Here is a 180,380-nt window from a genome sequence, read left to right on the forward strand (position 1 = left end):
CGCACCGAGCCGTCCGGCCGGGTCCGCCCCGGCAAGGCCGGCGCGGCGGGCGCCGGGCTCGGTGCGGTGACCGGATTCCTCGGCGTGGGCGGTGGCTTCCTCGCCGTGCCCGCGCTGGTGGGCGTGCTCGGACTGACCATGCGCCGGGCGGTCGGCACCAGCCTGCTGGTCATCACGGTCAACTCGCTCGCGGCCCTGGCCGCCCGGTCCGGCACCGGGACGCACCTGCACTGGGGGGTCGTCGCACCGTTCACCGCGGCGGCGATCCTGGGCGTCTGGGACGGCAAACGCCTGGCGAAGAGGATCCGGGGCAGAGCACTGCAGAGCGTCTTCGCCTACGTGCTGTTCGCGGTCGCCGCGTTCATGCTCACCGACGCGCTCACGTGATCACGATTCTTTCCTGTACGCCCCCTCTCCGACGCGACCCGCCCTACGCAGGGCACGGCATGTGTCTTGGGTCCACAGGACGGTGAAGGCATCAGACATGCCGTGATCCTATGAACGAGCACTGACATCGACCGTGGTGCGCTATAGATGCCCCATGGTGTGGTTGCTGGTGGCAGGAGTGCTCGTGGCATCGCTGGTCACCATGGCGCGGGAAATGCGGCGGAATGTGACGCTCCGCCAGATTCGGCCGACGGCGCTCGAGGTGTCGGCCGAAGTGGTCGGCGACCGGGCCACCCGGAGCGGGAAGCCGGGCGCGTACTTCCTCACGCCGGTCGTGCGCTACCACATCGACGGCAAGCGGTACGAGGCCGAGATCGCCAACGCGACCTACCGTCGCCCTGCCGACGTCGGCTCCTTCACGACCGTCCTCGTCTCGCCGGACTTCCCCTACAGCCCGATGGACCCCTACGGCGGCCTGGGCGCCACGCTCCGCGGCGCCCTCGTCACGGCCGTGCTCAGCACGCTGCTCCTGATCTGGCAGATCGCCCTGCTGTGAGGTGATCTGCCGTCAGTTCCCGGGTTCGCCCAGGACTTCGGTCGCGGAGATCAGTGAGCCGCGTGAGCGGCCGGTGGTCTTGTGCGATGGGGAGTTCCGTTCGATGCTGGCGGTTCTTGATGCCTTGCGTTCGGAGTCGCGAATGAGTGCAGAGAGAAACAGTGCGTACCGCCCGCGCCGCCGCACGGTGCTCGCCGCGGGCGCCCTGGCGGGATGGGCCGCCTTCGGCGCCCAGAAACGGGCGTTCGCCGCACAGGGCGATACGGCGGCCCAGGGCGACACGGCTGCCCAGGGTGATCCGTGGGACGCCGACCCGCGCACGTTCCAGGTCAACCGCGAGACGGCCCGGGCCCGCCTCGTGCCGTACGCGAGCCCGTCCGACGCGCTGCGCGGACGGTTCCAGGAGTCGCCGTACCACCGGTCGCTCAACGGAAGCTGGCGCTTTCAGTGGTCGCGGAACGCCGACCAGCGGCCCGTCGGGTTCCAGGAACCGGACTTCGACGACAGCGGATGGGACCACATCCCCGTGCCCTCCAACTGGGAGATCGAGGGCTACCCGGAGCCGATCTACCTCAACATCAAGTACCCGTGGATCGGCTACGAGACGCCGGTCCCGCCGCAGGTGCCCAAGGACTTCAACCCGGTCGGCTCCTACCGCCGTACCTTCACCGTGCCCGCCGACTGGTCGCGGCGCCGCACGCTGCTGTCGTTCCAGGGCGTGAAGTCGGCCTTCTTCGTGTGGGTCAACGGCGAGCAGGTGGGCTACAGCGAGGACAGCTACACACCCGCCGAGTTCGACGTCACGCCGTATCTGCGCCAGGGCACCAACACCCTCGCGGTGGAGGTGCACCGCTGGTCCGACGGCAGCTGGCTGGAGGACCAGGACATGATCGACCTGTCCGGGATCTTCCGCGACGTCTACCTGTACTCCATCCCACAGGTCCACGTACAGGACCTGTTCGTGCACACCGAACTGGACTCCGCCTACCGTGACGCCGTCCTGACGGTCGACGTCGCCGTACGGGACCGGGGTGGCGACCGCGCGGCCGGGCACCGGGTCACCGCCGAACTCTTCGATCCGCGCGGCCGCCGGCAGCTCCGCCTCTCCGGCGACGCGGGCGACGGCCCGGCGACCCTGAAGGGCGACGTCCGGGCACCCGCGCTGTGGTCCGCGGAGGACCCGAACCTGTACACGCTCGTCGTGACGCTCACCGACCCGAGCGGCCGGACGGCCGACGTCCACAGCACGCGGATCGGCTTCCGCCAAGTGGAGTACGGGCCGGGGCGGTTCACCGTCAACGGCAGGCCGGTGATGTTCCGCGGCACCAACCGCCACGAGACCGACCCCGAGCGCGGTCAGGCCGTCGACGAGGCACGGATGATCCAGGACATCCGCCTGATGAAGCAGCACAACATCAACGCCGTCCGCACCTCGCACTACCCCAACCACCCCCGCTGGCTGGAACTCTGCGACGAGTACGGGCTCTACGTCATCGACGAGACCGACCTGGAGACGCACGGCGTGCGGGCCACGGTGCCCGCATCCCTGCCGGAGTGGACCGACGCCTGCGTGGACCGGCTGCGGTCGATGGTCGAACGGGACAAGAACCATCCGTGCGTCGTCGTCTGGTCGCTCGGCAACGAGGCCGGGCAGGGCGCGAACTTCAAGGTCATGGCCGACTGGGTACACGCCCGCGACGCCTCGCGCCCGGTGCACTACGAGGGCATGAACGCCGTCGCCGACCTGCACAGCGAGATGTACACCAGCCCCGCGGGCGTGGAGGCCTACGGCAGGTCCGGCAACCGGACGCCGTTCATGCTGTGCGAGTACAACCACTCGATGGGCAACAGCGGCGGCAACCTGCAGGAGTACTGGGACGTCTTCGAGCGGTATCCGAACCTGCACGGCGCCTTCGTCTGGGACTGGGTCGACCAGGCCATCCGGCTGCCGGTCCCCGGCGACTCCCGGCACACGTACCTGTCCTTCGGCGGCGACTGGCACGCCGGCTATCCCACGGACGGCAACTTCTGCTGCAACGGCCTGACGGCCGCGGACCGGTCGGTCCACCCCGGGCTGATCGAGGTGAAGAAGTGCTACCAGCCGGTCGGCATCACGGCCGGCGACCTCTCCGTCGCCTCCGGGGGCACCGTCAAGGTCCGCAACAAGCATCTGTTCAGCGGTCTGGAGGCCTACGCGCTGCACTGGTCCGTGACCTGCGACGGCGAGACGGTGCAGCACGGCACGCTCCCGGCTCCGGCGGTGGCGCCCGGCGACGAGGGTGACGTGCGCATCCCGTACCGCAGACCCTCGTCCTCCATATCCGGTGGCGAGTACTTCCTGAACCTCTCCTTCGTGCTGCGCGAGCGGACCCGCTGGGCGGACGCCGGACACGAAGTGGCCGCCGAGCAACTGGCGTTGGACTGGCACGCTCCGGTCTCCGACGACGCCCCGGCGACCGGCCGGCTGACGCTGGCCGAGACCGCGACCGAGGTGAGGATCAGCGGACCGGACGTGGAGGTGGTGCTGTCCAAGTCCTCCGGAACCCTCGCCTCGTACACATGGAAGGGGCGGGCGCTGCTCGCCGAGGGCCCCGTGCCCAACTTCTGGCGCGGGCCCACGGACAACGACATCGGCCGCGGCTTCCAGAAGACGGCCGTGACATGGCGGGACGCGGGCGCCGAGCGCACGGTGACCTCCGTGCGGGCCGCACAGCCCGCGGACGGCGAGGTCGTCGTCGAGGTCGCCTGCACTCTGCCCACGTCCCCGAAGACCGCCACCTGGCACACGGTGTTCCGGGTCCGTGCCGACGGCGAGGTGCGGGTGCGGCACACCCTGGACGCCCCGTCCGGGCTGCCGGACCTGCCCATGGTCGGCGCGCTGCTCACCGTGCCGGACGGGCACGAACGGCTCGGCTGGTTCGGGCGGGGACCCCACGAGAACTACCAGGACCGCAAGACGGCCGCCTTTGTGGGCCGGTGGCACTCCACGGTCGACCAGCAGGTCGCGCCGTACGTACGGCCCCAGCAGACGGGCAACCAGACGGACGTCCGGTGGCTGTCGCTGACCGACCGCTCCGGCCAGGGCCTGGAGGTCGTCGCCGACCCCGCCGCGGGCGAGCCACTGCTGGAGACCAGCGCCCTGCACCACTCGCCCTCGGACCTGGACGGTCCGCGCCACCCGTATCAGCTGACGCGGCGTGACGAGACGATCCTGCTCGTCAACCACCGGCAGATGGGAGTCGGCGGCATCAACTCCTGGGGCGCGGCACCGCTGGAGAAGTACCTCCTGCACTCCGGGCGCACCTACAGCTACGCCTACCGGTTGCGTCCCGCCTCCGGCTGACCCGGATGGAGGGCGGTAGCGGCGGCACGACACTCCGCCGAAGCCCTCACCACACTCGCCCTCATGCTCCGAGGGCGAGTGTGGCGCCCAGCGCGAGCATGGTGAGGGCGACCAGGCCGTCCAGAACTCGCCAGGCGGTGGGCCGGGCCAGCAGGCGGCCCAGCAGCCGGGCGCCGAAGCCGAGCGCCGCGAACCAGCACAGGCTGGCGAGAGCGGCGCCGAGCCCGAAGGTCCAGCGCAGGGGGCCACGGTCGGCGGCGAGGGAGCCGAGGAGGAACACGGTGTCCAGGTAGACGTGCGGGTTGAGCCAGGTCATCGCCAGGCAGGTGAGCACCGCGCGCCTGCGGGACCCGGCGGCTTCGCCCTGCGCCCGCAGTCCGGTGCCGGGCCGGAGGACGCGACGGGCGGCGAGGACACCGTAGGAGCTCAGGAAGACCCCGCCGATGATCCCGACCGCACGGAGCGCGCCCGGCCACGCCACGACGGCCGCCCCGACCCCGCCGACGCCGAGCGCGATGAGCACCGCGTCGGACAGCGCGCAGATGCCGACGACGGCGAGGACGGCGTCCCGGCGCACCCCCTGGCGCAGGACGAACGCGTTCTGGGCGCCGATGGCGACGATCAGGGAGAGTCCGGTGCCGAATCCGGCGGCGGCGACGGCCAGGGCGTGATGGTTCATGGTGCGACGCTAAGGAAGCCGCCGAGGAAAAGTACAGCTAATGTTTCTTACGCAACCTTAGCTATTCTTAGCAGCGTGGCGACGGATCTCCCTGTGGAACAGGTACGGACTCTTCTCGCCGCGGTCGACGAGGGCACCTTCGACGCGGCGGCCGCGGCGCTGCATGTGACGCCGTCGGCGGTCAGCCAGCGGATCAAGGCACTGGAGCAGCGCACCGGCCGTGTGCTGCTCCAGCGCACCAAGCCGGTGCGGCCCACGGAGTCCGGCGCGGTGCTGGTGCGCTTCGCCCGGCAGCTCGCACGGCTGGAGCGCGACGCGTGGGGCGAGCTGGGGCTCAGCGGCGCCGGACAGCCGACGCGGGTGTCCGTCGCGGTGAACGCGGACTCGCTCGCGACCTGGTTCCTGCCGGCCCTGACCCGGGTGACCGGGCTCTGCTTCGAGCTGCACCGGGAGGACGAGGACCACACGGCGACCCTCTTGCGCGAGGGCCTGGTGATGGCCGCGGTGACCTCCTCGGCCGACCCGGTGCCCGGCTGCACGGTCCGCCCGCTCGGCCGGATGCGGTATCTGCCGGTGGCGGAGCCGGGTCTCGCGGCACGCCTGCTGACCGGGCCGCTGCCGGAGGTGCTGCCCGGGGCCCCCGTCGTGGTCTTCGACCGCAAGGACGACTTCCAGGACGGTTTCGTACGCCGGCTGGGCCGCACCTCCGCCGCCGCGGACCGGCACCACGTCCCCACCTCCGAGGGCTTCTGCGAGGCGGTCGCGGCCGGGCTCGGCTGGGGCATGGTCCCGGAGGTCCAGGCCGCGCCTCTGCTGGAAGCGGGCCGTCTGACCCTGCTCGCGCCCGGGGAGTGGATGGACGTCACCCTGCACTGGCAGCAGTGGAAGCTCGACTCCCCGGCACTGGCGGCACTGGCCGACGCGGTCACGGCCACCGCGGCCGAGGCTCTTCGGCAGTGAAGGCTCCTGCCTCGTCGCGGCAGATCCCCGTCTCGGCCGCGACGTGGCCATTGCGGTGCGGCACAGGTCTTTCCCACCGCCACGGATCCAGGGCGTGTTTGCCGCGGGTCAGGCCCGCTTCGAGTTGCTGAAGCACTGCCGGTCCTTCGGACAGGGGGTGAACGTGGGGAGTGCCCGGCCGGAGTACGCCGTGGGTGATGAGTGCCTCGATCTCGGCGAGCAACTCTCGGTGGACCGAAGGGACCGCCGTGACCAGGGCACCGACGCCCCGCGATCATGCACGGCTCCCTCGATGAGCAACTGCCGCCCGCACACGAGATCGTTAGGGTGGCCGCGTGACTGACGAGACCGTGGACAGACCGAACCGTTTCCGCGCCGAGGCGGAATCCCGCGACCTGCCGCCGGAGGAGGTGGAGGAGTGGATACGCGCCGCCCTGCCGGCGGTGTACATGGCAGAGGACGGTGACGGGCCCCTCGCGGCCCGGGTGGGTGGCGACCCGATGCTGCCGCACGGCGTACCGGACCCGTCCGATCCCTTCGTGGCCTCCGTGGACGTCGCGGCCCTTCCCCCGGGCGCCACCAACCTCCCGCTCCCCGCCGACGGTCACCTGCTGTTCTTCGCCGCTCCCGACGTGGGTGGCATCCAGGGACACGTGCCGGACGCCGTGATGTACATCCCCGCCGGGACACCGACCACCCGACGCCCCCTCGAACACAGCCGGCGCAAGCCGTACCAAGCGCGGGAACTGCGCACACTCTGGCACCAGTTGAGCCCTCAGATGCCGGAGAGCTTCGCCCTGGACACATGGGGCGACTTCCCCGACGACGAACAGTTCGAACGCGCTGAAGAGCTCGCCGACGCATGGTCCCACGTGGGCGGCCACCGGCCCTCCTGGACCCTCCAGATCGGCGGCCACCCGGTCTCTCCTCAGAACGACCCGGTCCACTACGCCCGCGACCCCGGCCAGGACGACACCGCCGGGCAGGGCAGCACGGACGGCGAAGCCGGCACCGACGACTGGACTCTCCTGGCCACCTGGAGATGCGGCGACGACGTCTCGGAACTGGACTCGGGCGTGGCCCACTGGGTGATCCGCCGCCGGGACCTGGCGGCCCTGCGCTTCGACCGAGCCCACCGCTACGTCGAAATGGCCTGAACCGTCGGCAGGGACGGGCTCCACGGCGGTGCCCGCTCCGGCCCTGTGTGCGAGTTCGGGCATGCCGGCCCGGCATCTCGGGGTTCTCGAGTCGAACCAGCGCAACCGGATGGGCGTGTCCGTCCTCGCCTGCCGGTTCTGGAACGCGGCGCGGCGCTCCTCGCTCAAGACCGGCGGCAGGCCACCGTACCGGCCGGCGTCCGTACCGCGTCGTGCGTAGAGGGCGAGGGTCCGCTCTCGCGCCTCGCGCCGGTCCACCGCCTGCATGCCCGGCACGACGACCCGTCGACCGAAGACCGGACCGGCCGTCAGGAGGACAAAAAACGAAGGCAAGGAGTTCGCGCACTCCTTGCCACTCTCAACTTATAGCGCACAGGGGGCCTTGCGGCAAGGCCCCCTGTGTGCCGCAGAATCTCCGGCCGGTGGCAGAACCTGAGGACATCAGGTGGCCGGAAGCTGATGACATGGGGGCTTGATGACTGACGTGATCATTGTCGGTGGTGGACCGACCGGGCTGATGCTGGCCGCGGAGTTGCGGCTGCACGGTGTGCGCGTGCTCGTGCTGGAGAAGGAGGCGGAGCCGACCAAGGTGGTCCGCGCGCTCGGACTGCACGTGCGCAGCATCGAGGTGATGGACCAGCGCGGCCTGCTGGAGAGGTTCCTCGCGCTCGGTAAGCAGTACCGCGTCGGCGGCTTCATCGCCGGCATCGACAAGCCCTGGCCCGACCGGCTGGACACCGCACACGGGTACGTCCTGGGCATCCCGCAGCCCGTAACGGCCCGGCTGCTGTCCGAGCACGCCACCGAGCTGGGCGCCGAGATCCGCTCCGGCTGCGAACTGGTCGGGCTCAGCCAGGACGAGGAGGGGGTGACCGCCGAGCTGGCCGACGGCACCCGGCTGCGCTCGCGCTGTCTCGTCGGCTGCGACGGCGGCCGCAGCACCGTGCGCAAGCTGCTCGGCGTCGGCTTCCCCGGGGAGCCCAGCAGGGTCGAGACGCTGCTCGGCGAGATGGAGATCGGCGTGGACCAGGAGACGCTGACCACCGTGATGACCGAGGTCCGCAAGACCCAGAAGCGGTTCGGCTTCGCGCCCCTCGGGGAGGGGGTGTACCGCGTCGTCGTGCCCGCCGAGGGAGTGGCCGAGGACCGTACGGTCCCGCCCACGCTGGAGGAGTTCAAGCAGCAGCTGCGGGCGACCGCCGGCACCGACTTCGGTGTGCACTCGCCGCGCTGGCTCTCCCGCTTCGGCGACGCCACCCGGCAGGCCGAGCGCTATCGCGTCGACCGGGTGCTGCTGGCCGGCGACGCGGCACACGTCCACCCGCCGACCGGCGGGCAGGGCCTCAACCTCGGTATCCAGGACGCGTTCAACCTCGGCTGGAAACTGGCCGCCGAGATCGCCGGCTGGGCGCCCGAGGGGCTCCTGGACAGCTACCAGGACGAACGTCACCCGGTGGCCGCGACCGTGCTGGACCACACCCGCGCGCAGATGCACCTGATGGCCACCGAGCCCGGTCCCCAGGCGGTGCGCCGGCTGGTGGCCGAACTGATGGACTTCGAGGAGGTGAACCGGTACCTCATCGAGAAGATCACCGCGATCGGCGTCCGCTACGACTTCGGTGAAGGGCACGAACTGCTGGGCCGGCGGATGCGGGACGTGGAGCTGAAGCGGGGGCGCCTGTACGAGCTGACGCACGGCGGCCGCGGACTGCTGCTCGACCAGACCGGCCGGCTCTCGGTGGCGGGCTGGGAGGATCGCGTCGACCATGTCGTCGACGTCAGCGCGGAGCTGGATGTGCCGGCGGTGCTGCTGCGGCCGGACGGCCATGTGGCATGGGTCGGTGAGGACCAGCGGGATCTGCTCGGCCGGCTGCCCACGTGGTTCGGCGCCGCCGCCGACTGAGCGCGCGGCCTCGGCCCGAGCCGAACCTTCGCGCCCGCCACGCCACGCCGCACCCGCCACGCCACGCCACGCCGCGCCCGCCACGCCACGCCACGCCGCACCTGCCACGCCGCACCCGCCATGCCTCGGGGTCGCGCCACGCCGCGCCACGCCGCGCCGCGCGGCGGGCGTGGCCGCCGCGACCCCGCCCCGTTCACTAGGCTTACGGGGCATCAGCAGGTCAGCGTGCGAGGGGGGTACGCCGAGCCACACCGCACGGGGCCCCCTCATACCGGTCACCGGCCGCGGTCAGGTCCCGCGGCAGAACGTCGCTGACCCGGTACGAGGTGGAGTCCGGTGGTGGAGAAGCGGATGACGGAGCTCAGCGAAAGCCACGACGATCCGTTCGCCCAGCACCTGGCCGCTGTGGCGGTGCTCGACGACCGTGGAGCCGTGGTCGGCTGGAGCCGGCGGGCCCGGGAACTGCTCGGCCACCCGGACACAGCCGTGATCGGTCGTCCGGCACTCGAGGTCCTCGTCGATCCCCGCGATCTGCCGGCCGTACGACAGGCCGCGGCCAGATGCAGGAGAGCGGGCGGCTGGTTCGGGGTGCTGAGGGTGCGGCACAGCGACGGGCGGCTCGTGGAGATGGGGCTCAGGGCCCATGCGCTCGCCCGCGGCGACGGGATCCGTGAGTGGTTTCTGGCCGGAGCCCTCGCGGTCGACGTCCTGGAGTGGCAGAGGGACCGCGCGGTGCTCGACGGGTTGTACCGCCGGTGCCCCATCGGCCTCGTCGTCCACGGCCCCGACCTGCGGCTGCTCCGGGTCAACCGGGCCATCGAACGCGTCACCGGCGTCCCGGCAGCGGAGTTCCGTGGGCTGCCCACCGGCTGTTTCCTCCTGCCCGACGACGCGCGCAGGGCCGTGGACCGGGTGCGCCGGGTGATCGAGACCGGAAGGCCGATGGTCTACTCCGAGCAGTTCGTCCGCATGGAGTGGGATCCGGCACGCGAGCGGGTCGCGATGGTCTCGTCCTTCCCCATGGAGGACCCCTCCGGCCGCATCCTGGGCGTGGCCGAGATGATCGAGGACATCACCGAACGCTATCGGGCCCAGCGTCGGCTCGCGCTCCTCGACCAGGCCGGCAGCCGTATCGGAACCACCCTCGACGCGGCGGAGACCGCCCGGGAACTGGCCGAGGTGATGGTGCCTCACCTCGCCGACCACGCCTCGGTGGACCTCCTTCAGCAGGTGACCCGCGGTGAGGAACCGGCGCAGGCACTGACAGGGCCCTTCGTGCGCGTCGGGACCAGCGGCGTCGGTGCCCGGCAACCCGGTCCGCCCCACCCCCAGGGCGAGCCGGTGGAGTTCGCACCCGACACACCCGAGGCCAGATGCCTGGCCGAAGGGCGGCCCATCCTGGAGCCCGTGCTCCCGCCCGACTGGTTCTCGTCCCCAAGCCGCCAGGGGCCCCACGCTCCGGAACTCGGCGCACACTCGCTGATCGTCGTACCCCTGGCCGCGCGTGGCCTGGTGCTGGGCGTGATGACCCTGTGGCGTTCGCGCCGGCCCGATCCCTTCGAGGCGGACGACCTCACCCTCGCCCAGGAACTCGCCGCGCGCGCCGCCGTCGCCATCGACAACGCCCGGCGCTTCACCCAGCAGCAGCACACCGCGTTCACCCTCCAGAGCAGCCTGCTGCCCCGTAAGGTCCCGGACCAGTCGGCCGTCGAGGTGGCCCTGCGGTACCTTCCGGCCAGCGCGGCGCCGGGGCTGGGCGGCGACTGGTTCGACGTCATCCCTCTGTCCGGTGCCCGGGTCGCCCTCGTCGTCGGCGACGTGGTGGGACGCGGCATCCACGCGGCCGCCACCATGGGCCGGCTGCGTACCGCCGTGCACACGCTCGCCAGCCTCGACCTGGAACCGGACGAGGTCCTCTCCCGCCTGGACGACCTGGTCCTGCTGCTGGCGGCCGAACAGGAGGCGGCGGGCGAGCGGCCCGTGGGCGAGCAGGCCGTCGGCGCCACCTGCCTGTATGCCGTGTACGACCCGGTCTCCGGGCGTTGCTCCGCGGCCCGCGCCGGCCACCCACCGCCGGTGGTGACGGCCCCGGACGGACAGGCGGCCCTGCTCGACCTGCCCGCCGGACCACCGCTCGGCCTGGGCGGCCTGCCGTTCGAGGCCCGGGACGTGGAACTGGCCGAGGGGAGTCTGTTGTGCCTCTACACCAACGGACTCATCGGCGAACGTCACATCGACGCCGACGCCGGCCTGGCCACCCTGCGCGCGGCGCTCACCCGCCCCGCGGACGCACTGGAACGCACATGCCAAGCAGTCGTCGACTCCCTCGTGCCCGCGCGCCCCAGCGACGACATCGCCCTGCTGATCGCCCGCACGCGCGTGCTGCCACCGGACGACGTCGCCTCCTGGCAGCTGCCACCGGAGCCCGGAAGCGCCGCCCGGGCCCGGGAGCTGACCTCGGCCCAGCTGGCCGAATGGGGCCTGGAGCACCTGGCGTTCACCACCGAGCTGATCGCCAGCGAACTCGTCACCAACGTCTACCGGTACGCCGGCGGCCCCGCCACCCTGCGGCTCATCCGTGAACGGTGTCTGGTGTGCGAGGTCAGCGACACCAGCCACACCTCACCCCACCTGCGCCGCGCCCGCACCACCGACGAGGGCGGGCGCGGGCTGTTCCTGGTGGCCCAGTTGGCCGAACGCTGGGGCACCCGCTACAGCCGCGACGGCAAGACGGTGTGGACCGAACAACCCCTGGGCGGCGCGTTCACCTGACGCCGGGGCGGGACCGCTACTCCTGCCCGGGGACCGCCATCTCCCCGAGCAGGGACCAGTCGTTCTGCTCGACGGTCACGTTGACGATGCGCGGCGTCTCGGCCAGATGGGGCGGCAGCGACTGCTGCGCGGCCTTGAAGTGCGCGGACTGCACATGCGCGGCCCCGGCCTCGTCGTCGCGGAACGCCTCGACCAGCACGTACTCCGTCGAGTCCTCGATGCTGCGCGACCAGTCGAACCACAGGCAGCCCGGCTCGGCGCGGGTGGCCCGGGTGAAGTCAGCGGTGATCTCGGGCCAGCGGTCGGCGTGCTCGGGTCGGACTCGGAACTTGGCGGTGATGAAGATCATGGGCAGCATCGTACGACCTCGTACTGCCGTCGCCGTTCCTGCCGTTGCCGCCGTTGCCGCCGTTGCGCAGGGAGCTCACGCGTGGGCCGGCCCACGCGTGCCGGGCGTCAGCGGGGTGCCATGCGAAGGGCTCCGTCCAGCCGGACGGTTTCGCCGTTGAGCACGGGGCTGGTGAGGATGTGCTCCACCAGAGCGGCGTATTCGTCCGGGGCGCCGAGGCGGGCGGGGCGCGGGACCTGTGCGCCGAGTGCCGCCCGGGCCGTGTCCGGCAGTCCCGCGAGCATGGGCGTCTCGAACAGGCCGGGCGCGATGCTCACCACCCGTATCAGACGACCCGCTGTGAAGCCTTCTTGGAGAGCTGCGTCATACGCCGGCCGTATCGCCTGCCGTGTCCGCCCGCCGGGCCGGCGGTGTCGGCCTGGTCCGGCGTCGCCCGGCGTTCGCGACGACGCTGGTGAGGGCGCCCGCGAGCAGCCCCCAGAAGGCGGATCCGATGCCCAGCAGCGTGACACCGGACGCGGTGGCGAGGAACGTGACGACCGCGGCCTCCCGCGCTGCCTTGTCGGACAGAGCCGTGGTCAGGGAGCTCTCGATCGTGGCCAGCAGACCGACGCCCGCCGTGGCGAGCACCAGGGCGTGCGGCATGGCGGTGAGCAGCGATGCGACCGTGGCACCGAACACGCCGACGCAGAGATAGAAGATCCCGGCCCACACGGCGGCGACGTAGCGCCTGTTCCGGTCCGGGTGCGCCTCCGGGCCGGTGCAGATCGCGGCGGTGATGGAGGAGAGGTTCAGCCCGAACGCACCGAACGGGGCGAGCAGGACGTTGACCGCTCCGGTCCACGTCATCAGCGGCGAGACGGGCACGTCGTAGCCCGAGGCGCGCAGCACGGCGACTCCGGGCAGGTTCTGCGAGGCCATCGTGACCACGAACAGCGGCACACCGACGCTGACGAGCACCTTCCAGTCGAAGTCCGGCGCGACGAAGACCGGCTCGGCGAGCGAGATCCGCAGCCTGTCCAGGCGCCACCCGCCGGTGACGACCGAGGCGAGGACACCACCGGCGAGGGCGAGGAGCACCGCGTACCGCGGCGCGAACCGGCGCGCCAGGAGATAGAGGACGAACACGGGGAAGGCGACCGCGAAGCTGTCGTGCATCGTGCTGAACAGGCCGGTGCCGAACCGCAGCAGCACCCCGGCGAGCAGCGCCGAGGCCAGCGGTACGGGGATGCGGTCCATGGCGCGGGCGAACCACCCGGTCACGCCGGTGACGAGGACGAGCAGTGCCGAGAAGACGAACGCGCCGACGGCCTGCCCCATCGGCACCCCGGCGAGGCTGGTCGAGAGCAGGGCCGCGCCCGGTGTCGACCACGCGGTGACGACGGGAGCGCGATGGCGCAGGGAAAGGCCGGCGCAAGTGATCGCGAGGCCGACGCCGAGCGCGAGCATCCAGGAGCCGATCTCCCTCGGGCCCGCCCCCGCGGCCTTCGCCGCGGTGAACACGAGCGCGGCCGAGCTGGTGACGCCCACGGTGACGGCGATCAGTCCGGCGGCCACGGCCGACGGAGGGGCGGCCGCGCGTATGCGGTCGGTGAAGGAGGACATGCGGGGCAACTTCCGGGGACGAGGGCGGCGGGATGCGGGGCGGAGCGGGGCGCCGGACAGGAGCCGGCGACAGGCTGTCCCGTACCAGCTGTTCCATAAACAGAACGTTTTGTTTGTGGAACACTAGAGAGGAGGGCGGAGACCCGTCAACCACGGCAACGACAGCGGGAGCGCGATCCGGCGATGGGGCTGAACGACGACGTGGGGCGCAGGCTCCGGGAGCTGCGCACGGCCCGGGGCCTGTCCCTCTCGGAGCTGGCGCGGCGCTCCGGCGTGGGCAAAGGCACGCTCTCGGAGCTGGAGAGCGGCACGCGCAATCCCACCCTTGAGACCCTCTACGCCCTGACCACCGCGCTCAACCGGCCGCTCAGCGCGGTACTCAGCGACGACCCGCTCCCGCGCGCCGAGCAGCACGAGGGTGCCGTCTCCGGCAGCGCCGTCACGGCGGTCCTGATCGAGCGGCACGAGGACAAGGACGCGGTCACCGACGTCTTCCGGATCACCATCGCCGCCGGCGCCACACAGGAGTCGGCCGCGCACGTCGCGGGTACGACGGAGAGCCTGATGATCCTGAGCGGCACAGCCGTCGTCGGAGTCCTGGACGCGCCGCGCAGCGCCGGGCCGGGCATGTCGGTGCGCTGGCCCGCCGACACCCCCCACCTCTACAGCGCCCCGCACGGCGATGTGCACGGCATACTCTTCGTACGCTACCCGGCGGCCGCCCTCTGACGCGGGTGAACGGCGGCCGGCAGAACACACAGCACACAACACCACTCAAGGCGCACCTCCACCGCTCTCCCGCACCCATGCCGACGAGTGACCGCAGACGAGTGGCAGCGGACGAGTGGCAGCGGACGCGAGCGGTCCGGCCCGCCGTGACGCCCGATCAGACCGCGTGCACAGCCACGGGTGAGCTGATATTGACCAGGCACGGCCGGACCGGGTGGCGCCTGCCGGGCCGGCACGCCGGCCGCACGGACGTTCCGTTGACCGAGGCGGGTGAGGCCCCGGCCAAGGCACTCGCCCCCCGGCCGGCCGGGGCTCCGCTGGACACCCACTGCTGCTGGGCTGCGGAAACACGGTCGCGGTGCCGCTGTCCTGCACAACCGATAGCATCGAACGACGAGGGAAGGACCGCTCGTCCGAGTACGCATGGTCCCCCCGGGCCACGGTCACCGGGCAAGGCGAGCGCGCGGTCAGAGAATGCACCAAGGTACTCACCATGGCAATCGAGAGCGTTCTGCATCCGGGTCTGATCGTCCCGATCGGGCACGTCGAGCCCGTACCGCGCCGGATCCGCGGGGTGGTCGGCGGCCGCGTCGTCTTCGACACGCGCCGTGCCCTGTATGTATGGGAGTGGCAGGCCTACCCTCAGTTCAGCATCCCGGTCGAGGACCTGGTCGACGGCCTGCTCCGCGATGACCACCGCACGGAGCAACGGGGTGCCGGCCCCGCACGCCGGCACACCCTGCAGGTCGGCTCCGAGGTCCGCGCGGGCGCGGCGTGGGTCTGGGACGAGGGCGCCCCGGAGCCCCTGCATGACACCGTGCGCTTCGAGTGGGACGCCCTGGACTCCTGGTTCGAGGAGGACGAGCCGGTCTTCGTCCATCCGAGGAGCCCGTATTCCCGCGTGGACGCCCTGCGTTCGGCCAGCGCCGTCCGTGTGGAGTCGGACGGGGTCCTGCTGGCGGAGGCACCCGATTGCGTGAAGCTGTTCGAGACCGGTCTGCCGACCCGTTACTACCTTGACCGCACGCACATCGACTGGACCCGGCTGCGGCGCTCCGACACGGTGACCGGGTGCCCGTACAAGGGGACGACGAGCAGCTACTGGTCGTTCGACGGCGACACCGCCTCCCATGAGGACATCGCCTGGACGTACGACTTCCCGACCGTCGAGGCCAGCCGCATCGCGGGTCTGACCGCGTTCTACAACGAGCACGTCGATCTGTACGTCGACGGCGCCTTGCTGCCGAGGCCCACCGACCCCGCCGGTGGAACTGCCGAATAGCACGGCGCCGGGCTGAAGGAGCACGCGGTGACCGACATCGTTCTCGAACCCGCCGCGCAGGACTTCGCCGACGCGACCGCCAGGCCGCCGCTGCTGTACGAACTCGGAGTCGAAGGTGCCCGCGAACTGCTGGACGACGTGCAGGCCCAGCCCGTCCCGAAGCTCGATGTGGACGAGATGTGGATCACTGTTCCCGCCCACGTCGGTGAGGTGAAGGTGCGGATCGTCAAGCCTGTCGGCAGCACCGGTGTCCTGCCTGTGATCCTCTACATGCACGGCGGCGGCTGGATTCTCGGCAACGCCGCCACCCACGACCGCCTTGTCCGCGAACTGGCCGTCGGAGCTCAGGCCGCTCTGGTCTTCGTCGAGTACGACCGCTCCCCGGAGGCCAAGTACCCCGTCGCCATCGAGCAGGCGTACGCCACCGCCCAGTGGATCACCACCAAGGGCGCCGAGGACGGCCTTGACGGCTCCCGGCTGGTCGTCGCCGGTGACTCCGTCGGCGGCAACATGGCCGCCGCGCTCACCCATATGGCCAAGCAGCGAGGTCACGTCACCTTCCTGCACCAGTCCCTTTACTACCCCGTGACCGACGCCGCCCAGAACACCGGGAGCTACCGGACCTTCGCTCACGGTCCGCACCTGACGGCGAAGGCGATGGAGTGGTTCTGGGACGCCTACACCACCGACCCGGCCGAGCGCGCCCAGATCACCGCCTCACCGCTGCGCGCGACACCGGAGGATCTCCGGGGGCTGCCGCCGGCCCTCGTCATCGTGGACGAGAACGACGTGCTGCGCGACGAGGGCGAGGCCTACGCCCGCAAACTCGTCCAGGCCGGAGTGCCGACCACGGGCATCCGCTACAACGCCACCCTGCACGACTTCATGATGCTGAACCCGGTCCGCGGCACCCAGGCCTCGAGCGCCGCGATCGAGCAGGCCGTCCAGGTGCTGCGCAGGGCCCTGGGAACCGGGTCAGTGGGGCACCGGCCGGCGGACCCGGACATCGCATGAACAGGCGATGCCCGTTCCGGCCGGGCAGGGCCTCGCCAGGAGCAGGCATGGTCCAAAGGGCCGAAGACATCGCTTGAACACGTCAAAGCCGTGGCGTGAAAAGACCAAGAATCGAGAACAGCGATAAATCGCCCGGCCTGGCCGTTGACCCACCAGGCAGGGCCGACAAGAATTCACGGGAATGCGAAGGCGGCCGGCACCGCAGATAATGGACCACTGCAATCCTGGAACGGTGCAGGATCATGACGCCCCTCGTACCTGAATTCAAATTCCGGCCGCAGCCGCAGCCCAGCCTGTGGATCTCACGGCCCCGCCTCCTTCGGAGGCTGGATGCCACCTCCGCACCGATCGTGGTCGTCTCGGCACCGGCCGGGTCGGGGAAGACGTCGCTGCTGGCGGAGTGGTCGCAGGAGGCTCGGGCCCGGGGCGAGTGCGCATGGCTCAACCTCGATGCCCGGGACAACGCGCCGGTCCGTCTGTGGGACGGCATCACACGGGCTCTGAGGGAGACCATTCCGACCGTACCCGGGACGTCCAGGGTCCCCGCCGGAGCAGAGGTGCCACGGTCCGAAACCCCTGTCCACGGCCTTCCGCGGGATGTCGCCGACGGCCTTTCCACATTGATTCTCGATGGTCTCGAGTTCCTCACGGACGGCGAGGCTCTGCAGACGCTGGCCGACTTCGTCACCTGGATTCCCGAGGGATTCCGTGTGGTGATCGCGACCCGGCGAGTGGCGGGCGGGCCGATCCCGGCGCTGCGCGCCCGGGGAAGCGTCGCCGAATTCGGGCCCGAGGATCTGCGTTTCACCCCGGAAGAGGCGGAGGAACTTTTCAGGAGCGGGGGAGCGGGCAGCAGAGCTGCCCTGCCGGCCGGGCGGTTCGCGGAACTCTACGCCGTCACCGAGGGCTGGGCGGCAGGCCTGGGCATGGCGGCGCACCTGATCGACAGGCCGGGAGAGATTCCCGCGGAGCCGGAGGACTTCACCCGTGTGGAACGGGCCATCTCGGACTATCTGCGAGCCGAGGTCCTCGACCGCCTGACCACGCGGCAGCGGGACTTCCTCGCGGATGTCAGCGTGCTCGACGAACTGGCTGCCGGACCGTGCTGGGCAGTGACCGGTGAGGCCCGCGCCGGTGCCCTGCTGCGGCAACTCGCTCAGGCGGTCCAGTTCCTCGTTCCCCTCGGGCCCGGGCGCGAGACCCATCGCCTGCACCCCGCCCTGCGCTCCGTCCTGGCCCGGACCGTGGACGCCGAACGGCCGCGTGGGTCGGTCCACCTGCACCAGGCTGCCGCACGATGGTTCGAGCAACGCGGAGAGACGTCGCGCGCGGTCCGGCACGCGGTTCTCGGCGCGGACCTCACGACCGCGGCCGCGGCGGTGCTGCAGGCGTGGGAAGGCGCGGTGGCCGCCGGGCGCCACGCGGATGTGGCCCCCTGGCTGGAGCAACTGCCCAGGGAGCTGGTCGCGGCGGATCCCAGGCTCTGCGTCGTCGGCGCCATGACCGCGCTCGCCGGGGGAGACATGGAGACGGCCTGCCGGTGGCTCGATCTGGCCGATGTGCGCCGCCCCGGGGCTGTCACGTTCGGCGAGCCGTCCGGTGCGATGGACACGACGGCCATCGTGCGGTCGGCGGTGTCCTGCTCGCGAGGGGAGATTCTGACGGCAGCTCGGCTCACCGAGCCCGCAGTGCCCCAGTTGCGTGGACCCGGTCCTCTGACGAGCTGGCGGGCGCTGGGATGCGTCACCCGTGGTCTGGCCCTGATGTGGCACGGAGACTACGAGCAGTCGCAGAGCTGGCTCGGTGAAGCGGCTCGCAGCGCACGGGCGTCGGGCCATGCGCTGGTGCTGGTGCGGGCACTTGGGGCCCAGGCCGCCTGCGCCGGCCTCTCCGGACGGCCGGGACGCGCCGGGACTCTCGGTGCGCAGGCCCTCGAGACGGCCCGCGCAGTGGGTCTGAGCGGCCACTTCGTGACCGCGTTGGCCCATGTCAGCCGCGGGGGTGTGTCGCTCGGCGCCCATGCCCTGGACGAGGCGGACCGATCGCTGGCCGATGCCGAACGGGCCCTGGCCGGCACCGTGTGCCCGGGCGGCGAACCGCACGTCCGCGCCCTGGGCGATCTGCTTCGATCGCAACTGGAAGACCGGCGCGGGAATCGCGATGCGGCGCGAGCGGCATTGCGGAGCGCGGTGGTCACCGCTGGGGCGTGTGAGTCCCCGGGGGTTCTCGGCAGCCTCCTGCCGACGACGCCGGACACGGTGGGCGCGGTGGCCACGGAGTCGGAGGTACGCCGAGACCAGGAACTGTCGGCCGCCGAACGCCGCGTGCTGCGGGCGCTGTGTGGTCCGCTGACCCTCCGTGAGATCGCGGCGGAGCTGTACCTCTCCCACAACACCGTGAAGACCCAGGTGAGGGCGATCTTCCGCAAGCTGGGCGCGCACAGTCGGGCCGGTGCCGTCGCACGGGCCCGTGAGCGAGGGCTTCTGTAGCGGCGAAGCACCGGCCGCGAGGTGGTGACCGTCGCGTATCACCCGGGTGATTGGCCGACGGGGCGCTCGGCTCACCCCATCAGCGTCCACCATCAGGCCGTTCTCTTCCCGACGACCTCCGAGGAGCCTGACGTGCTGCGAACCGGCAAGGACTATCTGGCAGCCCTCAACGACGGCCGCAAGGTGTGGGTGGGCGACGAGCTCATCGACAATGTGGCCACCCATCCGAAGACGCGGGCGTACGCGCAGCGCATCGCGGAGTTCTACGACCTGCACCACCGGCCCGACCTGGCGGACGTCATGACGTTCGTGGACGACGAGGGCCGGCGCCGGTCGATGATGTGGTTCCAGCACCGGTCCAAGGACGACCTGCGGCGCAAGCGCCGTTACATCGAGACGGTGCTGCGGGAGCTCGGCGGCGGATCCACTCCCCGTACGCCGGACGTCAACAACTACGTCCTCATCACCTACGTCGACGACCCCGAGCCCTGGAGCAGTCAGTCCGTCGGCACGGACGGCCGGGACCTGACCGAGGGCATCGCCGACTTCTGGAACCTCGTCCGGGACGGTGACCTGAACACCACGCCCGCCTTCGTGGACCCGCAGACGGACCGGTCCCGGGAGTCGGCACAGGCCGAGTCGCCGGCCCTTCGCGTCGTCGCCACGTCGGAGGAGGGCATCACGGTGCGGGGCGTGAAGGCCATCAGCACCGGAGCGGCCTTCGGCGACTGGATCCACATCGGTGTGTTCTTCCGGCCGGGAATCCAGCCGGAGCAGGTGATCTTCGGAGCCGTCCCCACGAACGCCCCGGGTGTGACGGTCATCTGCCGTGAGAGCAACGTCAGGGACGGCGAGGAGCAGGAGCATCCCCTCGCGTCGCAGGGAGACGAGCTCGACGCGGTCCTGTTGTTCGAGGACGTGCTCATTCCCTGGAACCGTGTGTTCCACATCGGCAACCCGCAGCACGCCTCGCTGTATCCGCAGCGCGTCTTCGACTGGCTGCACTACCAGGCGCTGGTCCGGCAGATGGTGCGTGCCGAGCTGATGCTGGGGCTCGCCCTGCTGATGACGGAGCACATCGGCACGTATCAACTGCCGCCGGTCCAGACCCGGCTGGCGAAGTTCGCCGAGTTCCACCAGACCCTCAAGGCCCATGTCGTCGCCTCCGAGGACGAGGGCTTCACGACTCCGGGCGGCCTCTACAAGCCGAACGTCCTGATGTTCGACTTCGGCCGTGCCTTCTACCTGGAGAACGTCGGCCACATGGTGAACGAGATCATCGACCTGGCAGGCCGTGCGTCGCTGATCTTCCCCACGGAAGGGCAGTGGCAGCGTCCCGAGCTCAGGCCGTGGCTGCAGGCGCTGCAGACGGGCCCGGTCGGGCGGCCGCATGACCGGATGAAGATCAGCCGGGTGATCCGGGACCTGTTCCTCTCCGACTGGGGCAACCGGATCGCCGTGTTCGAGAACTTCAACGGCACTCCACTGCTGGCCATTCGGACGCTCACCATGAAGCGGGCCGAGCTGTCCCCGAGCGGGCCGATCGCCGATCTGGCGCGCCGGGTGTGCGGGATAGAGCTCCCGCAGGAGGACACGCAGGACACCGAGTACATGGCGCAGGCCGACTACGCCCGCCGGCAGGACGCGTCCTGACCGGAACAGAGAGCCCGGGGCCGGAACCGACACAGTCGGTTCCGGCCCCGGGCGGTCACGGGCCTCGGTATTCGGCCCGAGGTGGTTCACATCAGGCCCTGTGCGACGGTCAGCTCGGCGTCGGTCCTGGCGATGATCTTCGTGGTGCTGACACCGGGTGCGCACTCGACGAGGTGCAGTCCGTGGCCGGTGATGTCCAGGACTCCGAGGTCGGTGATGACGCGGTTCACGCATGCCCTGCCGGTCAGCGGGAGCCCGCACTCCCGCAGGGTCTTGGGGGAGCCGTCCTTGGCGGTGTGGGTCATGACGACGATGACGGTGCGGGCGCCGTGGACCAGGTCCATCGCTCCGCCGATCCCTGTGACCATCCTGCCGGGTACGGCCCAGTTGGCGAGGTCGCCGTGTCGGGAGACCTGCATGGCGCCCAGGACGGCGACGTCGATGTGCCTGCCCGCGGATCATCGCGAAGGAGAGCCCGAAGCCTCTCACCGCCAGTGACGCCCCGTCCGGCACGTCGGCCACCCCCTCCCCGGCCGTGGCCACCACCTTGTCCGTCCCGCCCCGCGCTCGCGCGGGCGCGGGGGCGACAGGTCGCAGGGCGTGTGGTGCGGTCATGTCCGACTCCTCCGTATCGACGCATGGAACGGGGAGATGATGCGTCGAGCCGGGGTGAGTGCCGGACGGGCGGACCCGGATCACCCGGGTGATCGGCGCGTCAGGACTCCGGCGGGCCCGCGGCCTCGCGCTCGAGGAACAGCCGGGTCAGCTCGACTCTGGTGTTGATGCCCAGCTTGGTGAAGATGTGCCGCAGATGGGTGTTCACGGTGTGGACGGACAGATAGAGGCGTTCGGCGATGGCGCGGTTGGTGAGGCCCTCCGCGACCAGCGGGGCGACCCTCAGCTCCGACTCGGACAAGCTGTCCCAGCCGGACGTGGCCGCCGGCCGGTGGGGTCCGGGGGCGGCCCGCACACCCAGGTCGCCCAGACGCCGGCGTACCCGGTCGTGGTCGCGGGCGGCGCCGTACCGGCGCAGCAGGACCTGTGCCTCCCGGAGCTGCGGGACGGCCTCGTCGACGGCGCCCTCGCTGATGAGGACATTGCCCAGGTCCTCGTGGGCGGCCGCCAGCGCCAGGACCCGAGGTCCTCGCCGGTAGTCCCGGACGGCGGCTCGGAGCGGCTCCGGGCTGCCCTCGACGAGGCCCTGGACATGGGCGTCGACGGCCCGGGTGACGACGTGGCCGCCTCCCTCGCCCGCGATGCGCCGCAGCACCGCACGGATCGCCTCCGCCGCCTCCCGCCCGCCGCCCCGCAGCGCGATCCGCACCAGCCGCGGCCAGTGGCTGGGCGGTAGGGACGGCAGCCACGCCGGCCCTGTGCCGAACCCGCGGGTGAGGTCGGCCGCCTCCCGGGAGTGGTTCTCCGCGTCCAGCAGAGCCGCCCTGGCCAATGCCAGCCAGGGACCGTGGGGCGGGTTCCCGATGCCGGCCGTCGCCTCGGCGGTCCGCAGTTGCGTCCGTGCCTGGGACAGGTCTCCGCGGCGCACGGCGACATCGGCGAGCACCGCCCGCGCCAGCGGAACCGCACGGGTGATCTCCAGTTCGTCGGCGACCGCCAGGCACGCCTCCGCCTCGACGGCCGCGTCGTCCAGGGCGCCGCGTTCGAGCAGCACCCAGGCGCGGTGGACGTGCCAGTGCGGAAGGGACCAGCCGAGCCCCAGTGCCTCGGCCTGTCGCTGGCCCTCGCGCAGGGTCCGTTCGGCGTCGTCCAGGCGGTCCGTGGCGGTCAGGACCGTGGCCAGCCAGAGCGCGGGCACCCGCGGCGGGCGCAACCGTATGGTGTGCGGTTCGGCGTCCGACCGCTGCCTGGCCTCCTCGGCGAGTTCGACGGCGTCGGACAGCCGGCCGCGGTAGAACGCGATCTGGGACTGGAAGACCATCGCGCTCACCACCACCGCGGTGTCCCGGCTCCTGCGGGCGCCCTCGATCAGCATGCCCCCGATCGCCTCGGCCGACGCGAGCTCGCCCATCGACACCAGCCCGGTGCCCTGCGTCTTGAGCAGTTGGGTGCGCACGTCCTCGCGCAGGTCGGGCAGCGCGAGCGCGAGGCGCGTGTGGGCCATGGCAGTCGTGTCGTCTCCTGCCGCCTGGTGGATCTCGGCCGCGACCAGATGCAGGGCCGCCTGCTGTGCGGCGGCCAGGTCGTCGGAGAGCGTGCTGTTCACCAGGTGGAGTGCCTCCTGGATCCGGCGGGTTCCGGTGAGCTGGTACGCCGCCTCGGTCAGCAGCTCGATCCTGCGCGGGTCGCTCAAGGACAGCCGGTCCGCCGCTTCCAGCGCGAGGTCGGCGGCGGCTTCGGGCACCGTAGCGGCGATGTCGCGGACCGCCCTCAGCAGCGTCCGCATGGCCTCCTGGTCCAGTGGCCCCCCGCCCAGCACGACGTGCCGGATCACCTCGGCCGACGGTGCGCCCGCGGTGCCCAGGAGCTCCCCGGCCTCCCGGTGCAGAGCCGATCTCATGGGGCGGGGGAGTTCCTCGTACACGGCGCGGCGCACCAGCTCGTGCCGGAAGGCCAGACGGTCGCCGTCCTCCGCCAGCAGCTCGGCGCCCAGCGCGGCACTGACCGCGGGCAGGAGCGTTCCGACCCGGCGGTCCAGCATCCGGGCGGCCGTCACGAGGTCGAACCTCCTGCCGAGCACGGAACCGATCTGCAGCAGCCGCATGGCGTCCTCGGGCAGTTCCCCGAGGCGCCGGTGGACGGTGCGCCGGAAACCGGCAGGGACGGGCGGACCGCCGGCGATCGGGGCCTGGCCTCCGCTCCGCTCCAGGGCCCGCAGGAGCTCGACGACGAGGAAGGGGTTGCCGTGCACGTCCCGCAGGAGCGGCGCGAGGCCCGATTCCGGCGCGCGGCCGAGGAGGTCCGCGGCGATCCTCGTGATCGCCTCGGTGTCCAGGGGGCGCAGGACGAGCCGTGTGGCCCCGTTCTCCTCCAAGTAGTCGCGCGCGTGGCGGGCCAGGGCCCGCCCGCTCGCGGTCTGCATACCGAGGATCCACAGGATCCGCGAGTCGACCAGCCGTTTCGGCAGGGCGCGCAGGGCGGACAGCGTGGTGGGGTCCGCCCACTGCGCGTCGTCGACCACGACGGACACCGGCGCCCGCCGGACTCGGCGTTCGAGGATCTCGGCGATACGGTCGAGGACCCAGAAGGGCTGCTCGGCCACCCCTTGTCCAGGTTCTTCGCCGTCGCCCTCGCCGGCCTCCCGCAGCGCGGCCAGCAGCGTGGACCGAGAGGCGTACTGGTCGAGTTCGTCGGCCTCGACACGGACGACATCGAAGCCCTCCGTACGACCGATACGCACGGCTTCCTGCAGGAGCCTCGTCCGGCCCACGCCCGGGGCTCCTTCGACGAGCAGGCACATTCCGCCGCCGCTCCGCACGGCGGTGTGGGCCTCCCGCAGGATCGCGAGCTCGCTGTCCCGGCCGTGAAGAGGGAAGGTCGTCATCACCCTTGGTCCGTGCTCTCCGGTGACCGGTCGGTGATCCAGTCGTTCCGCATGGGTCCAGCATGCCGGATCCTCCGAGCCGGGGTGCCGCACACGTCCGGGCTTCACCCGGGTGACAACGCCTCGCCGGGGGGCCCGAGCGACGGTGTGGGCCCTCCCGGAGGCATGCGGAGAGCGGACGACGATGTCCCGCGAATCACCAGTTCATGCGATGCGGCGGGGGAGCCGTCCTGCGGAGACTGGCGACGTCGGGCCGTGTGCGTCGGTCCCCGTACGACACGGGCCCGTGCTGTTCCGTTTCCGACTTCCCCCAGAGGTGTCCATGTCTCTCGTACTCGACTCCGCGGCCCAACGTCTCCTGTTCCGCGACGCACGCACGGCGAACGCGTTCACGGACGAGGCGGTGACGGACGAGCAGGTGCGTGCCATCCACGACCTGGTGAAGTACGGCCCGACCTCCATGAACCAGCAGCCGCTGCGCGTCGTCCTCGTCCGGTCGGACGAGGCCCGTGAGCGCCTGCTCGGGCACATGGCCGAGGGCAACCGGGCCAAGACCGCGTCGGCTCCGCTGGTGGCCGTTCTCGCGGCGGACTACGAGTTCCACCGGGAACTGCCGAGCCAGTTCCCGCACTTCCCGCAGGCCAAGGACGTCTTCTTCGCCGAGAGGTCGGTGCGGGAGGAGTCAGCACGGCTCAACGCCGCGCTCCAGGTGGGCTACTTCATCGTGGGAGTGCGCGCCGCAGGCCTCGCGGCCGGACCCATGACGGGCTTCGATGCCGAGGGGATCAACAAGGAGTTCTTCCCCGACGGTGAACACGGGGTCCTCGCCGTGGTCAACATCGGCAAGCCCGGCGAGAACGCCTGGTCGCCGCGCCTGCCCCGACTCCACTACGACGAGGTCTTCACCACCGTCTGATCCGGAGCCGGTGCGCGCACGCACCGTGCCGGCGCAGGACACCACATGCGGCCGCCGCCTCCCACCCGGAGGCGGCGGCCGCATGTCGTATCAGGACGTGTGCTGCGCGTCCTGGGGCCGCGCGGGGGTGTCACCGCTGTGGCGGTCCACAGGGTCAGCGTTTGACGCCCTCTCCTGCCCGAGGGCAGGAGATTCTGGTCCGTACCGCTACGCGGTACCACCTCGGGTTCCTGTTTCACAGGCAACTGCCGACCGGTGAGGGTCGGTCTTGCACGGCCTCCGCAGGCCTGACTCCCCGCCCGTCCGGCGGTAGGTCCCACAACTTCGTTGTCAGACAAGGCGATCTTAACCATGCCTCTGCGCCCCTCCGGGCCGCTACGGACAGCATGTCCCACACCTCCACCCTGAGGGGTGGAGCACTGGGCAAGTGTTCGATAGCCGTAGGGAGTCGCGCTGCCGGAGACGACCGCCTGGAGCTGCCGGCGGTACCCGGGTCCCAGCATGTCGACGCACCTCTCTTTCGCCGCGCCGGACGCGGAGAGCTGGGGAACGCCTCGCGGACGGGTGGGCGGACGCTGTCGTCCGCCCACCCGCCCGCGAAGCCCACCGTGATGTGCGGCTTCCGCCCCACCCGTCAGCTTGTGCGCACGGGCACGGCGGCCGAGGGCGCACGTCGCATGCTGCGGAACCCGCCCGCGAAGTACAGGAGCGGCCGCGCCTGCTCCCGGTGCTCGAAGTGCCGTGCGTCGCCGACGAAGATGGTGTGGTCGCCACCGGGGAGCGCCGCGGCGACGTCGCACACGACGTAGGCGATGGCGTCCCTGAGAACCGGTACGCCGTGTTCCGCGTGGAAGTCCACTCCGGCGAACTTGTCGGGTTTGGAGACGGCGAAGTTCATGGCCAGCTCCTCGCTGCCCTCGCCGAGGATGTTCACGGCGAACCGCCCGGAGTTGGTGATCGCCTCACACGTGTACAGGTGGTTGCCGATGCAGACGATGAGCTGGAGCGGGTCCATCGACAGGGAGGCGACAGCACTCGCCGTCATGCCGATCGGGTCGCTCTCGTTGCGCGTCGTGATGACGCTCACGCCGGTGGCGAGCCGGCCCATGGTGGCTCGGAACGCGGCGGTCGGATCGAGGGGTGCAGGCATGGTTGCCTCCGTGGAAGGGTGCTCGGCTGGCTGCCGAGGGACGGGGAAGAGCGTGGGGATGTCCGTCGGCTGACGGACCGTCGGCCTCGACCGTGCCCGGGGCCGGGACCTGGCGGCCCGGGACACGGATGCGATGTCCCGCCCCGGGCCGCGCCGATCAGCGACGGGACAGCGGATCCAGGACGAAGGTGTGCCGCATGGCGGTGTAGGCCTCGTCGGTCGACTGCTGGTGGGGGCCGGTCCCCGCCGCGTAGGTGGCGAAGTCGGCGATGAGCGACTGCTTGACGCCGAAGACGGGGTCCTGGTCGAGGTAGAGGTCGTCCGAGGGGAACAGCATGGTCGTCACCCGCTGGTACCCGGCCGCCTCGATGACCAGGTGGATGTGGGCCGGGCGCATCAGCGGGCGTCCTGTCGCCTTCATCAGTTCACCCACGGTGCCGTCTCCGGGAATCGGATAGCTGGCGGGCCGGACGGAGCGGAAGGCGAAGCGTCCCTGGGCGTCCGTCCGGAACAGGCCGCGCATGGCGGGCTGGGTGAGCCCGGGAACATCGACGTCGTAGTGGCCCGAGCCGTCGCTGTGCCAGATGTCCACGGCCGCTCCGGCGACCGGGTCGCCGTGCTGGTCCAGCACCTGGCCGTCGAAGAAGAGCGGAGCTCCGGGAATGCCCCCGGAGATGTCGTCCCCCGCGTCCCGCGACGGCCGGTCATCCCGGAAGAACGGACCCTGCACGCTGTTCTCCGTGGCCTTGCCGTCCCGGCGGTGGTTGATCGCGTCGACGAGCATGGTGATGCCCAGGACGTCGGACAGGAGGATGAACTCCTGGCGCTGGGGTGAGCACAGCTGACCGGTCCGGGTCAGGAAGTCCACGCCCTCTGCCCATTCCTCCTCGGTCAGGCCGACCTCGCGGACGAAGTCGTGCGCATGACGGACGAGTGAGCCGAGGATCTGCGCCACCCGCGGATCCGCGGTTCCGGCCATGGCGGAGATCACTTCCTCGGTGATGCCCGTGCTGTCCAGGTCTCGCATGTATGTCTCCCTTGCTCTTGGTCGCCACCGCGGACGGCGGGCCGCGGCGGACGTGCATTCTTCGGGGTCATTCGGTCGGTGGGTCCCCGTGCCAGGCGCGGGTGAGGATCCCGGTGGCGGCGCGCCGGTCCACCGGGCGGGGGTTCCAGTAGGCGTCCTCCAGCACTCGGTCGGCGGCCGCCTCGATGCCCGACTCGGGCATGCCGAGTTCGCGCAGCGAGCGGGGGACCCCGAGCCGCCCGGTGAACTCGTACAGCCCCCTCGCCGGGTCGGCGCCGGACAGTGCGGTGCCGATCCGTGCCATCGCCCGCGGCGCGGACGGCGCGTTGAAGGCCACGACGTGCGGCAGCACGACCGCGTGGGTCTCGGCGTGCGGCAGTGCGAACATGCCCCCGAGGACGTGACAGATCTTGTGGTGCAGTGCCATGCCGACCGTGCCCAGACAGGCGCCGGCCAGCCAGGCTCCGTACAGTGCCCCGGAGCGGGCCTCGATGTCGTCCGGTCGTTCCACGACACCGGGGAGATGGGTCGTCAGCGCGGTGAAGGCCTCACCGGCCATCAGGAACGCGAGTGGATCACGGTCTCTGGAATAGAGTGCCTCCACCGCATGGGCGAGCGCGTTGAGCCCACTGGCCGCCGCCATGGCCGGCGGGAGCGTGACGGTGAGATCCACGTCGTAGACCACCGTCCTCAGCCGTACCTCGGGCAGGCGACGTGTCGTCTTCCGTTCGCCGTCGGTCTCGCCCAGGATCGGAGACATCTCCGACCCCGCGTACGTGGTGGGCAGCGCGATGTGCGGAAGTCCGGTGCGCAGCGACACCGCCTTGCCGAGCCCGATCGCCGACCCGCCTCCCACGCTGACCAGGCAGTCGGACTGCTGAGCCGCCACGAAACGCAAGGCCGCCCGGGTGACGTGCAACGGCGTGTGCATGGCCGCTTCGGCGAAAGCGCCCGTGGCCATGTCGCCGAGTGTCTCCTGCACCGCGGCCGCCTGCGCGGCCTGACCGGGTGTGGACAGCACCACGGCCCGCCCGCATCCCAGGGCGGCGACCTCCTGCCCGATGCGGAGCCGAGTGCCGCTGCCGAAGACCACCTTGGTGATCTGCCCCTGGTGCACGAACCCGTCCATTGCGCTGCTCCTCAGCTCGCTCCGCCCCATCGCCTGTCACCTCCCGCACAAAGCCGCGGCGGTGACGGATCCAGCCGCCGACGCACCTCGTCGGCGCCGTCCGGCCGACCGGCGCAACACCATCGGCCGACACCGGCAGTCTCGGCGCGACGGCGAGGGGCGCGCATCGCATGATCTGGTGATTGGCCCCGGGTACCGGGCCTCGCGTGGGCCCCATCCGCTCGTCGAGACACGCGGGTTTTCGGCGAGCTCGGCCATGCGGTGCTCGTGAGCTCGCCGGCTGCCCGTCGTCGGGGATCGCACAAGATCGACCCGCAGCGTGGGTTCCAGGTCCGGACAGTCGCTTGCGGATGGCGTGCTGCAGGGCGCGGACCTTCTCCCGTTCGTCGGCCGTGAGCAAGTCGTCGATATCCGCACGGGCCTGTGCCACCGCTGAGGCCGACCGCGGCCGCGGGGCCATGGACCGCGAACAGGCGGCGGCCGCTTGCCCTCGTCCCCCGCCCCTCCTTGGTCTCCCTGTAGGACGCCAGTGCCACACGGTCGCGGGCGGACAGCTCCGTACGGTCGGGGTCGATGGCCGCGCGCAGCCCAGCGCCTCCGGTGCCGATCACCAGCACCATGGTGGAAGGACGTTGCTCGACGAGAGCCGGGGTCTACTCCGATGGCCGGAGGTGTCAGTCACTACGGCCGGGTCGTCCGGGATCCGTGACACCTCCCGTCGGAGCAGCGGCGGAATCACTCGTTCATGCGATGCGCTTGCGTACCGCCCCGATCCACTGTGGTCAGGTGGCCGAAACGATGCACCGCATGTCCCCCAGGCCGAGTGACCTCGAAGAGGCCGCCTCTGTCTTCGTGCAGCACCGGGCACGTCTCTTCGGAATCGCCTATCGCGTGCTCGGCAGCGTGGTCGAGGCCGAGGATGTGGTTCAGGAGGTGTGGCTGCGCTGGCAGAAGGCCGACCGCCGCGCGGTGGTCAGCCCGGTGGCCTTCCTTTCGAGTGCCACGACCCGCTTGGCCGTCAACGTCGCACAATCGGCGCGTGTGCGCCGGGAGACCTACATCGGCCCGTGGTTGCCCGAGCCCGTCGACACGAGCTCGGACCCGGAGGTGGGCGCCCAGCGAGGAGAGGCCGTGGAGCTGGCCCTGCTGCTGGTGCTGGAGAGGCTGAACCCGACCGAGCGCGCCGCGTACGTACTGCGCGAGGCGTTCGACTACGCCTATCCCGAGATCGCCGAGATCCTTCGGCTCAGTCTCGTCAACGTGCGGAAGATCGTGAGCCGCGCTCGCAGGCGTCTGTCGGAAGAACGGCGGGAGAGCGTGGACAGGGCGGAGCACCGACGCCTCCTGGACGCCTTCGTCTCAGCGGCTCGAACGGGGGACATGGGCTCGCTGGAAGCCCTTCTCACCCCCGATGCCGTCAGCCTGTCCGACGGCAACGGCTTCCGGGGCGCCGCTCGGGTGCCCGTGCTGGGCCGCGCACGCGTGGCGAACCTGGCGACCGCCACCCGGCGGTCCTGGAGTGGCGCGGACCTCAGGCCCGTCGATGCCAACGGCCGTACCGGCCTCATGATCTACCGAGACGGCGAGCCCACCACGTTCCTGACGACAGCCGCATCGCAGGACGGGATCCACACGGTCATGTGGGTGTGGAACCCGAACAAGATCGCGGCCTTCCTGGGATCCCGCATCCGCATCGCAACGGCTCCCGGCAGCGAGTTCCGCGACCGCGGTGGCGCGGTGAGGGGCGCGGGGAGATCGACGGTGGGACCCGACAGACCTTCCGGCTTCCGCGCGGGCGTGCCGGGGCCGCCGGCGACTTCCTGTGAGGAGGCGGAGTGCGAGGTGGCGTGTGCGGACGAGGCGCAATGGCTCATGGCCCCGTTGGGTCCAGCCCCTGTGCTCCACCTCTCCAGGGCGGACAGCGATGGCTTTCCGTGCTGATGCCGGGGGCATGACCCCGCCGTTCGAGGCCGCGCCGGTGATGCTGAACGCGCTCGGTCTGATCACCGCCTGGTCGGACGAGGCCGAAGCGCTTCTGGGCTATACGGGTTCCGAGGTGCTGAGGAAGCCCGTCGACTCGCTCCTGGTCTCCGGTGGCCTCCTCGACGCGTTCGGCGGGGGCGGACTCCCGGCGCGGGGTGCGGTCCGCGAGCAGTACGTCGTGGCCCGGCACCGCGACGGACGCCGTCTGCGACTGATCGTGCGGGTGTCCGTCCTGACCGACGACGGCGGAGCCGGGTCACGACTGCTCCAGGCCTTCCCGGCCGAGCAGGTGACCTGGCACGGCGTGGACCGGTCGGCCGTCAGACGGCTGCTGGAGGACGCACCGGTCGGCGTGGCCGTGCTGGATCCGGACCTGCGCTGCGTGTGGCTCAACGACGCGCAGACCCGCGTCGGCGGAGTGCCCCGCGAGCAGCGCCTGGGCCAGGGACTGGACGCCGTGTTCCCTCCCTCCCGGGCCGCCGAACTGGGGGCGCGGATACGCCGGGTGCTGGACACCGGTGTGCCACTGATCGATCACGAGTACCAGGGCGGAACGATGGCCGATCCCGCCGGTCGCGCCTACTCGGCTTCCTTCGCCCGGCTCCAGGGACCGCACGACCGTGTTCTCGGTGTGGCGTGCCTCGTGCTGGACGTGACCGAGCGATGGCGCGCCCGGCAGCGCAGGCAGCTCATGAGTGAGCTCGGCGACCGCATCGAAGACAGCCGCGACATCACGCGGACGGCGCAGAGCATCGCGCACACCGCGGTTCCGCTGCTCGGGGACTATGCCGCCGTCGATCTGCTGGACACAGCCGTCCCCGGCGGGGCACTTCCGGACGGACGCGCCCGTCGACGGGTCCCGCTGCGCCGGGCCGGGCAGGAGTCCCTGCGGCCGCTCTCGACGTCGGGGCCGGCCGTGGGTGACGAGGTGCGGACGCAGCCGTCGTCAGTGACGGCGCGTGCGGTCTCCGAGGGCCGGGCACTGCTCGACCAGATCGAACGGCCGGTGAGTGAGGCCGCTTCGGCCGAGCAGCATGCGGACGGACACCTCGCCGCGCTGGTCAGGGACTTCGGGCCGCACTCGCTCATCGCCGCCCCCATCACTTCTCCGGACGGCGTGCTCGGAGTGATGTCCGTGGCACGGGCGCTGCGGTCCGGACCCTTCACGGAGGACGACCTCCTGTTCGTCCAGCAGTTCACCACTCGGGCCGCGGCCTCCCTCGCCCGCGCACATCGATACAGCAGGGAGCACGCCACGGCGCTGGCTCTGCAGCGGAGCCTGCTGCCGCACAGTCTGCCGCCGCACAGCCCGGCACGAGGGTCTCTGCCCGAGGTGGGCTGGCGCTACCGGCCCGCCGACACGCACGGAGGAGTCGGCGGAGACTGGTTCGACGTCATCCCACTGCCAGGTGCCCGTCTCGCGCTGGTGGTCGGCGACGTGGTCGGACACGGGGTGCATGCGGCCGCCACCATGGGTCAGCTGAGGACCGCCGTGCAGACCCTGGCTGCCATGGACCTGACGCCGGAGGAGCTGCTGGCGAACCTGGACGACCTGGTCGTCCGGCTCGCCGCGGAGGAGACGGCCGACGGGGAGCGGCTTCGCTTCGGGCCGGTGGGCACGACATGCCTGTACATCGTGTACGACCCCGTTCTCGGGGAGTGCACGGCGGCCGGTGCGGGCCACCCGCCGCTGGCCGTGCTGGCACCGGACGGCACGGTCACCTTCCTGGATCTGCCGTCGGCGCCGCCACTCGGTGTGGCGACGCTCTCGATCGAGTCGGTGCGGTGGAAGCTGCGCGAGGACAGCCTGCTGGTCCTCTTCACCGACGGGCTGATCACGTGCGGCGGCCGGGATCTCGGCACGGGGATGACGCGGCTGTCCGAGGCCCTGGCGAATGCCGGGTGCGGTTCGCAGTCTTCCTTGGACGAGTTGTGCGGCAGGGTGGCCGCCGACGTTCTCGACCAGCCGCTCTGGGACGACGCGGCGCTGCTCATGGCCCGCACCCACCTCCTGGCTGCCGACCGGGTGGCCCGCTGGGATCTTCCCACCGATCCGGCCGTCGTGACGTCGTGCCGGGAACTGGCCGTGCGTCAACTGGCCGAGTGGGGGCTGGAGGAGCTGGCGTTCACGACCGAACTGATCGTCAGCGAACTGGTCACCAACGCGGTCCGCTACGGCAAGGGCCCACTCACCCTCCGCTTGATCCACCACGATGTCCTCATCTGCGAAGTCTTCGACAGGAGCAACACCTCGCCCCGGCTCCGGAACGCGCGGTCGCTGGACGAGGGCGGCCGAGGTCTGTTCCTCGTCGCCCAGCTCAGCAAGCGGTGGGGCGTCCGGTACACCGAACCGGGCAAGGTCGTCTGGGCCGAGCAGGATCTCCCCTGACGCACCCGGTCGTAGCCTCGGCCCCGGCATGGCGAGGCCCGGCCGGGCCGACCCGGCGGAGCGCAGGCATGACGAGCAGGCCGGGTCGGGGACGGAGCGGACCGCCATGAGCACCATGGAGTCTGCTCAGTGGCTCAGCAGCCGCTGCACCAGGGGAAGCAGTTCCCGCGGGTCCGCCGCCGCCAACTCCTCGAACGCACCGGCGCTGCGTCCCATCAGCACCCCGATGAACGCGGCCGTCGCCACCTCGGCCCGCAGCTGCGGCCGGTCAAGTCCCTGCCCCGCGAAGACCTCCGTCAAGGGGGCGACCATCCGGACCCGAAGCTCCTCGCGTGTCGCGCTCTCGACCGCCGCATCATGAGGGCGCTGGACCGCGGCCTGGAAGACGGGGCCGGGCCCGCGCCGCCCGACGCGTTCGAAGAGCTCCCGCAGCCGCTCGGTGTGGAGCAGGTCCAACGGCACGTCGTCGCCCGTCTCGGCGCGCAGAACAGCGATGAAGAGCTGAGTCTTGCCGCCGAAGTAACGGGCGATCAGGGCCTGGTCCACTCCGGCGCGTTCGCCGATGTCGCGCACAGTGGTGCGTTCGAACCCGCGCTCGGCGAGCAACTCGCCCGCGGCCTTGACCAACAGCTGTCTGGTGCGCGCCGAATCCCTTCGGCGCGCGGGCCTTACGGCGCTCATCGACGCGACGTCCCTTCTTCTGCCGTCTGCCCACCCCTGCAGCCGACTCTGCCACGGCCTCGTGGCCTCCGGCGCGCCAGGGGCCACGCCCTTCGGATGCAGTCGTGCACCAGGCGTCCGGGTGACAGGTCGCTGGGAGGTGAGCCGCATCACGTGGACGGCTGCACCTACGGCACCGGGTAGTAGCCACGAGCCGTCCCACGCGGTGCGGCTGCCAGGTGTCCGGACTCCGGGCGACGGTTCCCCGGGCGGTTCAGTACTAGGCGGCCTCGTGACAACCGTCCGCCGCCAGGGCGCCGGATTCCCCTACAGTCGCTATGTCAGCAAGTGCTGACTTGGCGGGCCGGAGGGGGGCCCGCCACGTCCCCGGGAGCCTCACCAGGAGATGTGCTCGTGCAGCAAGACGCCATGACGCCCGACTTGAGTCCGGACAGGAGCCGGCCCCGGCACCGGGCGGGTACGCGCACCGACGCGGCGCCGGTCCGACGTGGCCTGACCGGCTCCCAGGCGGTGCTGGCCCCGGTCGTCACCGTGCTCACCATCGGACTGGTCTTCGTGGCTGTCTTTCTCGCCGCCTTCCACACGCCCAAGGCCCACCGACTGCCGGTGGCGGTGGCCGCTCCGGACCGGGCGGCGGCACTCTTCGACGTGAGGCTGCAGCGCGTGGCGCCCGACGCGTTCCAGGTCGAGCGCTACCGGGACGAGGACGCCGCCAGGTCGGCGGTCGAGCACCGCGCCGCGTACGCGGCCTACCTGGACACCTCCGGCCCGCCCCGGCTTCTGTACGCGGGTGCCAACGGCCTGGCGGTCAAGGCGATGATCACGCCGCTCGGCCACGCCGCCGCCCCCGAGGGCAGCAGGACGCGGGTGCTGGACATCCTTCCGCTGTCGAAGGGGGACAGCCGCGGCCTGTCGGTCTTCTACGCCTCCTTCGGACTCGTCCTGGCGGGCTTCCTGTTCGGTCAGATGACGTACCAGCTGGCGCCACGGCTGTCCTTCGCGCAACGCGTGCTCAGTCTCACGATCTTCGCGGTCGTGGGAGGACTGGCCACCGCGCTCATCGCGAGCACCGTCTTCGACGCGATCCCGGGGTCCTTCATCGCCCTGGCCGGCGTCATCGCGCTCATGGCGGGGGCCGTCGCGGCCGGAACCGTCCTGCTCATCCGGATCTTCGGGCCGCTCGGCGTCCCGCTGGGCTCGATCTTCATGCTGGTGATGGGCAACGCCACCAGCGGCGGAGTCCTGCCCCCGTCGTTCCTTCCCGGCTGGCTGCAGCCGCTGGCCTCGGTGATGCCCGCCGGTGTCGGGGTGCGGGCCATCAACGGGCTCGCCTACTTCCACAACGACGGGGTCGGGGACGGCGTGACCATCCTCTCCGTCTGGGTGGTGTTCTGCATCGGGGCCATCTTCAGCCTCGACCAGATCGCCGCGTCGACGGCCATCGTCCATGTCGCCCACCGCGGAAAGCCTTCCGGAGCGGGCGCCTGAGGTGTAGTACCTCGCCCGGAGTGCCCCACTCGTCGCCACCGAGCTCGGCGAACGCAGCAACTCGCCCTGCGCCGGCACGTGCTCCGCAGCCACCTCGGCACGGAACGCGAGAGCCGGCTCAGGCGTTCGCCCGCCTGTGCCCGGGGCCACGAGAAGCGCGTCCGCGGCCTCGACGGCCGCCTGTACGTGCTCGGGGCCAGGATGCTCCGGACTCGCAGCCGGCGTCCCCATGAGACCCGCATCACATGGGTTCGGGTGTCACACCTTGCCGGGCTGTCCGGTCAGTAGTGCGTAACCGCGACTCTGACAGAAGGGCCCAGACCCATGGATCCGCGTCTCGACTACTACGGCAACTCCCTCGGGGGCAAGGTGCTGAAGCACCTTGTCTCGGCCAGCAAGGTGCTGGCGGGCTCGACGCTGCCGGCCACTGTCCAGCACCTGGTGGAGATCCGCGCCAGCCAGATCAACGGCTGCGGCTTCTGCACCGACATGCACACCAAGGAGGCCACCCACGCAGGGGAGACCTCGGTGCGGCTCAACCTGATCGCCGCCTGGCGGGAGGCGACGGTCTTCACGGAGGCCGAGCGTGCCGTACTGGAACTGACCGAGCAGGGCACCCGTGTCGCGGACGCGGCAGGCGGGGTGACCGAAGAGGCCTGGGCGAACGCCGCGAAGCACTTCGACGAGGACCAGCTGACCGCCCTGGCCTCCCTCATCGCCATCATCAACGCCTACAACCGGATCAACATCATCACCCAGCAGCCGGCCGGCGGCTACAAGGTCGGCATGTTCGGCTGAGTCGGCGCGCTCCGTCCAGTGGGACGCGTCCGGTCCGTCACTCCGCCGCCCCGGCCTCCAGCGGACAGGTGGATCCCGGACACCGGCCGACCGCGGTGCGCCAGAACGAGTGCGGGCCGTTCCCGGCCGGCAGTGGCACCCCGCGTACCCGTCCTGCTGGACCGGTCCGCCCATGCCCGCCAGGCACGCACACCACACGATCCACGGCGGTGTCCGTGCGGCGGGCCCCGCATTGTGGAGGTCGCTGACGGAGGGCAGGGTGGTGTCAGGAACCCCCCTCCGAAGCAGAAGGCGCTCGGCGAGTCACGGATGCGGGCCGTGCTCCGTGTCGAGCGTGAAACGAGTTGTACGAGCCCTGAACCGGCGACGTGAGTTCGTCTGTCCGTCCGTTCCGGGCAGAGCCACGGAGGTGCAGCACCATGCAGGAAATGGATTCAGAGAACGGCTTCGGCCCCAAGATGCTGGCGGACGTCAAGCCTCCCTTCATCCCCGAGGGCGCGTCGGCGATGACCACCCTCGTCGAGTGGCCCTCCGGTCACCCCGGAATGCCCCCGCACCGCCATTCGGGGCCGGCTTTCGGCTATGTGCTCGAGGGTGCCATCCGCTTCGAACTCGAGGGTGAGCCGGAGCGCGTGATCAAGGCTGGTGAGACGTTGTGGGAGCCGGGCGGTGACAAGATCCACTACCAGAACGGCAACGCCCTGTCGGACGCGCCGTCCAAGTTCATCGTGGTCATGATGTGCGCCCCGGGCCAGCCCATGTACACCCTGGTCGAGGAGGAGGAACTGAAGGAGCGGGCCCATCTGCGCGCCCCGCGGCCCACCGACTGATCGGCGGCCCGTTCGCACAGGTCGCTTCCGGATGGAACCCGTCCGCTTCGTGGGAGGGCGCGATCAGGCATGAGCGCCGCCGATGTCGTGGACTGCATGCTGACGGCGCTGTTCGTGGCCGCGGCCCTCCGCTCGCTGCGGCAGGCGGTCCTGTTCCGGAGCCAACAACGGCGTGGCCGGGTCGACCATCTCCTGCACGCCGTCATGGCCCTCGCCATGGCGGTGATGCCGTGGAACGTCGGGCGCATGCCGTCGGGGATTCCGCAGACGGCCTTCTTCGCGGCCGCCGCATTGTGGTTCCCGCTGACCGCTGACCGCTGACCGCTGACCGCTGACCGCTGTCAGGGGCCGGCGGGGGGCGAGACCGATCGCGGTCGCACGGAGACTCAAGTCGGTCTTGGTTTGTCGTCCCGTCCTCGCGGGATGGTTCGGTCGATCATGAGGAGACAAATCGTGACAGTCCAGTCCAGGGAATTCGCCTTCGGTCTGCCGTGGGAAGCCCTCTACGGGTACAGCCAGGCCGTGCAGGCCGGCGACACGCTCTACATCTCCGGACAGCTGTCGCACGACAGTGCCGGGGCGTTCGTCGGGGCCGGCGACTTCGAGCTCCAGGTGAAGACGACTCTCGACAACCTCGACCGGGTGCTGGAACACTTCGGCGCCCGCCGCGACCAGATCGTCGAGACCACCGTCCTCGTCAAGGACCTGCGGGAACACTTCGACACGGTCGCCCGCCTGCATGCCGCTTACTGCGGCGACCACCGGCCCACCAGCACCGTCATGGGAGTGACCGACCTAGCGCTGCCCGACCAGCTCGTCGAGATAGGCGCGGTCGTCCGCCTGGACCTGACGCACTAGCTGGATGTTCGAGCGCTCGCCTCGCTCAACGCGGCGTACCTGATCGGGGGCCGTCGGCCTCACGGTGCTGCCTTCGCCAGGTCGACGGTGTCGTAGATCGGGAAGACGTGGTGCAGGCCGGTGATGGCGAAGATCCGCCGGATGTCGGGATGGCTGATGGCCAGTCTCAGCTCTCCGCCGTGGGGTGCGATGAGGTTCCGGATGCCGACGAGCGCGCCCAGGCCCGTGGAGTCCATGAACTGCACACCGAGCAGGTCGAGGATCAGACGGTGGTGGCCTGCCCGGATCCGGGCGAAGACGTGCTCACGGATCCGCGGTGCGGTGTACATGTCCGCCTCGCCGCGGATCTCCACGATGGTCCATTCGTTCTCTTCGCGGTGGCTGATCTCGAATTCGTGCCGCATGACCGGACAACCGGAATGCCTTGGGGAGAGGTTGCGGCCTACCGTCGCCGCACATTCGTTCCGCATATGCACGAACGAATGGCCAAAGGATCATCAGGGTGCGAACGCCTGGCCAACGGTTCACCCGTGGGGTGGAGAGACAGTGGCGCCCCATGAAGGTACGTTTCACCACCTCGATTCCTACGCCCCCCTCGGTCGGGAGTCGAGGCCCGCGGCTCCGCCCCCTTGTACGCAGCCCGTACAACCCCCAGGGCGGCGGAGCCGCACCCACCGCACGGCCGGAGACCGGTGTGTCGGCCGATGTGGCGAGCAGGGGCAGGCTGTCTGACACAGGGGGATGCGCGGCCTGCCCCTGCGCCCGGGGGAAAGCCGTGCGCGCCGACGAAAACTCCCTGTAGCAGCCCTGTAACGCGACTGGTGTTGTGTTCGGACGGGAGTGTTCCGGTCTGGCGGAGGTGGGCGGTGATCGTGGACCATCGGGGTCAGCTCCCCGGTCCGCTACGGGAGTTCACGACGTACCTGGACGGTCTGCTGGCGCGGCTCGACCCGGCCCGCGGATGGTGCGGGATCTTCTGGCAGCGCGATCCCGAGGGCATGCGGGCCTGCGTCGAGGGGCGTGAGGTGCCGCCCTGGGACGTGATGGAGGCGTTGCTGCACGACCTCACCGCGGACCATCGTCCCGCGGCCCTCGCCCTCGAGCGTGACCGGGCACGCGCCCTGTACGCGGCCGCGGTCACCGCGTACGACACTCGGCCCGGCGGGCGGGAGGCCCTCGGCGACCGGCTGGACGTGATGCTCCGCGAGCAGCGGTACGCGGCCGAACGCCAGGCCGAGCTGAGCCGTGACCTCGCCACGGCGACCACACCGGACCGGGCCGACGCCCTCCGTGCCGACCTGGCCTGGGCCCACGACGACTTCGAACGCGCGACCGCGCGCTGCGCGGAGATCCGCTCCCGCCTGGCGGACCTCGACCGGGCCACGACGCCCGTCGGCCGGCGTCCGGGGACCCCGAGTGCCATGGGCGTCCCGGGCGGCGAGGCGGGCCCGGCCCTGGCGCCCGGCACGGACGGCTACGGCGCCGCAGGCACTGTTCTTGGTTCCCAGGACGGACACGGCCCGCAGGCCGGAGCGCGACCCGGCCGGGAGGGAACGCCGGCCGGCCCGGAACTCGGGCAGGGCCGACTCGCGGAGGCTCCGGCGCCCGCGCCCCCGGTCGCCGAACCACCGCGGAAACGGCGGCGCGGCAGCGCGCGGTTCGCCGGGATGACGGAGGCCGAGGACGCGGCCCCGGAAGTCGTCCCCCTCCTTCCCCCGCAGACCGCCGCCCACCGCCCCACACCCCGCGGCGCGCGCTTCGCGGGAGCCGCCGCCGGCGCCGTCCCGGAGCGGACGGCGACGTCCGGAACTCCCGTCGACGACACGGCGCGACAGCTGATCGCCCGGACGGTCCGGACCCTGCTGCGGCTGCGCGGTGAAGGCCGCGGCGGCGAGGCGCACGCCCTGCTGATCGAGGCCGTCCACTGGCCCGCGCCCCATCTGCCGCCCCTCGCGGCGGAGTTGGAGCGCGCCGGGCTGGGCGCCGACTGGACCACGCTGCTCTGGGAGGCGGCCTCGCTGCCCGCGGAGCGGCTGGTGGAGGCCGCCGACGCGCTTCTTGCGGCGGGCCGGGGCGCCGACAGCGAGCAGATCGTACGGCAGGGGGTCGCGCGGCCCGCACCCGAGATCGGCGAGGCCGTGCTCGGCCTGGCCGCCAGGGGCCGCGACCGCGAGGTGCGCGTCCTGCTCGACGCGTACGTCCGCGTGCGCACTCCCGAGCAGGCGGCCCGCAGCGCCGAAGCCGATCCGTGGCGCCTGGTACCGCTTCTGCTGGACGCGGCCCGCTCCGTCTCCGACGAGCGCCACTGGGACCTGCTCCACGCCCTCAGAGTCGCCGGCCTCGCCACCTGACGGAGAGCGGCAGGTCGGCGGTCGTGAAGTCGCCGAAGTACGCCGCCCGTTGTCAGGACAGCGGCTTCTGGAACCAGGCGACGTCCCAGAAACTCCCGAACTTCCGACCGACTTGTTCGTAGACGCCCACCGGCCGGAACCCGAAGCGTTCGTGGAGCCGCTGCGACGCTTCGTTGGGCATGGTGACTCCGGCGAGCGCCATATGAAGGTCTTCGTGCTCCAGCACGTCGAAGAGCGCGGTGTACAGCAGGCTGCCGATGCCACGGCCCACGTGCTCGGGCGCCACATAGGCACTGGTTTCCACGGAGGTCGCGTACGCCTGCTTCGGGCGGAAGGCGCTGCTGGTCGCGTAGCCGAGGAGCTTTCCGCCCTCTTCGGCGACGAGGAGCCGGTGTGGACCAGAGTCGGGATGGGCCAGCAGCCACGGCCGGCGCTGGTCCACGGTGAACGGCTCGATGTCGAAGGTGATCGGTGTCTCGGTGACGTAGTGGTTGTAGATCCGGGTCAGCTCTTCGAGGTCGTCCTCGGTGCCGGGCCGGATCTGCGTCCCGGAGTCAGCCGCGTGTCCGTTCACGTTCGTGCTCACGGGTACGACGGTACGCGGCGTTGGTTACATCGTGGTTTCCTCCGGGCCGTGACCGGCTCGTCCGCGGCCGCCTCGGCCGGCTCATCGGCCGGCTTCCCGTCAGGCGGGATTGTCCCCGTGTGTGAGCGTCTCCCAGGCCACGAACAGGGCGTTGGTGCCGGCCGGCCGGTTCTGCTGGGTCAGGGCCTGGGTGTTGGTCATGGCGATGCCGAGCCGGTTGTGGAGGGCGTTGTAGCCGACCTCGGTGACCGGGCCGAGGCCCCGCTTGACCGAACCGCCGCACAGCCAGCTGGGCACGGAGGCGCCCAGCTCGTACTTGGACTGGAACCCCAGGGCCTGGCGCAGCCGCTCGCCGACGTCGGTGCCGTAGAGGTCCTGCCCTTGAATTCTGCTGGTCTCGGCGACGTGCGAGATGGCGGAGATGCCGTACCCGGTGTGGGTGAAGTCGCGGCACGTCTCCTGGGTGAGTCCGGTGACGAAGGTGGACTGGCCCTGCCAGTAGGAGACGATCTTGTCCCTGGTGTTCAGGTTCTGGCTCGGCACGGTCTTGGGCAGATCACCGTCGGAGGCCAGATAGACGTACGCCGCGGTGCGGGTGCGGAACTTGGCCATGGCCGTGTCGTAGGACGCCTTGTCCTCCAGGAAGACGGAGATGCCGACGGCGGCCTCCATCATCGAGAGCTCCCAGTTGCCGTTGGAGTTGGAGCCCTTGATGACCACCGGCAGATAGACGTTGCGCAGCATGGTGGCGAAGCGGCCGGCGTTCGGCCAGCCGCCGGTGTAGGTGTACTTGATGATCTCGGCGGCCTTGGGCCAGGAGGAGCCGGCCCAGCCGGTCTGCAGCGGCGCGTTGCTGTCGGTGTGGCTCTGGATCACGGCCGACCAGGCGTCCATGATCTCGATGGCCTTCTGGGCGTAGCGTGCGTCGCGGGTGATGTACCAGACGAGCGCGTCCGTGTACGCGGCGATGGCGTCCTGGCGTTCGTCGGTGCAGCCGTAGTTCGGGTTGGAGTACGACCCGCACTCCACGGTCGCCCAGGGCTTCGGCGTGCGGCTGAGGCCGGCGTAGGAGCTCGCCGCCATCTGGTCGTAGGCGCCCTTCCAGGGCTGGGCCCCTGCCAGCACCTGGCCCCGGGCGAAGTCCAGTTGGGCCCGGGAGACGGTCACGCCCGGGTGGACGAACGTGGTGGGTGCGGCCTCGGCGCGCTGGGCCCGCGGCAGGAGCAGGCCGCAGGTGAGGACGGCGACCAGCGCGAGCAGAAGTGCGGCTCGGGGTCTGCGGCGGGAGTGTGGGGGAGCGGCAGGCATACGACGACCATCCGTTCTTGTATGTGAACGACGTGTGAGGGGTTGAACGTATGTGCTCGCCGTGACCATAGGTACGAACTAATGGACCGTCAAGAGGTGGGCAGGCAAGGACGTCGAAGCGCTGGTCAGCAGGCGCCGTCACAGGGGAGGATGGTCGCCATGACGGACGAAGGCCTCTGCATCGACCCCACCAAGCCGAGCATCGCGCGCGTCTACGACTACCTGCTCGGCGGCAAGGACAACTACGCCGTGGACCGGGAGATCGGCGACGTGTTCAAACGCGACCTGCCTGGCTCGGTGGCCATCGCCTTCGCCAACCGCGCGGCCCTGATCCGGGCGGTCGGGGAGATCGTGACGACCACGGACGTACGGCAGTTCATCGACCTGGGCAGTGGTCTTCCGACGGCCGACAACGTCCACCAGGTCGCGCAACGGCACGCTCCGGAGTCGAGGGTCGTGTACGTCGACATCGACCCCCAGGTACTGGTCCACGGCCGTGCGCTGCTGGAGGAGAACGACCGGACCCGGGTCGTGGCGGCCGACGTACGCAAGCCCGACGACATCCGTAGCCATCCGGACACCCTGGAACTGATCGACTTCGATCGCCCCGTCGCCGTCATGTTCAGCGCCATCCTTCACCACGTCAACGACGAGGAGGACCCGACCGCGATCGTCCGCTACTGGCGTGAACAGGTGCCCTCCGGCAGCCACTTCTTCGTCAGCCACTTCCGTTCCGGCAACAACCCGGAAACCCTGGAGGCCGAGAGAATCCTCCAGCAGACCTTCGGCCGCGGCCGCTGGCGCACCGACGCGGAGATCGAATCCCTGCTGGACGGCCTGGAGATCCTCGACCCCGGAATCGTCCCCGCGTCCCTGTGGCGGCCCGACACCGTGGACAACCGGTGGAACACCGGCGGCGAACGAGAGCTCACCGTCTGGGAGCGCCTCATCGCCGCCGGACTGGCCCGGAAGGCGTAGTCGGTACGCCGGGGACCTCGCCCACGCGCACTGCCGCGCGTACTGCGCCTCGACCATGTGGAGTCGTCACACACGTCTGGCCTCACCTGCATGCGCCGTGCACATGTCGGATCCGGTCGTCGGGCCGTATCGTGCGCGGCACGCGGCCGGACGATCGCAGCTCGGTGCGCGACGAGATGAGGAGTCGCCGAACATGACGCGTCACGCCGAGGCCCCTCGCCACGAGGCCCCGCCGCAAACCGATCCGTACGAAGAACTGAGGGTGCCCGTCAGCGGCGGCGAACTCGCCGTGCTGCGCTGGCCGGCGGCCGAACCAGGCGCTCCCGTCGTGCTCGCGGTGCACGGCATCACCGCCAACGCGCTCTCCTGGGCCAGGATCGCCCACCACCTCGCGGGCCGGGCCACCGTGATCGCGCCCGATCTGCGGGGCCGGGGCGGCAGCGGGTCGCTGCCCGGGCCGTACGGCATCGCCGCACACGCCGAGGATGTGGCCGCCATCGCCGACGCGTTCGGGCTGCGGGAGGCGGTGCTCGCCGGTCACTCGATGGGCGCCTTCGTCAGCGCGTTCACCGGCGTGCACCATCCCTCGAGGTTCGGCTCGCTCGTCCTCGTCGACGGCGGGCTCGGCTTCCCCGCACCGACCCATCTCGACCCGGACGCCCTGCTGGACGCCGTCATCGGCCCGGCGATGCGCCGGCTGGCCATGACCTTCCCCGACCGGCAGGCCTACCGCGACTACTGGCGGGCTCATCCGGCCTTCGCCGACTCGTGGTCGCCGTGGGTGGACGCCTACATCCAACGCGACCTCGTCGGCGCGGAGCCGCGACTGCGCTCGTCCTGCGTCCGCGACGCCGTACGCGAAGACGGCACCCAGGTGCTGTGCGATCCGGAGGTCCTGGCCGCGCCGGGCCGACTGGAGCTTCCGGCCCGGCTGCTGTGGGCCGACCGGGGCCTGATGGACGAGCCCCAGGGGCTGTACGACGAGCGGCGACTGGCCGCCGCGGGCCTCGATCCCGCCCGGCTGGCCACCCACCGGGTGGCCGGCGTCAACCACTACACCGTGCTCGTCGGCGACGACGGTGCGCGCACGGTGGCCGGCCATCTGCTCGACGCGGCGGGCGTGAGCGGCGGCACGTCCGGTACACGTGGCTGACGGGTGGACGTGGGCCAGTACGCGGGGTTCCGTGGGGAGCAGTCGTTTCCGGATGCAGGGGAGTGAGCTATGCGGGTTCCGATGACGGTCGCGGACTTCCTCGAGCGGGCCGAGCTGGGTTTCGCCTCCGACACCGGTGTGGTGGACGAGCCGGATCAGCCCGGCGTGCCAGTACCGGAGTCGACGTACGGGCGGCTGGGCGAGCGCGTACGGGCCTGGCAGGCGGGGCTGGACGCGCTGGGCGTGGGTGAGGGCGAGCGGGTGGCGGTGGTCGGCCACAACTCAGCACGGCTGCTGGAGCTGCTGTTCGCCGTGCCGATGAGCGGGCGGATCTGCGTACCGGTCAACTTCCGCCTGGGACCCGATGAGGTCGAATACGTGGTGCGGCAGAGCGGCGCGTCGGTGCTGCTCGTCGACCCGGAGCTGGACGAGGCGCTGTCCGGGGTCAAGGCGCGCCACCGGTTCGTGCTCGGCGAGCAGACCGACTCCGAGGTGATGCGGTTCGGTGTCGCCCCCCGCCCGTGGTCCCAGCCGGACGAGGACGCCACCGCGACGATCAACTACACGTCAGGGACCACCGCCCGCCCGAAGGGCGTGCAGCTGACCCACCGCAACATCTGGGTGAACGGGATGACCTTCGGGCTGCACACCCGGGCGTGGGAGCGCGACGTCTACCTGCACACCCTGCCGATGTTCCACTGCAACGGCTGGGGCATGCCGTACGTGATGGCCGGCCTCGGCGTGAAGCAGGTGGTGCTGCGCAAGGTCGACGGCGCGGAGATCCTGCGCCGGGTCGACCGGCACGGTGTGACGCTCATGTGCGGCGCGCCGGCGGTGTGGAAGGCGGTCCTGGACGCGGCGGCGTCCTGGGAGGGAGAGATCCCCGGCCGTGACCGGGTGCGGATCGTGTGCGCGGGGGCTCCGCCGCCGAGCACGCTGATCCAGCGGGTGGGGGAGGAACTCGGCTGGGAGTTCACACAGATCTACGGCCTGACCGAGACGTCCCCGCTGCTCACGTTCAACCGGTCCAGGCCCGCCGACGCGTCACTTCCCGCGGAGGAGCGGGCGCGCAAGCTGTCCCGTGCGGGACTGCCCGCCCTGGGAGTCAGGCTGAAGGTCTCCGAGACGGGCGAGGTGCTGGCCCGGTCGAACGTCGTGCTCGACGGGTACTGGGACAAGCCGGAGGAGACCGCGGCGGCCCTGGAGGGCGGGTGGTTCCACACCGGTGACGGGGGCAGCGTCGACGCCTTGGACGGTCACCTGACGATCTCCGACCGGAAGAAGGACGTGATCATCACCGGCGGCGAGAACGTGTCCTCGATCGAGGTGGAGGACGTGATCTTCAGCCACCCGGCGGTCGCCGAGGTCGCCGTCATCGGGGTGCCGGACGAGAAGTGGGGCGAGACGATCAAGGCTCTCGTGGTGCTCGCCGAGGGAGCCACGGCGACCGAGTCCGACATCATCGCCCACTGCAAGCAGCGCATGGCCGGCTACAAGGCGCCGACGAGTGTCGAGTTCCGCGATGCCATCCCTCGTACGGCCACCGGCAAGATCCAGAAGTTCAAGCTGCGCCGGCCCTACTGGTCCGGACTGGACCGGAAGGTCAACTGACCGATGAGCGCGGCTCCCGGAAGCACGCGCCAACCGGCGCCCTCGTAGAACGTCCGCAGCGGGCGGGCCGGCTTCTGCTGTGTGGTCACGCGGCGGCGCACAGGTGTCAGTGCGAGGCCGGCGGAGACGCCGGTCGGCCCAGGGCGCCGTCGACGCAGCCTGACATCCAGTCCTCGGTGGTTTTCACGCCGTCCGTCTCAGCGTGCTCACCGCACTCCGACCTCGCCGCACCGTCGTAGGCGGAAGACGCGTTCACGGGATTGCCGAGATGCGTCGCCGGCAGCCCCCGGCCGAAGTGATAGCCCTTTTCGTACTGGTCACCAGGGCTGCCCGCGCATCCGGCCACAAGCACCAGGGGAGCTGCCAGGAGTGCCGGTATGTGCCTCTTCATCCCATGTCCTGACGGCGTGCTCGCAGTGCGCTCTCAGGTGCCACGTGCGGATCTTAATGCGTGTAACGGACGTGAAAACCCTGTGGAAACGGTGTCGGTGGGGCCGCTTATGCTGCACCGGACGATCACAGCGGACCAGGGGAGGGCGCGGCATGTTCGGCAAGCTGTTCGGCAAGGGCGGTGGGGAGAGACCCGCGGCGGATCCGCACGCTCTTCCCGCCCCGCGCAGGCAGCGGAACGGCATGTACACGCTGCAGGCGCTTGGGGACGCGCGGGTGCCGGCGCTGGTGGAGGCGGCCGGCGCGGGTGACTGGGAGGCGGTCAAGTCGGCGCTGGCCCCCTTCGATCTCGGCCGCGACCACCAGGTCCTGGGTGAGCTCGCCGACGTGGACGGTGTGCAGGACTGGATCGGCCGGGCCGTCGAGGAGGACAAGGAGCACCGGGCGACGGCCCTGCTGATATCCGGGGCGCGTCACGTCATGTGGGGCTGGGAGGCGCGTACTTCCGCCCGTGCCGTGGACGTCACGCCGGAGCAGTGGCGGATCTTCCACGAGCGGCTGCGCATCGCCGAGGAGCAGCTTTTGGAGGCCGCCGAGTTGCGGCCGGACTGGGTCACTCCGTGGCGTCGCCTCCTCACCTCCGGCCGTGGCATGTCGCTGGGCTCCGCCGTCAACGAGACCCGGCTCGACGCCGCCCTGCGCCGCGACCCACTGGACCTGGAAACCCATGTCGAGTGGGTCTCGCAGCTTCAGCCCCGCTGGGGCGGCGAGCCGGGCCAGGCCCTGGCGTTCGCCCGCGAGGCGTTCGCCGGCGCGCCCGAGGGCCATCGCCTCGGCTGTGTCATCGCCATGGCGCACATCGAGGAGTGGGTGGAGTCGGACAGCGAGGACTGCCTCGACACCCCTGAGACCCACGCGGAGTTGAGGGACGCGGCCAAGCGCAGCATCCTCCATCCCGACTACGAACGTCGCCCGGGCTGGCAGGAGGACTTCAATATTTTCGCCATGGCCCTGTCGCTGGCCGCCGAGAGCATCGTGTGCCCGCGTGTCTTTTACGAACTGGACGGTGCCTACACCCCGTGGCCCTGGAAGTACATGGCACGGCCGGAGAAGATGTACGCCCACTTCCGGCGCCGCGCCTGAGCCCGCCACCTCGCCCGTCCTTCTCCCTCACCCCACTCCGGACTGCCCGATGACTCTGCCCGACACCGCTGCGAACCAGGCCGGCGCCGACCGCACCTTCCAGGTGGATCTGCGCGGCCTCGTCGATCTCCTCTCCCACCACCTCTACTCCAGTCCCCGCGTCTATCTGCGCGAACTGATGCAGAACGCGGTGGACGCGCTCACCGCCCGGCAGCGCCTCGAACCGGCCGCCCCCGCCGACGCCTTCGGTGTCCGCCTGTACGCCGACGGTTCGGTCGTGCGCGTCGAGGACGACGGCATCGGCCTCACCGAGGCCGACGTGCACGGCTTCCTCGCCACGATCGGCCGCAGCAGCAAGCGCGCCGATAAGATCGCCGAGCAACGCGGCGACTTCATCGGCCAGTTCGGCATCGGCCTGCTCTCCTGCTTCCTGGTCGCGGACGAGATCCATGTCCTCAGCCGCACCGCCCGCACCCCCGACGCACCTGCCGTGGAATGGCGGGGACGCGGCGACGGCAGCTACGCCGTCCGTACGCTGCCCGCCTCCGCACGCCCCCGGCCCGGCACCACCGTCACCCTGACGCCGCGCGCCGACGCGGGCGAGTGGACCCGGCCGGCCCGGGTGCACGCGCTGGCCCGCCACTTCGGCTCCCTGCTGCGCCACCCGGTGACCTTCGACGACGGCGCAGGAGGCCCCGGTGGCCCTGGCGCGTCCGTCAACCCCGAGCCCGCCCCCTGGGCGCGCACGTACCCCACGCCCGGATCCCGTTCCCGCGCGCTGACCGCCTACGGCGAGGAGGTCTTCGGGTTCACGCCGCTGGACACCATCGAACTGGACCTGCCGGCCGTCGGATTGAAGGGCATCGCGTGCGTGCTGCCCGAGTCGGTGCCGGCCGGGCGCCGCCACGGCCACCGCGTGCACGTCAAGGGCATGCTGCTGTCCGAGCAGGCCGAGGAGATCCTGCCCGAATGGGCGTTCTTCGTCCGCTGCGTCGTCGACGCCGAGAGCCTGCGCCCGACCGCGTCCCGTGAGTCCCTGTACGAGGACGACACCCTCGCCGCCGTCCGCGACGCCCTCGCCGAGCGGCTGCGCGCCTGGATCGCCCGGGCCGCAGCCAGCGACCCGGACCTGCTGGGCCGCTTCCTCCAGGCCCACCACCTGGCCGTGAAGTCGCTCGCGGTGCACGACGACGAGATCCTGCGCATGCTGCTGCCCTGGCTGCCGTTCGAGACCACCGACGGGCACTGCACCCTCGACGAGTTCGCGCGCACCCACCGCACCGTCCTCGTGACATCCAGCGTGGAGGAGTTCCGGCAGGTCGCGGCGATCGCCTCGGCCGCCGGGCTCGGCGTCGTCAACGGCGGCTACACCTACGACCGCGAACTGGTCCACCGGCTCCCCGAGATCAGGCCCGAGGCCACGGTCGCCGACCTCGACCCGGCGACCCTCACCGCCCACCTCGACCCCGTCGACCGGGAGACGGAACTGGCCGCCGCGGCCTACCTCGCCCAGGCCCGGGACGCCCTCGCCGTCTTCGACTGCGACGTCGCGCTGCGCACCTTCCAGCCCGCCTCCGCCCCCGCCCTCCTCGTCGACAGCCGCGAGGCCCGGCACGAGCGCACCCGCTCCCAGCTCGCCCGTGAGCAGGAGGGCGGCGTGTGGGGCGACATCCTCGGCGCCCTGCGCCAGGAGGTCCCGCGGGCCCAGCTGATCCTCAACCAGCTCAACCCGCTGGTCCGCACCGCCGTCACCATCGACGAGCCCGAGCTGGCCCGCACCAGCGCCGAAGCCCTCTACGGGCAGGCCGCGATGCTGTCCCGGCGCCCGCTCAGGCCCGCCGAGTCGAGCCTCATCAACCGCTCCTTCCTCGACCTTCTCGCCCACGCCCTCCGCAAGGACAGCTGACGATGCCGACCGCACCCCAGACCACCGACGAGCTGTACCAGGCTCTCCAGCAGAACCAGCGGCGCCCCTACGGCCGCACCCGCACCGTCACCGCCGAGGAACTGGTCGACGCCGCCGAGCAGTTCGCCGAGCCGCTCCCGCTCGCCCGCGCCCTGCTCGAACTCCAGGAGGCCTACACCTACGGCTCCGAACCCCGGAAGTCGCCGGTCGTCTTCGCCCGTCTGCTCACCCTCTTCGACGAGCAGCCCGACGTCTTCGACGAACGCCTGCGCCACCTGCTGTTCTGGCGGTTCAAGTGGGTGGCGGGCGCCCTGCGCCAGCTGCCCGAGATACCGCTGGCCGGCCTGCGCCAGTGGCTGACGGAGATGCGCGACCGGTACGAGAAGGCAGGCCTCGGCCTCCAGCCGTACTACGGACAGGCCTACCAGCTCGCCGCCCACATCGGTGAGGACACCGCCCTCGCCTACGAGCTGTGGGCGGGCCGCACCCGCACCCGGCTCAGCGACTGCGAGGCCTGCGAGATCTGCGAGCGCGCCCGGTACCACCTCGCCGCGAACGACGACGAACGCGCACTGCGCGTCTGGGAGCCGGTCCTCGCCGGAAAGGAGTCCTGCCAGGAGGAACCCGCCCGATCCGTCTCGTACGCGCTGCTGCCCCTGCTGCGCACCGGCCGCACCGACCGTGCCCGCGAACTGCACCTCACCGGCTACCGCCTCGCCCGCCGCAACCCCTCGATGTCCGGCGAGGTCGGCCGGCACCTGGAGTTCTGCGCGCTGACCGGCAACGAGGCACGCGGCCTGGAACTGCTCGCCGAGAACCGGATCCTCTTCGACGAGGTGGACTCGCCGCTGGACCAGCTGGACTTCCTCACCGGCGTCGAAGTCCTCCTGAAGCGCGTCGAGCACCTCGGCCACGGCGAACTGCCCGCCGCCGGACACGCGGGCCGCACCTGGACGGTGGCCGGCCTGCGCGCCGAGGTGCGGAGCCGCGCCGACGACCTCGCCGCCCGCTTCGACGCCCGCAACGGAACCACCAGCCACACCGACCGCCGCAGGGCCCGCCTCGACCGCGCCCCGCTCCTGGACACGCTGGAACTGACCCTGCGCACCCGCAGCCTCGACGACGTGGCTCCCACCTCCCCGGCCGCCGCACCCACCGCCGCCTCCCCGGCCCCCGCCGTCCCCGATACGCTGCCCGAACTGATCGTCCGGGCACGGACGTCGGACGAGCAGGGGCACCCGGACGCACGCGCCTGCTGGGCGCGACTGCGTACGCTCGTCGCCGCCCCCGACTACACCCATCCCGATGACCCGGCCGTGGGCCCGCTCCTCCAGCTGCGCGCGGACCTGCTGGCCGAGGAGGCCAACCGGGCCGGCGAGAAGGACGAGTTCACCGACTCCGCCGCCCTCCACGAGCAGGCCGCGGCCCTGTACGACGACGCCGGCCTGCCGGGCCACGCGGCGCTCGCCCGCGCCGGCGCCCTGCTGGCCACCGCCGAGCTCCCCGCGCAGGGCCCGGACGGAGCCGAAGCGAAGGCCGCCGCACTGACCGCCGCCCACGCGTCCATGGTCCGTCTGCACGAGGAGACACCCGGCCTCGCGCCGTACCAGGAGGCCCGCGTGCTGCGGCTCCGGGCGACCGCGCTCGGCCTGCGCCTGCAGACGTCGAGGAGCGAGGAGCACGTCGCACCGGTCTTCGCCGAGGTGGACCTGCTGCTCGCGTTCGCCACCCGGCACGAGATCGTCGGGCAGATCTCCGGCGGCCTGCTGCTGCGCGCCAGCACCTACGCCATCTCCGGCGACCTGCCCGCCGCGGTCACCGAGATCGACGCCCTCCTCGACCGGCTGAAGGCGCACGGCCCCGCCTGGCATCTGCCCCGCACGCTCGGACTGCGCGGCCGGATCCAACTCGCCCTCCGCGACGCGCAGACCGCGTACACGAACCTGACCGAGGCCCTGCGACTGGCCGCCGACTGGCCGGCCGACGCGGTCGACGCCACCCGCCTCCACGGTGATCTGGCCGAGGCCTGCATGCACCTGGGCCGCCCCGACGAGGCACTGCGGCACCTGACGCGCTCGGCGGAGCTCGGCCTGCGCCACGGCAGCCGGACGGACGCGTTCTGCGCCTACGGCAACGCCGCCCAGCTCAGCCTCGACCTGGGCCGCGTCGAGGACTGCATCGCCCTGCTCGACTCCCTGCTGGCCGAACCCGACGTCGCCGCCGGAGAGCTGGACGACCGCCTCGTCGCCCAGCTGCGCCTGACCCGCGCCCGCGCGCTGCACGCGGGGGAGGACCTCAAGGCCGCCACGGCGGAGTTCGTCGCCCTCGCGGCCGAGTCGGCAGGCTGGGACGACGACCCGGGGAGCCACGCCATGATCGCCGCGGAGACGGCCGTACTCCTCGGCGAGTCCGGCGAGTTCGGCCGGGCCCGCGAGGCCGCGGACCAGGCACTCGCCGCCCACACCCGGGAGCCGCGCTACGAGCAGCTCAGCAGCTGCCTGCGCGAACTCGCCCGCCTCCAGGCCAAGCAGCAGGGCCCCGAGGGCCTGGCCGACGCCCGCGCCTTCCTCGACGACGCAGGCCGGGTAGCCGACGAGGCCCGCGCCGCCGAGTACCAGGCCCACGGCCGCTCCCTGGACACGGCGCTGGCCTACGAGCACGGGCGGGTCAACGCCTACGCCGGCGAGTACGAGGACGCCCTGGCCGCTCTGGAGAAGGCCCTCGCTCTGCTCGGCGAGCCGGGGCCGGAGGACGACCGCGCCGGCGAGTGGGCCGAGTGCGTCCGCCTCGCGGGCGCCGTGGAGGGCATCTACCTGGAGCGCCCCGCCCCCGCCCTCACCCGACTCGACGCCGCCGTCTCCCGCCTGACCGCGCTGGGCCACACCGAGGAGGCCGAACCCCTCGCCTCCTTGGCGGCCCGGCTGCGCGACGAGGAGTGACGCTTGGCACTCCGGTGCCGGGGCAACAGCCCACCCCGGCACCGGAGTGCGGATCCCGCAGGACGAGGTGCGGCACAGGCGGTCAGTCCTCGCGGACGGCCTCGCCCACGAGCCTGCGCAGTTCACGGTCGAGGGCGGGCAGATGGTGTGTCCTGCCCGTGACGGTGAACCATGTGCGGAGCTCGAGAGTGAGCGCGATGCGACAGAGCGGAAGACGCGGACGCCAGGCCTCGGACCACTCGCCGGGCCGCCGCCCGGGTGCACGGACGCCGAACCCGGACAGCCTGGGCTCGCCGTCCTGGCTCACAGCAGGGCGGCCAGTTTCTCCACGCTGCGGGCGCCCTCACGCCGTACGCCCAGGGGCACCAGCGCGGCACGGGACGGCAACCGGACACCTCCGGTGAACGCCACCCGCGTGCCCGGGCCTTCGGGGGTCGCCGCCATGCCGATCAGCAGGAACCGGCTCTGCAGCCAGCACCAGCCTGCCGCGTCCCGGGGCTCGGACTTCCGATCGCACGGGACATCGCGCGGGCGCACGGGGGGACGCTGCGCGTGGTAGCGGGGGACGCGGGGACGGGACGGGTGCACGCCTACGGGCGTGCGTCCCCCGGACGCGGGAAGGAGCCGTCGGGACGCAGCGGGGCGCGGGGCGCCGTTCAGATCCAGAAGGGCGCCGGGGGGACCTTGTAGGTCCCGGAGGCGGTGAGCCCCGTGCCGGGGGAGCGGCCGCTGAGCCAGGCGAGGAGATCGGCCTGCCGCCCGCTGACCGTGGGGCCGCCGGTCCCCAGGGCGTGGACGAGGCCGGTGTCGGTCGCTTCCAGACGCAGCGGCGGGGTGTCCTGCCGCCGGGCGAGTGCCCGGACGATGTCGTCGGTGATCCATCGGGCGGTGTCGGCGGGTATGTCGGAGAAGCCGTAGCCGGCGTCCAGGTCGGCGTGGTGGATCTCCAGTTCACGCAGCAGGGTGGGCACGAGGGTCGTGGGCGTCCGCGACTCGCCGGTGCGCATCCGGACCTCGGTGTGCCAGGCGGCCGGGGGCAGGGCTCGCACCGCCTCCTCGAAGCGGGCGACGGCGTCGCGGACGTCGGCGACCAGGTCGGCGACGGGCCGTCCGGCCCCGGCCTCGATCTCGGCGGCGCGGGCCTCCATGCTCGCGTACTGCGGTGTCTCGACAGCCGTACGCGCCCAGGTGAGCAGTCGGCACAGGCTGTCCATGGCGCGCGCGACATGGGTGATGACATGGCCGCGGGTCCAGGGCGGCACCAGCGTGTCCCCGGCGACCTGGGCGTCGGTGAGGGAGGTGACGGTGGCGGCGAACCGGTCCGTGGACGCGGCGATCGGCTCCAGAGCCCCGATGTCCTGCATGACGCCCCTGACGAGTATCCACGATGCGGAAGTATCTGGCCGGATTACGGAAATGCTGCTCGACTGTAAGTACGGCGCTTCCGCGGCGTCAACCAGCTCACCGCGCCCGCGTGTTCAACGGCGACGGACCTCGCCCCCAGGACCCGCACATCAAGACGCCGCCGCGGTCACCGTCCGTTCCGGGATGCCTCCATACCGATGAGTAACGTTAGGACGGAGGCGCAGAAGGCGGCACAGGGCCGAGGCGGGAGACGCATCCCTTCTGTCACACCGTGGTACGCGGGATGGTGACCGATGGCGGCGGGCGAGAGGCAGCGACACAGCGAGGCCGCGCGCCGCCGGAGACGGAAGGAGCGACGGTGGGTACAGCACCAGAGACCTTGCAGCATGCGGAACCGACGCGGGAAGAGGCCCGCGACAGCGAGCGCTCCTGGTTCCTCGACACCGACACCGGGGAGCTGAAGCCCGACGAGCCGGATCAGCGGTCCGGTCGCGACCCGCAGGCCGGGGCGCGCGCCGTCAGGGTGTCCCGCTGGACCTTCGATTGACCGAGCTGCCCGGGGACCGCGTCTGGGCCCGGCACCGGCGGCGCACTGGCTCCGTTCTGATCGTCGGTGCGGGAGCGGTGGGCGGATTCCTGGCCGAAGAGCTGGCACGGATCGGGTTCAGCCCGCTTCGGCTGATCGATCCCGACACGCTCGAGGTCGAGAACCTCGTTCGGCACCCGCTCGGTGCCACCGCCCTGGGACGGCCCAAAGCCCCCGCACTGGCCGAGAAGATCCGCCGCGACTTCCCGCCGTGCGACAGCACCGGTCTTCGCGCCGACTTCCTCGGGCTGCCGGCCGACCGGCAGCGGACGCTGGTGGGCGACGCCGACGTGGTGGTGGCCGCGACCGACTCTGCCGCGTGCCAACGTCACGTCAACCGGGTCGCGTTGGCGGTCGGCAGACCCGCGGTGTACCCGGCGCTCTGGGTGGACCCCAGAATCCGTGACGCCGAGGTCGGCGAGATCCTGTGGGTGCTTCCCGGCAGGCGTACGCCCTGCTATGAGTGCGCGGCGGCGTTCCGGGGCGCGGCGTCGGACACCGAGGCCGCCCGCGGCGCCCGGGTGGACATCCAGCTGGTCTCTCTGGTCACGGCGCACGTCGTGGCCGCGCTGGCTCACCCCGGTGACGACCTCTCGGCGATCCTCGACCGAGAGCGCACCGCCATCTACCTCCACGGGTTCACCCCCACCTCGGCCGGCGTGCGGCCCGTCTTCCCGGCCTCGGGGCTGAGCAGCCGCAGCGTCCGGGTCCCTTTCCCGGTCCGGCCGTGTGCCGCGTGCCGTGGCTGGCGTTACGTGGCCACGTCCGAGGGGTCGGCCACGCACGGAACGGGTGAGCGGGGCCTCGTCGGGCAGCCGCGACCCGGTCGCCCGACCGCCGTCGTCTTCGCCGCACTCCTTCTGATCACGATGGTGCTGTTCATCGTCGCGCTCGCCGAAGGCTCGCACACGTGAACCCCGTCCCTCCGTCGGTGAGCCACCCCACCAACCGGCCGGCGGCGCTCGGAGCGAGTTCAGTAGCGGTGGCCAGGCCAGTGCGGGTCCTCCCAGCGGGCGGGACCGGTGAGTCCTATGAGCCGTATCCGGTGGAGCAGTTCCTCGGGCGCGTCCCGGCCCCGCAGCCGTGCCGGGGCGTGACGGACCAGCCATCCCGCGAGCTCGGTGCGCAACGCATCGGCGTCGTGCCATGTGTCCCAGGGAAGTCGGTCTCCCAGCAGGTCGTACTCCCAGTGGGCGGCGGCTTCGGCCAGATGCCGGTCGGCGACCGGATGATCGAGCGCCTCCCAGGTACGGAGCCATGGGCCGAGCACGGAGGACGCCTCCGTGCACAGCGCGAGAACCTCGTACACGGGAACAGCGGGATCCGGTTCGGTGAGGCTGTGAGCCCACCAGGCATGCAGGAACTCCGACACCGCCGCGCTCTGGTGCGTGGGCCACTGCTGCCAGTGGCCACGCGTGAAGGAGAGCCCGACCTCGTCCATGCCGAACAGGGGCTCCACCAGCCCGCCGACCAGTGCTCTGGCGAACTGGGGGAGGATGCGGCGCAGTACAGCGCCGTGGTCCGTCCAGTCGGGGGCACGCCATGTGCGATGCAGAAGGTCCGGATCGAGCTCCACGTCCGGGACCTTCAACAGCGCGAGCTCTTCCTCGCTGCCCCAGTGGCAGTCGCACTGTGTCTCGTCATCGCGGGCGGTCATACCGCGGAAGGTGACGGCCAAGCGGTCCATGGCGCGGTCGAGTCGGAGTCGTGAGGGACCGTCGGGGAGGAGGGTCATCGTCGTCGGCACAGCCTTTTGGGACTCCAGCCGGCTTCCGCCAACCGAAGATCGCAGCCTAGCGTCCCTGTTCGTTCGACGCGAGCGAGTGCGGCTCGTGCTGCTCGCGGTCCTGGCTGTCGCGGGCGGGGCGGCGGCGGGGCGCCTGGAGATGACGGTCGTGACGGATCACGGGGAGCACACCTCGTTCGTCCTCGGCATGGTCGCCGGCTCCTCGGATCCCGGAACCGAGGACGTGGTCGACGCGATCCTCGCCGGCACCACCCTGACCTGAACCCGGTCCGCGCGTTCTCGCGAAGACCGGGTGCGGCCGCTCGCCCGGCCGTGGCCGCGCGCGCCGCAGTCACCGCTTCGCGCACCTCGGGTAGGAGGCGCCCTCGGAGCACGAGTTGTAGACCGAACTCGACACGTCGAACTCGACCTCGTCCCCCTTCGAGGTACGGACGGTCAGTTCGTACTCGGTGTGGCACGAACGGCGCTTCTTCTTGCCGGTCCCCTTGGACTTGCACTCGCGGTCGGTGTCCTTCGCTATCACCTTCCCGGCGGGACCAGGCTTGTGCTGACCGGCACAGCCGGTGAGGGCGAGTGCGGCGACCGCGGTGACGGCGAGGGCCAGACGGATACGCATGAGTCGGTGTTCTCCTGTCCTGGGCGACGTGACCATTCCGCGTCGTGCGGCGGAAAAGTCCGGTTCACGCTAGCGGGGTGGTGTCCAGGGCGGGACGGGGTCCGGCTGAGGTGTGCCGTCGGCGTGGGCGCCGGTGTGCGGCGGGGTGGCGGTGCGAGGTCTTGGCGCGGTCGGTGCCGTGAGCACGGCCAGGCAGCCGACCACCGACGCGATGCCGGCCCATCCCAGTGCGGACAGGCGTTCGCCGACGACCAGGACGGCCAGTACGGCGGCGACGGCGGGCTCCAGCAGGGAGAGGGTGGTCCCGGTGCTCGCCGGGACATGCGCGAGGCCCCAGCCGAAGAGGACGTAGCCGGCGGACATGGGCACCAGGGCCATGTAGGCGCCGACGGCCGTGTCGGGCCAGCTGTCGACGAGCGGGGCGCCGGTGGCCAGCAACACGGGCATCAGCAGTACGCCGCCGAGGCCGAAGACCGTGCCCATGGCCGCGGCGGAGCTGACACCACGGCTGATCAGGCGGTGCGCCGCCCAGGAGTACAGGGCGTAGGTGAGGCCGGCGACCAGGCCGAGCCCTACGCCGAGCACGATGGACCCGGCTGAGCGGGTGGCGGGGCCGGAGTGGGCTCCGGTGGATTCGGCCGCGCAGAGCAGCACCGTGCCGGTCAGGCCCAGGGCGGCGCCAGCCGTCCAGCGGCGGGTGAGGCGGCGTCCGTCCAAGACGCGTTCGACGAGGGCCGAGGCGAGCGGGGCCGAGCCGATCGACACCACCGTCCCCGCGGCGACTCCGGCCAGGTGCATGGAGCTGTAGAACGCCAGGGGGTAGGCGCCCACCGCCAGACCGCCGAGGAGGACCACTCCGCGCCGCGTGCGGAGCGCGGGTGCTTCCCGGCGGATGCGCGGGACGGCGACGAGCGCCTGCAGCAGCCCCCCGCATCCCATGGCGACGGCGCCGATCGCGAGAGGTCCCACGTCGGGAGCGAAGGTCGCCGCGGTGCCGGTGGTGCCCCAGAGCACCGACGCCAGCAGCACGCACAGCGAGCCCACGCCCGTCGAGCCGGTCAGGTGTCCGGCGGGCCGCGTCACAGCCGGTCCAGCAGGTCGGCCGCGATCGTCCGGGCGTGCTCGAGCCGGGTGCCCGCGCCCTCCAGACCGGCGCGGGCCATCGCGCCCTCCAGCAGGAACGCCAGATGCTCCGCCACCGCACGGGCCCGCTCGGGCTGATCGGGCAGGAGGTCCGCGACGTGCTCGGCGAGCAGGGACTCGACTTCCTCCTTGTGTCGGCGTACGACGAGGCGCCCCTCGTCCCCCGCGGGCAGCTCGGCGGCCGCGTTGAGCAGACCGCACCCCCGGAAGCCGTGCTCGTAGGCGAAGGCCGCGAGGTCCGCGTACGCGTCGAAGACGGCGAGGACGCCGCCGCGCGCGCCCTCCGCCTCGGCCAGCCGCTGCCGGTACAGGCCCAGCCACTCCTCGTGCCGCGCGTCGAGGTAGGCGATCACCAGGTCGGCTTTGGAGGAGAAGTTGTTGTACAGGCTCATCTTGGCCACGCCCGCTTCGGCGGTGATCGTGTCGATGCCCGTGGCGGCGACACCGTCGGCGTAGAAGCGGCGGGACGCGGCGGCGAGCAACCTCTCGCGCGCGGGTCTCCGCCGCCTGCTGGGCTCCGGTGCGGCGGCGTCGGTCCTGTTCATCGCGTCCCCTCCAGTCATTAGGTAGGTCAGTCTACCTATTGGGATGCGATGTGGCGGGCGTCAGCTTGTGGTCGGCTGACGCGAGCGCGCCGGAGCCTCGTGGGTGGCGGCCCAGGACGCGAGCAGGCGCAGGCCCTCTTCCGAGGGCGAGCCGGGCTCGGCGGTGTAGATGGTCAGGGTGAGGCCGGGTTCGGCGGCCATGTCGAGGCCTTCGAAGGCGAGGGTGAGTTCGCCGACGACCGAATGATGGAACCGCTTCGTTCCGGTGCCGTGGTGGCGGACGTTGTGGGCGCCCCAGCGGGTGCGGAACTCCTCGCTGCGGGTGGACAGCTCCCCGACGAGGTCGTGCAGATCCTTGTCCTAGGGTTACGGCCCGCCTCGGTGCGCAGGATGCCGACGGCCATGTCGGCGAAGAGGCCCCAGTCGGGGTAGAAGCGGCGGGAGGCGGGGTCGAGGAAGTTGAAGCGGGCGAGGTTCGCCTGGTTCGCGGGGCCGGCGTAGACGTCGTGGTAGAAGGCGCGGGCGAGCTGGTTGGCGGCGAGGAGGTCCATGCGGCCGTTGCGGACGAAGGCGGGTCCGGCGGTGATGGCGTCCAGGGTCCGCTGCAGGCTGCGGTGGGGCTTCGACTGGTCCTTGGACCGGCGCCGCCGGGGGCGGGTGAGGGCGTCGGAGCCGTCGGCGGCCTGCGCGAGGTGGAGGAGGTGGGCGCGTTCGGCGGCGTCCAGCTGGAGGGCGCGGGCAACGGCCTCCAGGACGGCCGGGGAAGGGCCCGCGAGGCTTCCGCGTTCCAGTTTGGCGTAGTACTCGACGCTCATGTCGGCCAGGGCGGCAACCTCGCTGCTGCGCAGGCCGGCACGCGGCGCCGGGGGCCTGCGGGCAGTCCGGCCTGCTCGGGGGTGATCTTGGCGCGCCGCGAGGTGAGGAACTCGCGGACCTCTTCACGGTTGTCCACCCCTCGACCGTACGTCGCGCAGGCCGGGGGGAGAAGTGTAGTGCCGGTACACCCCTCCCCCGGCCTCGCTGCCCGCGCGCAAGAGCGGTCGTCCGGGAGAGACGGCACTTCGACCACCCCGGACGTGCCCGGGCCCGCCGCGCGCGCCGTCGCGCCGCTGCCGGCGGTGACGGCCTGCGGGTGCGCCGGGCAGGGTCTAGCCCGTCGAGTCCGGCTTGAAGTCCTGGCCGAGGAGTCCGAGCAGCACCTCGTCCAGGAACTCGCCCATCACCCAGGCCGAGGAGCGCAGCACGCCTTCGCGTACGAAGCCGTTGCGCTCCGCGGCGCGCAGCATCGCGGCGTTGTCGGAGAGGGTCTCGATCTGCAGCCGGTGCAGGCCGCGCACCACGAAACCGTAGTGGCACAGCACCGCGACCACGTCGGTGCCGTAGCCCTTGCCGCGGCAGGACGGCAGCAGCCCCAACCCGATGTGCGCCGACCGGTTGTGAGTGTCTATGCCCCACAGCGTCGCGGTCCCGACCAGTGTGCCGCCGTCCAACTCCACCACGGAGAACGGGACGTGCCCCTGCTCCTTGTCGTCCACCACGAGCCGGGGATCCTTCGAACCGGGCGTGATCGGCCGCCATGGCCCGCCTTCGGCCCGCGAGGAGTTGACCACGTCGTCGTAGAGCTCGGTCCGCAGGATCGGGATGTCGTCCTCGTGCCGGGCCCTGAGCCCGACCTTGTCGCCCTTCAACATGCGGGCTTCCTATCCGACCGGGCCGGCCGGCGGCAATCCAATAAGGACCCCTAAAACCGCGTATGGACGGGGCTGCGGACGACCGGCACCATGGGAGCGCTTCCATGTCCTGTGTCCGAAAGCGTGCCTTATGCAGAGCCAGACCAAGCGCAGCGTGACCCCCGACGAACTCGACACCATGCTCCGTTCCTCCGCGGGTGTCGGGTGCCGGGTGGAGGCAGAACTGGCCGACGGCTGGTTCAACACCGCCTACCGTGTCGCGCTGGACGACGGCCGGCCCGCCGTGGTCAAGATCGCCCCGCCGGCCGATGTCGCGGTCCTGCGCTACGAGCTGGGCATTCTCGGAACGGAGGCCATGGTCTACCGGCGCATCGCCGGCCTCCCGGACGGCGGGGTGCCGGCCCCCTCCCTGCTGCACGCGGACAAGGAGTTCCTCATCCTCTCCCACCTGGTGGGCACCCCCTGGGACAAGGCGACCGACAGCCTGCCACCCACCGTCCACGCGGCGCTGCGCCGCGAGCTGGGCGCGATCACCGCACGGCTGCACACCCTGGCACCGGAGGACGGCCGGTTCGGGTACCCGGCCGCCGAGTCGGCGCTGTCCGCCACCGACTGGCGGACGGCGTTCACCGCCATGGTGGACGCGCTCCTGGACGACGCCGAGCGCTGGCAGTCCCCGCTCGGCGTGTCCCACGCCGACATACGCGAACTGGTCGCCGACGGCGGGTACGCCCTCGATGAGGTCGCCGAACCCCGACTGGTCCACTTCGACCTGTGGCCGGGCAACATCTTCGTCCACTCCACCGACGACGGGAAGCACGCCCGGATCACCGGACTCATCGACCATGAGCGGGCGTTCTGGGGCGATCCCGCCGCCGAACTCGTCTCCTTGGCCTTCGGCGGGGACGCCGGCCCGGACAGCGACCTCGTCGCGGGCTACACCGAGGCCGGAGGCAGCCTGGACTTCGGCCCCGCGTTCCGCCACCGGCTCGCCCTCTACCACCTCTATCTCGGCCTGCTGCTCGTCATCGAGTGCGGCCCCCGCGGCTTCGGCTCCGACCACCTCGCCCTCTGCCGTCGCACCCTCGCCGACAGCGTGGCCAGGCTCCGGACACCGGGGTAGGCGCCCAGGGAGGCCGGGCCGCGCGCGAAGGAGGTGGCCGCCCGGGGTGCCACGGCGGCGCAGCCGACCGGCTCGTCGCCGTCGCAGCCGCCGTGGCGTGCCGCCGTCAGGGCGTGGAGACGACGTCGCCGACCTCGTCGCGGGCCGCCGGCGCCGTGCCCTCGCGCCGGGCGCCGGCGGGTCCGGCGCCGCTCAGGCCGACGGCGCCGAACGACGCTTCCCCGAACGCCGGCTGACGGAACCGAACCGACGGACGCCGGCCCGGCGAGGCCTCCGGGACCGGGCGGGGATTTTACGGCGTCAGAGCATCAGCAGCAGCCGCGTGTTCGGCACGAGCTTCCGGTTCACGCTGGTGCTCTGCACGAAGATGGTGAAGTCGTCGTTGTGGTCCGGCTTGACGCGGACTTCCACGTCCGGCAGGCCGAGCAGGGCTCGGGCCTCCGGCCCCGTGTACACCCGGTCCGTGTTCTTCTCCAGCACCGCGATCTGCTTCCGCGCCTGGACCTTCTCCGACTTGCTCAGCTGGTAGAACGCGCCACCGGTACGGTAGGTGTGCCCGCGCTCGACGACCCAGTCCCGGATCGCCGCCTCACGATCCACCGGGAGCAACTGGTACTCCGACGGACTCACCGGGGTGAGGCCGGCCGCCTCGATGGTGTCCTTGTTGACCGCCTCCGCACCCGTGGAGAACACCGCCCGCGATCCCCGGATGCCCTTGGTGCGGCCCACCATGAACTTCTCGGTGGCCAGCTGGATGACATGCCCGGCCTCCTCCAGACCCTGTGTGCTCGTGGCGTCCCAGATGGCGACGTTGTCCTTCGGGAAACCGCACTGCATGGCCTCGCGCCTGCCCATCTGGTCCGGCACCAGGACGGCCAGCGTCCAGTTGTCCTCCTGCGTCTTGATCATCTCGGCCACGGCCTCGACCAGTTCACGCGGATCCCTGGCAGGGGCGTCCGGGCAGCGATGACTGGCGTTCTCCTGCCCGTCGGTGAGTATGAACGTCAGGAAGCTGTGGTCGCCGTACAGTTGCGCGGTCTGCGCCAGCTCCCGCTGCGACTTCAGCGCGGCCGCCAGCAGAGCGGTCATGCCACCGACCCGGTACAGCTGCTTCAGCGACGGCATCCGCAGCACGTCCTTGTCGTAGATGACGCACTCCACCTTGTCGGCGAAGACGTACACCGTGACGCGGGTTTCCTGGTCCAGCTCCCTCGATCGCCGGGCCAGGTACGCGATCTGCTGGTCGGCGACCTCGACGACCGTGCGGCTCAGGTGCGACATGGACGAACTGGCGTCCAGCACAAGAGCGACATGGTTGATGTAGTTCTGGGTTCCGGACATGACGGCTCCCCCCTCGTTCTTTCCGAGTCGATGCTCCTATCGTTCCACCCACCACTGACAATCGATCTTGGCTCCCGGGCGGCACCAGGTCGCCCGGTCGCTCCCGGTCGGCCACGATGACGTCCACGCCTTGTGCCTGGAGCGAGTCGAGGTCGGCCGGCGGGATGCCGGGGTCGGCGACGACAAGGTGGCCGGATCATTCCGCCCGGGTCGTCGTGCCCGTCCCGGCGACGTGGCACCGCACGCGGTCGGCGCCGCCCCCGACGGCGCCGACGCCCCGCGTCTGTACGGAGTCCACGACGGCGGGGCCGTGTACACCGTCGGCTCCGGGCACAGCGTCTTCACCCCGGCCCCCTGACGCACCGCCGCCACCAGCCGGGGACGTACGACGCCGGCGGCACGGGCCGGCGTGGGCGCTTCCGGCTCTCCCGCGACTACCCGCCCGAATTTGTCGGCTTGCCCGAGGCGTTACCTGGACGACCATGTGCGCCGCGCGGTGTCGGTATGGACCAGAGTCGGACCGGAGGCCGAGCAGCGGGCGGTGAACGGACTCCGGGACGACCTTTCCTCAGGCCGGTGGGCCAGAGCGCAACCGCGACCTGGTCATCCTCGACGCGGCAGCACTCGGCCTCCGTCTCCTCGTGCCCTGAACCCTCGTGTGCGAGAACGCCGCGACGTAACCGACCCGCCGGCGGACTCCGTAGACGTTGCCGCGGCGGCCATTGGCCCCGCAGACCGGCCGATCGTGCTGGTGCGACTGCCCTGCCTCGCGAACCGCACTATCGCGGACGCGTTCCGTCCAGGAGGTTGTTCACGAGCGCGTCGATGAAGTCGTCGGTGACGGGTTCGTCGGGGATGAGCAGTCGGTGGTAGACAGCGCCCCAGAGCTGGTCGACGAGGACCTGTACGTCGATGTCGGTGCGGATCTGGCCGCGTGCCTGTGCCCGCTGGAGACGTTCTCCCGCCAGCCGGCGCCGGTGCGACGAATACAGCTGCCGGTAGGCACTGGCCAGGTCCTCGTCCGTCTGTGACTCGCCGATCAGTTCGGCCAGCACCCGCCCGCCCGGAGTCCGGGTCATCACGTGAGCGAACGCGCGAAGCTGGGTGAGCAGGTCGGCCCGGATGTCTCCGGTGTCGGGAAAGGCGAGCGTTTCCTGGACGGCGTGGAAGTAGCCGTCCAGGGCGAGTGCTCCTTTGGAGGGCCACCATTTGTAGAGGGTGGTCTTGCTGACGCCCGACGCCCTGGCGACGCGTTCGAAGGTGAGCGCGGCAATGCCTTCGCCGAGCAGCAGGTCCCCGACGGTGTGCAGGACGTCTGCGCGGACCTCGTCCGCGGGACGGCGTCCCCGTCCGCGACCGGTGCCTTCCTTGCCCGCGGGGCCGTCCGCCTGGTTCGCCATGTGTGCTCCTGCTCGGTTGCCGGGGTCGTCAGTTTGCAGGTGGGCGCTGTCCGCGGTCGAGCCGGCGTGTCGCGTCACTGGACGGAGAGCAGGTCGGCGAGGTCGATGCGGGTGAGGAATTCCCGGCGGATGCGGTCGGCGATCTCGGAGACCTCCTCGGAGCCGTCGTCGGCGGGGTCGACGTGAACGCGGTAGGGGCGCTGTCCGGCGGGCAGGGCGACGATGCGGGCGATCTCTTCGGAGACCAGCGACGCGGTCGCGCCCTCTGGGGCGAGGGAGGCGAGCTTGGCCGCCACCTGGTCCATCAGGCCGGCGTACCTGGTCTCGTATTCGGCCTCGACGGTGGTGTCGTCGGGGTGGCCGGAGTGGGCGAAGTGGTTGGTCCCGCTGGTGAACGAGCCGGGGACGACGATCGTGGTCTCCACGCCCCAGCGGGCGAGTTCACCGGCGTAGGACACCGCGAGGGAGTCCATGGCGGCCTTGGCGGCGAAGTAGGGGGCGAGGTAAGGCGGGGTGCCGCCTTTGACGCTGGAGCTGGACACCCAGAGCACGAGGCCTTGTCCGCGCCGGCGCATGCCCGGCAGCGCGGCGCGGTTGACGCGCTGGGTGGACAGTACGTTCACGTCGTAGAGCTCGGCCAGCTGGGCGGGGGTGAACGCCTCGGCCGGTCCGGTCACCATGTGCCCGGCATTGTGGATGAGCACGTCGATGTGGCCGTGCTCGGCCTCGATCCGTGCGATGGCGGTGTCGACCGAGTCTTGGGAGTTCACGTCGAGTTCGATGGAGCGCAGGTCGACGTGGTGCTCCTTGGCGTAGTCGGCGGCGGCCTGGACCTGGGGCGCGTTGCGGCCCGTGGTCTGGCGCATGCCGGCGTAGACGGTGTGGCCGGCGTCGGCCAGCGCGCGGGCGGTGAGGGCCCCGAAACCGCTGGAGGCGCCGGTGATGACGACGATGTCGCCGGTGGTGGACATGGATGTGGTTCCTCTCGGTCGTGACGGCGCGGTGCGGGATCTCGGCGTGCGGCAGGCGTCAGGCAAGGCCGCCGTTGGCGTAGATGATCTGCCCGTTGACCCAGCGGGCGGGGCCGGCGAGGAACGAGACGACCTCGGCGATGTCCTCGGGGCGGCCGAGCCGCTCGAGCGGGGTCGCCCGGGCGAAGTTGGCGATGGCATCGTCGTCCTTGCCGTCCAGGAACAGCGGGGTGGCGGTGGGGCCGGGCGCGACGGCGTTGACGGTGATGTCCTGGCCCCTCAGCTCACGGGCCAAGGTGAGGGTCAGGCCCTCGACCGCGGCCTTGCTGGCGACGTAGGCGCCGTAGGTCGGCAGTTGGGTGCGGACGACCGAGGTCGAGAAGTTGACGAGCGCGCCGCCACGGCGGATCCTGCGCGCGGCCTGCTGGGAGACCACGAAGGTGCCGCGGATGTTCGTGCGGTGCATGCGATCCAGGTCGGCGAGGTCGAGCTTCGCGATCGGCGCGAGGATCATGATGCCTGCGGTGTTCACGACCACGTCGATGCCGCCGAAGGCCGACTCGACCGCGTCGAACGCCGTGCTCATCGCGGTCTCGTCGGCTACATCGCCTCCCACGGCGAGGGCCCGGCCGCCGGCCGCGGTGATCGCGGCCACGGTGTCCTCGGCCCGGGTCTGGTTTCCCGCGTACTGCACTGCGACGGCGAGGCCGTCCTCGGCGAGGCGCTCGGCCACGACACGGCCGATTCCGCCCGAGCCGCCGGTGACCAGTGCGACGCGGTCGGTGGTGGGGGTGCTCATGGGTTCTCCCTCTCAGTCCTTCAAATGAACGGCACGTTCATATAAGCATGAAATGAACGCGCTGTCCATATGTTGGTTCGGGAGCCTCGCGGGTCGGTCTGCGCGGCCCCGGTCGGGGTTCAAGTCCAAGCCCGGCCCGGCCGCCCCGAGCCGGGGTCCGGCAGTCGCATTCCGTACGGGCCGCTCGAGCGGCGCCGCCGGGCCGAGAAGCCCGCCGAGTCGCTCGGAGGTGGTCCCGTCGGCGAAGTGCCGGGTCTCGGTCATCGGCCGGCGCTTGGGCCGGACGGGTCGCGGCCCCCGTGACCTCCCCTCTCGGGAGCGCTCCCATGATGGCGGAAAATGCATCCCGCCCAAGGGATTACGTGCCCACGTCAAGCTGGCTAGGCTCAGCCCGGTTGCGCGGGAGCGCTCCCATGAATGCCCGCAGCATCCCACCCTCACCCCCTGGGGGCCCTTCCCCCGAGAGCACGGAGGACGACTGTGACACCCCTCATCCGCACCCCGCACCCGGCCGGGGCGGCTGATCCTGCGCGCGGGTCGCGGCTGCGCAGGGCGACCGCGCTCGGCCTGGCCGCAGGCCTCGCCGCCGCCGGTATCGCGCTGAGCACCATGGTCACCGCGGGCGCCGCGGTGCAGGGCAGCCTCCCCGCCGGCACCCAGTTCTACAAGGACCCCGACTCCCAGGTCGCCCGCTGGGTCGCCGCCAACCCCGGCGACTCCCGCCAGCCGGTCATCTCCCGGCGGATCGCCTCCCAGCCGCAGGCGATCTGGTTCGCCAACTACCGCCCCTCCACCGTCACCAACGACGTCAAGGCCGTCACGACGGCCGCGGCCGCCGCCGGACAGGTGCCGGTACTGGCCGTCTACGAGATCCCCAACCGCGACTGCGGCGGCGCCTCCGCGGGCGGCGCGCCGGACCTGGCCTCGTACGACACCTGGGTGCGCAACTTCGCCGCCGGGCTGGGCAGCGGTCAGTCGATCATCATCCTGGAGCCCGACTCCATCGCCCTGACCACCTGCCTCTCCGCCCAGCAGCAGGCCGACCGGTTCGCCTCGCTCTCCCGGGCGGCGGCCACCATCCACGCCGCCTCGCCCAACGCCAAGGTCTACCTGGACGGCGGCCATTCGGCCTGGAACAGCGCCTCGGAGCAGGCCAACCGGCTGCGCGGCGCCGGCATCCTGACCAACGCCGACGGCCTCTTCACCAACGTCTCCAACTTCAACACCACGGCGAACGAGGTCAACTTCGCCAAGAACGTGCTGGCCGCCCTGGGCAACCCGGCCCATCTGCACGCCGTGGTGGACACCAGCCGCAACGGCAACGGTCCGGCCCCCGGCGGGGCATGGTGCGACCCGTCCGGCCGGGCGATCGGCAACTACCCCACGGCCGACACCGGGGACCCGGCGATCGACGCCTTCCTCTGGGTGAAGCCCCCGGGTGAGGCGGACGGCTGCGCCGGCGCCGCGGGTACCTTCCTGCCGGACGTGGCCTATGAGCTGGCCTCCGCCGGATCGTCGGACCCGACCACGCCGCCCACGACGCCCCCGCCGACCACCACCCCGCCCACGACGCCCCCGCCCACGACGACGCCACCGGCCGGCGCCGCCTGCTCCGTCAGCTACAAGGTCGCCAACGCCTGGTCCGGCGGCTTCACCGCGGACGTGACCGTGCGCAACACCGGCAGCAGCTCCGTCAACGGCTGGTCGCTCAAATGGACCTTCCCCGCCGACCAGAAGATCACCAGCGCGTGGAACGCCAAGACCACCCAGTCCGGCGCGACGGTGACCGCCACCGACCTGGGCTACAACGGAACCATCCCGGCCGGCGGCTCCACCGGCTTCGGATTCCAGGGGACAGGCTCCGGCACCGCCTCACCCACCGCCTTCACCCTCAACGGCGCCACGTGCACCGTCTCCTGACACCGCACCGCCCGCTCCACCGCGGCCGCCGCCCCGTATCCACCGGGGCGGCCGCCGCGGCCTGTCTGCTGAGTGATCACCGGCCGGCGGTCAGGTCGTGGTGCCCGCGCCTCCCTGCGCAGGTCACGTACCCGGCCTCGCTGGGACGGTCATCTCCACCTCGACCGTCCGGCCTGCGGCGGAAGTGCCTCGGGGTCGAGCATGCCGGGCAGCAGCGAGGACCAGTTGCCCGGTGCGCGGCCGTCACCGCATGAGGGCGGTGAACAGGTCCGGGTCCCCTTCGAAGCGATCCGCGGCCAGCCCCTGCGTGGGGTAGTCCAGACGGCGGGCCCGGATCCGTTCGACGACCAGCGAGACCGCCTCGGCCGCGGCCATCTGCCCGTCCTCGGGTGTCGCGACGTGGTCGACGGGGTGGCGGCCGGTGGGGCCGCCGGCGGCGATGCCGGCCGACGACCGGCCCTGGTGGTGGTGCGTGAGGTCGAACCAGAGGCACACCTCCTCGGCCGTCTTGATATCGACATCGGCCGCGACCACCGACCAGCCGCCGCCGGTGTCCCGCGCGTGCAGCGTGACCACGTCGCTGTCGCTCCGGCCGGCTATGACGAGTTCGCCTTGTGGAGTTCGCCGAGTTCGGCGGCCTCGGTGAGCGTGGGCGCCGTGGAGCTGACGCGTTTCGCGATCGGCTCGCCGAGCTCTCCACGCAGCTGATCCGTGAAAACCAAACGGTCGTGGTGGAGGACCTGGCGGTGGGCGGCCTGGCGCGCACCCGGCCGGCCAGGAGTGTGCACGATGCGGGCTGGGCCCAGTTCGTGGGCATGCTCGCCTACAAGGCCGACCGGTACGGCCGCACCCTGGTCAAGGTCGGCCGGTTCGAGCCCACCAGCCAGGTGTGCTCGGCCTGCGGCCACCCAGGCGGTCGTAAACCCCTCAACGTGCGGGAGTGGACCTGCCCGGCCTGCGGCACGGTCCACGACCGGGACCACAACGCCGCGAAGAACATCAAGGCCGCCGGACTGGCGGTGACGGCCTGTGGAGCGAAGGTAAGACCGGGACCTGTTCCGGCACAGCGCGGAGAAGCAGGAAGCCACGGAATCCGGACCGGAGCCGGTGCCGCGTAGCGGCACAGCATCGGAGTGGAAGGCCAGAATCCCCGGGCTTCAGCCCGAGGAGCAAGTCAACGAGGGTGGGAGTACGGGTTGCCGCCGTCCCACTGGGTGGCACCGGGGCAAAACCTTGCCACAGGGGGCGAGTTGGCCGGTATGGGCGCGGTCGGCAAGGCTGGTGAAGACCAGGTGGAGAATCTGGCAGGGCGCAGGGGGGAGGGCATGACCGTGGCGTCCGGTCACTCACCCGGCTCCACATCCGCGGCCCGAAGGAGTCCGGCGGGAGTCGCATCACCCGTACGCCGGGCCTGACGTGCAGCGGATTGACGTGACCGCAAGCCTAGGATCCGTCACTGGACAACAGATGTCTGCCGTGCCTGGAACCGGCGGGTCGCGGGTCATGAGCGAAGGAGACAGGATGTCGCACCGTGCCGGCAGAACCCGGTGGCGACGGTTCGCGCTCATCCTGACGCCCAGTGTCGCAGCCTGCGCCGCCCTCGGCATCGCCATGGCCCAGGGAGCACTCGCCGCGTCGTTCCTCATCTCCGGTCAGAGGTTCCAGGTCAGAGTGGACACGCTGACCGTCCGCGGGTTCAGCATGTACGTCATGGTGGACGTGACCAAGAAGGGCGAGCGAGTGCCGGTCCTGGTCACCGGCGCCCGGCACGCGACGATCAGCGGGCTGTGCCAGTCGGTTCCGATCGACCTGCCGCTGCTGGGCCCGCACACCCTGAAGATCACCGGCGGAGAGGAACGCCCCGCCACGGCGTCGAACATGTTCCTCGACGCGACGACCGAGTCGGTCGGGCAGGCGGACTTCCGGGACATCGACATCGGCATCGCGCAGGGTGCGATCACCAAGGGACCGATCGACCCGGGCGACAGGAATTCCCGCTTCTTCGACCCCAGCGGCTTCGGGCAGCAGGCCCAGTCGGCCACATTGCACCATGTGGACGTGACCGTGGTCGCGATCTCCGCCGGCACGTTCGACATCCCCGGCCTGCGCCTGCGGATCGAGAAGGGCCACCACGAATGCTCCTGACCCCGGTGCTCCTGACCCCGGCGGGACCACTCGCGGTGGGCCCGGCGTCCACCCCACTCGGCTCTTCGCGTACGCGGCACCGCTGACCAGGACGGCACGTGATCACCCATCTCTCCGGCAAACGCCCCCGGCCGCGCGCCCTCACGGCGCACACCCGGCGCAGGTTCAGAACCTGGCGCGGCGAACGCCCCTTCTGGGCAGGGCTCTTCACCTCTGTGGCGGGCCTGCCCATCCTGTACTGGCCGTACGCCGACCTGGACCTGGGCGGAGTTCCGCTGGCCCTCTCGACCACATCCGGTGCCGGATCCCTGATCATCGGAGTTCTGCTCGTCGTCCTGGGACTCACCCTCTGGTACCGCCCCCACCTGCGCGTGTTCGCGGGGATCGCCACGCTGCTGCTCGCCCTCGTCTCATTCCCCGTCGCCAACCTCGGCGGACTGTTCCTCGGGCTGATCAGCGGCCTGATCGGCGGCAGCCTGGCCTGCTCCTGGATCCCGCCCGACGCCGCCGAACCGTCCACCGTCACCGCGCACCAGGAGTCCACGACCGTGCCGCCAGGAGACAGCCGACGTGGCACCTGACCACACCCACCGGAAGACGCACCTCTTCCGCCACCCCTTCGGCCTCCGCTTCGGCCCCGAGCCCCACCGTCCGGACCGCACCCGGCCGTCCGGTCACGTGCCCGGCCGGCCGCCACGGCCCATCGCCCGCGCGCTTGCCCTGATCAGCGTGCACTTGGCCCTGCACCTTCCCACCCCCTGGCCCTCGCCGACGGACCCGGTCTCCACCCCCGGCGGCACAGCCACGGCCACGGCACTGGTGAGCGCCCTTCCGGCACCCACGCCCACCGCACCACCGTCACCGGGCATCACACCGACCCCCGTGAGCGCCGTCCCAGAACCGGCCGGTACCCCGTCGGCGATCCCCGACGCCGGAGTGACCACCCCCGCGCACGGCGCACAGGCCTCCGGGAGTAGCGCACCGGCGGCAACGAGCACCACGCCGTCGTCCCCCGGCACACCACCACTCGACCCGCCGCCGGCCCGCCCCGCGGACGCCCCCTGGGTGCTCCGCGCCGACCGACTCGTACTGCGCGCCGCCGCTTTCCGCGGCGTGGTCACCGTGCGCAGCGGAGCCGGCACCGTCGAGGCGCTGAAGTTCACCGCACGATCGGTGGACGCCGTCAGCTTCGGCATGACCGCGGGCAAAGGCCGCGCGGTGATGCGGCTGGGGACGAGAGCCGGTACCACGTCCACGCTCAAGGGGCACGGCGGCGACAACACGGTGACGCTCTACCTCCGCGTGCTGTCCGGCACGCTCACAGACCTGGGCGGCGCCCCGCTCCCGGCCGACCGTACCGTCACCGTCACACCCGACTCCGTGCCTGACTGGCTGGCGGACCTGGCCAGCCCCGCCCGCGCGATCACCTTCGTGAACGTGACCGTCTCGCCCCTCACACAGTCCGGCGCACACCTGTCCATCCCAGGGCCGCTGTTCCAGGCCGGGGTCAGGTGACCGGCGGGCGCATCAGCAAGGAGCCGGTGCCGGTCGGGACGGTGGGCCGGTCCCTGCGCACACCTGTACCTCATCGCACCTCCCGCGCGAACGGTGCGAGGGTGATCCGGTCGATCGGCGGAGCGTAGCGGGAGCGGAGCAGGATGCCGGGGAAGGTGTCCGAGGCGTAGGTGGTGCCGTCGAAGTTCGGCTGCTCCTCGGAGCGGAAGGTGATCGTGTTCTGCCCCTTGGTGAGGTGGACGGGGACGGTCAGCTCCCAGAAATTGTTCGGGTGGAAGGCGTGGGGGAAGCCGACCCGTTGCACAGCGCCGCCGTTGACGGTGATGTCGGCGTGGCGGGCGAGCGGGTCGGGGTTGTAGTGGGTGGCTTCGGACTGTTCGGGGTTGGAGTACCGCACGCGGAGGGCGTAGAGGCCGGTGCGGTCGGTGGCGACGGTGAAGGTCGCGGTGTTGCCGTTGCCGGGATCGCCGCCGATGCCGGTGATCGCCGTGCCGTCGGTGGCCTGGGAGAGCGGCGTGAGCGTGGCCGAGCCGGCGAGCTCGGCGTCGTGCGCCTCGTACGTACGCGCCTTCAGGGCGCCCTGAGTGGGTGTGACGGTGAGGCGGTCGACGAGCGTGGCGGGTGAACCTCCGGTGAGCGTGACCTTGTTGATGCCGCCCGAGAGGGAGACCGCCACGCTGGCCCTGGCCCTGGCCCGGTGGAGGACGTCCCGTTGACGGAGAGCAGGGCGTTGCCGGCGCCGAGCATGTCGACCCGCAGGGTGGCCTCGCGGTCGGCGGGGGAGTAGACCCAGAACGTGGCCGTCGCGCCGTGCGAGAGTCGGGCGGCGCCCGAGCCCGTGGCGGGGGTTCCGGCGTGTTGCGGCAGGTCGTAGACCGGTTGTGCCCCGCCGCCCAGCCAGGCCAGTTCGCCCTCGTACACCTGGGTGGCGGCCGGAGGCTCGGGCAGGGAGAGGGTGAGGCGGTCGACGATGGCGTCGCCCTGGGTGGCGCGTTTGCCGTCGAGGCTCTTCGCGGCGAGCGTGAGGGTGTGCTTGCCCCTGGTGAGGTGGATCTTGGTGTCCGTGTGGTCCCAGACCACCCACTTGTAACCGAGCGGCAGGTACAGTTCCCGCTCGCTCTCCGCCGTGCCGTCCACGCGCAGGAAGACGTTGGTGGGGCCCTGCTCCTTCACCTTGTCGAAGGTGTTGAGGGAGTTGGCGAAGACGCTCAGGTCGTAGGTGCCGTCCTCGGGCACGTCCACCGTGAAGTCGAGTGCGACGTCGGAGCCGGTGCGCAGCCCGCCCACGTCGTAGCCGCCGGAGGTGCAGAACTTCGACACGTCACGTGGTGAGCCCTCAGGGCCGTTCTTCGAGTAGCCGGCCCCGGTGTGGGCGGCGTCCTCCGCCTCGTACGAACCCTGCCGGCGCACCGGCGGCGACTGGGTGCCCTTCGCCTTCCCGGCCGGGCTGAGGACGATCTCGTACGCCGAGGACTCCTTCAGCTTCGGCAGCGCGCCGTCGCCGAAGTCGACGACGGCCTTGCCGTCGTCACCGACCTTCAGGTTCGTCTCCGTGAGCAGCTTCGGGCCGGAGGAGTCGCCGATCTGTCCGCTCCACTCGATCTCCCGGACCCAGGCGTGGACGCGGTCCCCGAAGACCTTCTTCGGGATGTTGTCGAAGGTGATGTGGCCGTCGCCGGTGGAGCCGCCGAAGAGCAGCCGCGCCTGCCGCTTGTCCTTGTCGAGTGAGGCGACGCCTTGCAGGGTGTAGTTCTCGCCGGGGAACGGTGGTGTCACCTTCACGGTGTGTCCGCTCATCGAGGCGTACGAGTGCAGCAGCCACCACTGACCGTTCCCCCGGTTCGACTGGACTGCGGAGTCGGAGAGGTTGCCGTCGATGTTCCAGTACGCGATGTCGGCGTCCACCTTGGACTCCTCGATCGCGGCGACCCACTGGATCATCTGGCCCGGGACGGAGGTGTGGTAGTTGAAGGCGTACTCGTTGATGTTGATCGGGAGTTCGGTGCCCTCGTGGTCGGTGCCCTTGAACAACTCCTTCTCCCAGGCCCGGTACTTGGCGACGCTCTGGCGCACCGCTTCGGGGTGGCTCAGCTCGTGCCAGGTGATGACGTCGGGGAGGGTGCCGGCGGTCAGGGTGTGCGTGAGGAAGCCCCTCACCTGGTCGTGGAGAACGCTGGTGCTGGGACCGGCGATGCGGGCCTTCGGCATCTTGCCCCTGATGAGCCGGCAGACCTCGTTCCAGGCGGCGAAGTAGTCGTGCGGGTCGTTGAGCCAGCTGACCTTGTCGTAGCTCCACTCGCCGGTGCCGAACATGTTGCCCTCGGGCTCGTTGAACGGCACGAAGACGATGTTCTTCTGGTATTTCGCGGGCAGTTGCAGGACCTGGTCGACCTGCCGCGCGATCTTCTCCTTGTAGAGGTTGAGTTTCTCCTCGGGGGTGTCGCCCGGCCACTCGTACGGGAAGCCGCGGTGGATGTCGGTCATGTAGATGTACACGTCACCGTCGGTGGCGTCGGCCAGTGGCCTGACCACCTCCAGCGCGTCGGCGCCGGGTGCTGCGGGCCGTCCTGCGCCTTGGTGGACACGGTCCGCAGGCCCATCCCTTGGATGAGGTTGTCGGTGGGGACGTCCGGCCCGTACACACCGTAGAGGGTGCCGGAGGCGCCGCCGTGGAAGGCGCCGGTGTCCGAGCCGAGGTCGACCTCCAGTTGTCCCTCGCGGACGACGGTGACCGTCGCCCGCACCGCACGCCCGGCCGCGACTCCCGCCACCGTGAACGTCCCCGGCGCGGCGTACTTCTCCGGTGGCACGGCGCCCCAGGCGATCGGCGTGTCGCGGTCGAAGCCGTCGGAGAAGGAGGAGCGGACGGCTGCCGGGAGGGACGGGGCGGCCCCCGTCGTCGTGCGGACGTCGAACGACGTCCTCGAGAGCTGCTGGAGGGTGGGCACGCGCCCGACCGTACCGGCCACCTGCTCCGGGGTGAGCGCGGTGTGCCACACGGTGAAGTCGTCGATCGCTCCCTTGAACAGCGGATCCGGATGGAGCGACTTGCCGATGTAACCGGCGGCCGTGGCAGAACCGCCCAACAGGTCGCGGGCCTTGACGCCGGTCGCGGCGGAGGAGACGGGTACGCCGTCGAGGTAGGTCGTGATGCGCCGGGCGGAGCTGTCCAGGGTGACGGTGACGGTGCGCCACTGATCCGCGGGAAGCGCCGCGTAGCCGCTCACCTGAGCCTCCGCGCCGCCTCCGCCGGTGGTCACGGCGGTGCGCAGCACCCCGCCGTTGTCGGACGGGGTGGTGAAGAGGTACTTCGTGGTGTCGGTGCCCAGGTCGAAGATCCGTTGCCAGGACGAGCCGTCACCGCTCCACTTCATCCGGGCGGAGACCGTCAGGTCGGCCGCGTCCCCGAGCACTTCGCGGGGCAGACGGACGTACGCGCCGTCGGAGTCGGGCGCGCCGCCGGGCAAGGCCAGAGCGGTGCCCCCGTCCGCGCCCGTGACGGGGCGTGCGGTGGAGCCGTTCACCAGGCTCGCCGTGAGGGCGTTGCCGGAGCTGTCAGCGATCTTTCCGGAGGCGATGTCGTCCTGGTCGAAGGTGTAGTGGGCCGGGGCGGGTCCGCCGCCTGTGCGGGGGCGGACGGCGCGGTCAGCAGGCCCGCGCCGAGAGCGACGGCCAAGGCGGCCGGGACCCGGAGTCGTCGGGCAGGTCTGTCAGCGGATGGCATGGATCGCGTCCTCAATCCCTTGAGTGAGCAGCGCTGTCGAACCGGTTCGCACCAGATGCGCAAAGGTGCGAGTAACTGGGTGACGGAGCCGGGAGTGTCGGCCCGTGCTGCGGGGCCGTGGAGCAGGTGGACCCGCGGTCGGCGGGTGCGTCGCTTCATCGAACCGGTTCGGCGAAGCTAGCATCGGGACGCGCCGCCATCAATCCCTCCGACGCGGTGGGCCGCTGGAGCCGCGGTCGTACGGACCGTGTGCGTCAGGGGTGTTGACAGAGGGGCCCCGCTTTCCTACCTTCGCTTCACGCGAACCGGTTCGACGACCGGCCCTCGCCCCCCATCTCATTCCATCCCTGACGACCGGCGGTCGCTCATGTCGTCAAGAGCGTCGAACCGGTTCGAGCAAGGAGTCGTCGTGAACATCGGTGAGATCGCCCGGCGGGCCGGTGTCTCGCGGAGCACCGTGTCGTACGCGCTGAGCGGCAAGCGCCCGGTGTCGGAGGAGACGCGCCGGAAGATCCAGCGGGTCATCGACGAGCTGGGCTACCGGCCCAATGCCAGCGCGCGCGCCCTGGCCAATGGCCGGACCCGCACGATCGGCCTGGTCTTCCCGCCGGCCGGGAACCACTACACGGGGATGCAGCTGGATTTCATCGGCAGTGTGGTGGAGGCGGCCGCGGCCTACGACTACGACGTGCTGCTGTCACCCAGCGGCATGGACAGTGACCGCTCCTTTCAGCGGCTGCTGGGGGAGCGGCGGGTCGACGGCGCGATCCTGATGGAGATCAGGCTGGAGGACGACCGGGTCGATCACCTGGCCGCCCTGGACTTCCCCGCCGTCGCCATCGGCCGTACCGCCCGTCCGGAGGGCGGCTGGTGGGTCGGCCTGGACCACACCGCGCTGGCGGCAGCCTGCGTCCACCACCTCGCCGACCTCGGCCACCACCGGGTCGCCTTCGTCAACCGGCCCGAACAACTCCTGCGAGCGGGGTACGAGTCGGCGCACCGGGGACTGGAGGGGTTCACCAAGGCCGCGGCCGAGCGCGGGCTGTCCGTACGCACGTACTGCTGCGGGGACGACGCAGCGTCGGGCCAGAGCTGCGTGGAGCAGATACTGCACGACGAGCCGGCCACCACGGCGCTGGTCACACTGAACGAGGCCGCCCTGGGCGGGCTGTACCGGGGGCTCGCCCGGGCGGGCCGCCATGTGCCGCGCGACTTCTCCGTCACCGGGGTCGTGGCCGGCCGATGGGCGGAGACGGTGACACCGCAGCTCACCGCGGCCGACGTACCGGCGGAAGAGATGGGCCGCCGGGCCGTGGACCTGCTGGTCGAGCGGCTCGGCCGTCCTGACGGCCCCGCCCGGCACCACCTGCTCGTGCCGCCGATCTCGCTGCGGGCCAGCACCGGGCCCGCCACCGGCACATCCGCCGCCGAAGCCTGACCTGCACCAGTCGTCGATCATTCCCCCTCTGCGTCACTCCCCACGTCGCTCCCGGCACCCGACGCCCTCACCGTCGCCGTTCGGCGTGCCCGCCGTCGCCCGTCATCCCGCCCCCGTCACCCCGATCCCACGGCACCCGTGTGCCAAGAACGAAGGACCCGCCATGCACAGTTCCTCCCGGCGGCTGCTGACCGCCGCGGCTCTGTCGACAGCAGTCGCCCTCCTCGGCGCCGCCTGCTCCTCCGGCTCGGGCAGCAGCAGCAAGGGCGCGGACAGCCGCACCTACACCGTCTGGGACCCGTACCCGCAGTTCGACAAGGCCTCGGCCTGGGCGAAGCTGCTGAACCAGTGCGGCACCAAAGCCGGCGTGGAGATCAAGCGAACCGGCTTCGACACCAGCGACCTGGGCAACAAGACGCTGCTGGCGGCCCAGCAGGGCAACTCGCCGGACGTCCTGATCGTGGACAACCCGGTGGTGTCGACCCTGGCCGAGGCGGGCGTGCTCACCACGACCGCCGACAACAAGCTCGACACCTCGAAGGCGGACCCCAACCTCCTCGCGGCCGGACAGTCGGGCGGCAAGACGTACGGCATGCCGATCGGAGCCAACACACTCGCGCTCTACTACAACAAGAAGGTGCTCCAGGCGGCCGGGGTCGACACAGCCTCCGTCAAGGACTGGACGTCGCTGACGACGGCGCTCGCGAAGGTCAAGAAGGCGGGCAGGAAGGGCATCACCTTCTCGGCGATCGGCACGGAGGAGGGCAGCTTCCAGTTCCTGCCGTGGTTCTGGGGCGCGGGCGCCCAGCTGACCCGACTCGACTCCGCCCAGGGCGTGTCCGCGCTGTCGCTGTGGAAGGACTGGCTGAAGCAGGGCTACGCGCCCAACTCGGTGCTCAACAACACCCAGACGACCAGCTGGCAGGAGTTCGCCAGTGGCGACTACGCGTTCGCGGAGAACGGCACCTGGCAGCTCGCGAACGCCGAGAAGACCGGCTTCGACTACGGGGTGCTGCCCATCCCCGCCGCCTCGGGAGGTACCGCGGCGGCCCCGACCGGCGGTGAGTTCGTCACCATCCCGGTGCAGAGCGACACCGGCCGCTACGCCACCTCCGAGAAGCTGGCCACCTGCCTCACCAGCACCCAGAACCTGTACGACACCGACACCACACTGTCCTACGTGGCCCCCACCGGCGAGGTCCAGGACAAGCAGGTCGAGGCGAATCCCGGGCTGAAGCCCTGGGTCGACGCCGTCAAGTCGGCCAAGGGACGCACCAGTGACGACCTTGGCACCAAGTACCCGAAGATATCCGAACAGTTGTGGAAGGCCGTCCAGTCCGCTCTCAGCGGGTCCAAGTCGCCCAAGGACGCGCTCACCTCGGCACAGGCCGCGGTGAAGTGACGTGGGCCCGGTGAAGCAGACCGCACTTCCGCCGGACCACGGGCCCGTGCGGGCCCGGAACGAGGCGGTCACGGCAGCTCCACCGGCGGCCGGAGGCAGTACCCGGCGCCGGCCCGCCTCCACGCAGTGGGCCGCCTGGGGCTTCCTCGCCCCGGTGACCCTCTATCTCGCTCTCTTCTACGCCTATCCGCTCTATCGCAACATCGATCTCAGCCTGCGCAACTACACGGTCCGCTCCTTCGTGCAGGGCGATGCGCCCTTCACGGGCCTGAAGAACTACCGGACCGTCTTCGACGACCCGGTCTTCGTCCCGGCCCTGCTCCACACCGTGGTCTTCACCGCTGTGTGCCTGGCCTTCCAGTACGTCATCGGCCTGACCCTGGCGGTCTTCTTCAACCAGCACTTCCGGCTGTCGGCGACCCTGCGCGCCCTGTTCCTGGTGCCCTGGCTGTTGCCGCTGATCGTGTCCGCCTCCACCTGGTCGTGGATGCTCAACAGCGACTCCGGAATCGTCAACGCCGCCCTGCACATCATCGGCGTCGGGCCGGTGAACTGGCTGACCTCACCGTCGTGGTCGCTGACCTCCGTGATCATCGCCAACATCTGGATCGGCGTCCCCTTCAACCTGGTGGTCCTCTACAGCGGCCTGCAGTCGATCCCGGCCGGGCTGTACGAGGCCGCCGCCCTCGACGGGGCGGGCGCCTGGCGCCGGTTCTGGAGCATCACCTTCCCGCTGCTTCGCCCGGTCTCGGCGATCACGCTGCTGCTGGGGCTGGTCTACACGCTCAAGGTCTTCGACATCATCTGGATCACGACCAAGGGCGGCCCGGCGGACTCGTCCACCACCTTCGCCACCTGGTCCTACCAGCTCGGCTTCGGCAATCTGCTGCCTGCCTTCGGCCCCGGCGCGGCCGTGGGAAACCTGCTCGTCGTCGCCGCCCTGGTGTTCGGTCTGGTCTACGTCCGGGTCCAGCGAAAGCAGGCGCTGTCATGAACCGAGACCCCAGAGTCGCGTGGGCCAAGACGGCCGTCGGCCTGCTGCTGACCGCGGTCATGCTCTTCCCGGTCTACTGGATGCTCAACGTCTCCCTCACCCGCGACCAGGACATGCGCAAGAGCCCACCGGACGTGTTCCCCGTCCACGGCACACTGGCCGGCTACCGTACGGTCCTCGACGAGCAGTTGCCGTACCTCGGCACCAGCCTCGTCATCGGACTGGGCACCGTCGTCGTGACCGTGGCCCTTGCCGCACCGGCCGGCTACGCGCTGGCCAAGCTGCGCCCGCGCGGCGGCGGCATCCTGAGCTTCGTCCTGCTGGCCGCGCAGATGATCCCCGGCATCATCATGGCGATGGGCTTCTACGCCATCTATCTCCAGGTCGGCCTGCTCCAGACGGTCCCCGGACTGATCGTCGCCGATTCCACCCTGGCCGTGCCCTTCGCCGTGCTCATCTTCACCGCGTTCATCTCCGGCATACCCGGTGAACTGCTCCAGGCCGCGAAGACCGACGGCGCCGGATCCCTGCGCACCTTCTGGTCGATCGTCCTGCCGATGAGCCGCAACGCCCTCGTCACGGTGTCCCTGTTCGCCTTCCTGTGGTCCTGGTCGGACTTCGTCTTCGCCGGCACCCTCGTCAACGGCGGCGCCCACGAGCCGATCACCCTCGGCATCTACCACTACATCGGCAACAACAACCAGCAGTGGAACGCCATCATGGCCACCGCCGTCGTGGCCTCCTTGCCGGCCGCGGTCATCCTCGTCCTCGCCCAGCGCCATGTCGCCGCCGGCGTGACCGCCGGCGCCGTCAAGGACTGACCTCTTCCCCCTTCGTCACCGGCTCCACCGTCTGCCCGTCGGACGGTGGATGCCCCCTGCCCGAGAAACGAGTCACCCCTATGACCGCCGCCCGATCCGGTCCGGCCTTCTCCGTCCACGACATTCCGTTCAGCACGCAAGGGTCCTGGTTCGACATCTCGCCCGTGGTGGCGGAGAAGACGTACGCCGAGGACCTCCACCTCGTCTCCCACCAGAACGGCATGCACGCCGTTCTACGTCTGACCCCCCTGCGTCCGGGGACCGGCGACCGCGCCGACACCCGAGTCGAGGCCACACCTGGCCTGCTCAGCTGGATCGGTGGGAGCGGGCGCGTCGACCTCGCCTACGCATCGCCGGACACCGTTCGACTGCGCGGGAGCGGCCTGGACCTGAGGATCTCGGCAGCCGCGCAGGCCCTCACCCCGTTCAGCGGCACCTACTTCTTCCGCGACCCGGCAGCCGACGCGCACGTGTTCACGTCGTACGAGACCGGACGCCGCTACCGGGTCACCGTGCTCGCCGGCGCCGTCGCCCGCACAGCCGGAGGCCAGGCACTCGGCAACGGCGACCGCGGCCTCGTCACGACCGCCGGCGCGGACGGCAGCTGGGAGATAGCGCTCGAGGAACTCGACGCGTCCCGTCCGCCCTACAGGTCATCGGCGGCCTTCGGCGAGACCGTGGCGTCCGCGCGGAGAGCGTTCGCCGGCTTCCTCGAGGCGGTGGCGCCCTGGCGCTCCTCCACCACCCCGGCCGCCGAACTCGCCGCGTACGTCCTCTGGTCGGCGACGGTACGCCCGACAGGACTGGTCACCCGGCCTGCCGTACTCATGTCCAAACACTGGATGGACAAGGTGTGGAGCTGGGATCACTGCTTCAATGCCCTGGCCCTGGCTCCCGGATGCCCCGAACTCGCTCAGGACCAGTTCGCCCTGCCCTTCGACCACCAGGACCCCGGTGGCGCCCTGCCCGACTCGGTCACCCACTCCGAGGTCCTGTACAACTTCGTGAAACCGCCCATCCACGGCTGGGCCCACGGCCACCTGCGGCGCCGCCTGCCGACGCCTCCCAGCGCCGCCGAACTCGCCGAGACCTACGGCCGGTTGGAACGGTGGACGGACTTCTGGCTCACCGCACGGCGAGCCCCCGGCAGCGAACTGGCCCACTACCAGCACGGCAACGACAGCGGCTGGGACAACGCCACCACCTTCGACCCCGAGCGGGTGGTGGTCACCGCCGACCTGGCCGCCTTCCTCATCCTCCAGGTGCGCGAACTCGAGGACCTGGCAGTGGAATTGGGGCGAACGGACCAAGCGGGGCGATGGGCGCGAGTCGCGGAGGATCTCCGTGCGGCGCTGCTCGACCAACTCTGGACCGGCGAGAAGTTCGTGGCGCGCGGCGCCGGCACCGGGAACACCTGGAGCAGCGCCGGCCTCCTGGACCTGATGCCCATCGTGTTGGGTGCACATCTGCCCGGCGACGTCAGCAGCGCCCTGGCCGACCGCATCAAGGCGCACCTGACGCCGTACGGCCTGGCCACCGAACTGCCCACCTCACCGCACTACGACGCCGACGGCTACTGGCGCGGTCCCATCTGGGCCCCCGCCACCGTCCTCGTCGAGGACGGTCTGCGCAGGGCCGGCCACCACCGGCTGGCAGACGACATCGGTGCCCGCTTCCGCTCCCTGTGCGAGACCCACGGCTTCGCCGAGAACTTCGACGCCCTCACCGGAACGGGCCTGCGCGACCGCGCCTACACCTGGACCGCCAGCAGCTATCTCCTGCTCGCCGAGGCACACATCCGACGTGGCGGCAAGTGACCGGCCACCCCGGCTCCGGAGCCCAGGAGCCCCGGACCCGCCCCTCATCCCTCCAGCAGCCCCGCAGGAACCCCGGGACTGGACGATGAGACCGGACCTCACGCAGTACCTGGGCGGACGGTGAGGATCTGCTGTGCGTGGCCCACCGGACCGGTGATGTCGTGCAGGACGGTGCTGGTGAGACCCTGACCGGTGGGGCGAAGGTGGGCGGATTCCAGGGATCTTCGCAACACTCTGAGTGTTGCGACAATCCTGGCCAGTGCCGCATGAGGCAACGGTCGCCCAGGAGCGCGCGGTCGCGGCGCCCGGCGAGGGTGGCCGGGTCCACCGCGGTGACCATGGCGCGCAGCGGGTCGAGGGTCACCGGCGGCGCCTGCCGCCTGCCCTGGCCCTTCTCGGCACGCTCGCGGCGGTGGGTCCTGAGGACGCGGCGGGCGCCCTCGGTGTCGGGCAGGCCCGTGTATCCGCTGACGCGGTGTGCGGTGCGGATCGCGGCGATCGCCTGCTCGATGCTCGCCGGGGCCTGGTCGAGGTCGGCGAGATGGTTGACGTACTCGGTCAGGGTGGCGGCCTCGGCGGGCAGCGCCGCCACACCGTGCCCGTCGCACCACGCGGTGAAGCGGTCGAGCCGGCGTGCGTAGGCGCGGCGGGTGTTGTCCGGGACGGACTGCCGGATGCGCTCTTGGGCGCCGGCCGACAGCTCGATGCCCGGCCGTCCGTCGGCGGGGACGAGTTCGGCGCGTGGCGGGGTGGTCGTCATGCCGATCACTCTGACCCTCGATAACGCTTATCGAGGGTCAGACCGACGGGCTGTCGGAGCCGGGAAGGGCAGGGGACAGCGGACGACACGGACAGACACGGGAGACACCGGCCGGGAGGTGAGCGGGACCGAGAAGGATCAGCCGAACGGGAACCGACGGCTCGTCATGCGATTCTTGAGCTCGCGGCTGTGTGGCGGTGCACGCATGACAGAGACGCTCGGCCGGGAGATTCCTGGCCGAGCGTCTCTGTGTGCTGGCGGCGACCGCTCACTGATCACGCGCGGCCGACGTGGGGTTCAGTGAGCCCCTTCAGAGTGACCACGGATCAGGTGACGTCTCGGACGACGGAGCCGAGTGGCGTGGCGCCATTCATTCAGGCCCTGGCCCCGTCAATGGCCGAGACCGTTTCACTCACATGAGCTGAGGTTGAAAGAGCTCAGTGAGATGCCCTTGTGGTCCCTGGTCTGCTTAACGTCTGCAGTAGCGAGTGCGTGTCGCCTGCCCCGGCCGCTCGCTTTTCGGTTCTAGTACTGGGGGTGGGCCCACGTCGAGGTGCAGGTATCACCGAAGGCGCCGTTCCAACCGCACACTCGGAAGGCGGTGACATCCTTCCCCAAGTTCATCGAGGTCGCGCCGTACACCGGGCTGTAGTACTGGTGCATGGTCGAGTCTCCCTCCAGGTAGTAGTCGGCGTGGGCCTGGTAGCCACTATTTGAATACACCCAAATCCAGGACGCCGCACCGTTGCCGGGGTTGTTGTCGACCTGGGCCTCGTAGTATTTGCTCTCCGCTCCGGCGGACGCCGTGCAGCGGTACCCATCGCATGAGACGGATCCGCTGGCCGCTGCGGGCAGGGCGAGTCCCAGCCCGGCCACGGCGACCGTGGCGGCGACGAGACCTGCCTGGGTGAACCTTTTGAGCTTCATTTTGCCGTTCTCCCTCACTACGACTGAAGTATGCAGTGGACCGGCCTTGTCGGGGATGGCAGTGGCCGGTCGCTTTCGTGGGTCGCATCACGCATGCCCCGCCGGCGAAGCTGTCGCGTGAGCTGCGTCATGGTCCCCACTCGGGGTCTCCTGGAGCACTCCAAAAGACCCTTGCCTCACAACAGCGTCTGTACGGACTGCTCTCTTACCTGTGGTTCCGTGGTCTTTCGATCTCATGATCGGCCGACCAGTGGAGGTCTCCTGTCCGCCTGAGGGTCCCGCTTCCCTTCGAGGGGTGCTGACCAGGTCGGTGGGGCTTGAGGGGCCGACGTCTCTCGTGTCAGGAGGCGCAGGGCAGCGCGGTGGGATCGATGTGACAAATCCAACTTGCGACTCATACCGTGTAATTAATCGCTCGCCAGCTTCGGCTAGTGAACCGGTTCGACGCCCTGTGGGGCCTTAACGCCATCGCACGCTGTGTCGTGGCGTCGGGCAGGTGTGCTACGTCAACGTCAGGGAGGGGCGGCGGTTTTCGTTCCGATGTTCCTCGCCCCCCGGCTCTGAGGGGCCTGTCAGGTCCAAAGGGGGCCTGGCACCGAGGAACCGGTTCCAGCCCCTCACTACGCGCGCGAGGCGCTCCCTCCCGGCCCCAACGCCCGGCGCGCTGTACGGGCCGCTGAGACGCCCCTCAGACGCCTCTCGGACGGGAGCGCCGTCCGTCCCGGCTGCGGCCCGCTCAACGGCGAGCAGACGCTCACCAGGTGCCCCCTGCACTGGAGTTGAGGAGAGGGACGGACCGGAGCCCAGGGCGCGACGCGTGATCATCCCTGCATCATCCCTCTCGTCCAGCGCCGTCCCGCTCCCGGCACCGCCCGCACCCGCCGCCCCATAAGACAGGCCGACCGCGAACCCTCCGTCATACCAACAACCGACCCCCACCCGGAATGCCGCGATGCGAGTTGTGTCCTGATAAGAAGGGCGATTGCCGTAAATGCAGGGGAAAGGGAGTCGACGGGTTTCCCGGAGAGAAGGACTGCCCCAAGTGCGGAGGCGACGGCGTCTGTAGCTCGTGCAACGGGGTTGAGGAACATCGGAGCGAAAACCGGCGCTTGTACCCTCCGTGACGACCACCGCAGATAACGCCCCTATTATCTGCGGGAAAGCCGACCGCGACCTGCGGTCACAGCCGCCAGGCCGTGCGTGAAGCGACCTCGTTATCTGCGGCAAGGGGGAAACGGTGCCAGCCGTCGTACAGCTGCCCGCAGGGAAGATGCTGACTGTCCGTGCGGCGGCCGATGTGTTCCTCGACTCGCTCGGCAACCCGAACACGGTCCGCAACTACGGGATCGGGGTGGGCAAGACCGCCGAGCGGCTCGGCGAAGGCCGGCCGCTGGCGGCCGTCGCGGACGACGAGATCGGCGAGGCCCTGGAGCAGCTGTGGCGCAGCTCCGCGGTGAACACCTGGAATTCCCGGCGTGCGTCGGTTCTTTCGTGGCTGGGCTGGTGCGGTGAGCGCGGGTACGACGGTCCGGCGGTCCCGGCCTGGGCGAAGCGGCTCACCCCGCCGGACTCCGAGACCCCGGCCCGCTCGAAGATGGCGATCGACCGGCTGATCGCGCGGCGTGAGGTGAACTGCGGGAGAAGACGCTGTGGCGGATGCTCTACGAGACCGTCGCCCGCGCCGAGGAGATCCTGGGCGTCAACATCGAGGACCTCGACCTCGCCGGGCGCCGCGCCCCGGTGAAGGCCAAGGGTGCCCGCCCACGTACCCGTCGCCGCGGCGCCGTCCGCGAGGACTTCGTTCTGGAGACGGTCTACTGGGACGCGGGCACCGCCCGGCTGCTGCCCCGCCTGCTCAAGGGCCGTTCGCGCGGGCCGGTGTTCGTCACCCACCGCAAGCCAGGTCCCGGCAAGGTCGTCAGCCCGCTCGACATCTGCCCGGACACCGGGCTCGCCCGCCTCTCCTACGGGCAGGCCCGGATGCTGCTGGACGAGCACACGGCCCTCGGCGGTGAGCCGGGCACGGGCTGGGATCTGCATGAGTGGCGGCACTCCGGGTTGACCCACCTCGGCGAGGGAGGGGCGAGCCTGCTGATGCTGATGGCGAAGTCCCGGCACAAGAAGGCAGAGAACGTACGGAGTCGGGCCCGTGAGCCGAGTCGGCGCGGCCCCGCCCGATGCGGGGTCGCGCCGCGGAGCGGGGGTGTCCGTCATACCGAGCCCAGGTCCGACGACACCCAGTGTTCGGGCCGCATGTGGACGACGACCTGCTCGCCGTGGTTCTTCCACGCGAAGTCCACGTAGGCGTCGACCTTCTCGGCCGGGAGATAGCGGGACGAGATCTCCCGCAGCCGCTCGACGGTCGCGGGTGTCGTGTCGATGACGGGCCCCTCGACGGAGACGTACCGGATCGTGGGTTCGAGCCGGTCGGCCATCAGGGAGAACCGGCCTGCGCCCTGGATCAGCCGGTTCTTCCGGGAGTCCAGCCCCGTCATGATCCATACGGTGCCAGCACCCCGCTCGTACTGGTACCAGATCGGCACCGTCAGCGGGCCCCTGCCCGCCCCGGCATCGACCGCCAGCGCGGCGATGTGCGGTTCGGCAAGGAACGTCTCGCGCTCTTCGCGGCTCAGGGGCATGCCGATTCCTTCCGTGTTCGCAGCGGACGTACGTCTTCGTCATCCGTGCCCCGTCTCGGCGCCTTCCGCACCGGGCCTCGGCCGCGAACACCCCTCGGAACGGCCGGCTCAGGGGCGGCCGATGGCCGTCCGTGTGTCGCCGTGGGCCGCATCCAGGCGCCGCACGGCTTCGTCGGCCGTGCACTGGGCGAGGAGCATGACGACGGCGGTCTTGGCGTGGCCGCCGGCCGCGCGCAGGGCCTCGGCGGCGGTCTCCGGGTCGGCGCCCGTGGCCTGCACGACCATGCGGCGGGCCCGGTCGACGAGCTTGTCGTTGCTGGCCCGGACGTCGACCATGAGGTTGCCGTAGACCTTGCCGACACGCACCATCGAGGCGGTGGAGAGCATGTTGCAGACCATCTTCTCGGCGGTGCCGCCCTTGAGGCGCGTCGATCCGGTGAGGACCTCGGGGCCGGTGGGGACCTCGATCGGGATGTCGGCGTAGCGGCTGATCAGCGCGTCGCGGTTGCAGGCGACCGACACGGTCACCGCGCCCTTGGCGGCGGCGTGCCTCAGGCCGCCGACGACGTACGGCGTACGGCCGCTGGCGGCGAGCCCGACGACCGTGTCCCTGTCGTCGACGCCGATCTCGTCGAGGTCCGCGACCGCCCGCTCGGGCTCGTCCTCCGCCCCCTCGACCGCCGTGACGAAGGCGCTCGGGCCGCCGGAGAGCAGGCCCACGACCTGGTCGGGGGAAGTGCCGAAGGTCGGCGGGCACTCGACGGCGTCGAGCAGGCCTATGCGGCCGCTGGTGCCGGCGCCGAGGTAGATCAGCCGTCCGCCGCGCCGCAGCGACTCGGTGACCGCCTCGACGGCGGTACCGATCTCCGGGAGGGCGTCGCGTACCGCGAGGGCGACGGTCTGGTCCTCGGCGTTCATGACCGAGAGCAGTTCGGAGACCGGCATGCGGTCGAGTTCGGCGGTCCGTTCGTTGCGGGTTTCGGTGCCGAGTGTGCTGAGGTCCACGGAGCGGTCGTCCTTTCGGGTGGTGCTCAGGGGTGTCGCCGGGCGGCGGGTCAGTCGCCGGCCGGGGCGCGGCGCTGCGCCTGGGGGCGCCTGCGGCGGTACACGGCCCTGTACGTCTTCTCCAGTGCCGCGGTCGTGGCGTCGAAGGAGCGCTGGGCGACGCCGACGAACAGGCAGTCGATGACGGCGAGCTGGGCGATGCGGCTGACGGTCGCGCCGGAGCGGAAGGGGGTCTCCCGGGCGCAGGTCGTCAGCACGAGGTCCGCGCTCTCCGCGAGGCTGGAGCGCGGCACGTTGGTGAGGGCGATGGTGGTGGCGCCGCGCTCGGCGGCGGCCTGGAGGGGTTCGACGGTGTCCTCGGTCTCCCCGGAGTGGGAGACGGCCAGGGCGACGTCGCCCGGCCCGAGGAGAGCGGTGGCGGTGAGGGCGGCGTGCCGGTCGGTCCAGACGAACGCCATGCGGCCGATGCGGTGCAGCTTCTGGTGCAGGTCCTGGCCGACGAAGGCGCTGGCGCCGACGCCGAAGATGTCGATCCGCCGGGCCGCCGCCACGGCGTCGACCGCGTGCCGCAGCACTTCGACGTCCAGCTCCTCCCCGGAGTCCTCCAGAGCGCGTACCTCGTTGTAGATGATCTTGCTGACGATCTCGCTGAGCGTGTCCGTGGCGCTGATGTCGGTGCTCGGCGCGGGGCGTTCCCCGCCGAGGGCGCTCTCGCGGGCCGCGGCCGCGGCGAGGGTGAGGCGCAGTTGCGGGTAGTTGCCGATCCCTATGGTCCGGCAGAAGCGCATCACGGTGGCCACGGAGGTGGCGGCACGCTCGGCGAGCGCGCTGATGGACAGTTCCGACGCCTGTGCCGGATCGGCCAGGACCGCCTCGGCGACCCGGCGTTCCGAAGGGGGCAGGGAGGGCAGTGCCGCGTGGACGCGCGCCAGGGTCGCGGCCGGGGAGGTGTCCTGCGCCGACTGGGCTGAGGCACGGGGTGGTTCCTGGCGGGCCATGGGGGTTCCCTTCACAGTGGCTGGGCGACACGTTAACCATGCGTCGGGCGTCACGTCAAAAAGTTACGTGCTGAATTGCATGAAGTTACTTATTGACATCCGGATGTTGGCCTTCCGATACTCGCTGAACCGCATCCGCGCCGGCCACCGGCCTTCGGCGTCAGCCGGCCGTCCCGTGACCGCGTCGGAGCGGCGGATCCCCGAAGACACGAAGGCGTGGCGCATGACAGCAGCAGTGGCGGTGGACCTGGGCAAGACCGGCTGCCGTGCCGTGCTGTGGCACGACGGCACCGGCCCCGCCCGCGACATCCACGACGTGCCCGGAGCCCCTGGGCTCGCCGCCGACAACGGAGTGGCGATGGCCCGGGACGCCGTGCGCGCCGCCGTCCTGCCGCTCCTGGAAGGGCGGCCACTGCCCCGGCTCGCGGCGGTGTGCGTGGGCGCGGCGGGGGCGGCCTCCGCACCGGAGGCGGCCCGCGAACTGGCCGGCCTGCTCCTGCACGACCTGCCCGCGGACGAGGTGGCCGTCACCAGCGACGCCGTCACAGCCCACGCGGGCGCCCTCGGCGGCCGCACCGGTGTCGTGCTCGCGATCGGCACCGGCTCGGTCGCCGTCGGCATCGGCGACCACGGGTCCTACGCCCGCGTCGACGGCTGGGGCCCCTGGCTCGGTGACGAGGGCAGCGGTGCCTGGATCGGCTCCGCCGGACTGCGGGCCGCACTGCGCGCCCACGACGGACGCGGACCGGACACGGCGCTGCTGGCCGCCGCCGTGGAGCGCTTCGGCGATCCCGACCGGCTGCCCTCGGCCGTCGGCCGGGGCGGCAATCCGGCCCGCAACGCGGCCTCCTTCGCCCCGGACGTGGCCCGTGCGGCCGCCGCGGGGGACGCCGCCGCGGCCGCGATCATCCGCGACGCCGCCACCGCACTCGGTGAGGCGGTGGTCGCCGCCGCCCGCCGCATCGGCGGCGACGCCCTCCCTGTCACCGTCACGGGCGGGCTCACCGGCCTCGGCGAACCGCTCCTCGCCCCGCTGCGCTCGGCACTCGCCGCCTCCCCGCGCCCCCTCCACCTGCGGCCCCCGCTCGGGGACCCGCTGGACGGCGCACGCCTGCTGGCGCTGAACACGTCGGCACCGCACGAACCACACGTCGTCCGCCTGCGACGGACGACGACCCCGTCCCCTGTCCCCACCCGGCCGGCGAACCCGTCGGCCATTGCTTAGGAGTGAGCGTGCGCCAACTCGACCTCGTGGTGGTCGTCGTCTATCTGGTGGCGATCGCCATGATCGGACTGCGCCTGGCCGGCCGCCAGAAGACGTCGAAGGACTACTTCGTCGGCGAAGGACACATGCCGTGGTGGACCGTCTCGTTCTCCGTGGTGGCCACCGAGACCAGCGTGCTCACCGTCATCAGCGTCCCCGGCGGCGCCTACAGCGGACAGGGCTTCGGCAACGTCGAACTCGCGCTGGGTTACGTCATCGGCCGCGTGGTGGTGGCCACCGTGCTGATCCCGCTCTACAAGCGCGGCGGTTTCGTCAGCGCCTACCAGTACCTGGGCAGCAGATTCGGGCTCAAACTCCAAGGTCTCGCCTCGGTGACCTTCGTCTTCACCCGGCTCCTCGCCGAGGGCGTCCGGCTGTTCGCCTCCGCGATCCCGATCAAGCTGCTGCTCGACGAGTTCGGCGTGCACACCGGCTACCGGACCATCATCATCGTGCTCACCCTGATCACCGTCGTCTACACCTACCTCGGCGGCATCAAGGCGGTCATCTGGACCGACGCCATCCAGATGGGCCTCTACCTGGGCGGCGCGATCCTCGCCATCGCCGTGCTCTCCGGCCACGTCGGCGGTGACGGATTCTCGAGCGCCCTGCACACGGGCCATTTCAAGCTCTTCGACACGAACTTCGACCTCGCGCACATCCTCACCAGCCCGTTCGCCCTGCCGACCGCGATCATCGGCGGCGCGATCTTCGCGATGGCCAGCCACGGCTCCGACCAGCTGATCGTCCAGCGCGTCCTGGCCACCCGGTCGCTGCGCGACGGCCAGAAGGCCATGATCGCCTCCGGTGTCTTCGTCACCCTGCAGTTCGCCGCCTTCTCCCTCGTCGGCGCCCTGCTGTGGTCGTACAACCAGGGCAAGAGCTTCCAGGACCTGGGCCTGACCAGTTCCGACAACCTCTACCCGAACTTCATCCTGCACGGGCTGCCCGTGGTGATCTCGGGCCTGCTCGTCGCGGGCATCCTCGGCGCGGCCATGGGCTCGCTGTCCTCGGCGCTGAACTCCATGTCGAACTCGACGGTCGCCGACATCATCCACAGCTTCTTCCGCGGCACTCCCTCCGAGGAGTTCCTGCTCAAGCTCGCCCGCGTGATGACGCTGGTGTGGGCGGTGCTGATGGCGATCTTCGCCTGCGCCTTCAGCACCAGCACCGGCAACGTCTACCTCACCGGCCTGACCATCGCCGGCTACACCTACGGCGCGCTGCTCGGCGCGTTCCTGCTGGGCCGGCTCGTCCGCCGGGCCAACGAGATCGACTCCGTCGTGGCGTTCCTGGTGACGGTCGGCGTCATGACGTACGTCGTGCGCGACGTGAAGATCGACGTGACCGTGGCCGGCGCCACCGTGCCGACGGCGATCGCCGCCCAGTGGCTGGTGCCGCTCGGCGTGCTGATCACCCTGGTCGTCGGCGGCCTGATGAGCCTGTTCCACCGCGCCCCCGAGATCGCCGAGGTCCCCGCGGGCGACGACGAGCCGGGCCTGGGCCCCGACCGGGTCGTGGCCGCCGGCCAGGAGTGACCACCCGCTGCGGGGCCGCCGCCACGGCGGCCCCGCACCCACCCCTGGAGGAAACAACCGTGCCGCAACCGACCCCGCCGGCGCGGCGGAACGTACACCGGGAGGCGCCGTGCGAGTGATCGGCCTGATGTCGGGCACCTCCTACGACGCCATCGAGGCCGCCGCCGCGGACCTCACCCTGGACGGCGACACCCTGCTGCTGCGTCCCCTCGGCCACCTGTCCGTCCCCTACCCGCACGAGGTGCGGGACCTGATCGCCGCCACCCTGCCGCCGGCCGCCACGACCACCCAGGCCGTGTGCGCCCTGGACACCGGCATCGGCCAGGCCTTCGCCGGCGCCGCCGAACGCGCCCTGCACGACGTGTGCGAGGGCACCGCCGACCTCGTGGTCTCCCACGGCCAGACCCTGCACCACTGGGTCGAGGACGGCACCGTCCGCGGCACGCTCCAGCTCGGCCAGCCCGCCTGGATCGCCGAGGCCACCGGCCTCCCGGTCGTCTCCGACCTGCGCAGCAGGGACGTGGCCGCGGGCGGGCAGGGTGCCCCGCTGGTCGGCATGACCGACACCCTGCTGCTGCGCGCCCTCCACGGCACACCCGCGGCCCTCAACCTCGGCGGCATCGCCAACGTCACCGTCCTCGTGCAGGGAGCCGAGCCGCTGGCCTTCGACACCGGCCCGGCCAACGCCCTGCTGGACGCGGCCGTACGGCACTTCACCGACGGCGCCGCCGCCTACGACGAGGACGGCCGCAGGGCCGCCGCCGGCCGCACCCACCCCGAGCTGCTCCGCATCCTGCTGGACGACCCCTACTACCGCAGGCCCGCCCCGAAGAGCACCGGCAAGGAACACTTCCACCTGCCCTATCTGCACAGAGCGCTCGACGCACTGGCCACGCCCGCCCCCGGACCCGACGACGTGCTCGCCACCCTGACCCGGCTGACCGCCGTCACCGTCGCCGACGCCTGCCGCGCCCACGGGGTCACCGAGCTGGTCGCCTCCGGCGGCGGCACCCGCAACCCCGTGCTGATGGGCATGATCGCCGAGGAACTGCCCGGCGTGCCGCTGCGCCCCAGCGACGACCTGGGCCTGCCCTCCGACGCCAAGGAGGCGCTTGCCTTCGCGATCCTGGGCTTCCTCACGGCCCACGGCCTGCCCGGCACGCTGACGTCGGGCACCGGAGCGCGCCGGGCCACACTGCTGGGCAGCATCACCCCGGGCCGGGCGCCGCTGCGCCTGCCCGAACCCGCCGCACATCCGCCGCGCCTGCTGCGGATCGCCCCCTGACCTGCCACTCCAGCACCGAGGACCCATGAGCCGCACCGACGCCACACCGCCCGCACCGGCCGCCGGTCTCGCCGAACTCCTGGCCGGGTGTGTCAGTGACCCGGCCAGGGTGAGCACCGAGCTGCCCCGCCGCATCGCGACCGCCCACGACGCGTCGCCGTACCTGTTCACGCCCCGGGCCGTCGTGCGCGCCGCGTCCGCGGCCGAGGTCGGCGCCCTGATGGCCGCGGCACGCGCGGCCGGACTGCCGCTGACCCTGCGCTCGGGCGGCACCAGCCTGGCCGGGCAGGCAGGCGGCGACGGCATCCTCGTGGACGTCCGCAGCCACTGGCGCACCGCCGAGGTCCTCGACGAGGGCCGGCGCATCCGGCTGCAACCAGGCCTGACGGTACGTCAGGCCAACGCGCGCCTCGCCCGGTACGGCCGCCGACTCGGCCCCGACCCGGCCAGCGAGACCGCGTGCACCATCGGCGGCCTGGTGGCCAACAACTCCAGCGGCATGAACTGCGGCACCCAGGACAACGCCTACCGGACCATGGAGTCCCTGCAGTGCGTGCTGCCCTCCGGCACCGTGGTCGACACCGCGGCCCCCGACGCCGACCAGGCGCTGCGCGCCCGCGAGCCCGAACTGCACGCGGGACTGCTGCGGCTGCGTGACCGCGTCCGCGCCTCGGCCGCCTCACGCGCCACCATCGAGCGGCTCTTCTCCATGAAGAACACCATGGGGTACGGCCTGAACTCGTTCCTGGACCACACCGAGCCGGCCGACATCCTCGCCCACCTGATGATCGGCAGCGAGGGCACGCTGGGCTTCGTGGGAGAAGCCGTCTTCCGTACGGTCCCGCTCCTGCCCCACACCGCCACCGGCCTGCTGGTGCTGCCCGGACTCGCCGACGCCACCGACGCGTTGCCCGCACTCCTGGCCGCGGGCGCCCGCACCGCCGAACTCCTGGACGCCGCGTCGCTGCGCGTGGCCCAGCGGTCCCCGGATCCCGTGGACGAACTGCGCGGCCTGCGCGTCGAACGGCATGCCGCCCTGCTGGTCGAGTTCGCCGAGGACAGCGCCGAACTGCTCCAGGAGACGGTGGCCACCGCGCAGCCGGTCCTGGACCGCCTGCCCGCCGTCACCGGCACGGCACTCGCCCGCGACCCGCGCGTCCGGTCCCGGCTCTGGCACCTGCGCAAGGGCCTGTACACCGCGGTCGCGGGCGCGCGCCGTCCCGGCACCACCGCGCTCCTGGAGGACATCGCGGTGCCGATGGAACGGCTGACCGGCACCTGCGAAGGCCTGATCGGCCTCTTCGACCGGCACGGCTACCAGGACGCGGTGATCTTCGGCCACGCCCGCGACGGCAACCTGCACTTCATGCTCACCCAGGACTTCGACTCCGCCCGCGAGACCGAACGCTACGCCCGGTTCACCGACGCCATGGTCGACCTGGTCCTGGACGCCGGCGGCACACTCAAGGCCGAGCACGGCACCGGCCGCGCCATGGCCCCCTTCGTCCGCCGCCAGTACGGCGACGAACTGCACGACATCATGCGCGAGCTGAAGCGCCTGTGCGACCCGCACGGCGTCCTGAGCCCCGGTGTGCTCCTGGCGGACGACCCGGCCGCGCACCTGCGCAGCCTCAAGAGCGTCCCGAAGGTCGACCCCGCCGTGGACGCGTGCGTGGAGTGCGGCTACTGCGAGCCCGTCTGCCCCAGCGCGGACGTCACCACGACACCCCGTCAGCGCATCGCCCTCCAGCGCGAGATCGCGCTGGCCACCGCCGCCGGGGACGACGAACGCCGCCGCGTCCTGGAGGCCGACTACACCTACGCGGCCGTCGACAGCTGTGCGGCCGACAGCCTCTGCGTCACCGCCTGCCCGGTCACCATCGACACCGGTGCGGTCATGAAGCGCCTGCGCGCGGAACGCCACGGCGCCACCGCGCAGCGCGCCGGGAACGCCGCGGCCCGGCACTGGGGCACGGCGGTCAAGGGCGTGCGCGCCGCGCTCGACACCGCCCACGCCCTGCCCGCCCCCGCGCTGCGTGCCGCCACCGGAGCGGTACGGCGGCTCGGGGCGGGGGAACTCGTGCCCGCCTGGACCGACGACATCCCGCGCGGTGGCCCGCCCCGCCCCACGCCCCGGCGGCCCGCGACGGCACGCGCGGTGTTCTTCGCCGCCTGCATCGGCAGCGTCTTCGCCCCCGAGGCGGCCACCGGAGCAACGGGGGGCGCGGCGGCCGCCTTCCTACGGCTGTGCGAACGGGCAGGCGTTGCCGTCACCGTGCCCAGCGGGCTGGCGGGCCTGTGCTGCGGAACACCCTGGCAGTCCAAGGGGTACACCGCCGGGCACCGGACGATGGCCGCCCGCACACTCGAGGCGCTGTGGGAGGCCAGCGACCACGGCCGGCTGCCCGTGGTCTGCGACGCCTCCTCGTGCACCCACGGCCTGGAGCAACTGCTCGACGCGGTCCCGGAACCGGACCGCACCCGCTTCGCTTCCCTGCGCTTCGTCGACAGCGTCGTCTTCACCGCCGAGCACCTGCTGCCCGCCCTGCCCGAACCCCGCCGCCTGGGCAGCCTCGCCCTGCACCCCACCTGCTCCACCGCGCACCTGGGCATCGACGGCTCCCTGCGCGCCGTGGCCGCGGCCGTGAGCGACACGGTCAGCGTTCCCGAGAACTGGGGCTGCTGCGCGTTCGCGGGCGACCGCGGTCTGCTCCACCCGGAGATCACCGCGGCGGCCACGGCAGCCCAGGCGGCCGAGATCACCGCGGGCGCGTACGACGCGTACGCCTCCTGCAACCGCACCTGCGAGATGGGCATGACCCGCGCCACCGGCCGCCCCTACCGGCACGTACTGGAACTCCTCGACGAGGCCACCGCCTGAGGAGGACCGGCGTGCGCGTGCCGCCCGGGCCCTCAGGACAGTCGGACCCGCCCTCAGAGCCAGCGCGCCGTGTCCCCGACACGGACCCGGCCCGGTGTCCCGACCGCCGCGTACACGCCGAGGGTGTTGCCCAGCTCGCGGGCGACCCAGCGGAGCACGGAGCGGTCGTGCGGGACGGTCGGCGTCTCCTTGGTGATCATCACACAGCGGTCGCATCCCCCGGTGAACCGCAACCGCAGTGAGCCGATGGCCATCCGGCGGCCGATTCACTCGTGTTCGGGGTACCCGCTCGCCTGGTCGCCGTCCACCCCGCCGGGAACGTCGTCGAGCACCAGGTTGGGCCGGAACCGGCTGGCGTCCAGCGCACTGTCCGGCAGCGCCGCCCCCAGGCTGCGCAGCGCCGTCGTCGTCATCACAGGAAGCGCGGCGTCCGGCGGGTGCGGCGGCCGGTGCTCGGCCGGCCTGACCGCGGCCTGGACCGCGGCACTGAGCCGGTCGGCGGCGTCCGGCGCGTCGGAGCGGAACCGCCGGCCGTCCGGCAGGATCAGCTCGGCCAGGCCCGGCCCGACGGCGACCGCCCGCAGCCGCATGAGCGCCGGAATCGCACCCGCCCAGGTGACTTCGTCCCGCTCGTCGTGGACGGCGACGACCCGGTCCCCCTCGATGCCCGGCGCACCCACCGCGGCGGCGGTCAGGCGCTCACCGCCCACCGACTCCACCGGATACCGCCATATCTGATCGACCCGCATCCATCGCCCCCTTCGTCCCTGGTCCGGCAACCGCGGCCGACGGCTGCTCCCGCAGGCAAGCACGACGATCACCGTATCGGGGGTCACCTGCTCCGCGAAGCCGTCTTCGCGTGCGCCGGTGATCAGATGACGCCCCGGATCGCTTGCCGCCGGAGGGACGGGTGTGCCGTTCACCGATGGCGGTGTCACGCACAGCGGTCGGCGTGCCTGACGTCCACGACGAAGCGCTCCGGGTCGTGGAGTGTGAAGGCGTGGTAGACGGGGTTGGCGTGGAAGGCGGCCCCGAAGCCGACGACGCCCTCGAAGTCGCCGGTCAGGGCAACGCCCCTGAGCTGGGTCAGAGGGATCTTCACCAGCCGGGGTCCTTGGTGGACCGGCCGTCCCGCCGTGTCGTGCGCGACGGCCGGCGAGAGGCTGATCCGGAGGAAGTGCCTGCCGGGCAGGGGGACATGCTTCCCGGAGGGGTCGTAGCGCAGTTCCTCGACCGGCTTCACGGCGACCGGGGGCATGGTGCCCCGGACGTCGATGACGAGTCGGTCGAAGGTGCAGTGTCCGCCCCATCGGGCGTGCACGACGAGCGCGGTCGCCGGGGCCTTCCCGGTCGCCCCGGTCCGCGGGGCGGCCGAGGCGGGGATCGTGGCACAGGCGGCGGCGGTGAGAAGGAGGCCCGCGGCGAGGGCCGCACGGCGCGGATGGTGGTGCATTTCGCCCCCCCGATCTTTCTTCCCAAGGGGACAGTGCTTTCACCATCGAAGACATCCGGCCGGGCCGCACGGTTGCATCGGCGAAGTGCGGCCGTCACATCGGAAAATCAGTTCGTTCATAATGGAAACATCTGTTGGACAGGTTTCCGGGCGCCTCCGACGATGTTTGGCGCGGTAGCACAGCCGCGGCCGACGGCGGCTTCTTCACCCGCGCCCTCGGCACCTTCCACCCGCGGCTCGGTACGCCGGTACGCACCAACCTGCTCTCCGGAGCCGTGGCCACGGTGTTCATGCTCGCCGCCATGCGGTTCGCGAACGGCGACGCGGCCGATGTGTTCGCCGTGGTGCTCACCGTCGCGGTCACCACCTTGCTGCTGTCCTACCTGGTCGTCATCCCCGCACTGGTCCTGCTCAGGATCCGCCGTCCGGACGTCCCGCGGCCCTATCGCGTTCCCATCGGCACCCGTGGCTTCCTGCTCTGCGGCGCGCTCGTCTACGCCTGGATCCTCATCGGCTCGTGGTCGGCGCTCTTCCCCGGAGTGCTGGAACAGCTCTTCGGCATCGACTACGTCTTCCACGACGTCCGGGGCGTCTCCCGCGCCTCGTTCGAGGCGTTCAGCCTCGGCACCGTAGTCGTCCTGCTGATCGTCGGCGTCCTGGGAGTGGCGGTGGCCCGCCGAGAGGGCACGGCACGGGCCGTAACCGGCGAGGCCAGAACCTGGGGGGTGTCTCGTCGACCGCGGGTGGCATGACCCGGATCGCTCGAAAACCAGTGGAGCACCGCCGCTGCGCGCCGCTACCGTGCAGCCGAACCCAGTCGTCTGGTGAAGGACGTGCCGTTGTACACCCTGTGAGACCTCCCGAGCGCTGACTCGTCGCGCGTCGCGCATGTGCGCCGCGCTGCTTCTTGCTGCGGACTTCTCACTGAAACCGGTGTACTTCTGTGCTCACCAGCTGGGTGGTCATGCCCACCTGCCTGCCGACCGTCCTCCGCCGTTGCCACACGTGCTCGTCAGAGCGCTTCCGGGCCAACGGCAAGTTCCGTGTCAACGCGAACCACAAGCTCCTCGACGCCTGGCTCCTGGTGCTCTGCACCGTCTGCGGGGACACGGCGAAGCTCACGGTCCTGGAGCGGACGAATGTGCGCTCCGTCCGACCTGAGCTGCTGGACCGGATGCACGACAACGACCCTGGGCTGGCAGCCGAGCTGCTCCAGGATCCGGTCGTGCGGCGCCGTAACCGTGTAGCCCTCGACTGGGCGGGCGCCTGGCGCCTCGACACCGGCGGATCGGATCACCTGGACCGCGAGGTGATCGATGTCTCGGTCCGCTTCGCGGCGCGGATCCCTGTCCGGCCGGTGCGACTGATCGCCGAAGGCTGCGGTCTTTCGCGGGCCGCGGTCGAGAGGCTGATCACGGAGGGGAGAGTCGTTTCGGCGGTCCGGCTGAGCGGCAGGCTCTCCGACGACTTCACGTTCACGCTCAAGCGCTGAGTCCTCCCCAGGACCAGGGGCCTGTCCGGCAGGATCCGCCGGACAGGCCCCGAGCAGGTGATGTGGCGCCGCGGGCTGCGTCAGAGTTCCTCGACGAAGTACGGTTCGACCGTCATCCAGCCGTTGCCCGCGGCGCCGTTCAGCCGGCCGGTGGAGTTCTTCGACAGGGTGTACCAGGAGTCCACGTAGTCGGGGTCATCGGTGAACCAGGAGTCGGGCATCGCGCTCAGCAGCGCGTTCACCAGGGGGATGTAGGTTCCCTGGTCGGTCACCGTGAGCAGGGCTGTCGTGAGCGCCTGGGCCAGCGCCTTGTAGTTGGTGCCGTCGTCGTCCTCCATCATGACGACGTCGGCGAGGTTGTACTTGTAGTTCGACCAGTTGACCAGGATCTGGTTCGGGTAGTAGACGGTGTTGTCGTCGTCCAGGTACGGCATGTCGACGGAGTCGACGCGTACTTTGCCGTCCAGCCCGAAGCCGGTCACCAGGGAGAACATTTCGGCTCCGCCCTTGAACCAGGGCTCCTCGTCGTCCTTCACCTCGACGCCGGTGACCTTGGTGGCCCACCAGCCCGCCGCGTCGAGAGTGCTCACCGGCTTGTCCGGCAGCCGGTCGAGGCCGTCCGCGGCGAGCGCGTCACGCAGCACTGCCATGCCGGCCCGGTGAGCCTTGGAGACGTCGATGTCCAGGACGTAGAGCGGACGTTGGGGTATCCGGGCGGTCTCCACGGTGTGACGGCCGCCCTGGCTGTCGTAGGCCGTGAGGGTCGTGGCGTGGTCGTCGGCTGCCGCGACGGCGACCCAGGGGGTGGTGTCGGCACGCAGACGCGCGCGCATGGAGGGCGCACCCAGGCGTACCCGCAACAGCGATCCCGTCGACTCGGGCAGCCCCTTCAGGGCCGTGATACGCCGGTCGGCGGTGGAGACCGAAGCCCGCAGACGGCCGCCCGCCTCATCGACGGCCTGGCCGGCCAGCGCCTGCAGATCCACCTCTCGCGTGCCGAGCGCGGCCGAGCGCACCTGCGCCCTCCACCGCGGATCGCGGAGTGAGGAGGAAAGCGACCGCGCGACCGACTCCTCGACACCGCGGACCTGTGCGTGCGGAGCGGGCGGGACCTGGCCGCCCGGGTTCGCGGCCGTCGAGGCGATCGCCGGCTGCACACTGCCGGCGATGACGGCCGACAGCATCACGCTGATCAGGGTGCGGCGCCGCTTGCTTGCTCTGCTCATCATGCTCCTTCTGCTGGTTCGGCGTGTCGTGCGGATGATTGCGGTGATTGACGCGAACATGACATACGTGCGAACGGGGCGGGAACAGCCCGGAAGTCTTCGCCTCCTGCGCGGAGGCGTTTCCTATGCGGAGTCGTCGTCGGCCGAGCGCGCCCGGGCGTGATCCAGTGAGCTCAACATGATCTTCTCGGTGTCGCGCAGGTACGCTTCGGCCGCGCGCTGCGCCTCCTCGCTCCGGTGACCGGTCACGGCGTGCACCACCGGCGCGAGCCGCTTCGACGCCTCCGCGGGGTCCTCGAACGGTGCCCGCAGGGCTCCCCGCACGGGGAGGTAGGCGTTGAACAGCGTGTTGGTGAGCAGCAGGTAGACCCGGTTCCCGGTGGCCCGTGCCAGTTCCCGGTGCACCTCCACGTCGGCGAGCTGGGCGGCGTCCGCGTCCGGGGCCGCGCTCACTCGGTGCAGCAGTTCTTCCAGCAGCCGGGCCTGCCGCGCCGTGCGCCGAACCGCCGCGCGGCCGGCGATGAGCGTCCCGATGTGCCGTCGCACCTCGAAGATCTCCCTCAGCCACGCGGGGTCTTGCGCCGCCAGCACCGGGAGCAGTTCGGCGCCGCCGAGTCGTAGATAGTCCAGGATCCGGGTGCCGATGCCGTGCCGGGTGCTCAGCAGCCCCGCCTTCTCCAGTCGGGTCAGGGCGTGCTTCAAGGTGGTGCGTGTGACGCCGTACCCGGCGGCCAACTCCCGCTCGGGGGGCAGCAGGGAGCCGGGTTCGTGCGTGCCGCCGAGAATGTCCTCGCGCAGCCTGGCTTCCAGCACGTCGACCACGGATCGGCGGTGAATGCTCTCCACGGCCACGGAGGACCTCCAGACCTGCGCTCAGTGGTGCGAGGACTCACTGGTTCAGTGGCTCAGCCACTGCTTCAGTGAAGCAGCCTCCAGGACGTCCGGTCAACGCCCTTGCTGCTGCGGGGAGTTGCTCGTGATCGATCGCATCGGGGTCCTGGCCGGACCCGCGTTCGGCCCGCCCCATTGTGCGGTGCCTCCCACCCCCTTACTGTTCGACTTTGCCTGAGTCTGTTTGAAGTTGGTTGGTCTGACGGTATGGAGGCCACAGTGCGCAGAGAACGGGTCGGTCGAAGAGGTGCGAGACCCGGCCGCCGTCGGTGGTGGAGGGGGATACTCGCGACGGCCGCGACCATCGCGCTGTCCACGGGCCTGATCGCGCCCGCCGCGGCGGAAGACGTCCGAGGACAGGCGGCCGCCGCCGCGCCCGCCGCCGACTCCCGGGCGCACACGGTGACTTTCGACGGCTATTCGTTCCTCGTCGACGGCGAGCGCACCTACCTGTGGTCGGGGGAGTTCCACTACTTCCGGCTCCCCAGTCCCGACCTGTGGCGCGACATCTTCCAGAAGATGAAGGCCGCGGGGTTCAACGCCACGTCCCTGTACTTCGACTGGGGATACCACTCGCCGAAGCAGGGTGTGTACGACTTCAGCGGCGTACGTGACGTCGACAAGCTGCTCGACATGGCCGAGGAGGCCGGGCTCTACGTGATCGCGCGCCCGGCACCGTACATCAACGCGGAGGTCGACAGCGGCGGCCTGCCCGGCTGGATGACCACCAGGGCCGGGCACAACCGCAGCGACGACCCGCAGTTCCTGAAGTACGCCGACGAGTGGCTGACCCGGATCGACCGGATCATCGCCCGCCACCAGCTGACCAACGGCACCGGATCGGTCATCGCCTACCAGGTCGAGAACGAGTACTACAATGGCTCGGCCGCCGGCCGCTCCTACATGAAGCATCTGGAGGACAAGGCCCGCGCCGACGGCATCACCGTACCGCTGACCGGCAACAACAACGGCACCTTCAACTCCGGTACAGGAGCCCTGGACGTCGACGGCCCGGACTCCTACCCGCAGGGCTTCAACTGCTCCACCCCCTCCAAGTGGAACGGCGTTCCCGACATCTCCTACGACCACCCGGCGGGCAAACCGCTGTACTCGCCGGAGTTCCAGGGCGGCGCCTTCGACCCGTGGGGCGGGCCGGGCTACGACAAGTGCGCCCAGCTGATCAACGACCAGTTCGCCAACGTGTTCTACAAGCAGAACATAGCCGTCGGCGCCACCGCGCAGAGCTTCTACATGACCTACGGCGGCACCAACTGGGGCTGGCTGGGCATGCCGGAGAACTACACCTCCTACGACTACGGCGCCGCGATCCGCGAGAACCGACAGCTGGACCCGAAGTACTACGAGGACAAACTGATCGGGTACCTCACGCAGTCGGTCGCCCCGCTCACCAAGACCGACGTGATCAAGGCCGCGCCACCGGACGACCCGGCCGTCGTCGACACCGCCCGGACGAACCCCGACACCAAAACGCAGTTCCACGTCCTGCGGCACGGGAACTCCACGTCCACGGCGGTCGACAAGACCCACATCTCGCTGGACTTCGACGCCCAGCCGTCCGCGGACACCACCTACACCTGGGACGACCCCGACTCCGCGCTGCAGTACACCGGTTCGTGGTCGCACGTGGCCGACACGAGCTACACCGGCGGCGACTACAAGCACACCGAGTCGTTCTCCAACAAGGCCGGTGACTCGGTCACCGTCCCCTTCGACGGCACCGCGATCCGCTGGATCGGCTCGAAGACCGGCAACCACGGCTACGCCGACGTCTACCTCGACGGCACCAAGGCGGCCACGGTCGACGACTCCGGCGGTGAGAACCAGGCGGTGATCTTCCGGAAGACCGGCCTGACGCCCGGAGAGCACACGCTGAGGATCGTCGTCGCCGGCAGCCACAGCTCGGCCTCGTCGGACAACTACGTGTCCATCGACGCCATCGACGTGCCGACGGACGCCACCGCGACACCGACCTACCCGGTCGTGCCGCAGCAGCCGGACACGGCGATCACACTCGACGGGCGCGACTCGCACGTGATCGTGGCGAACTACCGGCTCGGGGACGCGCAGTTGCAGTACTCGACCTCGGAGATCATGACCCACGCGACCATCGGCAACCGGGACGTCGCGGTGCTCTACGGCGACCCGGGAAGCGACGGCGAGACCGTCCTGCGCTACGCCTCCGAGCCCACCGTGGTCACCAACGGCGGCAGCGTCGCGACCACCTGGGACGCGGCCACCGGTGACCTGCGGCTGAACTACACGCACAAGGGCCTGGTCCGGATCGGCATCAGCGGTGGCGGAAAGCGCCCGATGCTGCTGCTCGTCGGCGACAAGGCGACCGCGGAGACCTTCTGGCGCCAGGACACGGCGACCGGCCCGGTGCTCGTGCGCGGCACCCACCTGCTGCGGACGGCCACCAGCCTGGACGGCGGTCACACCGTGGCGCTCACCGGCGACAACGCCGACGACAAGAACATCGAGGTGTTCACCTCCGCCGACCACGTCACCTGGAACGGCAGGGCGGTGAACACCCGGGCCACCGACACCGGCAGCCTCACGGGCACGATCCCGGTCGCGGGCCCCGTCCAGCTGCCCGAGCTGACGAACTGGAAGCACGCCGAGGAGTCCCCCGAAGCGACCCCCGGTTTCGACGACTCCAGCTGGCAGGTGGCCGACAAGGCGACCACCGACAGCGTCTCCGGCGTCAACTCCCTGCCGGTGCTCTACGCGGACGACTACGGGTTCCACACCGGCAACACCTGGTACCGCGGCCGCTTCCGCGCCACCGGCAAGGAGACCGGCATCCACCTCGTCTCGGACTCCGGCGGCAAGGCGCAGGCGTTCTCCGCCTGGCTCAACGGCACCTTCCTGGGCAGCTCCACGACCGGCAGCGCCGACCTCACCTTCCCGGCCGGTTCGGTGAAGCCGAAGGGCGACAACGTCATCTCCGTACTGACCGTGAACATGGGGCACGAGGAGGACTACAACTCGACCAACGGCAACAAGACCGCACGCGGCCTGACGAACGCCTCCCTCATCGGGGCATCGCTGACCCCGGTCACCTGGCGGCTGCAGGGCGTGCGGGGCGGCGAGGACCCGCAGGACCCGGTGCGCGGCCCGCTCTCGACGGGCGGCCTGTACGGCGAGCGGGCCGGCTGGTCCCTGTCGGGCTACCCGGACGGCGGCTGGCATCCCGTGTCCCTGCCGACGACCGACACCCGCGCCGGCGTCTCGTGGTACCGCACCGACGTCGACCTGGACCTGCCGCACGGCCAGGACACCTCGCTCGGCTTGACGTTCACCGACGACCCGTCGCGCAAGTACCGCGCCACGATCTTCGTGAACGGCTGGCAGGTCGGCAACTACGTCAACTACCTCGGCCCGCAGCACACGTTCCCCGTGCCCAACGGCATTCTGGATCCGAACGGCCGGAACAGCATGGCCATCGCCGTGTGGAACCTGGACGGCAGCACCGGTGGGCTCGGCAAGGTGACGCTCACCGACTACGGCACCTACGCCTCCCCCCTCCGGGTCGCCCAGAACAACAGTCCCCGCTACGACCACCGGACGTACGAGATGCCGAAGCGGCCCGGAGCGGACGTCACCCTGGACACGCCCAACACCGCGGAGTCGGGACAGACCTTCACGGCCGAGGCGACGGTGCGGTTGCCCGAGGACGGACCGTCCGCGTCCCGGCTGACGGCCTCGCTCTCCCTGCCCGGGGGCTGGAGCGCGAGTGCCACGAGCCCCGAGTCGGTGGACCGCCTGCTCCCCGGCGAGTCGGCCGCCTTCACCTGGAAGGTGCGGCCACCGGACGGGAAGCTGCCCTCCGCCTCGGCCCTCACGGCCACGGTGCACTTCCGGCAGAAGGGACGGCAGGCCGCCGGGAGTGACGAGCGCATCGTCAGCGGAATCCCGCCGGCCCCCCCGACCGGGCAGAATCCGGTGAGCGACCTGCCGTTCCTGTCGTCGACCAACGGGTGGGGCCCGGTGGAGCGCGACAGCAGCGTCGGCGAGCAGGCGGCCGGTGACGGCCGTCCGATCAGTATCGCCGGCGCCGGCTATGCCAAGGGCCTGGGCACCAACTCGGTCAGCGACGTCGAGCTCTACCTCGCCGGAAAGTGCTCGCGGTTGACGGCGGACGTCGGCGTCGACGACGAGACCGGCGGCGCGGGGACCGTGACGTTCTCCGTGATCGCCGACGGCAAGACCCTGATCACCACGCCGACGATCCGGGGCAGGCAGGCGCGGTGCCGATCGACGTGGACGTCAGCGGCGCGCAGGTCGTCGACCTGAAGGTCGGCGACGCCGGAGACGGCAACGGCAACGACCACGGCGACTGGGCGATGCCGACGCTGACCTGCGGCTAGATCTGTGGCTCACGGATGCTTGCGGCAGCGGGACGGGACTCGGACCACCCTCGGCCGCAGGCGTCCGCCGGGCAGCCGGGTCACAGCAGGCCGCGGGCGGCCGCGAGGTCGCCGGGCACGTGATCGCATGCCGGTCACACGCAGCCCGCGGCCCGGTCGGCACCATCGGCTTCCGGCCATCCGGCGCCGACACGCTGACCGAGCGCCGGCCCGGCCCACGCTCGGCATGGTCGGCGACTGCTTCGGCGTCGTCCGCCGCGGTGTTCGTTCCGCTGACAGCGGCCTGAGCTGCCCGTGCGGCTCGTTCACGGACCCCGGACGCCGTCGCCCCACGCCCCGCTGCGCGTGCTCACCCCGTGGGCGGCCCCGCTGTGGCGGCACACGGGAGCCCGGTACGGGCCGGTGTGCCTCGCCATGACCGCCGCCCTGTCCGGGCCTGCGGGGAACTACCCGCCGGTCTCCTCGCCACACGGATGGTCGTGCTGGTGCGGCGGCGCGCGGGCCGGCGGCGTCCGCAGGACCGGCGGCAGGCCCGGTCCGCCCGAGTGGCGGTTGCCGGCCGGGTGGCCGGACGGCGAGCCCGCACCAGGGCGGGCGTCTCGTGCGCGCTTCAGCGCCCTGGGAGGTGTTCCGCGGACTGGCCCAGGGTCTGGGCCGCGGCCTCGGCGAAGTCGTGGATGAGGGGGGAGCGGCGGGACGCCGCCCACGCCAGGGCCACCTTGTTGGGACCGATGTCCTCCACGGGCAGGGCGATCACGTCCGGGCGCGTGTAGAAGCGGGCGGTGGAGAGAGGTATCACGCAGATGCCGGCTCCGGAGGCCACCAGTTCCAGCTTCTCCTCCACCTGGCGGATCGGCGGCACCTCGGGGCGGCGCTTCCCGCGCAACTCCAGCGCGACGTCACGCCACTCGGGTACGGCGTCAGGGTCCTGGAGCAGGTGTTCGGAGGCGAGGTCGCCGACGGTCACCGACGCCCTGCCCGCCAGGCGGTGGCCGGCCGGCAGCATCACGACCCGGGGCTCCTGGAAGAGCGGCCGCACCTCGAGGCCGTGCCGGTCGATGGGCAGCCGTACCACGCCGACGTCCGCCCGGCCGTCCAGCAGCACCTCCACCTGGTCGTCCCAACTGGTGCGAAGCAGACGTACGTTGACGTCGGGGTGGCGGGTGGTGAAGACGGCCGTGGCAGGCGTGACCGTGATGCCGGGCATGAAGCCGATGGTCAGCGCAGGGGTGCCCTGCGCCGCCGCCTTCACCCGCCGGACCAGTGCCTGGGCCTGGGCGAGCAGCGGGACGGCGTCCTCCAGCAACTGCTCTCCGGCGGGCGTGAGCAGCGTGCCGCGCCGGTCACGGTCGAAGAGCTCGGCGCGCAGGTCGTCCTCCAGGCTTCGGATCTGCCGGGACAACACCGGCTGGGCGATGTGCAGTCGCTCGGCCGCGCGCCCGAAGTGGAGCTCCTCGGCCACGGCCACGAAATACCGGAGCTTGCGCAGATCGAGATCCACCCGGCCTCACCGCTCACTTTCTCCGAGGCGACGACCCCCTGGGCGGTCGGCCGTCCGGAACGACTCCTTGATCGCCCCATGGGACGACCGGGGCAGTCGGTCACGAATCTACCGCCCGGGGCGCGGCGAGCCGTCACAGACGGTGCCGCGCTCTGACCCGGGCCGGTTCACCGGCCGCCGGCGAGGACGGCCAGCGGGTCGGTGTGCGCGGGGGTCCACCCCAGCTCGTCTTCGGCGCGTGCGGGAGTGAGCTGCTGGTCCAGGGCGAAGGCGTCCGCGATCGGGCCCATCTGCTCGCGGGCCTGCTCCAGCGTGAGGGAGGCGACCTTGCCGTCGAGTCCGACGGAGCGGGCGACGGCCAGCGAGCACTCCTTTGCGGTGGGGTTGACGCCGCCCACGCCGACGTACACCGCACCGGGCTTGGCCTTGAGAGCGGCGACGTACAGCTCCGCGATGTCGTCGACGTGGACCAGCGCCCAGCGGTTCGCACCGTCGCCGATGCAGGGGATGGCGCCGGCTTCCTTGCCCGGGGTGGTGTAGCAGATGTCGATCAGTCGGTTCTCTCCGCCGTAGAGCAGGCCGGGCCGCACCACGACGGGGCGGCCACCCTGCTGCGCACGCCGCAGGACGGCCTCCTCGACGGGCTTGCGCCAGGCGACCAGGGACGGCGGGTTCCAGGGGGCGGTCTCGTCCACGACCCCGTCGGTGTCGCCGTAGACCCAGGTGCCGCCGGTGTGCACGTAGGTGCCGGTGCCGATGCCGTCCTGCATGGCGGTGGCGGCCGCGAGGTCCTCGTCACCGGTCTCGGCCTGCGCCAGGTGGACGACCGCCTCCGCTCGGGCCGCCGCGGCGTTCAGTACACCGAGGTCTCCCAGCCCACCGCGCACCGGCGTCGCCCCGAGGGAGCTCACGGTCTCGGCGGCGCGGTCGTTGCGGGCCAGTGCCTCGACGGTGTGTCCGTGGCGGACGAGCGCGCTGATCGTGGTCTTGCCGATGTATCCGGATCCACCGGTGAGGAAGATCTTCATGGTCATGGCTCCTATCTCCGTAGGCCGGTGACTTCGCTGAACAGCCTGCGCCCGCGGACGGGCCCCCGTCCAAGACCTCTTCCGCCGCCTGTGATACCCGACGGGTATCAATCTCCTGGGTGCCGTGTCACCGTCGGTGGCCTCGCCCGCGCCGTTGCCGGCCTGGTCCGTGCCGGGCCGACAGGCCCGATGGACTCATTCAGCCGGCCAGCTCGCCGAGGAGTGCCCAGGTGCGCCGGCGGTCCGCCTCGCCCGCGGTCTCGGTGCCCGAGAACACGACCTCGGTGGCGCCGGCGTCGCGGTAACGCCGCATCTCGGCTTCGACACTTTCTCGTTGCCGATCACGGCCACGTCGGCGGCCCGCCGGCCGCCGGAGAGCTCGATGACCCGCGCGTAGGACGGGATCCGTTCGTAGAAGGCGAGGCTGTCGGTGGCCTTCACCCGTACCGCATCCGCGTCGTCCGTGACCACGCCGGGCACCGGGGCCACGATCCTGGGCGCCGGACGGGCGGCGGCCTCAGCCGCGGCGGTCAGGGTGCCAACGATGTGTTCCGCGTGGGCGCGCGGTCCTGCCGGATACGGCAGGATCCCGTCCTCGGCTCACCGTTGACCCGCAGCGCCTGCGGCCCCATCGCGGCCACCAGCAGGGGTCCGCTTCAACTGCCGTACGGCGGTGAGGAATTCACGAGGGCGCGCGATGGGACGTTCGAAGGGAAGGCCGAAGCCGGTCTCCGTCAGCAGTTTCGTGTACCAACCCGCGGCGACGGCGCGCCGCTGCCGTCTTCCTGAGCTTCCGTCATGCCTGGCATCTTCACTTCTCGAAGCTCGTCCGGGGGATTGACGCCGCTCCCGTACAAGGGGTTAATTCCTTGGTACGTTCATGGGAGCGCTCCCAGAGCTGTCCTGAACGCGCACGGCCACCCCACACATCCGAGGAGTCATCCGCATGACCGCACGCGACCGTGCCGCAAGCACCGGAACACCCGGCAGAACCGGCCGAGCCGGCGGAGTCCCCCGTCCGCGCTCCGTCGCCGCCGCCGCCGCAGCCGCAGCCGCGCTGGCCGCCACCGCGTTCGCGGCCACTCCCGCGCAGGCCGCGGCGCGGGCGCACTCGGCGCCGCCCGTCGCCCTGTACACCCCGCCCGCGAACCCGGACGCCAACCAGCAGATCCTGGACCTGGTACGGCACAGGCAGTTCAAGGACGCGGCCGGCGTGCTGGCGATGACGCTGACCCCACAGGCCGTGTGGTACGGCGACGGCACACCCGACGAGGTGCGGGCGTCGGTGCACAAGACGGTCGTGGACGCGGCCCGGCACCACGCGCTGCCGGTGCTCGCGCTCTACAACATCCCGGGCCGGGACTGCGCCCAGTACTCGGCCGGCGGCGCCGCCGACACCCCGCAGTACGAGGCGTGGATCGACGCCGTGCGCGCGGGAATCGGCAGCCTGCCCGCCACCGTGATCCTGGAGCCGGACTCGCTCGCGCTGCTGCCCTCGGACTGCGGCCAGGACGACGCGCAGGGCAGCAGGACCAGTGAGCGCTACACGGAGATCCACTACGCGGTGGACGCCCTGGAACCGCTGGCCGGGACCAAGGTCTACCTGGACGCCGGGCACAGCGGCTGGCACAGCGTCAACGACATCGTGCCCCGCCTCGTCGCCGGCGGCATCGACGACGCCACCGGCTTCTTCCTGAACATCTCCAACTACCGCTCCGACAGCGAACTGGCCTGGTATGGCAAGCTGATCTCGTCCTGCCTGAGCTACGTCTCGGCCGGCGGCCCGGCGGCCGACTGCCCCAACCAGTGGTGGGCGGTGAACGACGCCCAGGCGTGGCTCGACGCACATGTGCACGCGGCGCCGTCGGCCATGAAGCACTTCGTCACCGACACCAGCCGCAACGGGCAGGGCCCGTGGACCCCGCCGGCCGGCGTCTACTCCGACCCGCAGGACTGGTGCAACCCGCCCGGCCGCGGCACCGGCGCCAGGCCCACCCTCAGCACGGGGGACCCGCTGGCCGACGCCGAGCTGTGGGTGAAGATCCCCGGTGAGTCGGACGGACAGTGCACCCGCGGCACGGCGGGCCCCGACGACCCCGAGCGCGGCTACCAGGACCCGGCGGCCGGCCAGTGGTTCCAGCAGCAGGCCCTGGAACTGGTCCACAACGCCAACCCGCCGCTGCTGCACTGACGACGAGCGTTTCCGGGACGTGGGAAGGAGGAGTGGGTTCCGCACGCGAACGAGGGTGGTGGGCAGACCGTTGTCTCCCTGAGCAGGCCCGGGGGCGGACGCGGCGGCGATCGCCGCGGCCGAGGAGCGGCTGGGGCGGCTGCCGCCCTCGTCCCGGGACAACACACCTGGAGCCTCAGGAACACGAGCCGGGCACGTGTCGCACGGCCAGTATGGCCACGTCGTCGTCGTTGTCGGGTGGGCGTGCTCGTGCCAGCAACTCGTCCGCGAAGGACTCCAGGGGGCGGTGGGCCAAGGACATCGCATGCCGGCGCAGGCGGTCCAGGCCCTCGTCCAAGGCGTGACCGGGTGACTCGATCAGGCCGTCGGTGTAGAGGAGCAGGGTCGCTCCGGGCGGCAGCTCCGCCGTCGCGTCGGGGCGGACCTGCTCGGGCGCGACGCCCAGCAGGACCCCGTGGCCGTCGGTCAGATAGCGGGCCTCGCCCTCGTAGGTGACCAGCAGCGGAGGCGGATGGCCCGCGTTGGTCCAGGACAGCTCGCACCGGCCGGTCGCGCTGTCCGTCATGCGGGCGAAGACCAGCGTGGCCATGGAGACCTCCGCGATGTCCAGGATCGCCTGGTCGAGCCATTCCACGATCTTGCTCGGCGGTTGCTGCTGGGACAGGGCGTACGCGCGCAGCATGTTGCGCAGTTGGGCCATCCCGGCCGCCGCGTCCAGGTCATGGCCGACGACGTCGCCGACGGCGAGGGCGGTGGCGCCGTCCGTGAGGGTGAAGGCGTCGTACCAGTCGCCGCCGACCTGAGAGGCGTCGGGTGCGGGCAGGTAGCGGGCGGTCATGCTGCGGCCGGGCGTACCCGGGAGCCTCGGCAGCAGATGACGCTGCATGGTCTCGGCGACCTTGCGCTGGCGCTGGTAGAGGCGGGCGTTCTCCAGGGCGAGGCCGGCGCGGCGTGCGATGTCCTCCAGCAGGGCGGTGTCGGTCGCGGTGAACCGGTCCGGCTGGTCGGCGCGGCCGAGGGTGAGGGCGCCGAGCACGTCGTGCAGGCTGCGGATGGGGACCACGACGGCCGAGTGCATGCCGGTCGCCTCGAAAAGGCGGCGCTGCTCGACCGCGATACCGGAGTCGGGCGGTCCCTGGTAGGTCTCGGGCCCGGCGAAGGAGGGCGCCACGCCGCGCAGAGCGCGGGACAGGGGCATCGGGGACTCCTGCGGCACGGGCGGCATGGGCCCCTGGAGGTCCTCCCGGAACACCACGGCGCCGCCCTCGGCGTGGGCGACGGCGAAGCGCCATACCTCGTCCCGCTCGCGGATCAGGTCGATGACGGCCCAGTCGGCGAGGCGGGGCACAGCGAGGTCGATCAGGCGGCGCAGCGCCTCGTGGATGTCCAGGGTGGAGGTGAGCAGGGTGGTCGTCTCGGCGAGCAGCGCCAGCCGTTCCAGCTCCGAGAGTCGTCCGCCGGCCGGTGGCCGCTGGGCGGGTCGCCCGGAGCGTCCTGCGGAGTGGAAGAGGACGAGCGTGGCCGACCGATGGGCACCGATCTCGCAGGGAGTGGCCAGCCACGCCACCGGCAGCAGCGTGCCGTCGCCGCGCTCGAACCACTCGTCGCCTCCCTGCTCCGCGCGTCGGCCGAGGATGCTCTGCCGGATCCGGCACTGGGTCCTCGGCACGGGCTCCCCGCAACTGTTGCGATGCAGCAGGTCGTGGGCGTCCCGGCCGATCAGATCGGAGGCGGATCGGGCCAGGAGCTGTGCGCCGCGCGTGTTGACCGCAATGATCGACCCCTGCTCGTCCGACAGGTAAGCACCCGTACCCAGGGCGTTGAGGGCCCTGACAACCCATTCCTGCGGACCGCCCGAGCCCGCCATGGCCTGCCTCCCGCCTCGCGAAGAAAGCACCTCGGCCGTCCCCCTGCTCTGTCCGGGGTTCCCCCGGAGGCGTGGGCGATGCCCGCAAGAAGGAGCACTGCCCAGGCCCGCCGCCGGACCGGCCCGGGGCGCGACCGCTGCTGCTGCATCGGCATCACCGACGCCACCGGGTCGGGGGATTGCGCCACCGGCCGACAGGCCGGACACACCGGATCAGTGTGACCATCGCACCAAGGTGACATGGCAACTCCGTGCCGTCACCACACCCGGCAGGAGGACCAAGCGATGAGCCTCACTCTGAAGCGTCTGCTCGGCGGTACCGCGGCGGTGACCATAGGGACGGCGGCCCTGCTCGGCACCGGCGCCGGCACCGCAGGGGCCTTCGGCGGCGCGCACTGCGACCGCGCCGAGCAGGACATGTGGAGCGACGGGCCCAGCCGCAGCCTGACCGGCTACCGCTGCAGCATCCCGTTCAGCGAGCACGGCTGGTACACCGTCGAGATCGGCACCCTCGTACAGAGGCACTACAAGGGGGACACTCTGGACGGAGGGATCGACGGGACCGAGACCCTGCACAACACAACCGTCCGATGCCTGGGCTACATCTCCGGTGACCGCACGGTGAACTGGTTCGGATGCCCAGCCGCCTGACCCGCCTGCCCAGCACAGTACCTTGCGCGGTGTTCACCAGCTGATTCTGGCCGCCACCGGCAGGTGGTCGCTGCCGGTGGCCGGCAGCACCCAGGAGCTCTCCGGCTGCACGCCGCGGACCAGGATCTGGTCGATCCGAGCCACCGGCAACTTCGCCGGCCAGGTGAAGCCGAAGCCCTTCCCGGCCTCGTCCTGGGCCGAGCGCATCCGCGAGCTGATGTCGGCGAACGCGTGGTCGTCCATGGTGCCGTTCAGGTCGCCGAGCAGCACCACCCGCTTGTTCCGCTCGGCGGCGACCGCCGCGCCGAGCGCCTGCGCGTTCCTGTCCCGCGAGTCCGTCCAAAAGCCACCCCGGGGCATCAGGCGTACGGACCCCAGGTGGGCGACGTACACGGCCAGTGGACCCTGGTGCGTGGCCACCGTGGTGCGCAGCGCCCGGTTGTAGGACAACTTGACGTCGGCAGGCTTGGTGTCCCCCAGCGGCCCCACGTCCTGCTTGATGTCGACCGGCCGGGTGTCCGACAGCGGCAGCTTGCTCCACAGCCCGACCGTGCCCAGCACCGTGTGGTACGGGTACGCCTTCGCCAGCTCCTTCTCGTACGTGCCCCGGGCCTGCTCGGTCAGCTCCACCAGGGCCAGCACGTCCGAACCGGTGCCGGCCAGGTCGCGAGCGGTGCCGAGCGGGTCGGGGTTCCCGGCGCCGACGTTGTGCTCGGCCACGGTGAGGTCGCCGCCCGGGTGGGACTTGTCGCCGAGCAACCCGCCGAAGAGATTCAGCCACACCACGACCGGCAGCAGCAGCGCGACCACCGCGGAGGCGGCCCGACGCCACAGCGCCCCGGCCAGCAGTACGGGGATGAACAGACCGAACCACGGCAGGAAGGTCTCCACCAGGCTGCCGAGGCCCCCGCGGTCCGTGATCCGCGCGTGCAGCAGCATGAGCAGACCCAGCAGCAGGGCCGATGCGGCGAGCACCCGGCCGCGCTTCCAGGGACCCGGCCGGCAGACGGCGCGTATCGCCCCGCGGACGCCCGCACGCCAGCTCCCGGTGCGGGCGTCCCGGCGAATGCCCGCGAGCCCGCGGCCTGCACCGGCGCCGGTATCCCGGCGGCCGGCGCCGTCCCGCCCGGTCTCCGCCGTGTCCGACCGCACGATCGTCACTTCTCGCTCACTGTCGGTCACTGCTGCATCCTCGGGTCCTGGGTGGGGTCGGCGTACATGGACCGGCCTCGCGAAGCCCACCACCCGTACGCGGCGCCGTGCTCGGACAGCCACGTCGTCGCATCGGACTGCCCGAGGTCGACCCCGTCCCCCGACACATGAGGAGAGGTCGTCGCGGTGATCACTGCCACGACCGCCGTCAGACCGACGTCACGGAGCCGGCGAATCCGGTGGGTCGCTGTTCGTGCGGGTGGTGCGGGACGGTGCATGCCGCCAGTGAAAGCAGCGTGATGTTGCCGGAGCGTATGAATTTTTCGATACGCCGACGATATGTGCCGGCTTGTAGCATCAAATGCATGCGTGTGTTGATTGTCGAGGACGAACCCTATATGGCGGAAGCCATACGCGACGGCCTGCGCCTGGAAGCGATCGCGGCCGACATCGCAGGTGACGGCGACACCGCTCTGGAACTGCTGAGCGTCAACACCTACGACATCGCCGTCCTCGACCGCGACATTCCCGGGCCTTCGGGGGATGAGATCGCCGAACGCATCGTCGCCTCCGGAAGCGGCATGCCCATCCTGATGCTCACCGCGGCCGACCGTCTCGACGACAAGGCCTCCGGTTTCGGCCTCGGCGCCGACGACTACCTCACCAAACCTTTCGAACTCCAGGAGCTCGCGCTCAGGCTCAGAGCACTCGACCGCAGACGTGCCTACAACAGGCCGCCTGTGCGGGAGATCGCAGGGCTGCGACTGGACCCGTTCCGCCGAGAGGTCTACCGGGACGGCACCTATGTCGCGCTCACCCGGAAGCAGTTCGCCGTACTCGAAGTCCTCGTCGCCGCCGAGGGCGGTGTCGTCAGCGCCGAGGAACTCCTGGAACGCGCGTGGGACGAGAACGCCGACCCGTTCACCAACGCCGTGCGCATCACTGTGTCGGCACTGCGCAAGCGTCTCGGCGAACCCTGGATCATCGCCACCGTGCCAGGCGCCGGCTACCGCATCGACACGCAGCCGGAGGCCGGAGACGAGGGAGCAGACCGTGGATAGAGCGCCGGGTCTGAGCGTCCGCCTCAAACTCACCCTCAGCTACGCCGGGTTCCTCATGCTGGCCGGCGTCCTGCTGCTCGCGGCGGTGTGGGTGTTCCTCCTGCGCTATGTCCCCGAGCGTGCGATGCTCTTCAACCCCGATGACAAACTCAATGGAGTCTTTCCCGTCCGGTCCGTCCTCCTGGAGGTTTTCGCTCCGAGGGCAGCCGCGGTACTGGCGTTCCTGCTGGTTTTCGGTCTGCTGGGAGGCTGGATCCTGGCGGGCCGCATGCTCGCCCCCCTGACCCGCGTCACCAACGCCACACGCATGGCCGCGAACGGAAGGCTCGCCCACCGAATCCGGCTACCGGGCCGCAAGGACGAGTTCCGCGAACTCGCCGACGCCTTCGACACGATGCTCGCCCGGCTCGAAGCGCACGTCGCCGAACAGCAGAGATTCGCGGCCAACGCCTCTCACGAGTTGCGCACGCCGCTGGCGATCTCGAAGACACTTCTCGATGTGGCCCGCACCGATCCGAGCCGCGCCACCGGCGAACTCATCGACCGCCTGCACGCCGTCAACACCCGAGCGATCGACCTCACCGAGGCACTGCTCCTGCTCAGCCGCGCCGACCAGCGGTCCTTCACCCGAGAGCACGTCGACCTCTCCCTCATAGCGGAAGAAGCCACCGAAACACTCCTCCCGCTCGCGGAAAAGCACGGCGTCACCATCGAGACCAGCGGCGACGTCACCCCCACGGTCGGATCGCAAGCGCTCCTGCTGCAACTGACCACGAACCTCGTGCACAACGCGATCGTCCACAACCTGCCTGAACAGGGCACCGTGTGGGTCAGGACCAGTGTCCGCCCCGGAACGGTGGCCCTCACTGTCGAAAACACCGGCGAGACACTCACCCCGGAGCTGGTCTCCACACTCACCGAACCATTCCGGCGCGGCACGGAGCGCATTCACACCGATCATGCGGGCGTCGGCCTCGGCCTGGCCATCGTCAAAACCATCACCCACGCACACGACGGAACACTCACCATCACCCCGCGCTCTGCGGGCGGCATCCGCATCACCGTGGAACTACCGGCGACAACCCCGCACGCCGAGTGGTGACGAATTTCCTCCCGCGCTCCGGCCGCCCCGCTGCCTGAACGCATGCCTGAGGCACGAGCCCGGCACATTTCGTCCGCATATCGAAAACCGCATACGTGCCAGGAGATGTATGTCACGCCGGCTCGGCTCAGCGTAAGAAGAGCGGAATTTGTGATCCGAGATTGGTCATGTCCCCAATCGAGGCGGCGTGGTGTTATCGGCGCGTACGTGGTTTTCGATATTCCGACGATATGTTACCCGGCGGTAGGGTCGAGAGTCGGCTGGGAGCAGAGCGAAGTCATCCAAATTGGATCGCCCGAGGGGGTCGCCCGCTGGCACGCTGCCGTCATGGATCACGCGGAAGTACTGATCATCGGAGGGCGAGCCGGCGTTGGCAAGACGACGGTGGGGTGGGAGGTCTCGGCGCTGCTGCGCGCCGCGGAGGTCTCTCACGCGATCATTGAGGGTGACTTCATGGGCCAGGTGCATCCGGCGCCCGAGGGGGATCCTCACCGTGCGGAGATCACCCCGCGGCATTGTGACGTCCTCGCCCCGCGGGACGTCAGAAGCCGATGGCCTCGCGCAACAGCAGGACGGTGCCGCGCCCGGGCCGTGGCTCGGCGTTGAGGACGAGCAGGCGGTTGACCGCGCTCGGCTGCCCGTAGACCGCCTGGGCGCGCGCGCTCTCCAGCGGAAGGGCGTGCTCCTCGACCCGGCGCAGTGCGGTGCTCAGGTCGGGCACCACCTTCTGCGCCCCGACGACCCAGATCGCCCGTGCGGCGCCCCCGGCGGAGGCGGGCAACTGGCTGCCGCTGCCCGAGGCGATGACGAGCGAGCCGGTCTCGGTGACGGCCGCGACGCTGGCGACGAAGACGTCGGGGGTGGCCACCAGCCGGCGGATCTGGTCGGACCCGGTGGCGCGGTCCATTGTCAACACGCGCGGCAGGATGGCCTCGTAGCGGTCGCCCGCCTCGATGTCCTGCGCGATGCCGGAGAGCCGAAGCGTCTCACTGGCCCCGGTGAACACGGCCGCACCCTCCGGTATCAGATCCTTGATGCGGGCGCGGGCCGCCGCGCCGTCGTCGAGCAGTTCGGCGGTGAAGCCGTTCGCGCGCAGCGCCTCGATCGTCCGGTCCAGGCGTTCGGCGGACGCCGGTGCGCCGAAGTCGCCGGCCGCCCCCGCGGCCGACGTGTCCGCCGCACCGGCGGCCGGTGCCCGGTCGGCGTCCTGGGCCTCGCCGTCGCCGTGCGCCCGAGTGTCGGGCCCGGGCGCCGAACCCCCGAGCGCAGTGGTGTCGACGTACCTGACCTCGTAGACCCGCTCGGCGAACTTCCAGCCCTGGGGCGTACGCCGGTAGGTGTCGTGGTAGATGGCGAAGTTCAGGCCCGAGCGGCCGTCGAGCAGACGCGCGATCTCCTGCATGTAGGTGCGACCGGTGGCGGTGTCGCCGTCGATCCGGATCGTGCCCGGGTGGCTGTTCTGCACGAAGAAGTCCCACTGGCTCTGCAGGCGTTCGCCTCCGGTCCTGATCTCCTTCCGGCCGATGAGCTCGATGGGGACGTTGGGCATGCGCAGAACGCCGTCGGGGGTGAACAGCTCGGCGAGACGGGCACGGTCGCGCATCATGGCCGCGTCGGTGAACTCGCCGCGCAGTGCCTCGATCTCGACTCGGTCGGCGATCTCCTGGAAGTCGTTCATGCTCAGCGTCCTGTCCTTGGATGGTGTGCTCCTGTTCACCAGTCCGACAACGCAGCCCGGCCGAATGTGAGGCGAGCCGCCGACCTCACATTTCGCCGCTCTGATTCGTCGTCATGGCGAGGGAACGTGAAGTGAGGGAGCCGGAGAGCGTATGACCACCCCATCGGAACAGGCACAGCCGCAGGCACGCAACATCCTGGCCGCCGGGCTGGCGGTGTCCGCCTGTGGAGACGGTGTGAGACCTCAACGGGAGTCCTCCCGGACGGGGCGGTCGTCGGTGAAGCAGGAAACCCAGCGGGCGACCGCTGGAATCCCCCGCCTTCAGGCGGGGGAGGAGGTCAACACATGGAGTCCAGGCCGCTCAGCAGGACCCCCGCCTCATCCCTCGCCGTGGCCACCGCCCGCTCGTCGAGTCCGCACAGCCGCAGACACGACGACGCGATGGCGTCCGTGTCGGCCGGGTCCGGTTCACGGGAGTGCCGTATCTGGATGACGACCTCCACCAGCTGGATCAGCAGTTCGCCGATCCGTTCGGCGGACAGGCTCCGCAGGACGCCCTCGGTTGCCGCCAGGGCGCCGAGGGCGCCGTAGCTCGCCTGGAGCCGGCCCCGGTCGGCGCGGAAGGCGTCGAACCGTTCCGCACGCACCTCCGGGAGCAGGTAGAGCGTGCCGATGTTGTACGGGGTGCGGCACAGGGTGTGTACGTCCATGGCGGCCACCGCATAGAGCGCGGCGGCCGGGTCGGCCCGCTCGGGTACCAGCGCCAGGATCCGCTCCACCAGCCGCAGACTCGGCCGTACGGACGTGGCCAGCAACTCGGCGAGGATGTCCTCCTTGGTGGCGAAGTGGTAGTACAGCGAGGCCTGTCTGATGCCCACGCGCTCGGCGATCACCCGGGTGCTGGTGCCGGCGATCCCGCGTTCGACGAAGAGCGCCCCGGCGGCGTCGAGGATCTGTTCCCGCGCGGGAATGCCGGGATCGGAGGGCCGCGTGTGCCGGGGCCTGCCTTGACGGGGACGCGTCGTCGTCATGGACCCATCCTGCCACCCCGGTACCAGGGCGCCCGCGCCGCCGGCTTCGGTCATACGGAGGCCGTGTAGGCCCGCCAGCCGCCGAACCGGGTGATCTCGGGCGCGCCCTCGACGGCGTGGGGCTCGACGAGGAAGCCGCTGACGTGCCGTCCGTCGGCCAGTTCCACGGTGCCGATGGTCATGGGCGGGGGAACGGCGGCGGTGAACGTCCCCCATCCCGCCGCTGGAAGCCGCCAGACCTCACCCTCGATGCCCGACTCCGCACCGCTGGCACCGTTCCTGGCGACCCGGATCAGGCCCGGCTTGGGCGGCGCGGTGGCCAGGGCGTACAGCCGGTAGCCGGCGGCTGTACGCGCCGGGCCCACCAGTGTGCCGCCCGCCTGCACCACCTGGGCGTTGAGCGGCTGCCCGGTGAGGTGGGCACCGACCACGAACAGGTCGAGCCCCGGGTTGGCGAACCGCTCGGCCAGGGCGGCCAGCCTGCGGTCCGAGAAGGCCGGCCCGGTGAACATCACGCCGAACGGCAGGCCGTCCACGAATCCCGCGGGCACCGCGAGTGAGGCACAGTCCAGCAGGTTGGCGAAGTTGGTGAAGCGGCCCAGCCGGGCGTTGGCGCCGACCGGGTCGGCCGCCACCTGATCGAGGGTGGGGTGCCAGGTGGTGGTCGGGGTCAGCAGCGCCGTGCAGCCGTCGAGAACCGCGCGCCCGGCGGCGCCGAGGGTGGCGAGGCGTGCGGTGTCGGCGGCCCATTCGGCGGCGGTCTTGTCCCGGCCGGCCAGCACGATGGAGGCGACGGTCGGGTCGAGGTCCTTGCCGATCAGGTCGCGGTGCTTCTCCAGGTGCGCGCCCACGGCAGCGTACCGCTCGGCGACGAACGCGCCGCCGTACAGCAGTTCCGCGGCCTTCAGCAGCGGGATGACGTCGGCTTCGACGATCTCCGCGCCGGTGCTCGCCAGCCGGGCGACCGCGGCGTCGAAGGCCTCGTGCCAGCCGTCGGCCATGTCCTGGAGATGCTCCGGGGACGGGACGGCGATCCGGGGGCGCGCCGGAGGCGGCGGGAGCGGGGTGCCGGTGCGGGAGAGCGGGTCGGCCGGGTCCGGGCCCTCGATCAACTCCGCTGCCGTGCGGGCCAGTCGCAGATCGCGGGCGAACACGGTCACACAGTCGAGGGTGTAACAGGCGGGGACCACGCCGGTCGTCGGCACCAGTCCCTTGGTGGGCTTGACGCCCACGATGCCGTTGAGGGCGGCCGGCACCCGCCCCGAGCCGGCCGTGTCGGTGCCGAGCGCGAGGTCGGCGATGCCCAGCGCGACCGCGACGGCGGAGCCGGAGGACGAGCCGCCCGAGATGCGGTCCGCGTCCCAGGCGTTGCGTACCGCGCCGTACGGGCTGCGGGTGCCGACCAGGCCCGTGGCGAACTGGTCCAGGTTGGTCTTGCCGAGCACCACCGCGCCCGCCGCGCGCAGCCGTGCGACCGCGGGCGCGTCGGCCCGCGGGACGTACGCGTACGACGGCGCGCCCGCGGTCGTGGGCAGACCGGCGACGTCGATGTTGTCCTTGACGGCGGCCACCAGGCCGGCCAGCGGCAGCGCCGGGTCGATCCCGGCCGCCTCGGCGAGCACCTGGTCGCGCGGCCTGAGGTGGATCCAGATCTCGGGCCGGCCGGCGCCGTCGACGCGGTCGTAGGCGGCTTCCACGCGTGCGGCCGATGTCATGACGCTCATGCTCGCACCGCCGCGAGGATCTGGCCGGGCGTGACCTGTTCGCCGGGTTTGACGTAGATCTCCAGCAGGGTTCCGGCGGCGGGGGCGTGCACCGTGGACTCCATTTTCATCGCCTCCAGGGAGAGGATCGGATCGCCGTCGGCCATGGTGGTGCCGGGTTCGGCGGTGAGCTGCCAGACGGTGGCGGTGAACGGCGCGGTGACCGGGACCGCGCCGACCGGGAGGGTGACGGTGGCGGCGGTGGCGGTGACGGATTGTGGATCGTCGTCGCGGTCGAACTCGCCCGCGGCCCGCCAGCGCTGCTTCTCGGCTTCGAACGCGGCACTCTGCCGCCGCCGGAAGGCGGCGATCGAGTCGGCCTCGGCCGCCAGGAAGGCGTTGTACTCGGCGGTCGAGAAGGTGCCCTCCTCGACCGGGAAGTCACCGCGGCCTGCGTCGGTCTCGGCGCGCAGTTCGAGCAGTTCCTCCGCGGTGACGGGGTACCACTGGATGCGGTCGAAGCAGCGCAGCGCCCAGGGGGAGTCCTGGAACAGGCCGCCCTTGCGGAAGCGGTTCCAGATCTGCACGGTACGGCCGACGAACTGGTACCCGCCGGGGCCCTCCATGCCGTAGACGCACAGGTAGGCGCCGCCGATGCCGACGGAGTTCTCCGCGGTCCAGGTGCGGGCCGGGTTGTACTTGGTGGTCACCAGGCGGTGCCGTGGGTCGAGCGGGGTGGCCACGGGGGCGCCGAGGTAGACGTCGCCGAGACCGAGCACCAGGTAGGAGGCGTCGAAGACGGTGCGGTAGACGTCGTCGGCGGTGTCCAGGCCGTTGACGCGGCGGATGAACTCGATGTTCCACGGGCACCATGGGGCGTCGTCGCGCACCCCGGCCATGTACCGCTCGATGGCCAGCCGGGTCGCCGGGTCGTCCCAGCTGAGCGGCAGCCGCACCGTGCGGGAGGGCACCACCAGCTCGTCGCTGGGCGGGACCTCCTCCTCCAGCTCACGCAGCAGGGCCGTCAGGTCACGGGCCTTCAGGCGTCGGGCGTCGGTGTGGATCTGGAGGGAGCGGATGCCCGGGGTGACGTCGACGATGCCGTCGGGCGCGTGCGCGGCCAGGGTCTCCTGCAGGGCGTGCACCCGCATGCGCAGGCCGAGGTCGAGGACCATGGGGCCGTACTCGACCAGGACGTTGTCGGCTCCGTCCCGGCGGTAGGTGACGGAGGGCCGGGCGTCGGTGGCCTCCAGGCGGCCGAGCACGCCGTCGTCGCCGTCACCGCCCGCGCTGATCAGCGTGGGAGAGGCTCGGCGGGCGTCGAGGCCGGTCGCCTCGTCCTCCTTGACCGGTACGAAGCGGACGGTGTCGCCCGGGCGGAGCTGGCCGAGCTTCCACAGTTCGCCGCCGGCGACCACGGCGGGGCACACGAACCCGCCGAGGGACGGTCCGTCGGGGCCCAGGACGATCGGTGTGTCCCCGGTGAAGTCCAGCGCGCCCACCGCGTACGGGGTGTCGTGGATGTTGGAGGGGTGCAGTCCGGCCTCGCCGCCGTCCTGGCGGGCCCACCGGGGTTTCGGCCCGGTCAGGCGGATGCCGGTGCGGGCCGAGTTGTGGTGCACCTGGTAGTCGGTGGCGTAGAGGGTGTCGATGTCCTCGCGGGTGAAGAACTCGGGCGCCGCGTGCGGGCCTTCGGTCACTCCGATCCGCCAGTGCGCCACCATCGCGGGCCGGCGCTGCGGTGGGGTGGGACCGCCGCCCGCGCCCTGGGCGGTTCCGGGCCGCAGGACGTCTCCGGCGTGCAGCGCCCGCCCGCCGTGTCCGCCGAATCCGCCGAGGGTGAACGTCGAGGCGCTGCCCAGGTAGGCCGGTACGTCGATGCCGCCCCGGACGGCCACATAACTGCGCAGGCCGGGTCCCTGGCAGGCGCCGAGCATCAGGGTGGCGCCGGCCGGCACCGGCACCGGTTCCCACAGGGCTGCCGGTCGGCCGTCCACCGTGACCGGGACGGGAGCGCCGGTGACGGCCACCACGGTGGCGTGCGAGAAGCGCAGGGTCAGCCGGCCCGCGGTGACCTCCAGGCCGGGTGCCGTCTCCGGGTTGCCGACCGCGAGGTTCGCTTCGGCGAAGGAGACGGGGTCGAAGGGACCGCTCGGCGGAACGCCCACGTGCCAGTGGCCGAGCCGGCCGGGCAGGTCCTGGACGGTGGTCATCGCGCCCGGCACCAGCACGTCGATGCGCGGCTCGGGGTCGCGGACGGTGTCGAGCGTGCTGGTGCTGTGCACCGCCCCGCGAACCTCGCCCCGTACGGTCTGCGCGCGCAGCAGACCCAGGTTGGTGACGATGCCGTCCACCCGGCACGCGGCCAGGGCCCGGCCGAGCAGGTCGAAGGCGGCGTCGCGGGTGGGGCCTTCGGCGATCACCTTGGCGAGCAGGGGGTCGTAGTACGGCGAGATCTCCAGGCCGGTCTCGGCGAAGCCGTCGACGCGGACGCCGGGCATGGCGTCCGCGCCCTGGCCGGGGAATGCGGCCCGCGTGATCAGACCCGAGGAGGGGAGTGAGTCCTTCCCGGGGTCCTCGGCGTAGACGCGGGCCTCGACGGCGTGCCCGGCGGGCGTCCACTCCCGCTCGAACACCGCGTCCTCCACCTCGCCGTCGCGGGCCAGCAGCAGCATGAGTTCGACGAGGTCGACGCCGTACGCCTGCTCCGTCACCGGGTGCTCGACCTGGAGGCGGGTGTTGACCTCGAGGAAGGCGGCCTCCTCGCGCACCGGGTCGTAGACGAACTCCGCGGTGCCCGCGCCCCGGTAGCCGACCGAGGCGAGCAGCCGGCGCGAGGAGTCGTGCAGCAGCGTGCGCACCCGCGCGGGCAGGGCCGGGGCCGGGGCCTCCTCGATCACCTTCTGGTTGCGGCGCTGCAGCGAGCAGTCCCGGTCGCCGAGGACGGCGATACGGCCGGTGCCGTCGCCGAAGACCTGCACCTCGACATGGCGGGCCGGACGCACCAGGCGCTCCAGGAACACTCCGCCGGCGCCGAAGTGGGACTCCGCGAGCGCCGCGACCCGCCCGAAGGCCTCGCGCACCTCGTCGGCCGTCGCGCAGGCCTGCATGCCGATGCCGCCACCCCCGCCGGTGGCCTTGACCATCACCGGCAGCCCGATCGCAGCGGCCGCCGCGACCGCCTCCTCGGCGGTCGCCAGCAGCTCCGTCCCGGCCAGCAGCGGCACCCCGGCCGCCTTGGCCAGGGTGCGCGCGGTGTGCTTCTCACCGAAGGCGGTGATCTGGTCGGCGGTCGGCCCGGCGAACCTGAGACCCGCCTCCTCCACGGCACGGGCGAAGGCGGCGTTCTCGGAGAGGAAGCCGTAGCCGGGGTGGACGATCCCGGCACCGTGGGCGAGCGCGGCCTCGATGATCGCGTCGCCGCGCAGGTACGACTCGCGGGCCGGCGGCGGACCCAGGCGGACCGCGTGGTCGGCCTCGCGGACGTGCGGAGCCGCCCGGTCGGCGTCGGAGAAGACGGCGACGGTGGCGAGCCCCATCCTCCTGGCGGTACGGATCACGCGGCGGGCTATCTCACCGCGGTTGGCGACGAGTACGGCGGTGGGACGGGTCACGCGGCTCCCTCCGGAGTGCCGGCGGCCGCCGCGGACCGCGCGTCGCGGGCGGGCGGTGCGGAGCGTGTCTCGCGGGCGGCCGGTGCCGGGTCCACGACGAGCATCCGCAGCGGGGTCGGGTTGAAGTCGTTGCACGGGTTGTTCATCTGCGGGCAGTTGGACACCAGCACCAGGACGTCCCGCTCGGCGCGCACCGCGACCCGGCGGCCGGGCGCCGACATGCCGTCCACGATGCCCAGCGCGCCGTCCGCCTCGACCGGCACGTTCATGAACCAGTTGAGGTTGGAGACGAGGTCCCGCACGCCTAGGCCACGCCGGCCGGCCTCGGCGAGGAAGTTCTCCCGGCAGCCGTGCTGGAACATCACATGGTGGCCGTAGCGCAGGGTGTTGGACTCCTTGCCGCAGGCGCCGCCGATGGTGTCCTGGCGGTCGATCTCGTTGGCGACGACGGTCATCAGCGGCCGGCCCTCGTTGCTGCGCAGCACCGTGCCGGTGCGCACATAGGCGTTGCCCTGCCAGGCCAGCGTGTCGGGAACGCTGTAGCGCTCCTCGGGATCGTCGGCACTGTAGAGCAGGCAGTCGGCCGACTGGTTGCCGCCGACGTCGGTGATCGTCAGGACGTGACCCTGGCGTACCACCGCCGACCAGGGCGCGTTGGGGGCCACCGTCTCGTCGAGGACGACGGAGCCCTCGACCAGGCTCGCTCCCCACTCCAGGTGGGTGCCCTCCGCGTACACCGCGCCGACGGGGACGGTGGAGGCGACGGTGCCGCCAGAGACGGTCGGACGGGTGACCGGCGTGTTCCCGGTCCGTGTGGCCGCCATGTCACAACCCCCTGGCTTCGCAGTAGTCGACGGTGTTGAGGTACGCCCGGTGCAGTTCCGGCGTCGCGGTGAACCGCGGCTCGCCGGGGCCGGTCGGGGCGCCGCGCCAGGCGTGCACCCGCAGCGGGCCGACGACGTAGCCGGGGCGCGGGTCCAGCGGGTGGGCGACGTTGGCGACCAGCACCAACAGAGGCATCTCCGCGACGAGTTCGACATGCGTGCCCGGTCCGGCGCTGCCCTGCCAGCCGAGGGTGCCGTCCGCCTCGACGCGTACGCCCTGGAAGAAGGACACGCTGGGCGGCAGGTCGCGCCGGCTCAGCCCGTGTTTGGCGGCCGCCTTGAGGAAGAGCCCGCGGCCGGACGGGGACGGCCCCTCGGGCCGGGCGTCACCGTACTTGCGCTCGTTCCAGGCGTCGGTGGTGGTGCCGCAGAAGGCGTCGTGCCGGCCGGAGGAGTCACCACTGACGGCGGCCAGGACCCGGCCGTCACCGGACAGCAGCGGGTGGTTCTCGCCCAGGTAGGCCTGCCAGGGGATCTTCTGGGTGTCGGCGACGTTGAGCCGCTCGATCGGTTCCAGGGCGTTGAAGAGCAGCAGGTGGGCGCAGGCGTCGCCGGTCGGGTCGTCGAAGCGCAGCCGGGTGCCGCGGGCGAGCACCTTGTGGGTGTAGCCGCCCGGCGCCACCGTCTCCGCCCACACCAGGGCGGCCGGATCAACCTCCGGCGGGCAGTGCGGGCTGCCGGACGCCGGAAGGTACGGCATCCACTGCCCGGACTGCCCGCCCTGGGCACGGGCGTCCTGCCGGGCGCTGCGGACACTGTCGGTCAGATGCAGATCACGGGCGCGGGCGGAACCCTGCCCGGTGGGGTACCGGCCGTGCGGCGCGCCGGCCGTCGAACTCTCTGCGGTGGTCATGGATGTCCCGTCGTCCCTTCGTCGGTACGTGCTCGGGTGCCGCGGCTCGCGTCGCCGGGCGCCTCAGGCGGGTTCGGCGACGGCCTCGGCCTCGCGGGGCGGCTCGGTGTGCGTGTGGGGTACGTGCCGCAGTTCGATACGGCGGTGCAGCCGGCGGGCCAGGAAGTAGCCGGCACCGGCGGCGAGGCTGAGCCCGATGAAGAGCAGGGCGCTCCACCGGAGCCACCAGGTACCGCCGGTGAGGTCGTAGATCTCCGCGCGAGGCCAGATGAGATCGACCGTCATACCGGCCTGGTAGAGCACCGCGACCGCGTTGACCGCCACGCCCCGCCGGCCCAGCGAGAACAGAGGCCGTCCGGTCTCGTCGACGCCTGCCGGGAGCCCGCCGGCGGCCCGCTGCCGGATCCGGCTGACCAGCAGCGGCAGCGTCACGCCCAGATACGCCAGGTACAGCATGGCGATGCAGATGCTGGAGAGCGCGGTGAAGATCGCCGACTGGCGGATGTTCACGACGAGCGAGGCGGCGGCTGCGACGCCCACCACGATCGACGTGGTGATCGGAGTACCGGTGCGGGCCGAGACCTTCGCCAGGTGCCGGTGGAACGGCAGGGCGCCCTCGCGCGCCATGGAGTACATCATCCGGGCTCCGGAGGTCTGCACGGCCAGGGTGCAGGCGAACACCGCGACCGCCACACAGCACAGCAGCAGTCGGCCCACGACCCCGCCGAGCCGGTCGGTGAGCACCCAGGAAAGACCGCCCGCGGCCAGCTTCCCGTCGGTCAGGCTGCCCGCCGCCATCAGCCCCGACAGGATCAGGAGCGCCCCGCCGACGCCCGAGATGGTCAGTGCCCGCAGAATCGTGCGGGGAGTGGTTCGGCGCGGGCTGTGGGTCTCCTCCGCCAGCTCGCCCGCCGAGTCGAAGCCGACCATGACGTACGCCGCCATCAGCGAGGACGCGAGAAACGCCCCGAGGTATCCACTGTGTCCGGCCCAGCCGGTGTGGTGGACCACCACCTGCGGCCCCCGCTCCGGCAGGAAGAACAGGATCAGCACGAGCGCGACCACGCCGATGATCTCGACCGTGACGCCGAAGCTGGTGGCGGCCGCCATCTGACGGATGCCCAGGACGTTCACCGCCGTGGTGATCAGCAGCAACACGCAGCCCAGCAGGACCGCGTTCCGCGCGCCGGTCGGGGAACCGACCGATGGATCGGCGCCGGGTCCCCCGACGATCTGGAAGCCCGACCAGATGCCCGGCAGTACCGCTTGGGCGGCGATCGCGGCCGCCGCGACGGTGAGGATCTGCCCGATGACCATGACCCAGCCCACGAACCAGCCCACCGTGGTGCCGGCCAGCCGGCTCGCCCACTGGTAGATCGCCCCGGATATGGGCCAGCGCGCCGCCAGTTCGGCGAAACACAGCGCGACCAGCAACTGGCCCACGAACACCAGCGGCCACGTCCAGAAGAACGCCGCACCGCCGAGGCCGAAGCCGAGGCCGAACAGCTGGAAGACAGTGGTGAGGATGGACACGAAGGAGAAGCCCGCGGCGAAGGAGGCGAAGCCGCCCACCGCGCGGCGGAGTTCCTGCTGATAGCCGAGGGGAGCGGTGCTGGTCGTGGCGCCGCCGTGAAGACTTGGCCCTGAGGGGAGTTGGGGCCGGTTCATCACCGCACCTCCGATCGGTCGACGAATACCTGTCGCTTGACAGGTATGGCGATCGTCGACCGGACCGGTCTCATGCCGGGGTCAGGGAAGTTAACTTCGTGTATCCGCGGCCACGACAGGGCCTACCCGGTCAGAGGTGGGCCCTCGCCGCGCCGGCAACTCGCCCGTGGCCCTCTGGGCCATGCGTGACACCGACGCCAGTGGCGCGTCAGCCCATGGCCTCGCGGGCCGTGTCGAGGAACGCCGACCGGTTGCCCTCCAGGTGGTCCCGCACGCTCTCGCTGTCGGGCAGGCCGTGCCACACGGTCCTGTTGAGGCCGAGGAAGTGCGTGTGTGCGGCATCGTGCACGGGTCGGGGGAAATGGATGCGCAGGAGACGGTCGGCGACCCACAACCTGTACATGACGTCCCGGGTCGTGAGGTACCACTCATCGGTGTCCTCCCACTGGGACGGCCTGGTGCAGGCGCATCGTCCCGCCTCTGCCGATACCTCGATGAACCGCTCCAGCGGCGCCAGGCGTTCCGCGCGTCGGGTCTCCGGCAACGCGATCCGCCGGCGCTGCTGTTCGAAACGTTCCGCTGAACGCTGAGTCGTGTGCTGAACGAGGTAGGACAACAAGCCGCCGACGACGGCGCCGCCCAACGATATGACTGCCACCCGGACCTGACCTGTCATGACGGTCATCGTTCCACAGCGGCGATCTTCGGCACGGTCCCGCTGCGGCCGGTGCGGTGACGGCCTTCGGGTCGTCCTGGACGGTCCTGGCCCCTGCCCCGCTCGTCGGGCTGAGCCCACGTCAGTTCGAACGGGCTGCCGGCCGCGCGGCGCCGACACGGCGTCCCTTCCGTGTCGGCACACGCGCAGGCCGCGCCACGCGGCACCGGTGCTCGGGTGGCCGTCAGGGAGTGGTGACCGGGCCCGTCAGGGGTCCGGTGAGGTAGTGCTGGAGGACCGGTCCGACGGCCGCGGCCAGGGTCTCGGCGCTGGTGGACGCCAGAGGTTCCACGCCCACGATGTGCCGGGTCATCATCAGGCCCACGATCTGGGAGCCCGACAACGCGGCGCGCAGCCGGGCGTCCGGTGAGCCGAGGCCTTCTGCCAGGGGCAGCAGCAGGGCCTCGGTGACCCGTTCGCGGATCTGGCGGGCGGCCAGTTCCTCGGAGGCGGCCGCGCGGATCAGTCCGGTGATCTTCTGCCGTCCCTCGGCCGTCTCCGTCTGGCTCAGGACGCGTGCGGCCAGGCGGTGGCCGATGCTCTCGCGCGGGCCGCCCAGCAGGTCGGCGAGCAGTGGCTCCGGCTCCAGGGGCAAGGGGGCGGCCTCGGCGAACAGTCGCTGCTTGGGCCCGAAGTAGTGGGACACCAACGCCACGTCGACGCCGGCGTCCGCCGCGATGCCGCGCAGTGTGGTGCGGTCGTAGCCGAGATCGGCGAAGTGGCGGCGGGCGGTGTGGAGGATGGCCTCTCGGGTGCCGCTGTCGCCGGGGCGCCGTCCGGTGCGGGATGCGGGAGTCATGCGGGGGCCTCCTGAGGGATCCGGATGGTTGACAGCAGTAATTCATCGCGCGCAGAATAAAGATCTCAACGCTCGTTGAATTCATTCTAGGGGCGCGCCCATGTTCCACAGCGCCCCTCCTCGTGCACGTCCATCTCCAGGAGTCCTCTCGCATGCCCAGCACCGCGCCACGGCCCCCCAAGGCCGGCACCGACGGCGCCGGCCCGTCAGCGGCCCGCCGTTGGTGGATCCTGGCCGTCATCGGCCTGGCCCAGCTGATGGTGGTCCTCGACGCCACCATCGTGAACATCGCCCTGCCTTCGGCCCAGCACGAGCTGGGCTTCTCCGACTCCGACCGGCAGTGGGTGGTCACCGCCTACTCCCTCGCCTTCGGCAGCCTGCTGCTGCTCGGCGGGCGCCTGGCCGACCTGATCGGCCGGAAGCTCGTCTTCCTCACCGGCGTCGCCGGATTCGCCACCGCCTCCGCCCTGGCGGGAGCCGCGGACAGTTTCGGCACGCTGATCACCGGCCGCGCCCTGCAGGGCATGTTCGGGGCTCTGCTGGCCCCGGCCGCCCTGTCGCTGCTGAACACCACCTTCACCCAGGCCAGGGATCGCGCCAAAGCCTTCGGCGTCTACGGCGCGATCGCCGGCACCGGCGGCGCCATAGGCCTGCTGCTCGGCGGCCTGCTCACCGAGCACCTCAGCTGGCGCTGGACGCTCTACGTCAACCTGGCCTTCGCCGCCCTCGCCCTCGCCGGCGGCGCCGTCCTGCTCCGGCGCACCCGGCGCGACCCCGGCGCCCGCCTGGACCTGCCGGGCACCCTGCTCGTCTCCGCCGGTCTGTTCGGCGTCGTCTACGGCCTCTCCAACGCCGAGTCCCACGGCTGGGATTCCGTCATGACCTGGGGCTACCTCACCGGTGGCGCCGCCCTCATCGCCGCCTTCACGGCCTGGCAGACGCGCGCCGCCCATCCGCTCCTGCCGCTGCGCATCCTGCTCGACCGTGACCGCGCCGCCTCGTTCGTCGCCGTGCTGGTGGCCGCCTCCGGCATGTTCGGCATCTTCCTCTTCCTCACCTACTACCTGCAGGTCTCGCGGCACTACAGCCCCGTGTCCACCGGACTGGCCTTCCTGCCGATGATCGCCGCCCTCGTCCTGTCCGCGCAGATCGCCGCGAACGTCACCCTGCCACGCCTGGGCCCACGGGTCGTGGTGCCCGTGGGCATGGCCCTGGCGGCCGCGGGCATGGTCTGGCTGACCCGCATCGGGCTCGACACCTCCTACGCCGGCTATGTGCTGCCGCCGCTCCTGGTACTCGGCCTGGGCCTGGGCCACGTGATGCCGCCCGCCATGAGCAGCGCCACCGCGGGCGTCGCCCCCAACGACGCCGGAGCCGTCTCCGCCACCGTCAACACCATGCAGCAGGTGGGCGGTTCCATCGGCACGGCACTCCTCAACACCCTGGCGACCAGCGCCGCCACCCACTACCTCGACGGCAGGAGGCCCACCCCACGCGTCCTCGCCCAGGCGCAGCTGCACAGCTTCACCACCGCCTTCTGGTGGTCGGCGGCCGTCTTCGCCCTGGGGCTGGTATGTGTGGGGGCGCTCTACCGCACCCGTAAGGCCACCGCCCCGGCAGCCCGGAACTCCGAGGAGACGACCGCGATCCACCTCTGACGGAACGTCGCTTCCGGTGTCCGGTGTCCGGTGCTCACAGCGCAACTGTGCGCAAGACACCGGACACCGAACGTCGGGCGCCCCGCTGCGGCAGGGCGTCCGGGATCGCCGCCTCATCACCTCCCACCCTTGGGACAGACCTCCAGCGACCGGCACAGCGCGCCGCCGCCCCATGCTCGATGCCCCGGCCCATGCGGCAGCGCACCGACGCCGACGCGGGTCACGACCGGGGCACCGCATCGGCGGCACAAGGGACTTGACATGACGCCGCATTGACGGTGTTCCGTCACGAACCTACATCGACGACGGCGGAGCCTCCGCACGCCAGGCCCCGGGCATCTCCGCCGCCCCGGCGCCGCGGCAGGCACAGCCGTCGGGCCGGTGGGACATGGAGGACGCGCCGGCCACCGACCAGCCCGCTCCCCAGGGGCTGGCCAAGGGGCCGGCGAAGCTCCAGAAGGCCGGCGAGGTCACCCCGAGCTTCTTGGTGTGGTCCAAGCCGACCGCGCGGAACGTACGCGTCACCGGCACTCCGCAGACCTCCCTGACCGCCAAGGGGGAAGGCAACGCCATGCTCAAGCTGTACGACGTCGCCCCGGACGGTACCGCCGTGATGTTCGACGAGCAGGTCTCCCTGCTGGACCCGGGACGGATGACCGTCGATCTCAAGGCGACCGACTGGACCCCGGCTGCCGGGCACGTCCTGGCCGTGGAGACCGGCTCCATCCAGACCGGCTCCTGGCGATACGCCGTCGGGCCAGACCATCGACGTCAAGGGTGCCAAACTCCGGCTGGCCCTGGACGACCCGTCCGACGACGTCGCCACGCCCGGCGCCCGGTCACCGTTCCTGGACACCTACCTGCGCCAGTACACGGTGGACCTGCCGGCCGGACCGGCGACGTTCACGGTGACACCAGGCGGTCGCCTCTGACACACCCGGCCGGCGCCGGCCACACGGACTCCGGTACGCCCGACGCCCCGGAGCGCCGGCCGGCGCCGACCCGCCGACCACCGCCTCGCGCGGTCGTGGCCCGGGTGCGCCTGTCCGAACCCGGGCGCCCGGGCCCCGGCCGCATCCCGCCACGCCCCCGCGGTGCGGGCGCAGGCCGCTCCGTCAGATCCATGCCGTCGTGACGCGCAGCGGTACGAACGTCACCACGGTCTGCGGGCCGTCGGCCCAGCACACCCGCAACTCGCCGCCCGCGCAGGTCACTTCGGTGACGGCGTCGGCGGGCGGCGGGGCATCGGCGTCCGCTCCCAAGCCGGCCAGCGCGACGAACACCGCCGTCCCCTGAACGTCCGCCGACAGCCGGGGCATCCGCACCCACGGCTCGTACGCCGTGCCCTCGGGCGCGCGCACCCGGTCCGGCTCACCCCAGCCGTGCAGCCCCACCAGGTCGGAGCGGAGCGCCTGCGTGGCCCACCCGGTGAGCGTGACCCGTGCCCCGTGCGGCGCCCCGACCACGCGGTGGATCCGCAGTTCGTGACGCCCGCGTGCCACGGTCACGCTCTCGACGCGCAGCCCGGGCACCATCGGCGGCCCGGAGACGAACACCGGCCGGTGCCAGGAGGCCGCCCAGCCCCACCCGTCGCCCCCTCCCGCGCCGAGTGGACGGATGCGCCGCCGCACGCTGGGGACGCCGCCGACCTCCACGGACAGATGGTTGTCCGCGATGTTGTCCCGGGACGTGGGGCCGGTGTGCGTGGAGTAGGCCTGGCGGCCGTACAGCGGGTCGTCCTCCGCCGCGAACTCGCCCTCGTGCGGCCGGACGTGGTCGCTGCCGTGGTTGTGCAGACGCACGATCCCGTCGGCCCCGGTCGACTGCACCAGCAGCCCGGGAGCGGGCAGCGCGAGCACCCGGTCGGAGCCCTCGCTCGGCGCCCGCTCCTCGGCCGCCGTCCACAACGGGTGGTCCTCCGGCGCGAGCAGCGCGACGAAGGCCTTCGACGCCCAGTACGGGGACGCGGGGCCGGAGTAGCCCTGCAGCGTGGCGGCGTGCGGGCCGTGCCAGCCCAGGCTGAGGAGCCCCTCGTCCGTCACCGCGCCCCGATCGAGGAAGTAGCGCAGACTGCCGCTGATCAGACGGCGCGACGTGCCCGGGGACAGCGGCGTGTGACCCGTGACGGCACCCACGCCGACCGCGGCCGCCGCCGCGAACCGGTAGGTCAGCGACCGCCCGAAGTGGATCGGCGCCCCGTCGGCGCCGAAGAGTAGGGAGAAGCCCTCCAGATGGTCACGCAGCCGCGGCCCGAACCGGCCCGACATCGCCGTGTCGTCCGACAGATGGGCGTGGAGCAGCGGATACAGATGCAGCGCCCACCCGTTGTAGTGGTCGAAGGCCCGCCCGTCCCCGTCCGCGTACCAGCCGTCGCCCCGGTACCACGTCTCCATCAGGTCCAGCGCCCGCTCCATGGCCCGCGCCGTCGCCCGGTCGCCACGGCCGACGGATTCGAGGAACGAGGCCACCATGAACGGGAAGAGGTACCAGTTGTTCGGCGCGGGGGTGTGCGTGACGGCGCCGCGCAGCCATGTCTCGGCCCGGTCCTGTACGTCGCCGTCGAGCCGGTCCCACAGCCACGGCCGGGTCAGGGACAGGCCGAGCGCCACAGACGCCGACTCGACCATCGGCTGGCCCTGCACATGGTGGTCGAGGATCAGCGGCCACGACTCGGCGTCGTCGCGGCCCGGTGTGCGGGTGCCCGCCGCGAGTCCGTCCGCGTACCGCTCCAGCCGGCCGTGCGGGTCCTTGCCGCCGGCGCCCGCGACGCGGAACCCGGCCGCCAGGAACGTACGGGCGTAGCCCTCCAGGCCGTCCGAGCGGACACCGGACCGGGAGGGGCGGCCCGGCAGGTCCAGCAGGGCGCCAGCGGGGCTCGCCCAGCGCCACGCGGCACCGAGCAGCCCGTCGGCGACGGCCTCCCAGTGCGCCCGGGTGTAGCCGGTGTACGGGCTCAGCTCCCGGTTCTCGGCGGGCAGGTCGAAGGGGATGCTCATCGGGATCCTTTCCAGAAACCCCTGCCTTCAGGTGGGGAGGGATCGAAGTCCTACGATGCAGGGCGGAAGGACTGGGTCCGCCGTCAGCGCGCACTGGGTTAGACCCTCAACCGCCTGCAGGCGGTCGCAGGGCTGGGTATTTTGTGAGTTGTGGCCAGTCACGTGAGGCGGGGCGGTGTCCAGATGCACCGTGCCTTCACCTTCGAACTCGAAGGGGCGGCCAAACCGGCGTGCGTCGCCCGATCCCTCACGCACTTCTACCCGTGACACGTTCGGCCGCGAGCAGGCCGGGGGAGGGTGCCTGCCGCGGCCGGGCTCCGCGTCAGGCCTCGTCAGTGGCAGGGCCGTTCCGAAGACAGGCCAGCACCACCGGGTCGATCTTGCCGGGAACCAGACGGTTCTCGAGGTTCTCCACCCCCGCCCACATCTCCAGTGAGGCGTAACCGCGAGCGGTGACCAGGTCCTGTACCTCCTCCTTGAGCTCGCCCGACAGATCCAGCAGGGTGTCCGGGTCGGGCTTGCCGAACAACAGTTCGTGAACGTCCAGCAGGCGCCTCAGCTCCGCGACCGGGTCAGGGTGGTCGTCCACGCGCAGGTCGCAGGCGACATCGCTGCCGCCGCCGTACCCGGCGCCCGGAGCCACCACGTACAGGGCCGCGCTCTGGCGGCCCCGGCGGTCACCGCCCGCGGCGTCGCCCGCCTCCAGCGCCGCGACCAGCCGCCGGTCGAGCGCAGCCTCCGGCAAGGAGAGCCAGGCCGACTCCATCGCCTCGATCACCTCCGGGCCGGTGAGGATGTTGCCCTGGATCGCATAGCCGTCGCCCGCCGTCCCACCGGCCCAGTCCAGACACTCCTCACCCGTGTACGTCGCTCCGAGGCCGTGGGAGCCCACGATCCCCAGCTGACGGTGCGCGCGATCCCGGTCCATGGCCACGAGACCCGCCACCACGTCCGCGGGCTGCACGCCCGTTCGCAGCAGCGCCAGTCCCTGCGGGAGATAGCGGGGGTTCGCCGCTGCCTGGGTGGCCACCGCCCCGGCACCGGCCTTTGCCGCCGGCACCACGGCACCGACCGCCAAGAACTTGCTCGCCACTGCGATACCGAGGGCCTCACCGGAGCGGGCCACGATCGAAAACGTCATGAGAGAGGACAGTAGAGCGGCCCGAGCAGCAGCACCAGGAGTCGGGTGGAGCGAATGCCGCCCAGAGGCACAGCGGTGCACGGGTCCTTGCCGCGCCCCGGTTGCACGCCCTCTTGTCGGATTGGTCTGAACCTGCCACGCTGCCCGCGCCACCTCCCGCGTCCCGTAGGCCGCTCCTTCTCCGGAGGCACACATGCGTCACAGACTCCGTCACCGTCTGCTCGTCGCGCTCGGGTTGCTCGGTGCCCTGCTCGTCCCGCACGCTGCTTCCGCCTCGGCCGCGACCGGTACGCCGCCGCAGATCTACGGCGCCTGGCACTGCTCGAACGACGCCTGCATCTGGGGCACCGTCCGCACGGTGGCGGAGTTCGACGCGCAGAACCACTGGCTGATCGACCGCGGGGACGGCCGGCCCTCGGTCAACCTGGTCGTGCTCAGTTTCGTCGAGCCCCTCAAGCTGCTGCACGGTACGACCGACGCGACCACGCTGAACGGCGTGCCCAGGGGCATGACCAAGGACATCGTGCAGTACTTCACCTCCCACGGGATCCGCGTGATGCTCTCCATCGGCGGCATCACCTATACGGACTCGTGGGACAGCGCGCTCGCCGAGAACCCCACCCTGCTCGGACAGCGGGCCGCTGCCCTGGCGAGCGACCTGGGCGTCGGCATCGAGATCGACTACGAGCAGAACAGCGGCCCGGACCTCACCGGCCTGCAGTCCTTCATCGGCGCCTACCGGGCCGTGCACCCCTACGACGCCACAGGGGCCGACCCGACGGCCCGCCTGACCATCGACGTCGCTGCCGGTGACCGGTGGCTGATCGACCTCGACCGCAAGGCCACCGCCGACTGGCTGCGCACGGACACCCCCGTGCTCGACTACGCCAACGCGATGGTGCCCTCCCGCCAGCCCTCGACCAGCTCGGCGACGGCCAACTGGCAGGAGCACGTCGACGGCAAGCCGACGTACTCTCCGCCCGTGCCACCGCTGGCACCGGCCAAGTTCACCGGTTCCGTCTACATCAGCGACCAGAACAAGACGCTGCCCGAGTGCACGGACTTCGCCAACTCCCTGCAGAACTCCACCGGCTCGTTCACCCGGACCGTCGCCCCCAACGGCGCCGGCACCACCTCCGGCATGCTCGGCTACATGTTCTGGGCCGCCGAACGCCCCTCCACCCGAGGCACCGGCACGACCCCGCCCAACACCTGCGAAGGCGGCGTCGGCGCAGGCGCGACGGCCTACGACATCCCGCTTCCGATGCCGGCCCTCCGGCAGGGCTGAGACAAGGACACACGCCCACGCCCTTGGCCCCGCTCGTCGGCCGCCGCGATCAGCTCCGGCGCACGCCGGCGGGGCTTGGTGAACCGTACGAGGGGGGCGTCGGGGCGTTGTCGGAGCGGGGTGGTATCTGTGCCGCATGAATGTTGATCGGGCTGACCCTGCTGAGCTGGCCGCGGTACAAGCGGCGTTCGACATCGATGACGGTGGTGAGTCGGCTCTCGGGTGGGACGCGGTCCATGCCTTTGAGGCACAACACGGGATCGTACTGCCCGAGCCGTATCGAACCGTCGTCGCCGAGATGACGGACGGCTCATACACCGGGCCGCCGGAGTTCGGACTGCTGCCGGTGGCGGAGCTGCCCGGCGACTGGGCCGGTGACGAGCAGGAACGAGACCTGAGCAAGCCATTCCCGCTGACTCGGGCGTGGGTGTGGGAGGAGGACTCCGACCTCTCCGAGGACGCCGACGACATCCTGGACCAGGTCTACAACCACGGCTCGATCGTGCTCGGCACCGACGGGTGCGCGATGAACTGGCATCTCATCGTCACCGGGCCGCATCGAGGGCATGTCTGGCTGATCAGTGACGTCGGTGCCGCTCCCTTCGCCGCGCAGTTCGGGTTCACCACTGCCGAGCCCGGCTTCGCCGGCTGGGTCCGGCACTGGGCCGCGAACAAGCCCTGGTACGACGCCGCGTGACTGCCCACTGGTGCGGATTCGCTGTGGTCCACCCGCCGTCTGCCGGTCATCGCCGCCCACCTGGCGAGGGGGTATGTGACTGACGCTGACGCAGCGTCGCCGTGAAGCTCCGGCCGTAGGCGTGACGCGTGGTGATGTCGATGCGAGTGCCGCCGTGGGTCCGGCTGACGCTGACCCCGTCGTCCATGGAGAGCGCCTTCAGCGTCAGGCCGTGGACGATGACCGAGACCGCATCCCGCTCCATCGTCGGGTCGGACACCGCGACCCTGGTGGTGCCGTCGCGCGCCTCCTGGAGGATCACCGATGCCGGGCCGTCGACCGAAAGCCGCCCGGCGTGGTGTGTGCCCGGTGCGAAGACGTTGACGGCCACGATGCGCAGTCCCGCATGCTGCACGGCTTGGATCCGAGGGGAGTTGACTACAACGGATACCGGACCGCGGGCATAGGACCTCAGCCGTCTTTCGGAAGCGTTGGGGACGAGGGCGTAGGCCATCGAGGCGGGCGGCGCGGTGGCCGCCTGCTCGACGGAGACGGAGAAGACCTGCTTGCTCACCATGGTGTCGGGGTTGGAGACGCGGACGATGCGGCGGCTGCGGGTGATCGTGTCGAGCGCCACGGTCGGCTGCTGCTCGTCCAGGAAGACGTATCCGACCGCGGTGCCTTGGCCGGCATCGGCGTAGCGCAGCCAGGCCAGCGGGGCCGTACCGGGGCCGGACCAGGCCCTGCCGTTTCGGAGTTCCCCGGTGAGGGTGACGACGTCCGACGCTCCGGCGATCCGGCTGTCGATGGTCGTCGTCACCGGGCGCCCCGCGGCGTCACCCACGTCCGCGGCGAGGACGACGATCTCGTCGTCGAACATGAACCACGACTTCGTGGCCTGGGCGTTGCGGTAGACGACGAAGTCGTCGGGAAGATCGCCGGCCTGCTTCGCGGCATACGCCACGTCGTCGGCCTGGACGAGTCCGACCGCGCCGTACGCGCCGAGGCCGGCGCCGCCGGAGAAGGTGTTGGTGCCGCGGGGGAAATACACGTAGGTGTTCTGCGACTCGGAGGAGGAGGTGAACCCGCGTGCGGGGTTGTCGTACCACTGGGTGCCGTAGAGCTCCGGAATCGTCTTGCGGCTCTCCACGGGAGCGGTGACGCCGGCGAGACGGTAGGGCGAGACGGCCGTGTAGTAGTCGACACCGAAGGCCTGGGTCTGGTCCTGACCGGACAGGTAGAGGTAGTGGGCACCGTCGCCCTGGAACCACGGCATGAGGTTCTCGCCGCTCATGTACTCGTACTTGCTGATCCTCGTGGAACTGCGGGCCAGGGCGAAGGCGTAGCCGGGACGCCGGTGGACGGTCCTGTCCATCGCGTTGAACGCCACGTTCCGTTCGGCGGGGTTGAGGTCCTTCGCCGGGACCGACGTGTCGGCGAGGAGGTCGGCGTAGCGGGCGATGCTCACCGGGGAGACGAAGCTCTTCGGGTCGAGGACGGCCTTCGACGTCCGCCGTATGTGCTTGACGTAGCCCTTCAGTGCCGTGGCGTCTGCACCGGTCGCATAGCCGGAGAGATCGACGACGGCCTCGACGACGGAGGCGACGGAGTCGTACCCGGTGGTGGTCCTGGACACCGCGCGGCCCTTGACGATCTCCATCATCCAGCCCTCGAAGATCAGCGGGGCGAAGCCGTCGACCACCCATCGCTGCACGGTGTCGACGAGGCCGCCGATGTCCTGGGCGTAGCTCGTCCCTTCGAGGATCTTGAGGGTCTGGACGACGCGGGTCAGCAGTCCCGTGCCGTAGGAGCCGGTGTAGGCGACGGAGGCGTGCTGGATGAACGAACCGTCCGAGTGGAAGCCGTCGGTGACGCCGTGCAGGGGGTGATACGGGTCGACGGTCGCGAAGACGGTCAGCTGGTCGGCGATGGCCTTTCCGATGCGGGCGCCGTCGTCGAGCACGGCGCCCTGCAGGATCCGGTTCGTCGTGATGTCGGCGAGGTTGGCGCCGGTGTGGAAGCGTGAGTCGAGGTCGACGTCGCCGTCCTTGCCGTTGCGCAGATAGCCGTCCATGGAGGCGACGTAGGCGGCGGTGAGGTCGGGCCGGTGTTCCGCGAGCTGGTCCTTGAGCAGGACGAGGGTCTTGCTCACGTGGGAGGAGATGCCGATCTCCCAGTTGAACCAGTTGCCGTAGTAGCCCTTCGACTGAGTGCCGTAGTAGTCGTCGTAGAGCCGGACCAGGCCGTCGATGACCCGTCTCTGGACGGTCACGTTGTCGCGGAGATCGGACGCCGTGGCGCCGGGCGTGCGGGTCGCGAGGGCGATCTCGTAGAGGTACTGGAACGATGTCGTCAGGTTCGTGTCACGCGTGCCGAGGGGAACGCCCCGGAAGAGCTCGCCCTGCCCGGCGCCGTCCATCGCGGCCAGCCGGGCCCGGGCGGTCGAGTCGATGGACGCGAGCTTGGGAGCCACCTCGGGTCGTGCGTTGGAATCCGCGGTGCCGGCGAACATCGCAACGACGTTGCCGATCAGTACGGCATGGTCGGCGGCCGCGTCGGCGACGGTCGCGTCCGGCCGGGGCGCGCCCCATGCCCTCAGCGGCTCGGCCACTGCCAGCAGGGTCGCCGCGGGGAACACCGACAACAGAGCACGACGCGAGGTCTGCACGGGCACGCTCCAAGGTTCGGCCGGAAAGCGCTTGTCACATCCAAGCAACTGTGAGTCTCCGTGTCACTAGTGCCGTCGCCGTCGCCGTGCTCCTGGTGCGCGCGCCCCGCGGGTGGGCCCTCGGGTCCTGATCAGCGGTGGCCGCGGTGCGCCGTCTCGGGGCCGACGACGCGCAGCAGGTCGAGGGCCTCGGCGCTGGGTGTGCCGGGCGGGGGCGTGAAGACCAGCAGCCGCTGGTCCTCGGCCGGGCTGAGGAGTGCCTCGTAGTCGAACTCGATCAGCCCGACCTCCGGGTGCCGCACCCGCAGCCGGCTCTGCCGCCGGACGGCCGCCTCGTGGCGGTCCCACATCGCGGCGAACTCGTCGCTCGCCTCCCGCAGCCGGGCGACGAGCGCCGCCGCCTCGGCGTCGCCGTGTCCGCGGCGCGCGACCGCCGTGCGGAGGTCGGCGACGGCCAGCCGGCCACGCCGCTCACGCTCGTCCTCCGGGTACGCCTCGCGGACGAAGGGGTCGGTGAACCACCGCCACACCACGTTCCGGTCGGGCTCCTCCACGGTGCACACACAGCCGAACAGGGCTTCGGCCATGGCGTTCTGCGCCAGCAGATCACCCAGGTCGCCGAGGATCTGCGCGGGGGTGCGCGTCAGCTGGTCGAGGAGGTACAGCAGCGCGGGACGCACATGGCTCCCCGCCCGGCGGCCTTCCGGCGGCCGGTGCCCCGCCAGCACGAACAGGTGGTCGCGCTCGTCCTCGGTGAGCCGCAGCGCGCGTGCCAGGGCGCCGAGCAGCTGGGTGGAAGGCTGCGGACTGCGTGCCTGTTCCAGGCGCATCAGGTAGTCGGCGGACATCCCGGCCAGCTGGGCCACCTCCTCGCGGCGCAGCCCGGGTGTCCGTCGCCGGGGCCCGGAGGCCAGTCCGACGTCGTGCGGGCGCAGCCGCTCCCGCGACCGGCGAAGGAAGTCGGCGAGTTCACGGCGGTTCAGTTCGCTCGGCATCCCTCCATGATCCGGCATCGGCAGGCCATGAGGACATGCCGACCCTGGGAGTGCCGGTCCTAGGCAGAGCGGTCCGCTCCTCATCGGGGCCGGGGCAACGCATCGTTGGCGTGGAACGCGAACCCCACACCCTCTCTGGAATGAGGAACCATGCCCGCAGTGACCGTCGACGGCGCCCGCATCCCCTACCGCCTGGAAGGCGAGGGTCCCGCCCTCGTGCTGGTGCACGGCTCCGGCAGGGGGTCGGTGACCTGGGAGTCGGCCCTCGGGTACTTCACCGGCCGGCACACCGTCGTCCTCCCGGATCTGTCCGGCAGCGAGGCGGCCGAGGACGACGGCGGCGAGCTGACCGTCGAACTGCTCGCCACCCAACTGGCCGCCGTCCTGGCGGACCTGGGGCGCGGCCCGGTGGACGTCCTGGGCTACTCGCTGGGCGCACCCGTCGTCGCCCTGGTCGCCGCGCAGCACCCGGAGCTGGTGCGCCGGCTGATCACGCTCTCCGGCTGGTGCGGCCCGGAGGACCGCTACATCCAGAACGGCCTCACCGTCTGGCGCACGCTGGCCGACAACCCGACGGCCTTCGCCCGCTACGCCATGCTGACGGCCTTCAGCCGCCCCTACCTCAACTCCATCGACCGCGAGGCCGTGGAGGAGTTGGCGACCGGCATGCTTCCGAGCGCGAACCTGCTCCGCCAGATCGACGCCGACCTGAAGGTGGACATCCGCGCCGCGCTGCCCCGCATCCAGGCCCCGACCCTGGTCATCGGGTGCGCGCTGGACGCACTGATCCCCGCCGAGAACTCGCGTGAGCTCGCGGCGGGCATCCCGCACAGCCGCTACGCCGAGCTGGAGTGCGGCCACGTGGCGCGGGTCGAGCAGCCGGCCGAACTGGCCAAGCTGGTCGAGGAGTTCCTCGGCTGAGCCGGGGCGCGCGGGCTCTGCGCCTACGGTGCTGCGCCGGCCGCCCCGCTGGGTCCTGTCGTCACATTCCCGTCGTCCGTCCGCGGGGCAGGCGGGAGTTCGACGACAGGGCCTAGCCGAGTTCCCGCAGCACCTCGGCGATGTTGGCCCGGTACGTCCGCAGCGCCCGCAGCCCGGCGGCGTAGCGGTCGCGGTGCCGTGCGATGTCCGCCGCCTGCCTCTGCGCCTGTACCGCGTGCCAGAGTTCGGCCGTATGGTGGCGGCGCTTGCAGGTGACGTCCGCGACGGCGGTGTCCCGCTCCCGCTGCGTGTGCTGGGTGTTGCCGTCGCTGCCCCGCTGCCAGGCGTTGTCGGTGTACGCCGCCACGGGGTCGGGGTAGCGGGCGAATCCCTGCCGTGCCACACAGCGGGACCACACATCCCAGGCCGCCCGGAGGCGCGGGTCGCGCTTGACCGCCTTGTCGACCTCGACCGCCCGGCTGCTCGCGTAGAGCCAGTCCCGCTTGAGGTAGATGCCACGCATCAGCCGCTGGTTCGCCTCGGCGTTGCAGTCCGGCCAGTCCGCATACTCGGCGTTGGTCATCCGGCGGCCCTTCGGCCGGGGCACCAGGGGCTTGGCCGGGTCCCAGCCGTAGCCCCAGCGGCGGGCTGTGCCGAGATCGAGGGCGCCGTAGTCGGTGCCGACCGCGGTGGCGACGACGGGGTCACTGGGGTAGCGGGGGTCGAGCGGGAAGTCCGGATGGCCGCGGTCGGCCATGCACTGCCGGACCAGCAACGCCGATGCCCGCTGGGATCGCTGGTAGTCCTGCGGCGTGTACGCGTAGCGGTCGGCCGGGAGGGGACCGAGGTCCGACGCCGAGCCGATGGCCCCTGAGGGTTGCGGGCCGGAGCCGCAGAGCGCCGCCAGCACCGCCACCCCAGCTGTGACACCCAGCCGCCGCCATCCCCGCCTCGCCATGACCAGGGATGCTAGCGGGCGGCGGGCACGCGGTCGGTCGCGGCCCTCTCCCTCACCGAATCGTGCGACATCACGTCGGCCGCCGGCGTGATCGCAAGCCCTGACGCCGGTCACCCATTGAGAACATAGACAGTGTCTACAGCCGCCTGGTAGACAGGCACATGGACGTCGAAGGGGGGCTGGAGACATGAAACACGATCAGCGCACGGACACCTTCACCGCTCCCATCGACGACCGGTACTTCGAGGACTACACGGCGGGCGCGACGTACGAGTACGGCAGCGTCGCGGTCACCCAGGAGGAGATCGTCGGCTTCGCCTCCCAGTACGACCCTCAGTCCTTCCACGTCGATCCCGTCGCGGCGCGGGAGGGGCCGTTCGGCGGGCTGGTCGCCAGCGGATGGCACACCGTGGCCCTGATGATGCGGCTGTTCGCCGGGCACTACCTGTCGACGGTCGCGAGTCTCGGCAGCCCGGGCGTGGACGAACTGCGCTGGCTCAAGCCCGTGCGCCCCGGCGACCGGCTCCGCCTGCGTCTGCACACCCTCGAAACCCGGCTCTCGCGCTCCGACCCGCGGCGCGGCATCGTGCGCACGCTCGCCGAGCTCCTCGACCAGAACGGCGAGCCGGTGCTGCGGGTGACGGTCGTGAACCTGCTGCGTACCCGCGACGGCGCATGACCGGCGGGGCGGCACAGCTGCTCCTCGGGGGCATCGTGATGGTGGGCGCCTGTGTGCAGTGGCTGACCGGGATGGGCTTCGCGCTCGTCGCCGTGCCGGCGCTCGTGCTGCTGCTCGGTCCGTCCCAGGGTGTCGCGCTGGCCAACTGTGCCGCCGGTGCCATCAGTGCCGTCGGGCTCGCCGGCGGCTGGCGGCGGGTGCGGCTCACGGCGATGGCGCCGTTGGTCGCCGCGTCCGTGTGCGCCGTACCGGCCGGGACATGGGTGGCCGCCCAACTTCCGCACCCCGTCCTGTTCGTCGGGATGGGTCTTCTGGTGACCCTGGCCGTGCTGCTGGTGATGCGCGGCCTGCGGGTGTCCGCCCTGACCGGTACCCAAGGGGCGGTGGCCGCGGGCGCGGCGGGCGGATTCATGAACGCCTCGGCCGGGCTGGGCGGCCCGCCGCTCTCCCTCTACGCGATGAACGCCGGCTGGACCGTCCGCGAGTTCGTGCCGAACGCGCAGTTCTACGGCGTCGTCGTGAACATCTTCTCCATAGCGGCCAACGGGGTTCCGCGGCTGGGGTCGACAGGATGGGCGACGGCCGTCGCCGCGATGGCGATGGGTGCGGTCGTCGGCAGAGTGCTCGCCGAGCGCGTCCCGGAGGGCCGGGCCCGCCGGCTCGTCCTGCTGCTCGCGCTGGCCGGCGGGCTGTCGAGTCTGGCCAAGGGGCTGGGACTGCTGTGACCCTGCACCACACCGCCTTCTGACCGAGTCCGTGTGCGGCCTCGATCTCGAGCGCTCCGTCTCGGCGAGCGCGCGGTCAGAACCAGTGCAGGCAGTGCGGCGAGCGCTCGGCGCGGAAGAGGGCGTCAGCGACGGTGGCCGCGCCCGGGCGGTGGGCCCGGATGTGTCCGGCACGCACGAGCGTGCTCGGTGCGGTGCCGCCGAGGTAGATCGAGCCCAGGTCGCTCACGTCCAGGGACAGGTCGGGCTCCCGGCCCGTCGGGACGCAGTCGGCCTTGCTGTCCCGGACGGTCAGCAGATAGCGGCCGTGCTCGCCGAGGAACGGGTCGTCGACGTCGAGGACGAGCTCGCCGTCCGTGAACCAGCCACGCGCGGTCAGCGCACGCGGGATGTCCAGCAGCCGCACCCAGAGCCAGTCGGTGTCGCCGCTGACCTGGCCGGCGCGGAAGTCCGCAAGCTGCCAGCGCAGCGGGTGCTGGGGCGGGAAGTGCTTGAACACGACCTCAGTGACCAGGTCGTGTCCGAGCACGAACCTGGCCAGGGCGGTGAAGACGGCGTCGTCGGCGGCGATGGTCTCGTCGACCGTCAACGTACGGGGTTCGCCGACCGAGTAGCTGGCGTACCCGTCCGGTACGCCATCGACGTCACGGTGGACAGCGACGTAGCGCGGCGCCGGGGATATCGGGGGCTGTCCGGCGCCCGAGGCCCACCACCGGTGCGGCCGGGACAGCGCGCCGGGCTGTGCGCGGCGGTACCGGTCGTAGACCTCTTCCAGGATCTCGCCGCACTCGGCACGCCGCAGGACCTCGACCGTGCCGGTGTCCGTGTCCGAACCGGTCGCGGGGCCGTCGGCCGTTCCGCGCGCCCGGGGGAGGGTCAGGGCGCCCTGGTGGCGCGGCACCGTCAGCCGCTGCGTGTAGGTCGCCGGTCCGTAGCCGAACCTGCGGTAGATCAGGGCCTCGGAGGCCAGCAGTACGGAGAGGAACTCGCCTCGGGCCCGCAGTTCGGTGAGCTGATGCCGCATCATCGCGCTGAGTACGCCCTGGCGTCGGTGCGAGGGCAGGACGCCGACGGCGGTCACCCCGCTGGCCGGGACGAGGATCTCACCGGGCAGGGTGAGCTCGAAGGAGTACGCACCTGCGGTGCCGACGGGCCGCCCGTCCGCCGCCACGGCGAGCAGGTTGCGCTCCATCTCGAGCGCCGACCACCACACCCCGCCGCCCTCGGCCGGGGTTTCCGGGAAGCGCCCGAACGCGGCGTGGAGTGTGTCGACGAAGACGTCGAGGTCCTGATCGGTCGTAGGACGGATCTCCATTGCTGCCGCTGCCTCCCCGGGATACCGGCACCACGACTCGTGGTGTCCCGCCACAGTGCAGCGGTTGATCCGTGGCCCGGTCAAGCGGATTGATGCCCGCCTTGCCGGGCGCGCGGCCGGTCACAGCACCGCCCGGTCACAGCACCGCCCGGTCCCAGCCGGTTCCAGCCGCTGCCGGGGGAGCCGCGGTCGTCGGGCTCGGCGGCGGGGATCCCCGCCGCCGCCCGGACGGGGGCTCAGGCGTCGGCCCGGGCGCGCGCTCCTTGGCCGGCTACCCACCGGATTGGCCGGCTACCGACCGGAAGCCAGGAGGAGGAGGAGCCGCTCGCCGCGAGTCGACACACTCGGTCTAGCGTTCGATGCCGCCCAGTGCCGTCAGCAGCCGGTCGATGTCGTCGTCGCAGGTGTAGGGCGCCAGCCCCACACGCACCGCGCCCTCGCTCCCGAGCCCGAGCCGTCGAGAGGCCTCCAGTGCGTAGAAGGATCCGGCCGGTGCGGCGACGCCGTGCGCTGCCAGGTGCCGGGAGACGTCGGCCGAGCTGCGGCCTCGCACGGTGAACAGCTGCGTCGGGGTGCGCCGCGCGGCGCGGGAGTACACGGTGATCCCGCCCAGCTCGGCAAGCCCTCGCTCCAGGCGCTCACGCAGGGCTTCCTCGTGGGACTCGATCACCGAGAATGCCTCCAGCAGCCGTTCCCGGCGGGTGCCGGCCGCGTCCGGCGCCAGGTCGGCGATGAAGTCCACGGCGGCCTGTGCACCCGCCAGCAACTCGTACGGCAGTGTGCCCAGCTCGAAGCGCTCGGGGACGGCGTCCGTGGACGGCATCAGCTTGTCGGGCCGCAGTGTCTCCAGCAGCGCGGGCCGGCTCGCCAGCACCCCCAGGTGCGGACCCATGAACTTGTACGCTGAGCAGACCAGCGTGTCGGCACCGAGGCCGGCCAGATCGACGGCGGCGTGCGCGGCGTAGTGCACCGCGTCGACATGGAGCAGCGCACCGGCCTGGTGCGCCAGTTCGGCGATGGCGGGCACGTCCGGCCGGGTCCCGATGAGGTTCGACGCCGCGGTGACGGCGACCAGCCGGGTCCGTGGTGACAGCACCGACGCCACCTGCCCGGGGTGCAACTCGCCCGTGTCCGGGTCGAAGTCCGCCCAGCGGACCGCGACGCCGACCGCCTCCGCCGCCTGTATCCAGGGGCGTATGTTCGCGTCGTGGTCGAGCCGCGTGACCACCACCTCGTCGCCCGGAGCCCAGTCCTTGGCGAGCGCGCGCGACAGATCGTACGTGAGCTGGGTGGCGCTTCGGCCGAACACGATGCCGCGCGGCTGGACACCGAGCAGGTCGGCCAGGGCGAGCCGGGCGCCGGTGACGATGGCGTCCGCGTTGCGCTCGCCCTCGTTGGTCTGCCCCCTGTTGGCCAGAGGGCTCGCCAGCGCGTTGGCGACAGCGTCGATGACCGGCTGGGGCGTCTGGGTGCCTCCGGGCGCGTCGAAGCGTGCGGAGTGGGACTTCAAGGCGGGGATCTGCGCGCGGACAGCGTCGACATCGAGGGCCATGTGGGCTCCGGAAGGGGTCGGTGGCAGCAGGGGCGTAGAGGCGGGTCCGACCGGCCACACGCCTGGCCGTACCCGGGCCTCGAGTCGCATCATCGCAGCACTGGAGAGGCGGTGTGCACCGGGCGGACGCCACTCGGCACGGACCGCGATGTCGCGATCATCGCACCGGAGAGCACGTCATCGCCGGGCGGTCCTGTGGAGGGGGTGCCGCCGGGCCCCTGTTGCCCGGCGGTGAGCGCCTTGGGACCACGTGCGATTGCCGCGCGAGACCTCTGTGACGCGGACGGGTCCGGTGGGACGATGGCCGGGCAGACGCGTCTGCGGTCAGTTCGACCTTCCCTGGAGCACCCATGAACGACTGGCTCCTGTTCCGGATTGCCGCCGCGACGATCGTGGCCGGCCTGGCGCTGACCGGCTGCAGCGGTTCCGGCGGGTCGCCGAACGCGTCGGGAACGCCACCCACCGCGCCGGGGACATCCGTGCCGCCGCTGTCGCACACACCCACACCCCCGCGCTCGCCGGCACCGACGGCGGACGCCCCGGCCGGCACTCGTCCACCGACCACGCCGGCACCGCTCGGCACGCCGCCCCTCGGCTCCTGGAGCCTGCAGCCGATGTGGCCGTTCACGACACTCGCCCAGGCTCATGCGTGGCAGCGTGCCTACCGTTCCGGCGGCCGCCAGCCCTGGCATCTCGACCCGGAGCAGACCGCCCTCTCCTTCACCCGCGGCTATCTGGGCTTCCAGGAGATCGGCCGGGTCTCCTCACGCACCGTCAGCGGTCGGCACGCCCGCATCGGCGTCGCACGGACGGCGTCCGGGGGCGGCGTAGCAGCGGCGCTTCACCTTGTGCGGTACGGCACCGGACCGGACGCCCCGTGGGAGGTCGTGGGCAGCGACGACACGACATTCTCCCTGACCAGGCCCGCGTACGGGGCATCGGTGCGCTCCCCGATGGTCACCGGCGGACGGATCACCGGAGTGGACGAGAGCATCCGCGTCCAGGTGCGCCAGCCCTCGTCCGCGGCGCCGCTGGGCACCTCCCCGTGCTGTACCGCGGCGGGCGGCACCGACGAGCCATGGCGCGTCCCGGTGTCTTTCGCGGGCGCCCGTGACCCGGTCCTCACGGTGGTCGCGGCCACCGGCGGACACGTCGCCGACGTGGAACGCTTCACCGTCACGGCGGTACGCACCCGCTGACCGCCAGCAACGTCTTCCGCGGGCAACGTCTTCCGTGGGCAGCGTCGCCACCTGGGCGTCGGAGGAGCTGGCCCAGCTTGATCCCTGTGCCCAATTTTACCGATATGGTGCGTTTTATGTTCTGGACTGGGTGGATGCGGCCCCCTCGCCCTCTCCGCAGGCGGTGGAGCGCCGCCCTGCTCTCACCGGTGATCTTTACCGTGGTCGTCACCGCCCTGGCGTTCGCCACGCCGAGAAGGATCTCTTTCAGTCGCCTCTTGACCGCCGCACCTGCCCTGGCTGCCTCCACCTGGCCGGTACTGCCCACGGTTCTGCTGGGCGGCGCCTGCGTCCTGATCATGATCGGGTTGAGCCTCGTCTACCCGGATCTCGGCGCCTGGTTCACCGTGGGCGCCATCGCCGCGGTCACCGTGGCTGCCGCATACGCGTGCCGTGTCCGGATCCAGCGGGAACAGGCTTTCGTCCAGCTCCGCCTCGTCGCCGACGCGGCGGAGAAGGTGGTCTTGCGTCCCCTGCCGCGCCGGGTCGGCCCCATCGAAGTCGAGTCGATGTACCTCGCAGCCGCCGCACAGGCCCACATCGGCGGGGACTTCTACGAAGCCCTCCTCACGCCATACGGCGTGCGACTGATCCTCGGCGACGTGCGGGGCAAGGGCCTGCCCGCGGTAGGAGCGGCCGCGGCGGTGGTCAACTGCTTCCGGGAAGCCGCATACGACGAGCCGAGCCTGGAGGAGATCGTCCGCCGCCTGGACGCCAGCAGCACCCGGCACAGCTGTACGTTCCCCGCCGAGGAATCACTGGAGCAGTTCATCACCGTGGTGCTCGCCGAGTTCCCGCACCAGGGCGGCGACATCAAGCTCCTCAACTGCGGGCATCCTCCACCACTGCTCCTGCGCCACGGCAAGCTCCTCGTCCTGGACCCGACCGCTGCCTCACCGAGCCTCAACCTCGCGGCACTCCTCGGCTCCCGCTACACCACCGACACGATCACCTGCACCCCCGGTGACCAGCTGCTCTTCTACACCGACGGGGTCATCGAGAGCCGGAACCCCCGAGGCGAGTTCTTCTCGCTGCAGGACTGGATGCGTCGGCAGAGCGCAGCCGGGCCCAAGGCACTGCTCGACAGGCTTCATCGGGATCTCCTCCAGCACAGCGGCGGTGGACTCGACGACGACGTGGCAGCTCTGGCCGTACGCCTCTCTGACAGGTCAACGCTTCCCTGACACCGGGCAGGTGAGGAGCAGGGCCGTGCCCCGTCGGCGTCGATGAGAGGGGCGGTCTCGTGCGGGCCGTCGGCGGAAGTCGTGGACGGGGATGATGCTGTCCTCCGACGGGTCGTGAGGCTGCTCGTCAGCGTCAGCGTCAGCGCTGGGCGCGGACCTGCGACGGCGCAGAAGTCTCGAGCTCGTCGGCGCGCAGTGCGTGCTGAGTCACGACCCGCGTCGGGCGGTGCCCCTGGCTCACGGCGAGCGCAATCAGCGGGAGCAGCGTGAGGGCGGCCGAGACGGTGCCGACCAGGGCGGGTCCGGTCAGGCCGAGCGAGGAGTCCAGGGCGCGGCCCGCGAGGGCCGAGCCGACCGCGATGCCGGTGTTGTAGGCGGAGGTGGTCAGCGCCGAGGTGAGGGTCGGGGCATCGCCGGCGAAGCGGACTGCGAGGGAGATGACGACCGGGTTGACGGTGAATCCCGTCAGCGCCATCAGGAAGACGAGTACGACGGCTGCCACCGGGCTGTCCGACAGCGGGATCAGCGCCAGCAGTGTGACGGCGACGGCCGCCGCCGCGGTGATCGTCGTGGCCATGGGGTGGCGGTCGCCGAGGCGGCCGCCGATGGTGTTGCCGCCCAGCGCGCCGACGCCGAAGGCGGTCAGGACCAGTGGGACGGCGCTCTCAGCGATGCCCGCGCGGTCGGTGAGCAGCGGCGTGATGTACGTGTAGGTGGACAGGACGCCGCCCATGATCAGCACCGCGGCGGCGAGCGCCAGCCACAGGCGGCGCTGCCGCAGCGCACGGATCTCGGCCCGCGCCGACACCTGGGTCTGCTGCGCGACGGTGGGGATGAACCGCCCGGCGAACGCGGCGGCCAGGCCGGCGAGGACGGCCAGCGCCCAGAAGGGGCCGCGCCGGCCGGTGACCTGGCCCGCGAGGGAGCCGATGGGAACGCCGACGACGTTGGCCAGCGTGAGGCCGCCCATCATGACGCTGACGGCGCGAGTGGAGTTGCCGGGACCCGCAGCGGCGGTGGCGATGACGAATCCGACCGCCCAGAACGCGCCGGTGGCCAGGGCGGTGACGACGCGGGCGGCGAGGACGATCGTGAAGGAGGTGCTGAGTGCGGCGACGGCGTGCCCGAGCGCGAACACGGCCAGGGTCAGGACCAGCGTCCGGCGCTGCGGCAGGCGCAGGGTGGCCAGGCTCATGGTCGGCCCGCCGATGATCATGCCGATGGCGAAAGCGGTGATCAGCAGGCCTGCCTGCGAGACGCTGACGCTCAGATCGCCGTCGAGCTGGGCCGGTAGCACCCCGTCCGGCTCCGACAGGAACACTGCCATGGACCTTCGTGTCACTCTCGACGGCCGAGCCGTCCACGCGACCTTGAACGACAGCCCCGCCGCCCGCGACCTGGCCACGCTGCTCCCGCTCCCCTGGACCTGAAGGACTTCCACGGGACGGAGCGGATCGGCTACCCGCCGCGCGAGCTCACCACCGACGGTGCTCCTGAACCGTCCACGGCCAAGGCCGGAGACCTGGCCTACTACGCACCGTGGGGCAACCTCGCCCTCTTCTACCAGGACGGCCCCTCCGCCACCGCCGGCCTCCTCGTCCTCGGCCATCTCGACGCCGGCCCCGACCAACTGGCCCGGGCCGACCGCATCACCATCGAGATCACCGTCGAGCCCGCCTCCTGACCACTCCCGCCAGTCGTACGGAAAGGAGTTCATCCATGCCCTCAGCAGCCGGCTCCGCCACCGGCAAGCTGCCCTTTGTCGTCCGCGTGCTGGCCGCCGGCACGTTCCTGATGGGAACCACCGAGTTCGTCATCGCAGGACTGCTCCCCGAGATGGCCGCCGGTCTTGAAAGGCCGTGGTGAGCGACGCGGTGTCGAGGACGTCGGCGGCGTCGGGGCGGGCGGTGACAATCCCGGCGCCGGGGCCGGCGCCGACAGGAGCGCACGTGGGCATGGTGCTTCCCGACCAGGAGAGCGAACGGTCGCGCGGTGAGGCGTCGGTCCTGCGTGGGGCGCAGGCGATGTGCGGCGAGGGCCAGGGCTTGAGGAGGGCTTTGATGGCGCGGCGTTCGTCCATGGCCTTGTAGCTTGATCGGGCCCTTGTTGGCCAGTTCCAATGACCGCTCCAACGCAGTGAAGATTTCAGCAATTGGGCACGCACGGTTGATCTGCCGAGTGCGGTCGAAGAAGAGATCCAGGCGCCGGGTCGTCAGAGTCCGATCGTCCGTTGCGATCTCGTCACCGGGTCTGAGCAGCCCCAAATCCCGACGGAGGCGAAGGTGCTGGCGGTATCCGCCGTCCACCCATGCATTCCGGATGCCTGGATGCCCGGCGGCGACCTGGTCGAGTAGCTGGGTGCCGGCAACGGAGTCCTGCACGCCGGCAGCGGTGACCAGTACAGCAAGCAGGAGGCCGATCGCCTCTGTGACGATGTTCCGCCTGGATCGTTGGGCGGCGCGCTTCGGCAGCCGGCGGGGAGCCGCTGTTGGCGCGGGCCGTCGCATCGAGTAGTCGGTCGTCAGCCGGAGCGGGTCACGACGTGGGACGTCCCGATGACCTCCCCCTTCGCGTTCAGCGCCCTCACCTGGAAGTACGGTCCCGGGTTGTGGGTGGTGACGGCCGTCTCGAAGCCGGTCCGGTCGGCGTGGTCGACGACCACCGACAGGGAACGGGCGTCCGGTCCGGCGAGCACCTGCCACGCCCTGGTCTGGGTCGAACCGTTCCAGGAGGCGTAGACGGTGCTCCGCCCGCCGCTGCCGTTGCGCGCTGCCGCACTGGGCGGATACCACGGCCGGCCGACCCACTCGTGGCGGAACGCCCGGTACGAGACGTCGGAGCCGGGCATCATGGCGTCGTAGAGCAGGTTCTTCGAGCCGTCACCCTCGGTGTTCCCGGCATCCCGATACTCCGAGTAGTAGGACTCCTGCCCCCAGCCGACGAACTTGTCGCCGTTGGCGAGCGCCTGGGTGTCTCCCTGGGACGCCGCGTACAGCCCCGGTGCGTGGTAGTAGGTCCGCACCGCGGTCGCGCGGTGGTTGGGGAAGTCGAGGTTGAGGATCAGGCCGTGGGACTGCTGTTCGGGGGTGCCGTCCGGCTGGTTGCAGCAGCCGTCGTCGAACATGCTGATCCGGTTTCCCGGCCGGAACCGGGCATGGTGCTGCCAGTAGAAGTCCGCGTTCGGGCCGAAGCTGAAGTCGCTTGTCTTGCCGCCGAGCTGCCAGCGGATGCGGCCCGTCTGCCGGGCGACGTCGTAGACCGCCCAGAGGTTCCGGGCCGAGATCAGCAGTTGGCCGTCGGGGCCCTCGTCGATCGAGTTCACGTGGTAGGCGTCCCACACCCCGCCGGACGAGGACGCCGAGGAGGCCGACACCTCGGAGTCCGCCGGGTTCACGTGGTCCAGGATGTCCCAGGAGAAGACGAGTTTCCCGGTCGCGAGATCGACTTCCTGGATCTCACTGTCCTGGATGGCTCCGTTCTTGGGCCCCCCGTACGAGGTGAGGTCCATCGGGACCGGCTTGGACGCGATGAACAGCGCGGTGCCCCGGCGTGTCAGGAGGAACTCGTGGAAGTCCGGGTAGAAGCCGTGCCGGGCGAAGACCGTCCTGAGCAGGCGGTAGTGGTTGTCGTAGATGTAGTAGCAGCCTCCCGGCTCGGGGGCGCCCCCGGGCAGGTTGGTGTAGTACGGGGGAATCGCGATAGTTCCCTGCCAGAACGTCAGCACGGGCTGTCGGGCGCCGGTCCGGGGGTTGTGGTACGTCTGCACCCGGAAGTCACCGTTCTCGAGGTTGGCGACGGGAAGCGGGCGGAACCAGACCGGCTCGCCGGAGTCTTCGAGCATCAGCGCCCCGGTCTGGCCGACCGGCTGGGTGAGGTTGTACGGGGCGACGAAGACGTCCCCCGGGGCCGTGCCTGGTCGTCGCGTGGTCACGGTGACCCGCATGGGATGCAGATTCGGCTCGGAGACGAAGCTCCACACGTCGCTGCCGGAGGTGATCGGTGGCGGTACGCTCGTCGCCGGCGGGGCGGGCTTGGTCGCGCATCGGGCAACGTCCCGCCCCCTCGGGTCCGACGCTGCTGACGTGCCGGCCCCGAGCGAACCGAGTGCCCCAGCCGTCACCATCGCCGTCGCGGCCGCCATCCAGCGGCGCCAGACACCCGTAGCTGCAGGCACGTCCCTCCTCCTTCTCCTGTTCAGCCGCGCGGAATCGGAGCGATGACCCCACCCGCCTGGCTGTTCCGTCCGGAAGCGGCGGGAAGCCGGCGCCCCGTACGAGGTTGTAATGGCCTGCGGCATTCGCCTCGGAGGCCCTCGCCCCAGGTGACCGGCATGGCCCACAGGTGGCACCCGAACAGACCCAGCCACGGGGACCAAGAGAACATCCGGTATCGGTGAGATCTCTCGTGATGCCTTGCGCCCGTCTCGTCCCAGGACGCCCGTCGCGGGGTGGTGCTCCCGCCGGTCTCGAATCACGCCTGGGCACACGCCCCCAGTCAGCGGTACGTCCAGGTCGTGGCCGAACGGCGCGCGTATCCGAGTGATCTGTCCGGTGCCCGCTGGGAGTTGATCGAGCCAGTCCTGAGTGCCCGGCGGGCCGAGCGGCGCAGGTATGCGCTGAACATCGGACGCCCGCCCGAGCATGGTCTGCGCGAGACCAAGAAGGCGATCTTGTACGTCAACCGGACCGGGGTGCAGTGGCGCTACCTGCCGCACGACTTCCCGCCCTGGGAGACCGTGTAGGGCTACTTCGCCAAGTGGCAGAAGGACGGTGTGCTCGCCCAGCTCACCGGAGTGCTACGCAAGCGCTGGACTGTCGAGCGGACCTACGGGTGGCTGATGTTCCACCGCCGCCTGGCCCGCGACTACGAGAGTCTGCCCGACCGCTCCGAAGCCATGATCCACCACGCCATGACTGACTTGACGGCCCGCCGCCTCACCGGCGAAGCCACCACCTCCTGGCACGACCCGACACCCCCCGGATCAAAGACTAATCCCGGAATGAAACATCAGGAGAAAACGACCTCCAAGCGGTGCCCGGCCTGACGAGGTGGCGGGCGATCGCGGCGAGCAGGGCGTCGGGGGCGGCGGGGCCGGTCGCGGCCCAGCAGACGTAGCCGTCGGGGCGGATCAGCAGCACGTCGGCGCCCAACGGCTCCGCGCCCAGGGCGTACCCGGCCCGGACGGCGTCGACCCGCTCCGGCAGCGGCAGTCCCTGCGGTAGGTCCCCCGCCAGATCCAGCAGCACCGAGTTCCCCTCGCGGAACAGCGCCGAAAGGCGCACCGGGCGGTCGCCGTCCGCGTTGGTCAGCTCCACGTCCGGGACACGCTGCCCGGTCAGCGGGTGACTGCCGGAGCTGCCGGAATCGCCGGCGTCGCCGACGAGCGGATAGGCCAGCGCGAGGCCGGAGACCAGGCCGGCCAGGTGCCGGTTGGCGTCGGGCAGCCGCAGCAGGTCGACGACGATGTCACGCAGCGCCGCCACGTCCTCGCTCGGGTTCGGGTCGGCGAGGACCCGCTGCGCCGAGGTGTGGTGCAGGACCTGCGCGGCGACCGGGTGCCGCTCGGTGTGGTAGCTGTCCAGCAGGCCCTCTGGGGCGCGGTCCTGGACTGTCGCGGCCAGCTTCCAGCCGAGGTTGAACGCGTCCTGGACGCCGAGGTTGAGCCCCTGACCCCCGAGCGGCGGGTGGATGTGCGCGGCGTCGCCGGCGAACAGCACGCGGTCCTGGCGGTACTGCTCCACCTGTCGGGTGGCATCGGTGAACCGCGAGGAGTTGTTCACCTCGGCGAGCACCGTCTCCGGCCCGTAGAGCGCCTCCAACGCGGTGGCGATCTCCTCCCGGGAGACGGGAGTGTCGCGGTCCACCGCCCCCTCGCCGACCGGGCCGAAGGTGAACCTGTACCAGCCCGCGCGCATCGGGACGGTCATTGCCCAGTAGCCGCCCGCCTGGCGCATCATCGTGCTCATGTGTCCGATCTCGCGCGGTACCAGGTCCGACACCGACGACAGCCGCACGTCGGCCAGCACCCCCGGGCGGGTGCCCGGCCGCCCGGGGAAGGACGCCCCGACCAGCCTGCGCACCGTGCTGTGCCCGCCGTCGCAGGCCACCAGCCACCCCGCGCGCACCCGGCGGCCGTCCGCCGTCTCCGCGGTGACCCCGTCGGCGTCCTGCGCGAGGGCCGTGACCGCCGCACCGCGCAGCATCCGCGCGCCGAGCGCGGTCGCGCGCTCCTCCAGTACCTCCTCGATCTCCCACTGGGGCAGCCCGATCGGACAGGGGTGCCGGGTGTTCCAGGGGGAGCAGTCCAGCGGCACCGGCAGTGTCGCGAAGTGCCCGCCGACCGTGCCGCGCGCCGGAGCCCGCTTCTCCAGCGGTTCCAGCAGCCCGCGCATCTCCAGCAGTTCTGCGGTGCGCGGTTGGATCCCGCCGCCCTTCACCTGCTCGACACGCCGCGTCAGCTGCTCCAGGACCAGCGTGTCCACACCCGCCTGTGCCAGCTCGCAGGCCAGCATCAGCCCGGTCGGCCCGCCCCCCACGACGACGACCTCGGTCTCGATGGCCTTGCTCCCGGCGCCTTCGTCCACCACGGCGCACTCTCCTTTTCCTCGCCCGAGGGAAAAGGTATACCAGGTGCAGAAATCCCCTTGGGGAGGCTTTGCTACCGTGGCGGCGTGGAAGGCAGGTCGGAGCCGGGACAGTCGGCACAGCCGGGGCTGCGCGAGCGCAAGAAGCAGCGCACCCGCGCCGCGATCTCCGACGCCGCGATCCACCTGTTCCTGGAGCACGGGTTCAACGAGACCTCCGTGGCCCAGGTCGCCGAGGCGGCAGAGGTCTCCAAGCGCACCCTGTTCGCCTACTTCCCCTCCAAGGAAGACCTGGTCGTGCACCGCCTTGCCGACCACGAGAGCGAGCCCGCCCGCGTTGTGCGGGCCCGCCCGCCCGGCAGCACCCCGCTGGCCGCGCTGCGCACGCACTTCCTCGACGGCCTCCGCGACCGCGACCCGATCACCGGCCTCAACGACCACCCCCAGGTGCGCCGCGTGCACCGGATGATCCTCGCAGCGCCGTCCCTGGTCGCCCGGATGGAGCGGTTCAGGTCGGGCGCCGAGCGCGCGCTCGCCCAGGCGCTCCAGGAGACCGCGGACACCACGGAGTTGACGGCGCGTCTGGCCGCCGTACAGATCGTCGGTGTGCAGTGGGCCCTGGCCTCCGACAACGCCGACCGCCTCGCCTTCGGCGAACCAGCCGACGCTCGCTACCCGGGCGCGGTCGCCGACGCACAGCACGCCTTCGACCTCCTCGAGAACGGCCTGCGGCCGCTGGCCTGAGGACCGCCGCCCGCAGGCCGGTCGACATGGCGCGTCGGTGCCCCGGGACCGAGACACCGCCGCGCCATGCGGCCCGGCCTCCACGTCGGCCGTCGATCCGGAACTGGCAGATCTGTCACTTCCGCTGGACCCTGCGCTCTGCCCGTGGCGGGGCGCCGCGGCATCGCCGTGATCGTCCGGACCACACTGGGCTCGATCGGCGGCTCACTGGTGGTGTACGGCGCCGACGCGCTGCTGGCTCGGGACCGCACCAGGGCGATCGTCGAGCGGATCCACCTGGTGAAGGCCCACGAGATCGACAAGGCGGAGGCGTGGTTCGCCCGCCACGGAGCCAGGACCGTGTTCTTCGCCCGGATGGTTCCGGTGTTCGGGAGCCTCATCTCCGTGCCGGCGGGCATCGAGCGGATGCCGCTGGTGACCTTCATCGGCTTCACCGCGCTCGGCAGCGTGATCTGGAACGCCGCTTTCGCGCTCGCCGGGCACTGGCTCGGCGACAACTGGCATCTCGTCCGCGCCGACACGGTGCCCCGTCGGGAGCCCACACGTCATCGGTCCACGCCGACGTGCTGGTGGCCAGGACCCGGGTGACCCGGCGGAGCAGCTCGGCGGCCTTGCGCAGCCGTTTGTTGTAGCCGGGCTGCTGCGGCAGGTACGGGAAGAGGTGACGCAGGTGAACCCGGGCATGCCGTACCACCTGGCCTCGGAGGTGAAGCCGAGCAGGGCCTGCGTCATCGCGAGGGTGACCAGCTCGGCGTCCGTGAGCTGCGGCGCGATCCCCACCGCCGGCCGCCACGGAGCCAAGTCCGGCCGCTCCTTCAGCAGATCGTCGGTCGTCGCAGAGAGTGCTGTCGCGAGGGTGTCCAGCTGGTTCGTCACACAACGACCTTGGACACCGTTGTTCTCGTCTCCGCCGCCACCCCTTGGAATTGATCACCTAGCTGCGGCCGCTGGGCCGTCTCCGGGCCGTCCGAGGTCAGCCGACGCCGACCAACAAGGCCAGAACCCCACGGCACTTGACCTTGTCAGAGCCGTGGGCTCCTTCCGTCCCGTTGGTCAGCGAGGCGGCTGTTCAGCAGACCGACTACTGATCGTCATGAGCGCGGTGTGACCTGCCGGAGAGCACGGATTTCGGGGCAACCACCGGGCGCTGAACCCAACAGAGCGCCGTCAAGCTCCGATCCGTCGTCCGTCTCGTCTTGCAGAGACGATCACGGCGGAAACGACGGCGGTCACGACGAGGCTCCCCATCATGACCAATCCAACACCGACCATATAGAGGCCGCTGGAGTCATCCGACCAGTCGTAATAGGCGGCAACGGTGAGGCCAACAGTGGTGCCGAGCACAGCGCCTGCGATGTAGCGCCGCGACGCCGCCCAGTACACCGGTGCCAGCAGACTCAGCACCAGTCCGATCACCTGCCATGCCGCGTACGGGCCGGTCACCGAACCATCAGGTTGCACGTCACGGTGCTGGTCCCAGCCCAGCCAGGCAGCCCACACCGCCAGCGGCACCACAGCCAGCACGAGGATCGCCAACAGCTGGGGAACGAGTTTCAGTAGTCGTTGTTGCATGGCTCAACCGTTCCGGCTCACCCTGTAACCGACCAGAGTACAAGTACTCACCTCTGCTTGAGTACGATCTTGGACACCCTCGTTCTCGTCTCCGCCGCCACCCCTTGGAATTGATCAGCTTGGGCCTGTCCCCTTGACGAAGAGCCCTCCCCGCCGAACGGAAAATCCGGCGACCCGAGGGAACCGGCCCCGACTAGGGTCGCGCAGGGACGTAGAGGCGTGTCCTGGCCCTCTGTGATCGTCCTGGTCTTTGTGGAACGACGCCCGTCGCTTGAGGGGCGAATACGTTCCCTTGAGCTCGTGCCGGATCCCGTGACGGGCGACGAAAGGCGGCACCAGCACGGGTACTCGTACCGCATCTACCTCTCGGGCGGGATCCTGGCGGAGTACGAGCCGGAGGAGCTCGAGCAGGTGAGGACCCGAATCGGCGAACCGTACGCGGTCTATGTGTCGTGCCAGTCCATGGACGCGGCCCGGGTCTTCCTCCGCGATGTCCTGCCTGGTGCGGACGGTCTTGTCGACACCAACCACCACGAGATCCTGCAGGCGAGCGAGTTACTCACGCTGGTGGACCGGTACCCCGGACGGGACTGGGGCGCCCGGCCGGGCCCATTCCCCGCCAAGGGTCGAGGTCGACGTTCATGCCGGGTGGCCCAGGGACCTGGTAGGCGGGAGTTGGCGGTGCCGGAATGGCCGATCAGGACCAGGGGCCGTCCTGTGGATCTCGACCGCCCAGCGGTCACCGCGGCAGCCCTCGTGATCTGGCTTCGCTCGTGATCGCCAGGACAGTGCCTAGAGCATGCTGAGCGCCCGCATCGCATCGCGTTCGATACGCGAGAGCTCATGGAGGACGGCGCCGGCCCGTACGAGGTTCTTCGCATCGCCGGATTCGCCCGCTGTTTCGATGAGTGCGGCCACCTGTGTCCAGAGGGTGGCGGCCTCGGTGTACAGGCTGTGGCCGGTGCGCAGGTGGCTGCTGTCGATCAGCTGGGCACACTCGGCGAGGAAGTCCCGGTAGAGATTGCGGAAGAGGGCGCCACCGGTGCCGGCCCTCTCCATGAGGACGGCGGCCCGTGGCAGGTCCTCCCGCGGATTATCGCTGCGCTGTGGCCATTTCGGCAGTTGCTTGGCGGTCTTCTCGATGCCCCGGTGGCCCAGGTTCGCGATGGGCGGGTTCAGGAAGGCGTCGGCGCAGGTCTTGATCGCGGGGATGATCCGGTCTTTCGGTGACGTCAGGCCGGTGGGCGCTGTAATGGTGAAAGAGCGGTGCTTGGCGGTCATGGGGCCACGCTCGGCTCTGGCCCTGGCCAGGCTGGCGCGGCTGGTCGAGACGGCTCCGCCCTGCGGTCCGGTGTCCACCAGGTAAGCGTCCTGTTCGTCGTAGCCATACATGGCCACGACGTGCCCGCCGAAATGTACCTTGGTGCTGAAGTAGTCCAGGTGGTAGCTGTCGAGCTGAAGACCGACCGGCCGACCGGCGTCGATGGGTGCCGCCACGTTCTGCCACGCCTTGCGCGGGGAGGTGGTCTCCCCGACCAGAAGCTCAAGTCCGAGTACGGCGGCCAGATTCCTGGTGAGCTCGAACGGCTTGACCCGGCCTCCCAGGAAGGGAAAGCCCATGCCTTTGCTGTCCCAGTAGATGAAGGACAGTCCGGAGCCGAGCCCGAACAGCATGGGTTCGGACAAGTCGAATCCCTCATGCCGCAGCAGCACGCCCAGCGCCGTCGTCTCACAGTGCTGCATACCGCGGACATCGATGTCCTTCACCATGGCCATGCCGCTCATTCTCCTCCTTCACCGGACGACAACGCGCAGATGGGCGCGTCAGCCCACCGCGTCCCACGCACGACCCGCCGGACCGGCCCCTAGGCGTCCGCAATCCGGCTGATGCATTGGTCTGTTCGTGGTGCGTCGTCATGAGCTGACCGATGAGTCGTGGGCGGTGATCGAGCCGTTGCTGGGCCCCCGCGGACGGGCCGGCCGGTGCGGGATCGCCGTCAGGTGGTCAACGGGATCCTGTGAAAGCTGTCCGCGGGGGTGGCTGGCGGGATGCCGTGCCGGGTGTGGCCGTTGACCTGGTCGATCCGTTCCGGGACCGCGGCCTCGCTGCCGCGTCGACGCAGGTAGGAGCGGATCTTCGTGGACGGGACGCCGGCGCGATCGACATTACCGTCACCTATTCCAGCAGGTGGTCTGCGGTGAGGATCAAGCTCTCCTACGAGGGCCAGCCCCAACAGATTGATCAGGACTCGATGTGCGCCGCGTTGGCCCATGTGCTGCGACCCTGCGATCATCCGCATATGCTCATGCTCGACGATGACCTGGGACACCTTTCCTACGACATAGCCGGTGACGGCTCGCCCATCGTGCTCGTGCACGCCGGTATTGCCGATCACCGCATGTGGGACGCGGTCGTACCGGCTCTCGCGGAACGGCACACCGTGATCCGGTACGACCTGCGCGGCTTCGGCGAGTCCGCGCTCCCGAGCGGCCCGTTCCGCGAGACCGACGACCTGCGCCGCCTCCTCGACCACCTCGGCCACGAACGCGTCCGCCTCGTGGGCGCGTCCTGGGGCGGCCGCGTGGCCCTGGACTTCACCCTCACCCACCCGGACCGCGTGCACTCGCTGGCGATGCTCGCCGCGCCCTGGCCGCGATACCACTGGTCCGCGGACATGATCGCCTACGACGAGGCCGAGACGGCGGCTCTGGAGGCGCCGCCGTACGTATCAACCTGGATATGTGGCTGCGCGGACCCGCTCGCAGCTGGGACGACGTGGCCGACGGACTGACCGACCAACTCCGCGGCCCCCTGCGGACATCGCTGGTGAACCAGTCCATCGTGGGGCAACACTCCCAAGGCCCCGCAACCGGCGACCTGGCCGCCGTCTCCGTCCCCACACTGGTGGGCGTCGGCAAGCTCGACGTCAGCGACTTCCAGGACATCGCCCGCCGCTACGCCGCCGAGATCCCCGGCGCCACCCTGGTGGAGTTCTCGACCGCCGCCCACCTCATCGCGATGGACGCGCCCGCCGAACTCAGCGCGGTGCTGAGCTCGTTCCTCGCTCGTTAGGGCATGGAACGGATCGTAGTAAATCTGCGGTATCGACCCTTGTAAGAGGGGGTGATCCGGTACGTCATCTTGGATGACGCGTGCGCAACTGGCCGACGCGGAGTGCGGGTCCATCGGGCCGTATCCGCCGACCGGCGGATACGGCCCGTACCCCCAGCGGCTACGGCAGCAGTTCGAGGGCGTGATCTGGCGGACCGGGACCGGTGGGCGGTGGCGGAAGACGCCCAGCCTCACAAGGACGCTGCCGGGATGCGCCTGGGCGATGACGTCCTCACTGCTCTGGAGGAGGCTGCCGGGTGGCGTTGTCCCGCGCATCGCCCGACGCGACGTCGAGTCCTCCCAGCGCCTGGGCCGCCACCGCTGCGTCGTCGAGCGCACGATGTCCTGGCTCGCGGGGTGCCGACGCCTGCACCGACGCTACGAACGCAAGGCTGAGCACTTCCTCGCCTTCGCCGGCATTGCTGCGGCTCTCATCTGCCGGCGCCGCCTCGTTGATCGACCCAGGTGATCTCAGGTCGGACTGTCGGCAGCGACCAGGGCTCCAGGACACCGCTCACCAGATCGGCAAGGAACTGAACCGCCCCACCGGTGTAGTGCCACCACGCACCGCTGCGCGAGGCGACGGTAACCATCCATTCCTGCGGCCCGGCGGGGCTGGTGGTCCACAAGAAGAAGTCCCCCTGGTTGGAGGAGGACCAGGGAAGCAGGCCGCCCGGCGCCGGGTACGGATGCATCGGGACGGCCAAGTCGGCGTCCTCGCACCACTCGGCGATGACTTCCAAGTCATCGGTATGTTCGGCCCAGGCCACTTCGGCGCCCGGCACCGGGCCGCCGACAAGCATGAAGTCACTCAGCTCGAAGGCCGGGTAGAGCTCGCAGAGGAGCTTGTAGTCAGCGGGCAGAGCCGTTCCCAACGCGCTCTCCAGCCGTAGCCAGTCGACACCCGCCGGTGTCGGCAGACGGTGGGCCACAAGACCGGGCAGCACCCTTTCGAGTTCCGCGACCGACTCGGCGGGGTCGGTCAAACGGCAGCCTGGGACCTGCGTACCAACGAGATCGTCCACGCGAACAGACTGTCACAGCAGCACCCCACCCTCACGCTCACCCCGGGACCGACACCGAGAGAAACGGCGTTCAAGGTGGGCCAAGAACGTGCCCAGTCGGTGCTCTGCGGTCGGTTAGAGTCGTCGATCATGACTGATGACTGGCGGAGGGACCGGATCGGCAGTGCCCTTCGGGCTGGGAATCCCACGGTGCTCCGAAAGCTGGAGGCCGGGTTCGCAGTGATCGGGGACGTCCAGTTCCTCCCGGGGTACTCGGTCCTCCTCGTGGACGATCCTGCGGTGCAGCGGCTGTCGGAACTGCCGAAGAGCAAACGGCTGGCATTCCTGTCCGACATGGACAAGCTGGGTGAGGCCGTCGAACGCGTCTGCAAGCGGTTGGATCCGGCCTTTCTGCGAGTCAACCTGGAGATCCTCGGGAATGCCGATCCGTTCCTGCATGTGCATGTGTGGCCGCGGTTCGGCTGGGAGCCGGCTGAGCTCTTGGGCAGGCCGGTGTGGCTGTATCCGCGCGACCGATGGAGGGACGAACGTCACGCGCTCGGCCCGCAGCACGACGTGCTGCGCGAGGCCATCGGTGAGGAACTGGACCGGCTGGCATGCTGACGTACAGGGCGTAATCGGATTCGCGCCCGGGCGGAGCCGCACCCTTCTCTCCGCGCCATGGCAAAGGCACACCTCTCTTCATCCCGCAGTCGTGACGCTGATCGCGGTGTCCACCGCCTCGAACCGGTCGAAGGTGGACCAGGATCCCAGCACCGGCTGCCGCCGGCGGTCGGCTGCTGCCGCACCTGCGTCACCGACCGGGTTGCCGACAAGACCCGCCGGGGCCCGAGCCTGAGCATCGACGCCGGCGAACAAGCCGCACTGGCCCGGACGTTGAGCCACTGCCCGGCAGCTTCGTCACCGTCACCCTGGTCCGGTAGCCCGGCACCGGCGCCGCAACATCAAGGAGCGCGCGGGGACGGGTTCGGCGAAGGGCAGGTGGAACGTGCAGGATCACCCCCCAGACCGGGCGAGCGAACGCGACCGCTCGCTGATCGCCCATGCCCTGCGCACCGCCGCGATCGTCCTCGGGCTCGGTTACCTCGGTTCCGCGATTCTGGACCGCCCGCTTCCAGAGATGCCCGGCCGGGGCGGCACGGCAGGTCTGAAGCGTCACAGGGACGTGGCGGATTCGTCGAATGCGGCCGGCATCTGCGCGGGCCAGGTGAGGCGGCCACCCGCCAGGTCCTGGACGACGGAGCGCAGCCACTGCTCCTCGGCCTCCGTGACCGTGCGCAGGTATTCGAGTTCGAGGGTGGACACCCGGGGCAGGCCGCGCTCGGTCTCGGTGGCCAGGGTCGTGCCGAGGGCGGCCCTGGTCCCCTCGAGGCGGTCGAGGCGCTGCTGCAGGATCTCCTGCGCCTCGGACGGCGTGAGCATCAGCACGTAGGAGAGCGCCGCGGGGAACTCGGGGTACTCCTGCTTCGGCACGGCGAGCATCTGTTCCAGCCACTGGCGGGTGATGGTCCGTCCGGTGTCGGTGATCTGGTAGACGGTGCGCTCCGGGTACTGCTGGTCGCGTTCGGTGTGGCGGACGGTGATGAGGCCGGCTGCCCGCAGCCGCTCGATCGTGCGGTAAAGCCCGGCGCGCTGGCCGACGTTGACGACCTGGTCCTTGCCCCACTGCTTGATCAGCCTCTGGAGGCCGTACGGATGGAGCGGCTTGTGGTGCAGCAGGGCCAGCACGGTCAGGGCCAGCGGGGAGCTTCGTACGGGACTGCTCATGACGTCATCGTAGCCGCGGGGAAACTAGTTGACTAGAGACTAGTTGCACTGCAACTATCTCTCCATGACGTCGATCCAGGGAGGGGCCATGAGCAAGGTCAGAACGGCGTTGGTCATCGGGGGCGGCATCGCCGGTCCGGTCACCGCGCTCGCGCTGCGCAAGGCAGGCATCGAGGCGACCGTCTTCGAGTCTCACCCGCCCGCGGCCGACGGGGTCGGCGCGATGCTGAGCCTCGCGCCCAACGGCATCGATGCGCTGGGCATCGTGGGCGCCGACACCGTCATCGGCGCCATCGGACAGCCGGTCCCGGGTGTGGTGATGGCCGACGGCGACGGAAACCGGCTGAGCGAGTTCCACGGCTTCCCCGGCCTGCCGGCCACCCGGGCCTTGGCGCGCGCCGACCTGTCCCGCGGGCTCGCCGACCACGCGAGGGCGGCCGGCATCCACTTCGCGTACGGCAAGCGGCTCGTGGCCGCCGGATCGGCCGACGACAGGGTCACCGCGACGTTTGCCGACGGCACCACCGCGACCGCCGACGTCCTCATCGGTGCGGACGGCATCCGCTCGACGGTCCGGCCGCTCATCGACCCGCACGCCCCCGGACCCGAGTACGGCGGTGTGCTCAGCTTCGGCGGCTACGCGGTCGGCAGCGGGGTCGAAACCGAGCCGGGCAGCATGTACTTCGCCTTCGGCCGCGTCTTCATCGGCTACTGGGCCCTACCCGACGGCCGCATCGTCTGGTTCGCCGGGCTGCCCAGTGCCGAGCCGATGACCTCGGCCGAGGTCCGCCGCGTACCGGCCGCCCGATGGCTGTCCCGGCTGCGCGAGTTGTACGCCGAGCACACACCCGGCCGGGCCCTGCTCGCGCACACCGAGCCCGGCGACCTGCTCGCGGTCGGCCCGATGGAGCGCATGCCGTCCGTGCCGCACTGGCACCGCGGGCGCATGGTCCTCGTCGGAGACGCCGCCCACGCCCCGTCCTCCAGCTCCGGCCAGGGCGCGTCGCTGGCCATCGAGAGCTCCGTCGCGCTGGCCCGGTGTCTGCGCGATCTGCCCACACCCGAGACGGCGTTCACCGCGTACGAGCGGCTGCGGCGTCCCCGTGTCGAGATGATCGGCGGCGACGCCGCGGCCAAGAACAAGGCCAAGGCGGGACAGGCGGGTGACAGGCCGGCCTTCCCCACCCCGGAGCAGATGTTCGCCCCCGTCCACCGCCACCACATCGACTGGGACGAACGCGTGAAGGACTGACCGCCGTGCCCCGGCGAACGCTGGGCCCAGGACGACCGAGCCGACTACCGCGTCATGCTGGCCCAGAGCCGCGCTGACCTGCAGACTCCTCAGCGACCGAACCGGCGTTCACCGTGAATCGTGGTTCAGGTGGGCCAGTCCGTCGATGGAGTCCGAGCGGGTCGGCAGGGTGGGTGCCGGGGCTGGGGCGGTGGTCAGCAAGAGATTCTGAGCCCCGCGGTGTTCGGGCGCACAAAGGTCGTCTTCGCCGTCGTCGCCGGTAATCGGGTTGGGCTGGGTCTCGATCCGTCCGTCGGGTCCGTCTGCGAGGTGGTGGATGCCCCGGTAGTCGCCCTCGCGCTCGGTGAAGACCACGCCGAGGCGGTCGCTGACGAGCCGGACCAGCTCGATGGCAGTGCGGGTGCTGGAGCCGTAGGTGTGGTGGTCGGTCATGGGGGGACAGAGCTCATGCCGCAAGGCTGTCGGGCGTTCTACGAGCCGGCCATGTTCGAAGCGAGCTCTGGCCCGGACGAGGGCGACGAGACGGGGTGGGTTCACGGCCCTCCATCTCAGTGGTGCGCCATGACTCCCGAATGCCGGAAGCCTCAGTGGACGGGCCCACCGCGGTCACCATCGCACGGATCGCACCACCGTCCGAGGAGCAGCGTCCACCCATCGACTCCGGGGCTGACGCACACCCCAGCGAGACCGTCGGGGTTTCCGTCCGCCTCCGCGAAGCCGCGCGGATGAAGCCCCCGAGTTTTCGCTGTCCCCGGCCGCCGAATAGCTTCTTGACCCTCACACCGTGTCAGGCGGTCAACTCGGAGACATCATGTTCACCATCGGAGACTTCGCCCGTCACGGCCGCGTCTCGGTCCGGATGCTGCGTCACTACGACGCGACCGGACTGCTGCGCCCGGCTCATGTCGACCCCGTCAGCGGCTATCGCTACTACACCGCTGCCCAACTCGCCCGCATCAACAGGATCATCGCGCTCAAGGATCTCGGATTCACTCTCCAGCAGGTCCAGGACATCGTGGACGAGAAGGTCACCCTTGAGGAACTGCGCGGCATGCTGCGGCTGCGGCGGGCCGAACTGGAGACCGCGATGGCTGCCGCGGGAGCACGGCTGGTCCAGGTCGAGGCGAGGCTCCGAGCGATCGAGAGTGAGGGACACATGTCCACGAACGACGTTGTCATCAAGAGCGTCCCCGCCGTCCGGGTGGCGGAGCTGACCGCGACCGCCGCCAGTTTCGGGCCCGAGGACATCGGCCCGGTCATCGGGCCGCTCTACGACGAGCTGTTCCGGTGCCTGGCCTCGGCGGGTGTCACCCCCACGGGCCCAGGCGTCGCGTACTACGAGGACGCCCCGGAAGGCGGCGGCAGGATCAGAGTCCACTCCGCCGTCCAGGTCTCCGCCCCGCTCCAGGACGGCGCCTTCCGGATCCTCGACCTGCCCTCCCTCGACCAGGCGGCGACCATCGTGCACCGCGGTTCGATGGACAGCGCGCTCCCCACCGCACAGGCCCTGGCCCGCTGGATCGACGCCAACGGCTACCAGTCGACCGGATACCCCCGCGAGATCAACCTGGAGTGTCCCGAAAATCGTGACGACTGGGTGACGGAACTGCAGGCACCGGTGACCCGGGCCTGACCGATCAAGCCCTGGCCCGGGTGGGTCGGTGATCACGTTCGGGCGGCGGGGACCGCTACGGTCTCCCGCTGCCCGACTACTCTCCGGCGGTCGTGGGCCACCAGCCGAGCGGTCCCGGCCGAGAGCTGTCTCCAAAGTGGCCGCACCGTGGGCACGGTCCAGCGCAGCCCGGCCCTTCCGGCTGCGATGTCAGATCCATACGACAGCGTGACTGTCGGAATGCACGTCATCTCGCCACCAGCGGCACTGTCGGATCGAGATCCGCGACAACTTGCTCGATCGGATCGGCGAAGCCCAGTGTGAGGGCCGGCTCGGCGAGGTGAGGGCCTGGAGATGAGCATCGCCGGCGCCGAGGAGAAGCAGGGCCGACCCGATCAGCCGGCCACCGTGAACGTCATGCCCGACCACAGCCGAATCGCCGGGCGACGCACGGTCACTGGCGACGACCCGGGTGGCCCTGGCGCCGGCGAGCGGTAGTTTCGGAGAAGGCCGCCAACCACGACGACCGCAATGAGGCTCGCTCTGGTCGTCCCATGGGATCGGAGAAAGATGCAGCCCGGACAGTATGACGAGGTGACCGACGCCGCAGAGCTTCCGGCGCGGCTACGGAACGTTTTCTGGGTGGGTGGGGGAAGTGGTGCCGGCAAGTCGACGACCGCCCGCCGACTCGCCGAACGCTACGGTTGGCGTCTCTACGCGACCGACGACGTGATGCCGGATCACGCGGGACGGACCACCCCCGAAGAGGCTCCCCACCTGCACAAGTTCATCGCCATGGACATGGACGAGCGATGGGTGAGCCGGACTCCGGAGGTCATGCTCGAGACGTTCCACTGGTTTCAAGGCGAGGGCTTCGGGCTGATCATTGAAGATCTCCTTCGTCTGCCGCAGGAGCCATGCGTCATCGTCGAGGGATTTCGGCTGCTGCCCCACCTCGTCAAGCCGCTGCTTGCGGTTCCTGAGCACGCCGTCTGGCTGCTTCCCACACCCGATTTCCGCCAGGCCGCCATCCAGAGCCGGTCGGTACCAGGGGAAGGATTCGTAGGGAAGACCAGCGATCCTGCACAGGCCGGCCGCAACATCGCCGAACGTGACCGCATGTTCACAAGACGCCTCGAGGAGGAAACCGAGCGTCTCCAACTGCACGCCATTCACGTCGATACCACGATGACGGAAGACGATCTCGCCGAGCAAGTGGCCACCGCCTTCGGACTCTGACGGCGACCGGCATGACGTGACCGGGCGAGGACTGATCCACGCGCCGCCGCCAGGAGTATTCCGTCGCCTGCCGCGGCCCGTACTGGTCGCGCAGCTGTTCCACCCTGGGCTGAAGATCACGACGTAGGTCCTGGGGAAGGCGGGTCCGGCGCCTCCGTGGCCGCGTTGCACAGGACAGCGAGGGCCTCCCGGGGGCCGGTTGTGGGTGTCGCCATCCACACGGCCCACCGGGCCAGAAGGCCCTCACCCGGTTCAAGAACGATTCGAGGCCTGTCGCCCGTCGCCGGCGTCCCCGGACGGCGCGGCCAGGTCCTGGGCCGCAGGGCCGGTATCAGGGCAGCGTCTTCCGGTGTCCTTGTCCCGGTCGGAGTCGTAGACGAGCTTGCCGTCGGCGTCGTAGCCCTTGACGTGTGGGGTTGCGGTGACCTGTCGCGTCAGCGTGCCGGTCGCGGCGAACCACCCGTGGTCCAGCACCGCCCGACTGGTCCGGCCGCCGTACGACACGGTCACCCTGGTCACCGAGTCGTCGACCGAGCCGATGCCGGCCCAGTGGAACGGCAGCTTCCAGTGACCCTGGGCGAGGTCGAGCTGTGCGTAGAGCTGGATGGCCTCTTTGTCGGGCCGCACCGGTGCGGCGCCGGAGTTCGCCGTGCCGTGGTCGGAGCTGGAACCGGCGGGGACACCGTTGCCTTTTACGGTGCAGATCACCCGGGACGGTTTCGGCTTGTTCTTCACGCCGACGATGACGAAGCCGCTGTCGTTGCCGTCTCCGGGCCTCCTCATCGCCAGCAGGATCCGGTAGTCACGAGCCGCGCCGCCCGTGTGTCCCTGCAGGGAGGTGAAGCACTTCTCCAGCCCGTCCTCGGCCTGCGCGAGCGTGGCCCCGTCGAACAATCGCCCGTGCCCGGCCGCAGACGTGGCCCGGCGGACTTCCCAGGGGATGCGACCGTCCGCGAACTCCCGCCGCCGACCAACCCGTACACCCCGGCGGGTACGACACCGAGCACGGCCAGGACCGCCCCGGCCACCGCGAGGCGCCGCCGCCGCTCGGTCACACCCTGCCGCCGGATCGCCGCATACGGCACCGGCGAGGGCCGTACCACGGACGCGTCCCGGGCGAGCAGCTCCCGCACTTGCCTCTCGAAGTCTGCTCCCCTTTCACCTGCCGCCTCCCTGCCCGGTTGACGCGGGGCTTCGGCCCGACCCGACCCCGGCGTGCGCGAGCCCCGGAAACGTACGCAATCGAGGCGTTTGACTGCGAACTCAGTCGCTCAGGTTGCCTTGTCAGCGAACCTGGTCGCTCTTCGGCCCGATGCCTTCGATCCTGGTCGGGGTTCCCTCCGGGGCGAACGAGCGGTGGAAGGTGAATGCGTGCGGCGCGGAGCCGTGGTCGTGGAGGTGTTCCAGCCTGGAAACCCCGTCCTGCCAGGTGGGTACCACGCCGTCGGAGACCCACCAGATCACGTAATTTGGATGCCCAGTCCTCTCGAACCAGTCGTAACGCCGGTTCAGCGCCTCACGGTGCAGACCGGTGTAGACGGCGTCGAAGGCGGGGCGCAGGTCGGTCCAGAGTGAGAGGGTCGCGGCCAGGGCGGTGGTTTCCACCGTACGGCCCTTGCCGTACCAAGTCGGTACGGCGAACTCTCCCCATGCACCCCAGTCCGCCTCGAAGAGCATGCCCCGGTCGCCGTCTGCCGCTTCAGCACGCGCGAGGTACCCGGGGCGCTGACCGATCTTCCGGTAGACGGCCTCACCAATGTCGTAGAACTCGCGCGTGAGAGGTGCGGGATCGGCGAGAGGTGACTTCAGGACGCCGAATGTGTACAGCGCAAGATGGGGCACGTGTCTCTCCCTGGTTGAGGGTGCCTGCTGCGGACCCGGTTCGGTGGCTAACGCCCGGGGCGAGGATTCGTGGGGCGTGACCAACTCATCCCGTCGCGGGTGGATCAGCCTGAAGGAACTCCTGTGCGACCGCAGGCGATCGCCGAAGACCAGATGAAGGTAGCTGCCTCTGCGGGCCATGTCGAAGTTGCGTTTTCCCTGTCCAAGTGGCCTCTCGCACCGGTCATTGCGGGGGCTGGGACGGTGACCGGCGGGACAGGCTGCGGCCACCGGGCGGCGTCGCGGGCCAGTTCAGGGCACGACCACCACCAGCCACCGCTTCCGCCTGAAGGCCGCCTCGGTGCTGGACCTGTACGGCCGGCCGACCGGCTCACCGGGGCGTTCCCGAACCCGGTCATGGTCCACACCCCCGTGCACGCCTCCTGGCTCGACCAAGTCGAGAACTACTTCTCTGCCGTCCAGCGCAACGCCCTCTCGCCCAACGACTTCACCGACCTCACCGAGGTCAGGGACCGGGTCCGAGCCTTCGGAGACCGCTACAACGCCACGGCACAGCCGTTCCAGTGGAGGATCACCACCTCCGACCTCGACGCTCTGCTGGCCAGGCTCGACCGGAACCGCCGATCACCACGAAGGATCCTCTGTCGCACCGGCAGCGTGAACAACCCCGAAGGACTTACGGCGCCGACCACTTGGACAGTGCTTCACTCGGCGAGTCGGCCGCATCGTGATGCTGCGCATGCCTGCCCAGTTCACAGGGCTTCCACTGCGCTTCGGCTTCACCGCGGCAGCGCTCGCCGCCGTCACCCGCAGCCGTCAGGCCCTGGGATAGACTGCTCCGCCCCACCCCGACCGGAGGTCATCGCAGTGTTGCCCGCACGGGTACTTGCCGGTGCTCCGTTGGCTCTGGTGATTCTCGCCCTGTCCGGCTGCTCTTCCCACTGGGGCTGCACCGACACGACTGCCGGGCGCGGTGAGGCCGGTAGGAGAGTGCAGGTGGAGGACACGTCTGGGCGGCCTCTCGGCGTCGCCGCCGAGGTCGTTGGCTGGCGCCTTGAGCCCCACCCGCAGGTGCCCTCCGAAGGCGACAAGGTCCACTTTCACTACCGTTTCGACGGCGCCGACGAGACGTCCGGCCCTGCAGTGGACGCCTGCGCCGTCGATAAGGAGCGCGTGGCGTTGGGGTGTCTGACGGTTTATTCGTCCGGGGCGTGGCCCGAGCCGGACGGTGCCCTCGCGGGCGACGACTGGCTCGCCGTCGAGCACCCTGAGCAGGTTGCCGGAGTGCTGCTGATCCCCAATGACCAGTCCTACGACCGACGAACCTGCGAGCAGGACATCAAGGACGGTGGCGGGACGCACCCTCCGAAACCGGCCGGCAGGGGGCTCCAGCTGTAAGGAAGTCAAGACGGTTGGGCCTGGCCGGCAGATGGGCGCCGGACGTGGTGAAGGCGTGGACGAATTGCACCGACCAGAATCCGTGGTCGGCGATCTGTGCGCCGTCCGACGCCAGGAGGCGCGGACCGCGCCACCACGCGCCCGGCGGCTCCGGGACCGCCAGCGGGCCGGCCACCTGCCGGAACACCGTCTCCAGTACCTCTTCACCGAGCCGGACTCGCGCCCGGCACAGCGACGGGCGGTTGACCCGGGCCAGAACCCGGCTGCCGGGTGTGCCTCCGGGCCGCACGCGTATCACCTCCTCGTACGACTCCCCGGCGAACAGGCACAGCGCGAGCACGAAGTACACGACCAGCCGGGCCGGGAGCAGTCGGCGCCGCAGCTCACCCAGCCCGTGCTTGGCGACGGCCGCGTCCACGAGTTCCGGCGTGCACACCTTGGTCAAGATCCGTGACCGGCACCCCGGCCCCCGCCCCTCCACGAGCAGGTCAACGGACCAGCCGGCTCACAGCAACTGCATTGGCTCAGGCACAGGCAGGCGCCGCGAGCCCGGCATGATCGGCGAGACACCGCCTAGCCGTCCCGCGCCCACGGCCGCAGTTTCTCCGGGTTGCGGACCGCCCAGATCCGGGTGACGCGCCCGTCGGAGACGTCGAAGGCGGCCACGGTCAGGACGACGCCGGCACGCTGGGCGACCAGGCCCGGCACACCGTTGACCGACCGCTCCAGCAGTTCGAGCCCCGGAGCCTTGTCCGCAATGGCGACCATGTACTGGGCGATGCGCGCGCCGCCCTCCACCGGGCGCAGCACGGTGCCGACCATGCCGCCGCCGTCGGCGGTCATCACGGCGGCCGGGTCGAGGAGACCGACGAGGGCTGCGATGTCCTTGGTCTGCCATGCCTCTTTGACACGCCGCACCACGTCGGCCCGGCCGGTCGCCGTCACCGGAGCGCGCGCGACGCTCACCCGCCCGCGGGCGGAGGCCGCCAGCTGCTTGCAGGCCGCAGGGGTCCTGCCGAGAACGTCGGCGATCTCGGCGAACGGGTACCGGAAGACGTCGTGCAGGACGAACGCCACCCGCTCGGCGGCCGTCATCGACTCCAGGACGACGAGGAAGGCCATGGCCACCGACTCGTCCAGGACGATCTGGTCGGCGGGGTCTGCGGGGCCGGCGGGGTCGGCGCCGCCCGCGTGGTCCCACTCGGTGCGGTCGGGCAGCGGCTCGGGCAGCCACGTGCCGACATAGCGTTCACGGCGGGCCCGCGCGGAGCCGAGCAGGTCCAGGCAGATACGGCTGGTCACCGTCGTCAGCCAGGCGCCGGGGGAGACGATCTCCTCCTGCCGGCTTCGTGGCAGCCCGTACCAGCGTGCGTAGGCATCCTGCACGGCGTCCTCGGCCTCGGTCACCGAACCGAGCAACCGGTAAGCGACGTTGATCAGTTGGCGTCGCTCGCCGGCTATCTCTTCCGTCCTGGTCCCGACAGTCCCCATGCTTCCGGCCGCCCCCTCGCCTTACCTTTCGCAGGCCCGCGTCGTCGGGCTGGTGAGACCTTATCGATCCACTGCCCGAGGGCGGAAAAGGGGACTGTGCCATGGCCACTCAGGTGACGGCGACGTCGAACGCACGGCGAGGCTCCTCGTTCCTGCGGATCGCGATCGCTTTGCAGACCCTGACCATCTTCCTTCAGGCGGTCTCCGCCGGACTGCTGCTGACCGCGTCCTACGGAGAGACGCTGCACAGTGTCGGAGCCCGAGTGATGTACGGGGCGTCGATGCTGTACGTGCTCGCGGCGGTGCTGGCGTGGAAGCCGGGCGGCGGCTCGCCCCGGCCCGTCTGGCACGCGTCAGGTTTCCTCGTACTCGCCTCGGTCCAGGTCGTGCTCGGGATCGCGCACGTCCCGTCCGTCCATCTTCCCCTGGGTGTCCTGATGTTCGGTCTGAGTGTGCTGGCGCTGGCCCGGCGCTGAGGCCCGACACGGGCCCCGCCGGGACCAACTGAGGGTCGTCCGGCAAAGGATTCCTCAGGTGATGCCCAGGCGTTCCAGGACTCCGCTTCCAGTAGCGCTGGGAGGGCCTGAGCTGCCACTGAGCGGCGAGCCCCACATGGGGTCATGCCATACGCTGCCGGCTGAGTGCCCGAGCAGGTGCTGTGCCGTGATCGGGGTGGTGTCCTGCGGGGTTCCCACTGCCTTCAGGGCGGAGTTGAGCCTCGTGGTCGCCCCGTCCGGCAGGGCATGCTCTCTGAGCAGGGGAAGGAGCAGCAGGAGGCGGGCGGAGGTGTCCTCGATCCCTCCGGCCACGGACGGACTGTAGACGATGCGAACCAGTTCTCGCCACGTCAGCGTGTTCCCGTTCAACGCCCCCTCGCAGCCGACGAATTGGCGTGCACTGCTCCAACTCGGATGGGTGAACAGGTAGTCGATTCCATGGTCGCCGACAAGGTTGCGGTAGACCACCGTGGCCTTGTGTCCGCCCTCGATCGGCACCCGGAACACCGGCCACCGCTCCGGGTCCATGAGCACCTCCGACATGGCGTCGGCATCGGCTCCGTCATCGCCGAACCACTCCGGCTCAGCACCCGCATCACAAGACGGGCCCCACAAGTGGTTCGACCAGAAGCCCGGACGGTCCACCAGTGGCTCTCCGGCTACCAGCGGGCCGCCGTTGTATCCCTCGATCAGCACACCGTAAGCCTGCCATCTGCGACTGACGGAGTTCGTTCCGGGCGCCGACGCGGAGGTTCGGCAGCAGCGGGAGAGCCCTCGGTGCCGGGGTTTGTCGGCTATTGCGGCACCAGGGTGATGTCCGCCTTCGCCCAGGCCGCCTTGTACGCAGATGGGCCGACCACCGCATGGACGGCCTCGTGGAACCCCTCACCGCCGCCCTCGAACATCCGCTACGCGGAGTCGGCACGCGTGCTGCCTGGTGAGGCCGGCGAGCGGTCATCGCGGTGAAACTCGCTCGCCCAGGTCGCCTCCTTGAAGAGACCCTATGGGCATGGAGTTCCTCTGCTACCACCGCGACCGACCCGGCTCCCTGCCGCTGCGTGACGAGCTGCTGGAAGAGCATTGGTCCTACATGGACCGGTACGCGAAGGAGATGATCGCCCGGGGCCCGACCCTCGCCGACGACGGCGACACACCCACCGGAAGCGTGCACATCGTCGACCTGCCCGATCCCGCCGCTGCCCGCGCGTTCGCCTTCGACGAGCCGAACTACCAGGCCGGCGTCTACCGGGATGTGCTGCTGCGCCGGTGGCGCAACACGCTGGGGCGCACCATGTGGGACTTCCCCGGCGGCCGCACCGGCGGCAGCCGGTATCTGGTGCTCGGCCTCGGCACGGGGCAGGCCGCCGATCTCGCGGTGCCGCCCGACCGGGACGAGTTGATCGCCTACGGGCCGCTGCTGTCCGACGACGGTGCCACCTGGCTGGGCACGGCGGTATTACTCCGGGCGCCGGACCCGAAGTCGGCACGCGCCGTCCTGACCCCGGACCGGTACGCCGACATCGAGGTGCACAACTGGCAGTTCGGCGGGCGGCCCTCATGACGGAGAACGTCCAGGGCGACGTCACCGCGGAAGTCCGTCGGACAGCTCAGCAACCTCCTCTTTCACCCGAGCTCACGGATGGACCGGCCTGACGCACACTGGTGGTGACGCTCAGTCCAGGTACAGGGCTGCCAAGCGCGGCAGCCGGCGGGCCGTTTCGCCTCGGTCGTCGAAGTCGAAGTCCCAGGTGGGGCCCAGCTCCGGGTATCGGATGGTGAACGCGTCGGCCGGGAGTTGCTTGCCGGTCGCCATGACATGTGCGTTCCAGACGATGTTCAACGCCTCCTCACCATCGAGATCGATGCCGTCGGTCGCCGAAGCTCGCACGCTGGGCACTTCTGCGAGGGCATCGGGATCGGCAACCACGCGCTCGAAGGCCTCGCGTCCCCGCGCGATCAGCCAGCCGCGGAAGTAGTCGAAGCCAGCGTCGGAGCATCCGCCGTTGACCGCGTGCGGCGGCCCACGGAACCGGTCCCGGGAGAGTGGCCCACCGGGGTACCCAACGCCGCCCAGGCCCGCATGAGTGGTCACCAGCGGTGTATCGGCACACCGGCGCAGCAGGGTCGTACGGTGCTCGGCGCAGGTGCCGGCATGCAACAGATGCGATCCCGATCGGCAGTTGCCGCACGAAGCCGCGTCCGCAGCTTGTGAAGAGCCGGACGGCCGCTCGCCCTGCGCATACGCGCACCGCTCGGGACGCGGCCGTCCCTCCCTGGCGGTTGGCATCGACAGCCTCGAACGGCGTAGAGACACGCACGACCCGCTGAACGAGTTGCGTACGGCGTACTCGCTTACGTACAGTAATATCGCGTACGACGTACTCACTTTATTTCGACGTGGAGAAGACGTGGACTCACCCATCGTGTCGGCCCAGGGCCTGCGGAAACGCTTCGGTGACTTCGAAGCACTGGCCGGCCTGGACCTGGCCGTGCCGCCCGGCACCGTCTACGGGCTGCTCGGTCCGAACGGCGCCGGCAAGAGCACCACCGTGCGGATTCTCAGCACGCTGACCCACCCCACGGCCGGGCGGGCCGCCGTCGCCGGCTTCGACGTGAGAGAACACCCCGGCAAGGTCCGCGAAGCCATCGGGCTGGCGGGGCAGCACGCGGCCATGGACGAAAAGCTGACGGGCCGCGAGAACCTGCGGGTCTTCGGCCAACTGGCCCGGCTGGGCCGGTCTGGCGCCCGGCGGCGCGCCCACGAACTGCTGGAGCGGTTCGACCTCACCGAGGCAGCCGACCGGCTGGTCAGCACCTACTCCGGCGGTATGCGGCGGCGCATCGACCTGATCGCCAGCCTGCTGCGCGCGCCGTCCGTCCTCTTCATGGACGAGCCCACCACCGGGCTCGACCCACGCAGCCGCCTGGAGATCTGGGCCATCGTGCGCGAGTTGGTCGCGGCCGGCACGACCGTGCTGCTCACCACCCAGTACCTCGAGGAAGCCGACCAACTCGCCTCGGCCGTGGCCGTGATCGACAGAGGGCAGGTGATCGCGGAAGGCACCCCGGCACAGCTCAAGAGCCGGATCGGCAGTCACATCGATGTCGAGGTGGGAAGCCAGGACGACCTCGCGGAGGCCATGGCCGTCCTCGAGCGGATGACCGGAGGAGAGCCGCAGGCACAAGATCTGCGCATCGTCACGGGCGTGCACGGCAAGGCACCGTCCGTGCCGCAGATCGTGCGCGAACTCGACGAAGCGGGGGTGGCCATACAGGACGTCGGAGTCCGCAGGCCCAGCCTCGACGACGTATTCCTCACCCTCACCGGTCGCCCCGCGGAGAAGCCCGCGGGACGGCGGACCGACGAACAGGCCAAGCAGGGCGAGAAGCGGGAGGCGGCAGCATGATCGTCCTGGCGGACACTCTCACCCTGGTCGAACGCAAGCTCCTCCAACTGCGGCATCAGCCCGGCACCATCGTCGCGATGCTGGTGGTGCCCGCGGTCATGGTCGTCCTCTTCGGCTACGTCTTCGGCAGCGCCATCCAGGTGCCGGGCGGCGGCAACTACCGCGAGTACCTCATGCCCGGCCTGTTCGTGATGACCAGCATGTTCGCGCTGTCCTCGGCGATGGTGGACGTCGCCGCCGATCAGAGCCGCGGGGTGACCGACCGGCTGCGCTCGATGCCCACCTCCCGCATGGCGGTGCCCTTCGGTCAGACGGGCGCGGACGTCGTCACGGGACTGTTCGGACTGGTCATCCTGCTGGCCTGCGGGCTGGCCATCGGCTGGCGCGCGCACGATGGCCTCGGCCGCGCCGTGGCCGCGGTCGGTGTCCTGCTCCTCTTCCGCTACACCATGTCCTGGGTCGGTACGTACCTGGGGCTGCTGCTCCCGTCGGAGCAGACGGCCGACTCGCTGTCACCCCTCACGCTGCCCCTCAGCATGCTGTCCAACGCGTTCGTGCCCACGGACGGCATGCCGGCCTGGCTGCGGGTGATCTGCGAGTGGAATCCGATCAGCGCCGCGGTCGCCGCGTGCCGGAAACTGTTCGGCAATCCAGGGGTGCCTGCCCCGGACGGCTCCTGGCCGCTCACCCACCCGCTGATCGCGACCCTGCTGTGGGCCGCGGTCCTCCTGGTGGTGTTCGTCCCGCTCTCCGTACGGCGCTCCGCCCGCGCCGGCCTGTGAACCCGCGCCTCGGAGCGGCTCCTCAACGCGGCCGTACGCGGCCGAGGACGGACAAACTCTGGGCCTGTGCCCTGACTTCCGTCGTTCGCGCGCAGCGCGGGTGCGGCGGAGTCCGTTCTCAGGAGCGCTCCATCGGTTCGTTCCCAGGGGGGCCGGACAGGGCCGGGAAACGGGCCTCGACACCGTCCAGCAAGATGGCGAGGCCGGCCTCGAACTGCTCGTCGTGGCCGCCGTGCCGCGCCTCGTGCACCAACCGCTCCAGGTACGGAAAGCGGCCGGTGGCCAGCAGTTCGCTCACGTACGGCCCCATCCGCTCCTGCCAGGCCTTGCGATCCTCCCCGGAGCGCAAGGCCGCTTCCCGCTCCGCCGTCTCGGCCTGGCTGGCACCCGTGACCCAGTGCCGGATCAGGTTCACGACGTGGACCATGTCGTCGATGCTCAGTCCGCGGCCGTCGACGAGCGCGAGGTCGCGCTCGTTGGCACGGAGCATGTTGGGGCCCATGACCGGCCGGCCGGCCATGGCGTGCGCAAGCCAGGAGTGGCGGCGCAACGTCTCCCGGTACCGGCGGGCGAACGTGGCCAGATCCGCACGGGCGTCCCCGGTCGGCTCCTGCGACTCAAAGCCGAGGGCCTGGTCGATCACCACGGCGTACAGGTCTTCCTTGTTCGGCAGATACCGGTAGAGCGTCATCGCGCCGGTGCCCAGTTCCTTGGCGATGCGCCGCATCGTCACCGCCTCGATGCCCTCAGCGTCCGCCAGCGCGATCGCCACCTCGGCGATGCGCTCACGGCTGTACGCGGGAGCCGGTCCGCGCGCCCCTCTTTCCTGCCGCAACCAGATGACCGGATTCGGATCGTTCATACGCCGATGGTAATCGCGTACAGCGTCCTCGATTACACCCTGACCCTGCCGCCGACGACGGGCATCGTCACCGTCCGCGCGTCCCCTCGAGCCGTGGCCGGACACCCCCGGAGCACCGGCCGGCACCGCTCCACGCCAACCCGCTTCTCGGAGTGCCGGTCGGCAAGAAGCCAGTGCGGGCCGCGCGTGCGAAGCCGCAGACGCGCCGCCCCGACCGGCCGGTACCGCCGATGGCCGGCACCGCCGCGATCGGGGCGGTTGTGCATCTGCCGGCCACCGCCATCGAGGAGGTCGGGGACCTGTCCTCGATGAGCGGCATCCTGGCCTGCGCCGCCTACCATCTGTTGTCGGCCTGGCGGCCCGGCCTCACCTCAGGTCCTCCCGGAAGAACCGCAGCGGGAAGATCCACTGCTGCAGTTCCGTCCACTGCGTCATCCAGCGCCGAACGTCCGGGTCCTCCTGCTTATCGGCCGCGAAGAGGAAGTCGTCAACGGGCACGGACCCGGGTGCGATGAAGCCGTCCAGCGACATCGACACGCGGAAGAACACCTTCCCGGCCATCAGCCCTCCGCCCCCTTCCGCGCGAGTTCGTTGACGTAGGCCGCCAGGTTGCTCAGGGTCTGCCGGCCGCCCTCGATCGCGTGGTACTTCTCGACTGCCTCGTCGCGCAGTTCCTCGGTGGGGAACACCGTGCGCATCACGATCCGGGTCGCCGCGCCGTCCAGCGCGAAGGTCAGCACCGACTCGAAGGCGTTCGGGTCGTCGCGGAACTCACCGTGCAGCAGCGCGATCCGCTCCGGCGGGGCGATCCGCAGCCAGCGGATCCACTCGGAGTAGTCGGTCCCGTCCGGCCCGTGCAGCACGAAGTCCCACTCCCCGCCCTCGCGGAACTCGAAGGACCGCGTGGTGGTGGTGAACCGTTCCTAATCAGTGAGCAGGAGTGAGCCTTGGACCCAATCCTGCGTAACTGGCGCGTCCCGAACGGTTTTGGATGCGCTGGTCGCCCGCGTTCGCTCCGCATCCGGCAACACGGATCGTGTCCGTGGTCCGGGGATGCGGGGGCGGGTTTCCTCACGTCCTCGGGTGCCGCGGCCGGCCTGGGCGGTCCGATGCCCCGCAGCATCTCTCTGGTGCTGCGGGGGCGGTGCCGTCCGTCGCCGGATGCGGTGCCCGAGGGCGCGTCGCCCGATCGCGACACTCGCTGCGTCGTGTCGGGTGGTCTTCCTGGTCTTGCTGGTGAGGGGCTTCTGCCAGTGCTGGGCGCCCCACTGGGAGGTGTAGGCCGGGTCGACGGCAACGATCGTGATCCCCAGCTCAGCGGCCATGGCCACGAGCCGGGCCCGCAGCCTGGAGACGGGCATGCCGGAGATCAGCTTGCGGAACCGCTTGCGGCGGCCGTGCTTCTCCCGGGTCTTCTCCACCTGGAAGTCGAGGTCTTCGATCGCGATGCTCAGGCCACGCGACGCGGCCCAGTGCAGGAGCCGGGTGAGGGCGTGCCTCACCTGGGCGTCCCGGTGCTGGGCGTTGCCGGACAGGTCGTAGAAGAAGCGGCGGGGTTCGCCGCACGGGTTGCCGTGGGCGTCGAGCCGCCACGCGGCGAGGTGATCGGCGTTGGTGTCCACGCCGATCAGGCCGCCGCTGCGGGCCTTGGCGAGGGACACGGTCAGAGTTGGCGGGATCGTCGACGACGCGGTCAGGTACCAGCGTCCGCGCTCCACGTCGTAGTGGATGCGGTAGGCCACGGCCCGGTTCGCCGAGACGCGGTCGGCCCACTCATCGCCCCGGTGGTGGAAGGCCACGGCGCCGACGAGGACGTACCGGCCCTGCGGAGCGTTCGCCAGATGCGCCAGCGGGGCCGGCAGCTTGAGGGAGACTTCGCCGCCCAGCGTGACGCGGATCGTCTCGTTCCCGAATCTCTTGCCGGACTCTCCGTCAGCGGCCAGGAACCAGCGCTCAGCCTCCCACCGCTCACGCCAGGAGTCCTCGCTCAGCCCGGCGGCCTCCACGTTGTGCCGCGTGTTGAGCAAGCCTTTACCGCCCCGTGCCACCCGGACACGTCCGGCTTCGCGGTCGGCCCGCTCCCGGATCAGCCGCTCCTCAAGCAGGTGCAGCCGCCGCGTCTTGGCGAACCACTCCTGACGGGTGCGGTAGCCACCCGGCGTCCGCTTTCCGCCCCCCTCACCCACCGGCAGGGACAACCGGTGAGCGATCGTCCGTACACCGGCCTCAAGGGACTGGATGTGCGCGACCTGGGCACGGCGGGAGAGCGCCCACTGGTCATGCGTGGCCTTCGTGATGCTTCCGGCCCACCGCGACAACGACTCCTGCGTCAAGGATCGTTTGCGCTCCGCCCACGTGTCCGTGGAGTGGCCCAGGCCATCAGCGCAGCGCCGCTTCAGGTCCTTCGATGCCAGCGAGCCGAGATGCGCGCCCACTGCCCGCAAGACCTTCTCGTCCTCGACGGTCAGGTGCTTGAGGCGGGTACGGATGGCGACGCCGGACCGCCCGAGGGCGACGAACGGCGGATCGATCGTCCGCAGCGGCTTACGCTGGTCAGCCATTCCGGGCCGCCTCCAGGGCCTTGCGGGCACGGTTCTTCGCCGACCGGCGCCCGTACAGGCGGGCGCAGAACGAGGTCAGCACCTCCACCATGTCGCGCACCAGGTCGTCCTTCACCTCGCCGTCATCGAGCACGACCAGGCGACGCCCAGTTGCGGACAAGGCCGCCTCAACGAGTCCGACGTTCATCCGGCCAAGCCGGTCCTTGTGCTCGACCACCACAGTGGTCACTGCCGGATCGGCAAGCAGCCGCTTCGCTTTCGAACGGGCCCCGTTCATGCCGGATGCGATTTCGGATTCGACCCGCACTACCCGGCCGCCCGCACTGGCCGCCCACCGGGTCAGCCGGCCGATCTGCCGCTCAAGATCTGCTTTCTGGTCGTGGGAGGAGACGCGGGCATACAGGCCCAGCCCACTGACCGCTTCCGGCGCGGCGTTCACCTCCACGTTCACCAGGATCGTGCGCGGGCCGACCCGCTGAGCCGGTACCGGCAGCGTCCCCTCACGGAACCAGCGATACGCGGTCTGCGGATGCACGCCCTGCGCCTTCGCCCACTCCGTGAGATTCATGCCCTGACAAACGACACTCGCTCATAGATGGTTACGCTCACTTACCCGACTTGGATAGCCAGCAGTTGAAAACAGCTCCGGACCCCACCACCGCGACAGGTGCCGGACCTCGGTGAACGCCTCGAACACCAGCTCCCGCGGGGCGTCGATGATCCGGGAGATCACGATTTCCCGGTCGGCCGCCGCCGGCTCCGCCCGCGTTTCTCGCCTTGTCCCTGCCATCGGTCATTCCTCCTGTCGTGTCTGCTTGAGGTCCTGCACGTAGGTGTCCAGCCGGTCGAAACTCTCGTTCCAGAACCGCTCGAATCCGCCGACCCACTCGTGGATCGGCCGCAGCCCGCGGGCTTCCAGGCCGTACAGGCGCTGCTTGCCCGCCCCGCGGACCCGCACCAGCCCCACTTCCCGGAGCACCCGCAGGTGCTTGGACGCCCGCGGCTGGCTCATCCCCAGCTCCTGGGCCAGGTCGGTCACCGGCCGCTCACCCGCCCGCAGCAGCGCCAGGATGTCCCGGCGCTGCGGCTCGGCAATCGCGTTGAACGCGTCCGACGTCGTCGCTGCTCGTGCCATGGCAGCCATCATATGCCTATATCGGAATGCATCAAGCCGGTCGGTCCAGGCGCGCCGCCGTGGCGTCATCTTCGTCCGCGGTACTGGCAGGGCCGAGATCAAAGCCCTCTGTGCGGTGTTGAAGCCCGTTGCGTCGGCGGTGGGCATGGCGAAGGCCGGTGT

Annotated in this window: 153 protein-coding genes and 19 pseudogenes; 87 read left to right on the forward strand and 85 right to left on the reverse strand. The window is 71.0% G+C overall.

Features of this window, described 5'->3' with window-relative positions; genetic code table 11:
- From R2S09_RS14980 to R2S09_RS14990, 3 genes are all read left to right on the forward strand, one after another.
- The coding region (locus R2S09_RS14980) for a sulfite exporter TauE/SafE family protein (RefSeq protein ID WP_316741464.1) at positions 1-387 on the forward strand (387 nt) is incomplete at its 5' end.
- 184 nt (positions 388-571) lie between these two features.
- Positions 572-943: a hypothetical protein gene (locus R2S09_RS14985; protein ID WP_316741466.1), complete on the forward strand. Its 372-nt coding sequence runs from the start codon at positions 572-574 to the stop codon at positions 941-943.
- Positions 944-1,085: 142 nt separating this feature from the next.
- Positions 1,086-4,286, forward strand: coding sequence for a glycoside hydrolase family 2 TIM barrel-domain containing protein (locus R2S09_RS14990; protein WP_316741467.1), 3,201 nt, complete (start codon positions 1,086-1,088; stop codon positions 4,284-4,286).
- 61 nt (positions 4,287-4,347) lie between these two features.
- Here the strand turns inward: R2S09_RS14990 and R2S09_RS14995 are convergent, their stop codons facing one another.
- Positions 4,348-4,965, reverse strand: coding sequence for a LysE/ArgO family amino acid transporter (locus tag R2S09_RS14995; protein ID WP_316741468.1), 618 nt, complete (start codon positions 4,963-4,965; stop codon positions 4,348-4,350).
- A 75-nt stretch (positions 4,966-5,040) separates the two neighbouring features.
- Here R2S09_RS14995 and R2S09_RS15000 point away from each other — a divergent pair, with 75 nt between their 5' ends.
- The 4 genes from R2S09_RS15000 (at position 5,041) to R2S09_RS15015 (ending at position 11,757) form a co-directional block, all read left to right on the forward strand.
- Entirely contained in the window at positions 5,041-5,925 is an 885-nt protein-coding gene (locus R2S09_RS15000) for a LysR family transcriptional regulator ArgP (protein WP_306185224.1), read from the forward strand.
- 335 nt (positions 5,926-6,260) lie between these two features.
- Positions 6,261-7,082 carry a DUF1963 domain-containing protein gene (locus tag R2S09_RS15005; protein WP_316741472.1) on the forward strand — a complete coding sequence of 274 codons (822 nt, stop codon included), beginning with the start codon at positions 6,261-6,263 and terminating at the stop codon, positions 7,080-7,082.
- Between the two features lie 475 nt (positions 7,083-7,557).
- Entirely contained in the window at positions 7,558-8,985 is a 1,428-nt protein-coding gene (rox, locus tag R2S09_RS15010; RefSeq protein WP_306185222.1) for a rifampin monooxygenase, read from the forward strand.
- 351 nt (positions 8,986-9,336) lie between these two features.
- Positions 9,337-11,757, forward strand: coding sequence for a SpoIIE family protein phosphatase (locus tag R2S09_RS15015; protein ID WP_316741473.1), 2,421 nt, complete (start codon positions 9,337-9,339; stop codon positions 11,755-11,757).
- A 16-nt stretch (positions 11,758-11,773) separates the two neighbouring features.
- Here the strand turns inward: R2S09_RS15015 and R2S09_RS15020 are convergent, their stop codons facing one another.
- The 3 genes and pseudogenes from R2S09_RS15020 to R2S09_RS15030 form a co-directional block, all read right to left on the reverse strand.
- Positions 11,774-12,106, reverse strand: coding sequence for a putative quinol monooxygenase (locus R2S09_RS15020; protein WP_306185220.1), 333 nt, complete (start codon positions 12,104-12,106; stop codon positions 11,774-11,776).
- A gap of 107 nt (positions 12,107-12,213) precedes the next feature.
- A pseudogene (locus R2S09_RS15025) lies at positions 12,214-12,444 on the reverse strand (3-hydroxyacyl-CoA dehydrogenase); the annotation flags it as partial.
- A 25-nt stretch (positions 12,445-12,469) separates the two neighbouring features.
- Entirely contained in the window at positions 12,470-13,711 is a 1,242-nt protein-coding gene (locus R2S09_RS15030) for a benzoate/H(+) symporter BenE family transporter (RefSeq protein ID WP_306185218.1), read from the reverse strand.
- A gap of 183 nt (positions 13,712-13,894) precedes the next feature.
- On the opposite strand from R2S09_RS15030, the gene R2S09_RS15035 reads away from it, so the two are divergent.
- The 6 genes from R2S09_RS15035 to R2S09_RS15060 all read left to right on the forward strand — a co-directional run bounded on the left by R2S09_RS15035 (position 13,895) and on the right by R2S09_RS15060 (position 20,878).
- A complete protein-coding gene (locus R2S09_RS15035) occupies positions 13,895-14,440 on the forward strand; it encodes a helix-turn-helix domain-containing protein (protein ID WP_306185217.1) in 546 nt (181 codons plus the stop codon).
- A 77-nt stretch (positions 14,441-14,517) separates the two neighbouring features.
- Positions 14,518-14,967, forward strand: coding sequence for a histidine phosphatase family protein (locus R2S09_RS15040; RefSeq protein ID WP_316741474.1), 450 nt, complete (start codon positions 14,518-14,520; stop codon positions 14,965-14,967).
- Positions 14,934-15,722, forward strand: coding sequence for a DUF427 domain-containing protein (locus R2S09_RS15045; RefSeq protein ID WP_316741475.1), 789 nt, complete (start codon positions 14,934-14,936; stop codon positions 15,720-15,722). The genes R2S09_RS15040 and R2S09_RS15045 overlap by 34 nt, the downstream gene beginning before the upstream one ends.
- A gap of 27 nt (positions 15,723-15,749) precedes the next feature.
- On the forward strand, positions 15,750-16,736 hold the full coding sequence (locus tag R2S09_RS15050) for an alpha/beta hydrolase (protein ID WP_316741476.1): 987 nt from the start codon (positions 15,750-15,752) through the stop codon (positions 16,734-16,736).
- A 620-nt stretch (positions 16,737-17,356) separates the two neighbouring features.
- Entirely contained in the window at positions 17,357-19,225 is a 1,869-nt protein-coding gene (locus R2S09_RS15055; RefSeq protein ID WP_316741477.1) for a LuxR C-terminal-related transcriptional regulator, read from the forward strand.
- 132 nt (positions 19,226-19,357) lie between these two features.
- Positions 19,358-20,878, forward strand: a complete 1,521-nt coding sequence (locus R2S09_RS15060) for a 4-hydroxyphenylacetate 3-hydroxylase family protein (protein ID WP_306185209.1) — start codon at positions 19,358-19,360, stop codon at positions 20,876-20,878.
- A gap of 86 nt (positions 20,879-20,964) precedes the next feature.
- On the opposite strand, the gene R2S09_RS15065 is transcribed toward R2S09_RS15060, so the two are convergent.
- Together R2S09_RS15065 and R2S09_RS15070 are read right to left on the reverse strand one after the other, a co-directional pair.
- Positions 20,965-21,297: a CoA-transferase gene (locus R2S09_RS15065; protein ID WP_399143950.1), complete on the reverse strand. Its 333-nt coding sequence runs from the start codon at positions 21,295-21,297 to the stop codon at positions 20,965-20,967.
- Positions 21,298-21,593: 296 nt separating this feature from the next.
- Positions 21,594-24,377 (reverse strand): AAA family ATPase, encoded by a 2,784-nt coding sequence (locus R2S09_RS15070; RefSeq protein ID WP_316741479.1) that lies wholly within the window; start codon positions 24,375-24,377, stop codon positions 21,594-21,596.
- A gap of 322 nt (positions 24,378-24,699) precedes the next feature.
- On the opposite strand from R2S09_RS15070, the gene R2S09_RS15075 reads away from it, so the two are divergent.
- On the forward strand, positions 24,700-25,293 hold the full coding sequence (locus tag R2S09_RS15075) for a malonic semialdehyde reductase (RefSeq protein WP_306185205.1): 594 nt from the start codon (positions 24,700-24,702) through the stop codon (positions 25,291-25,293).
- 634 nt (positions 25,294-25,927) lie between these two features.
- On the opposite strand, the gene R2S09_RS15080 is transcribed toward R2S09_RS15075, so the two are convergent.
- The 3 genes from R2S09_RS15080 to R2S09_RS15090 form a co-directional block, all read right to left on the reverse strand.
- Complete coding sequence (locus R2S09_RS15080; RefSeq protein ID WP_306185203.1) at positions 25,928-26,443, reverse strand: flavin reductase family protein; 516 nt, start codon at positions 26,441-26,443, stop codon at positions 25,928-25,930.
- Positions 26,444-26,600: 157 nt separating this feature from the next.
- Entirely contained in the window at positions 26,601-27,470 is an 870-nt protein-coding gene (locus R2S09_RS15085) for a dioxygenase (RefSeq protein ID WP_306185201.1), read from the reverse strand.
- Positions 27,471-27,537: 67 nt separating this feature from the next.
- The gene (locus R2S09_RS15090) at positions 27,538-28,599 is read right to left on the reverse strand and encodes a maleylacetate reductase (protein ID WP_306185199.1); all 1,062 of its coding nucleotides are present in this window, start codon (positions 28,597-28,599) and stop codon (positions 27,538-27,540) included.
- A 798-nt stretch (positions 28,600-29,397) separates the two neighbouring features.
- Here R2S09_RS15090 and R2S09_RS15095 point away from each other — a divergent pair.
- Positions 29,398-30,291 (forward strand): annotated as a pseudogene (locus tag R2S09_RS15095) (RNA polymerase sigma-70 factor); the annotation flags it as partial.
- A gap of 259 nt (positions 30,292-30,550) precedes the next feature.
- Positions 30,551-32,971 (forward strand): SpoIIE family protein phosphatase, encoded by a 2,421-nt coding sequence (locus R2S09_RS15100; protein ID WP_316741485.1) that lies wholly within the window; start codon positions 30,551-30,553, stop codon positions 32,969-32,971.
- 126 nt (positions 32,972-33,097) lie between these two features.
- Here R2S09_RS15100 and R2S09_RS15105 read toward each other — a convergent pair whose 3' ends face one another.
- Complete coding sequence (locus R2S09_RS15105; RefSeq protein WP_316741487.1) at positions 33,098-33,652, reverse strand: TetR family transcriptional regulator; 555 nt, start codon at positions 33,650-33,652, stop codon at positions 33,098-33,100.
- Between the two features lie 393 nt (positions 33,653-34,045).
- Here R2S09_RS15105 and R2S09_RS15110 point away from each other — a divergent pair, with 393 nt between their 5' ends.
- The 5 genes from R2S09_RS15110 to R2S09_RS15130 all read left to right on the forward strand — a co-directional run bounded on the left by R2S09_RS15110 (position 34,046) and on the right by R2S09_RS15130 (position 37,626).
- Complete coding sequence (locus R2S09_RS15110) at positions 34,046-35,140, forward strand: ABC transporter permease (protein WP_306185195.1); 1,095 nt, start codon at positions 34,046-34,048, stop codon at positions 35,138-35,140.
- A 324-nt stretch (positions 35,141-35,464) separates the two neighbouring features.
- Complete coding sequence (locus R2S09_RS15115) at positions 35,465-35,938, forward strand: carboxymuconolactone decarboxylase family protein (RefSeq protein WP_316741489.1); 474 nt, start codon at positions 35,465-35,467, stop codon at positions 35,936-35,938.
- A 428-nt stretch (positions 35,939-36,366) separates the two neighbouring features.
- Positions 36,367-36,768 (forward strand): cupin domain-containing protein, encoded by a 402-nt coding sequence (locus R2S09_RS15120; RefSeq protein ID WP_306185191.1) that lies wholly within the window; start codon positions 36,367-36,369, stop codon positions 36,766-36,768.
- Positions 36,769-36,837: 69 nt separating this feature from the next.
- Entirely contained in the window at positions 36,838-37,089 is a 252-nt protein-coding gene (locus tag R2S09_RS15125; RefSeq protein ID WP_316741491.1) for a DUF5134 domain-containing protein, read from the forward strand.
- Between the two features lie 132 nt (positions 37,090-37,221).
- Entirely contained in the window at positions 37,222-37,626 is a 405-nt protein-coding gene (locus R2S09_RS15130) for a RidA family protein (protein ID WP_316741493.1), read from the forward strand.
- A 59-nt stretch (positions 37,627-37,685) separates the two neighbouring features.
- Here R2S09_RS15130 and R2S09_RS15135 read toward each other — a convergent pair whose 3' ends face one another.
- Complete coding sequence (locus R2S09_RS15135; protein WP_306185185.1) at positions 37,686-38,030, reverse strand: STAS domain-containing protein; 345 nt, start codon at positions 38,028-38,030, stop codon at positions 37,686-37,688.
- A 468-nt stretch (positions 38,031-38,498) separates the two neighbouring features.
- On the opposite strand from R2S09_RS15135, the gene R2S09_RS15140 reads away from it, so the two are divergent.
- A complete protein-coding gene (locus R2S09_RS15140; RefSeq protein ID WP_316741495.1) occupies positions 38,499-39,977 on the forward strand; it encodes a hypothetical protein in 1,479 nt (492 codons plus the stop codon).
- Positions 39,978-40,029: 52 nt separating this feature from the next.
- On the opposite strand, the gene R2S09_RS15145 is transcribed toward R2S09_RS15140, so the two are convergent.
- A complete protein-coding gene (locus tag R2S09_RS15145) occupies positions 40,030-40,563 on the reverse strand; it encodes a GNAT family N-acetyltransferase (protein WP_306185182.1) in 534 nt (177 codons plus the stop codon).
- A 99-nt stretch (positions 40,564-40,662) separates the two neighbouring features.
- Positions 40,663-41,871 (reverse strand): alginate lyase family protein, encoded by a 1,209-nt coding sequence (locus tag R2S09_RS15150; RefSeq protein WP_316741496.1) that lies wholly within the window; start codon positions 41,869-41,871, stop codon positions 40,663-40,665.
- 159 nt (positions 41,872-42,030) lie between these two features.
- On the opposite strand from R2S09_RS15150, the gene R2S09_RS15155 reads away from it, so the two are divergent.
- The 6 genes from R2S09_RS15155 to R2S09_RS15180 all read left to right on the forward strand — a co-directional run bounded on the left by R2S09_RS15155 (position 42,031) and on the right by R2S09_RS15180 (position 51,991).
- The gene (locus R2S09_RS15155) at positions 42,031-42,849 is read left to right on the forward strand and encodes an SAM-dependent methyltransferase (RefSeq protein ID WP_399143951.1); all 819 of its coding nucleotides are present in this window, start codon (positions 42,031-42,033) and stop codon (positions 42,847-42,849) included.
- Between the two features lie 193 nt (positions 42,850-43,042).
- Complete coding sequence (locus tag R2S09_RS15160; RefSeq protein ID WP_316741500.1) at positions 43,043-44,002, forward strand: alpha/beta fold hydrolase; 960 nt, start codon at positions 43,043-43,045, stop codon at positions 44,000-44,002.
- A gap of 69 nt (positions 44,003-44,071) precedes the next feature.
- Complete coding sequence (locus tag R2S09_RS15165; RefSeq protein WP_316741501.1) at positions 44,072-45,613, forward strand: AMP-binding protein; 1,542 nt, start codon at positions 44,072-44,074, stop codon at positions 45,611-45,613.
- A gap of 543 nt (positions 45,614-46,156) precedes the next feature.
- Positions 46,157-47,146 (forward strand): hypothetical protein, encoded by a 990-nt coding sequence (locus R2S09_RS15170; RefSeq protein WP_316741503.1) that lies wholly within the window; start codon positions 46,157-46,159, stop codon positions 47,144-47,146.
- 49 nt (positions 47,147-47,195) lie between these two features.
- A complete protein-coding gene (locus R2S09_RS15175) occupies positions 47,196-49,052 on the forward strand; it encodes an HSP90 family protein (RefSeq protein ID WP_316741504.1) in 1,857 nt (618 codons plus the stop codon).
- Positions 49,053-49,054: 2 nt separating this feature from the next.
- Positions 49,055-51,991 carry a hypothetical protein gene (locus tag R2S09_RS15180; protein WP_316741505.1) on the forward strand — a complete coding sequence of 979 codons (2,937 nt, stop codon included), beginning with the start codon at positions 49,055-49,057 and terminating at the stop codon, positions 51,989-51,991.
- Positions 51,992-52,073: 82 nt separating this feature from the next.
- Here R2S09_RS15180 and R2S09_RS15185 read toward each other — a convergent pair whose 3' ends face one another.
- The 3 genes from R2S09_RS15185 to R2S09_RS15195 form a co-directional block, all read right to left on the reverse strand.
- The gene (locus R2S09_RS15185) at positions 52,074-52,298 is read right to left on the reverse strand and encodes a hypothetical protein (RefSeq protein WP_306185170.1); all 225 of its coding nucleotides are present in this window, start codon (positions 52,296-52,298) and stop codon (positions 52,074-52,076) included.
- Positions 52,295-52,528: a hypothetical protein gene (locus R2S09_RS15190; RefSeq protein ID WP_316741507.1), complete on the reverse strand. Its 234-nt coding sequence runs from the start codon at positions 52,526-52,528 to the stop codon at positions 52,295-52,297. The genes R2S09_RS15185 and R2S09_RS15190 overlap by 4 nt, the downstream gene beginning before the upstream one ends.
- Before the next feature lie 119 nt (positions 52,529-52,647).
- A complete protein-coding gene (locus R2S09_RS15195) occupies positions 52,648-53,355 on the reverse strand; it encodes a maleylpyruvate isomerase family mycothiol-dependent enzyme (RefSeq protein ID WP_306185167.1) in 708 nt (235 codons plus the stop codon).
- Positions 53,356-53,714: 359 nt separating this feature from the next.
- Between R2S09_RS15195 and R2S09_RS15200 the strand changes: the two genes are divergently transcribed.
- Both R2S09_RS15200 and R2S09_RS15205 read left to right on the forward strand, forming a co-directional pair.
- Positions 53,715-53,903, forward strand: coding sequence for a hypothetical protein (locus R2S09_RS15200; protein WP_306185165.1), 189 nt, complete (start codon positions 53,715-53,717; stop codon positions 53,901-53,903).
- Positions 53,900-54,856 carry a ThiF family adenylyltransferase gene (locus tag R2S09_RS15205; RefSeq protein WP_306185163.1) on the forward strand — a complete coding sequence of 319 codons (957 nt, stop codon included), beginning with the start codon at positions 53,900-53,902 and terminating at the stop codon, positions 54,854-54,856. Before R2S09_RS15200 ends, R2S09_RS15205 begins: the two co-directional genes overlap by 4 nt.
- 59 nt (positions 54,857-54,915) lie before the next feature.
- Here the strand turns inward: R2S09_RS15205 and R2S09_RS15210 are convergent, their stop codons facing one another.
- Positions 54,916-55,599: a hypothetical protein gene (locus tag R2S09_RS15210; RefSeq protein ID WP_306185161.1), complete on the reverse strand. Its 684-nt coding sequence runs from the start codon at positions 55,597-55,599 to the stop codon at positions 54,916-54,918.
- Positions 55,600-55,774: 175 nt separating this feature from the next.
- Between R2S09_RS15210 and R2S09_RS15215 the strand changes: the two genes are divergently transcribed.
- Positions 55,775-55,951: a hypothetical protein gene (locus tag R2S09_RS15215; protein WP_306185159.1), complete on the forward strand. Its 177-nt coding sequence runs from the start codon at positions 55,775-55,777 to the stop codon at positions 55,949-55,951.
- Positions 55,952-56,020: 69 nt separating this feature from the next.
- Here R2S09_RS15215 and R2S09_RS15220 read toward each other — a convergent pair whose 3' ends face one another.
- From R2S09_RS15220 to R2S09_RS15240, 5 genes and pseudogenes are all read right to left on the reverse strand, one after another.
- Complete coding sequence (locus R2S09_RS15220) at positions 56,021-56,305, reverse strand: hypothetical protein (RefSeq protein ID WP_306185157.1); 285 nt, start codon at positions 56,303-56,305, stop codon at positions 56,021-56,023.
- 69 nt (positions 56,306-56,374) lie between these two features.
- Positions 56,375-57,388 carry a DMT family transporter gene (locus R2S09_RS15225; RefSeq protein WP_306185155.1) on the reverse strand — a complete coding sequence of 338 codons (1,014 nt, stop codon included), beginning with the start codon at positions 57,386-57,388 and terminating at the stop codon, positions 56,375-56,377.
- The gene (locus R2S09_RS15230; RefSeq protein ID WP_306185153.1) at positions 57,385-57,993 is read right to left on the reverse strand and encodes a TetR/AcrR family transcriptional regulator; all 609 of its coding nucleotides are present in this window, start codon (positions 57,991-57,993) and stop codon (positions 57,385-57,387) included. Before R2S09_RS15230 ends, R2S09_RS15225 begins: the two co-directional genes overlap by 4 nt.
- 60 nt (positions 57,994-58,053) lie before the next feature.
- Positions 58,054-58,945: pseudogene (locus R2S09_RS15235) on the reverse strand (helix-turn-helix transcriptional regulator).
- A 196-nt stretch (positions 58,946-59,141) separates the two neighbouring features.
- On the reverse strand, positions 59,142-59,684 hold the full coding sequence (locus tag R2S09_RS15240) for a GNAT family N-acetyltransferase (RefSeq protein ID WP_306185151.1): 543 nt from the start codon (positions 59,682-59,684) through the stop codon (positions 59,142-59,144).
- Between the two features lie 130 nt (positions 59,685-59,814).
- On the opposite strand from R2S09_RS15240, the gene R2S09_RS15245 reads away from it, so the two are divergent.
- On the forward strand, positions 59,815-60,807 hold the full coding sequence (locus R2S09_RS15245; RefSeq protein WP_316741511.1) for an aminoglycoside phosphotransferase family protein: 993 nt from the start codon (positions 59,815-59,817) through the stop codon (positions 60,805-60,807).
- A gap of 300 nt (positions 60,808-61,107) precedes the next feature.
- Here R2S09_RS15245 and R2S09_RS15250 read toward each other — a convergent pair whose 3' ends face one another.
- Positions 61,108-62,148 (reverse strand): vWA domain-containing protein, encoded by a 1,041-nt coding sequence (locus R2S09_RS15250; RefSeq protein WP_316741512.1) that lies wholly within the window; start codon positions 62,146-62,148, stop codon positions 61,108-61,110.
- Positions 62,149-62,215: 67 nt separating this feature from the next.
- Between R2S09_RS15250 and R2S09_RS15255 the strand changes: the two genes are divergently transcribed.
- Entirely contained in the window at positions 62,216-62,506 is a 291-nt protein-coding gene (locus tag R2S09_RS15255; protein ID WP_316741624.1) for a hypothetical protein, read from the forward strand.
- A gap of 421 nt (positions 62,507-62,927) precedes the next feature.
- Here the strand turns inward: R2S09_RS15255 and R2S09_RS15265 are convergent, their stop codons facing one another.
- From R2S09_RS15265 to R2S09_RS15275, 3 genes are all read right to left on the reverse strand, one after another.
- The gene (locus tag R2S09_RS15265; protein ID WP_306185145.1) at positions 62,928-63,548 is read right to left on the reverse strand and encodes a TetR/AcrR family transcriptional regulator; all 621 of its coding nucleotides are present in this window, start codon (positions 63,546-63,548) and stop codon (positions 62,928-62,930) included.
- Between the two features lie 74 nt (positions 63,549-63,622).
- A complete protein-coding gene (locus R2S09_RS15270) occupies positions 63,623-64,519 on the reverse strand; it encodes an SDR family oxidoreductase (RefSeq protein ID WP_306185143.1) in 897 nt (298 codons plus the stop codon).
- 58 nt (positions 64,520-64,577) lie between these two features.
- Positions 64,578-65,318 (reverse strand): SDR family oxidoreductase, encoded by a 741-nt coding sequence (locus R2S09_RS15275; protein WP_306185141.1) that lies wholly within the window; start codon positions 65,316-65,318, stop codon positions 64,578-64,580.
- 480 nt (positions 65,319-65,798) lie between these two features.
- On the opposite strand from R2S09_RS15275, the gene R2S09_RS15280 reads away from it, so the two are divergent.
- Positions 65,799-67,238: a glycoside hydrolase family 6 protein gene (locus R2S09_RS15280; protein WP_306185140.1), complete on the forward strand. Its 1,440-nt coding sequence runs from the start codon at positions 65,799-65,801 to the stop codon at positions 67,236-67,238.
- Positions 67,239-67,481: 243 nt separating this feature from the next.
- Here the strand turns inward: R2S09_RS15280 and R2S09_RS15285 are convergent, their stop codons facing one another.
- Positions 67,482-67,814: a hypothetical protein gene (locus R2S09_RS15285; protein WP_316741514.1), complete on the reverse strand. Its 333-nt coding sequence runs from the start codon at positions 67,812-67,814 to the stop codon at positions 67,482-67,484.
- 20 nt (positions 67,815-67,834) lie between these two features.
- Complete coding sequence (locus R2S09_RS40570) at positions 67,835-67,960, reverse strand: hypothetical protein (protein WP_372337650.1); 126 nt, start codon at positions 67,958-67,960, stop codon at positions 67,835-67,837.
- On the opposite strand from R2S09_RS40570, the pseudogene R2S09_RS15290 reads away from it, so the two are divergent.
- The 4 genes and pseudogenes from R2S09_RS15290 to R2S09_RS15305 all read left to right on the forward strand — a co-directional run.
- A pseudogene (locus R2S09_RS15290) lies at positions 67,901-68,356 on the forward strand (RNA-guided endonuclease InsQ/TnpB family protein); the annotation flags it as partial. The gene R2S09_RS40570 and the pseudogene R2S09_RS15290 sit on opposite strands and share 60 nt — an antisense overlap.
- Before the next feature lie 403 nt (positions 68,357-68,759).
- A complete protein-coding gene (locus R2S09_RS15295) occupies positions 68,760-69,383 on the forward strand; it encodes a DUF6230 family protein (RefSeq protein WP_306185136.1) in 624 nt (207 codons plus the stop codon).
- A 98-nt stretch (positions 69,384-69,481) separates the two neighbouring features.
- Positions 69,482-69,964: a DUF6114 domain-containing protein gene (locus R2S09_RS15300; RefSeq protein ID WP_316741516.1), complete on the forward strand. Its 483-nt coding sequence runs from the start codon at positions 69,482-69,484 to the stop codon at positions 69,962-69,964.
- The gene (locus tag R2S09_RS15305; RefSeq protein ID WP_316741518.1) at positions 69,954-70,898 is read left to right on the forward strand and encodes a hypothetical protein; all 945 of its coding nucleotides are present in this window, start codon (positions 69,954-69,956) and stop codon (positions 70,896-70,898) included. Before R2S09_RS15300 ends, R2S09_RS15305 begins: the two co-directional genes overlap by 11 nt.
- Positions 70,899-70,968: 70 nt before the next feature.
- Here the strand turns inward: R2S09_RS15305 and R2S09_RS15310 are convergent, their stop codons facing one another.
- The 3 genes from R2S09_RS15310 to R2S09_RS15320 are packed head-to-tail and all read right to left on the reverse strand — an operon-like array spanning position 70,969 to position 74,422.
- The gene (locus R2S09_RS15310) at positions 70,969-71,574 is read right to left on the reverse strand and encodes a hypothetical protein (RefSeq protein WP_316741520.1); all 606 of its coding nucleotides are present in this window, start codon (positions 71,572-71,574) and stop codon (positions 70,969-70,971) included.
- Complete coding sequence (locus R2S09_RS15315; RefSeq protein WP_316741521.1) at positions 71,469-73,430, reverse strand: hypothetical protein; 1,962 nt, start codon at positions 73,428-73,430, stop codon at positions 71,469-71,471. Before R2S09_RS15315 ends, R2S09_RS15310 begins: the two co-directional genes overlap by 106 nt.
- Positions 73,379-74,422 carry a LamG-like jellyroll fold domain-containing protein gene (locus R2S09_RS15320; RefSeq protein ID WP_316741523.1) on the reverse strand — a complete coding sequence of 348 codons (1,044 nt, stop codon included), beginning with the start codon at positions 74,420-74,422 and terminating at the stop codon, positions 73,379-73,381. The genes R2S09_RS15315 and R2S09_RS15320 overlap by 52 nt, the downstream gene beginning before the upstream one ends.
- Positions 74,423-75,031: 609 nt before the next feature.
- On the opposite strand from R2S09_RS15320, the gene R2S09_RS15325 reads away from it, so the two are divergent.
- The 5 genes from R2S09_RS15325 (at position 75,032) to R2S09_RS15345 (ending at position 81,094) form a co-directional block, all read left to right on the forward strand.
- A complete protein-coding gene (locus tag R2S09_RS15325) occupies positions 75,032-76,060 on the forward strand; it encodes a LacI family DNA-binding transcriptional regulator (RefSeq protein ID WP_316741524.1) in 1,029 nt (342 codons plus the stop codon).
- Positions 76,061-76,223: 163 nt separating this feature from the next.
- On the forward strand, positions 76,224-77,462 hold the full coding sequence (locus tag R2S09_RS15330) for a sugar ABC transporter substrate-binding protein (protein ID WP_306185128.1): 1,239 nt from the start codon (positions 76,224-76,226) through the stop codon (positions 77,460-77,462).
- Positions 77,463-77,472: 10 nt separating this feature from the next.
- On the forward strand, positions 77,473-78,456 hold the full coding sequence (locus R2S09_RS15335; RefSeq protein ID WP_372337641.1) for a carbohydrate ABC transporter permease: 984 nt from the start codon (positions 77,473-77,475) through the stop codon (positions 78,454-78,456).
- The gene (locus tag R2S09_RS15340) at positions 78,453-79,277 is read left to right on the forward strand and encodes a carbohydrate ABC transporter permease (protein ID WP_306185126.1); all 825 of its coding nucleotides are present in this window, start codon (positions 78,453-78,455) and stop codon (positions 79,275-79,277) included. The genes R2S09_RS15335 and R2S09_RS15340 overlap by 4 nt, the downstream gene beginning before the upstream one ends.
- 80 nt (positions 79,278-79,357) lie before the next feature.
- On the forward strand, positions 79,358-81,094 hold the full coding sequence (locus tag R2S09_RS15345; protein ID WP_316741527.1) for an MGH1-like glycoside hydrolase domain-containing protein: 1,737 nt from the start codon (positions 79,358-79,360) through the stop codon (positions 81,092-81,094).
- A 98-nt stretch (positions 81,095-81,192) separates the two neighbouring features.
- Here R2S09_RS15345 and R2S09_RS15350 read toward each other — a convergent pair.
- The 3 genes and pseudogenes from R2S09_RS15350 to R2S09_RS15360 all read right to left on the reverse strand — a co-directional run.
- A pseudogene (locus R2S09_RS15350) lies at positions 81,193-81,291 on the reverse strand (thioesterase family protein); the annotation flags it as partial.
- A gap of 341 nt (positions 81,292-81,632) precedes the next feature.
- Positions 81,633-81,854 (reverse strand): annotated as a pseudogene (locus R2S09_RS40575) (hypothetical protein); the annotation flags it as partial.
- Positions 81,855-82,379: 525 nt separating this feature from the next.
- Positions 82,380-82,781: a hypothetical protein gene (locus tag R2S09_RS15360; RefSeq protein ID WP_306185120.1), complete on the reverse strand. Its 402-nt coding sequence runs from the start codon at positions 82,779-82,781 to the stop codon at positions 82,380-82,382.
- 1,237 nt (positions 82,782-84,018) lie between these two features.
- Between R2S09_RS15360 and R2S09_RS15365 the strand changes: the two are divergent.
- A pseudogene (locus R2S09_RS15365) lies at positions 84,019-84,920 on the forward strand (site-specific integrase); the annotation flags it as partial.
- Between the two features lie 71 nt (positions 84,921-84,991).
- Here the strand turns inward: R2S09_RS15365 and R2S09_RS15370 are convergent.
- From R2S09_RS15370 to R2S09_RS15380, 3 genes are all read right to left on the reverse strand, one after another.
- Positions 84,992-85,420 carry a pyridoxamine 5'-phosphate oxidase family protein gene (locus tag R2S09_RS15370; RefSeq protein ID WP_306185118.1) on the reverse strand — a complete coding sequence of 143 codons (429 nt, stop codon included), beginning with the start codon at positions 85,418-85,420 and terminating at the stop codon, positions 84,992-84,994.
- A gap of 108 nt (positions 85,421-85,528) precedes the next feature.
- On the reverse strand, positions 85,529-86,425 hold the full coding sequence (murQ, locus tag R2S09_RS15375) for an N-acetylmuramic acid 6-phosphate etherase (protein WP_316741532.1): 897 nt from the start codon (positions 86,423-86,425) through the stop codon (positions 85,529-85,531).
- Positions 86,426-86,475: 50 nt separating this feature from the next.
- Positions 86,476-87,423 carry a MurR/RpiR family transcriptional regulator gene (locus tag R2S09_RS15380; protein WP_316741533.1) on the reverse strand — a complete coding sequence of 316 codons (948 nt, stop codon included), beginning with the start codon at positions 87,421-87,423 and terminating at the stop codon, positions 86,476-86,478.
- A gap of 223 nt (positions 87,424-87,646) precedes the next feature.
- On the opposite strand from R2S09_RS15380, the gene R2S09_RS15385 reads away from it, so the two are divergent.
- The 4 genes from R2S09_RS15385 (at position 87,647) to R2S09_RS15400 (ending at position 94,391) form a co-directional block, all read left to right on the forward strand.
- Positions 87,647-88,648 carry a BadF/BadG/BcrA/BcrD ATPase family protein gene (locus tag R2S09_RS15385; RefSeq protein ID WP_316741535.1) on the forward strand — a complete coding sequence of 334 codons (1,002 nt, stop codon included), beginning with the start codon at positions 87,647-87,649 and terminating at the stop codon, positions 88,646-88,648.
- Between the two features lie 8 nt (positions 88,649-88,656).
- Positions 88,657-90,225 carry a sodium:solute symporter gene (locus R2S09_RS15390; RefSeq protein ID WP_306185112.1) on the forward strand — a complete coding sequence of 523 codons (1,569 nt, stop codon included), beginning with the start codon at positions 88,657-88,659 and terminating at the stop codon, positions 90,223-90,225.
- 109 nt (positions 90,226-90,334) lie between these two features.
- Complete coding sequence (locus R2S09_RS15395) at positions 90,335-91,510, forward strand: anhydro-N-acetylmuramic acid kinase (protein WP_306185110.1); 1,176 nt, start codon at positions 90,335-90,337, stop codon at positions 91,508-91,510.
- Between the two features lie 25 nt (positions 91,511-91,535).
- On the forward strand, positions 91,536-94,391 hold the full coding sequence (locus tag R2S09_RS15400; RefSeq protein WP_316741538.1) for an FAD-binding and (Fe-S)-binding domain-containing protein: 2,856 nt from the start codon (positions 91,536-91,538) through the stop codon (positions 94,389-94,391).
- A 53-nt stretch (positions 94,392-94,444) separates the two neighbouring features.
- On the opposite strand, the gene R2S09_RS15405 is transcribed toward R2S09_RS15400, so the two are convergent.
- The 3 genes from R2S09_RS15405 to R2S09_RS15415 all read right to left on the reverse strand — a co-directional run bounded on the left by R2S09_RS15405 (position 94,445) and on the right by R2S09_RS15415 (position 95,844).
- Positions 94,445-94,645 carry an MOSC domain-containing protein gene (locus tag R2S09_RS15405; protein WP_316741539.1) on the reverse strand — a complete coding sequence of 67 codons (201 nt, stop codon included), beginning with the start codon at positions 94,643-94,645 and terminating at the stop codon, positions 94,445-94,447.
- A 12-nt stretch (positions 94,646-94,657) separates the two neighbouring features.
- Positions 94,658-95,140 (reverse strand): MOSC N-terminal beta barrel domain-containing protein, encoded by a 483-nt coding sequence (locus R2S09_RS15410; protein ID WP_316741540.1) that lies wholly within the window; start codon positions 95,138-95,140, stop codon positions 94,658-94,660.
- A gap of 185 nt (positions 95,141-95,325) precedes the next feature.
- Entirely contained in the window at positions 95,326-95,844 is a 519-nt protein-coding gene (locus R2S09_RS15415) for a hypothetical protein (RefSeq protein ID WP_316741541.1), read from the reverse strand.
- A 134-nt stretch (positions 95,845-95,978) separates the two neighbouring features.
- On the opposite strand from R2S09_RS15415, the gene R2S09_RS15420 reads away from it, so the two are divergent.
- Positions 95,979-96,596, forward strand: coding sequence for an amino acid permease (locus tag R2S09_RS15420; protein ID WP_316741542.1), 618 nt, complete (start codon positions 95,979-95,981; stop codon positions 96,594-96,596).
- A gap of 191 nt (positions 96,597-96,787) precedes the next feature.
- A complete protein-coding gene (locus R2S09_RS15425; RefSeq protein ID WP_306185098.1) occupies positions 96,788-97,336 on the forward strand; it encodes a DUF1062 domain-containing protein in 549 nt (182 codons plus the stop codon).
- A gap of 80 nt (positions 97,337-97,416) precedes the next feature.
- Here the strand turns inward: R2S09_RS15425 and R2S09_RS15430 are convergent, their stop codons facing one another.
- Both R2S09_RS15430 and R2S09_RS15435 read right to left on the reverse strand, forming a co-directional pair.
- Positions 97,417-98,562, reverse strand: coding sequence for a DUF3103 family protein (locus R2S09_RS15430; protein WP_316741544.1), 1,146 nt, complete (start codon positions 98,560-98,562; stop codon positions 97,417-97,419).
- Positions 98,563-98,685: 123 nt separating this feature from the next.
- Positions 98,686-99,408 carry a FadR/GntR family transcriptional regulator gene (locus tag R2S09_RS15435; protein WP_306185094.1) on the reverse strand — a complete coding sequence of 241 codons (723 nt, stop codon included), beginning with the start codon at positions 99,406-99,408 and terminating at the stop codon, positions 98,686-98,688.
- Positions 99,409-99,660: 252 nt separating this feature from the next.
- Between R2S09_RS15435 and R2S09_RS15440 the strand changes: the two are divergent.
- A pseudogene (locus tag R2S09_RS15440) lies at positions 99,661-103,844 on the forward strand (beta-galactosidase).
- Between the two features lie 610 nt (positions 103,845-104,454).
- Here R2S09_RS15440 and R2S09_RS15445 read toward each other — a convergent pair.
- From R2S09_RS15445 to R2S09_RS15455, 3 genes and pseudogenes are all read right to left on the reverse strand, one after another.
- Positions 104,455-105,345, reverse strand: a complete 891-nt coding sequence (locus tag R2S09_RS15445; protein WP_316741547.1) for a LysR substrate-binding domain-containing protein — start codon at positions 105,343-105,345, stop codon at positions 104,455-104,457.
- A 167-nt stretch (positions 105,346-105,512) separates the two neighbouring features.
- Positions 105,513-106,373 (reverse strand): NAD-dependent epimerase/dehydratase family protein, encoded by an 861-nt coding sequence (locus tag R2S09_RS15450; RefSeq protein ID WP_316741613.1) that lies wholly within the window; start codon positions 106,371-106,373, stop codon positions 105,513-105,515.
- 199 nt (positions 106,374-106,572) lie between these two features.
- Positions 106,573-107,120 (reverse strand): annotated as a pseudogene (locus R2S09_RS15455) (LLM class flavin-dependent oxidoreductase); the annotation flags it as partial.
- A gap of 199 nt (positions 107,121-107,319) precedes the next feature.
- On the opposite strand from R2S09_RS15455, the gene R2S09_RS15460 reads away from it, so the two are divergent.
- Complete coding sequence (locus R2S09_RS15460; RefSeq protein WP_316741548.1) at positions 107,320-108,564, forward strand: glycoside hydrolase family 6 protein; 1,245 nt, start codon at positions 107,320-107,322, stop codon at positions 108,562-108,564.
- 175 nt (positions 108,565-108,739) lie between these two features.
- Here R2S09_RS15460 and R2S09_RS15465 read toward each other — a convergent pair whose 3' ends face one another.
- A complete protein-coding gene (locus R2S09_RS15465; RefSeq protein WP_306185087.1) occupies positions 108,740-110,431 on the reverse strand; it encodes a SpoIIE family protein phosphatase in 1,692 nt (563 codons plus the stop codon).
- A 285-nt stretch (positions 110,432-110,716) separates the two neighbouring features.
- On the opposite strand from R2S09_RS15465, the gene R2S09_RS15470 reads away from it, so the two are divergent.
- A complete protein-coding gene (locus R2S09_RS15470; RefSeq protein WP_306185085.1) occupies positions 110,717-111,082 on the forward strand; it encodes a hypothetical protein in 366 nt (121 codons plus the stop codon).
- A gap of 33 nt (positions 111,083-111,115) precedes the next feature.
- Here R2S09_RS15470 and R2S09_RS15475 read toward each other — a convergent pair whose 3' ends face one another.
- The gene (locus R2S09_RS15475) at positions 111,116-112,099 is read right to left on the reverse strand and encodes an endonuclease/exonuclease/phosphatase family protein (protein ID WP_399143954.1); all 984 of its coding nucleotides are present in this window, start codon (positions 112,097-112,099) and stop codon (positions 111,116-111,118) included.
- A gap of 500 nt (positions 112,100-112,599) precedes the next feature.
- On the opposite strand from R2S09_RS15475, the gene R2S09_RS15485 reads away from it, so the two are divergent.
- The 3 genes and pseudogenes from R2S09_RS15485 to R2S09_RS15495 all read left to right on the forward strand — a co-directional run.
- Positions 112,600-113,295, forward strand: coding sequence for a response regulator transcription factor (locus R2S09_RS15485; protein WP_316741552.1), 696 nt, complete (start codon positions 112,600-112,602; stop codon positions 113,293-113,295).
- A complete protein-coding gene (locus tag R2S09_RS15490; protein WP_316741554.1) occupies positions 113,288-114,397 on the forward strand; it encodes a HAMP domain-containing sensor histidine kinase in 1,110 nt (369 codons plus the stop codon). The genes R2S09_RS15485 and R2S09_RS15490 overlap by 8 nt, the downstream gene beginning before the upstream one ends.
- A 327-nt stretch (positions 114,398-114,724) precedes the next feature.
- A pseudogene (locus R2S09_RS15495) lies at positions 114,725-114,904 on the forward strand (hypothetical protein); the annotation flags it as partial.
- A gap of 34 nt (positions 114,905-114,938) precedes the next feature.
- On the opposite strand, the gene R2S09_RS15500 reads toward R2S09_RS15495, so the two are convergent.
- Positions 114,939-116,075: an LUD domain-containing protein gene (locus R2S09_RS15500; RefSeq protein ID WP_316741555.1), complete on the reverse strand. Its 1,137-nt coding sequence runs from the start codon at positions 116,073-116,075 to the stop codon at positions 114,939-114,941.
- Between the two features lie 184 nt (positions 116,076-116,259).
- On the opposite strand from R2S09_RS15500, the pseudogene R2S09_RS15505 reads away from it, so the two are divergent.
- Positions 116,260-116,397 (forward strand): annotated as a pseudogene (locus tag R2S09_RS15505) (RNA-guided endonuclease TnpB family protein); the annotation flags it as partial.
- Positions 116,398-116,413: 16 nt separating this feature from the next.
- On the opposite strand, the gene R2S09_RS15510 reads toward R2S09_RS15505, so the two are convergent.
- From R2S09_RS15510 to R2S09_RS15545, 8 genes are all read right to left on the reverse strand, one after another.
- Positions 116,414-117,106, reverse strand: coding sequence for a TetR/AcrR family transcriptional regulator (locus R2S09_RS15510; RefSeq protein WP_316741557.1), 693 nt, complete (start codon positions 117,104-117,106; stop codon positions 116,414-116,416).
- A gap of 50 nt (positions 117,107-117,156) precedes the next feature.
- Positions 117,157-118,821 (reverse strand): allophanate hydrolase, encoded by a 1,665-nt coding sequence (locus R2S09_RS15515; protein ID WP_316741615.1) that lies wholly within the window; start codon positions 118,819-118,821, stop codon positions 117,157-117,159.
- A gap of 5 nt (positions 118,822-118,826) precedes the next feature.
- Positions 118,827-122,423, reverse strand: a complete 3,597-nt coding sequence (gene uca / locus R2S09_RS15520; protein ID WP_316741558.1) for an urea carboxylase — start codon at positions 122,421-122,423, stop codon at positions 118,827-118,829.
- Complete coding sequence (locus R2S09_RS15525) at positions 122,420-123,247, reverse strand: urea amidolyase associated protein UAAP2 (RefSeq protein ID WP_306185070.1); 828 nt, start codon at positions 123,245-123,247, stop codon at positions 122,420-122,422. The genes uca and R2S09_RS15525 overlap by 4 nt, the downstream gene beginning before the upstream one ends.
- Before the next feature lies 1 nt (position 123,248).
- Entirely contained in the window at positions 123,249-124,160 is a 912-nt protein-coding gene (locus R2S09_RS15530) for an urea amidolyase associated protein UAAP1 (RefSeq protein ID WP_316741559.1), read from the reverse strand.
- 63 nt (positions 124,161-124,223) lie between these two features.
- Positions 124,224-125,828 (reverse strand): amino acid permease, encoded by a 1,605-nt coding sequence (locus R2S09_RS15535; protein WP_316741561.1) that lies wholly within the window; start codon positions 125,826-125,828, stop codon positions 124,224-124,226.
- A 208-nt stretch (positions 125,829-126,036) separates the two neighbouring features.
- The gene (locus R2S09_RS15540) at positions 126,037-126,513 is read right to left on the reverse strand and encodes a hypothetical protein (RefSeq protein ID WP_316741563.1); all 477 of its coding nucleotides are present in this window, start codon (positions 126,511-126,513) and stop codon (positions 126,037-126,039) included.
- 214 nt (positions 126,514-126,727) lie between these two features.
- Positions 126,728-127,342: a TetR/AcrR family transcriptional regulator gene (locus tag R2S09_RS15545; RefSeq protein WP_306185063.1), complete on the reverse strand. Its 615-nt coding sequence runs from the start codon at positions 127,340-127,342 to the stop codon at positions 126,728-126,730.
- 152 nt (positions 127,343-127,494) lie between these two features.
- Here R2S09_RS15545 and R2S09_RS15550 point away from each other — a divergent pair, with 152 nt between their 5' ends.
- The gene (locus tag R2S09_RS15550; RefSeq protein WP_316741565.1) at positions 127,495-129,000 is read left to right on the forward strand and encodes a DHA2 family efflux MFS transporter permease subunit; all 1,506 of its coding nucleotides are present in this window, start codon (positions 127,495-127,497) and stop codon (positions 128,998-129,000) included.
- 292 nt (positions 129,001-129,292) lie between these two features.
- Positions 129,293-129,932: pseudogene (locus R2S09_RS15555) on the forward strand (CocE/NonD family hydrolase); the annotation flags it as partial.
- Between the two features lie 183 nt (positions 129,933-130,115).
- Here the strand turns inward: R2S09_RS15555 and R2S09_RS15560 are convergent.
- Positions 130,116-131,996, reverse strand: a complete 1,881-nt coding sequence (locus R2S09_RS15560; protein ID WP_316741567.1) for a DUF2264 domain-containing protein — start codon at positions 131,994-131,996, stop codon at positions 130,116-130,118.
- 162 nt (positions 131,997-132,158) lie between these two features.
- On the opposite strand from R2S09_RS15560, the pseudogene R2S09_RS15565 reads away from it, so the two are divergent.
- A pseudogene (locus R2S09_RS15565) lies at positions 132,159-132,263 on the forward strand (MaoC family dehydratase); the annotation flags it as partial.
- Between the two features lie 55 nt (positions 132,264-132,318).
- On the opposite strand, the gene R2S09_RS15570 reads toward R2S09_RS15565, so the two are convergent.
- On the reverse strand, positions 132,319-133,137 hold the full coding sequence (locus R2S09_RS15570) for a DUF1028 domain-containing protein (RefSeq protein WP_306185058.1): 819 nt from the start codon (positions 133,135-133,137) through the stop codon (positions 132,319-132,321).
- Positions 133,138-133,330: 193 nt separating this feature from the next.
- On the opposite strand from R2S09_RS15570, the gene R2S09_RS15575 reads away from it, so the two are divergent.
- Positions 133,331-134,425: a hypothetical protein gene (locus tag R2S09_RS15575; protein WP_306185056.1), complete on the forward strand. Its 1,095-nt coding sequence runs from the start codon at positions 133,331-133,333 to the stop codon at positions 134,423-134,425.
- 136 nt (positions 134,426-134,561) lie between these two features.
- Positions 134,562-135,122 (forward strand): SMI1/KNR4 family protein, encoded by a 561-nt coding sequence (locus R2S09_RS15580; protein WP_316741571.1) that lies wholly within the window; start codon positions 134,562-134,564, stop codon positions 135,120-135,122.
- 46 nt (positions 135,123-135,168) lie between these two features.
- On the opposite strand, the gene R2S09_RS15585 is transcribed toward R2S09_RS15580, so the two are convergent.
- Both R2S09_RS15585 and R2S09_RS15590 read right to left on the reverse strand, forming a co-directional pair.
- Complete coding sequence (locus R2S09_RS15585) at positions 135,169-137,769, reverse strand: polysaccharide lyase family 8 super-sandwich domain-containing protein (protein ID WP_316741617.1); 2,601 nt, start codon at positions 137,767-137,769, stop codon at positions 135,169-135,171.
- Positions 137,770-137,900: 131 nt separating this feature from the next.
- Positions 137,901-138,764, reverse strand: coding sequence for a helix-turn-helix transcriptional regulator (locus R2S09_RS15590; RefSeq protein WP_306185054.1), 864 nt, complete (start codon positions 138,762-138,764; stop codon positions 137,901-137,903).
- Positions 138,765-138,914: 150 nt separating this feature from the next.
- Here R2S09_RS15590 and R2S09_RS15595 point away from each other — a divergent pair, with 150 nt between their 5' ends.
- Entirely contained in the window at positions 138,915-139,685 is a 771-nt protein-coding gene (locus tag R2S09_RS15595; protein WP_316741572.1) for an alpha/beta hydrolase, read from the forward strand.
- A gap of 112 nt (positions 139,686-139,797) precedes the next feature.
- Here R2S09_RS15595 and R2S09_RS15600 read toward each other — a convergent pair whose 3' ends face one another.
- Entirely contained in the window at positions 139,798-140,643 is an 846-nt protein-coding gene (locus R2S09_RS15600) for a hypothetical protein (protein WP_316741574.1), read from the reverse strand.
- 187 nt (positions 140,644-140,830) lie between these two features.
- Between R2S09_RS15600 and R2S09_RS15605 the strand changes: the two genes are divergently transcribed.
- Positions 140,831-141,322 carry a MaoC family dehydratase gene (locus tag R2S09_RS15605; RefSeq protein ID WP_306185048.1) on the forward strand — a complete coding sequence of 164 codons (492 nt, stop codon included), beginning with the start codon at positions 140,831-140,833 and terminating at the stop codon, positions 141,320-141,322.
- The gene (locus R2S09_RS15610) at positions 141,319-142,047 is read left to right on the forward strand and encodes a sulfite exporter TauE/SafE family protein (RefSeq protein ID WP_306185046.1); all 729 of its coding nucleotides are present in this window, start codon (positions 141,319-141,321) and stop codon (positions 142,045-142,047) included. Before R2S09_RS15605 ends, R2S09_RS15610 begins: the two co-directional genes overlap by 4 nt.
- A gap of 76 nt (positions 142,048-142,123) precedes the next feature.
- Here the strand turns inward: R2S09_RS15610 and R2S09_RS15615 are convergent, their stop codons facing one another.
- Complete coding sequence (locus tag R2S09_RS15615) at positions 142,124-143,362, reverse strand: GNAT family N-acetyltransferase (RefSeq protein ID WP_306185044.1); 1,239 nt, start codon at positions 143,360-143,362, stop codon at positions 142,124-142,126.
- Positions 143,363-143,711: 349 nt separating this feature from the next.
- Positions 143,712-144,914: a cysteine desulfurase-like protein gene (locus R2S09_RS15620; RefSeq protein ID WP_306185042.1), complete on the reverse strand. Its 1,203-nt coding sequence runs from the start codon at positions 144,912-144,914 to the stop codon at positions 143,712-143,714.
- A gap of 350 nt (positions 144,915-145,264) precedes the next feature.
- On the opposite strand from R2S09_RS15620, the gene R2S09_RS15625 reads away from it, so the two are divergent.
- Together R2S09_RS15625 and R2S09_RS15630 are read left to right on the forward strand one after the other, a co-directional pair.
- Positions 145,265-146,113, forward strand: a complete 849-nt coding sequence (locus R2S09_RS15625) for a hypothetical protein (RefSeq protein WP_316741575.1) — start codon at positions 145,265-145,267, stop codon at positions 146,111-146,113.
- A gap of 134 nt (positions 146,114-146,247) precedes the next feature.
- The gene (locus tag R2S09_RS15630; protein ID WP_306185320.1) at positions 146,248-147,336 is read left to right on the forward strand and encodes a PP2C family protein-serine/threonine phosphatase; all 1,089 of its coding nucleotides are present in this window, start codon (positions 146,248-146,250) and stop codon (positions 147,334-147,336) included.
- Between the two features lie 139 nt (positions 147,337-147,475).
- On the opposite strand, the gene R2S09_RS15635 is transcribed toward R2S09_RS15630, so the two are convergent.
- Positions 147,476-148,663, reverse strand: coding sequence for an MFS transporter (locus R2S09_RS15635; protein ID WP_316741576.1), 1,188 nt, complete (start codon positions 148,661-148,663; stop codon positions 147,476-147,478).
- Between R2S09_RS15635 and R2S09_RS15640 the strand changes: the two genes are divergently transcribed.
- The 3 genes and pseudogenes from R2S09_RS15640 to R2S09_RS15650 form a co-directional block, all read left to right on the forward strand.
- A complete protein-coding gene (locus tag R2S09_RS15640; protein ID WP_316741579.1) occupies positions 148,662-148,766 on the forward strand; it encodes a cyclophilin-like fold protein in 105 nt (34 codons plus the stop codon). The two genes, R2S09_RS15635 and R2S09_RS15640, sit on opposite strands and share 2 nt — an antisense overlap.
- A gap of 23 nt (positions 148,767-148,789) precedes the next feature.
- Positions 148,790-149,020, forward strand: a complete 231-nt coding sequence (locus R2S09_RS15645; RefSeq protein WP_316741620.1) for a cyclophilin-like fold protein — start codon at positions 148,790-148,792, stop codon at positions 149,018-149,020.
- Between the two features lie 35 nt (positions 149,021-149,055).
- Positions 149,056-149,187, forward strand: a pseudogene (locus R2S09_RS15650) (MFS transporter); the annotation flags it as partial.
- Between the two features lie 428 nt (positions 149,188-149,615).
- On the opposite strand, the pseudogene R2S09_RS15655 reads toward R2S09_RS15650, so the two are convergent.
- Together R2S09_RS15655 and R2S09_RS15660 are read right to left on the reverse strand one after the other, a co-directional pair.
- Positions 149,616-149,780: pseudogene (locus tag R2S09_RS15655) on the reverse strand (IS5/IS1182 family transposase); the annotation flags it as partial.
- A 77-nt stretch (positions 149,781-149,857) separates the two neighbouring features.
- Positions 149,858-151,510, reverse strand: a complete 1,653-nt coding sequence (locus R2S09_RS15660; protein WP_316741581.1) for an arylsulfotransferase family protein — start codon at positions 151,508-151,510, stop codon at positions 149,858-149,860.
- A gap of 339 nt (positions 151,511-151,849) precedes the next feature.
- Here R2S09_RS15660 and R2S09_RS15665 point away from each other — a divergent pair.
- Positions 151,850-152,380, forward strand: a pseudogene (locus R2S09_RS15665) (transposase).
- Here the strand turns inward: R2S09_RS15665 and R2S09_RS15670 are convergent.
- Positions 152,325-153,923 carry an FAD-dependent monooxygenase gene (locus tag R2S09_RS15670; RefSeq protein WP_316741583.1) on the reverse strand — a complete coding sequence of 533 codons (1,599 nt, stop codon included), beginning with the start codon at positions 153,921-153,923 and terminating at the stop codon, positions 152,325-152,327. The pseudogene R2S09_RS15665 and the gene R2S09_RS15670 sit on opposite strands and share 56 nt — an antisense overlap.
- Positions 153,924-154,007: 84 nt before the next feature.
- Between R2S09_RS15670 and R2S09_RS15675 the strand changes: the two genes are divergently transcribed.
- Positions 154,008-154,664 (forward strand): TetR/AcrR family transcriptional regulator, encoded by a 657-nt coding sequence (locus R2S09_RS15675; protein WP_306185034.1) that lies wholly within the window; start codon positions 154,008-154,010, stop codon positions 154,662-154,664.
- A 144-nt stretch (positions 154,665-154,808) separates the two neighbouring features.
- Positions 154,809-155,252: a DedA family protein gene (locus R2S09_RS15680; protein WP_399143952.1), complete on the forward strand. Its 444-nt coding sequence runs from the start codon at positions 154,809-154,811 to the stop codon at positions 155,250-155,252.
- Positions 155,253-155,831: 579 nt separating this feature from the next.
- Here R2S09_RS15680 and R2S09_RS15690 read toward each other — a convergent pair.
- A complete protein-coding gene (locus tag R2S09_RS15690; protein WP_306185033.1) occupies positions 155,832-156,236 on the reverse strand; it encodes a hypothetical protein in 405 nt (134 codons plus the stop codon).
- A 234-nt stretch (positions 156,237-156,470) separates the two neighbouring features.
- Here R2S09_RS15690 and R2S09_RS15695 point away from each other — a divergent pair, with 234 nt between their 5' ends.
- A complete protein-coding gene (locus R2S09_RS15695; RefSeq protein ID WP_316741587.1) occupies positions 156,471-157,013 on the forward strand; it encodes a hypothetical protein in 543 nt (180 codons plus the stop codon).
- 15 nt (positions 157,014-157,028) lie between these two features.
- Here R2S09_RS15695 and R2S09_RS15700 read toward each other — a convergent pair whose 3' ends face one another.
- A complete protein-coding gene (locus R2S09_RS15700) occupies positions 157,029-158,012 on the reverse strand; it encodes a BtrH N-terminal domain-containing protein (protein WP_316741621.1) in 984 nt (327 codons plus the stop codon).
- Positions 158,013-158,127: 115 nt separating this feature from the next.
- Between R2S09_RS15700 and R2S09_RS15705 the strand changes: the two are divergent.
- A pseudogene (locus R2S09_RS15705) lies at positions 158,128-158,287 on the forward strand (transposase); the annotation flags it as partial.
- Here the strand turns inward: R2S09_RS15705 and R2S09_RS40580 are convergent.
- A pseudogene (locus R2S09_RS40580) lies at positions 158,288-158,440 on the reverse strand (IS5/IS1182 family transposase); the annotation flags it as partial.
- A gap of 96 nt (positions 158,441-158,536) precedes the next feature.
- On the opposite strand from R2S09_RS40580, the gene R2S09_RS15710 reads away from it, so the two are divergent.
- The 3 genes from R2S09_RS15710 (at position 158,537) to R2S09_RS40585 (ending at position 159,817) form a co-directional block, all read left to right on the forward strand.
- The gene (locus R2S09_RS15710; protein WP_316741588.1) at positions 158,537-159,028 is read left to right on the forward strand and encodes an alpha/beta fold hydrolase; all 492 of its coding nucleotides are present in this window, start codon (positions 158,537-158,539) and stop codon (positions 159,026-159,028) included.
- A complete protein-coding gene (locus R2S09_RS15715; protein WP_316741590.1) occupies positions 159,013-159,309 on the forward strand; it encodes a hypothetical protein in 297 nt (98 codons plus the stop codon). The genes R2S09_RS15710 and R2S09_RS15715 overlap by 16 nt, the downstream gene beginning before the upstream one ends.
- Before the next feature lie 73 nt (positions 159,310-159,382).
- Positions 159,383-159,817 carry a transposase gene (locus R2S09_RS40585; protein ID WP_399143953.1) on the forward strand — a complete coding sequence of 145 codons (435 nt, stop codon included), beginning with the start codon at positions 159,383-159,385 and terminating at the stop codon, positions 159,815-159,817.
- Here R2S09_RS40585 and R2S09_RS15725 read toward each other — a convergent pair.
- Complete coding sequence (locus R2S09_RS15725) at positions 159,780-160,373, reverse strand: SMI1/KNR4 family protein (protein ID WP_306185029.1); 594 nt, start codon at positions 160,371-160,373, stop codon at positions 159,780-159,782. The genes R2S09_RS40585 and R2S09_RS15725 overlap by 38 nt on opposite strands.
- Before the next feature lie 129 nt (positions 160,374-160,502).
- Here R2S09_RS15725 and R2S09_RS15730 point away from each other — a divergent pair, with 129 nt between their 5' ends.
- Positions 160,503-160,976, forward strand: a complete 474-nt coding sequence (locus R2S09_RS15730) for a diadenosine tetraphosphate hydrolase (protein ID WP_316741592.1) — start codon at positions 160,503-160,505, stop codon at positions 160,974-160,976.
- Positions 160,977-161,528: 552 nt separating this feature from the next.
- Here R2S09_RS15730 and R2S09_RS15735 read toward each other — a convergent pair.
- Positions 161,529-162,140, reverse strand: a complete 612-nt coding sequence (locus R2S09_RS15735; RefSeq protein WP_306185026.1) for a PadR family transcriptional regulator — start codon at positions 162,138-162,140, stop codon at positions 161,529-161,531.
- An 88-nt stretch (positions 162,141-162,228) separates the two neighbouring features.
- Here R2S09_RS15735 and R2S09_RS15740 point away from each other — a divergent pair, with 88 nt between their 5' ends.
- The gene (locus tag R2S09_RS15740; RefSeq protein ID WP_316741594.1) at positions 162,229-163,392 is read left to right on the forward strand and encodes an FAD-dependent monooxygenase; all 1,164 of its coding nucleotides are present in this window, start codon (positions 162,229-162,231) and stop codon (positions 163,390-163,392) included.
- Positions 163,393-163,500: 108 nt separating this feature from the next.
- Here the strand turns inward: R2S09_RS15740 and R2S09_RS15745 are convergent, their stop codons facing one another.
- Positions 163,501-163,824 (reverse strand): hypothetical protein, encoded by a 324-nt coding sequence (locus R2S09_RS15745; RefSeq protein WP_316741595.1) that lies wholly within the window; start codon positions 163,822-163,824, stop codon positions 163,501-163,503.
- A 379-nt stretch (positions 163,825-164,203) separates the two neighbouring features.
- Here R2S09_RS15745 and R2S09_RS15750 point away from each other — a divergent pair, with 379 nt between their 5' ends.
- A complete protein-coding gene (locus R2S09_RS15750) occupies positions 164,204-165,025 on the forward strand; it encodes a MerR family transcriptional regulator (RefSeq protein WP_316741596.1) in 822 nt (273 codons plus the stop codon).
- 573 nt (positions 165,026-165,598) lie between these two features.
- A complete protein-coding gene (locus tag R2S09_RS15755; protein ID WP_372337638.1) occupies positions 165,599-166,243 on the forward strand; it encodes a hypothetical protein in 645 nt (214 codons plus the stop codon).
- 252 nt (positions 166,244-166,495) lie between these two features.
- Here the strand turns inward: R2S09_RS15755 and R2S09_RS15760 are convergent, their stop codons facing one another.
- Positions 166,496-167,137 carry a hypothetical protein gene (locus R2S09_RS15760; RefSeq protein ID WP_316741597.1) on the reverse strand — a complete coding sequence of 214 codons (642 nt, stop codon included), beginning with the start codon at positions 167,135-167,137 and terminating at the stop codon, positions 166,496-166,498.
- A 390-nt stretch (positions 167,138-167,527) separates the two neighbouring features.
- Positions 167,528-168,085 (reverse strand): DUF3291 domain-containing protein, encoded by a 558-nt coding sequence (locus R2S09_RS15765; protein WP_316741598.1) that lies wholly within the window; start codon positions 168,083-168,085, stop codon positions 167,528-167,530.
- Positions 168,086-168,952: 867 nt separating this feature from the next.
- Between R2S09_RS15765 and R2S09_RS15770 the strand changes: the two genes are divergently transcribed.
- On the forward strand, positions 168,953-169,483 hold the full coding sequence (locus R2S09_RS15770) for a hypothetical protein (protein ID WP_316741622.1): 531 nt from the start codon (positions 168,953-168,955) through the stop codon (positions 169,481-169,483).
- On the opposite strand, the gene R2S09_RS15775 is transcribed toward R2S09_RS15770, so the two are convergent.
- Both R2S09_RS15775 and sigJ read right to left on the reverse strand, forming a co-directional pair.
- A complete protein-coding gene (locus R2S09_RS15775; RefSeq protein WP_316741623.1) occupies positions 169,425-169,919 on the reverse strand; it encodes a transposase domain-containing protein in 495 nt (164 codons plus the stop codon). The two genes, R2S09_RS15770 and R2S09_RS15775, sit on opposite strands and share 59 nt — an antisense overlap.
- Positions 169,920-170,056: 137 nt before the next feature.
- Complete coding sequence (sigJ, locus tag R2S09_RS15780) at positions 170,057-170,974, reverse strand: RNA polymerase sigma factor SigJ (RefSeq protein ID WP_316741599.1); 918 nt, start codon at positions 170,972-170,974, stop codon at positions 170,057-170,059.
- A 101-nt stretch (positions 170,975-171,075) separates the two neighbouring features.
- Here sigJ and R2S09_RS15785 point away from each other — a divergent pair, with 101 nt between their 5' ends.
- The gene (locus R2S09_RS15785; RefSeq protein WP_306185008.1) at positions 171,076-171,450 is read left to right on the forward strand and encodes a hypothetical protein; all 375 of its coding nucleotides are present in this window, start codon (positions 171,076-171,078) and stop codon (positions 171,448-171,450) included.
- 54 nt (positions 171,451-171,504) lie between these two features.
- On the opposite strand, the gene R2S09_RS15790 is transcribed toward R2S09_RS15785, so the two are convergent.
- Positions 171,505-172,167: a hypothetical protein gene (locus tag R2S09_RS15790; protein ID WP_316741601.1), complete on the reverse strand. Its 663-nt coding sequence runs from the start codon at positions 172,165-172,167 to the stop codon at positions 171,505-171,507.
- A 313-nt stretch (positions 172,168-172,480) separates the two neighbouring features.
- On the opposite strand from R2S09_RS15790, the gene R2S09_RS15795 reads away from it, so the two are divergent.
- On the forward strand, positions 172,481-173,032 hold the full coding sequence (locus tag R2S09_RS15795; RefSeq protein ID WP_306185004.1) for a YciI family protein: 552 nt from the start codon (positions 172,481-172,483) through the stop codon (positions 173,030-173,032).
- Between the two features lie 111 nt (positions 173,033-173,143).
- On the opposite strand, the gene R2S09_RS15800 is transcribed toward R2S09_RS15795, so the two are convergent.
- Positions 173,144-173,563: a DUF4240 domain-containing protein gene (locus R2S09_RS15800; RefSeq protein WP_316741602.1), complete on the reverse strand. Its 420-nt coding sequence runs from the start codon at positions 173,561-173,563 to the stop codon at positions 173,144-173,146.
- Positions 173,564-173,879: 316 nt separating this feature from the next.
- Here R2S09_RS15800 and R2S09_RS15805 point away from each other — a divergent pair, with 316 nt between their 5' ends.
- Together R2S09_RS15805 and R2S09_RS15810 are read left to right on the forward strand one after the other, a co-directional pair.
- Entirely contained in the window at positions 173,880-174,878 is a 999-nt protein-coding gene (locus R2S09_RS15805; protein WP_306185000.1) for an ATP-binding cassette domain-containing protein, read from the forward strand.
- Entirely contained in the window at positions 174,875-175,660 is a 786-nt protein-coding gene (locus R2S09_RS15810; RefSeq protein ID WP_306184998.1) for an ABC transporter permease, read from the forward strand. The genes R2S09_RS15805 and R2S09_RS15810 overlap by 4 nt, the downstream gene beginning before the upstream one ends.
- 118 nt (positions 175,661-175,778) lie before the next feature.
- Here the strand turns inward: R2S09_RS15810 and R2S09_RS15815 are convergent, their stop codons facing one another.
- The 6 genes and pseudogenes from R2S09_RS15815 to R2S09_RS15840 all read right to left on the reverse strand — a co-directional run bounded on the left by R2S09_RS15815 (position 175,779) and on the right by R2S09_RS15840 (position 180,218).
- Positions 175,779-176,522 (reverse strand): TetR/AcrR family transcriptional regulator, encoded by a 744-nt coding sequence (locus tag R2S09_RS15815; protein ID WP_316741603.1) that lies wholly within the window; start codon positions 176,520-176,522, stop codon positions 175,779-175,781.
- Between the two features lie 366 nt (positions 176,523-176,888).
- Positions 176,889-177,083 (reverse strand): hypothetical protein, encoded by a 195-nt coding sequence (locus tag R2S09_RS15820; RefSeq protein WP_316741604.1) that lies wholly within the window; start codon positions 177,081-177,083, stop codon positions 176,889-176,891.
- Positions 177,083-177,427: pseudogene (locus R2S09_RS15825) on the reverse strand (SRPBCC domain-containing protein); the annotation flags it as partial. The pseudogene R2S09_RS15825 and the gene R2S09_RS15820, both read right to left, overlap by 1 nt.
- An 18-nt stretch (positions 177,428-177,445) precedes the next feature.
- Complete coding sequence (locus R2S09_RS15830; RefSeq protein WP_316741606.1) at positions 177,446-179,083, reverse strand: transposase; 1,638 nt, start codon at positions 179,081-179,083, stop codon at positions 177,446-177,448.
- On the reverse strand, positions 179,076-179,651 hold the full coding sequence (locus tag R2S09_RS15835; RefSeq protein WP_316741607.1) for an IS607 family transposase: 576 nt from the start codon (positions 179,649-179,651) through the stop codon (positions 179,076-179,078). Before R2S09_RS15835 ends, R2S09_RS15830 begins: the two co-directional genes overlap by 8 nt.
- Positions 179,652-179,876: 225 nt before the next feature.
- Entirely contained in the window at positions 179,877-180,218 is a 342-nt protein-coding gene (locus R2S09_RS15840) for a metalloregulator ArsR/SmtB family transcription factor (RefSeq protein ID WP_316741609.1), read from the reverse strand.
- Between the last annotated feature and the right edge of the window lie 162 nt (positions 180,219-180,380).

The sequence above is a fragment of the Streptomyces sp. MK7 genome, assembly GCF_032658145.1.
GTDB lineage: Bacteria > Actinomycetota > Actinomycetes > Streptomycetales > Streptomycetaceae > Streptomyces > Streptomyces spiralis.

What these genes read in the sequence shown, in the direction of transcription:
- R2S09_RS15450 (WP_316741613.1), bottom strand. Translation starts at nt 106,373, where the DNA reads ATGAAGATCTTCCTCACCGGTGGATCCGGATACATCGGCAAGACCACG.
- R2S09_RS15600 (WP_316741574.1), bottom strand. Translation starts at nt 140,643, where the DNA reads ATGGCGAGGCGGGGATGGCGGCGGCTGGGTGTCACAGCTGGGGTGGCG.
- R2S09_RS15410 (WP_316741540.1), bottom strand. Translation starts at nt 95,140, where the DNA reads ATGCGGGTCGATCAGATATGGCGGTATCCGGTGGAGTCGGTGGGCGGT.
- R2S09_RS14990 (WP_316741467.1), top strand. Translation starts at nt 1,086, where the DNA reads ATGAGTGCAGAGAGAAACAGTGCGTACCGCCCGCGCCGCCGCACGGTG.
- R2S09_RS15015 (WP_316741473.1), top strand. Translation starts at nt 9,337, where the DNA reads ATGACGGAGCTCAGCGAAAGCCACGACGATCCGTTCGCCCAGCACCTG.
- R2S09_RS15075 (WP_306185205.1), top strand. Translation starts at nt 24,700, where the DNA reads ATGTCTCTCGTACTCGACTCCGCGGCCCAACGTCTCCTGTTCCGCGAC.
- R2S09_RS15570 (WP_306185058.1), bottom strand. Translation starts at nt 133,137, where the DNA reads ATGACGTTTTCGATCGTGGCCCGCTCCGGTGAGGCCCTCGGTATCGCA.
- R2S09_RS15230 (WP_306185153.1), bottom strand. Translation starts at nt 57,993, where the DNA reads ATGAACAGGACCGACGCCGCCGCACCGGAGCCCAGCAGGCGGCGGAGA.
- R2S09_RS15295 (WP_306185136.1), top strand. Translation starts at nt 68,760, where the DNA reads ATGTCGCACCGTGCCGGCAGAACCCGGTGGCGACGGTTCGCGCTCATC.
- R2S09_RS15620 (WP_306185042.1), bottom strand. Translation starts at nt 144,914, where the DNA reads ATGGCCCTCGATGTCGACGCTGTCCGCGCGCAGATCCCCGCCTTGAAG.
- R2S09_RS15380 (WP_316741533.1), bottom strand. Translation starts at nt 87,423, where the DNA reads ATGGCCCGCCAGGAACCACCCCGTGCCTCAGCCCAGTCGGCGCAGGAC.
- R2S09_RS15575 (WP_306185056.1), top strand. Translation starts at nt 133,331, where the DNA reads ATGCGTCACAGACTCCGTCACCGTCTGCTCGTCGCGCTCGGGTTGCTC.
- R2S09_RS15245 (WP_316741511.1), top strand. Translation starts at nt 59,815, where the DNA reads ATGCAGAGCCAGACCAAGCGCAGCGTGACCCCCGACGAACTCGACACC.
- R2S09_RS15120 (WP_306185191.1), top strand. Translation starts at nt 36,367, where the DNA reads ATGGATTCAGAGAACGGCTTCGGCCCCAAGATGCTGGCGGACGTCAAG.
- R2S09_RS15070 (WP_316741479.1), bottom strand. Translation starts at nt 24,377, where the DNA reads ATGACGACCTTCCCTCTTCACGGCCGGGACAGCGAGCTCGCGATCCTG.
- R2S09_RS15500 (WP_316741555.1), bottom strand. Translation starts at nt 116,075, where the DNA reads ATGAACGACTTCCAGGAGATCGCCGACCGAGTCGAGATCGAGGCACTG.
- R2S09_RS15465 (WP_306185087.1), bottom strand. Translation starts at nt 110,431, where the DNA reads ATGGCGGGCTCGGGCGGTCCGCAGGAATGGGTTGTCAGGGCCCTCAAC.
- R2S09_RS15730 (WP_316741592.1), top strand. Translation starts at nt 160,503, where the DNA reads ATGACTGATGACTGGCGGAGGGACCGGATCGGCAGTGCCCTTCGGGCT.
- R2S09_RS15560 (WP_316741567.1), bottom strand. Translation starts at nt 131,996, where the DNA reads ATGAGCATCCCCTTCGACCTGCCCGCCGAGAACCGGGAGCTGAGCCCG.
- R2S09_RS15360 (WP_306185120.1), bottom strand. Translation starts at nt 82,781, where the DNA reads ATGAAGCTCAAAAGGTTCACCCAGGCAGGTCTCGTCGCCGCCACGGTC.
- R2S09_RS15065 (WP_399143950.1), bottom strand. Translation starts at nt 21,297, where the DNA reads ATGCAGGTCTCCCGACACGGCGACCTCGCCAACTGGGCCGTACCCGGC.
- R2S09_RS15430 (WP_316741544.1), bottom strand. Translation starts at nt 98,562, where the DNA reads ATGAGCAGAGCAAGCAAGCGGCGCCGCACCCTGATCAGCGTGATGCTG.
- R2S09_RS15835 (WP_316741607.1), bottom strand. Translation starts at nt 179,651, where the DNA reads ATGAATCTCACGGAGTGGGCGAAGGCGCAGGGCGTGCATCCGCAGACC.
- R2S09_RS15615 (WP_306185044.1), bottom strand. Translation starts at nt 143,362, where the DNA reads ATGGAGATCCGTCCTACGACCGATCAGGACCTCGACGTCTTCGTCGAC.
- R2S09_RS15540 (WP_316741563.1), bottom strand. Translation starts at nt 126,513, where the DNA reads ATGACCGTCATGACAGGTCAGGTCCGGGTGGCAGTCATATCGTTGGGC.
- R2S09_RS15785 (WP_306185008.1), top strand. Translation starts at nt 171,076, where the DNA reads ATGGCCACTCAGGTGACGGCGACGTCGAACGCACGGCGAGGCTCCTCG.
- R2S09_RS15820 (WP_316741604.1), bottom strand. Translation starts at nt 177,083, where the DNA reads ATGGCCGGGAAGGTGTTCTTCCGCGTGTCGATGTCGCTGGACGGCTTC.
- R2S09_RS15535 (WP_316741561.1), bottom strand. Translation starts at nt 125,828, where the DNA reads ATGAACCGGCCCCAACTCCCCTCAGGGCCAAGTCTTCACGGCGGCGCC.
- R2S09_RS15175 (WP_316741504.1), top strand. Translation starts at nt 47,196, where the DNA reads ATGACTCTGCCCGACACCGCTGCGAACCAGGCCGGCGCCGACCGCACC.
- R2S09_RS15815 (WP_316741603.1), bottom strand. Translation starts at nt 176,522, where the DNA reads ATGAACGATCCGAATCCGGTCATCTGGTTGCGGCAGGAAAGAGGGGCG.
- R2S09_RS15250 (WP_316741512.1), bottom strand. Translation starts at nt 62,148, where the DNA reads ATGTCCGGAACCCAGAACTACATCAACCATGTCGCTCTTGTGCTGGAC.
- R2S09_RS15460 (WP_316741548.1), top strand. Translation starts at nt 107,320, where the DNA reads ATGACCGCACGCGACCGTGCCGCAAGCACCGGAACACCCGGCAGAACC.
- R2S09_RS15525 (WP_306185070.1), bottom strand. Translation starts at nt 123,247, where the DNA reads ATGGCGGCCACACGGACCGGGAACACGCCGGTCACCCGTCCGACCGTC.
- R2S09_RS15405 (WP_316741539.1), bottom strand. Translation starts at nt 94,645, where the DNA reads ATGGCCATCGGCTCACTGCGGTTGCGGTTCACCGGGGGATGCGACCGC.
- R2S09_RS15625 (WP_316741575.1), top strand. Translation starts at nt 145,265, where the DNA reads ATGAACGACTGGCTCCTGTTCCGGATTGCCGCCGCGACGATCGTGGCC.
- R2S09_RS15810 (WP_306184998.1), top strand. Translation starts at nt 174,875, where the DNA reads ATGATCGTCCTGGCGGACACTCTCACCCTGGTCGAACGCAAGCTCCTC.
- R2S09_RS15160 (WP_316741500.1), top strand. Translation starts at nt 43,043, where the DNA reads ATGACGCGTCACGCCGAGGCCCCTCGCCACGAGGCCCCGCCGCAAACC.
- R2S09_RS15740 (WP_316741594.1), top strand. Translation starts at nt 162,229, where the DNA reads ATGAGCAAGGTCAGAACGGCGTTGGTCATCGGGGGCGGCATCGCCGGT.
- R2S09_RS15135 (WP_306185185.1), bottom strand. Translation starts at nt 38,030, where the DNA reads ATGCGGCACGAATTCGAGATCAGCCACCGCGAAGAGAACGAATGGACC.
- R2S09_RS15710 (WP_316741588.1), top strand. Translation starts at nt 158,537, where the DNA reads ATGCTCATGCTCGACGATGACCTGGGACACCTTTCCTACGACATAGCC.
- R2S09_RS15580 (WP_316741571.1), top strand. Translation starts at nt 134,562, where the DNA reads ATGAATGTTGATCGGGCTGACCCTGCTGAGCTGGCCGCGGTACAAGCG.
- R2S09_RS15345 (WP_316741527.1), top strand. Translation starts at nt 79,358, where the DNA reads ATGACCGCCGCCCGATCCGGTCCGGCCTTCTCCGTCCACGACATTCCG.
- R2S09_RS15610 (WP_306185046.1), top strand. Translation starts at nt 141,319, where the DNA reads ATGACCGGCGGGGCGGCACAGCTGCTCCTCGGGGGCATCGTGATGGTG.
- R2S09_RS15045 (WP_316741475.1), top strand. Translation starts at nt 14,934, where the DNA reads ATGGCAATCGAGAGCGTTCTGCATCCGGGTCTGATCGTCCCGATCGGG.
- R2S09_RS15550 (WP_316741565.1), top strand. Translation starts at nt 127,495, where the DNA reads ATGCCCAGCACCGCGCCACGGCCCCCCAAGGCCGGCACCGACGGCGCC.
- R2S09_RS15515 (WP_316741615.1), bottom strand. Translation starts at nt 118,821, where the DNA reads ATGACATCGGCCGCACGCGTGGAAGCCGCCTACGACCGCGTCGACGGC.
- R2S09_RS15545 (WP_306185063.1), bottom strand. Translation starts at nt 127,342, where the DNA reads ATGACTCCCGCATCCCGCACCGGACGGCGCCCCGGCGACAGCGGCACC.
- R2S09_RS15155 (WP_399143951.1), top strand. Translation starts at nt 42,031, where the DNA reads ATGACGGACGAAGGCCTCTGCATCGACCCCACCAAGCCGAGCATCGCG.
- R2S09_RS15020 (WP_306185220.1), bottom strand. Translation starts at nt 12,106, where the DNA reads ATGATCTTCATCACCGCCAAGTTCCGAGTCCGACCCGAGCACGCCGAC.
- R2S09_RS15605 (WP_306185048.1), top strand. Translation starts at nt 140,831, where the DNA reads ATGAAACACGATCAGCGCACGGACACCTTCACCGCTCCCATCGACGAC.
- R2S09_RS15595 (WP_316741572.1), top strand. Translation starts at nt 138,915, where the DNA reads ATGCCCGCAGTGACCGTCGACGGCGCCCGCATCCCCTACCGCCTGGAA.
- R2S09_RS40585 (WP_399143953.1), top strand. Translation starts at nt 159,383, where the DNA reads ATGACGCGTGCGCAACTGGCCGACGCGGAGTGCGGGTCCATCGGGCCG.
- R2S09_RS15275 (WP_306185141.1), bottom strand. Translation starts at nt 65,318, where the DNA reads ATGAGCACCCCCACCACCGACCGCGTCGCACTGGTCACCGGCGGCTCG.
- R2S09_RS15030 (WP_306185218.1), bottom strand. Translation starts at nt 13,711, where the DNA reads ATGTCCTCCTTCACCGACCGCATACGCGCGGCCGCCCCTCCGTCGGCC.
- R2S09_RS15195 (WP_306185167.1), bottom strand. Translation starts at nt 53,355, where the DNA reads ATGCAGGACATCGGGGCTCTGGAGCCGATCGCCGCGTCCACGGACCGG.
- R2S09_RS15690 (WP_306185033.1), bottom strand. Translation starts at nt 156,236, where the DNA reads ATGCAACAACGACTACTGAAACTCGTTCCCCAGCTGTTGGCGATCCTC.
- R2S09_RS15630 (WP_306185320.1), top strand. Translation starts at nt 146,248, where the DNA reads ATGCGGCCCCCTCGCCCTCTCCGCAGGCGGTGGAGCGCCGCCCTGCTC.
- R2S09_RS15090 (WP_306185199.1), bottom strand. Translation starts at nt 28,599, where the DNA reads ATGGACGGGTTCGTGCACCAGGGGCAGATCACCAAGGTGGTCTTCGGC.
- R2S09_RS14995 (WP_316741468.1), bottom strand. Translation starts at nt 4,965, where the DNA reads ATGAACCATCACGCCCTGGCCGTCGCCGCCGCCGGATTCGGCACCGGA.
- R2S09_RS15210 (WP_306185161.1), bottom strand. Translation starts at nt 55,599, where the DNA reads ATGACCGCCCGCGATGACGAGACACAGTGCGACTGCCACTGGGGCAGC.
- R2S09_RS15830 (WP_316741606.1), bottom strand. Translation starts at nt 179,083, where the DNA reads ATGGCTGACCAGCGTAAGCCGCTGCGGACGATCGATCCGCCGTTCGTC.
- R2S09_RS15170 (WP_316741503.1), top strand. Translation starts at nt 46,157, where the DNA reads ATGTTCGGCAAGCTGTTCGGCAAGGGCGGTGGGGAGAGACCCGCGGCG.
- R2S09_RS15180 (WP_316741505.1), top strand. Translation starts at nt 49,055, where the DNA reads ATGCCGACCGCACCCCAGACCACCGACGAGCTGTACCAGGCTCTCCAG.
- R2S09_RS15125 (WP_316741491.1), top strand. Translation starts at nt 36,838, where the DNA reads ATGAGCGCCGCCGATGTCGTGGACTGCATGCTGACGGCGCTGTTCGTG.
- R2S09_RS15735 (WP_306185026.1), bottom strand. Translation starts at nt 162,140, where the DNA reads ATGAGCAGTCCCGTACGAAGCTCCCCGCTGGCCCTGACCGTGCTGGCC.
- R2S09_RS15240 (WP_306185151.1), bottom strand. Translation starts at nt 59,684, where the DNA reads ATGTTGAAGGGCGACAAGGTCGGGCTCAGGGCCCGGCACGAGGACGAC.
- R2S09_RS15470 (WP_306185085.1), top strand. Translation starts at nt 110,717, where the DNA reads ATGAGCCTCACTCTGAAGCGTCTGCTCGGCGGTACCGCGGCGGTGACC.
- R2S09_RS15750 (WP_316741596.1), top strand. Translation starts at nt 164,204, where the DNA reads ATGTTCACCATCGGAGACTTCGCCCGTCACGGCCGCGTCTCGGTCCGG.
- rox (WP_306185222.1), top strand. Translation starts at nt 7,558, where the DNA reads ATGACTGACGTGATCATTGTCGGTGGTGGACCGACCGGGCTGATGCTG.
- R2S09_RS15385 (WP_316741535.1), top strand. Translation starts at nt 87,647, where the DNA reads ATGACAGCAGCAGTGGCGGTGGACCTGGGCAAGACCGGCTGCCGTGCC.
- R2S09_RS15220 (WP_306185157.1), bottom strand. Translation starts at nt 56,305, where the DNA reads ATGCGTATCCGTCTGGCCCTCGCCGTCACCGCGGTCGCCGCACTCGCC.
- R2S09_RS15265 (WP_306185145.1), bottom strand. Translation starts at nt 63,548, where the DNA reads ATGGCGAACCAGGCGGACGGCCCCGCGGGCAAGGAAGGCACCGGTCGC.
- R2S09_RS15340 (WP_306185126.1), top strand. Translation starts at nt 78,453, where the DNA reads ATGAACCGAGACCCCAGAGTCGCGTGGGCCAAGACGGCCGTCGGCCTG.
- R2S09_RS15400 (WP_316741538.1), top strand. Translation starts at nt 91,536, where the DNA reads ATGAGCCGCACCGACGCCACACCGCCCGCACCGGCCGCCGGTCTCGCC.
- R2S09_RS15105 (WP_316741487.1), bottom strand. Translation starts at nt 33,652, where the DNA reads ATGAGCGCCGTAAGGCCCGCGCGCCGAAGGGATTCGGCGCGCACCAGA.
- R2S09_RS15080 (WP_306185203.1), bottom strand. Translation starts at nt 26,443, where the DNA reads ATGCCTGCACCCCTCGATCCGACCGCCGCGTTCCGAGCCACCATGGGC.
- R2S09_RS15635 (WP_316741576.1), bottom strand. Translation starts at nt 148,663, where the DNA reads ATGGCAGTGTTCCTGTCGGAGCCGGACGGGGTGCTACCGGCCCAGCTC.
- R2S09_RS15530 (WP_316741559.1), bottom strand. Translation starts at nt 124,160, where the DNA reads ATGACCACCGCAGAGAGTTCGACGGCCGGCGCGCCGCACGGCCGGTAC.
- R2S09_RS15640 (WP_316741579.1), top strand. Translation starts at nt 148,662, where the DNA reads ATGGACCTTCGTGTCACTCTCGACGGCCGAGCCGTCCACGCGACCTTG.
- R2S09_RS15700 (WP_316741621.1), bottom strand. Translation starts at nt 158,012, where the DNA reads ATGGCCATGGTGAAGGACATCGATGTCCGCGGTATGCAGCACTGTGAG.
- R2S09_RS15040 (WP_316741474.1), top strand. Translation starts at nt 14,518, where the DNA reads ATGCCGACGAGTGACCGCAGACGAGTGGCAGCGGACGAGTGGCAGCGG.
- R2S09_RS15510 (WP_316741557.1), bottom strand. Translation starts at nt 117,106, where the DNA reads ATGACGACGACGCGTCCCCGTCAAGGCAGGCCCCGGCACACGCGGCCC.
- sigJ (WP_316741599.1), bottom strand. Translation starts at nt 170,974, where the DNA reads ATGGGGACTGTCGGGACCAGGACGGAAGAGATAGCCGGCGAGCGACGC.
- R2S09_RS15100 (WP_316741485.1), top strand. Translation starts at nt 30,551, where the DNA reads ATGACCCCGCCGTTCGAGGCCGCGCCGGTGATGCTGAACGCGCTCGGT.
- R2S09_RS15150 (WP_316741496.1), bottom strand. Translation starts at nt 41,871, where the DNA reads ATGCCTGCCGCTCCCCCACACTCCCGCCGCAGACCCCGAGCCGCACTT.
- R2S09_RS15085 (WP_306185201.1), bottom strand. Translation starts at nt 27,470, where the DNA reads ATGCGAGACCTGGACAGCACGGGCATCACCGAGGAAGTGATCTCCGCC.
- R2S09_RS15745 (WP_316741595.1), bottom strand. Translation starts at nt 163,824, where the DNA reads ATGACCGACCACCACACCTACGGCTCCAGCACCCGCACTGCCATCGAG.
- R2S09_RS15035 (WP_306185217.1), top strand. Translation starts at nt 13,895, where the DNA reads ATGGGGCTGAACGACGACGTGGGGCGCAGGCTCCGGGAGCTGCGCACG.
- R2S09_RS15165 (WP_316741501.1), top strand. Translation starts at nt 44,072, where the DNA reads ATGCGGGTTCCGATGACGGTCGCGGACTTCCTCGAGCGGGCCGAGCTG.
- R2S09_RS15485 (WP_316741552.1), top strand. Translation starts at nt 112,600, where the DNA reads ATGCGTGTGTTGATTGTCGAGGACGAACCCTATATGGCGGAAGCCATA.
- R2S09_RS15795 (WP_306185004.1), top strand. Translation starts at nt 172,481, where the DNA reads ATGGAGTTCCTCTGCTACCACCGCGACCGACCCGGCTCCCTGCCGCTG.
- R2S09_RS15270 (WP_306185143.1), bottom strand. Translation starts at nt 64,519, where the DNA reads ATGTCCACCACCGGCGACATCGTCGTCATCACCGGCGCCTCCAGCGGT.
- R2S09_RS15115 (WP_316741489.1), top strand. Translation starts at nt 35,465, where the DNA reads ATGGATCCGCGTCTCGACTACTACGGCAACTCCCTCGGGGGCAAGGTG.
- R2S09_RS15330 (WP_306185128.1), top strand. Translation starts at nt 76,224, where the DNA reads ATGCACAGTTCCTCCCGGCGGCTGCTGACCGCCGCGGCTCTGTCGACA.
- R2S09_RS15590 (WP_306185054.1), bottom strand. Translation starts at nt 138,764, where the DNA reads ATGCCGAGCGAACTGAACCGCCGTGAACTCGCCGACTTCCTTCGCCGG.
- R2S09_RS15415 (WP_316741541.1), bottom strand. Translation starts at nt 95,844, where the DNA reads ATGCACCACCATCCGCGCCGTGCGGCCCTCGCCGCGGGCCTCCTTCTC.
- R2S09_RS15840 (WP_316741609.1), bottom strand. Translation starts at nt 180,218, where the DNA reads ATGGCACGAGCAGCGACGACGTCGGACGCGTTCAACGCGATTGCCGAG.
- R2S09_RS15370 (WP_306185118.1), bottom strand. Translation starts at nt 85,420, where the DNA reads ATGCCCCTGAGCCGCGAAGAGCGCGAGACGTTCCTTGCCGAACCGCAC.